The organism is Shewanella sp. SP1S1-7 (assembly GCF_031932105.1).
Lineage (GTDB): Bacteria > Pseudomonadota > Gammaproteobacteria > Enterobacterales > Shewanellaceae > Shewanella > Shewanella baltica.
Genome location: NZ_JAUOEU010000001.1, coordinates 57,672 through 288,357, shown reverse-complemented (window position 1 = coordinate 288,357; position 230,686 = coordinate 57,672). Strand labels below are relative to the sequence as shown.

Here is a 230,686-nt window from a genome sequence, read left to right as displayed (position 1 = left end):
GAGAACATGGCACTTGCCGAAGTACAGGATGAAATCCTCAATCGTAAAGCCAAGGGCGAAGCTTTTGGTGCCTTAGTCGGCGAACCGATTACCGCAGAATTTGTCCGCGCCGAAGTTGCCCGTGGCCGCGCGATTATTCCGCTGAATATTAACCATCCCGAAGCCGAACCTATGATCATAGGGCGTAACTTTCTGGTGAAAGTGAACGCCAATATTGGTAATTCTGCGGTGACGTCATCCATCGAGGAAGAAGTGGAAAAGCTCGTCTGGTCAACCCGTTGGGGGGCAGATACTGTCATGGATTTATCCACGGGGCGTTATATCCACGAGACCCGCGAGTGGATCATCCGTAACTCGCCAGTGCCCATTGGCACAGTGCCGATTTATCAAGCGCTGGAGAAAGTGAACGGCGTGGCAGAGGATTTAACCTGGGAAGTGTTCCGCGATACCTTGATTGAACAAGCTGAGCAAGGTGTTGATTACTTTACTATTCATGCTGGTGTGCTGCTGCGTTACGTGCCGATGACGGCTAAACGCGTTACTGGGATCGTTTCCCGCGGCGGTTCAATTATGGCCAAATGGTGCCTGAGTCACCACAAGGAAAACTTCCTCTACAGCCATTTTCGTGAGATCTGTGAGCTTTGCGTTGCCTACGATGTATCCCTGTCTTTAGGTGATGGTATGCGTCCAGGCTCGATTGCCGACGCTAATGATGCTGCCCAGTTTGCAGAGCTTGAAACCTTAGGTGAGCTAGTCAAAATCGCGTGGGAATACGATGTACAAACCATTATCGAAGGGCCGGGACATATCCCGATGCAGCTCATTAAAGAGAACATGGACAAGCAGTTAGCTCACTGCGATGAGGCGCCGTTTTACACGCTTGGCCCGCAAATCACTGATATCGCACCTGGGTATGATCATTTCACCTCCGGCATAGGCGCGGCCATGATTGCTTGGTACGGCTGTGCTATGTTGTGTTATGTCACGCCAAAAGAACATTTAGGATTACCGAATAAACAAGATGTTAAGCAAGGTTTGATTGCTTATAAGATTGCTGCCCACGCCGCCGATGTGGCGAAAGGTCATCCGAGTGCGCAAATTCGTGATAATGCGCTGGCAAAGGCGCGGTTTGAATTCCGCTGGGAAGATCAATATAACTTAGGACTAGATCCTGAAACAGCGCGTGCTTATCACGATGAATCTTTACCGCAGGAATCCGCTAAAGTCGCGCATTTTTGCTCTATGTGCGGCCCTAAATTTTGTTCGATGAAAATCACCCAAGATGTGCGCGCCTATGCCGCTGGCTTAGAGGCGGCACAAGCGAAGGCGGATCAAGTTGAAGCGGCAGCCCAAGCCATGCAAGTCACAATCAAGACGCCGCAGGAGTTGGAAGCGGCTATGGCGCTAAAATCGGCACAATTTGCTGCCTCGGGAGCCGAGATCTATCACGTCAAAGACAAGCTTGTCGCCGAAGCTGAGGAAGCCTAATTATGCAGGGTATTCATGGGGGGAAATTGCCCATGAATACCGAGCGTCCCGCGTTTGTTTGGACCATAGCCGGTTCAGACAGTGGCGGCGGTGCCGGTATTCAGGCGGACTTAGCGACAATTCAAGATTTGGGCTGTCACGGTTGCAGTGTGGTCACCACAGTGACGGCGCAAAGTTCTGTGGCGGTCACTTTAGTCGAGCCCGTATCAGCGGCGATGTTAATGGCTCAGCTGACGACTTTACTTTCCGACTTGCCACCCAAAGCAATTAAAATCGGCTTACTGGCAGATCAAACTCAAGTGGCATTGCTGGCAGATTGGATCGCTAGTTTTAAAATCCACTATCCATCAGTGCCTGTGATTGTCGATCCTGTGATGGTCGCCAGTTGTGGCGATGCATTAGCAGTAGATAACTGTCAGGATATAAAAAGTGCGGCCAAATCAGCCTTAGATTTTAAGCCTTTCAAAGGTTTAATCGAACTTATCACGCCCAATGTGCTTGAACTTGGGCGGTTAACTCACAGTGATGTTTCAACGAAAGCGCAATTCGCTGCCGCGGCACTGGCTTTATCCCAGAGCCTTGATTGCAGTGTGCTCGCTAAAGGTGGCGATGTGAGCTTTGGTTGCACTGACATTCTTGCTGATACTCATGCTCAAACTCACGCTAGCACTTATGCTCAAACTCAGGCTAATGTTCATGTTATCGCTCTTGATAGCAACGGCTGGGACCTTGCGCTTGCCGAGGATTATCTAGTTTGTCGTCAAGTGCGCGCGAGCTCTGAGCTGCATCAAAATGGGCGTTTCTGGTTAGCCTGCCAGCGGGTTAATACCCGTCATAACCATGGTAGCGGCTGTACTTTGTCATCGGCCATTGCCGCTGTGTTAGCGCAAGGTTTTGTATTGCAAGATGCGGTGGTGGTTGCCAAAGCCTACGTGAGTCAAGGCTTAAGCGCGGCGATTGGTTTAGGGCAAGGTCCAGGGCCGTTGGCCCGAACGGGTTGGCCTAATGATTTGTCCCGCTATGCCAAGATAAATCTGTGTGATGGCAATTTTGTTAGTCATCACCTCAATCAACATCTTGATGTTAGGTGTGATTTAGTTGCAACAGTTTTATCTGCAACAGATCAGGCAACCGCTCAGGTAAGAATAGCCTCGACGCCACCTCAAAATATTTTATCCCACGGTTTTAAAGTGCTCGATGCCGATCTTGGTGTTTACCCTGTGGTGAGTGACTTAACCATGCTGGAGGGTTTGTTAGCTGCGGGCGTTAAAACCGTGCAGTTACGGATAAAAACCGACATCAGCGAATTAACTACTGCAGTGCCAGCCGAATCTGATTTAGGCAAGTCTGCGCTAGGTAGATGTGAGTCAGGCAAATCTAAGTCAGGCGAACCTGAGTTAATTGGCTCCGAATTAGAAGCACAAATTCAAACAGCCATTGCCTTAGGCAAGCATTTTAATGCACAGCTTTTTATTAATGATCACTGGCAGTTAGCGATAAAATACCATGCCTTCGGGGTACATTTAGGCCAAGAAGATCTCGCCGTTACTGACTTAGCGGCCATTCAAGCCGCGGGGCTCGCGCTAGGCATATCGAGCCACAGTTATTTCGAGTTGCTATTGGCGCACCAATACTCGCCATCCTACATAGCGCTTGGGCATATATTCCCAACCACGACGAAGCAAATGCCTTCGGCGCCCCAAGGGCTCGCAAAACTTAAACACTATGTGGCGTTACTCCAAGATCATTATCCCTTGGTCGCAATTGGCGGTATTGACTTAACAAATCTGGCAAAGGTGAAAGCCACTGGGGTGGGCAATATTGCTGTAGTGCGCGCAATAACGAAAGCTAAGGATCCGTTAGCCGCGTTTGCAGAGCTGAGCCAAGCTTGGGAGCAATGTAGCTTGTCTGAAGAACTGGCTGTAAAGCATGAGTTGGTTGCTAAGCATGAGTAAAAACCAACCGCTTGCTCACGCAGAGGTTCTTTGCGGTCATATACACAGCGACAATGAACACTGCGGCCATACACTCAGTGATGCCGATTTCATCCGTTATTCTCGGCAAGTCTTATTGCCAGAAGTGGGTGAGGCCGGGCAATTGCAACTAGCCGAAGCCGGTGTCGCTATTATCGGTCTTGGCGGTTTAGGGCAATTGGCGGCGCAGTATCTGGCTTGTGCAGGTATTGGTCGCTTGACCTTAATCGATAGGGATAAGGTTGAAGTATCGAATCTGCCAAGACAATTGTTATTCAACGATGCCGATATTGGACTCAATAAGGCGCGAGTTGCCAAGCAAAAGCTCAAAGGCTTAGCGCCGCAGTGCACTGTTACTGCCCATGAAACAGCATTTAGTGCTGAGACATCAGCTCATCACTTCGCTGAGGTTTTACAATTAAAACAACAAGGTAAAAGAGTACTTGTGCTTGACTGCACAGATAACTTCGCGACTCGCCAAGCCATTAATCGCCGCTGTATCGAAGCGGCTTTACCTTTAGTCAGCGCATCAATCGCGGCATTTAGCGGCCAATTGTTCGCGGTCGACCAAATGCGGTTCCCCTCTGGTGGTTGTTATCACTGTATTTTCCCCGCACAGACGAGAGTGTCGCAGAGCTGTAGTACCCAAGGCGTACTCGGGCCGAGCGTAGGCGTCATAGCGTCAATGCAATCTTTGGTGGCCATGCAACTCTTGCTGAGTATGGATAGTTGTGATGAACCTAAAAGTGCCTTGTTTGGGCGTTTTTGGCGCTTTAACGCTAAATCACTTTCATGGACAGCGGCGACATTAACGCGGGATCCCCATTGTGACGTATGTGGTCCAAAAGAGGTTCGTTCATCATCCGATAAGCCCAGCAAACTATAAAGTATGGAGGTTTGATATGATTTTAATTCACATAAATAATGTCCCGCAGCCATTAACGGAACCGACTTCACTCGCGGCGGTGATCCTCGCGCAAGATATAGCCCTCGATTCGGTCGCTATCGTGTTGAATGCAGAGGTGGTTCCGCGTAATCGCTGGCAATCGATTCTCTGCCAACATGAAGATAAATTAGAACTTTTTTCAGCTGTAGCGGGAGGCTAGTATGTTAACGATTGCCGATGTGGAGTTTGAATCACGGTTATTTACCGGAACGGGAAAATTCAGCAATAGCCAAGTGATGCTTGAGGCGATAACGGCTTCAAAATCGCAGTTAGTGACAGTTGCGATGAAAAGAATTGATTTTAAAATGGGGCTTGATGATTTACTCACGCCGTTACGCCAAGCGGGTGTCCGGCTATTGCCTAACACTTCGGGGGCGAGAAACGCCAAGGAAGCGGTGTTTGCGGCTGAGCTTGCCCGTGAAATGCTTGGAACTCATTGGATTAAGCTCGAAATCCACCCGGATCCTAAGTACCTAATGCCCGATGCGATAGAAACCTTAGAGGCGGCTAGAATCCTCTGTGAGAAAGGCTTTATCGTGATGCCCTACGTGCATGCCGATCCTGTGCTCTGTCGCCGCTTGGAAGAGGTAGGCTGCGCTGCGGTTATGCCACTGGCGAGTCCGATTGGCAGTAATCAGGGTTTAGTCACTGAAAGCTTTTTAAAAATCATCATAGAGCAGGCGCGGGTGCCAGTGGTGATCGATGCCGGCATTGGCGCGCCTTCACAGGCTGCGCGGGCAATGGAGCTGGGCGCCGATGCGGTGCTCGTTAACACCGCCATCGCTAGCAGTGCGTCGCCGATAGTGATGGCCGAGTGCTTTAAAGAGGCGGTGCAATGCGGTAGACGGGCCTTTGAAGCAGGGCTTGGCCGAGTACAAACGGGCGCGATACATACCAGTCCTCTGACGGGATTTTTAAACCAATGAGTTTTGTAGCGGAATTTGCCAAGATCCCACGGGATAAACTGTTACTCGATTTGTATTCTTGCACTGCCCAGGATGTTGAGCGGGCGTTAGTGAGTCCAGCAGGGGATTTACGTAGCTTACTGGCCCTGTTATCACCTGCGGCTGAACCTTATATAGAAACCATGGCACAATGTTCAGCGGCGCTTACGCGGCAGCGATTTGGCGCGAATCTGGGTATGTATTTACCGCTATACGTCTCGAATCTGTGCGCTAATGATTGTGATTACTGTGGCTTTAGCATGAGTAACAAACTCAAACGCAAGACCTTGAATGAGCTGGAGTTGATGGCCGAAATGGCCATTATCAAAGATAGGGGCTTCGATTCAGTTTTACTGGTGTCGGGTGAGCATGAAACTAAGGTCGGCATCGATTATTTCAAGCAAATGTTGCCGCTGGTAAAGCAGCAATTTAGCCATTTGGCGATGGAGGTCCAGCCCATGAGTGAGGACCATTATCGCCAGTTAGTCGCGCTAGGTTTAGATGCTGTGATGATTTATCAGGAGACCTATCAGCCCGAGACTTATGCTCGTCACCATTCTCGAGGTAAAAAAATGGATTTTGCCTATCGTTTAGCAACACCGGACAGAGTTGCGGCGGCGGGCGTTGATAAAATTGGTCTTGGGGTATTACTGGGGCTGGATGATTGGCGTTTAGATGCGTTAATGATGGGATATCATCTCGACTATTTAGAACGACGCTATTGGCGTACCCGCTTTAGTATTTCGCTACCAAGGTTACGACCTTGTACTGGCGGGATCCCCCCAAAAGTCATGCTATCGGATCTAGGTTTAGTGCAAATGATTTGTGCATTTAGACTCTTTAATCAACAGCTTGATATCAGCATGTCGACAAGGGAAAGCCCTGAGCTGAGGGATAATCTTTTGCCACTTGGGATCACTCAAATCAGTGCGGGCAGTTCGACACAACCGGGCGGCTATCAAACGCCTGACAGTCAACTCGATCAATTTGAGATAAGCGATGATCGCAGTGTCGAGCAAGTTATCGAACAGATGCAACGGCAGGGTTTTAATCCCGTATTTAAGGATTGGGAAGCTAATTGGATCACAGGATAAATCTGGCCGTAAATAAATGCTGAGAATACGGATAAAATCTGTACTTTTGCACGTTACTGGTCAATAATTGACCCATTAATCACAGCGTGCAGGAATACCGTTATGCAAATCCAATCTGCTTATTCATCCGGTCTGCAAGGCTTGCAAAGTGCTCAATCTGGGCTCACTCAAGCAACGATAGATGTGGCTAAACCTACACAGACGCAAAGTGCGACTCCGGCAGAGCCTGCCAGAGATGTTGCCCAGCCCGATAAAACATCGGCATTACTGGCCGCAAATGAGTCATTAAGACAAGGTGAAGCCTCAACAGAAGTGATTGAAACTGATTCAGAAACGATAGGTTCGATCATTAATATTAAGGTGTAAAAATCATGTCGGTTGTGGCGCTATCACCTAAGGTTGGAGCGCCATCCTCTTCATTTTCGGCACATGATAAGACGCTAAGCACTGATTTAAGCCAAAGTCACAGTCAAAGCAAGACTCAAAGCAAGACTCACGCTAATAGCACTTATCAAGGAGTCAGCACTCAAGCAGGCTCCGCAAAACTTGAAGCGAGTGGTGCCTATGAACCACATTTTACTGGAACCTCAACCGCTCCGGTTAAAGTTTCGGCTATTGCTCCATTAGTAACTTACGTTTCTCAATCTCTCCACTCATCACCGAATGTATCTTTTAACGCAAGTTCTTCGGCTGATAGTTCATTGCAATCGAGCGCTCAAACATTTTCTGCAATGCCTGCAGCTATATCATCAACGCCTTTATTCAGCGATACAAATACCGCGACACCCATAAGTTCAAATGTCGCAGGTATTGATGCTTTAAAAGCGCCGCTTGCAATTGCGGATGTTACGCCTGTACTACCACCAGCGTTCAATGGCGCAAGTCAAGCACTAAAGGCCAATCCTTTTGCTGAATCAAGGCCGCAGGTTGCTCTTCCTCAAACCAATGCTCCTCAAGTCAATGGGTTAAAAGATCGGGCAAGTTTGCATGCGGATGCCAGTTTTAGCTTGTTAACGGGGCCAAGGTCCATTTCTGGTGTACGTGGGGGACAAATTGCTACACCTGTGTCGACTCCTGCATTGTCATCAATCACGAGTGCTACAGGAACTAGCCTTGGCGCAAACGCCTTATCTACAATAAGTCCGAGTCTTAGTGTCACGAGCAGTATTGCCGCTGATATTTTTACGCCTACGAGTTCATCAATTAATACGACTGGCACAGAGCCTTCCGCTTTTAATCCAACGAATACGGGCAGTGCTTTTCCAATAATGCCTGATTTAGCCGCAGTGTTTGGGCCACAAACTGTTTTTACTGGCGCTGCGGTAGTTGACTCATCCACCTCTAACTCGGCAGGTAATAGCTCTGTAAATAACACTTCTGTAAATAACAGTTCTGGAAATATAAGTAGTAATAGTTCAGTAGCGAGTACAGTGACTGTTGAGCAGTCAAACGCTGCAAAAGCAGTAGAACAATCCGCTCGCAATGAAGTGGCTCAACCGACAGTGTTGGAACAATTTACTCAGGTTTTCGGTGACGCTAAGGCTCAAGTCAGTCAGGTAGAAGATCCTGCTATAGTGTCTAACCCCGATGATCGCCAGCAAGCCTTAGCCGCTGTTTTTGCTAAAAATGATAATCAGCTTGAAAAGCAAGCACAGGAAGAAGCGTCGCAGAAACAGCAAGCTGTGGCAGCAGAACAAGCAAAGCAACAACAGTCACAAGCGCAATCACAGGCACAGCAAGCTCAGGAGCAAGTAAAGCAAGCCCAAGAAAAAGCGCAGGCACTGCAGCAACAACAGCTTGATTCACTTAAAGCCAGAGATTCTGAGGTTAAAGCCCATGAACATGCCCATGCCACTGTCGGTGGGCAATACGCTCAGAGTCCGAGTTTTAAGTATGAGAAGGGGGCCGATGGCCAACGTTATGCCACCGATGGTGAAGTGCAGATTGATGTTTCTGCTGTCGGAGGCGATCCACTCGCAACGATAAACAAAATGAAACAAGTGTACGCGGCGGCAATGGCTCCGGTTGATCCTTCATCTGCGGATATCCGCGTTGCCGCTGAAGCTTTGCAAAAAATGAATGAAGCAAAGGTGAAGCTTGCTGAAGAGAGGCAACAACAGATTGTAGACTTGCAAACAACCCAAACCTTAGTGGGCGCCGATGCGCAGATTAAAGAGCTACCGCCGTTGCAAGAACACACACCCGCAGTAACGGGGAACGTCGATGAGTCAGGGAATATCTCTCAGCCCCCAAATGCCGTCTCAACACCAGTATCAGATGCAGTCGATAAGCTCATTCAAAGGGTTGAAGCGCAGACGGCCAAAACAGCTGCGACGACTGACACAAGTTCAGGTATTAGTTCGGAAACTCCGTCTAATACCTCGAGTACCAGCGGCTCAGTCAATACGTCAACGACAGTGGAAACCATTGAGCCACCGACTGCAACCTTAGCATTTGGAGAAGCATCAACTGCTGCTGATTTAGCGACCCGTTTTATTCCAAGACCCGATAGTACCGCAAGTCGTTATTATACCGCTGTTGCACAAGCCAGTATTGGACCTTCAGTCCGTGCTGACGTAACGCCGCAAGCCAATATTCAGCCTTCTAATCTCGCCCCTGTAAATGAGCTGCCTAATCATGCGCAATCCGCTACTGTTCTGCCAATTCTGGCCGCAAAAGATACCAGCAAGATAAACGCGCCGCCATCAAGTTTCAGTGCGAGTGAAAATCGTAGTGCGTCACTGCAGAGTGAGTCAAGTGCTGAAGATAATGCATCGCAACAAGCAGGATTGATCCAGCCGCAATACTTGGGCAAGCACCCAGCACGCTATGTTGATTTTAGTGTGTAAGCTTAAGCTTTAACAATTCCCATGATTTGGTTTCATGCTATTAGTTGCTATTAGTTGCTATTAGTTGGTTCAATTCCATGTTGTTGTAAAATTAAAGAGGCAAGCAGTTTGGATGCTGGTCCTTGTTGATCCCTATTGGGGATCACTAGGCTCAACATGATGCGGCGTTTTTGACTGCCATCAAGATGTAAACGCACTAACTTGCCCGAAGCCAATTCCTCTTGGACTAAAAAAGACGGGATCCAACAGAAGCCAATACCTTGGTTAAGAATGACTTTTGCCTCGTGGAAGTTAGAGACTGTCCAGCGCTGCTCAGCTTTGAGCCAGCCGATATCAATATTAGATTGCACGCCAGTATCTTTGATCACTAACTGTAAATACTGTGCCAGTAGTTTATCGTCTTCAATTGTGCCTAAGTCTGCGAGTGGGTGACTTGGATGACAGACGAGGTAGAGTTCTTGTTCACATAAGGGTTCGGATAAATATCCTTTAGGTGGTACCCCTGCACAGATTGCAATATCGACTTTACCCTGCAGAATGAGCTCTTGGGTGCCAGTGATCACAGAATCCAGCATGATGATGCGTGTGCCACGGCTGTGGGGCAGAAATGCATTGAGGGCACACACTAAACTTTCCATCGGATAGATAATTTCGCGGGCAAGCGTGAGTGTTGGTTCCCACCCTTGTTCGAGATTACTCGCGAGCTGTTCTAACTCGTTGACGGCTTGGGTGACATGCCGTGAGCGGCGCAGCAGTACTTCGCCTTGCTGGGTGAGATAGGCTTTACGGCCTTTGACTTCGAGTAGTTCTATACCTAACTGATGCTGTAATTTGGCAACGGCATGGTTAAGTGACGATTGACTCTTGTTGAGTCTTTCGGCCGCTTGGGCATAGCCACCAAAATCGACCACAGCTTGCAAAATACGCCATTGTTCTAAGGTAGATTTAGCTCGAGTCATTATAATCTCAAAAAAACGATAGATTGAGGCTTATAGTGGCCACTTCTTACGACTTTTTCAATTAAATATCATAGAGTCAGTCATTCTCACGACATACTGCTAGCTATGTCGCGCTAAGTGACTGAGGGGATAGAGAGGCAAATCATGACGATTTGCTGTGTTTGCGCCCGACCGAGTCACAAACACATCCTAAGTATTAACACTTAAAACGCACAAGAGCCTGTGGACTCGAAAGCTTGATTGCCAGAATTACTAGCATGTTCCGAATCGCTATCTGAGAGCCTTTGGATCAGCGAAGCGCTGTCAACGGGCGCACCAATAATGGCATTCAATTGTTCACTTAGGTTTAAAGCGTCTTCATTGACGACTAACAAATTGAATAATTGAAGTTTGTCTTGGCAGCCTAATGTGGCTTGATCAATCAGCTGGGCTAACGATGCTTGCCAGAGCGATTGGTAGTATAGCGGCCCTTCGTTGGCGATAGCATTGAAACTATAGGGATAATCCTTGGTTTGCAGCCAGTCTTGACCAAAGCTAGCACTAAACTCTGCACCGATATCCGGATAGATTTGTGAATTTGCGTCTTGATAAAAGTTGACTGCAACCTTAGCGCGAAAGACTTTGAGCTGTTTCGAATAAGCTTTAGCCAGTGTTTCACGCTCTTGTAAATAGCTTTGCTCAAATTGCGGAAAGAGTTGATGGCGCAGTACTTCAGCTAACCAGAGACTCGCCACAAAATGGCTATCCTGACTTTGTCCCATGGCATTGTTGAGGTAAAAATGGCTCGCTTTAGCAAGGGAAGTCACTGCTTCTGCGATGGATTCGGTTAACTGTTCAATGTCTTTGTAGTTACTCAGTTGCGGCTTAAGATCCAACGCCTGTTGCCCAAATTGCTGGCCGAGTATACTTTGGCGCAATGTCTGCTGTTGACTACTTTGCTGTGGATTTTGGTTGTACGCCACATAGATTTCACCCAGCAATCTTTGCTGGTGGTAGACCCTGACAATATGCGGCCGATTAGGATCGGTTGGTGTTTTCTCGGCGTTGGCGGTTGCTATGGTCTCAAACTGCAAACCAAACACTTGCAGATAAGTAAAGCTGCGACTCAAGACGTCTGGGGTCTGCCATGTGGGGCCCTTGGCTGATGCTTGTTGTGACAGAGTACGTCCAATATCCCAGGGAGCCACTTGCAAATCTTGGGTTTGGCTATCGAGAAAGGCTTTGACCAACTCAGGGGATGATAACTGCTGCGAATTAAGCGCTAATGCGCTGTAATCGGTAAAGCCTGCCGCCGTGGCGGCTTGTTGGCGCTGCTCTGCAATTCGCTGTAATGCCGTTTGATTGGTTTCACTCGCTCTGGCTTGGTATGCCTGCCATACATTTTGGCGACATACGGAGTTTTCCTGTGTCAGTAAGTAGCTGACGATAGTGCCCGAAAAATCGCTTTGCTTTGCACTACTGCGCTTCGGCTCGTCACTTTTATCCTCTTCTTTATGCAGATGATGTTGCTGCTGAGTCGCTTCGGGTTGGCATTGGCTGTCATTGAAGGCAAGACTAAATTGTTGGCTGCCTAACCCTTGGCCTATGCTGGCCTGCGCCGTATGCAGTTTCGCTTTTTCCTCGGCGCTCCAATGCTGTTGTAGCAAGTGTTTAAGCTGTCGGCTCAACAGTATTTGTTCAGCATTACCTTGGGCTAAGGCGTAAGCCAGTTGGCTAAATTCCGCTTGGTTGAGAAGTTGCGACAGAGTATCGGCGAGGTGTAACTGGCATTGCAGTAAGCCTTCGCGTTCTTCACTCGGTAAGTTAAACCCACGGTAATAGTTGAGCCTGTCGTTGATATTATTGAGTCCTATCGTCTGTTGCTCAAAAATAAGCGCGCGCTGAGCCAAGGTTAATTGCGCTGTTGTTAAGCGTGCGTTGGCGAAGGCAGATGCAAGCTCAATGTTTGGCAAACGCAGACATTGCTCCACTAAGAGGGGGACAGGACTTGGCGCTGCGTAGGCGGCATTTGTAGCATAAAGGCTCAAGCCAAGCAGGCTAACCAGTAAAGTGGATTTTAACATGGGTTATGTGTTCTGCATTTGTGATGGAATGAGTTAACTTTGGCTTAGTATCTAATTGAGCTAGCTTCAAGTCATTGTTATGCATGAAACCCTGTTATGTTATGGATGTCAACGGTAAGGGTGAGAGTCGCAAATGTATTGCTATTCAGGAAGGAGTCACAATGAGCGGCTGAACACTTGTATATTCCAGATAAACGAGAGGAATAGTGATCTTTCGGCGATTGATATCAGCCATTACCCACTCGAACATTGAGGACGCTATGGCTGATATTTGCTGACTTCAGACTGAAAGTTCAGGTTAAATCTTGATTAGGTTGATTTTTCACTGCGATAATCGTGGCACGTTTGGGCGCAGGATAACCTTCAACTGTTTTGGTGATGTCGTTAGGATCCAAGTACTCAACCAGTGACTCGTTAGGCATCCAGTCGGTACGGCGTTGCTCTGCAAGGGCAGTGACATCGGTATCGACACAACGTATGTCGGTGAAATCACACTTCTTTAACCAGAGCATCAGCGCGGCAACTGACGGAATGAACCATACATTATTCATTTTGCCATATCGATCTTGAGGCACGAGTACGGCGTTTTCGTCGCCATCTATCACTAATGTTTCTAACACGAGTTCACCACCGGTGCGCAACTGATCACGAAGTTGTAATAAATGATCGATAGGCGAACGTCTGTGATACAAAACGCCCATGGAGAAAACGGTGTCGAATGCATCAAGCGGTGGCAGTTCTTCAATGCCAAGAGGCAACAGGTGCACAGGGTGATGTGTGCCCGCTAACTGTTTTACCGCCTCAAATTGACATAAAAACAACGGCGAAGGGTCGATACCGACGACACGTTTGGCACCTGAGCCCAACATGCGCCACATGTGATAACCACTGCCGCAACCAACATCGAGCACAGTGCGGTTTTTCAGCGGTGAAATATGCTGCTTCACGCGATCCCATTTCCAGTCACTGCGCCATTCGGTATCGATATGGATGCCATGAATGTGGAAGGGGCCTTTACGCCATGGCATAAACAGACGCAGTAGGTTCTCTAGCTTCTCTTTTTCGCCAGAGCTAAGTTGCTCGCCACTACCGACGGTCACACTATCGACAAAATCCACTTGGTCGGGTGCAGAATAGTGCAGCTTGTTGAGCACTTTTTCCCACTTTGGCAAGTTGCCGTGTTTATGATCCCGTTGCCACTTGCCTAAAATGCTCGGCAGGGTTTCGAGCCAGTGTTGTAGATTTGAATCGGCGATTTGTTGGTAAAACGAGCTAAAGCTGATCACTTGATGGCCACCATAGAAGCAAAGTTAAAACATTGGAACCAGAGACTAAAGTGACTGAAGCCTTGGCTGGTTAGGCGTTGTTGATGCGTGGTTAAGGTGTCAGGCTTCATGACATTTTCCAGCGCACTGCGTTTTTGGCTGATCTCGAGTTCGCTGTAGCCATTGGCGCGTTTAAAGTCTAAATGTTGCTCTTCCAATAGGGTTTGGATCGGGGCATCTTCAAAGCGAATTTTTTCAGACAGCACTAAAATCCCACCGGGGTTTAGGCCCTGATAAATTTTGGCTATCAGGGTTTCTCTGTCTTCTGGCGGTAAAAACTGCAAGGTAAAGTTGAGTACCACCAGTGAGGCATTTTGAATATCGATATCGCGAATATCTCCGCAAACCAGATCGACGTCCGTATCGCTGACATAGGCATTCAGGTTCTCTTGGCAGCGTGCAACCATAGATTCGCTGTTATCCACGGCGATAATACGACATTGACGGCCTTGGATTTGGCGACGAATACTTAAAGTTGCGGCGCCGAGTGAGCAACCCAAATCGTAAATTTGAGTATTTGGCATGACGAAACGATCTGCAAAATCGCCTATGGTATTGATAATTTGCGTATATCCAGGCACGGAGCGGCGGATCATGTCACTGAACACGCCTGCTACACGGTTATCAAACTGGAAATCGCTAATATGCTCGCTCGCTTGAGCGTAGATAGTGTCTTGAGAAACGTTCATCTGAGATTTTTCATGGGAATTCAACCCGGCATTTTAACGAATCCGATCGATTAGCAGCAAGTCTCATACTGGTAATTTGCGATAAATTTTTGTCTAATACGCCATAGATAACAAAATCGTTACATGTACATCAAGTACTAAGGGCTCAACTTGAAGTTTGTGATCCACTTAATCGTGATCTTGTGCAGCTGTTTTTTGAGCATAACAGGGCTGGCAAGTCCATTGCCCGACGAGCCATTAATCGTGGTGATGGGTGAAGATAGCTTTCCCTATCAATATGTCGACAACGATGGCGAGCCGACTGGACTACTGGTCGATTTATGGAAAGAGTGGGCGAAACAAAGCCATTCCCAAGTGGTTTTTGTGGCGCGCCACTGGCACGAGTCCCTTGAACAACTGCGGCAAGGTAAGGCGCAAGTGCATATCGGCATGGGGAAAACTCCAGAGCGTGAGCAAGAGTTCGACTTTGCTGTGCCTATCGCCGATGTCGGCACTTTTTTATATCTGCATAAATCCCTGCAGGGCAAAAAATCCATTAAAGAACTCATTCCCTTTCAAATTGGTGTGGTGGCGGCTTCATCCCACGAAGCAGAATTGCACCGTATCGAACCTCAGCTCGTGTTTAAACGCTACGAAAGTCGTGAGAAATTACTCGCTGGGGTCGCCGCCGGCGAGATTATGGTGTTTGCGGGCTTAGAAGGTTATTTGAAAGATCCTGCTTCGTCCCAAGAGGTTGCCGCGAATTATCCCAATACGGCGCGTATCCAAATTAAGGCTATGCAATTTGTTCCTGCGGTCAAAAAGGGCAATCTCGATTTAGTTGATAGGATCAATAAAGGTTTCACCGCGCTCGATCCGCACTTTATCCAACAAACAGAGCGACGATGGCTTGGCTATCAACGTCAACAAGCTGGGATTGTTATTTCCATGCAACTGGGCGCCGAGCCTTTTGTGGACTTAGGGGTCGATGGTTTACCCCATGGCTTGTATGTGGACATGTGGCAATTGTGGTCCGAGAAAACCGGTATCGCCGTTGATTTTATTTCTGGCGATATGAACTCCAGTGTGGATGATGTTCGCCGAGGTCTTGCCGATGCGCACATTGGGTATCCAGAGAGTGATGATGTCAAAACGGGGCTTAATCGGGCTTGGCACTTATATACAGTTAAGAGCCGCTTGTTTCTCTTTCAGCAGCAGTTGACCGATTTAGACAGCTTAAAAGGTAAACGTATTGGTGTGGTGCCGACGGCGCCTTATTTGGTGGAGTTACGTAAAGCCTTACCCCAAATGGCACTGCGCTATTACGACAATATGGATGCCATGGTCGCGGGCGCAAGATCGGGCGAGATTGTTGGCTTTGTGGCTTCGGGTGCATGGACATCCCATTATTTACTGCTCAATAAAGGCTGGTCTGACTTTAGCCAGTATCCCAATCTCGAATTTAGCACCAACATTTATGTGCTGACTCGCAGTGATGATCCTGGTCTGACGCAGCGGATCGCCAATGGCTTTAACAATATTAGCAATCAAGAGTTTGCCGATATTGAAAATAAATGGATGCTCAATCCCAAAGATCATGTTTTTACCCAAGCTGAGCGCCATGTCAGCCTAAGCCCTGCAGAACAGGCCTATGTGGAAAGTTTAGGCGAGCTTAAAGTGGGCTATTTAAAGCAGTGGCCGCCGATGGAGTTTATGGATGAGCAGGGCGAGTTTGCGGGGATCAATAGCGATATCGTCAAATTACTCAAGGAACAGCTCAAACTTAAGCTGACGCCCGTTGCCTTTGATGATTGGCATTCGTTAATCGAGGCGTTGCAAAAGGGCAAGGTGAGTTTAGCTGGCAGTGTCGCCCAAACGGCGGAGCGCCAGCAGCGTTTAGCGTTTAGTGAGGCTTACTGGCCATCGCCGTGGGCATTAGTGTCGCAATTGGAGCAAGTCTCGGTATTCAATATTGCCCAGCTTGCAGGGCAAAGGGTGGCTGTGGTCGAGGGCTATCATTTGGTGGCGCAATTGATGAGTCTGGAACCTTCACTCAAGTTAGTGATAGTGCCAAATACGCAGGCGGGATTGGCGGCGGTGACGAATGGCAATGCGGATGTGTTTATCGATAAAGTGGTGACGTTGGCCTCCGAACTTAAAACCAGTCACTACCCGACGCTGAAAATGTCGCTGCTGAGTGATCTTGCCGATCAGCATAGCCATATTGGTGTTTATCCTCAGTTTGCGCCGCTGGTGCCAATGATTAACAAAGCCTTAGCCTTGATTGATACTCAGCATCAGCAGCAAATTTATGCGCGTTGGGTGTCATTTTCTGTCGTGACAGAGAGTGCTAAATATCTGCAATGGCTGCGTTATATCGTATTTGGCGTGATAATCTTGTGCTTAGTGATGGTGGCAGTGTTGTTAGTAAATCGCCGCTTAAATCGTGAGATCACTCAGCGATTAGTCGCTGAAAAACGTTTGCTGCATGTGGCGAACCACGATGCTTTGACTCAGTTACCTAACCGCGCCTTGCTCGATGACAGATTAGCCCAAGCTTTGCTGTCCCATCAGCGCGAGCAAGCACATTTTGCCTTGCTATTTATCGATCTGGATGGATTTAAACAAATCAATGATCAACATGGTCATCCAATTGGCGATGAATTACTGGTACAAGTTGCCCGAAAGTTAACCAAGGTTATCCGTGGCTCAGATACCGTGGCGCGATTTGGTGGTGATGAGTTTGTTATCCTGCTAAATCGTGTGCAAGATCTCGATGCTGCAACCCAAGTTGCTGATAATATTCTACAGGCACTGTCGAGCCCTTTGCTTATTCAAGGCGTCAGTGTCAGCATAGCGGTCAGTATGGGCGTGGTGATTTATCCCCGCGATGGTGATACCGCGATAGGCTTATTGAAAAAAGCCGATCAACTGATGTACCAAGCAAAAAGTTGCGGCGGGCGTTGTTATCGCTCAGCTTGATGTTTTTTTGAACGCTCATGCTCAGATAGTGCGTTCGCCTCTAGTCAAGGGCGTAAAACTGTTTGATACTTCACCGCCTAAGTGTGAAGTACTTTGGTAATCGGCATTATTTTACTATAATGCCGCTTTTATCTCGTTTTGATTATTTCCAAAGCACCGGTTTCCGGATAAAGGATAGAGTTAGATGCGCAGTCATTATTGTGGAGACGTCAATAAGTCTCACGTTGGACAAGAAGTTACCTTGGTAGGTTGGGTTAATCGTAGCCGTGATTTGGGTGGCGTTGTCTTTTTAGATTTAAGAGACAGAGAAGGTCTGATCCAAGTGGTCTATGATCCAGACTTACCTGAGGTGTTCAATGTCGCCAGCACGCTGCGCGCCGAATTTTGCGTTCAGGTTAAAGGCCTAGTTCGCGCCCGTCCTGACAGCCAAGTCAATGGTCAAATGAAGACCGGTGAAATTGAAGTCTTAGGCCAAGCCTTGACTATCATCAACGCTGCCGATCCACTGCCATTGAGCATGGATAACTACCAGAACAACAGCGAAGAGCAACGTCTTAAGTATCGTTACTTAGATTTACGTCGCCCAGAAATGGCGCAGCGATTAATTTTCCGCGCTAAAGTGACCAGTTCTGTGCGTCGTTTCCTCGACTCAAACGGTTTCTTAGACATAGAAACACCGATCCTGACCAAGGCAACCCCAGAAGGTGCCCGCGATTATTTAGTACCAAGCCGTACTTATAAAGGTCAGTTCTTTGCCTTGCCACAATCGCCACAGCTGTTTAAACAGTTGCTGATGATGTCAGGCTTTGATCGTTACTATCAAATCGTAAAATGCTTCCGTGATGAAGATTTACGTGCCGACCGCCAGCCAGAATTCACCCAAATCGATATCGAAACGTCTTTCATGAGCTCTGAGCAAGTGATGGCGAAAACCGAAGAGATGATGCGCGGTCTGTTCCTTGAAATGCTGAACGTCGATCTGGGCGAGTTCCCACGCATGACCTACAACGAAGCGATGCGTCGTTTCGGTTCAGATAAGCCAGATTTACGTAACCCATTAGAGCTGGTGGACATTGCCGATTTACTCAAAGAAGTCGAATTTGCGGTATTCTCAGGCCCTGCTAACGATGAAGAAGGCCGTGTTGCTGCACTGCGTATTCCAGGCGGCGCTGCACTGTCTCGTAAGCAAATAGATGATTACACGAAGTTTGTTGGCATCTATGGTGCTAAAGGCTTAGCGTGGATGAAGATTAATGACCTAAGCCTTGGCTTAGAGGGCATTCAATCACCTGTGCTGAAATTTTTAAACGAAAGCATAGTCAATGAAATCGTCAGCCGCACTGGCGCGCAAACTGGCGATATTATCCTGTTTGGTGCTGACCAAGCGACTGTGGTTGCCGAATCCATGGGCGCACTGCGTCTTAAAGCGGGCGAAGATTTCGACTTATTACAAGGCGAATGGCGTCCACTGTGGGTGGTTGACTTCCCAATGTTTGAGAAAATCAACGGCAACTTCCACGCTGTTCACCATCCGTTCACCGCTCCGCGCGGCGTCACGGCGGCAGAACTTGAAGCTAACCCAGCTAATCGCGTTTCTGATGCCTACGATATGGTATTAAACGGCTGCGAATTAGGCGGTGGTTCAGTGCGTATCCACAACCAAGAAATGCAGTCTGCGGTATTCCGTATTCTGGGTATTACCGACGAAGAAGCTAAAGAGAAGTTCGGCTTCCTGTTAGAAGCGCTGCGTTACGGCACACCGCCACATGCAGGTTTAGCGTTTGGTTTAGACCGCATCATCATGCTGATGACGGGCGCAAGCTCAATCCGCGATGTGATGGCGTTCCCGAAAACAACTACTGCCGCTTGTCCGCTGACTAACGCACCAGGATTTGCAAATCCGCAGCAGTTAGCTGAACTTGGCATTGCCGTGGTTGAGAAAGCCGTTAAAACTGAAGACTGATCTTTCGTAACAGGGCTTTTGTAAATCGACCTTATTCAAGTCGACGTTGTGTAACTCGTTTTGTGAAAGGCGATTGGCATTAGTCGATTGGCGTTAATCGATTAGCATTAGTCCTTATCAGTTATTTTTATTCGTACCGAAAACCGAGGCGCAAGCCTCGGTCTGTTTTTAGTGAATCGTCATTTCTTTGCTTATCAATATCAGTTAGTTCAATCCTACATAGCCGTTATTCAATCCATTACACCTCGGCTCTTGATAAGCTATGCGATGACACCTCAGTTAAGGAGACTTCCCATGGCAGGTCACAGTAAATGGGCCAACATTAAGCACCGTAAAGCGGCTCAAGATGCTAAACGCGGTAAACTCTTTACTAAATTTATTCGCGAATTAACCGTCGCAGCCCGTGAAGGCGGCTCAGATCCCGATTCCAATCCACGATTACGTGTCGCCATTGATAAAGCCCTCGGCGGCAATATGACCCGCGATACGGTTGAGCGCGCGATTAAACGCGGCGCCGGTAAGTTGGAAGGTCAGCAACTCGAAACCATTCTCTATGAAGGTTATGGCCCTGGTGGCACCGCTGTGATGGTCGAAACCATGACGGACAATCGTAATCGGACTGTGAGCGGTGTGCGCAATGCGTTTAGTAAATCGGGCGGTAACTTAGGCACGGATGGGTCGGTTTCTTATCTGTTCACTAAGCGTGGGGTGTTATCCTATGCGCCGGGAACCGATGAAGATGCATTGATGGAAGCGGCGCTTGAAGCAGGTGCGGAAGATATTGTCAGCTATGATGATGGTGCTATAGATGTCTTCACCGATCCCGTTGATTTCTATATGGTGAAAGATGCGCTCGATAAAGCGAGTTTTGTGGCAGATAACGCTGAAATCGCTATGATAGCCTCGACGAAAGCTGAGCTTGATTTAGACACTGCCGAAAAATTTATGCGCCTTATCGATACCCTTGAAGATCATGACGATGTGCAAGAAGTGTATCATAATGCGGAAATCTCCGATGACGTGATGGCAAGCCTAGGTTAGATTGACTGTGAGCTGGATTTGGGCGTCAATCTAAACCAATTTCAGCTCGCACACGCTAACGTAGGGCACTCGCTAATCCAGGAACTGAGACGAACATTCAGATCCCATATAAGGCATTAAATGGCAATTATTTTAGGTGTTGACCCAGGTTCGCGGATCACAGGCTACGGCGTGATCCAATGTCAGGGGCGGCATCAGATTTACCTTGGCAGTGGCTGTATTCGTACTTCGTCTGAAGAGCTTCCTGGCAGGCTCAAGCAAATATTTGATGGGATCACTGAAATTATTCGTCAGTATCAACCGGATGAGTTTGCGATTGAACGGGTATTTATGGCAAAAAATGCCGATTCTGCGCTCAAGCTTGGCCAAGCACGCGGCGCGGCCATTGTCGCCGCCACGGTCGCCAATTTACCTGTGGCAGAATACAGTGCGACTCAAATTAAAAGCGCAGTCGTTGGCACGGGGCGAGCACAAAAAGCCCAAGTACAACACATGATCCAACAACTACTTAAATTACCCGCAGCCCCACAAGCTGACGCCGCAGATGCACTCGGTGTTGCTGTGTGTCATTATCACACCAGCCAGAGTTTAATCGCATTGAGTGGCCGGGCAACGGCAAGAACATACGGACGGTACAGATGATAGGTCGTTTACGGGGCGTGTTAGTTGAGAAACAAGCGCCAGAAATTTTGATCGATGTTAATGGTGTGGGTTACGAGTTGCAGATGCCGCTCACCAGCTTTTATGAGCTGCCTGAAGTTAACCATGAAACCATGGTCTACACCCACTTTGTGGTGCGTGAAGATGCACAGTTACTCTATGGTTTTATCACGAAACAGGAAAGAGCCTTATTTCGTTTATTGATCAAGACCAATGGCGTCGGTCCCAAGCTTGCACTGACCATTTTATCTGGCATGACAGCCGGAGAATTTGTGGGTTGTGTTGAGCGCGATGACATAGTGACCTTAGTGAAATTACCCGGTGTGGGTAAGAAGACCGCCGAGCGTTTACTGGTAGAAATGCGCGATAAGCTCAAGAGCTTGATGGAAGCCTCTGCAGGTTCAGAGCGTGAGTTTGTGCTGCAATCTAATTACTCTCCTGCGCCGACAGTCAATAGTGCCGAAGAAGATGCTATTTCAGCTTTGATTTCGCTGGGTTATAAACCACCGCAGGCGAGCAAATCGGTTTCTGCAGCCTACAAAGAGGGCATGGATTCAGAAACACTGATCAAAGCTGCCCTTAAGTCGATGCTTTAATTGAATGATGATAATTAAGATGAAAGCTGCGAGAAGGAATAATAATGATTGAGGCAGACAGACTCATCCAGCCGCAGATCCAAGCTCAAGATGAATCCATCGACAGGGCAATGCGCCCTAAAATGCTCGATGAATACACGGGCCAAGATGACACTCGGGCGCAACTTAAGGTGTTTATTCAAGCGGCAAAGAATCGTAATGAAGCCTTAGATCATATGTTGATCTACGGTCCGCCAGGACTGGGTAAAACCACCTTGGCTATGATTGTGGCGAACGAGATGGGAGTGAACATTAAGTCCACCTCGGGCCCCGTGCTTGAAAAAGCGGGCGATCTTGCAGCCCTCTTGACCAATCTTGAATCCGGTGATGTGTTATTCATCGATGAAATCCATCGATTAAGCCCTGTGGTAGAAGAGATTTTGTATCCGGCGATGGAAGATTATCAGCTGGATATCATGATAGGTGAAGGGCCTGCAGCGCGTTCTATTAAGCTTGATTTACCGCCGTTCACTCTAGTGGGCGCGACAACACGGGCAGGTGCGTTAACCTCACCACTGCGGGCGCGTTTTGGGATCCCGCTGCGGCTTGAGTTTTATAACATCAAAGATTTAAGCACCATAGTCACGCGTTCGGCGCAGGTAATGGAGCTGGATATTGATGCTGAAGGTGCCTTTGAAATCGCGCGCCGTTCACGCGGTACACCGAGAATAGCCAACCGATTGCTGCGCCGCGTACGGGATTACGCGCAGGTGAAGCATGACGGTGCCGTCACTAAGTTTGTGGCCGAACACGCTTTAGACTTGTTAGACGTGGATAGTGAAGGTTTCGATTATATGGATCGCAAATTGTTACTGGCTATTATCGATAAATTTATGGGTGGACCAGTAGGACTAGATAACTTAGCCGCAGCCATCGGCGAAGAGCGTGAAACCATTGAAGATGTGTTAGAACCTTTCTTGATCCAGCAAGGGTTTATCCAACGCACGCCCCGCGGCCGCATTGCAACCGCACGGGCATACCAGCATTTTGAGTTGATCAAACCTGAATAACCATCTGCTTGATAATACCGATAATGAAAGGCGACCTGAGTGGTCGCTTTTTTATGGGTGAAATTTAACTTTGGTTACAATAGGGGTGAGATTTTGGCAAATCGAATAGCGTTTGAAATGGCGTTAAATATAAGACTTTTTAAAACTTGATAGCTATGAGTTTCTCATCATTAAGTTGTATCAGTATTCCAGAACTCCCCGTCTTTTTAAGCTCAGTATTTAGACGATTACAATAGATTTTATACAGAAAACTGTATATTTATAGTTAATTGACGCGAACCTAAATTAATTAACAAATGTATCTATTTAGTTTGTTTATTGAGCAGAAATAGGAACTATCCACTATCAAAATTGATTTTTATTCTGAGATTAACTTAATTTAATAATTTGCCTTAGGTTACTAAATCCTCAACACAAATACTCACTACAGTTATCTTTTGCTAGGGTTTGGTATACGGAATAATTTGTATCAATATTGTTGAAATTTCGAGGGTGATTTTCTTTGTGTGCATAAATAGCACAACTGATACTGTTTGTATCTTCTGTTATGCACTGATTTAGCGAGGTTATCTCCATAATTATGGCTGCATATAAGTTACTAATGTTCATGACTATGCAATTTAAGTGGTGGTTAATCAGTACCTCATTCCAGTTTACAGCTCTCGCTTGAATAATTAAATGTGATTTTGATCACACTTTTTGATGCTGAACATGTTTCATAAAAGTAACTCGTTAACAGTGTTAATCACTTATTACTTGTCCTCATTAAGATTTAACTTCTAATAAAATATGATGCTTAAGTTTTATTGAAAATATGCGTCATAAATAAAAACAAAGTAACCTAAATTATTTAACATTGCTTTTTCGTTGGTTAATATTTTGAGTGTTGACGGAGTTAAAGTGAATCCTCAGTATCGAGTGCAACAGTAGTACATCAATAGTTGTACAAGCTGTAAGCATAAAAATAATAGTAAGATCTAGGGAGCATTCATACATGATCAAAAGAACCAAAGTCGCGTCAGCTATTAACTTAGCTATCGTTGCATCTATCACTTCTGGTGCATTTGTAACGTCAAGCACATTTGCTGCGGAAGAAAAAGCAAAAGTTGAACGTATTGAAGTCACGGGTTCACGCATTCAGCGCCAAGATATGGAAACAGCTTCACCTGTGACCGTTATTGATGCTGCTGCGATTAAAGCGGAAGGTTTTACTTCTGTTGACCAAATGCTACAAGTACAAACTTCAATGGCAGGTGCTGCCGTAGGTTCAACGACAAACAACGGTGCAGACGGTGTTGCACAGGTTGATTTACGTGGTATGGGTTCTCAACGCACCTTGGTACTACTGAACGGTCGCCGCATGGTGAACTCGGGTTCTGGTGCCAATAGTTCGGTTGATTTAAACTCGATTCCTGTTGCTATGATTGCCCGTGTTGAAATTCTGAAAGATGGCGCATCAGCCGTTTACGGTTCAGATGCGATTGCCGGTGTAGTAAACATTATCACTAAGAAAGACTTTGAAGGCTTCCAATTAGACTTCAACGGCAGTGGCACTGATAAAGGCGATGGTGAAAGCGGTGATGTCAGTGCATTGTACGGTTTCAACACCGATGGTGGTAATTACACTTTTGGTGCCGCTTATGCAGACCGTCGTGGCGTGATTCAGGGGGATCGAGATTGGTACGACCCACTCGATAATACGAGTTCAATTATTCCAACTGGTGCATTAAACCAGAAGGTAATTGATGCGAATGGTAATTGGGTTAACAGAGCCACTGGTTATGATTATTCGAATGACGTTTACTTCCAAACGCCAAGCGAGCGTCGCAGCCTATTTGCAAATATGACACAAGAGTTAGGTAATGATGTGGTATTGACGGCTGATGCTATCTATACCAATCGTCGCTCTAACCAACAGCTTGCGGCACAGCCTGCGCAAATCAAGTTAAATGTTTGCGGTGACCCAAGAGTGAAAGGTCCAACAGCTGGTTGCCTTAATCTTGACCAAGGCATGGTTGATGCAGGCATTAAAGCTGATGCCCGTGGACAAGTGCAATATAACAGACGCATGAATGATGTTGGACCTCGTATTTACAACCAAGATACCGATACTTGGCGTTTATCCGCAGGCTTAGCGGGTTCTTTGGACGTTCATACTGGTATGAACTGGAATGTGGATTACACATTTGGTAAGAACGAGGCTAAAACTGGCGTTGATAACTCTATTAACGCAACATTAATGGCCGCTTCTATTTATGCAGATCCATATGCGTGGTTTGAAGGTTCTCCACTGACTAATGAGATGAAGGACGTTTCTTATGACGAGAAATCAACTGGCGGCAATGAACAACAAACTTTGTCTGCAGGTTTGAATGGTGAACTTTTCGATTTAAGTGCAGGCGCAGTGGGTTTTGCAATCGGCGCTGAATACCGCCGTGAGAGTGGTTTTTTTAATCCTGATCCAGTAGTTGTCGCTGGTGATAGTACTGCTGCTCAGCAAGATCCAACAAGTGGTAACTATAACGTTATCTCTATCTTCCAAGAAGTGAGTGTGCCTTTCTCCGAGAAATTAACCGGTGAATTTGCACTGCGTTTAGATGATTACTCAACATTTGGTAAAGCTACAACGTGGAAAATTGGTTTGACTTATGTAGCATCTGATGAACTTATGTTGCGTACCGTTGCTGCTACAGGCTTCCGTGCGCCAAGTGTTGCTGAATTATATGGTGGTAATTCAGGTTCCTTTGATTATTTAACTAACCCTTGGTTACCTCTGAATGAACAAACAGGACAGATTCTAGTTAACCGCACATCAGATAAAGATCTAAAACCTGAAGAATCTGAATCATATACTGCTGGTTTAGTTTACTCACCAAACTATATCGATGGCATGTCTCTGACTTTAGACTACTGGCGTTTCAAAGTAACTGATGCTATTGCTCGTGCAGATGTTCAAGTCGGTTTAGATGCTTGTCATAAAGGTGATGCTGAAGCATGTAGCACATTCAATATTACTGCCGATGGTGATTTGTTTAATTTAACAAGCGCATTAACAAACGTTGGATCACAGGATACTAGTGGTATTGATTTCAACTTAGCTTATAGCTTTGCATTGTTTGGGTTAGACTGGAAAGTCAGCAATGACACCACATATCTCATCAATTATGAGCAAGATGGTGAAAACTATACTGGCACTATCGATGGGAACTTCGGTGCTTACTCTCGTGTTCGTAACAACTTCAGCATTTCTGCGGGTCAAGATGACTGGAGTGTAATGTACTTCAACCGCTATATCCGTTCTATGAATGATAATTACACTGACTATGATGTGAATGATGAACCATTTGCTGCGGTAAGAGGTGTTGATTCTATTCTGTATCACAATATTTCAGGGACTTATCACGTAAATGACAGCACCACAGTTAGCTTAGGTGTTAAGAACTTTACTGACGAGAAGCCTCTATACGTTACTAACGGTAGTGATGCAGGTACAGTTCCTGAAGTGTACGACACCATTGGCCGTACTATTTACGGTGGTGTAACGGTTAAGTTCTAAGCTAAGTTTGTACTCTTAGTGTTTAAAAAGCGCCTTAGGGCGCTTTTTTATTGCGAAATGGAACCAGACACAGATTTTTGAGTGGCTAAGCATCATTTTACTCTTCACTTTTGAATAGCCAATTTTCGTTTAATTTTCCCTAAATTTCGTATTTTGTTCACAGTTTTCAACATCACACTTCCTAACGAATGTAATAGGTCTAGAGTCATCTCGATTCGCATGGTAATATAAATGATATAGATTCTCGTTTGGGTTTTAAGGATGAGTAAAATACTCTTAGTTGATGATGATCCCTTGTTTAGTGTGTGGTTGGCCGATGCCTTGGGCACACAAGGGCATGAAGTTGCATGTGCGGAAAATGGTGTCGACGGTTTGGCATGCATTGAAAGTTTTGCTCCCGACATCATAGTACTTGATTTAGTCATGCCACAAATGAATGGTTTTGAGCTGTTAAAAGCGCGGGAATGCTCAACGCCGGTATTGATGATATCAGCACGGGATAATGAAGACGATCGCATCACAGGTTATGAATTGGGGGCCGATGATTTTTTGAGTAAACCATTTAGCATCAAAGAGCTATTTGTTCGCTTACGCGCCTTAGAGCGACGTCTTTGTGTCAGTCAACCTCACTCGCCGCAAATTGCAACTGTAGCAGCGAAAGTGATTAACTTTGATGATATGAGTTATAGGATAACTATTGGTACACGGTATGTCGATTTGACTCAAACCGAGTTTAAATTATTTAAATATCTGTTTGAAAGGAAAGGTCAAGTCATCACTAAGCAAGAGTTGCAACGCTCAGTATTACAAAAAGATCTGGGCCGATTTGACCGCAATCTTGATATGCACATTAGTAACACTCGCCGTAAATTAGCCAACATCAGCTTGCCGCGTAACTTAATCAATACAGTGCGCGGCCAAGGTTATAGTTTTATGGCTTAACACCATCGTTTACCACCTCGTTAACGGCTAAGTTTGACGGATGTTTGGCGTGAAACTTGGTCAATAAAAGGTCGACTGCAACTGCCTTGACTGATTTTACTGGCTTTCGTTTTCCCCTTGGGATGTTTTGGTTTATCCTATCGGCCATATAATAAAATGTGCCGCGTGCTATCAGTCGCGTGCCATTAACTGCCCTTAGCTTTAACAACCTATTAGGAATCATTATGCGGATCAGTGCCAACTTTGATGGCGGAAATATCCAAGTCGTCAATCTTGATAATAAAGACGATATTCAACTTGCTATTCGTCCCGATGCGGGCGGCGAGTTTTATCAATGGTTCAATTTTCGATTCGAAGGTGAGGTGGGTAACCATTACACCTTAAATATCATCAACGCGGGGACGGCTTCCTATACCAAGGGATGGGAAGACTATCAAGCAGTAGCCAGTTACGACCGTCAGCATTGGTTCCGTATTCCTACACAGTATAAAGACGGCAAACTAAGCATTAGCTTAGAGCTGGATTGCGATGCGATTCAAATCGCTTACTTTGCGCCATACAGCTATGAGCGTCACTTAGATTTACTCAGCAGCGCCCAGTTACACCCAGATGTCAATTTAGAGCATTTGGGCCTGACCTTAGATGGCCGCGATATTACCCTGATGAAAGTCGGGAATGGCGATCCTTCTAAACGCAATATTTGGATCACCGCCAGACAACATCCGGGCGAAACCATGGCTGAATGGTTAGTCGAAGGTCTAGTGAATCGTTTACTCGATAATGATTGTCCAACAGCGAAAGCGCTGCTCGACAAAGCCAATTTCTATATAGTGCCGAACATGAATCCCGATGGCAGTGTCAGAGGCCATCTGCGCACCAATGCGATTGGGATCAATCTTAACCGCGAGTGGCAAACGCCGAGTTTAGAAAAGAGTCCAGAGGTGTACCACGTCGTCAACAAGATGCAGCAAACTGGTGTCGACTTGTTCTATGATGTCCATGGTGATGAAGGTTTACCTTATGTGTTTCTCGCAGGTTGTGAGGGCGTGCCTGCCTACAATGATAAGCTGGCGCAGCTGCAAGCGGACTTCAGTCAAGCATTAACCTTAGCCAGTGCCGATTTCCAAACTCAGTTTGGCTATGACAAAGACGAGCCTGGCCAAGCGAATCTAACGGTTGCGTCTAATTGGGTCGCTCAGACCTTCGAGTGTTTATCCAATACCCTCGAAATGCCTTTTAAAGACAATAACAATCTGGCCGATCCTTTTGTGGGTTGGTCGCCAGAGCGCAGTATTTATTTAGGTGAAGCATCGCTTATCGCCATGCTCGCCGTTGTTGATAAATTACGTTAGGGCGAGGCTGATATGGCATTAATTGAATGTCCAGTGTGTCGCAAGCGGATGTCGAGTAAGGCGCCTTCATGTCCCCATTGTCAAGCGAGCACCAATGGTGACAATGAGTCTTTATCGCGCATTAGTCATATTCAAAAGTCCAGCAGCTTAATGAATCAGAGTTTTGTTGCTATGACCTTGTTTATTGCTGGTGTGGTGATTTGGTTTTGGGGTGGTGAACCTGCCGAAGGTATGCGGGCGAATATAGCTGGAATATGCTTTGTGTTTGGTTTTGTGGGTTATCTCATCACACGAGTCAGAATCGTGTTACATAAGCGGAAAAGTGTATGACAGATATTAATCAAGTGATCGATCAAATGCCCATTGAAGTCTATCAAAGGCTTCGTACTGCAGCAGAGCTGGGTAAGTGGGAAGATGGCACTGTGTTAAGTGAAGCGCAGCGTGAATCGACCCTGCAGGTCGTGATGTTGTATCAAGCTCGCAAGCTTGAGCAAACTGAGCATTTCACTATTGCGCCTGACGGTAAAATCAATGAATTGTCTAAAGCCGAGCTGAAAAAGCAATTCCGCGGTGAGCCGATTGCTGAGTTTAAAGTGCAGGATTTATAAATTACTCACTGACTTCAAGGTGGTTTGAGTTTGCTAAGATGTTAGGCGTGGATCTAGGACTAGCTGTTTATGTGACGTTAATATTGATTTAGTATCAAATAACTTCAATGCAAATAGCCTCTGTAAATAGCTCTCTGTAAAAGCACCTAGACAAGTACTCATTTGACGTCGTTTAATCTGAGTTAACATAAAAAAGCCCATTAAATATGGGCTTTTTTGTTGCTAGTGATTGAGAACTACGAACAGATTAACAGACACTATCTTTAATCTATGCTCAATTCACCGACCAAGTTTTGTAACATGGCTGCTTTTATCTCGGCTGGCTGCAAATTTTTAGATAGTAAATAATGCAGTTTAGCTAAGGCTGCTTCTATGGTCATATCGGCGCCACTGATCACGCCCGCTTTAGCGAGTGCATTGCCTGTGGCGTAGCCGCCCATATTCACCTTACCTTGGAAACACTGGGTAAGATTCACCAGCACTATGCCACGTTCATCCGCTTGCCTTAAGGTTTTGAGTAAGGCAGCATCCTGCGGCGCGTTACCCACACCAAATGTCAGTAGTATGAGGGCTTTAACCGGCTGCTGCAGAATGTTCTCAAAAATCTGGGTCGAGATACCTGGATACAAAGTCACCACACCGACAGGCTGCGGGCTAATATGCGCCACTTCCAATGGGGTATCGTTGGCAACGGTGATTTTGCCAGCGCGCAGATTGATTTTGATCCCAGCTTCAAGCAGTAGCGGGAAGTTAGGCGAAGCAAAAGCATCGAAACCGTCGGCATGGGCCTTCGTCGAGCGATTACCTCGAAAGAGTTTGTTGTTGAAGAATAAACACACTTCTGCGACCGGATAATTCGCCGCAATATAGAGTGAATTTAATAAATTAGTTTGTCCGTCTGAGCGCAGCTGGGCGAGGGGAATTTGTGAGCCCGTTACTATCACAGGTTTTGACAAGCCTTGCAGCATAAACGACAGCGCCGAAGCCGTATACGCCATGGTATCTGTGCCATGGAGGATCACAAAGCCATCGTATTTATCGTAATTAGCTTGTATGTCATCAGCGATCATCTGCCAATCAGTCGGCGCCATATTGGAAGAGTCGATAAGTGGGCAATATTCGTGGATCACGAATGTCGGCATTTCTTCATGGTAAAACTCGGGCATAGATTGCACGCACTGAGTCAGGAATCCCGCCACGGGGACGAAGCCGTTATCGGTTTTTTGCATACCTATGGTGCCGCCTGTATAGGCAACATAAATGGAGCGTTTAGTCATTCTTGTCGTTTTCTTAGCTTCAAGTGGCCGAATTATACGATTTAACTGACATAAACCCAATAAAAAAGCCCGGAGATCCGGGCTTTGTCTTTGTCATCATCTTGAAGTTGCGAGCTGCAACCTAGACGCTGGCAGATTTAGTTCATCATGTTGCAAGTATCGCAGTAGATGTAGACGTTATTTGGATCATCAAAAGAGGTTAACGTTTTCAAGCTGCTGGTCCATTGCGCTAGCATTTGCTCTAACATCGATGATTGGCTCAGTGAGGCGGGCAGGTAGCTCGAGACTGAGGCAAACATCTGTTGCATAAAGCGTTGCTCTGGTGTCAGTTCTTGTTCGATAACGCGGGTATCAAATAGTGTCATATCAGCGAGTTTAGCGGCTTTAGCTATCGCCTCATCTAAATCACCCAGTTCATCGACTAAGCCAAGCTCAAGGGCTTTTTTACCACTCCAAACACGGCCTTGGGCAATCTTATCGACTTGTTCTATGGTCATTTTACGTTCTTTAGCGACCAGCGAGATAAAGTCTAAATAGCCACGTTCAATATGACGTTGGATAATCGCTTCAACTTGCGGTGACAGCGTGCGCGTCACAGACAATCCCGCCCATTCCGATGTTGATACGCCATCAGTATGCACGCCTATACTGGCCAGAGAATCTTCGAAGGTGGTGATCATGCCGAAGATCCCAATTGAGCCCGTGAGCGTGGTTGGCGTTGCGAAGATGTAGTCGGCACTGGCCGAAATCCAGTAACCGCCCGATGCGGCCAAACTGCCCATGCTGACGACAACAGGTTTGCCAGCCGCTTTAAGTGCCAGTAATTCTTGACGAATTTGCTCCGAGGCAAAGGCGCTACCGCCAGGGCTATCGACGCGCAGCACTAAGGCTTTAACGTGTTTATCGAAACGGGCCTTACGTAGCAGCTCGGCAGTGCTTTCGCCGCCAATTTGGCCCGCAGGTTGAGTGCCGTTCAGAATCGTGCCACTTGCGACAATAATGCCGACACTGTCTTGTTCAACAAAGCTTGGCAATGGCGTCACTAAGGTTAAATAATCGTAAAAACTCACTTGCTTGAAACTGTCACCGCTGCTGGCTTTGCCAACGGTTTCTAGCATGGTTTGACGAAAATCTTCCGTCGTGGCTAAGTTATCAACCCATTTCATGTTGATGGCCATTGCCGCAGAGTCACCATTAGCTTTATCGAGCTCGGCCAAATAAGTGCTTGCATCGGGCACTAGCGAGTTAGGCTCAATATTGCGATTACCAGCGACTATCTGGGTATAGCTTTGCCATACATCGGTTAAAAGTGCGCTACTGGCTTCGCGAGCAGCATCGGACATATCGTCACGCATGTAGGGTTCAACCGCAGATTTAAAGGTTCCCACGCGGAAAATATGCGCTTTCACTTTGAGTTTATCTAAGGCCGATTTGAAGTACTGGTTGTACATACTCAGGCCATCAAGCGAGACACCACCTTGGGGATTGAGGTAAATAGTGTCGGCAAAACTGGCGAGGAAATATTGATTTTGCTCGTAGTAGTTGCCTATGGCGACCACTCTTTTACCGCTTTCTTTAAAGCGATTGAGCGAATCACCGATAGATTGCAGCTTACTGATCCCGGCACGTTTCAAATCGGCTAGATCAAGTACTAGGGTACTTATCCTTTGATCTTGCGCGGCATTATCAATCACATATAGCACATCGGCGAGCAGGATTTCCCCATCGGCATTGCCATTATTGCCTTGCTTGAATGCGGCTTCTAAGGGATCGACCTGTTGCTTCTGATCGACAATCGAACCAGCCAGATTAAGCACCAGTGCTGAATTATCTTCAACTTGAATATCTTCGCTGCTGCCAATGGAGATGATAATGGCGGCTAAGATGCCAAAAAAGATCAGATTGAGTATCAGTTTACGCGTCCCGTTGAGGGTGTGCCAAATAAACAAACATATTCTCTTGAAAAACGATGGGTTAGCGGACATTTGCCACTCCTTTATAAGTCCAATCTGCCCATGCTAACTGAAAATGGCGCTACAGGCTAAACACAATTGTAAAGGATTTTGACTAATGGCCTCGATCCAACGGTTGAGCTTAGATTTGACTCAAGGTATGCTGATTTAAATCACTTGTTTTAAAAGGATGTTTGAATGTCGTTTCCCCATTTATTAGAACCCTTAGATCTGGGATTCACCCAGCTCAAAAACCGCGTGCTTATGGGCTCAATGCACACAGGTTTGGAAGAAGAAAAGGGCGGATTTGAGAAACTGGCAGCGTTCTACAAAGAACGCGCTCTGGGCGGCGTGGGTTTGATTGTAACGGGCGGTATTTCCCCCAATCTTCGCGGTCGCCTTACGCCCCATGCCTGTCAGCTGAGTTTTCCTTGGCAAGTCGGTAAGCATCGCGTGGTCACGCAGGCTGTACATGAGGCCGGCGGTAAGATCTGCATGCAAATTTTGCATGCGGGCCGCTACGGTTATCATCCTTTTTCCCAAGCACCGAGCAAAATTAAATCACCCATTACACCTTTTACGCCGTCTGCTATGTCTAGTCGCCAAGTGCGCTCGACCATTAAGGATTACGCCAGCTCAGCCGCTCTTGCCAAGAAAGCCGGTTACGATGGCGTTGAGGTGATGGGATCTGAAGGCTATTTGATCAATCAGTTTGTCAGTGCGCGCACCAACACCCGCACCGATGAATGGGGTGGTGCGTTTGAAAAGCGGGCGCAATTCCCGATTGAGATTGTTAACGCGATACGGGCAAAAGTCGGTAAAGACTTCATCATTATCTTCCGTTTATCTATGCTCGATCTAGTGGATAACGGCTCGACTTGGGATGAAGTGGTGCAGCTCGCCCAGTGGTTAGAGCAAGCTGGCGTGTCTATTTTAAATACTGGTATTGGTTGGCATGAAGCGCGCGTACCGACCATTGCGACGAGTGTGCCCCGCGGCGCCTTTGCGTGGGTAACTGAAAAGCTCAAACAATCTGTCTCTGTACCTTTAATTGCGACTAACCGCATTAATACCCCTGAAATCGGCGAGCAGATTATTGCTTCTGGTCAAGCTGACATGGTGTCGATGGCAAGGCCTTTTCTCGCCGATCCTGAGTTTGTCAATAAAGCTGCGGCGAACACACCAGAGCTGATTAACACTTGTATTGGCTGTAACCAAGCATGTCTTGATCATACTTTTTCCCTCAAGCGCGCAACCTGTTTAGTGAATCCTCGTGCCTGTTATGAGACTGAAATCAACTTCTTACCCACAGCCAATAAAAAGCGTATTGCGGTGATGGGCGCAGGTCCTGCGGGCATGGCATTTTCTGTTTATGCCGCCATGCGAGGCCATGATGTTGTCTTGTTTGAAGCGAAATCCGAGGTGGGTGGACAGTTTAATCTCGCCCGTAAAATCCCAGGAAAGGAAGAGTTTAACGAGACTATCCGTTACTTCATCAATCAAATTAAGCTGCATAAGGTGGAGCTGAGATTAAACACTCGCCTCGATGCCAGCGTATTAGCGACCGAAAAATTTGATGAAGTAGTGATAGCGTCAGGTGTTGTGCCGCGTGATTTAGTCTTACCCGGCTTTGATGACCCACGGGTGGTCGATTATCAAAAAGTGCTCTCGGGTGAAGTGACTGTCGGTAATACAGTAGCCTTGATTGGTGCTGGCGGTATCGGATTTGATATGGCGCATTACTTATGTGAGCGCCAATCTAGCACCTTGGACCCAGATAAATGGCTGCAACAGTGGGGCATAGATAAAACTTACCAGCATGCGGGCGGCCTAACAGAACCTCAATCCGACAATACCGATCATCGTAAGGTCTATTTACTGCAACGTAAAACGTCGAAGATGGGCAAGGGCTTAGGTAAAACCACCGGCTGGATCCACCGTCTTGTGCTTAAGCAACATGATGTGAAGATGAAAACGGGCGTGAGTTACGATAAGTTTGATGATGCGGGACTGCATATTCGCGTGGGCGAAACCGCTGAAGTGCTGGCCGTTGATAATGTTGTGCTTTGCGCTGGACAAGAATCGAATCGCACCTTAGTGGATGAGATGAAAGCGACGGGCTTGCCTGTGCATCTGATTGGCGGCGTGGATGTCGCGGCAGAGCTTGATGCTAAGCGTGCAATCCGCCAAGGCGCTGAGCTGGCTATGCGCTTATAGAAACTCGATAAGTCTTCTGCAATAAGCTTTAGGCGTTATGCGTTAAGTTTTAGATCCTGAAAGCCTGAACCTGAGTTCAGGCTTTTTGGTTTTCCGCGGGAATGCATTGAAAATAGAGAGAAGGAAGAAGAGTGGGGTTTAATGCGTTTGGTCGCTAATTGGCGCGGATTAATTAAGGCAGTATTGAAAGGGACTTTGTGTTTAACAGCTAATGCTTGTTTTAACGCCGCTTACTGAAAAAGTGAAAGTTGTTTATTCAGAGTGGATCATTTAAAGCAGCTTATAGAGAAGTCTAATCTTGGCGCTGTTAGTCTTCAAACACTTCTTGTTTTAACGTGCGCGTGTTGCTTGCTTCATGCTGTGTTTGCTTTGTCTTAGCCAAACTGGGTTTGCTCTGACGAGGTTGACACGCATAGGTGACGACAGTTGCCCCTTCAGGTGATAGATCCAGCTCTAAATCTTCGATTGGTACACTGCAGCAGGGCAAACATTCATCATGTTTGAGTTCGGCTAAGGGTTCGTTTAAGTAGCTGACTTTTCCGCTGATGACCCGTGTTTTGCAGGCACCGCAGAAACCGTTGCGGCATTCTGAGAAGATTTTGACGTTTTTTGCCTCGAGCGCTTGCAACAAGGTGCCTTGTTGCTCGGTAAAGAGCAACACAGGTTGACCTTGAAGGCGCACGATTGGCGCCTTCGCAAACAGGTTTTGTGGCCGTTTTTTCGATGTCACTGTTGTAATGCCATTTTTAACGTCACTTGTGAGCGTCTTAGAGATCGAAGTCGAGGAATTCATCGCCATCAACCGCTGAGTCGATTTGACCGACAAGGTATGAAGACACTTCCACTTCCTGAGGCGCGACTTGCACTGCATCGCTTTCTAACCAGTTTTTCATCCAAGGTAATGGATTGGTTATTTCAGGATAAGGTTGTGGCAGATTCACCGACTTCATCCGTTGGTTAGTAATAAATTCAACGTATTGGCAGAGGATCTGTTCATTCAAACCTATCATAGAGCCGTCTTTGAACAGGTATTTTGCCCATTCTTTTTCTTGCTCTGCGGCCTTGAAGAATAAATCGAAAGCTTCCTGTTGGCATTCTGCGGCAATTTCACCCATTTCTGGATCGTCTTTACCGCCTTGCATGATGCTTAAAATATGCTGAGTGCTGTTTAAGTGCAGTGCTTCATCACGGGCAATAAGGCGAATGATTTTCGCGTTACCTTCCATTAGCTTACGTTCAGCAAAGGCAAATGAGCAGGCAAAGCTAACATAGAAACGAATCGCTTCTAGGGCGTTGACTGACATCATGCACAGGTACAAGGCTTTTTTCAGGGTGCGAGTGTTGACTATGACTTCTTTGCCATCGATAACATGGGTACCCGCGCCGAGTAAATGGAACACTTGAGTCAGTTGGATCAAGTGATCGTAGTAAGCGGCGATATCTGTCGCACGGCTTAATATTTCTTTGTTCACGACGATATCGTCGAAGATCACTGAAGGATCGTTAACGATATTGCGAATGATATGGGTGTATGAGCGCGAGTGAATCGTCTCAGAGAAAGACCAAGTCTCAATCCAAGTCTCTAGTTCAGGCAGCGACACCAGTGGCAAAAAGGCCACATTGGGTGAGCGACCTTGAATCGAGTCGAGTAAGGTTTGGTATTTCAGGTTAGAAATAAAGATGTGTTTTTCATGATCGGGCAATGCACCGTAGTCAATCTTATCGCGACTGACGTCTACTTCTTCCGGTCGCCAAAAGAAAGATAACTGCTTTTCTATCAGTTTTTCGAACACTTCATATTTTTGTTGATCGTAACGAGCCACGTTGACCGATTGACCTAAAAACATAGGTTCACGGGTGGCATCGTTGGGTGTTTGACAGAAGGTAGAGTAGGCCATGGTGCTATTTTCCAATGGATAGGGATCCACTCAATCGGGATCCCTATACTTTTTATTTGTAAGAGCCGCGTTAACGTTAAAGACTAGATTTTACACGCGCCGCCGGCGCAACCATCGTCTTCTTTCTCTAAATTGGTGATGTCATCGTGTGAATCCGACGCACCATCGCGAGTGTTATGGTAGTAAAGCGTTTTCACACCTAACTTGTAAGCATTGAGCAAATCTTTCAGCAGGGTTTGCATCGGTACTTTACGGCCTTCAAAACGTGAAGGATCATAGTTAGTGTTGGCTGAAATCGCTTGGTCAACGAACTTCTGCATAATACCCACTAGCTGTAAGTAACCGTCATTGCTTGGCATTTTCCATAGCAATTCATAGCTATCTTTCAGCGTATCGAAATCAGGTACAACTTGCTTCAACTGACCGTCTTTGCTCGATTTCACGCTGATAAGACCACGTGGTGGCTCGATACCATTGGTCGCATTAGAGATTTGCGACGAGGTTTCTGATGGCATTAATGCCGACAGCGTCGAGTTACGCAGGCCATATTGCTTGATATCGCTACGCAGTGATTCCCAGTCTAAGTGCAATGGTTCAGCACAAATTTTATCTAGGTCACGTTTGTAGGTATCGATTGGCAAAATACCTTGAGAGTAAGTGGTCTCGTGGAATAACGGACACGCACCTTGCTCTTTGGCCAAGTTCATCGAGGCTTTCAGTAAATAGAACTGAATTGCTTCGAAGGTTCTGTGGGTCAGCTCGTTCGCGCTGCCATCGGAATACTTCATGCCATTTTTTGCTAAGTAGTTAGCGAAGTTAATCACGCCTATGCCTAAGGTACGGCGATTCATCGAGGCAATTTGCGCGGCCTTGATGGGGTAATCTTGATAATCCAACAGGTTATCCAGTGCGCGTACGGCGAGGTCGGCTAATGGCTCAATATCAGATAATTCTTTGATAGAACCTAAGTTAAGTGCTGACAGCGTACAAAGCGCGATTTCACCTTCTGGATCATCGATGTTGTTCAATGGTTTAGTCGGCAGAGCGATTTCAAGACACAGGTTAGACTGTCTGATCGGCGCGACTTTTGAATCGAACGGGCTGTGAGTGTTGCAGTGATCCACATTCTGAATGTAGATACGGCCAGTTGAGGCGCGCTCTTGCATCATCAGTGAAAACAGCTCAACTGCCTTTATGGTTTTCTTACGAATGCTGCTGTCTTGCTCATATTGCACATATAAACGTTCGAATTCGTTTTGATCTTCAAAGAACGCATCGTACAAACCAGGTACATCTGATGGGCTAAACAGGCTGATATTTTCGCCCTTGATCAGACGTTGATACATGACTTTGTTCAACTGCACACCGTAGTCTAAGTGACGGATACGGTTATCTTCAACGCCGCGGTTATTTTTCAATACCAGCAGAGATTCGACTTCTAAGTGCCAAATCGGGTAGAAGAGGGTCGCAGCACCACCACGCACGCCGCCTTGAGAACAAGACTTAACTGCGGTTTGGAAATACTTATAGAAAGGTAAACAACCGGTGTGGAAGGCTTCACCACCACGGATTGGGCTACCTAAGGCGCGAATACGACCGGCGTTAATACCGATACCCGCACGTTGACTGACGTATTTCACTATCGACGAAGCTGTCGCGTTGATTGAATCTAAGCTGTCACCACATTCGATCAGTACGCAAGAGCTGAACTGACGTGTTGGCGTGCGCACACCGGCCATGATTGGCGTTGGTAGCGAAATCTTAAAGGTCGATACCGCGTCATAGAAATCTTTAACGTATTTCAGGCGCGTTTCTTTTGGATAGCGGGCAAACAAACAGGCCGCGACCAAAATGTAGAGGAACTGGGCGCTCTCATAGATTTCGTGCGTCACACGGTTTTGAACTAAATATTTGCCTTCAAGCTGTTTTACCGCAGCGTAAGAAAAGTCCATATCGCGCCAATGGTCGATATAGGTATCCATCACGTCGAGTTCTTCGTGGCTGTAATCCTGCAGAATGTGCATGTCATACTTGCCAAGCTCAACTAACTTAGTCACGTGGGTATACAGTGCTGGCGGCTCGAACTGACCGAAGGCCTTCTTACGCAAATGAAACACCGCTAAACGGGCGGCGAGGAACTGATAGTCCGGTGATTCTGGAGAAATTAAATCCGCAGCCGCTTTGATAATGGTTTCATGGATAGCTTCGGTTGGGATGCCATCGAAAAACTGTAGGTGCGAGCGCAGTTCAACTTCAGAAACAGAAACGTTTTTTAATCCCTTGGCTGCCCAAGTAATTACGCGGTGTATTTTTTCGAGATCGATATTTTCACGATCGCCACAGCGTTTTGTGACTGTCATAGTGCTATTCATTTGGAGATAGGCCTTGGTTCTTATATCTATTTAGGTGAGCAAGTTCACCGTACGTATCCTTGTAAAACAATCAATAACCGTCCCTTAAATACTGCTGACTGGTTGAAAACGAGTCAATTAAGCGGCGAGCTTTTAGTGTGTCTGATTGCTACCTATACACAAGATATGGTGTTTTAAATTATCTGGGATACAAGATAGTGAGGTTTGCCCCTATTTGCAAGTCTGAATTCAGGGGACATCTTGTGGATAAGTTGAGGATAAGCTTTCGCGTTAGTAACGACTAACCTTGAAGCTCAATTTCAGGTTAGTGTGTCGCACTCATGGGGGATTTTTAGGCGATCTTTTCTTTAGATCGCGATCGCGCACAAGTGCCGATCTTTTATCCGCCGACCTTTCGCCGCCTGATTTTATTCGCAGGTAAAAATCGGGCAAACACACTTATGTGCGTCTGCATAGTCACTTTAGTAAAAGGTGTATCTTCGAGTGCAAAAGTGAAGTTTGTTAACCATTTTATGGGCGAGTTTTCAGGCGAATGCGTCGGCTAATGCCTGATGTAACTCAGTAGGGCTGGCAAAGTGCGCGTAGGCAGGCCACTGCGATGGCTTGTCGTTGACCCCCAGATAACCCCATAGGGCAACGCCACCTAACATGCCCGCTGCCTTGGCTGCGAGCAAATCTCGCTCAGCATCCCCAAGATACAAAATGTGCTCTGGAGCGCAGTTCAGTTGCTGAGCCCCTAATAACATAGGTGCTGTGTGGGGTTTTGGGTGTTTGGTCGAATCACCACTGATAATCACTGGCATACGCAAGTGTAAATTCAGTTTTCGCAATAAGGGACGGGTAAAGCGCGCTGGCTTATTGGTGATCACCCCAAACGGCAGCTGCATTAACTCGAGCCAGTCGAGTAATGCTGCAATACCAGTGAATAGTGCACAGTGATCGCCATTAATGCGCTGATAGTGGGCGAGCAGCCCTTGTTGAACTTGAGTGCGAAGATCATTCGCTGCATTGGGTATCGCCGCATCGACTAAGGCAAAACTGCCGTGGGATGCGGCGTAGCGCATGGCCGCTAACGGCTGCGCGGCGATGCCGACGTCTTGAAGACTTAAATTAAGGGCCTGCACCAGATCCGGCGCGGTATCGGCTAAGGTGCCGTCGAGATCGAACAGTACGCCTTTGATCTGTGCCAGACTCATATTAATCAACCTTACGCGTCGCTATCATGTAATTGACATCAACTTTAGGCGTGTATTTAAAAATGCCCGTCAGCGGGTTGTAGCTGATGCCTAATGCATCGGTACAGATCAGATCGGTATTGTCCACAAGTTCAATCAATTCCGAAGGCTTAATGAATTTTTTATGCTCATGGGTACCAACTGGCAGCATCTTCAGTAAATATTCTGCGCCCAGAATCGTGTGCACATAGGATTTAATGTTGCGGTTAATGGTGGAGAAAAACACAAAGCCACCGGGTTTAACCATGTCACAGCAAGCCTTGATCACAGATTGTGGATCGGGCACATGCTCCAGCATTTCCATACAGGTCACCACATCGTAATAGGCTTGATGATCTTGGCTGTGGGTCTCGGCGGTATTTTTTACATAATTAATGCTTACGCCGGTTTCGAGGGCATGTAGGCGGGCGACTTCTAAGGGCTCATCACCCATGTCAAGACCATCAACCTCGGCACCGATACGGGCCATGCTTTCAGATAAAATCCCGCCACCGCAACCAACGTCGAGCACTTTCTTACCGAAAATGCCGCCAGCAGTTTGATCGATATAATTTAAGCGCAGCGGGTTTAATAGATGCAGCGGCTTAAATTCACCGTTGAGATCCCACCACGTTTCGGCCATACGTTCAAACTTTGCGATTTCCTGTGGGTCCACATTGGTATTCTGATGCATGCTATTACCTGAAGTAGCTGTATTGTGCGGCTATTATAACGACTATGTTTGATAAACAAAGTGTTCGACTGAGCTAAGCCCTTGTGGTTGAGTGAATTTTCAGCAGTTTTCTGCTTTTATGTTAATTGTTGTGCTCCGTATCGACCTTTTACTTTATCCCTTTGACGATTTTTTCTCATCCTAAGCCACGAATTTCAACGCTTGTTTATCGCTCAAACGACCAAATTGACAGTGTTTTCATCTATTAAGCCACCAGACTCTCAATTCGATAATGATAGGTCTGGCGACATTAAATAACTGTGTTAGAATGCCAAATCACGTTTTTGGGCTAGGCAATGATACGGATTATACGTTGTCGGCTATTTTTCAGGGGAACGAGCAGTTTATGACTGATCTGGCATCATCTATTTCGCCAATTAATATCGAAGACGAACTAAAGAATTCGTACCTTGATTACGCCATGAGCGTTATCGTGGGACGTGCATTACCAGACGTGCGCGACGGCTTAAAGCCGGTTCATCGCCGCGTTCTGTTTGCCATGAGTGAATTGAAGAACGATTGGAACAAGCCTTACAAAAAATCTGCCCGTGTGGTCGGTGACGTCATCGGTAAATATCACCCCCATGGTGATTCTGCTGTTTATGACACTATCGTCCGTATGGCCCAGCCATTCTCATTGCGTTACACCTTAGTTGACGGCCAAGGTAACTTCGGTTCGGTCGACGGTGACTCAGCGGCGGCAATGCGTTATACCGAAATCCGTATGGATAAGTTAGCGCATCAATTACTCGCCGATCTTGAAAAAGAGACAGTGGATTTTGTCCCTAACTACGACGGCACAGAACAGATCCCTGCTGTACTACCCACACGCGTACCTAACCTGTTAATTAACGGTTCATCGGGTATTGCGGTTGGTATGGCGACCAACATCCCACCACACAACCTAACGGAAGTCGTGAAAGGCTGTTTGGCACTGATTGAAGAACCTTCACTGTCTATTGAACAGCTGATGGAATACATTCCTGGTCCGGATTTCCCAACTGCGGCAATTATCAATGGCCGTAAGGGCATTATTGATGCCTATAAAACCGGCCGTGGCCGCGCGATCATGCGTGCACTGGCGGATGTGGAAACCGAAGATAATGGCCGTGAACGCATTATCGTGACTGAAATCCCTTATCAAGTGAACAAAGCCCGTTTAATCGAGAAGATTGCCGAGCTGGTTAAAGATAAAAAGCTTGAAGGGATCAGCGGTCTACGCGACGAGTCTGATAAAGACGGTATGCGTATCGTTATCGAAATTAAGCGCGGCGAAGTGGGCGAGGTGGTATTAAACAACCTGTATGCTCAAACGCAAATGCAGTGTTCTTTCGGGATTAACATGGTGGCCCTGACCAATGGTCAGCCTAAACTGTTTAATCTGAAAGAAATGCTCGAATGCTTTATTCTGCATCGCCGTGAAGTCGTGACGCGCCGTACCGTATTCGAATTGCGTAAAGCCCGTGAGCGCGCCCATATTTTGGAAGCGCTGGCGGTTGCACTGGCTAACATCGACCCGATTATTGCACTGATCAAAGCCTCGCCAACGCCTGCGGATGCCAAAGTTAAATTGGTTGAGCAAGGTTGGGAATTAGGCCACGTTCAAGGCATGCTGGAAAAAGCGGGCGATGACGCCGCGCGTCCTGAGTGGTTAGAGCCACAATACGGTATCCGCGACGGTCAATATTTCCTGACTGAGCAACAAGCTCAGGCGATTCTAGAACTGCGTTTACACCGTTTAACCGGTCTTGAACACGATAAGATCATTGCCGAATACGAAGAGCTGCTCGAATTTATTGCGGGTCTGCTGTTTATTCTGCGCAGTCCTGAGCGTTTGATGGAAGTCATCAAGGAAGAGTTAGTTCAAATCCTTGAAGAATACGGTGATGCTCGTCGTACCGTGATCAATGCCAACGAAGTCGATATGAGTCTTGAAGACTTGATCAACGAAGAAGACGTTGTGGTGACACTGTCGCACTTAGGTTATGCCAAGTATCAACCCTTGACCGATTACCAAGCCCAGCGCCGTGGTGGTAAAGGTAAAGCGGCAACTAAAGTAAAAGACGAAGATTTCGTTGAAAAACTGTTAGTTGCCAATACCCATGACACCATTTTGTGCTTCTCTGACTTTGGTAAGATGTACTGGCTCAAAGTGTATCAATTGCCATTAGCGAGCCGTACGGCACGCGGTCGTCCAATTGTTAACTTGTTGCCGTTATCCGATGGCGAGCGCATTACTGCGATTCTGCCAGTACGTGAATACGCGGCTGACAAGTACATCATCATGGCGACCTCACACGGTACTGTGAAGAAAACCGCACTAACGGCCTATAGCAACCCTCGTGCAAACGGCATTATCGCCGTTAACCTCAAAGACGGTGACCAACTGATCGGTGTCGATATCACTAACGGTGATGACGAAATCATGTTGTTTTCGAACGAAGGTAAAGTGGTTCGCTTTGGTGAGAAAGTTCGTGATTCTGAAACAGGCGAAGTGAAAACCGATCCTGAAACTGGTGAAGAAGTTCTGTCGTTACGTCCTATGGGCCGTACTGCAACAGGCGTTCGTGGTATCCGTTTAGAAGAAGGTCAAAAAGTCGTGTCGCTAATCGTACCCAAAGGCGATGGCGCGATTCTGACTGTAACTGAAAACGGTTACGGTAAACGGACTCAACTGTCTGAATACCCAGCGAAGAGCCGTGCGACTAAAGGTGTGGTTTCTATCAAGGTGAGCGAACGTAACGGCGCAGTTGTTGGCGCAGTGCAAGTGGGTCTTAACGACGAACTGATGCTCATCAGTGATAAAGGCACCTTAGTGCGTACACCAGCGGGCGGCGTGTCTATCATTGGCCGTAACACCCAAGGTGTGACGATTATCCGCACCGCGGGCGACGAGAAAGTGGTTGGCCTGCAACGTATCGACGAAATCCAAAGTGATGAAGATGAAGTCGAGCTGGATGAAAACGGTTTACCGATTGTTCCTGTCATTATCGAAGGCGAATTAGCCGACGAGGCTCTTGATGAAGAGCTGGATGACGAAGAAGAGTTGGACGAAGATGAAGACGAGCTTGCTGATGATGAGCAAGACGAAGAGTAATTAAGTGTCATATTAACGAGCGTCCAATTGGACGCTCGTTTTTTTAATGGCATTGATTGTTGGTAGCATTGTTCGTTTTAGAATGGTTTCGTTTTATCAATACATACATCATGGTTGGGATTAAGGAGAGTGTCAGTGAGCGCGATTTATAATTTCTGTGCTGGACCTGCAATGTTACCCGCAGCGGTAATGAAAAAAGCACAACAGGAATTACTTGATTGGAATGGCCAAGGCGTTTCCGTGATGGAAATCAGCCACCGAAGTAAAGAGTTCATCGCGCTGACCGAGCAAGCCGAGTCCGATTTACGTGAACTGATGCAGATCCCTGCAAATTACCATGTGCTATTTATGCACGGCGGTGGTCGCGGCCAGTTCTCTGCTGTCGTGAATAATTTTCTCGGCGAGCAGGGTAAAGCCCTGTATTTAGTCAGTGGCCAATGGTCATCTGCCGCGTTAGTAGAAGCGCAGAAACTGGCGGGTGAAGCACAAATTGATAGTCTGAATATTGTTGAAAAACACAATGGACTCAATGCCGTTGTCCTACCTGACTTACATAAAATCGATGCCGATTACCGCTATGTTCACTACTGTCCAAATGAGACAGTAGATGGTATCGAAATTTTTGACGAATTAGACTCACCATGGCCAATTGTTGCCGATTTATCATCAACAATCATGTCCCGTGAAATCGATGTCAGCCGCTACGGCTTGATTTACGCCGGTGCGCAAAAGAACATAGGTCCATCGGGTCTGTCGATAGTGATAGTACGCGATGACATGTTAAAACTGCCGAGTTTACCGCAGTCGTCCATCATGGACTATCGTCTAGCCGTCGAGCATGATTCTATGTTCAACACGCCACCAACCTTTGCTTGGTACCTTGCCGCTGAAGTCTTTGCTTGGCTGAAATCGACTGGCGGTATTTCGAGTATTGCGAAAATTAATCAACAAAAAGCGCAGATGTTGTATCAATGCATTGATGGTAATGCTTTCTACCGTAATGGTGTTGTTGCAGCGAATCGCTCACAAATGAACGTGACCTTCCAGTTAGTCAACGAAGCGCTCGATGGTGAGTTCTTAAAGCAAGCACAAATTGCTGGACTCGTGGCCCTCAAGGGTCATCGCATTGTTGGCGGCATGCGTGCTAGCCTTTACAATGCGATGCCACTCGATGGCATAGTTGCCTTGGTCAAGTTTATGAACGAGTTTGCGGCTAAACATAGCTAGGCTTAGCTACTAGCTTGCAGCGCTCAGCGCCTAGGCTTTGCTGCCTGCAGATAAACGTTATGCTTATTGAATGTTTATCATCAGCTAGCCATTCCAAGTTAGCTATCCAAAGTTAGACATCCCAAAAGCGAATGCTCAAATGCATTCGCTTTTTTGTTGGCTGTAATTTATCGATTATTGGCGTTTGGCGTTAAGCAAGATGAACTTCGGAAGAACCTTATATTAAAGATAACTTGGATTAGAGATGGCTGGGATTAGAGAGGGCGGTGTGCAAGCCTGTGAGCTGGCGCGCATTACTGGGGAATATTCTCAGCAATGTGTTGGGTTAGTTGCATGCTATTGTTTATCATGCTTAAAAGTACGCGTTTGAGTGTGCATAGAAGATAAACCAATAGGATGTCACAGATGGATTTGGCCAAGCTTTCGCGCATTAGTATGAAGCATTTGATCACTTTGTATGTGATGCTCGATACCCTGAGCGTGACCGCCAGCGCCGAACGTTTATGTCTTAGCCCCTCATCCGTCAGTAAAACCTTAAGCCAGCTCAGGGACAGTTTGAACGATGAACTGTTCTACCGTAACGGCAACTCACTGGTTGCCACACCTTTGGCAAGACGATTAGGCCCAAGCGTGCAGCAAATGATCAATGATATGAATCAGATCATGAGTCAAGATGCGTTTAATCCAGCACATTTTGAGGGGCGTTTTTCACTTGCGATGCGCGAAAGCACCTTTGAACTGCTGGCCGCCAAATTAAGTGCCCATATTCTGAGCTTGGCTCCTAATATCCATCTCGATATTTATAGCAAAGACAATATCGGTTTTGATGGTCTTATTAAAGGCTCGTTAGATTTTGTGCTGTTACCCCATGATCTGAGCCAACCTAATTATCTTCAAGACGATCTGGTGTGGGAAACCTTGTTCAGCGATGAAATGGTCTGCCTGATGAACTCGTCCCATCCCTTGGCTAAACAGTCGCAGATCAGCTTCGATGATTACCTAAGTTACCGCCATATCGGCATTACCGATACGGATCTGAGTACGCCATTTTTTGATATTTTGCTCGCCCAGCAATCTAAAAAACGTGCTATACCCATTTCGCTCCCTGATTTTGGCAGCGCGGCGTTAATGTGCCACCACAGTGAATTGCTTTTTACTTGTTCACGCCGCTGGGCATCCATTGCCAGCCAAGCTAAAGGCTTAACCGTTAAATCCTTACCCATAGAATATGGCAAAGTGGCTTACAGTCTCGTTTGGCATAGACAAAGTATGAAAGATCCCGCGCTGCGCTGGCTGTACGAGCAAATTTTGCTTTGCAGTCGCTAAATATAGCAAGAGGGTAAGATAAGATTGGTGACGCCTCGCTTTGCAAGCTTTGCGGCTAAGCGTTCAATATCGGCTTGTGTGCAGCTTGGCCACGTTAACGCGTCGTCGACAACGCCATGGTGGTGAAAGGCATTTAACTTGACCCGTGTATCCGCACCTAGCTGAAGCAAATAGGTCGCCAGCGCTTCTATCTCCTGTTCATAATCCGTGATGCTCGGAATGTGCAGCAATCTCACTTCATACAGTTTTTGCTGTTGAGCCAATAGCTGAATGGATGTGAACACGGCATGGTTGTCCCGACCAGTAATGTATCTATGGGTATCTTGCTGCCACGCTTTGAGATCCACCATGGCGCCATCCAAAAAGGGCAGCAGTTTATGCCAACCAGTTAGACTCAAACTGCCATTGGTATCGAGCATACAACTCAAGTGTGATAACGATTCAGAGGCCTTAATCCCTTGAAACAACGCAATAATAAACGGTAGTTGCAGGCTCGCTTCGCCGCCGCTCACCGTAATGCCATTAATAAAGTGACGCTGACTATGGAGAATCCCTAATATCTCCTCGACTGTGTAATGCGTGACCTTAGGGCTCGCTTGTTTCGGGCACACGGCAAGACAGGTATCGCATTGACTACAACAATTCTTATCCCATTGAATGCGAGGCTTGTTATTGAGGTTTATCAATGTCAGCGCATTGTCAGGGCAGGCAGCGACACAATCGCCACAGGCATCGCACCCCCCTATGGTATGTGGATTATGACAGCTTTTGCATTGGTAGTTGCAGCCCTGCAAGAATAACACGAGCCTGCTGCCAGGCCCGTCGACGCAGGAAAAGGGCAATAGCTGACTGACCATTACTTGCCTATTCAAAGACACAAGGGGAGTGTTCATGGGCGATGACTCTTGCTTGGCGTTGTAATATTCCCGTATTAACCGCCGCTTCTGCGGCTAAGCCTGTGGTATTGAGGCGTGAGCCACATTGCTTAAATGCTTCAATGTCCGAGCGTTTTACCATATAGCCGGTCACGCGCATTAAATCGTTAGAGGCCACATTGGCGGTAAATTCCCTAAAACCTAACTCAAGCGCCGCTTTACACAGTTGGAACATGGCTTGGGGATTGGACTTTACGGTTTCATCGATAGTCAAAATATCGCTAATCCCCGCCGTATAAAACTGATGATGTTGCGCTAAGGCTTGAATGTGAGCGATGGGATTAGGTTCAGTACCATAGGGAATGCGAACACCTGGGGTCACGTCTTTGTCGATACTGATGCCGCCCTGTGAATGCAGCAGTGCTCGCCCATGGTAACCGTGCGCGACGGGTGTGGATTTCACTATGGCATCGAGCGTGGCAGAAATACGATAGCCCAGCTGATTTGCATCCGTTTCATGGCCATATCTCGCGTGTTTTGCTGGCTTAACTTCTCCACTGGCTGTTAATGATTGCAGAATATTCACCGCTTCCGCCATGCCGTAAATGCCAAACATAGGCGCAAAACGCGACTCATCAATCAATTGTTCTTTAACTAAAAAGCTGTCAAAGAAGTGTGATTCTTGATGCAAAAATGCCGAGCGCGCCTCGATAAGTTCAAAGGTGAGCGAGCAGTAATTTGGCAATACTGTATCAAAAAAATCGTTTATAGAATTTGCCTTTAACGCGACCTCTTTAAGATTGAGCCGCACTAAGGTATTAGCGCCGCCCGCTAACGGCAAGGCATTGTAGCAACTGACAATACCAAAACCGCGTGCATCAAACGCACTGGCATGCAGTGGATAATTCGCGATGTGCGGCTTACTGCATTGACAAATATTGGTGGTTGCGAGCAACAACAAATCATCTGGCGTAATGGCTGGGTCGTACATAAAGGTCAAATTGGGGGCAACTTGTTTTAATTCGGCATCAATACGCAGTAGGGTGCGACAAACAATGTTGTCTGTCGGGCCAATATTGACGTGCATAAAGGCATCGGGCAGGGTTCTGTCGAGCATGAGCCAGAACAATTTAAGTTTACGATAAAGTACCTCTGCATCCATTCCCTCGATGAAAGGCATTAATATGTCATCCAGCTGACCTAAATACACGGGGATATTGGTCACCGATGGCACATGATGATAAAGGATGGTCAAGGCATTGATGGCTTCATCTAAATCCTGCGCCGGTGAAAGCTCTAAATATTCTGAACCTTGCTTTAGATAGTGGGCATAATCTGGTAACACATAGCGTGGTTTAAATGGCGCATGGCCTTCAAACATGTCGCAAATAATACCATCATTCATCGCCGCTTTTACCTCAGTCGATATCGGCATGTAGGGCAAGCTCGCCTCAGCCTCCAACGCTAAGTAGTTGGATTTTTGCTTAGGTGAAAGCTGCGGGTTGGTGACGATTTGCAATAATTTATCTTGTAATAACATGGCGTAATATCCACAGGTTTTATGATGACCATTAATCTACTGGGCGACTCTGGCTTTAAAAAGTGAAAATAGCCGCAGCACTGATTGATGAAATGGAAATCCGCCGACCGAGGTCACAACTTGCGATTTATTTCATTAAACGACTGTTTTTTAAACGCGAGAAAGTAGTGTTTACCATTGAAAATAAAAGCTTGAACAGTGAGACCTAGCGTTGCTTGATAAGGTTTTGGGGATTTAGAACTGAAGGGAGGTTTGTTAACGCTGACGCAGTGGCATGATTGAAAAGCGTGACGCTTGTAAGGGCTTAATAAACTCTGCTGCATCCTGAATCGAAGCAATGCAGCAGAGTGAGCTGTGCAGATAAACTCAGCCGTGCTTAGAGCACTTTGGCGATCGATTGGGCTAAGTAATCGACGTTATCTTCACTGATCCCAGCAATACTGATGCGGCTTGAACCCACCATATAAATACTGAATTCTTTTTGTAGGCGCGCCACTTGCTCTGGATCCACCCCGAGGAAGGAGAACATGCCTTTTTGGCGGGCGATAAAGCTAAAGTCACGGTCTACGCCATTGGCTTTAAGTTTATCCACTAAAATGGCGCGGTTGCCGTTGATACGATCGCGCATTACTTTCAGCTCATCAAGCCATTCTTGTTTTAACTCCGCCGATCCTAAAATTGTCTCAACAATCGCGGCGCCGTGGGCAGGCGGCATAGAGTAGAGACAGCGAACCACATAAAGCAGCACAGATTGCGCGACATTGGCAGTATGGGCATCTTTGGCAATCACAGAGCAGGAACCGATACGCTCGCGGTACAGACCGAAGTTTTTCGAGCATGAGCTGCAAAGGATCATATTATCGACCGCTGCCGCCATTTTGCGCACGCCGTAGGCATCAATATCAACGCCATCACCAAAACCTTGGTATGCCATGTCAATCAGTGGAGTAAAGCCTTGCTCTTTTGTCAGGGCAACCACTTTATCCCATTGTTCTGTGGTTAAATCCATTCCGCTCGGGTTATGGCAACAGGCGTGGAATAACACCACATCATCAGGACTCACCTGCGATAGGGCAGCAAGCATCTCATCAAATTTCAATGATTTGCTATCGTAGTCATAATACGGATAGGTTTTAACGGTAATGCCAGCCGCTTCGAACAAACCGATGTGGTTTGCCCAAGTTGGGTCGCTTACCCATAACACCGCATTCGGGTTGCAGCGTTTGATAAAGTCGCCGGCCACGCGCAGTGCACCAGTACCACCGGGTGTTGAAACGGTGCGGATACGGTTAGCGATAATGGCACTGTGGTCAGCACCGAAGGCTAATTCTGTCATTAAGGTGTTGAATTGTGGCGAGCCTGTTGGGCCGATATACACTTTGGTGGTTTCGGTATCGAGACGGAATTTCTCGGCTTTTTTCACGCAACTGAGGATCGGGGTAACGCCTGTAGGGTCTTTATAAACGCCCACACCTAAATCCACTTTTTGTGGGTGGGTGTCTTCGCGGTACTGAGTCAACAAGCCAAGGATGGGATCTGCTGGCATTGCGATGAGTGAGTTAAACATAGCTCCATCTACCTTTCTGGTTATAGTGCAAACGTGATTGTTTGTATCAGATATGCGTTATTTATCGTTTGGAGCTTAGAATAGCGCGGAAAGGTAAAGTATTTAAAGTGAAAACTGTGATTACACACCAGTTATCTTGGCAAAAAAGTCTGCAAAAAATACGGTTAAATCCTAAATTAACCGCTTAAATTTTGCGTTTTTGTTATTTTTACACTGAACTCAGTAAATAATCTGACCAAAATGCCATTTTTCTCGAAAAAACGGTTGAATCCTTAGCGACAATCGGTAATTTTATAACGACGAAGCACCAACAAGGCCCCAATCTCCTTTTATTTGTAATCTTAACTTGACGCTGTGTAGCGTGAAGTTGCCATTTTGCGTATTCAGTCCGCGTGATCGTGATGATGACGCCCTATAGAGAAAGAAGATTTATTCATGAAGCAATTACGTCTTGAACCTGTTGTGCAAGTCCGCGGTGAGATCAATATTCCGGGCTCAAAAAGTATTTCAAATCGTGCCTTACTATTGGCCACCTTAGCCCAAGGCACGACCACGCTCACCAATCTGCTCGACTCAGATGATATTCGCCACATGCTGGCCTCCCTCAAGCAGTTAGGGGTGAACTACCGTTTATCGCAAAACAATACTGTGTGTGAACTCGATGGCTTAGACGGTGTGATCTCCTCTGAATCTGCGCAGGAATTATTTTTAGGTAATGCAGGCACGGCAATGCGCCCCTTGTGCGCCGCCTTAACTCTTGGCCAAGGCGAATTTACCCTCACGGGCGAACCGCGTATGGAAGAGCGCCCGATTGGCGACTTAGTCGATGCCTTAAGGCAACTCGGTGCCAATGTCGTTTACCTTAAAAATGACGGTTTCCCTCCGCTGACGATTAATGCCACCGGTCTTAATGGCGGCGATGTTGAGATTGCGGGTGACTTATCAAGTCAATTTTTAACCGCCTTATTGATGGTGGCGCCGCTCGCAAAGGGCAGCGTGAATATCCATGTCAAAGGCGAGTTAGTCTCTAAGCCTTATATCGATATCACTATCGCCTTGATGGCGCAGTTCGGCGTTAAAGTCATTAACCATAACTATGCCCGTTTTGAGATTGTTGCAGGCCAGCGTTATATATCACCGGGTAAAGTATTGGTAGAAGGTGATGCGTCATCGGCATCGTATTTCCTCGCCGCAGGGGCGATAAAGGGCGGCGAAGTCAAAGTCACCGGTGTGGGCCGTTTAAGTATTCAAGGCGATGTGAAATTTGCCGATGTGCTCGAAAAAATGGGCGCAGATATCGAGTGGGGCGATGACTATATTATCGCGCGTGGATCTCAATTAACGGCGGTTGATTTGGACATGAACCACATTCCCGATGCGGCCATGACCATTGCAACTGCCGCGTTATTTGCTAAAGGCACTACGGTTATCCGCAATATCTACAACTGGCGTATTAAAGAAACCGACCGTTTAGCGGCTATGGCGACGGAATTACGTAAAGTAGGCGCCGAGGTGGAAGAGGGGAACGATTACATTAAAATCACCCCACCTGCTGTGATTAACACCGCCGAAATTGATACCTACAATGATCACCGCATGGCTATGTGCTTTTCGATGCTGGCCTTTGCTGATTGCGGTATTACCATCAATGACCCTGATTGTACTTCTAAAACATTCCCAGACTACTTTAAGCAGTTTGCGAGTCTGCAAGGCTAAGCCAATCTGCTTCGTCATTGTTACAACTATCGATGTCAAGAATAGTCAGCCGTATTTGCGCGGCTGCTAATCTTCATAAAAAATCCACGGATTTTGTTTGTCTTTTGTTGTACAATGCTGCGCGCTCATTTTCGGGGGCTCACTTGATGAACTCACGGATGATGGTTATTTTTTGCGGAGGAATGTATGTCTGAACGGGCTCCTGTAGTCACAATCGACGGCCCAAGTGGTGCTGGCAAAGGTACAATTAGTCAATTATTGGCTCAGCATCTAGGTTGGCAACTACTTGATAGTGGTGCTATTTACCGAGTTCTTGCGCTCGCAGCAATTCATCATAACGTTGAACTGGAAAATGAAGAATCGATCACGCTGTTAGCGGCACATCTCGATGTGAAGTTTTTAACAGGCAATGATACCGATCCGGTTCAAGTGATATTGGAAGGTGAAGACGTCACCACCGACATTCGCACTCAAGAGTGCTCGAATGCCGCTTCAAAAGTCGCCGCGTTTCCACGGGTGAGAGAAGCGTTATTACGTCGTCAACGGGCCTTTAAAACGGCGCCAGGATTAATTGCCGATGGTCGCGACATGGGAACTGTGGTTTTCCCAAGTGCGCCGGCAAAATTATATTTAACCGCCTCAGCTGAAGAGCGTGCCCAAAGACGCTATAATCAGTTGCAGGACAAGGGCTTCGATGTTAATATCGAGCGCCTTTTAAGTGAAATTATCGAACGTGATGACCGCGATATGAATCGTCCGGTGGCTCCTTTAGTCCCCGCCGAGGACGCGCTCATTATCGATACAAGCGGAAAGGGTATTGATGAAGTGTTAGCGCTTGCGCTTAACTTTATCAACCAAAAATTATCCGACACTAACTAAGTTAGCCCACCGGATAGGTATTCGTATTAAGGATGATACGGATAATTTGACTGACTCCACGTCTAGGACGGACAGTGGTTTAATAAAGAAAGTAACCTAAACATGACTGAATCTTTTGCTGATCTATTTGAACAATCCCTTCAAACTCTGGAATTCCGTCCAGGTTCTATCGTTCGTGGTACTGTTGTATCAATCAAAAACGGTATGGTACTGGTTGACGCGGGTCTGAAGTCTGAAAGCCCAATCCCAGCTGAACAATTCAAAAACGCTCAAGGTGTTTTAGAAATCGCTGTTGGTGATGAAGTTGACGTAGCTCTTGACTCTGTTGAAGACGGCTTCGGTGAGACTCAACTGTCTCGCGAAAAAGCGAAACGTCATGAAGCTTGGATCGTTCTGGAAAAAGCTTATGAAGATGCTGAAACTGTAATCGGTATCATCAATGGTAAAGTTAAAGGCGGTTTCACTGTTGAATTAAACGGTATCCGTGCCTTCTTACCAGGTTCTCTAGTTGACGTGCGCCCAGTTCGCGACACCGCTCACTTAGAGTACAAAGAATTAGAATTCAAAGTTATCAAGCTAGACCAGAAGCGTAACAACGTTGTTGTTTCTCGTCGTGCAGTTATCGAATCAGAAAGCAGCGCTGAGCGTGATGCACTGTTAGAAAACCTGCAAGAAGGTCAAGCAGTTAAGGGGATCGTTAAGAACCTGACTGACTACGGTGCATTCGTAGATTTAGGTGGTGTTGACGGTCTGCTACATATCACAGATATGGCGTGGAAACGTGTTAAACATCCATCAGAAATTGTCAATGTTGGCGATGAAATCAACGTTAAAGTACTGAAGTACGATCGTGAGCGCACTCGTGTGTCTCTAGGTCTGAAACAACTTGGCGAAGATCCATGGTTAGAAATCAGCAAACGCTACCCAGAAAACACACGTTTAACTGGTCGCGTTACTAACCTAACTGACTACGGTTGCTTCGTAGAAATCGAAGAAGGCGTTGAAGGTCTGGTTCACGTTTCTGAAATGGATTGGACTAACAAGAACATTCACCCATCTAAAGTTGTTAACTTAGGTGATGAAGTTGAAGTTCTGGTTCTGGACATCGATGAAGAGCGTCGTCGTATTTCTCTTGGTCTGAAACAATGTAAGACCAACCCATGGGATGACTTCGCAACTCGTTACAACAAAGGCGACAAGGTTTCTGGTAAGATCAAGTCAATCACTGACTTCGGTATCTTTATCGGTCTTGACGGCGGTATCGATGGTCTAGTTCACCTGTCTGACATTTCTTGGAACGGTACTGGCGAAGACGCAGTTTCTGAATACAAGAAAGGCGATGAAATCCATGCAGTGGTTCTGTCTGTAGATCCAGAGCGTGAGCGCATCAGCTTAGGTGTTAAGCAAACTGAAGATGATCCATTTAACGCATACTTGGCTGACAAGAAGAAAGGTACTATCGTAAACGGTACTGTTTCTGCTGTTGATGCTAAAGGTGTAACTGTTGAACTGGCTGACACTGTTGAAGGTTACATCCGTGTAGCTGACATTTCACGTGAGCGTATCGAAGATGCATCTACTGTCTATAATGTAGGTGATGCAATCGAAGCTAAGTTCATGGGTGTTGACCGTAAGAACCGCTCTATCAGCCTGTCAATCAAAGCGAAAGACGAAGCTGAAGAGAAAGAAGTAATGGCGACTCTGAACAAACAAGATGACGCTGTTATTAGCAATGCAATGGCTGAAGCGTTTAAAGCAGCTCGTAAATAATCGCCTGTTGTTTGGGGAGACTTCTCTCCCCATTAGGCGACTGTGTTTGGCTTGATAATAGGGGATAGCTAGGATGACGAAATCTGAACTTATCGAAAAACTCGCCACCAGGCAGTCGCAGCTGTCGGCGAAAGAGGTTGAAGGCGCAATCAAAGAAATGTTGGAGCAAATGGCAACAACATTAGAAAGCGGTGATCGTATTGAGATCCGTGGCTTTGGTAGTTTCTCGCTTCACTATCGTGCACCGCGGACTGGCCGTAATCCAAAGACTGGTTCATCAGTCGATTTGGAAGGTAAATACGTCCCGCACTTTAAGCCAGGCAAAGAACTGCGCGAGCGTGTTGACGCCGTTAATGTGTGATTGACCGCATAGTAAAAAGCCTCCGTTAGGAGGCTTTTTTGTATCTATTGCAAGGCAATGCTGGTCAGCTCAGTGAATTTCTTGGATAATCATTAAATTGAAACGCGTTTAGGGAGTGCAGCGTGAAATCATTTGTAGCAACTGTGCTTGTGGCACTGTTATTTATTCTGGCGTTGATCTTTGGCGCGCGTAACGAACAAGTGGTGACCATCAGCTATTTTGTCGCACAGGGTGAATATCGTTTACCTGTTGTGCTAGCGATCGTCTTTTTTGGTGGTTTCATCTTGAGCTGGTTAGTTGCAAGCTACTATATCGTGCGCTTGAAATTGAGCTTAGCGACAACGAAAAAGAAACTAAACCAAGTGATGGCTAAAGCCCCTCAGGATGTAGACGCCTAATATGCTTGAGATACTCTTTCTGTTGCTTCCCATTGCTGCCGCCTACGGTTGGTATATGGGGCGACGGAGCATAAGGCAGAATCAAAGCAATCAACGTAAACAATTGAGCCGGGACTATTTTACTGGCCTCAATTTCTTACTGTCGAACGAATCGGATAAAGCCGTTGATTTGTTTATCAGTATGCTAGATGTTGACGATGAAACCATAGATACCCATCTGTCACTCGGTTCGCTGTTTCGTAAGCGAGGCGAGGTCGACCGCTCCATTCGTATCCATCAGAATTTAATTGCCCGTCCAAACCTAGCCAATGAGCAGCGCGACATCGCTATGATGGAGCTGGGTAAAGATTATCTGGCTGCGGGTTTTTACGACAGGGCCGAAGAAATCTTTATCAACTTGGTTAGCCAAGATGATCACAGCGAAGAATCTGAAACTCAACTGATTGCTATCTATCAAGTGATTAAAGAGTGGCAAAAAGCCATTGATATCACTAAGCGTCTAAGTCGTAAACGTCAGCAAGTCTTAAAGCCGTTAACGGCTCATTTCTATTGCCAGTTAGCCGATGAAGCCAGCGACGATGCACAGAAGATTAAACTGCTGCAACAGGCGCTGAAGCAAGATCCCCAATGCGGCCGAGCGTTATTGACCTTAGCGAAAAAATACCTCGATATTCAAGATTATGCCCAGTGCAAGCAAATGCTGCTGCAACTGAAAAAAGCCGATATCGAGCTTTTTGCCGATGCAATCCCCACGGCCAAACAAGTTTATCGCGACACACAAGACAAAGAAGGCTTCCAAGAGTTACTGGCGGGCGCCATGGCCGATGGCGCGGGTGCTTCTGTAGTTGTCGCCTTAGCGCAGCACATGATAAGTCTGGATGAGATTAAAGCGGCAGAGACCATGGTGCTCGATGCCCTATATCGGCATCCGACCATGAAAGGTTTTCAGCACTTGATGCAAATGCATTTGCGTCAAGCAGAGGAAGGGCAAGCCAAGCAAAGTTTAACTATGCTAGAGCAGCTCGTTGAGCAACAAATTAAATTCCGTCCAAGCTACCGTTGTAAAGAGTGTGGTTTCCCTTCCCATGCCCTTTACTGGCATTGTCCTTCCTGTAAAAACTGGGGCAGTATCAAGCGGATCAGAGGCTTAGACGGCGAGTAAATAAGATAATATCTATAGTTAGTGTAACTCTGTTGGAGAGATGATGACGACTAAACCTATCCTCGTAGCGCTTGATTACGATAACAAAAACCACGCTTTACAACTGATAGAAAAACTCGATCCCAACATGTGCCGCCTTAAAGTCGGCAAAGAAATGTTTACCCTGTTTGGCCCGCAACTGGTGAAAGATATCCATGAACGTGGCTTTGATTTGTTCCTCGATTTGAAATTTCACGATATTCCCAATACTGTCGCCAAAGCCGTGGCCGCTGCCGCAGAGCTGGGTGTATGGATGACGAACGTCCATGCCAGTGGTGGTTTAGCCATGATGGAAGCGGCCAAAAAGGCCTTGCTGCCATACGGCGACAATGCGCCTATGCTGATCGCTGTGACGGTATTAACCTCCATGAGTGATGATGATCTTAAATTACTCGGCATCAATGTGCCTGCGTTTGAGCATGTGCAACGTTTAGCTAAGCTGACCCAGCAAGCAGGACTCGACGGCGTGGTGTGTTCAGCCCAAGAGGCGACAGCGTTGAAATCGCTGTTAGGTCAGGATTTCAAACTCGTTACGCCGGGGATCCGCCCAGTAGGTAGCGATGCTGGCGATCAACACCGGGTGATGACGCCGCCTCAAGCGATTGCAGCGGGTTCAGATTACTTAGTGATTGGCCGTCCAATCACCAAAGCCGCCGATCCGTTAGCGGCATTGCAAGCGATTCACCAATCATTGGCATAAAATAATTAATCACACCCTGAGTGCATATCTCACAGTTCACGGAGAACGCCCATGTTTAATGCTACGATGTTTAACTATCAAGGTAAGAATGTTGTCGTTGTCGGTGGCACCAGTGGGATAAATCTCGCCATTGCAATTGCGTTCGCGCAGGCTGGCGCCAATGTCGCAGTCGCGAGTCGCAGCCAAGATAAAGTTGATGCCGCGGTATTGCAGCTGCAACAGGCCAATCCTGATGGTATTCATTTAGGTGTGAGTTTTGATGTGCGCGATCTTAGCGCCCTTGAAGTCGGTTTTGATAAAGTCGCTTCTGAGTTTGGTTTTATCGATGTGCTGGTAAGCGGCGCGGCGGGTAATTTCCCTGCCAGCGCCGCAAAGCTTTCGGCTAATGGGTTTAAGTCGGTGATGGACATTGATTTGCTGGGCAGTTTTCAAGTGCTAAAGCAGGCTTATCCTTTGCTACGTCGCCCCAATGGCAATATTATCCAGATTTCGGCGCCGCAGGCTTCGATTGCTATGCCCATGCAAGTTCATGTGTGTGCGGCAAAAGCGGGCGTGGATATGCTGACGCGAACCTTAGCGTTAGAGTGGGGCTGTGAAGGGCTGAGAATTAATTCGATTATGCCAGGCCCTATAGCTAACACTGAAGGCTTTAATCGCCTTGCACCCAGCGCCGCATTACAGCAAAAGGTTGCCCAATCCGTTCCATTAAAACGCAACGGCGCAGGCCAGGATATTGCTAATGCTGCGTTATTTTTAGGCTCTGAATTGGCGTCCTATATTACGGGAGTTGTGCTGCCGGTTGATGGCGGTTGGTCACTTGGCGGCGCCAGTATTGCGATGACAGAGCTTGGCGAACTGGCCGCGAAAATGTAGTTTGGTTTTAGATGTTTGGTATTCAAAATCGAGAACTTTGATTTTATAGAAATTAAGTAGGTAATGATCCATGGCTAATGCATTACAAGAGCAGCTACTCAAAGCAGGGCTTGCCAGTAAACAAAAGGTTCGCGACGTTAAGACCCAAAAACGCCGTGACAAAAAATCCCGAATTGATGATGGCTCCAGTGCTTTTAAGCAAGAAGTGGCCGAGCAAAAACGTCTGCAGGCGCTAAAAGATAAAGCGCTGAACGAACAACGTTTTGCAGAGGCATCAGAACGTGGACAGGTGCGCGGTTTAATCACTGAGTTCACTAAGTCTGCGATTAAGATCCCAACTTATGCTGAAGTGAAGTTTAACTATACTCTTGATAATAAAATCTATTCTTTATACATAGATGAAAAACTGCAGGCAGAATTGCTCAAAGGGCAGTTAGGCATAGTGCGCTACGAAGATAAGAGTTACTTAGTACCACATAAGTTAGCCGAGCGAGTGAAACTGCTGGTGCCGCAGTGGTGCGGTTATCTGTGGCAACAGGATGAATCTAAAGCTGTGGTGGTTGAAGATGATCCCTATGCGGATTATGCGATCCCAGATGATTTAATGTGGTAATAAGCACAAGCTTGTGAGCTAACGCTGCGACAATCCTGTGGTAAAGCTTATAAAATAGAGACCCTTAAGTTCATGCTTAAGGGTTTTTTTATGGGTTGAATTTATACTTTGCTCACGTACCTCCATATTATTCGCGGCTGTATTTGTAATGAGATTGTTTTCTACAGTGAACTGGTATAAATTAAAACAACTGTTTTAATCCTACGTTTAAGAGTCTACCAATGAACCCTTATCAAGCCCCGTTGACGGATATGCGTTTCCTACTGGAACAGGTATTTGATGCCCCAAACACTTGGGCACAATTGCCTGAGATTGCTGAAATGGTCGATATCGACACGGCCAATGCCATTCTTGAAGAAGCAGCCAAGATCAGCAGTGAGTTGATCCATCCGCTGAACCGGACGGGCGATGAGCAGGGCGTGTTACATCAAGATAATCAAGTGATTACCCCTGATGGCTACAAAGCCGTTTATGAACAGTACTCGCAGGGCGGTTGGATTGGTTTGTGTGGCGATCCTGAATTTGGTGGCATGGGCATGCCAAAGATGCTGGGGATCTTAGTCGACGAAATGGCTTACAGTGCCTGTAATGCATTTACGCTTTATGGCTCGTTAACTGCGGGTGCGGCTTTATGTATCAATGCCCACGGCAGCGAAGCATTAAAACAAGCTTATTTGCCTAAGTTATATTCCGGCGAATGGGCGGGTGCTATGGATATGACAGAGCCGCAAGCGGGTTCTGATCTGCGTAATATTCGCACTCGAGCTTTACCGCAGGATGATGGTAGTTATGCCATTACGGGCAGCAAGATTTTCATTACGGGTGGCGATCACGATTTAACTGAAAACGTCATCCACTTAGTGCTTGCCAAGCTACCGGATAGCAAAGGGATTTCACTCTTCCTAGTGCCTAAAATATCGGTAAATACCGATGGCAGCTTAGCGAATGCGAATGGTGTATCAGTCGGTTCTATCGAGCACAAGATGGGCCTTAAAGGTTCAGCAACGTGTGTGATGAACTTTGATAATGCACAAGGTTTCTTGATTGGTGAACCCAATCGCGGTCTCGTATGCATGTTCACTATGATGAACTACGAGCGTTTAGCGATTGGTATACAAGGTCTGGGCAGTGCTCAGGCGGCGTATCAGATGGCAGCTGATTATGCTAAAGAGCGTAATCAAGGCGTTGCCGCTGGCGGCTCGCCGACGGGCAGTGAATCTGATCCTATTATCGTCCACGGCGATGTGCGCCGTATGTTGTTGACCATTCGAGCGATGACAGAAGCGGGCCGTGCTTTGTCTGTGTTTACTGGGCAACAGCTAGATTTGGCCAAATATGCTCAAGATGAAGTTAAAGCCAAAGCAGCGCGTTATGTGGGTTTATTAACGCCAGTCGCTAAAGCCTTTTTAACCGATCGCGGTCTTGATGCGACGATCATGGCGCAGCAAGTCTTTGGTGGACATGGTTATATTCGTGAAACGGGTATTGAGCAATTAGTCCGTGATACCCGTATCGCACAGATTTATGAAGGCACCAATGGCATTCAAGCCATCGATTTCCTCGGCCGTAAAGTCACGGGCGATAATCTTGCCGCATTAAATGAATTTGTCGCTGACTTGAAAGCACAAATGCGCGCATTTACTCACGTTGATGCGGTGAAAGTGGCGGCAGTATGCGCACGTTTAGATGCATTAGTTATAGTCGCTGAGTCGATCAATGAGCACAAAGTCGCTCAACCTGCGCTTATTAATGCTTGCGCGGTCGACTTTTTAGATGCCTTTGGTTATACCCTTTATGGTTTCTACTGGTTGGCTATGGTCGATAAAGTCGCTGATCATGAAGATAAAGCTTTCGCCGAGCAGAAAGCCTATTTAGCTAAGTTCTATTTTGATAAGTTACTGCCTAAAGCGGATTACCATATCGCTCAAGTCAGAGCCGGTGATGCGACCACTATGGCTATGCCTGCAGAGTTGTTTTAACAAGGCTTTGATAGATTCGTTTAAATAAAAACGAAATAAAAACGAGAAAAGCACTGATGACTCAGTGCTTTTTTGTTTTATATCATGCTGTTTCTACTCGGCAGTATTTAATCTTGGACCGAGTGAGCAGCGGTACTAAGCGCTGCTGTGGTGGGGGATGGCACTTGCAGCACTGAAATCAATTGCTTGAGAAACTCGGCATTAAACGATGGTTTATGCTGATGTTTAAGCTCGGGACTCATGCCATTCTCAAGCACCACAAACAGGGTGTCACTGTGCTCAGGCAAACGGATAAACCCCGCTAAGTTAGACACGCCTTGCATCGAGCCTGTTTTAGCAAAAATTTGCTGTTTCAGCGGCGGCTTGTTGTAACCCATGCGATACCTTAAGGTGCCGCTTATTCCTGCTTGCGGCAGACTGGTTAATAACGGGCTAAAGCGGCTGTCCTTATGGATGAGTGCCAATACCGCCGCTAACTGCTGGGCATTGAGCAAGTTATAGCGTGACAGCCCTGAACCATCGACAATGTTAGCGTTACTCAAATCGACGCCTAACTCCGTTAAAATCCGCTGCATGGCTGCCGCGCCATTAGTAAAGCTACCTTGGGCATTGAAATAACTTTTGCCAAGCTGTTTAAACAGGCTATCAGCAATCAAATTATCCGACTTGAGCAGCATAGTATCGAGCAGTTCAGGCAGTGGCGCCGAGCTATGGTTGGCAATCAGTTTCGCCTTTTTGGGCAAGCTTGTGCCGAGCTTAACTTTACCCGCGAGTGACATCTCGCCTTTGAGCAGCGAGGTGAGGTTATCTTGGGCAAATTTGAACGGATCGCTGACCGCAATCGCCAGCCCAATCGCTTCACCGCCCGGATAACAGCCACGTAGATGATAGTTGTTTTGGCCTAGTCGCACCAAATCGAGCTGGCAAAATTCACGACTCGCCTTGGGATCAAATACCGCATCGCTGCTGACTTTTACCCCATAACTCCCCGTGCGCAGGCTCACCTGCGATGGTTTATTGGCCGTGCTGGGGTTGAACTGACCATAGACGCAGTTTTGATTGATAATGTAACTCGACACTGGCGCGGCAAAACAAATGCCTAAGTCATCCCAAACCCAACCAGGGGCCTGCATTTGCTCTTGTTTATCGCCGAGCAAATACAGATGTCCATCAATGCGATTAATGCCTTGTTTCACGAGACTGGCAAAAATGGCCTTGAGATCGGCTTGAGTGAACGTCGGATCGCCACTAAAACGCAGATAAGCGCTGCCGGCGATATGGCCCTTGCGTATTGGTGCGTCCGTCCATAATTCAGTGACATAACGAAAATCAGGCCCAAGCTGGGCCATGGCACTCACAGCTGTGAGCAACTTTTGCGTGCTGGCGGGAATAAACAGCGTCTCGGCCTGTTGGCTAAAGATCACTTGATTGCTCGACATGTCCATTGCCAGCAGTGCAATTTGCGAGTGACGAGGGCTGATTTTGCTGACCGCTTGGCTAAGCGAAGTGGTTCGGGTCTCTATCGCTCCAGCGTCGATTTGCTCAGCGCGGGCGAGATTGTGGCTCGCCGCTAGGAGAAGGCTGGCATACAGAGTGGTTTTCAGTAACGTTTCCATGTTAGCGATTGGCCATTTTTATTAAGAACATCATGGGCCTTCAGGTTAAAGTGAAACAATGCAGGGCTAATCTTCACTGCTGCCGTCATCCTTTTCCATCAAGCGATATAAACGTAGGGTAACAAACAATACCAGTCCGATAAACAGTGGCAGGATCAGTAATCCCAATTGGGCTTTAAAATGGAAAATACCCCAAGCAAACAGCAGTGTCAGCGCTAACGTCAGCAGAATTTTTTTGTTCATGGTTTTGGTCTTTTATCGTGTTGATTCAATCGCAAATAGGCGTTTTAGTTTACGCTAAATCATTGGGTTCGGGGTAAACGAAATAGGTTTGAAGATTATTTTGTGATTTGACCGACATTTTTGCAGATATTCAGTAAAGCCAGCGACGGTTTGTATAGGCAGCTTGCGTTAAACATCATTTAATTCAGGGACTGTCAGGTTAATATAGAAGCGATAATATTCACACTTTTGCATTGCCCTTAACATGATAGTTGTACCAAAAAATCAGCCCTTAAATGTGGTTGTAATCCTTGCCCAAAAGACATGATTTCTAGCTAAATAGTGGCGCTACAGCGGGATAACATCGCGTAAGGTCAAATTACCAGCAAAACCGCGAGCTTTAACAGAGCTTTTGGGAGAAAAGTCTTGCCGAGACGAGGTGAAGTCGGTAATTTCTACCCCTTACGATTTTAGGTTCTTAGGTAACAACTAAACCATGCCACATATTAGTATGCGCGGCTTACCACAAGCGGTCGTTGCAGCGTTCAGCCAAACATTACTGCAGTCATTGGCGGATATATGTAAAGGTAATGCAGAGAGTTTCACGTTAGATTGGATCCCAAGCATCAGTTTTCGAAATGGAAAAATTGATCAACGCTTCGTCCAAGTTGAGTTACTCTGGTTCCCTAAGGACCCTGATATCCATCTTAAAGTAGAACAAACGATCAGGCAGGCAGTGACAGAGGCCTATCCAGAGTTAACACATATTGCTGTGATGTTTTTATCACTGAACCCCAGTGCTTCCTATCGGGGTGGTCAGCATGATTAAAGGAGGATGCCTTGCTAGATAAGCTTGGTGGAATAGCCGTTCAACCCGAGGCTTTAACGTGGTTGCTCACGCCATGCCGTTTCAAGGCAGAATTACTCGCTCGTATCGCGAGCGCCAAGCACAGTATTTATATTGCGGCGCTGTATTTAGAAGATGACGAAGCTGGCCGTGAAGTATTACAAGCCCTGATGGATGCCAAAGCGGCAAATCCAGCGCTTGATGTCAAAGTTTTAGTGGACTTTCACCGCGCAAGACGCGGTTTGATTGGCCATAAAGGCGATAGCGGTAACTATTTAATGTACCGCAAAGTGATGGCTGAAGCCGAACATCCTATCGATATCTTAGGTGTCCCCGTTAAGTCCCGTGAATTTATGGGCGTACTGCATCTAAAGGGCTTTATTATCGATGATGCGGTGATCTATAGCGGTGCCAGTCTCAATAATATCTATTTACAACAAAATGATAAGTATCGTTTCGACCGTTATCACTTGATTGAGTCGGCCGAGTTAGCCCGCAGTATGCGTGCGATGATCCAGAAAAATATCATTGCCGATCCTGCCGTGTGTTCGTTAACCCAAGACGCAGAGCAAGAAGTACTGCCACCTAAGACTGACATGCGCAGCTTTAAGCTGAGATTGTCTGACGCGGAGTACCAGTTTAAGGAAACCCGTGATGGCAACCGCATCACGCCGTTACTTGGGCTAGGGCGCAAGAAAAACTTACTCAATAAAGTGGTTGTCGCCTTGGTGGAAGAGTCAAAGGACTCGCTGTTTATTTGCACGCCCTATTTTAATCCGCCGTACATTTTAGTGCGCGCTTTAGCTAAGCATTTACGCAATGGCAAACGTATCGATATCGTGGTGGGCGACAAGACGGCTAACGATTTTTATATTCCGCCTGAGCAGGATTTCTCCACCATAGGTGCCTTGCCCTATATGTATGAGCAATCATTGCGTAAGTTTGCTAAACGCCAACAGTGGGCGATTGATAATGGCCAGCTGAATATCCATCTGTGGAAACACGGCATCAACAGTTATCACCTCAAGGGCATCAGTGCCGACGGCAATAAGCATTTGATCACAGGCTCTAACCTGAATCCAAGAGCTTGGGCGCTGGATCTTGAGAATGGTTTGTTGATCCAAGATGAAATTGGTTGCTGGAAAGCTCAGTTTGAAGCCGAGCAGGCGCATATTCTTGAGCACACACAGCGGTTATATCACTACAGCCAAGTGGATACCTTGCAGAGTTATCCTGCACCTGTGAAGAAGATCATGACCCGAATTCGTCGCCTTAAAGCCGACTTTTTACTGCGCCGCATTCTGTAACGCTGGGTTCTATAGCACAACGTATTTGCCAATATTTCTGTTTAAGTACAGTTTGTTACCGATTAAAAAAGCCCACATCAATGTGGGCTTTTTTGTTAAATTACGATAATAGATTTTGCTTAAGCTAAGAACGCTATGACTTCAATTTTTCGGCATTAAATCTATGGTTTTAAATCTATAGTTTTAAATCTAGGATCTTAAATTTAGGACATTAAATCTGTGGCATCAAATTGTGGTGAGTGTCATTTTGATCTCTGGCGTAATACAAAGACAAAATCACTAACACCACCATGACAGCGCTTAATAAACCTATGCTCAACTGGCCGCCCATAGGCACTAAAGACATAGTCAATGCGGCAAGTCCGGCACCAAAATTTTGTAATCCTCCCAGTAATGCCCCTGCAATTCCTGCTTGACGTGGAAATGGCTCTAAAGCCGCCGAGGTCAGGGTAGGGAATAACATACCAGCGCCACTGAAGAATAAAATCGATCCAACCAGTAAACTCCAACCGACGACTAAATTGAAAAGCCCCGGGATCAACATGAATAAGGCGCCAGCGCCAAGCAGCGCAACACCTTGATAGATAACTCTTCGTGGCTTATTTTGTCGACCTGCGATCAGCGCGCCCAATAAATAGCCTGGAATCGGCGCCACAAAATAACAACTGACCATGAAGGGCGTCAGTGCAAGATATTGACCATAGAGTACGCCTGCAATCGCTTCAAATGCCGCAATACCCGCAAAGGTCGCGATCAAAGAAAACAAGTAAGCGCGAAATGCTCTATGGCGCAGGACATGCCGATAGGATGCGATAACGGCTTGATGTTCTCGCTGCGCCTTAGGTAATGACTCTTTAAAGGCGAATATCAATAACAGCCAGACCACAGCACCGAATCCCGCTAACACCCAGTACACAGCTTGCCAGCCAAAATAAGCTGCACTGGCGCTACCGATAAATGGTGCCAGTAAAGGTAAAAACACTACGGCCATTGATACATAGCTATTAAATTTAACCAGTCGGTCGCCAAAGTAATGATCGCGGGGAATGCTCCGGCATAAAGCGCCCGCGCTGGCTGTGCCTAATCCTTGGATAAGGCTCGCCATAATCAGTTGGTTAAAGCTTGTGGCCTGAGCCGCAAACACTGCACCTATAATAAAAATTGCGATACCCACGACGAGTGGCATTTTACGACCAACGCGATCTGACACTGGGCCATACACAAATTGAAACATCCCATAGGAGAGTAAGTAACAGGCCATCACTGCTTGTAGCTGACTGGCGTCCACATGGAGCCCGAGTGCAATTTGCGGAAGGGCAGGCACAAAAATCGTTTGCGCCATTTGGCCACAGGCGACCATAAAGACAATCATTAACAGTAAACTAGACTGACTCGCCGTTGGAGCGATATCGTGATGAATAGGAGAGTGAGGCGTGCCTGACATGATATTTCCGAAAAAGGTCACTTAATGTATTTGCGCGCATCTTACTCCCTAAAAGCGTAACTTCAAGTGTCAATCATATTGATTTGATGAAATAATTTTTAATGCGACGCATAAGTTTTTCTCTTCATTTTTAGCTGTAAAGCTAAACTTACGTAGGGTTATTCGTCTGTTAACTAGGTCGAATATTTGCAAATCAATTAATACTCAGATTAACCCTTCACTGCCTATTTTATTACATGGGAGTTTGCTTAAAAAAATTGGCTATTAAGAGATTGGAGGTAAACAAGTGGATAAGGTGCCTAATACAAGCCACCCTAAAAAAGTCACGCTAAAAATATAGTTAAGGAACAAATAATAAAGGAGATAGCGAATCGGCATATCTCCTTTAATAGTCGCGACTAGAAAGATACTATTTTTGTAGTTTTTCTATGCCCGTTAAAATCTGATACCCCACTGTCACCCGTGGCGGAACGGGATAGTTTTTATTGCTTAACAATACTATGCCAAGCTTTTGCGCGGGAATAAATGCTGCATAAGCGGCAAAACCGCCGGTTGAGCCGGTTTTATTAATCCACACATTTTGCTGCGGCGCGAGGGGCGGCACTATGGGTTTTACTGGCGTACTGCCAAACACCACTTCCTGAGTGTGGCCCATAAGTATTTTATCAAGATCAATAGGATAGGAGTAATGCTCCCAAATCATATCCTGAGTCATCATGCCCACATCAAAGTATCCCGTGTGGGTCTCATCGAGTGCCGTTTGCAGTGGCTTAGCCAGCGTGTGCATTTGCATATTGGCCTCCACAAAATGCAGCAGATCCGTGGCTGTGGTTTTTACGCCATAGGCTTCATCTGCTAATACACCAGGATTGACCAGCACTGGCATGTCTTGCTTATTGTAGCCTTGGGCATAATCAGCCATTTTGCTGCTCGGAACCTGGATATAGCTGCTGGTCATACCTAATTGTGGAAATAGCGTTTGCTCAAGAGCTTGTTGAAACGTTTTATTTAAACTCTGTGCGGCAATCATGCCGAGCAGGCCAATGCTAGGATTGGCGTAATTCCTGTGAGTCCCTGGGGCAAATGACGGTTGCCAATGCTTAAGGTAATCCATTAACTCTGCGTTATTAGTGACCTTATCAGGAACTTGCATCGGCAAATCACCCGCTGTGTGGGTGGCTAAATTGATGAGATTAATCTTATCAAAATGGCTGCCTTTTAATGCTGGAACATAATCACTGGCCATATCCGTGAGTGTTAATTTACCTTCGCCCTGTGCGTAGTTAGCCAGTGTTGCGGTAAAGGTTTTACTGATAGAGCCAATCTCGAACAGGGTATCTTCAGTCACACTTTGCCCTGTGGTTTTAGAACTGACCCCATATTGGTAAAAATACTGTTTACCCTCAATGGTGATGCCAATCACCGCACCGGGAATGCCGTACTCGGCCATCAGAGGTTTGACGGCAGAATCAACAAGTGACTGGATGTCTTTGGAATTAAGCGTTTGGGCCGTAGTGACATTAGAAAAAAGCGTTGCAGTGAGCAGTACACCGCTTAATAACGGCATGGTAGCGAGCAGGGTATGTCGTTGCATAATTGACCTTTTATCGAAATTGCATTTATAGAGTAGAGATTGCACACGATATTACGGTAATTCCCCATTAAGTTAAGTCCTTACTGATATTTAGCGTCAATATCCCCTCTGTAAGTAATTGAAAGGTTAACCTCGCTAATCGAGTGTTAAATACTGCGTGATGGAATGGAGTTTTGCATTACAGCTGTTGCGGTATTCTAAGAGGTTTCCTTAATCATAATGCAAAGTTTAGTCAGCAGCTTATACCATCAAACACCGACACTAATGCCTTTTATCGCGATAATGTATTGCGCGGATTGCGCCATTTACGGCCAAGGGATAAACTGCGCCACCGCGAGAGGAAAGTGCTGAATAACTTAGCTGCAATCCCTAATAAGTTTGAAAGAGAATAGGTTTTATGGCTTTAGCCCCACATGCAGTGCACCATTTATATCAGTACCGTAAGTCTCTATCGACTAAGCCCTTTGGTGCCCGTGGTAAAAAACTGATCCGCTGTCCATTATGTCTTTTAGGTGAGCAGTTCTGTACCTGCGCGCTGCGCCGTCAGTTACAGACTCAAGCGAGTTTTCTGCTGATCATGTACAACGATGAAGTGCTAAAACCAACTAACAGTGGGCGCTTGATTGCGGATCTCATCCCAGATACACACGCCTATATTTGGTCGCGCACTGAACCTGAAGCGGCATTACTTACCTTACTCAATTCGCCGCAATATCAACCCTATTTAGTGTTTCCTGCCCAATATGCGGAGCAAGGACAAACGGTACTAAATCAGGTACCTATGTCGATGTTAGCCGAAGGCAAACGGCCGTTGTTAATCATGCTCGATGGCAGTTGGCGTGAAGCGATTAAAATGTTCCGTAAGAGTCCATACTTGCATTCTTTGCCACTGCTTTCCTTTGACCCAGATACGCTGGCAACCTATGCATTGCGTAAAGGCAGCCATGACTTTCAACTTGGCACCGCCGAGGTGGCATCATTAGCTTTAGGGGCGATTGGCGAAGCGGCTAATGGCAAAGCCTTAAGTACATGGTTTGATTTGTTTGTCGAATCATCATTACTGGGTCGTAATCGTCGTTGCCGCGAAGATCTTCTGCCAATCACAGATTTTACCGATGCCTTTGAACTAGCTTTTGAACAGGCCAATAACGGCAAGCGTTAATTCATCTTCTAAATGAATGTGTATTTAAAGCATTTAAGTCCGCTATTATCTTAAATAAAAAAACTCCCCTCAGGTAAGGGGAGTTTATATAAGCGTATATATTTTTTGGCAATAACGTTTTATTTACACTTCGACCAATGCCGATATATCCACAGATAACGACTTATACAGCGACTTCTTTACCATCTAATTTGCGAATAACCACAGTGGCGGCGCGAGGCCGTAATGTGATTCCGGCTGGTGTTTGTTCAGCGGCATTAGACGAATAAGGCCAGTTACCTGGGTGCTGAATGTTAGCAAATACCGAAGTGTAATCTGGGCTAATGGCAAAACCTGTCACTTCACAGTCGTTGGGGCCGACAAAGAAACGCTTTAATTCCATTTGATTATCGGCGGTTACGCCTACTTGTTTCTCTTGGCCATCTACAAGTGTTGAAGGCACTATTGCGAGCATTTGATCGTTAGTTTCTTCGGCAACTTCCTTGGCGCCGTTGTCGGTTTGAACCCACAAGATACCGCGTTTATCAAAGGCTAAACCATCTGGGCTGGCAAATTGATTGAGATCGGTTAAGCCTGACAAGTTGGTCTCAGAATTGCCATCGCTGGGAGAGCCAAAAACAAAAATATCCCATGTAAATTCAGTCGCTTTGTCGCCTTCATCCCAACGGATAATATGGCCGAAATAGTTTTTCAATCTTGGGTTGGCAGGATTCGCTTCGGTACGTTTCGAGTTGTTGGTCAGGGTCAAATAAGCTGAACCTGTGAATGGATCGACCGCGCACCATTCAGGTCGGTCCATAGGTGTCGCGCCGACTAGGTCCGCTGCGCCCGCTGTGTTTAAAATAATGTCGGCCAAAGTTGCGAAGCTATCGCTTAAGGTTTTGCCGTCTGTGGTTTGGCTATCTAACGTCAAAGGCAACCAAATACCGCCACCATTTTCATTGAATTTAGCCGCGTATAAAGTACCTTCATTCATGTACTTATCGCCAGTTTGAAGGCGGTTGCTGCTGTCAGCATCCTTTGCATCCCAGGCCGCATTTGAAACAAATTTATAGAGGTATTCGAATTGCGAATCGTGGCCAGAATAGAACACCACGGGCTTGCCTTCGGTTAATTTACCAAAGGTACAACCCTCATGGCGGAAACGACCAAGGGCGGTACGTTTTACCGCGCGAGATGTGGCATTGTACGGGTCAATTTCGACAATATAACCGTGGCCGTTTGCTTCATTACGGTAGTCATCCTGCGCACTTGCGCCCTTTGGCGTGACATCAAAACGGGCAAATTCATCGAGGCGTTCTTCATCATGACCCGCAAGATCGTCCCAGCCATAACGTGTACTGGTTTTACTGATCCCGATGCGACTCTGATCGGCGGTTAAGCTGCCACGATTGGCAAAATAGCCTGGCCAATTTTCTTCACAGGTCAGGTAAGTGCCCCAAGGCGTGTAGCCATTACCACAGTTATTTAAGGTGCCGCGTGCTTGGCTGCCGTCGGGAGAATAGCGGGTTTCGAGTAGCGAAGAGTAGGCCAGAGGACCGCTGATATCCATCACAGTCGCGCCAGTGAATCGACGGTTATGACCATCATTACTGACAACTTCCCATTGATTATTCATCAGTTTTATACGTACAACCGACACGCCATGGGCGTTAATTTCTTTGCGCACTTCATCGATAACAGTGCGAAGACCAGAAGTGGGGTCAAATGTCTGGCCCGTAGGATGCAAGGCATCTTCGTCAATGTATTCGTGGTTAATGCAGAGTAGACCGTCATCACCCGCATCATTTAATGGGAAGAAATGCATGCCATCGTGGTGCATGCCCACTGAGTTGGCTTGGTCATCGGCCGTGTTACTACCATCGTTTTTCCATGGCGCCGCTTTTGCGTTTAATGGCGTGCCCCAAGGTGCTAACACCTGCGCTGTGTAACCTTCTGGCACGACAACCGCATCTAAGCGAGAACCCGCAACCGATGTAAAGTTAAGCTTGGCACTGCTTTTAGTCGGTGGCACTGGTGTGACTGGATCGACAGGTTTAGGAACAGCTTCATTGTCTGAACCACAAGCGGTTAAGCCAACACTGGCAAAAGCAGTCATAGCGCTGAGGCCTAAGCCACTTTTTACGAAATTACGGCGAGATAAATGCTTATCCAACACTTGATTAAAGGATTCATTATTACTTTTATTATAAAGTGTAGGGTCAAAGGTGGCCTTACTCATATTTTACTCCGGCTAGTACGATGAATTAAATTTCGTGCCTAAGGCTAAAGTACCAATATGACAATAAAGCTGGTTTTATATTACAGGAATAATTTACATGCTAACCAAGCTTATATTTTTTAAGAATTTTAAATTGGATGTGATAAGTGTTTTAGGTTGGAAAGATATCAATCTTAAAATAAAATTAATTAGTTTTATTGCTCTAATTTGATGTTTTTAATATAACTTAAATTGTTAATTTATATAATTATCTAATGTGTTTCCATTAATACTTATTAGTTCTGTACATTAATGTCCTTTGAATGAAATCCTTTTCCTTCTTAGAAGAATCAAGTGAAGTCTATTTCTCAGTTTAAAATTCAGGCTAAAACGAGAAGTTAATGCTTGACCTGTGATCGTTAAGTTTCAGTCTTTTGGTTTTAAATAGTGACGAAGTGAGCGCGGATCGGTATGTCCGGTTCTGGCCATGATGTACAAGTGATCTTTATTATTTTCATGCAGTTGTGTTACGCAACCACTGCGCAAACTGTGAGCGCCATAAAATTTGGCGGGCAGTCCTGCTTTAGTACAATATTTTTTTATGATCCGATAAATATCATCGCCGGTAAGGAAACCACTATTTTTATTCAGTAATGAACTAGATCCGGAATGTCGGTCTTTTATTTGATACGGACGTAAATTTTTTCCATCACGGGAAAGCGATCTAAATAAATGTCCGTCTTCAATATTGGCTAACGATAACCAATTTTTCACGGCGTCGAGTGCTGCAAAGGGTTCATGGTCTGGCAGGTCTTTCCATTCCCGTTGGCCTTGCTGATTACTCTTCGAATAGGGCAGGCGTACTTTTAATTTGTTACGCAGAAAACTGACATACTGAACTTTTATATCTGCCAGTTCAGAACGACGAAAACCACCTTGTAATCCTAATTGAATAATCGCTTTGTCCCTCGCTCGGGTTAATGGCTGCACTTGTTCATCGATAGCCTGGATCAACATTTCCACTTCATCATACATAATGGGTTGCTGATCATAGTCACTCACATGGCGAGATTGATTTCTGCTCAAGCCACGCATCACTCTGATCACCAGAGGATGTTCGGTAGGCGAGTGGAATCCCGCTTGAATATGATGGTAGCGAATTGCTGCCAACCTTGTGGTTAATGTTTGCTTTGAAAGTTGAACGCCAGTGCTTTCTTGGATCAATTCTTTTTGATGACCAATAAATGAAATTACGCTTCGTGGATCTGCGGGCAGGGCCTGAAGTTGGTGCTCGGCACAATAACGGCTAAATACACTAAAGCTCGTATTATAAACACGGCGAGTGTTAACTGAAATTTCGTATTCAGTTTCTTCAGCGGCGCTTAAATAATCACTTCGAACAGATTGTGGTAGGAAAGACTCTTCAAAAAAACGTGGCTGTTCAGCACGGTTATTATGGTGATGATCTGAGCCAGTCGCTCTTTCATTCGATATATTGGCGTTATTTTGAGCATTACTATTTGTCCGGATCATTTTAGACATGCCGTTGAAGTCACCTGATATCGAATTAAGAAGGCGTAATTATACGCAAATTATAGCTATATCTACCAGTGATAATCGTCATTATCACTGGTAGAATGCTTATTTGTTTAAATAATCCTCTTTTATCAGAGGAGTGGGCATTAAATAACATTTAGCTGGATTATTTAGTTTAAAAAACAGCCAAGATAAACCTATTCTAACAATGGCGATTAATTAAGGGATATAAAAATAAAGGCAATGATAGTATGAAATTTGTACTTTCTCTATGCAGTGGTTTCGAACTTGGTTAGCCACAGACGCATAATTTTAAAGAATGGTTTAACCATTCTATTGGCCTGCATGAATGGCATGCAGCTCAACTAGGCTTGTGTGTCGGGGGAAATTTAAGCTAATAACGACAACCGTTTATCTGGTACTTGATGTGATATGCGTTCAGCTATTTCTGCCAAAGGCAAAAGAGAAGCGCAAGGGATCGATTCTCAGTCAATAAAATGGTTGAACCATATATTAATATTTATCGATTTGTACTAGCATGAGGTCCCATTTATTTCATCCGCATTAAACGCATGCTTAACTAAAGAAACGTATTTATGGAACCGCAAGCTTGGATATATCAACAAGACAAACCGACAGCAGGCAGAAAATTATTATTGCTTGAGGAAGCAGAATTAATTTTTGCCTTACCCTTAATTTATCGCCTTATCAATCCTGAAGCTGTGGCATCTAAACCAGATTGGTTTTGTGACGCTGAGTTACAAACGGTTTTCTATACAGAGTTGGTGACACAATTAAATGAATTGGTCCGATTACGTAAAAAGACACAGCGACTCGACAACGAGCTTAAGAATGTAAACAAAATGCTCAATCAGTATTTTACTGATTTGGGTTGGCGCATGGTTCGTAAAGAGCTATCTCAAATAAAAAAGCGTCAGAAAAAATCCCATATAGAGGTAAGTAGGGATATTATTCAGAGATTAAAGCGTTATATGGAGACACAAAAGTTAGACAGTTTTGATCAGGCAATAGATAACTTATTGTCGGAGCATGATGCTGATAACTCACAAAATCATTTACAGCACTCAGATGATATTGTTGACAATATTATTAGCGTCGAGATACGTGATCAATAATCGCTTAAATGAGCAAGTTAGCCGTGACTTATCTGTGCAGACACGTAAAATTGCTGTTAAGTTTAAAGGGATATTTTTAGTTTAGGATTAAGTAACATGGGGCATCAGAAATGAGTGTAAGCATTGAAAATGATAGGAAAATTGCTGTCCTGTGCCGAATTGAGCCAGGCTGTCTCGGACCAGATGGTGTGGATCATATTGAGGCTTTTTGTGCTTTGGCCCAGAAAGCGATGCAACATTTCGACGTCGATGTTGGCACTTGGTTGCTGATCCCAAGATACGATAAAACATTGGAAGAGATGCAATACAGTGTTGCCAATAAATTACTTTCCCGCGAACAAGCGACGAAATATCTTGTCTCTATCGGACGTGATATTGATAGTTTTGAAGAAAGATTTCAGGATAAACTCACCTCGCTGATTAATTTATACCTTGCGAGAAAACCTTAAACTGAAGACTGCATGTTGCCGAGATGAACCTAAGCTCTAGCCTCGGCGCTTACATTGTCCATCGCTCATTTTTAAAAGCCGTTTTTATTTTGGCATTTAATTTTTTATAAGAATAGCCAATTACTTCTTATAAAATCAATAGATTAACCGTCACACTTTATCTGCGGCATCATGGTTTTCAACCGATAAATTCAGCTCCAAAACTCAGTTGCCGGTAATTAACTCCGTAAAGTACCTCAAAATTTGCTAGACTAGTCGACTCACTTAATGCTGAATCTTTTTCTTGCGGTATACCCGAATTTTTTGGGTGGTAAGGATGAGTGTAAAGGACGGTTGATGTTCAATCCCATTCCAGAAACCAATCCATACATTAGTTTGTTGCAGCAGGATTTTGGTTTTTCTGAATTTCGCCCTGGCCAAGCGCAAACGATAACACAACTGTTGGCGGGGAAGTCGAGTTTAGCGATTTTTCCGACGGGTTCTGGTAAATCCCTTTGTTATCAATTTACAGCATTGCAGTTACCCCATTTGAGTTTAGTGATTTCGCCTTTACTCGCCTTGATGAAAGATCAGCTGGAATTTTTACAATCTAAGGGAATTCATGCGGCCAGCATAGATTCAACCTTAAGCGCCGAGCAGAGTCAGCAAGTGATGGCAGATGCGCGCTCTGGCAAGCTGAAAATCTTGATGGTGTCGGTGGAACGTTTCAAAAATGAACGTTTTCGGCAATTTATTCAATCGGTTCCGCTGTCCATGCTGGTCGTCGATGAGGCGCATTGTATTTCAGAGTGGGGCCATAATTTTCGGCCCGATTATCTTAAATTGCCCGACTATCGGCGTGAGCTTGAGATCCCATTGGTACTGTTATTGACGGCCACAGCAACACGTAAAGTGAAACTGGATATGGCCAAGCGCTTTGATATTGCGCCTGAACACATAGTGCAAACGGGATTTTATCGACCCAATTTAGATTTGACTGTTCTGCCTGTATCAACGCGAGAGAAGAATGCCTTACTGGTTAACCAGATTGCATCATTCTCAGGTGCCGGCATTGTGTATGTGACTTTGCAGCAAACCGCCGAAACGGTCGCACGACTCTTGAGCCAACAAGGTATAGTCGCCAGTGCCTATCATGCTGGATTTGAAGATGAAAAACGTCAACAAATTCAAAATGATTTTATGCAGGATAAGCTGCAAGTGGTGGTGGCAACCATCGCTTTTGGCATGGGAATCGATAAGAGCAATATTCGTTTTGTGATCCACTACGATTTGCCTAAATCTATTGAAAACTACAGCCAAGAAATCGGCAGAGCAGGGCGTGATGGTGCGTTATCCCATTGTGTCACCTTGGCCAATCTTGACGGGCTCAATACCGTTGAGAATTTTGTGTATGGCGATACGCCAGAGCGAGAAGGTATAGCACAAGTCATTGAGGCGATTCGACTTGAACAAGATTCCGGTCAGTGGGAATGTCAGCTCAATGGCGTGTCGACGGCGAGTAATATTCGCCAGTTACCGTTAAAAACGTTACTTGTGCAGCTAGAAATTTTAGGTGTGGTTAAGCCGTTATTCGCTTACTACGCTGACGTTAATTACAAGTTTTTGGTCGACAAACACGCCATTCTGAGCCGATTTAATTCCGAGCGGCAGGCTTTTTTGACGCAGATTTTTAATCATACGCAGATGAAGAAAATATGGGGTGCGTTAGATTTTGATGCCTTGTACAGTGCGACGGGTCATGAGCGCAGCCGCGTGTTAGCCGCGCTGGAATATTTAGCTGAACATCAGTTCATTGAATTAGAAACTAAACGAATTACTGATGTGTATCGGCTGGATGTTGCCGCATTAGCGCGTCCCGAACTCATCGATGAGCTGTACCATTATTTTATCGATAAAGAGCAGAAAGAAATTGCGCGAATCGCGCAGTTAGTCCGCTTTTTTGAACTTGAGACGTGCTTAAGCCACAATTTATCCCGTTATTTTGATGATAATGAGACGCCAGCGGTCTGCGGTCATTGCAGTGTTTGCCGCGGCAATATTGCTAAGTTGCGCTATTCGACGGAACCAACTTGGCCGACAGATCAGCAGATATTGGCTGATTTGCGTGAGTTGAAACATCATTTAACGGCTAAAGGCATTGATGCTTTGTCACTCGATACCTATTGTCGTTGCCTCGCAGGCATGTCGGTGCCTTTGGTGAGTCGTTTTCAAGTGCGTAAGTTAAGTGGCTTCGGCCGCTGTGAAAAATTGAGATATGCTGAAATTAAACAGAAAGTTGAGTCACTGTTGTCGCAACTAGATGATAAAAGAGTTGAACATGAATAAGGCCGTAAAAAAGATGTTAGCCACCCATGAACATTTAGTTCACTCTGAAGGTGTGACTGTGGTTTCCCATATGCAAAGGGAAAAGGCAGAGTGGGTACAACATACTGTTATGATTGAAGATTGTGATGTGCCGTTTAAATTTAGACGGGTGAAAAAATATCGTAATCTGCAAGGGCAAAAGATCAATGTCATCTATTACCCAGAGACAGAAACTGTGGCGGGTTTTGAGATAGAAATCATGCAAGTCGTTAGAATTAAACGATTCTAGTTAATGTTCTTCGAGTCTTTGCTTTTATCAATCAGCAAAGACTCGAAGCGCATTCGATTGATGACTCGAGCGTTAAAATCGTGCTACCTACTTGGAATATTGATAGGTTGAATCCACTTTCCACGTTCTGAAACGCAGTTCCGCGCCTTCTGGTAGATAAAATACCTTAGGTAAACGACTGTCGTAGCGCATTTTTAGTTCACCCGGAATACGTACAAAAGCCTCTTTCTTCGCCAGTTCGAAACAGGCCATCATAGTGCTCGGCCCTTCAGCGATTTTATCCACTTGATAGTAGTTATAACCCCAACCTTGTACTGTCAGTTCCTTCAATTCCCCGTTTAATCCATGCTTATTGCAATCGACCATTTGAGTCTGGCCAATTTGGATTTCGATCATGTAGTCATCTTCGTTTTCTAACTTAGGTAAACTCAGGATGTGCTGCACCATACCGGCCGCCGGAGCAGGGAACATCTTAGTCGCTTCCTGTGCGCTGTAATTTTTTGGGTCAAAACGTTGAATGCTGATCATAGGCGCATCTAATCCTGTTGGGTGTGGCGGGCTAACTGCCGCAGCATTGAATGACAATAATGCAAATGCAAGGGGAACAGTGCTAACGCTAAATAAGGTCTTCAATTTCATCTTGTTTCTCCTAATCGAACTGAATGGATGTCGACAAGTTTGTCGTTGTTCTGTCCCTATAAACGCGGCAGAGATAAAAAAGGGTTAAATTATTCAATAAAAATCGATGTTTACTCAAATGATTTTTATCCATCTGAATAATAAGGGTTATTTTTTATTTTAAATGACTTATTTTGTTAAATTCGGTGCTATTTCAATTCTTTGCTGTGGCGGTTTAATGACTCATATCATGCGAAAAATATACGAAACAGCCTAGATAACAACCTTAAAACTTGGATTTCAACTCGTTCTGAAAAGCCGCTTCTGAGTCTTTCTACAACTGCGTAAGGCTGCAATAAAGCCAATCTTACTCTGCTGACTCAGATGTTTTCACACATAAATTAAATGCTAATCCATTAAACCTTGCCTGATATCCTTTGCCTAGTCTAGCTGCCTATCTTAATTCACATATCAGCGTCTCGACTCGTGACAGGAGTACAGGTGCATTATGGGGATCCACAGGCATGTTTAAAAGTTTGAAAACGGTATATCTTGATAAATAGTTAATTTGATCTTCATATATTTTGATTTTCAAACTATAATTCAGGCAACACGTTTTTTATCATTGATAGCGATGGACATGGAGTAGGAATTACACAATGAAATCAACTACAGCCGAGCAAGCGACAGGGCATCAAGCTTCTGCCCACCGCCAAGGGCACTCACTCACCCAATGGCAACACTCACATGAGTTTTCGAATCAGAACCGCGATGGCGAAAAAAACACACGCTATGTACTGTATTTAACTGTGATCACTATGGTGGCCGAAATTGCTGCCGGAACCATATACGGTTCTATGGCATTGCTCGCCGACGGTTGGCACATGGGCACCCATGCCGCGGCTTTTATGATCACCCTGTTTGCCTATTCCTATGCCCGTAAACACGCTAACGATCCTGCCTTTGCCTTTGGCACAGGTAAGGTCAGTGTGCTTGGCGGTTACACCAGTGCAATAGCCTTAGGTTTAGTGGCATTGGTGATGTTGATTGAATCGGGAATGCGGCTGATTAGTCCTGAGCAAATTCATTTCAACGAAGCTATTTTTGTGGCCGTTATTGGTTTAAGCGTCAATATACTGAGTGTGTTTTTACTTAAAGATCATCATACCCACGATCACGGGCACGCTCATGGTCATGGTCATGGACATGATCATAGTCACGACCATGAACATGATCATAGTCACGACCATGAACATGATCATGAAGACGAACATGCTCACGCGCATCATAACAGCCAAGCACACACCCATGACGATCATGCCCATACAGCGCATTCACATGATGTGGATCCGCACCCGCACCATGACTCACATGCACACGATGAAAGTCATCATGATCACAGCCATTGCCAACATGAACAGGATCACCAACATGCTGCAGAGCATGAGCATGAGCATGAGCATGAGCATGAGCATGAGCATGAGCATGAGCATGAGCATGAGCACAAGAGCCAGAAGGCCCACGGTAGCCATGATCACAACCTACGCGCGGCCTATTTTCACGTACTAGCCGATGCGTTAACGTCAGTGCTGGCCATCGCTGCCTTGTTGTTTGGTAAATACATGGGACTAACTTGGCTCGACCCGATTATGGGGATTGTCGGCGCTGTGATTATCAGCCGTTGGTCTTGGGGACTCATTCAGCAAACCAGTCCTATTTTACTGGACGGTGGCGTTAAAGCGTCATTGCAACGTAAAGTCACACAAACCATTGAAGCTGTAACGGATCATCAAGTGGCCGATTTACATCTTTGGCGAGTGAGCGCCGATCACCATGCTATTATGGTGTCCATCGTGTCCCATTCACCAAAAGATGTCAGTTATTTTAGTCAGTTACTGTCACAATTTCCTGAGTTGGCCCATATCACCATCGAACTCCATACTTGCCGTCAGCGCGAGTGTATGGCTAAGGAAGCCTAATGACTGTTGAACATCATCATTCATCAAACCTGCATTCAAGTGAGCCACATTCGACTGCCCACTCAACAGCTGGACATTCAACTGATCATGCATTAAATCATGTGATTATTGAATTTTACGAAAAGCTGTCGTCTTGGGAGCACGCCATTGTACGTGACAAAGGTTTTAGTCTGTCGCAGGTGCACACGATTGAGTTACTTGGCGTGCATGGCGCCATGCGGATGAAGGAATTGGCGGACAAGATTGGTGTCACAACTGGCACATTAACGGTTCAAATCGATAAAATGGTGGAGGCACAGTGGGTCGTGCGACGCCCCCATGAAACCGATCGCCGTTCGATTCTGGTGGAGTTAACCGATAAGGGGCAAGCCTTGTTCCTTGAACATGATGCTCTGCATCTACAACTCACCACAGATCTCACCGCAAAAATGAGCAGTGAGGAACGAATCGTGCTGCTTAATTTGCTGTCACGCATGAATAACGAGTTTTAATTTACCCTAGGTCATCGACTAAAAAGCGTCCCTCGTGGACGCTTTTTTATAGCACGACATCTTTAAAAACGCGATTCATTCTAGATTATTCATCAGCCATTACAATATCTTACCTTTTGTTGCATTCTTGTTGGATTAATAGTTGAACTGGATATTAATTAAGGTAATGTAAGGGCAGATCTCAAGATGGACTTTGTATAAAAGGAATAGAATGAATAATAAATTACTGCCTTGGTGCATTGCAGGAGTGCTCGGAATGAGCGGTCAACTTCACGCAGAAGAAGATAAATATATTTGGTTGGAAGATGTTGAAGGCGCTAAGCCTATGGAATGGGTAAAAACCCAAAATGCCGCATCGGCCGCCGAAATTAAAACCTTCAAAGGTTTTGATACCTTAGTGGCGAATAGCCTCGCCATCCTGAACGATAAAGAACGCATTCCCTACGCCACCCATATTGGCGACAAGTTATATAACTTTTGGAAGGATGACACCCATGTGCGCGGCATTTACCGTCGCACCACAATGGAAGAATATGCCAAGGCCGATCCTAAATGGGAAACCGTGCTCGATATCGATGCCTTAGGTAAAGCCGAAGCCGTCAATTGGGTATTTAAGGATATTAGCTGTCAATATCCCGAAAATGAGCGCTGTTTTGTCTCATTGTCTCGCGGCGGTGCCGATGCGGTGGAAGTGCGTGAATTTAATCTCAACACAAAATCCTTTGTTGCTGCCAAAGATAAGCCATTCTTTTTAAAAGAAGCCAAATCGAGCCTGAGCTGGATAGATAAAGATCATGCCTTTGTCGGTACAGATTTTGGTGATGGTCAAAGCATGACGGATTCGGGTTATCCAAGGGGTGTTAAACTGTGGCAACGCGGCACGCCACTCGACCAAGCTAAGCCTGTTTTCACCGGCGACAAGGCTTCAGTTGCAGTCTCAGGCTGGGTGTTATTCGATGATAAAACGCCGCTGAGTTTAGTGACCGAGGCGCATACCTTTTATACCGCCAGCCAATATGTGTACCAAGACGGTAAACTCATTGGATTGCCTTTACCGCAAGATGCAGAGATTAAAGGTTATTTTAAAGGTAAGTTATTCATTGAGTTAAAGAGTGATTTAACCAATCAAGACGGTAACTTTAAGCAAGGCGCGGTCGTGTATGCCGATGTGGCGGATCTCATCGCCCAAAAAGCCAAGTTCAGTTTATTTGTGAGCCCGACTCAAACCGCATCGATTGCACAGCTCAGTTTTAGCAAGAGTGCAATTTTCGTTAATTGGCTCGATAACGTGAAAAGCAAATTAGTGCGTTATGAGCAAGACGAAAAGGGCGCTTGGCAGAGTACTCACGTACCGTTTGAAGCGAATGGTGCCTTGACTGTGATGGACGTTGAGCAAGACAGTGATGATTTCTTCGTGAATTACACTAGCTTTCTTGAGCCTTCAAGTCTCTACACTGTGAATGCCAAAACCTTAAATCCAAAGAAAATTAAAGGTATGCCGCAACAGTTTGCTGCGGACAAGTTTAAAACTGAGCAATATTTTGCGACGTCTAAAGATGGCACTAAAGTGCCGTACTTTGTGGTGATGGCGAAGGATCTTAAGTTAGATGGCACTAATCCCACGCTACTTTACGGTTACGGCGGGTTTGAAGTGTCGCTGCGTCCATCTTATTCGGCCACCATTGGTAAGAATTGGTTGGAGCAGGGCGGCGTCTATGTGTTATCCAACATTCGTGGCGGTGGCGAATACGGCCCTGCTTGGCATCAAGCGGCGTTAAAGCAAAATCGACATAAAGCCTATGAGGATTTTGAGGCAATCGCTGAAGATTTGATTGCCCGTAAAATCACCTCAAGCAAACATTTAGGCATCCAAGGTGGCAGCAACGGCGGCTTGTTAATGGGCGCGGCATTTACCCGCAGACCAGATCTTTATAATGCAGTCGTGTGCCAAGTACCTTTACTTGATATGTTTAGATTCAATAAGTTGCTAGCGGGTGCCAGCTGGATGGGTGAATACGGTAACCCTGATATTCCAGAAGAATGGGCGTACATTAAAACCTACTCGCCTTATCATAACCTGCATAAAGACGTGCATTATCCAAAGGTCTTTTTCACCACTTCTACCCGTGACGACAGGGTTCACCCAGGTCACGCCCGTAAGATGGTCGCTAAGATGAAAGACATGGGGATTGATGTGTTGTACTACGAAAATATCGAAGGTGGCCACGCCGGCGCTGCAGATAATAATCAAGCTGCGGAACTTAATTCAATGGCGTTTGCCTACTTATTACAGCAGTTACGATAATCACCGCAGGGTTAACATGAATTGTTAACTCGTTGGTGATAAAAACCGAGCAAGGCCCTAATAGGTTGGGGAGCAAAAAACGGTCGAACTCATTGAGGTTCGGCCGTTTTTTTAAGTTTGTTTTTAAAATGTGAGCATTAACCACAGATAATTTGAGCCATTACCAAGAGCTTGCTACTATGGCAAAAAATTTGACTGTTACAGCCTAAGATTACCTTAAGAAAATTAAGTTAGTCTCGACAAACAACTAATTTGAGTGAGAGCTATCAGTGCTAGCAAGATTTAAGACTCTATCGGTGAATCGATTCACTTTTATCACAGCGTTATTTTACGTTTGTATCTTCAATATCCCACTATTCGGCATCATTAAAAAAGGCATCGAAAAACAACCGGATGTCGATCCTATCTTCATCGCCACTATGCCGTTGTTTTTAGCTTTTGCCCTCAGCTTTGTGTTTTCCTTATTTACGGTGAAGTACCTCGTTAAGCCGTTTTTCATCATACTCACTTTGTTGTCATCGAGTGTGTTCTTCGCCGCCTATCAATACAATGTCGTGTTTGATTACGGCATGATTGAAAACACTTTTCAAACCAATCATGCCGAAGCGCTGATGTATGTGAATTTTGCTTCGATAATGAATATGTTACTGACAGGGATTTTACCTGCGTACCTTATCTATAAGGCAGATATTCAGTACCAGCCTTTCTTCAAAGAGTTACTACATAAAGTGCTGTTTATGCTGGCGATGTTGGCGGGACTCGGCATTATTGCTTTCTTTTATTTTCAAGATTATGCCGCCTTTGGCCGCAACAACGACGAGCTAAAACGTTATATCGTGCCGACGTATTTTATTGGCGCTGCGTCTAAGTACATTAATGTGCACTACTTACAAACGCCGATTGAATATCAGCCACTGGGTCTTGATGCCAAAAATGTCAGTGCCAACCCTAATGGTAAACCTAACTTATTAGTGCTTGTGGTCGGTGAAACCGCGCGTTCGATGAGTTATCAGTATTATGGTTACGACAAGCCAACCAACGCCCATACCCAAGATCAAGGCTTAATTGTCTTTAAAGATACCAGTTCATGTGGCACGGCAACGGCTGTTTCTCTTCCTTGCATGTTCTCGCGCATGGGACGGGAAGATTACGATTCTCGCCGCGCCTATGCTCAAGATACTGCGGTAGATGTGTTGAACCATGGCGGGATTAAAGTGCAATGGTTTGATAACGACTCTGGCTGTAAAGGCGTGTGCGATCAAGTTGAAAATATTTCGATTGATTTGAACAGCGACCCTGAGTTGTGTACTGGCCAATATTGTTTCGACCAAGTGTTACTCAACAAATTAGATGAAACCTTGGCCACTGCAGAACGCAAAGATACTGTGATTGTCCTGCATGTGATTGGTAGCCATGGACCGACGTATTTCTTACGTTATCCACCGGAGCACCGTAAGTTCACACCGGATTGTCAGCGCAGCGATATCCAAAACTGTAGCCCAGATGAGCTGATGAACACCTACGACAACACCATTTTATATACTGACTACATCATCAGCGAAGTAGTGAAAAAGTTACAAAATCAGCAAGATAAATTTGATCCAGCCATGTTGTATTTGAGCGACCACGGCGAATCTTTAGGCGAGAAGGGCATGTATTTACATGGCGCTCCTTATAGCATTGCGCCAATCGAACAGACGAGTATTCCTATGCTTGCTTGGGTATCTGAAGATTTCAGTAAAGATAACCACTTAGACATGGCCTGTTTAGCTGAGCACGCGGCGAAGGGCGGTTTCTCCCATGACAATTTATTCGATAGTCTTTTAGGCCTAATGAATGTCAAGACCGAGGTATATCAGCCTAAGTTAGATATCTTTGCCAGTTGCCGAGGTTAATCAACCCATTAACTCATCAATATTGAGTCGCTAACATTATCGTGCGACTCAATGTTATCTTGTGACTCAGTATGATCTACTGACCACAAGTTATTGAGTGATACCTCGTTAGTTTGTCTTAGTCGATCCAAGTATGAACTTCAAAGAGGATGGCAACATCCTCTTTTCTTTTGCTCCCTATCATAATAATTGATTTCTCCCATATCCAAATCGAAGCACTTGAGTTAACTTAATGCATACAAAAACATAACAAGTCTATGGTTCGCGATTTATGCCTTCTACTGCAGAAAATAAAGAGCTTGATTCTGCCGCGCAAATTTTGCGTTTGGCCGTACCGCAAATGTCTGCCCTCGATATCCCCGTTACACCTGAAAACTACACTGTTTGGTATGAATATTTTGCAGGGACAAATCTCGATTTAAATCGTGCGATTGATGGCTTTCTGGCTAATTCGGTCTCTTTTACTAAGGAGGTCAATACCAGCCTGTATAAGAACTTCATTCAAGAACAGTCACCCGAAGTAATTGAAAATGTGCAGATTGAGACACAAATTCTGATCAATAGTTTGTTAAGTAAAATTAGCCAACTGAGTCAAGGTACCGCAGCGTTTTCAGGTTCATTAGCTGAGTTTGGTTTGCGCCTACAGACAAATCCCGACATTAATACTTTAAATGAGCTGGTTGATGGTGTGGTCGATGAAATGCAGATGCTGCTCATCAACAACCGTGAGATGGAGCAAAGCCTGTGCACCATGGGCCAAGAAGTGCAAAATCTTAAATCTGAAATGGAAAACCTGAGTCTGGCAGCGATGACGGACCAATTAACCTCGCTGCATAATCGCCGTGCCTATGAACTGAGTATTCAAGATCAAATCTACCTCTCCCAAGATCATCAAACCCGTTGCAGCCTTTTACTGATCGATATCGATAACTTTAAAGCCTTTAACGACACTTATGGCCATTTAACCGGCGATAAAGTGTTAGCCTATGTCGCATTAGCCTTAAAACAATGTGTGCGAGGGGATGACTTTGTGGCGCGCTATGGCGGCGAAGAATTTGTGGTGGTGTTGCCTAACACTCATTTTCACGATGCATTACAAGTGGCTGAAAATCTTCGGGAACGTATCTCTGAGCGCCGCTTAACCATAGGAAAAGACAAAAAACTTTCCCTTGGCGCCATTACTGTTTCGATTGGTCTGGCTTCATTGCAGCAAGGCGACGATGCCGAAACTCTATTTAGTCGCGCCGATAAGGCCCTGTATCAAGCCAAGTCCGAAGGCCGTAACTGCGTCAGGGGATAAAATAGATAGGGTATAAATAGAGAGGTGATTTTCGGCTGAGTTTTGCTGGTTCAGTTACCATAAACAGCTTTATTTTGCTGCGTTTATTCAGCCAACGGTGCCAGCCTTGGCTCATTACCAATACACTTCTCAAGCATCTGACATTTTAAGTGATTAATCGATAAGAGTCAGTTGCATAAAAATTGAACTTTGTGGTTGTACTATGGATTTCAGCAGATGTGATAACAAAACGCCGCAAATCATTGCGGCGTTTTTGTTAGTCAGGATAAGGCTATTTATCAGTGGGCGGCTTTAAATCCATATGCATTTTGATCAAATGCTCCTCCATATCGAAGGTCACCTTAAAACCAAGACTCTTGGCCAGGCTAGCCATATTGCGATTCTCGAACATGGTAAAGCCGGTGAGCACGGGCGTATCATTGGCTTGATAATACTTAATCAGTTTTTCGAGCAACAATTTACCTAAACCTATACCTTGATGATCGCCGCGCACAGCCATGGCAAATTCGGCCTCAGTATTGTCGGGGTCGATAGACGCACGCACGGCACCTAAGGTGATGTCATCGCCATCTGGGCCTTTGGCGGTGGCGATAAAAGCCATCTCACGGGCGTAATCGATTTGGGTTAATACCGCCATTTCTTCATGGGTCATTTTAGATCGCACCCCGAAATAGCGTTTGTATCTGTCTTCATCGGAGAGCGAATTATCAAAAGCCAAATGTTTAGGCTCATCTTCGGGCAGAATGGGTCTTAGCATCACCTTTAGGCCGTTTTTAAGCTCGGCAACTTCTTCTAATTCCTTCGGATACGGCATGATGGCCATCCGTGATGAACTGTCGGCATTGGCGTCGTGCAAACGGATATTCACATCGAGCAGCGTAATGTTTTCACCCGCGGCTAATACTGGGTTTAAATCCAAAGAGGCGATTTCAGGGCAATCGATAATGATGTGGGATATTTGCGTTAGCATCACGCACAGGGCATTCATGTCTAAACCGAGCGGTAAATGCCTGTCCTTCAACTTATGCGTCTTTAACGCTTGGATCACCATATACCGCGCCAGTGCCATATTCAGTGGTGGCAGGGCAACGGCGGCGTCATTAGTTGGATCCCATTCTGAGCCACCTTCACCCAAACAAATCGCTGGACCAAAGACGGGATCGCTTATCACGGCCACGCGGATTTCCTGAGCGCCAGCGGTCAATGCCATTTTTTGCACTATCATGCCTTCGATAATGGCTTCAGGATTGGCCTGATGCACCCTTTGGGTAATGGCACTCGCGGCGTGGCGGATATCTTCGGCTGAAGTTAAATTGAGCATCACCCCGTGCACATCGGACTTATGCAAGATGTTCGGGGATTGCACTTTTAACGCTAAGGGATAGCCCGCTTCATTCGCAATGGCCACCGCTTCATCGGCATCTTTCACAAACCAAGTGTCTATAGTGTTCAGCCCATAGGCGCGCAAAATAGGACTCGCCTCATGGGTTTCGAGTACTGATTTTCCTTTGGCTTGAGCCGCTTGCAATAATTTACGCGCCGTGTGGCTATCTGTCGGAATATTGTCGGGGATCGATTGCGGTACTTCTTGCAGCAGTTTTTGGTTACGGCGGTATTCAACCATATGCATAAAGGCACCCACGGCGCCTTCGGGCGTACGATAGGTGGATATGCCGCCCTTAGTGAAGCGTTTTCGTGCCTGATAGGCAGAGTCTTCGCCGCTCCAGTTGGTCAAAATATTAAGGCGATTCTTTTTCGGATGCGCATGGATCACGCTAATCAAGGCATCGGCGATTTCAACGCTTTCACCGAGCGCCGAAGGGGAGTGCAATACCAAAATGGCATCCAGCTCATTGGAATCCATCAAGATAGTCAAGGCTTTAGCATATCGCGACGCGTTTGCATCACCAATGATATCGATAGGGTTTTGCCTTGACCAAGTATTAGGTAACACGGCTTCTAATTTGGCTATGGTGTCATCTGATAACTCAGCCAATTTACCGCCGCGCATAATGAGTTCATCCACCGCTAGTACCGCGGGGCCGCCACCATTACTGATAATGCCTAAGCGTTCACCTTGCAGGGGATTGGAATGCGCAAGGCTTTCAACCGCGGCAAACAGTTCAATTAAGTCGTTAACCCGCAGCATACCGGCGCGGCGAAATGCGGCTTCATATACAGCATCATTACCGCCAACACCGCCCGTATGTAATTTTGCGGCGCGGGCCCCTTCGGCGCTGCGGCCAGATTTAATCACCAAAATCGGTTTATTGCGTGAGGCGGCTCGGGCAGCGGAGAGAAAATGGCGTTTCTCATTCACAGAATCGATATAAAGCATGATGGCACTGGTGCGACTGTCGCGGCCAAGGTAATCGAGCAGTTCGTCAAAGTTAATGTCGGTGGCATCACCTAGCGAGATAAAGGATGAAAAACCAATGCCTTTGTTATTGGCCCAATCGAGTACCGTAGTACAAATGGCAGCCGATTGAGACACAAAGGCAATTTTACCGGGTAGGGCGCTGGCGTGGGCTAAACTGGCGTTTAATCCTAATGGCGGCAGCAACATCCCTAAGCTGTTTGGCCCCAGAATGCGCATCCCATAACGTTTGGCATTTTGCATGGTCAGGTCGAGCAGACTCACGCCGTCTTCGTTAACTTCCTGCGCCATACCTGACGCCATAATAATCGCCACTTTACAGCCAAATTGCGCCAGAGTTTCAACAATCGCGGGTACACGGCAAGCGCGGGTACAAATAACCGCTAAATCGGGTTTGATGGGCAGAGCTTCGATATTGGGATAGGCAAGCACGCCCATTACTGCCCGATATTTTGGGGTGACTGGCATGATAGGACCCGAAAAACCACTGGAGAGCAGGTTTTTCATCAGCACATTACCCGCACGCTTTTCGGTATTCGAAGCGCCGATAATGGCAACGGAAGTCGGTTTAAATAAGGAGTGTAATGTACGTTGACTCATAAGCGATTCCATCCCAATCAATGACGCTTCCAGTGTAACCTAGGGTATGAGTACTGCCCAGTTTAAGTTTCGGGTTCGATTAAGGTAAGTTTATTAGCAAATCATGAATTTACAGCCATTTACTGAGAATCTGAGCCCAATTCTGTGGATTTATCCTGTGATAACTGCATTTTCCGCATTGCGACACGTAACAATGTGAAAAATTTCACTTTCATGTTTGAAAATTGCTCAGTACCAAACTACTTTTTAATCACTGTACAATTATTGTGAAATCCATATGACATACAAGGATGGGGTCGTTGCGTTACTTGCGGCAGGCGTTGGATATTTACTGGGTTTAATCACTTTATTGGCTATCGGGCCGATTATATCCGTGTTGATTATGTTGCTTTGGCAATTTTATCAGCACAAGCAAAAGCTATCAGTTCAACAGCACGATGATAAGTCCTCAAACAGCCAATTGGCCGCAGATTGGCAAGCCCATATCAGTCTGTACCAAGAGTCAATCACGACGCTTAACGGCTGCGAGGCTAATATTGACAGTGTGCTAGCGGTGCAAGGTGACGCAGTCAATTTGCTCGGTGAGTCATTCGATGGTTTAGGGCGGTTAATGACGGAGCAGACAGGATTTATTTCAGATCTCGTTAAGAGCACTGATGATGCTGAGTTATTCCATTCAGATCAAATGAAGCAATTTGCCAACAATACCTCAATGACGTTAGAGCGCTTTATTCAATCCACCATAGAAATGTCGGCATCAACTATGGAATTGTTGGAAAAAGTGAATCTAATCTACGAGTCTATGCCTCAAGCAATGAAAGCCTTGCAAGACATAGATCAAATCTCGTCCCAGACTAATTTGCTGGCTTTAAATGCGGCAATTGAAGCGGCGCGGGCGGGTGATGCGGGTAGAGGCTTTGCCGTTGTGGCAGATGAAGTGCGCGCTTTATCCACTCGTAGCGCAGGTTTTAGTGAAAGCATACAAAAACAGCTTAAATCAATTCAAATTCAGATTGAACAATTAACCGTACACGTAAGTAAAGTCGCCGCTCAAGATATGACTTATATTATTGATGCCAAAAAGGATATAGATACTGCACTAAGGCAGATTATCGTTAAAGCAGAGAAGGATTCTCAAGTGATTGAACGTATCGATTCATCGGCACATGAACTAGAACAAGCCATCTCGGATACTATTCGGGGATTGCAGTTCAGTGATATTACTTCCCAAAGCCTGATTTACACAAATCAGTCCCTAAACCATTTAAAAGAATCGCTCAATCGCGTCACCACTATGTCACAACAGGAGTTTGGCATTAAGGGGGATGACATCACAATACAAATGAGTCGCCGACGTCAGGAGACGCACAATCCCGTATCAAGGGATCAAATTACCTGTGGTGAAATTGAACTCTTTTAATTAGGGATATCACAATGTCAAATATTCAAACAATTCCATTGCCAGAACGCTTTGATTTCTATTATCACAAAACATTTACGTACAACTATCAAAGCATCATTAAACTGGAAGGGATTAATCATATTATTCTCGATTTTAGCCGAGTGCTTTATTTGGATAGTTCCGCTTTAGGCATGATGGTACTACTACATCGTAAGGCACAGGAGCGACATATTTCGACCTCTATTAAAGGTGCACATGGTCAAGCCGAGGAAATACTTAACATTGCTAACATGCAGAAACTCTACATTATAGAGAATTGCTAGTCATGAAATCATTAATAGCAAAGAAGAACTATATATTAGTCATCGATGACGATGTTATGATGAGCCAGGCAATTAGTGGCTTTATTCATGAAAAAGGTTACCACGTCATTGTTTGTAATAATCTTGAGGAAGCTTTCTCAGAATTATCACAATATAAGATTGACCTTGTGCTGATTAATTTTTGGCAGCCAGATGGTACAGCTCTAATTTTACTTGAACATTTAAATGAAGAAAAAATAACGACTCCAGTCATAGTGATTAGCAATACTAAGGAACATCAGTCCGTATTAGAATGTTTTCGAATGGGCGTGTTAGATTTTGTTGTTAAGCCGATTAACCTTGAGATATTTTGGTATAAAGTCGAGTGCTTATTAACTCGGGTTAAGTTACAGCATGAAGTTAAGTTACAAAGAATTGAACTTGAAAAAATGCTGTATGAGAAGGCCAGAGAAGAACACATGGCCCGGCATTTGTTTGAGCACTTAGTCAATATTGATAACACGGACTTTGACTTTGTGAAGACCTACTGTCAAGCAAGTGCCAATTTTAGTGGTGATATTATCCTTAATGGTATGGCTCCCAATGGCAATTTCTTCCTAATTCTAGCCGACTCTACAGGTCATGGCCTGAGTGCGGCCATGCCCATTATGCGTGTCGCGAGCACATTTAGAGCTATGGTTTCAAAGGGTTTTTCTTTAATTACACTGATCTACGAGTTGAATGCCAAGGTTCACCGTGAAAATCCAGAAGACAGATTTGTTGCCTGTATTATTTTGGAAGCCGATTTTAATCGTAATAAATTACACATTTGGAATGGCGGTATGCCTCCTCTGTATATTCAGTCCAATGAGTGCGACAACTTATCCCATAAAGCGATAGAACAATTTAAATCGACCAATATGGCACTGGGTATATTGCCGCCACATACTTTTATTGCTGATATTTTTACCGTTGATTTACCGATTAATGGCCATGCCTGTCTTTTTAGTGACGGTTTAATTGAGCAATATACCCATGAAGAACGCCCATTTGGTATTGATAAATTAAAGGAGTTGTTTATTAATTTATCCGGTGGCCTTACCCATTATTTAAATGAAAGTATGCATGAATACTGCTCTACTGAAAATATTGCAGATGATATTACGATTTGCACTTTAGATTTCGAGAAACTAAGCAGTTGGCATCAAAGTCGAGAAGTCAGCCGAGTGCAATCTATTATGGACGGTGAGTTTTGTTGGGATGTCAGTATCGCCGGACCTATGTTACTCAGCGCTGACTATTTAAGCTCATTAAATCAATTTTTAAGCATATTTGGCTTTGCCACTCATTTCTGCCAACGGGTTTTTACTGTCGTTGCAGAGTTATCTAGCAACGCCATTGACCATGGTGTACTAAAATTAGATTCACGGCTAAAAAACGATCCAGAAGGCTTTGAATTGTACCATAGTATTAGGGAGAGCTTTGCTGACAGACTTACATTAAATGATTGGGTGAAAGTGAGTATTATCTGGTGCTCATCGCAAAATGAGTTACATATAAGTGTGAGTGACAGTGGGAAGGGTTTTGCGGGTGATGAAAACATCATTGCAGACATTCCTCAATTGTCTGGTCGTGGTCTATCACTGGTGAAAACATTATCTAAGACCTACGAATTAGTACCGCCAGGAAATATAACTAAAGTCATAATGGAATAGCGCATGAGTAAAAAAATATTAGTGGTTGATGATTCGGCAGCGATTCGACAAATGGTCGAAGCGACTCTTAAATCGGTTAGCTACCAAGTGGTACTGGCAAAAGATGGTCGTGAAGCCCTCGATATCTGTAACGGGCAAAGATTTGATTTTATTCTGACTGACCAGAATATGCCGCGAATGGATGGGCTGACCTTAATTAAATCCTTACGTGCTATGTCGGCATTTATGCGTACGCCGATCATTATGCTCACGACGGAAGCGGGCGATGACATGAAGGCGCAAGGAAAAGCGGCAGGTGCAACTGGGTGGATGGTAAAACCCTTTGATCCTCAAAAGCTGTTGGCTATTACGGCTAAAGTGCTGGGTTAACTGCAACGGGGTGCGCTATGTCCATCAATATGGCCGAATTCCATCAGGTCTTTTTTGAAGAAAGTCATGAACATCTTGAAAATATGGAACAATTGCTATTGGCATTGGACCTGGCTTCTCCCGATCCTGAAGAACTGAACACTATTTTCCGTGCCGCCCACTCGATTAAAGGCGGCAGCGGTATTTTTGGTTTTACCGCACTCACCAGTGTCACTCATGTTATGGAAAACCTGCTGGATAAAACGCGCAAGGGTAACTTCCAGCTCACCTCATCCACCATCGATTTACTGCTGAGTACCGTTGATACTTTATCCCATATATTGAGTCTGTATCGCGAAGAAGATCCTATTGATTGGCAAGAAGTCGAGTACAGCAAAAGCCAATTAGTCGCAGCGTTAAATGGCGAAGTTTTTAGCTCCTCGGTTGCAGTACGCAATGGCACTGATACTGTGAATCCTTCAATCACGCCAAACGTTAAAGCCGTGCCCGTGGAAACAGAGGAGTCACAGGATTTTGGATTTTTCGAAGATGAAATGGCTCGCGATATCGCTATTGAAGGTGAAGACTTTGGCTTTTTTGATGAGGCTTTTCAAGCCGAAGAAATCAGCGCACAAAGTGTCATAAATGATGTCAGCAATGCTGAGAAAGCGGCAGACCCACTTGGTGTCATAGCTGACGATGATGAATTAGGCTTTGGTTTTTTTGAGGCATTAACCCCCGAATCCTTCGCCAATGAAATCGAGTTATTGAGCTCAAAGCCTGTGGCACCTCAGGTTGCTGAACCCGTCACCCCACGAGCCAATCAAGCTAAAGTCATCGCAGATAGTAGCCAAACTAAACGCGGCATATTTAAAGAGAAGGATAAAGAGAGCGCAACTAACTCTAAAGCGTCCTCTGTTGTCAGTGTTCCCACCAGTGCTTCTGTCAATCCTAGCTCGCTTGCAGCACCTTCTTCAAATGCAACAAGTCCAAATACGGCATTCAGTTCATCCGCTATTTCCCAAAATACGCCCCAAGAAGTGAAAGCTGCGACTAAGAAACCTGCTGCGTCGGCCCAGGATGCTACTTTAAGGGTCGAAACCTCCAAAATAGATACCCTGGTCAATTTAGCGGGCGAGCTGGTGATCACTCAGTCCATGCTAACGCTAATTGGCAATGAAATGACGGGCGATTTAGGCGAGCGGCTGAAGACGGCACTCAATGAGTTGGAACGCAATACACGTGAGATGCAGGAAGCCGTTATGTCGGTACGTATGCTGCCAGTCTCATTTGTATTCAACCGATTCAATCGTTTAGTGAGAGATCTTTCTGAGCAACTGGGTAAACATGTCAATCTCGTTATTGAAGGTGGCAACACAGAAATTGATAAGGGCATGATTGAAAAGCTTGTCGATCCGTTGACCCATTTAGTACGCAACAGTTTAGATCACGGTATCGAAAAACCTGAAATACGGCTCGCAGCGGGTAAATCAGAAGCAGGCGTATTATCCCTAAAAGCCAGCCAAAGGGGCGGCAATATTGTTATCGCAGTGCATGATAATGGCGCGGGGTTAAACCGAGAACGCATTATTCAAAAAGCGCGGGAAAATGGTTTGCAAGTGGCTGATAACAGTAGCGACAAGCAAGTTTGGCAATTGATTTTTGCAGCAGGATTTTCAACCGCGCTTGAAGTCACTGATGTATCTGGCCGCGGTGTCGGTATGGATGTGGTGCGTCGGAATATCGAAGCCTTAGGTGGACGCATTGATATTGAGTCGGTTGAGGGCCAAGGTTCAACCTTTGAAATTCAATTGCCACTCACGCTCGCCATTGTAGATGGTATGAGTGTGTCTGTTGGCAATCAGATCTATATTTTGCCTTTAGTGCACATCATAGAATCCATTCAGCCACAAACGGAACAACTTAAATTTCTCGCTAAAGAACGGCTCTTAAAAGTACGTGAAGAGTACTTACCTCTACTTAATCTTTATCAACTGATGGAGATTGAGCCCAATGCGAAGAGCCCAGAAGAAGGCATAGTGGTATTGCTGGAAAGTAACCACAAGCGCTTTGGCCTGTGCGTTGATGCCTTAGTTGGCCAGCAGCAAGTGGTGATTAAAAGTCTTGAAAAACATTATCGTAGGATCCCCGGTGTTTCCGGCGCCACCATTATGGGCGATGGTAGCGTCGCGTTGATCCTCGATGTCGAATCGCTCGCATTGCACATTAAAAATTAAGGAAATAGCCATGGAGAGTCGATCAACTATGACCGCCAAAGTGGAATACAGCACCCATGACGAGGTGGAGTTTTTGAGTTTTATGCTCGGTGAAGAGCACTATGCCCTCGACATTATGTCTGTGAAAGAAATCCGCGGTTATGAGTCAGTCACCAAAATTGCCAACGCCCCCAGCTTTATAAAAGGCGTGATTAATCTACGCGGTGACATAGTGCCCATAGTGGATTTACGGATGAAATTTGCTGTTGGAGCAGTCACATATAACGAATTCACTATCGTCATTATGCTCAACGTATTCGAGCGTATTGTCGGCATAGTGGTCGATGCCGTCTCCGATGTGATTAAGCTATCAGCGGAGGAAATCTTACCCGCCCCAGAATTTGGAGTGGCGTTCGATAGCCGCTACCTTAAAGGCTTAGCCACGGTCGAGGATAAGATGATCATTTTAGTAAATATTCAGGCTCTGATCAGCAGTGATGAGCTGGGTCTAATTGATGCAAATAGTCTGACTGATCAGGAGTAACAATAATGAGTATCTTCAAATTTTTTGGCAATGATGAAGCGCGTGAACAAAGGGATGAAGAGCGTCAGCGCTATTTTCAGCTACTCGATAATAGTGGCAATAGCTTCATGATTGCTGACAGTCAGCGCAATATCATCTATGCGAATAAAGCCGTTGTCCGTTTGCTGCAAGAGGCCGAGGACGATATTCGTAAAGAGTTACCCCAATTTTCGGTCGCTAAACTGATCGGCAGTAATATTGATATTTTCCACAAAAATCCAGCGCATCAACGCAATCTATTAGAACGTTTGACTCAGTCCCATACTGCACAAATCACCATTGGCAAGCGTACCTTTAGGTTGATTCTGACGCCAATTATCACGGCTGAAAATAAACACTTAGGCACAGGTGTTGAGTGGATAGATCGCACCGAAAGTATCGAAGCTGAACGAGCAACTCAACGCATTCTTGAAGCGCTCAATAATACCAGTACCAACGTTATGATAGCCGATGCTAACCGTACGATCATTTATATGAATCGCTCGGTCGAAACTATGCTACGCCATTCTGAAAGTGAGATCCGTCAAGCCTTACCGCACTTTTCCGTGGATAAAATCATCGGTAGTTCGATGGATATCTTCCACCGCAATCCTGCCCACCAGGCGAGTTTACTCGATAAATTAGACCGCAAATATGAATCGCTGATTAAGGTCGCTAGCTGCCATTTCCGTTTAACCGCTAGCCCCATAGTGTCTAAAGAAGGCGAGCGCTTAGGGACAGTGGTTGAATGGCTCGACCGCACTATTGAAGTGCAAACTGAGCAAGAAATTTCCCGCATTGTGACCGCAGCAGCAGCGGGAGATTTCTCCCAAAGGGCGGACACAGACGGCAAACAGGGCTTCTTCCTGATGCTGGCGAACAACTTAAATTCGCTAATTGAAACCTCGGACCGTGGGCTACAAGATGTGGCGCGCGTACTGATGGCGCTGGCGGATGGCGATCTCACCACCCGCATTTATAACGACTATGAAGGCACCTTTAATGATTTGAAAAATTACTCAAATCAAACGGCTGAAAAGCTATCCTTCATGATCCAAGATATCCAGCGAGCGGCAGATACTATCAATACCGCCTCGGCAGAAATAGCCCAAGGCAACGCCGATTTATCCAGCCGCACCGAAGAGCAAGCTTCGAGCCTAGAGCAAACCTCCGCCAGCATGGAGGAGCTCACAGGTACAGTGAAACTCAATGCAGATAACGCCAGTCAAGCCAATGCCTTAGCATCTAAAGCTTCGGAAGTCGCGGTGGACGGTGGTGAGCTTATCCAACAAGTGGTACAGACCATGGCATCGATTAATGAATCGGCGCGTAAGATTGCCGACATCATTGGTGTTATCGATGGCATTGCATTCCAAACCAATATCTTAGCGCTTAATGCCGCCGTTGAAGCCGCGCGGGCGGGTGAGCAAGGCCGTGGCTTTGCTGTGGTCGCATCAGAAGTGCGCAGCTTAGCCCAACGTTCGGCCAATGCCGCTAAAGATATCAAGGCATTGATTTCAGATTCTGTGTCTAAAATCGAGAGTGGCAACAGCCTTGTCGGTAAGTCCGGCGATACCATGAAGGAAATCGTCATCGCCATTAAACGGGTGAACGACATCATGGCGGAGATAGCTTCAGCCTCTAATGAGCAGGCTATAGGTATCGATGAAATCAGTAAAGCCGTAGTGCAAATGGATGAAATGACGCAGCAAAACGCCGCCTTGGTTGAAGAAGCGGCCGCTGCAGCTGAAAGTATGCAATCCCAAGCACAACAACTGTCGGACAGTGTTGCCAGCTTTCGCGTAGACGATGAGGATGAAGCCCCAAGGCACAGTAACGCGCGATTAGCAGCGCCTAAAGCGAAAGCGGTGAAACCCCTTAAGCAGCTACAACCTGTAGCAAGAGCAAGGGCTACAGATAAACCTAAAACCAATGCGATGAAGCCCATAAAGCAAGATCAAGATGAATGGGAAGAATTTTAATTGAGCGAAAATAAACCATTGGATCGAGAGTTTGCCTATACCTCGGTGCATTTTAATACCGCAAGGACGACGCTATATCGCTTAGCGGGGATCAAGCTCGCCGATAGCAAGGATGCTATGGTGTATAGCCGTTTAGTGCGGCGGATCAGGACATTGAAATTAGCCGGATTTTCGGCTTATTTTGAGCACCTATTAAGTCATGAAAACGAGCATCAAGAATTTATTAATGCGTTAACCACTAATCAAACGGCTTTTTTCAGGGAACCGCATCACTTTGAGGTGTTAAAACAGTATTTAATCGATAACCCTGATACGCGCAGGATCTGGTGTGCTGCCAGTAGCACAGGGGAAGAACCTTACTCCATAGCCATTGTCGTCGCTGAACATTTCAACAGTTTTAAAACGCCTATCGAGATCATTGCCTCCGATATCGACAGCGGCGTGCTTAAAAAGGCTGAAATGGGCATTTATCCCTTAGACAGGATCGATACTGTCAGCGATATCCGTAAGAAACGGTTTTTTCACCGCGGACGCGGAGCACAGTTGGGGAATGTGCGCGTGGTGCCTGAATTAAAACAAATGATCAAATTTATTCGCATCAATTTACTCGATTCATTTTGGTCGTTAAAAACGCCAATCGATGTGATTTTTTGCCGAAATGTAATGATTTATTTCGATAAAGAAACCCAGGAAGTCATTTTAAAACACATGATGAACTCCCTCAGCGAGGATGGGCTTTATATTGCGGGGCATTCTGAAAATTTCAACATGTTCCCGCAAATTATCACTGCCGTAGGCCAAACAACCTATCGGCCAGTGAAGGGGCTCATGAGTGCTAAAACCTAATATCGAATATGCCATTTCAGAGCCTAATCGTTATCATGACCACCATTTTGGTTGCGATGCAGTGAAGATCTTGCCAGGCGAGTATTTTGCCACCCGTGAAGATACCATGATAGTGACAGTGTTAGGCTCCTGTGTGTCCGTGTGTTTGTATGATCCTAAGCTCAAAATCGGCGGAATGAATCATTTCTTATTGCCAAGCGATAACAGCAATTGCACAGGGGTGCTTGCCGACTCAGCCCGTTACGGTGTGTATGCGATGGAGTTATTAATCAACGACTTGCTCAAGCTTGGCGCGCAGCGTAATTCACTCGAAGCTAAGGTGTTTGGGGGCGGCAACATGTTGCGTAGTTTTACTGTACACAATATTGGTGAGCGTAATGCGGAGTTTGTGATTGAATACCTCAATCTTGAAAATATCCCTATCATTGCCGCCGATTTACTCGATGTGTATCCACGTAAGGTGTATTTCTTTCCCCATACGGGCAAAGTGAAAGTGCGCAAAATTAAGACCATGCACAACAGCACCATTCTTGACCGAGAAAGTGAATACCGCTTACGGGTTCGTAATCTCCCCACGGGCGGCGACGTTGAACTATTTGGTGATTAAGTTATGACGATCAAAGTACTCGTTGTTGATGATTCAGCGCTGATGCGCAGCCTACTGGGTAAAATGATTGAGGCTGACCCTGAGTTGTCTCTGGTTGGGCTCGCTGCCGATGCCTATGAGGCCAAGGATCTGGTGAATCAATTTCGCCCCGATGTGATTACCTTAGATATCGAAATGCCCAAAGTGGATGGTTTAACTTTTCTAGATCGTTTGATGAAAGCTAGGCCCACTGCGGTAGTAATGATTTCCTCGTTAACCGAGCAGGGCGCGGATGCGACCTTTAATGCCTTGGCCTTAGGCGCGGTGGATTTTATCCCTAAACCGAAATTAGACTCGCCCCAAGGTATCCATGATTATCAGGATTTGATTTTAGATAAGATCAAATCTGCCGCGAAAGCCAAACTCATCAAGCCGCAGAAATTTGTTGAGCCAGTACGGCCAGTGTCGAGTAAGCGGCCGGTATTAGCCAATACAACCCTGACACAGCATTTAGTTGCAATAGGTGCTTCCACAGGCGGCACCGAAGCCATTTTGTATGTATTACAGCACTTACCTGCGGCTATGCCACCGATAGTGATCACCCAACATATGCCAGCGGGTTTTACCCGCACTTTTGCCGAACGCTTAAATCGATTGTCGCGGATCACAGTTAAAGAAGCCGAGCACGGTGAGCGACTTTTGCCCAGTTATGCCTATGTTGCCCCTGGCGATCATCATCTTGAGATCATTAAAGTGGGCGGCAGCTATAAAGTGAAATTAACCCAAGATGAAAAGGTCAGTGGCCACAGGCCGTCGGTCGATGTGATGTTTAATGCACTGGCCCAATGCGCCGCGCCTAATATCAGCGCTATGATATTAACCGGCATGGGCAAAGATGGCGCCGAAGGTATGGTGGCGCTGCATCAAAAAGGCGTCACCACCTTTGCCCAAGATGAACAAAGTTGTGTGGTATTTGGTATGCCAAGGGAAGCGATAAAGTGCCGCGCGGTGGATTATGTGGTGGAGTTGTCGCAGATGCCGAGCAAGCTTATCAACCATTTAAGCTCACTGTGATTGCTGCTTTTAACGTGCTTTAAAAGTAATCATCAATATGGCGGTGAGCCAAACGAATGACATTACGGCCAGACTCATGCACCGGATGAGTGAATGGCGTTCAATCCTGCTCACTTGGTGAAAACACTAATTGATTTCGGCCTAAACGTTTCGCCTCGTATAAGTGCTTATCCGCCAGTAATAAGCAATCTTGAAACTCTTCACATTCGTCCGAGAACACTAAGCCGCCGCTGAGCGTCACTTTAAACTCGACGCCATCTTCGACAAATACAATATGGCTAAAGCTCTCGCGGATCGCATTTAACTTAGCAATGGCCAGTGGCTTTTGCATATCTGGCAGCACTAGCATAAATTCCTCGCCACCGTAGCGACCGGTAAAGTCCGTTTGCCGTAAGGATTGTTGTAACAGATGGGCAAAGGCCAGCAACACCTTGTCACCACCAGCATGGCCATAGGTGTCGTTAACCTTCTTAAAGTGATCTAAATCGAACATAGCAATACACACTTGAGAGTTAATTCGTTTAGCCACGTTATAGCAACGTCTCGCGGCAACCAGAATTTGGGTATGGTTTAACAGCCCTGTTAGGCTGTCGCGGCTTGCCGAACTGCGAATATCATGGCCACGTTGGGCGCGGGAAATCACCTGGGCGACAAATAAGCTCGGCGCAGTTTGCTTCGAAATCAAGTCATCTGATCCCGCTTGTATGATGCTGACTTTATTCTGCATCGTATCATCAGAGCTCAACACGAGAATTGGGCTAGAAGTGTATTTATCCAGTTGGCGGATCATCTTTGCCAGTTCAAGCCCGTTGACCTCAGGCATGTATAAATCGAAGATGAACAGATCGGGTTCAAACTGTTCAAGGGCGGGGAACACTTGCTCGGCACTCGACAAGCCTTTCACCATTAAACCGTGACTGCGTAATAGGCTTGAAAAATAATCCACCATAGATTGTTGGTCATCCACCAGTAATACCTTCAAAGGCTGTTTCTCTGACATCTTGAGAGATTGATGAATTTTGCGCACCAATAAGGTGGTTTCAGCGGGTTTGACAAAATATTCGCTGACATTGGCGCGAATGGCCAATAGCCGCATGTCAAAATCCCCCCGCGACGATAAAACAAACACTCGAGTATTGTTCTTCTCAAACTCAGTAGCAGCTTCGAACAAGGCTTCTTCAGTCCAATCGGGTAGAATTAAATCTAATAAAATCAGATCGAAGGGCGATTCATTTTGCACCACCAGAAAACTCGTGAAATCCAAAAAGTGCTGCACACTAAAACCGAATTCCCGCAGCTGTTTAGTGATCATAACTCCCACGTTATTATCGTCTTCTATGATGGCAATATGGTGTTCATGGCGCGCCTTTGATGGTTTATAGGGGCTTTGCTGCATTTGCGCCTCCACTACTGGAGCCGACGGTTGACCGCGCCTATTGTTTTGTAACAATTGATGGAAGAGGGTATCTAAGCTTTTAATGGTAGGCAGTTCGGGGGCGGGGGCATTGAGCAAGCCCTTAAGCTGCAACTCGAGTTTATCGACTATGTGTTTGGTATCCGACAACCCAAAGGTTTCGCTCGATCCTTTTAAGTTATGCACCTCGCGATAAACGGCGGACAACATGTGTGCGTCCCATTTTTTCCGCAATGAAATCCACAAGGTAATGATTTGCTTATTTTTATCCGGCAGCGCATGTAAAAATTGCCGTCTAAGCTGCTCCAACGAATCTTCAAAACTCATAGGCGATAGATATCCTAAATGATTGAGCCATAGGCCTTTATCCCGATGTCGTCACAGCCCGAGACGATGAAACCCTTTTACACTAATACTAAAATTGACTCTGTTCTCCACAGAAGGATGCAATAGATTCAATCAATTGCGCGTATTATCTCTCTGACTAATAGAGTGTAAACCACTGCAAAAAAAACGACGGAGAAATGTAGAGATGTCGCCTCCCTAAATAGACTTCCTTTTTAAATTGCCAATATTCGCGTTGTGGCATAAAACGAAAAAACGTAAAATATTTTATGTAAAACAGCAGGATAATGATGACGTGTATTTTGTATCAAAAGCGATTGTGATAAGTTAGCCTCATTAAAAACAATCACTTGTTGCAAAAGGATCGTTGTCAGTGAGCATAGCATTTTATAATGACCACGCCGAAATACTCGCGGTACAGTATTTGTCTAAAACCTTTGAAGAAGTGCATTCAAGTTGGTTACATCATCTTTTACCTCTACTCGCCAAAAATACACTGTCGATATTGGATGTTGGAGCCGGTTCTGGGCGGGATGTGCATTACTTAGCCCAAAAGGCACAGGGCAGAGAAACGCAAATTATTGCGGTCGAACCTGCGGTTGCGTTAGCGAAAATGGGGCAGGTGTTAACCCGAGATTTGCCCGTGAGCTGGATTGAGGATGGTTTACCTCAGTTGCAAAAAGTGGTTGGCCTAGCGCAACAGTTCGATCTGATTTTACTCAGCGCTGTATGGATGCATTTATCGCCCTCTGAGCGCCCACATGCACTGGCAACACTCTCACGTTTACTCAATTCAACGGGACTTTTAGTCATCAGTTTGCGCCATGGTCCAAGCCCCGATGCGCGCGTTATGCACCCCGTTAGTGCTGATGAACTGCTCACATTGGCTGCAGATTGTCAGCTACAACTTTTAGATTCGAGCCAAGATGAGACTGACAAATTCGGTCGCACACAAGTGCATTGGCAGACGCTAGTTTTTACATCCAAACTGATGCCAAGCGTAAATGCACCTGAAGCAAGCGTTATTATTCAGGAGCGACTGAATGCCGATTGATGCGAGAAAACAAGTTGAATTTATTAGCTATTTACAACGTCTTTTAGTGGAGGGTGATTTCGTTGCAACATACAAATTTGCCTTACTGCATGCGATCGCAGATGTCTGCATCGAACGGCCATTAATACTTAATGCCGATCCTGAACAGAGAACCGCCATCAGTATTGATGAGCTGGTAGAAAAGTTTATTGAACTCTATTGGCAACACTCTTTACCTTTTGGTGCCGTTAATGCGCATTTTGTTCTACTTCAAAATAATGGAAAGCAATCAGCCTTAATCAACAGTTTGATTGAGCTACGTAATCAAGGCGTTAACAGTTTATCCCAGTTAAAAGCGCATCTTAGTTATCCAGCTTTATTGCGTAAAACACGCGCTACCTTTAAAGAGGGTCCGTTATGGCGCTTACAAATTTTGTCCCGAAGCGCAGATTGTTTTCTTTATCCCCATGATAAAATGAAAAATTACATTGAGTTAAATCCGGGCATAGCATTTTGCTTCAGGCGATTTCACGATTTAGTGGTGTCATTGGCTCGTACTCAATGGGTGCAGAAAGTCGCCGAATTTCCCGCAAATCAGGTCGTTATTGGCAATAAAGGCAATTTAAGCGAGTTTCTATTTGGCAGTGACCGACAGACGATTACTCACGCCAGACCTGTACTACTTGATATCCAAAAAGGCCAATGCTTCTATTGCCATAAGTCATTAAAAGAAACTGGCGAAGTGGATCACTTTATTCCTTGGACACGATATCCTAATGATTTAGGGCATAATTTTGTTCTCGCTCATAGCAGTTGCAATAACAATAAACGCGATCATCTTGCCGCTCAGCACCATAAAGATAACTGGTATGAGCAAAATATTATCCAGCACGGCCAAGCGTTGCACTCTGAACTCAGCCGATATTTCGTCTGTGAGAGTGATCGCTCTGAAGCCATTACGACTTGGGCTTATCAGCTTGCAGGACAAAATCGCTCGCCTCTATGGCTCGGTAAAAAGACCTTTGTGCCTTTTAACGCGATAGATAATGACTTATCGAGCACAGCAATTTAGATATTGAGGAAAACGGGCGATGGATAGCCGATTTAAGCGTAGTTTTTTGATGTTGTTCATCATGGCGATTTTAGCGCTACTGATTGATCATTATCATGGTCGTTGGTTTCGTGTTGAGTTTTCCCAAGTATTTGCAGAGCTAGCTCAGCCGTTGCAACAAGTTTGTATAAAACAGAATTGGCAATGGTGTTCAGCGAGCTCTATGCCATTAATGACTCGTGTTAATGATCTGCCTAATATTAAGCAGCAAGTAGATGAATATCATGGTGAAGATCAGTACCTAGGTTGTGATTTGTTGACTGTGCAAGAAGGACGCATTGCACAACAAAAAGTGGGGGGGGTTATACTTGGGTTGATGAGAATGGCATAACTCATTTTTCTGATATAAATCATGCATCAGCTGAGAGTAAGTTAACTCAATATACTGAACCTAAATACAATTTCGAATTGAACATTGATTCCTTAGTCAGTACTCCACCGCCATTTTTTAGGGACCGACTGACCAGCACTATCAATCAAATCGATCAAATTTATCGTCAATATCTACCCAAGCGCACCCTACAGCCCATTAAGGTTAACTTGATGCTTGCAGGCAATTTAACTGCCTATAATAAACTTAAAAGACAGTACGCATCCACGGTAGGTGCAAGCCAAGGATTTTATTCAAGTCAGCATAATTTGGCCGCAGTTTGGCACAGAGAAGATACTCAAGCGTTTCGTACTGCAATTCACGAAAGCGTTCATGTCATTAATGCGGGTCAATTTGGTCATACTCCGCGCTGGTTTAATGAAGGCATGGCGGAATATTTTGAATCGCCCGCTTTTCTAGAAACGATTGATACAAATAATCGTTATGATGCCATCATTCAAAACAATTCCAGCCGAGGTCACGCATATCGTGTCGTTGACGAATCTATTTCTTTATCAATGGGATTGAGTGAACTATTAACGGCTTCAGACCATGATTGGCAGGGGCAAAAACAAGCTGCGTTATACCAGCATGCTCACAGTTTTATGGCTTTCCTCTTTAGCACTCGCCAAGGTCGAGTGACCTTAAAGCAGCTTTTGCTGCAATTGAGTGAGCAACGCTGCCAAGCTAAAGTAATCGATGAACTATTTACACGTTATCCTGATGGTATTAAACAACTGGATCATGATTGGAAAACGTGGCGTTAATTGAGTTTAAAAATCTTAATTATCTATTTTTAAAGGAAAGGTATGACAGAGTTACTAAAAGGGATTATTTCACTTTTATTGATAATACATGTCTAGTTTTGGAGGTTCGATGATGAAATCGATTTTCTTACTGCCCATATCTGTGCTTGTGCTGATAGGTTGTACAACGCCTAAATCGCCAAGCGAAGTGTATGACGAGTACAATGCTAAGGTACAGCAGGGGATGAGTTATCAAGAGGACAAGGCTTACTATACCCAACGTAAGCAAGCGGATGTTGAATCTAAGTTCCCACAGTATATGCAGCAGATGAAGCAGTCCCGCGATGAAGTGATCGCATCTTATCTTTCATTTTCAAAAGCGGCTGCCAAGTGCAAAGCACTCACCTTAGTGTCGCAGGTGATAGATGGGGATACGGCCGTCCTTGAATATGCACAAAAAGATCTTTGTGGTAATGCATCGGAGGCGAATGAAAAACAAAGAATTAGTATGATAAATGAAGGTGGTTGGAAAATTGATGAGCTCCAAATTAGTCTCTAAATCATTTGGAATGTCGTATCTATGACAGGATTTTATGAGTTTTTTAGCCTGCCAAACGGAGTTGAAGTTACTTGCCCCCATTGTGCTGGCTGCGCCATTTTTACCTTTGCCCATGTTTTTCGTTTAGAGAAAAAAGATGTGCATTTATTTGAGGGTCGGCAGTTTGAGAGCAAGCAGTTTAATCAAAGATTTGCTCATAAATGGCCTGGTGTGCTGTTTTTCCCTCCGCTATTGGATGCTTCTTGGCGGGAAAAATTGCCAGAAAAATACCAAGGTACTTCGACTTGGGAACATAGGGCGAACAGTGCTTTTACAGATGGTACAGATCTTGGTCTTATTTGTTGTTATCAGTGTATGGCAAAACAGAAACATCGACTTGAATGGCCCAATGATGCATTTTATTCCCTTGAGTTTAAAGGTCATTCACTTTGGGCTTTTAATAAACAGATGATGCTTCAGATCCGTGATTATATTCAGGCCAAAGATCGCAATGCGGTATTCGAGTCTGAGCCGATAGTCATTCGACATTTGCCGACAATTTTTAAGCTGGCTAAAAATCGCGAGATATTGGTTAAAAAAATTAATAAGCTAATTTATAGCCCATAGTTTCTACATACCTATTTCAAAGACTTGTGTGGTCAATCTCATCGAGTAGTTGTGTTAAGTTGTCTGTGACTCGGATATTTGCTTCTCTATTAGTTATTACAGTTAGCGGGTCTATTATCATGTCGAAATATCATATTGGCACTACCGAGGATGAATTCGAACCCGGTTCCGGCGGCCATATACTTCGTAACAAACTCGCGATAACCGATGAAGAGGATATGGCAGAGGTAGAGACTCAGTTGTTACTAAAGCTTTATGAGTACGTGTTTCAATCTGGTGTTATTGAAAGCGAGCATCTATCGGTTGGTATGCTCTTTGAGTGGCATCGAAAATGGCTCGGTAATGTTTATTACTGGGCTGGTGAGCGGCGTACAGTCAATATGGGAAAAGGTGGTTTCGAATTTACGGCAGCGGCTCAAATACTTAAGTGTCTCACTCAGTTTGAAAAGGAATATTTAAGCAAGTTCAATGGCTTAAATTCGTTTTCTAGAGACGAAGTTGTGAGTTACTTGGCTGAAAGTCATGTGGAATTTATCCTAATTCACCCATTTAGAGAGGGAAATGGACGTTTGTCACGTTTGATACTCGATGTGATGGCAGTAAAGGCGGGTTATCTCCCACTTGATTATGGGATTTGGGAACAAAATAGAGATTTTTATTTTAAGTCAATTCAAGCAGGGTTGGGTGGGGATTATCAACATATGGCTCGTTTGGTAAACGATGTGCTCAGCGCTAAAAACGAATGAAGTTTAGGCTAAGGTCAAATGACTGAAACGGCTTTTTTTGGCCTTCAATTTTGCTTCAACTTCAGCCGTAGTTTTACCCGTCTCAATAGCGGTTGAACTGGCCACAGCGCGATAGAGTCGATTTTGAGTCACTTGTGTGTTTTTTGATTTAGTTTTCATCGGATCAACCTCAATTAAGTGCATGAATTATAGCACTCTAGATAACGAATAGACAGCTGTGTATCCAAGGCCCAAAGCAGCAATACTTCATGTTTTACCAATCATATCGCTCTTTAGATATCGATAAAAAGTCGTCAGTAGGTTCTCCAATGACGACTCTTTTAATCAAGCTGACATAGCCGATTAAGGTTTATCAAAGCACAACATTACGCGCTTTTTCTTGCTTCCATTTCAGCTTGACTTGAAAGGTACTCATCGAAGGTACCTTGGAAGTTAATCACTTTTTTATCTTTAATATCAATGATACGTGTAGCGAGCGACGATACAAACTCACGGTCATGGCTGACGAATATCAAAGTGCCTTCAAAGTCTTTCAATGCATTATTGAGTGCTTCGATGGCTTCCATGTCCATGTGGTTTGTCGGTTCGTCCATGATCAGCACGTTGATGTCTTGCATCATTAACTTACCGAATAACAAGCGGTTTTTCTCTCCGCCTGAACAGTTACGGGCTTTCTTGTTCGCATCATCTTCGGTGAACAGCAAACGGCCTAACATGGCGCGTACCATAAGATCGTTATGCTTAGGTTGGCGCCACTGTGACATCCAATCCATTAACGTGTAGTCATTATCAAATTCGTCACTGCTGTCTTGTGGACAGTAGCCGATTGATGCGTTTTCTGACCACTTGATCACGCCTTTATTGTGTTCTAGATCATTGACTAAGCAGCGTAGGAAAGTGGTTTTACCCACGCCATTTTCGCCGATAATCGCTAATTTTGCACCGGCTTCGAGGATTAAGTCGCCGCCTTCGAATAGCAGCTCACCATCAAACCCGTGGGCCAAATCTTCGAGGATCAGTGCTTGGCGATGCATTTTCTTGCCAGCATCGAAACGAATAGAAGGGTGGATACGGCTAGAGGATTTGACTTCATCAAGCTTGATTTTGTCCATTTTCTTCGCGCGCGAGCTGGCTTGTTTTGCCTTAGATGCGTTGGCACCGAAGCGGTTAACGAAGTCTTGCAGCTCTTCGATTTCAGCACTTTTCTTGGCGTTACCTGACAATAATTGTTCGCGCAGTAATGCCGATTGTGCGAGGAAGTATTCGTAGTTACCTGGGTAAATGCGCAATTCGCCATAATCGATATCCGCCATGTGGGTACAGACGGCATTTAAGAAGTGCCTATCATGGGAAATAATGATCATGGTGCATTTACGTTTGTTCAACTCGGTTTCTAACCAGCTAATGGTATGGATATCCAAGTTGTTGGTTGGTTCGTCGAGCAGCAGAATATCTGGGTTGGCAAATAGTGCTTGGGCTAACAAGACCCGCAATTTCCAGCCCGGTGCCACTTGTTGCATTAGACCGTAATGGAAAGATTCTTCAATACCCGCTTCGAGAAGAATTTCACCGGCGCGGCTTTCTGCGCTGTAGCCATCCATTTCGGCAAATTCACTTTCAAGATCGCCAACACGCATGCCATCTTCTTCAGTCATATTCGGATTGGCGTAAATTGCATCGCGTTCCTGTTTGACTTTCCACAGGGCAACATCCCCCATGATCACCGCATCGATAACGCTGTATTGTTCAAACGCGAACTGATCTTGGCTTAGGGTACCGACTTTTAAGCCGGGCGTGATGGACACATTGCCAGAGGTTGGCGCTAAAGCTCCGCTGAGGATCTTCATAAAGGTCGATTTGCCACAGCCATTCGCGCCGATCAAACCATAGCGGTGACCATTGCCAAATTTCGCTGAAATGTTTTCAAACAATGGCTCAGGGCCAAACTGCATCGTGATGTTCGCGGTAGAGATCAAAGGAGCTTTCCTAGGTATTTGCTAACGGGGATTGTGACAAACAAGCCTCAAAATGAAACATGCGCTTCACCCACTCTAAGCCAAAATAGTAAAGTGGGGATAATAAGGTCGCGGAGTATACAGACTAAGGGCTAAATATGCGAGCAAGTATGTGATGCGCAGCCATAAATCGAGCCGTTTCAGTTGCGTTTATTTGCGGATCGGTGAAGGCGTGAGTTTATAGCGTTTGCATGATATCGCAGATATGCCGAGCTAAACTGCCAGCTTGCGGTATTATTTCTTTGTACTAAAGCCGACGCCAAACCTTGCTAGCGCAAATAAAAGAAGGCGTTTAGCGTATTTACCGTTATTATTCCCGCAGTTTTGTCGAGCAGCAGATTTTACGGCTAAAATTTAATGGCTCAGTTTGAAGGCTTTAGGACTGTAAGATCTAAGTGTCGCGAGTTTTGTAGCGAATTAAGTCACTCGTTTAACCACTCAATACCGTAAACTAATACCTTAAAATCAGCCAATTGGGCTGGATTTGGAATTCCCATGATAGAAGAACAGCAAAACAACCCATTACACGGCCTTAAACTCGAGACAATGATCACTGAGTTAGTCGATTTTTATGGTTGGAAAATTTTATACGCGGCATTAAAGCTAGGCTGCTTTAATACTAACCCGACCATTGAGGCCTGTATCATTTTCCTCAAAAAGACCGAATGGGCGCGGGAGAAAGTGGAAAACTTCTACCTATACCGATTCAAGCGTATGCCTAAAGCCGTCGGTGAGCAGTTTGATCTTAAGCCACGTGAACGTGGTTTTGCCTCGGGTATTGTCCCGCGTAAACCGATGGAGCTAACATTAGCCTCTATCGCTGAAATGCAAGCCAAAGCCAGCGCCGAGTACGAAGCGGGTAACCGCCGTCCAAATTCTGGCAAGCGCTTTGGTAATGACGCGGGTAAAGGCGCTGGCAAAAAAACTGCGGGTGGACGGGGAACGGGTTCTGGCTATGGTTCTTCCAATAGCAGCTCACAGCGTCGCAGCGAACCCAGACATGATTCAAGAAATGATTCAAGAATGACTGAGCGTTCAGGACCAAGCCCATCGACGGATGATAACGATCCTTGGGGTACTAAGCGCAGTTAATCCGATGTTAGTCGCCCTGAATGAAGTTATTGTTTTAACTGTGTGATAGACGATTTAGGCGGGTGAAAACGAAAGAGGGTAGCCGTAGTTCTCGGCTAACCTCTTTTTTTGATTAATAATTCAATTTATTGAATGCTAGTTAGCAAATTATCGGGGGTTATTATTTTGAATTTGCATATTTCCTGCATAAATAGTTAACCCCTTCAATTTTCGTTCGCGTTGCGCTAAGTGCAAATCGTTACCTGCATAACGCATTATTCGCAGTGGCATTTCAAGCAGCAAATTGGCCCTATTGCATGTCGAGTTGTTTGGCTATGCTGCTCCAAGGTAACCATTTAAACGCTTGGTTGGCATCGGGTAAGTGGTTGTGACCATCCTGTACCACCAGCATTCCCTGTTGCCAAACACCATGGCCGACGGGCAAATGCGTGACAGCCAGCCCATCGGTTTCTGAAGCGCCGTCTATGCTGGTTTCGCGGCCATTCTCCATGCCGTTTAAGTTCACCCCAATGCGGAAACGCCCCACTTGGGTATAAGGCGCGCTTGCTTGATAAAGCAAATAACTGTTATTACCTTGGCTTGAGACCACCAGAAAATCTTGTTTTTTCCCTTTAAGGGTCGCACCTTGATACAGAGAAATTCCTTCAACATCGGCGACTAAATCGCCTTCGGCCTTAATGATCAATTTGCCCTCTGTACTGGCATCTGCTTTGGCATTAAAGCGCCAAATGCCTTTGTCTTCTTCACCGATAAACAGCGCATGTTGCGCTTCATCGACCACACAACCTTCAACTTGGCTTGGAGTATGAATATCTCGCACGAGTTTGATACTGGGCCCATTTTGTTGCCAATCAACACGGTACTGGGCGATGCGGCCAGATTTCTCGTTAGCGAACACGTATAAGGTTTGCTCGTCTTGATACAAACACATGCCGTAAATATCCGTCATGTTAGTCGGCTGATTCGGGTATTCAGTAATCTTGCCTGCGGCGTCGATTTCATAAAAGGCGAGGCTGTCGTGTTCGCGTTGGGTTGCGATCGCGATATCGCGCATTTTTCCGCCCAGTTGTACCTGTTGGCGCAAATCGACGTTGTTGATCCTGCCAGATGGCAACGCTTGAACTTGCTCGCCATGCATATTAAAACTCAATAAACCCCAACGTTTGTTGGTGCCAAGCACCAGACTTTTTTCGGGGTCAGTGGGATGTACCCAAATGGCGGGATCGTCCATGGTATCGCCCGGTCTATCGGATGGCGTGCTCTCAACCCAAGCGGGGATTTCTACTATCATTTCTAGTTTAGCTTGTTCATCGCCCACGTTTTGGGCGCTCGGCAACGATGTGGCGAGTAACTTTTGTGGCAACAATTGTGGCAAGGCTTGCTCAGTAAAAAGATAACGATCGTTTTTATCATCATAGATAGCAAACGTCGCACTTTGTGCTTGGGCTGATGCGCTCGCATTTATGGCGAGGCTTAAGCGTTGGGCCTTGGTTACCGCTTTGGCTTCAGTTTTATCCATGTTTTTTGAGGATGGCGCGCTAAAACTCAGAATTTCAGTGCCTTTGTCGTCCATCACCTTGCCGTTTTTATCACTGAGCAGCAATTGACCGTTCAACAAGTTTAAGCCGTTGATTTGATTATCGATCGCGGGGAAGATGAGCTTAGCACTGGTATCAGCGAAGGGGCTAGCATCAAACTGCCATACACCCGCTTCGGGCTCACTGACATAAAGCATGTCGCCATCGATAGCGCAATCCGTGCTATTATCAGGAATCGATTGGCTGCGCATCAGCTTAGGTAAGAAATGCTCGGCATTACCCAGTAACCATTGTTCACTGTTGCCACTTTCACCGCCAAACCAAGCGTAGATATTGCCATCCTGAGTGCGAGGCTGAATACAAATCCAATTGATCTCGAAATGACCCATAGGCAGCAAGGGCAAGACATTGGTTGTCGGTTTGCCATTGATTTCTTTCAGCATAATAGGTCGCACGCGGTCGGCTTTGCGATCGAGCGTTAAGGCATAGGGATCGCTAAAGGCGAGTAATTCAAAGTCACCTTGCACCAGTAAACTCGCAGCAGGCAAGGGCGCTTGTGCAGTCGTTTGCATGCCTTGCTGCGTTTGTGTCATCGAAACGGTTTGTAACATCAGTCCTTGCTGTTCGCTGGCAAAGAGCCAGTGAGACAGAGTGTTATCGCTCTGTTTGTCTTGATTAAAGATGAGTGGCTGTGCTTGGCTGCCCTTATGGCCAGCTATGGTTTGAACAGCGGCGCTGATGGTGTTTGCCATGGCAGTTAAGGGCGTGTGACTGGCGATAAGGCCAAGTAATACGGCGTAAGATAGTAGAGTTTTTTTCATATTCTGCTTCGCTAGTATTCTGTTTTATCAGATTTTTAATAAATTTATCATCGACACTTCTCAGCAAACTTCGCAGCCCATTTTTAGCTAAAAAAGTCTACTCACAAGCTTGTTACTACCCTAAGTGCCGATGAGCGCGTTAATAGTTAGTGTATTGCAGGCCTAATTGGAAAGTGCGGCCATAGGCTTCGTACTGGGCGTTATAGTCGCTGTGACCTGCGTAGCTGTAATAGGGCTCATCGGTGAGATTCACACCTTTAAAATACAGTGTAAGGCTGGTGGTAATGTGTGCCTTTGCGACAAAATCCCATTGCAAGTGAGCGTCTTCATAGAGATCGAGACGTACATCATCAAGTTCAGATACTTCTTGCAAGTATTCCGATTTATAGGCGGCAGATAACCACACACTGGCGTAAGTGCTCTCATAACCTAAGGACAGGTTCGCGGTGATATCCGACTGACTTGGCATCGGAATATCGCGGCTGTGCTCTGCGCCGTCATCTAACCAGCTGATGCCGGCGGCGGAATCTGTGTAGGTTAGGTTAGAATTGAGCACGAGTCCGTTAAAGGGCTCGGGCAGAAAGTAGAATTCCTGCACATAACTGAGCTCAATCCCAGAAATGTGGGCACTGTCGCCGTTAATGTAAGTCACTGCACTATGGGCATCGACATAATCATCTCGTCCAGCTAAGTCTGCTTTGTAGATAAAGTTATCAATGTCCTTGTAAAACAATCCCGCCGACACGAGCCCAATATTGCCAAAGTAGTGCTCTAGGCTCAGATCGAAGTTCATGGATTCGAGCGACTTAAGATGGGGATTACCGAAAGTTAAATCGATATCGCCGTCATCTTCTTCGCGCAAATAACCTGGCGCGAGTTGACCAAAGGTCGGGCGCACTAAGGTGTTGGTCCACGCGCCGCGTAGCACTGTATTGTCAGAATAACGGTAGGTGAGATGCAAAGCGGGCAACCAATGATCTTCATCGCTGGTGTTGTTGATATCGATAAAATCGCCGCTAACACCATCGAAACCATGGCCCTTAGAATCCCATTGGTTTTGCTCGAACCTTAGCCCTGTGAGTATCCGCAGTTTACCGATATCTAAGTGACCCATAAGATAGGCGGCGTTGACATCTTCAGTAATATCAAAGTCATTGATGGTCGACTCGATGTCATCGCGATTGGCATCCGCGTCTAAGCTGTCCACCAGATCCCACACGGGTGAAGCGTTAATGCCCGCGCCAAAGCGGCCGAGACTGTAATCGACTTCATCACCTGAGTATTGGCTCAGTAACAGGGCATCATCGCTAACGCCTTGGTCGGCAAAGTCACTGTAAATCCACACTTCTTCACGATTGGTTTTATCGCGGCGGCTGAGTTTTAGCCCCGTTTTCACTTCGGCAGGATAGCCACCTAGACTCAGTTGGCGGCTGAGGTCAAATTGGGCGCTGTTAATGGTGTCTTTGGCTTTCGACTCGGCTAACTCGATTTCGTCCAGCTCAAAATTATCGGTTTGATAATAGCTTTCGGGCGCGATTATGTGCGGTCGTTGGGTATCGCTAAAACCTGTGTCATCGATTTTGGCGACAAAGTCCGCGCCGGCAATATCCCGTGGCTTGTCGGCACTTGCCGTACTGTGGCTTGCTTGATAATCGAGGGTCCAGCGCTCAAAACGGGTTTCTCCGCCAAGGACATAGGAAGTGATGTTTTGGTTTTCGCTACGGGATTTAAGTGAGCGCGTGGTTTTGCCTTGGCTGAGTTCGCCTGCTTGTAGCGGCGATTTCCACTTCGTCTTGGCGCTGTTGCGGGTTTCGGTGTCGTCAAACTCACTGTAAAGCGTGCGCAGGTATAAATCTGTGTCATCGCTTGGGCGATAATCAAAGTTCACCCCTATGCCTAAACGCTCACGATTGATTTCATAGTCACGATGATCGACTGACTCGAGCGCCGCATTGCCGTAACCTGTGCCATCGGTGAAATCCCAGTTGCCACCCGTTTCGACGTTATCTGAGCCAAAGTCGCGGTTGTACCAGCTAGCGCCGATGGCGATACCTAACTTTTCGCCAATGACATCGCTGTAACTGGCGGCCAATTTGGGATTGGTGTTATCAGTTAGAGAATCTTGGCTGGCTTCTGCGCTCAGGTTAACGTAGGTATCGTCTCGATCGAATGCTGATAGGCTTTTGACTTCAATCGCGCCGCCCAACGCATCGGCATCCATATCTGGGGTTAAGGTCTTGCTGACTTCAACCGATTGCAATAAATCTGATGGTACAACGTCGAGCGCCACGGCGCGGCGATCACTTTCAGGGGATGGCAGACGCGTGCCGTTCATCGACACTGAGTTATAATCCGGCGCCATTCCGCGTACCCGTACAAAACGGCCTTCGCCTTGGTCACGTTCAATAGAAAGTCCCGGTACTCGCTGCAGTGATTCGCTGATGTTGCTGTCGGGGAAATTCCCCAGTACATCCGCGCTCACCACATTGAGCACGTTATCCGCACCGCGTTGACGGTTCATGGATTTGCTCAAGGCGCCTTGCTGTCCGACCACCATAATGTGCTCAACATCTTTGCTGCTTAGGCTGACATCCTGCTGGGTCGTTTGCTTATCGGCAATCTGGACCTTGTGCTCCATCGGCATAGCGCCGAGGTAATTGACCACCAGAGTGTAATTGCCGTCATTAATGCCGACAAAGAAGTAGCGACCATCACGGCCAGCCTGTTGGCTCAGATTAAGCTCTTTGATAGTGACACTCGCGCCAGCTAAGGGTTGCTGGCTATTTTTGTCACGAACCTGACCTTCGAGTTTACCCACGGCGAGGACATTAGCGCTGAATCCGGCGGCCACAATGGCAAGGGTGATGGCCGATAACGGCGTACGAAATTGCATATTAACTTCCTATTATTTTGTTGGTACGCGAGTGATATCCGTGACGGCCAGTTATCCTCGGTCGCTACATCGCTGCATCGCTACATGAGTTGCAACATGGCGTCACGGATTTGAATCTGTGTTTTTAGTCACTGGAAACATTCAATAGCGGCAACGTTAGGGCAGGTTAATGTCAGATTTGTGACGGGATTTTGTAAATGGGGCAAACTTGCCCTCAAACGCCGCTTAATAGCGACTTTTTGCGAGAGCGTGAGCTAAAAAGACGCTTATCACAGTGGGCTTAGCAGCAAAAACACTAGGGAAGGGCTTGTGTATTTAAATGTTCTATTACTGATTTAAATATTTTAAACCAATTACTTGCATGAGTATTTAGTGTGAGAGTCCGTAAAGGTGAGCAAGCGTTGCCAGTATAATAGCCGACAAATAGCCGTAAAATCCCAAAGTGGTTGAGCTAATTTGCCGCAATCACGCTAAACCGTACGTCACCTTTTTGTCATAAAACTGGGTTAGCTTGCGGTGCCAATAGGGTGAATTCCCACTCCATTCTGCACAACAAAATCAAAAGGTGAGCTCTTGCATTATCCCGTGAAATCGCTGCGACTGGCCTGTGTGTATGGCTTAAGTCTGTTGATCATCTTTATCGTGCCGCTACTGCTGTGGCAGAACACGCCTGCGAAAGCCATTCCTCAAGTTGATTGGCTCGATATCGCCACCGAAGGAGCCTTGTTTGTGCTGGGCATGTGTTGGTTGATGGTGATTGTTTCGGCTCGTCCATCGGGGCGCGTAACCAACTTACTGGTGGTAGGTCTGGCAAGTTATTGTTTAGGTTGTTATTTAGATTTACTCGATGAAATTTTTATCGTTAAAACGCTGCCCGTGTATAACTGGTTTGAAAAGATGCCAACGCCGATTGGTCTACTCATTCTAACTTGCGGGCTTTGGCTGTGGCGTGACGAGCAAGCCGTCGTCAACCGTCAATTACAAACCCGCGAGCAATTCTATCGCCAACACCATCTGACCGATGGCCTAACCTTATTGAACGATGCGAAAGCCTTCGAGCACCACTTGCTAAAGCAACTGGCGCAGCAGCAACCCTTTGGGCTGATCATGCTTGATATCGATTATTTTCATCAATATAACCAACTTCAAGGTGCAAAAGAGGGCGATAAACTGTTATCCGATGTCGCCCAGTGGTTAAGTACCCAGCTAAGAAGTCAAGATTTGGTCTGCCGTTATGCTGGCGATCGTTTTATCATTTTGCTCAATGGTGCAATCGCACCTTGGGTCAGTACCATGGCGGAGCAGTTACAGTATGGCATTACAGCACTGGGCTGCGAGGTTTCAGTGGTGTGGGCTTTGCCATCTCCCAAGATGGTTGTGGATAAACTGAGCAGTGAACCAACAAAACGACCGCTTAAGGATGAAGCGCAGGCATTACTCAAATTACTCAATGAAAAAATGTCACAGCAAAAGTTAAACCGTCAGCCATCAAACCCGCAAACCACGACAGTCAGCGCGTTTCATGAGCCGCGATAAATGAGAGCCCTAGCCACTTGGCAAGATAAGTGTATCGACAGCCAACTGCTGGTGGCGAGCCTTGTGGGCTTATTTAAGCAAAGGGGACTGGATTGCGACAAATTACTGCGTGGTACGGGGATTTTCAGTGCAGATATCCGCAAACCTGGCCATAGCATTAGCCCGAAACAATTACTCAGACTGGTGGATAATGGTTTATCACTGTGGCCAAGTGGCGACTTAAGCTTTTTACTTGGGCAATTATGGCTGCCATCCCAAAGTGGCGCGCTAACTGCGGGGATGTTATGCGCGCGGGATCTCAATGAACTTGGGTTATTTTGGTATCAATTTCATTGGCTCACTCAGCCTTGGTTACAGTGCTGGCGTTGGCAGGGTGACAAAGAATGGCATTTTTTACTGAGTCTCGATTTAGGCACTCAGCGGCATAGACAGTTCTTTATTGAGTTAAGCCTGTCGTCATTGGTCGCCAGTTGTAAACAATTGATGGGGCAGGGTTGGCGTGGCAGTATGAGCTTTCCCTACGAGACGCCACAGAATATCGCCCAATATTATAAGTACTTCGGCACAGACATTAGTTTCGATGCGCCGCTGTGTCGAGTCTCGATGGCAAAAGCCTTTATGCAGCAACCGCTGTTATATGCGCAGCAGATCGCCAGCAGCGTTGAATCACAAGCTACACGCCATGCTGTGACTCATGCTGTCATTTCGCGCCAAAGTCACTTTCAATCGCCGCGCTACACACTGTTTGCCAGTGAATATAGACTCGGACTGGCGGCGGGCATTCGTTTGTCGCTGATGCGGGATAACTTAAGTTTGCCAGAAATGGCAGAAAAATTAATGATGAGCCCAGCGACCTTAAAGCGTCGCTTGGCCGAGATGGATTTAAGCTTTGGCCAACTCGCCGATGAAACCCGTTTAATCAAAGCGCTTTATTATTTAGCCACACCTTCGCAAGACGCCAACACAATTGCCAACTCATTATCCTTTAGCGACGCCAGTAATTTCAGGCGTTCTTTTAAGCGCTGGACGGGCCAATTACCCACCTATTTTCGCAGCTGGCTGGCTTAAGTCATAAGCGAGTAACAAGATGTCCTGCCTGTATTTTCAAGCGTATTTTTTGTTTTTATTTATTCAAAGCGTGAATTTTTATGCCTTAGAAAGTGAAGTTAGGTGAGAAATTTGTCGGCATTATATGTTCATAATTGAATATTTAACGCATAACCAATCAATTTCACCATTAATGGTTATTGCGCAAGGCTTATAAGCGTTATGCTGGCTGAACTGTGATTCCGCTGAGTGAGTGGCGAGTGATTATGGTAATGATTTTACCGGATGAATGACTAGACACTTTTTTATTGTCGCTATTTTGACTGTGCCATGGTCTCAGATAAACAATGCCATTTATACTCACTTTCCTATTGCAAAAACGTGGTGAACATTAAGCTGAAATGGAGCAACTAAGTGGTGAGTGACGAAAATATCACTGGACTTTATTTCATCGAGGGACTTAAGCGCATTTGGATTACTTATACATATAGACATCCAGAGCCAATAGATGACATCGACCATACGACATATATGGAGCTGCTAGATAAAGTAAAAAATACAGATGGAACGCGATATGATTTGTACACCTATCTCCTATCAAAACAAAACCAGTGCACAGACATTCTCCAATTTCTTAAAACACACCCGCACAGAGAATAACCTTTCCCAAGAAGATTTATGTGGTTTGCTCAGGCAAAAAAGCTGTCTGTTCGATACCTTAGATTCCATCACGATTAGCCGTTGGGAGCGAGGGGTTAACATCCCATCCCTTGCTAAACAGTCTGAAATTGTTGAAATATTTGGCTCTGAACTCTTTGATATTTATCGGGAGGATAAAAAGTTTATCAACGAAGGCTTAGCTTTGATTAATCTTTTTGAGTCCAACATAGAACGCAGTGACCATCCGTACTACCGCAATACGCCTTATCGTGTCGAATTTATCGAGAGCCACCATCATAACTTCATGGCGTTACTGCAACTCAGTTTGGTTTATGAAAGTAATCCGCGTTTATCCTTTGTGAGCCGTAAGTTATCTCAACCGTTTTTCCATGGTCTGTCATTAGTTGTTGCGTTTAGCTCGGGCGATCAGATAGTCGGACATAGTCTGTTTTGTCGCACTCAGGGCAAAATTGCCCTCGAATTTATGAATGATGAGGTGGACTTATTCGAGGTGATTAACCATAACAGCCAAGCCTTACCAGATACCTTGATGGTGTTCTCATCTTTTGGTGTGACTCCCTATATTGAAAACTACATGATGTCTGTTTATCTCAATGAATTGGCTGCGAGTCGCTCACTCAAGTTTTTAAGTTTTAATATCTGTGATGAGTCATTAAAACGAAAGTTAACGCAATTTAAGTTACCCATTTTCAAAGTGAGAACGATAGAAGGTTGCTGCAAACCGATAAAAAACTATTCGTTTTTCTGCAGTCGCACAGAGGTGATGGCAAATCGTAATCTACTCAAGCTTTCCGTCATTCCTTCATCAAAATCCCAAACGATCGATCCCATTTTCTTCATGCAGTTAGAGACCCCTATATGAATATTCTCATCATAGATGATCAGCGTTTTATTCGAGAAACCATGAAAGCCGATATCCATAAGTTCTTGGTTGACGATAACGTGCAGATCTATGAGGCCTGTAATGGTAATCAAGGCATAGAACTGATTATTGACATCGAAGTGGTGCTTGATTTGATCATCATAGATCTCAAGATGGACCAAGGAGATGGAATCGCAGTCATCAATATGTTGGCCTCCGAGCCCCGTTTTGCCGCGATTCCGATTGCGGTGATCAGCTCTTCGGATAAACGGACTTTAGAGCTGGTGGACAATATCATCACAGTGCTGAGGCTCAACTTGCTGGGGGTATTTGCTAAGCCTATCAACGTGAATGATATTTTAACGCCATTGTTAGAAGCATCCACGGATAGACATCATGCGCATCAACATCAATCGATCGTGCAAAACAGGGCGGCCAATATCAATGTGCGGCAATTGCTTAAAGATGAACAATTAATTCTCTGCTATCAACCTAAGATCAATCTAAAGACCAAGGAGATTATGGGGTTTGAAGTGCTGTCGCGGCTTTGCGATCAATCCAATGGCTATATTTATCCCGACGTTTTTCTGCCACTGGTTAATCAACAGGGGCTGAATAGCCTGTTCTCGCGGATGGTCATTTCCCAGGCGTTGCAATGTTGGTCGCGTCAACCTTTACTGACGGCGTTTGCGCTGTCGATTAACATTACCGCGGATGATTTGACTTGCGATGAACTGATTGAATTCATCATCGAATGTGGCCGTGAGCATAAACACATCCATTTGATTTTAGAGCTCACTGAATCACAAGAGATCATCAATCAAGATAGAGTGCTTAACTCAATTGCACGGCTGATCATCAACAATATCGATATTTCCCTCGATGATTTCGGTAAAAGTTATTCCACTTATGATCGCCTCGATGCGATTCCCTTTAAAGAAATTAAAATTGATAAAAGTTTTGTCTCCGATATGGATATTAATCACCAACATTATCTCATTGTGGAGTCCACCATAGCACTTGCGCAGAAGATGCACGTAAAGGTGGTTGCTGAAGGCGTTGAGACAAGTGCAATAGAAGCGATTCTTTCTGAACTAGGCTGCGATGTTGCCCAAGGCTATTTATATAGCCCGCCAATTGAAGGTCGTTATCTTATTGATTGGATAGCGCAATACAATAGGGAATGCCTAACCCATGGATACTAAGTCAACAATTAATAATGAGTTAACACTGGCCTTATCGACATTTTTTGAGCAATACAGCCAAGAACAGCAATCGCGACTGCGATCAACACTTATCGCAGAGTTGCAGCGTATGCGACTCGAGCTAGAAAAATGTAAGTCCAATGACAGTATCGAGGCCCTAACACATCAATTCGTGGGGATTGCTCGCTATTTGCAGCTTAAGAATACCGTGCCTATGGCTAATTCTTGCGAGCGTGAACAGTTCAAACATCAGCTAAACGATTTACTTAATGCCGTAATGGATTACGCCAATGAGCGTTAAATACAGTGCTTGCATCAATATGTTCAGTGGCTTATGGGTCACAATATTAGTGCTGTGGCTAACCTTGTCCCACTCGCTGTATGAGTTTGACGCTATTTACGATAAAAAAGCGCAGGCGGTTTTTACTTCCTCGCGGGATATGTTCTTACAACATAAGATCATGTTGGATGCGCTGAAATCTTTTTTTCACGCATCGAGCGAGGTGACGTCACAGGAGTTTGAGATTTTTGCCAAGGATTTACTTAAAATCAAATCTGCCGTCGCTTTTACGCTGACCCCCAGTCTTGAACTGGCCTATATCTCAGATAAAACGATGGCTACTGAGCTTAAACAGATTGAGTTAGTCAAGAATCTTAAAGGAGAACTTAAGGCGAGCCTTGCCAATTACACTTTGGCTGTGGTGGCAATTGATGAGCCAAATATGCCTTATCTCGTTTATGCCGTTTCTCATCAGCGGATACTCGCGCGAATCGAACAAGAGCAGGGCGTTTGCATTACCTATCAATTTGAACAGTCATTTGAGCAGTCCTTACTGCAAAACTCATCCTGTCATCATAAGTTAGCCAGCGGCCTATTTTCATTATTTAATTACTCTGATAGCCAAACCTTAGCGATCCCTGAATATCAAACCCGAGTGAGTTTACAGGTACAATATCAAGTGCCACAAAAAGAAGTTATCGAGCTTATCGTGATCATCCTACTGATTGCAGCCCTTGGCATAGTGTTGTCCTTCCTTTTGTACTTTAAGTCTAAAAATCAGCAAATTGTGGAGCAAATTAAGCTCGACAATCGCGCTAAATTAGCCGTGCTTTCGAGCATTAATCATGAGATCCGCACCCCAATCAATGCCATTCTTGGCTATAGTCGCATGCTAAAAAAAGCCCTCTCACAACCACAGGAACTGGATAAAATCGTCGATAAAATGGCCTGGTCTGCCAACTTACTCTATTCGGTTGCCGAAAATACCTTAAATTACAGTAAGGCAGAAGCTGGGCAGTTAAAACTGAATTTACATTCGGTGAACTTACACGAGTATGTGGGCAATATTCAGGACTATTATCGTGCATTTAGTGCAACCTCCGGCAAACGTTTACACATTGTAGTAAGTGAGTCTTTGCCGCAGTTTATCGAACTCGATGGGACTAAGTTATTCCAACTCATGACCAACATTATCAATAATGCGTTCAAATACAGTACGGGTAGCGAAGTGCATTGCTATATGGATTTACACCTTAAAGCGAATGCTAAAAATCAGCGCCCTGTGCTTAGGGTGCTGATCCGCGATTTTGGCGATGGTATGTCAAAGGAAGCGCAGCGCGCTTTAGTCGATCCCTTTATTCACGCCGCTAACTCACCTATTGCCGCGACATCGGGTATGGGACTCGGGCTCTATACGTGTAATCGATTGCTTGAGCAGATTGGCGGTCGGTTTAGGCTGCGCAGTCAAAAGGGCAAAGGCACCACAGTGTTACTGCATTTCCCCTGTCAGCTCAGCGCAGTGAAAGAACGATTAACACTTCAATATGATCAACAAAAAGTGATGATCATAGATGACAATCTGTTTAATCTTGAAATTTGTCGCGCCATGCTGGAGCACTATCATTTTCAAACCTTCAGTACTGATAATACAGAGCAAGCACTGAAGATGTTGGTTAACCATTTGCCACAGATTGTCATTGTGGATTACCGTTTACAAGACATGAACGGTTTACAACTGGTCAGGCAGATGCAGCAAGTATTAAAAAACCTGGTGAGTGATAACCCTATTGAACATCACTGTCGTTTCTTTTTGCTCTCCGCGAATGACTGCGATGATATTCCCGAGTTAGCGTCATTTCCTGAGGTGCATTTCATGCAGAAACCTTTTAGTGCCGAAGTCTTTCTCAGCAAATTAGCGATAAAAGACTAAATCATCAACATATTGAATGTTATATTTAAATACGATTTACTGGCTTCATCTAATTGGTACTGAAATACTGCAAATATCTTTGCAGTTAATGTGTTATCCAAGGTATAAGCGCGGTGAACTGCTTAGAACACTGCTACGCTAAACATATCTAAGTTATTTTTTAAATGTGTCACTGCTAGGAAGGCCGATGGATAAGAAACCCCTTGAATTGGTTTACCCATTTTTAACGGAAGCTTTGCGGCTGAGCGAGAATGGTCTAGCAGTGTTAGACAAACATAATCATTTTATCTTTTATAATAATACCTTTGCGAAAATGTTTGGTTTTGTTGATCAAGACATGGTCGGCAAGCATTTTGACGACATGATGCGCTTTGCCTTTACCCATAAACAGGGACCGAAAATTGAGCATGAAACCATAGAGGAATGGCTCGAGCTTATTCATGCGCATCAACGTAAATCGGCTTTTAGACGTTTTGAAGTGGATCTGGTGGATGGCTGCTGGTTACAACTCTCTGAACAGGTTTATCACAATGGCGATATGGTGATTGTTTGCACGGATATCACCCAGTTAAAACAGGTCGAATTTGCCCTTAGGAATGCGCAGACTGAATTAAATCGCCTCGCGCTCACCGATGAATTAACGGGGATTGCCAACCGGCGGCACTTTTTTCAGCAGTTAGAACATGAAATCAAACGCTTGGGTCGTTTACAATTGCCATTATGCCTAGTGATGATGGATATCGATAATTTTAAACTGGTTAATGATCGCTACGGCCATCAAGTCGGTGACAAGATATTGCAACATTTTACCCAATTCATCAGCACTCGAACGCGTCCTTACGATATTTTTGGCCGCCTCGGCGGTGAAGAGTTTGCACTGCTACTGCCAGAAACCACGGTTGATACCGCTCAAAAAATCGTAATGCGTATGATGTCATCCCTTGCCAATGAGGACATTTCTGCAATCGTGGCTGATTTTCAATATCAATTTTCAGCAGGCGTCAGCGCCTTAACCCCTGTGATTATTCGCCATAGCATTGATAATACTACTGATATTGCAGATGTGGAGCAGGTTGAATTGCCCGTGGGAACCGGAAGTCAGTGTCGCTCGGATGCTGAAAAGCTGGTGGCCGAGGCCGATAAAGCACTCTATCACGCTAAAACCCTCGGGCGGAATCGCGTGGTAATATGGGACGAGGTGATGTTACCTCGCCACAAGCCCAGCTAAACAAAGCATTCGACATTCAGTGCATTAGTACTCAAGGGAAACTGTGTTAATCAATCAGCAATATACCCGCCATGGACCCGATTACCGATTTGGTGAGCAGGTGACATTTCTTGATGTTAAACAAACCTTTGGTTTTAGTCATGTACGTGTTGGCCGCTGGGTTACGCGGGATGAATCGCGCCTTGCTGCGGATCTGGTGTTTGATTCGCTCGCCGATCTGGCCTTTATCTTAAAGTTGCCACCTTTGACGTTAGGGCTGCGCGAAACCGTGAGTCTGGCCTTTGGTCATGGCGGTCAAAAAGGCGTTCAGGCCCATTATGCGCCCGCGACTCGGGAATTGGCCTTGGCAAAAAATGCCGGTGCTGGCGCTTTAGCCCACGAATTTTGGCATGCGTTTGACCACTATATTGCCGCTAAGTCCTTCAAATCTTCGTCTAAGCGGTTTCAATGCGCGAGCGATCTTTGGTTGTCGGATCTGCCCGTCATAGAACATCCACTGAATGCACGCTTATCAGAGATCTTCAAGGTAACGTTTTTGAGTGGTAATGGCGATGAGCCCCATGATTATGTGCGCCGAGCGATTGCCTTAGACAAAAAACATGGCATGCAGTACTTCGCACGGCCAACTGAAATGATGGCGCGGGCATTTGAAGCTTGTATTGAATCCTATGATGCGATTTCGAATCCGTATTTAGTATCTGGGACACGCTTTTCAGCAATGGCAAAGGAGGGCGCTTATCCCGATGAAGCCCACAGAAAAGTGATTTTTAACGCTTTGATCAATTACTTCGAGCCACTAGGAATGGCATTGAGTAAACATCCGCTTGGCTGATTATAATCTTTTGAAAGTACGTCAAAATACGGTAAATGGCAGTGTGATGCGAGTACAAGCTTGGTTGGCAAGTCGACAAATTCGAAGCTGATTTAACGATTCAACGGTGAGTGAAGGTGTGAGTCGTGCCGTTTTGCTTAGTCGAAAGTGTTTGCCAGCAATAGGCCAAACTGTGGCGGATAGCATCGAGATATTGGGACGCCTGAGTATCCATTAAATACCAATAACTGGGTTTTGATTCTGGCATGTGATTAAAAAATAATGCTTCGGCATTGATGACTTGTTTTAAATCCGCATATTTCAGCCAAACGTCGATAGGCGTATGAGCCAGCGTAATCAACCAATCGAGTTGTATGTGTTTTGCGGAATGTGACATATCTGCCGATGGGGTTGAATCTTGTAAACGCGCAAGTAAATCAAAAGGATTGTCCGTTTTCATCATCATTGAAGTTTGGGATCCACGCGCTTTGTCTGTTGCAGGAAAATTTGATAGATGAATCGGTGGCAGAGTGAACTCCGGCCAGTCAAGTGTGGGCGCGAGCGTCTGCGCAATCCGCCGCTCGCCTAACCAATTATGCACCATACAAGGTAAGTGGTCTTCTGACGGTAAATCATTGGGCCTTGCTAAACTCGGAAACAGCGACATACGCTGCACTTGCACATGCTGAGACAACTGCTGCATCAACACAATTGTGGTTAAGCCAGATGAAGGCCAGCAGCCAAGCTGAGGCGTTAATTCAATCGCAACTTGTGTCAAAGCTTGGGTAAGCAAATCACTTTGCGCGTGACCTTGTACCACAAAAGCATATTTTGATTCTGCAAAACCGCCATTAGCGATATTCACTATCTGATTATTTTGGTTACTTTTCTCATTCCATTGAGTGCCGTTAAAGATAAATGTCGTGCCCGTAGTAGCTGGCTGCCAATTGCCAGAAGCATTACCAATAATGGTCACTTGCTCGAAGGCAAGTTCGCGCGCCAAAGTGTGCAGTTCGACTCGCGAATGCGGCATCTGCAAATGCTGGTGCATATGGGTATGAGACTTAGGCATAGGCTGAATATCTGTTTCACGGGTTTTAAATGGACTTCATTGTAATAGATATCTCCCTGAGCCCAAAGGCTTAATCCGCCAACACAAATCGGCATTAACAACATTTTTAAATTTAAAAAGAAATTTTAAAGATGAAGAGAGACAACTTGCTCAAGAACGGAGAATCATTAGTTTTTAGTAATTATATAGGAATTAGGACAAATGGAGATAAAGCAAGAAATGGTACACCCGAGTGGACTCGAACCACCGACCCCTACCATGTCAAGGTAGTGCTCTAACCAACTGAGCTACGGGTGCACTGTTTGAATTTCAAATTTAGACTCTTTGAAGAGAGTGGTACACCCGAGTGGACTCGAACCACCGACCCCTACCATGTCAAGGTAATGCTCTAACCAACTGAGCTACGGGTGCATCGTAAATATTAACTTGCTATTCAAAAGCGTTGCGCCTTGGAACGAGCGCTATATTAGGGGCATAGCGCAGGGCTGGCAAGCAAAAAAATCAAATTTGTCGTCAAATGGTGAATTGCTGTGCAACTTGTCCAGTGTTTCAACAAAGTTGTTGATATAACGGCAAGTTAGACTTACTGAGCACGTCAAACCACGAAGACATAAACAAAACGGCGAGCTTAATGCTCGCCGTTGCTTTGAATCTTGCCTATCCGATTAGTGATGCACACTGTCGCCTTCAATCAGGCTTAAATGCACACCATGTTTTTGGATGTAACGCAGTCGAATGAAAAATAGCAGCGCCGCCGAGGTGAGACCTGCAATCAATCCGGTCCAAAAACCGTGTGCGCCCATGGCAGGAACGATATGATCCGTATAAGCCAAGGTATAGCCGAGTGACATACCTATGCCCCAATAGGAAAACAGCGTGATATAAAAGGCACTGCGGGTATCTTTATAACCACGTAGGGCTCCGGCGGCAACCACTTGGACTGAATCCGATAATTGATACAGTGCCGCCATTAACATCAAGCTGCCGGCTAAAGCGACCACTTCAGGATCACCATTATAAAGCTCTGCAATCTGGAATCTAAAAATGACGGTCAAGACTGCAGTTGATAATGCAAGGGATAGCGCTAACCATAAACCCACTTTGGCGACCACTGCAGAAATATCAGCACGATCGCGACCCAAGTAATAGCCAATTCGAATCGATACTGCGATACCAATAGACAACGGCAGCATAAATACAATCGCAGAAAAGTTCAGTGCTATCTGGTGACTTGCCACCACAGTTGCACCTAATGGGGCGAGTAACAACGCAATAATGGCAAATAAACTCACTTCAAAAAACAGCGCCATTGCTATCGGCATGCCGAGTTTGGTCATTTTTTTCATCGTTTCAAAGTCAGGACGATGAAATTTACTGAAAGGAGCCAAGGCCGCGAATTTCTTATGCAGCTGCATATAAATCGTCATGGCAATCAGCATGGCCCAAAAAACCAAGGCAGTGGCAATACCGCAGCCAGCGCCACCCATCGGAGGTACACCAAAGTGTCCGTAAATAAAGATGTAGTTGGCGGGGATGTTCACTGCTAAGCCGACAAAGCCAATGACCATAGTCGGTAACGTGTAAGAAATCCCTTCACTACAGCCGCGCAGCACTTGATATAGCACAAATGCGGGCGCGCCCCATAAAATACCGTCGAGATATCCAATGGTTAAGCGGTATAATTCGGGTTCTAAATCCATATGGCCAAGCACAAAGGGCGCTGATGCGAGGAAAATCATCACGCCAATGCCACCAATGATGGCAAGATAGGCACCTTGAAAGGCCAAAGGTTGGATGGCTTTTTGATTATTCGCTCCATTGTAGTGGGCAAATAAAGGCGTAAAAGCCATCAGCAAACCTTGGACAAACAGAATAGCGGGTAACCAAAGGCTAGTGCCGACCGCCACAGCGGCCATATCAACCGCGCTAACACGGCCCGCCATAACGGTATCAATAAAGCCCATCATGGTCTGAGTGACCTGAGCTATTAGCACCGGCAGCGCCAATTGGATTAAACGTTTGGCTTGATAGCCTGAATTATTCATAAATACAGCCTTTAACGATTAAGCGAGCAGAAAATGTTTACAGGTATAGTTCAAGCCACCTGCGAGGTGGTTGCAATACATAAGAAAGATGGCCTAAATACCCTTGAGGTAGCGTTCGAACCTGATTTGCATGAGGGACTTGCGATTGGTGCAAGTGTGGCAAATAACGGGGTATGTCTTACTGTGACTCAGGTCGTTGATGATAGGGTATTTTTCGACGTAGTGGAAGAGACCTTGCGACTGACGAATCTGGCTAATTTGTCTATAGGTCAAAGCGTTAATGTTGAGCGTTCGTTGACTTTTGGTAGTGAAATTGGTGGTCACATTCTCTCCGGCCATATTCATACCAAGGCTAAAGTCGTCGATATTAGCCATACAGAACAGCATTATGATCTGACACTGGGCATTGAGCCTAAATGGATGGATTACATTTTTTATAAAGGTTTTGTTGGCGTTAACGGCTGCAGCTTAACGGTAGGCGAGGTGAGTGACTCCGGCTTTAAGTTGCACTTAATTCCTGAAACCCTAAAGCTGACCAATTTAAGTCAGTATAAAGTGGGTGATGAACTCAATATTGAGATCGACAGCCAAACGCAAGTTATCGTCGACACTGTCGAGCGCGTGCTGGCCAGACGTTTTAACGAACAAGCCCGTTAGTTTCGTGACATCGCAGCCTTTAGTGCAATCTCGTTTAATAAATTTGCTCGTCGTCTGAGTCGATATACAGCTCAACGGTACGTCTCAATTCGTCGATATGTAAGCGTAAGTGAATGGGATTACAACAAATTCGGCAATCATCGTAATAATCTTGATCTCCGCAGCTGGCATCGATACTGATATCTTGATGGTGCCCGCAGTGGGGACAAGCAATAACTTTGTTCATGACTCTCATGGTGTAACTCCTTATAGCTAATAGAAGAAAGCCACAATAGAGCAGAGCCCCAATAGAATAGAGCGAATCGCTCAGTTCAATCAGCACATCTCACACTTAGTTCGTTCATCGCACCTATTGTTCTGCGCGTTGGCTTTGCAAACCTGAGTGCTGTTTATGTTCGTCCTATTCGAGTACTTCTATTTAAGTGCTTCCTATTTGAGTATACAGCAGAGTGCAGTGCGCTGACTTAGACGAAGTCGGTCTCAAAACGTAGCATGATAGACCTTCTGGTTAAATGCTTTGCTTAGTGGATAAATAACCATTTAGATTTAGTCCTTAACCGTGACTAACCCTTCCATTTCGCTGCTGTGTAACACGCCATCGCGGGCATTTTGGGTAATATCCAGCGTTAAACGCTGCATCTGTAGCTCAAGCTCACTTTTAATATCAACGAGTAATACTTGAGTATCGATCTGTGGTTCGTTTGTACTTACATGCTGCGGCTCAGGTAAAGCGGCGGCTGTGTTCGTGAGTGCCACAGCCAGTAGAATGCAGTTCAACATATCAACTCCCTTGTCATGTTTTCAGTGATGGCTAATAAACTGGCGCCAGAATAGGGGAGTTAGATGACCGCTAAGTTACCAAGACACTGCAAAATCATGAATTTGCTTTTTGCTTTCAATCCCAATTCTGGCCAATATGCTTGCGCCTTTTAGCTACAATCCCTTAGAATAAACGCCCTGCTACGCAAGGCGGCTAAGACTCCTGTACTGTCTTAACCTAGCGAGCATTTCTCTTACATTAACTAAAACCAAGTGGCCCTACGTGTGGGTCACCACTGGAAAGGACATTTCATGCCTGTAATTACACTTCCCGATGGTAGCAAACGCGAGTTTGCTCATGCTGTATCGACTCTCGATGTTGCCGCCGATATTGGCCCAGGTTTAGCGAAAGCTTGTATCGCTGGCCGCGTTAATGGCGAATTAAAAGATGCTTGCGATCTCATTGAAACCGATGCAGAGCTATCAATCATTACCGCCAAAGACGAAGAAGGTGTTGAAATTCTTCGCCATTCTTGCGCACATTTATTAGGTCACGCGATTAAGCAAATGTGGCCAGAAACCAAGATGGCGATTGGTCCAGTTATCGATAACGGCTTCTACTATGATATCGACCTTGAGCACAAGCTGACTCAAGATGACATCGATGCCTTAGAAAAGCGCATGCTTCAACTGGCCAAAACTAACTATGACGTAGTAAAACGTGTGGTTAGCTGGCAAGAAGCGCGCGATACATTCGCGGCGCGTGGCGAAGATTATAAGATTGCCATTCTGGATGAAAACATCAGCAAAGACGCGACGCCTGCGCTGTATCATCATGAAGAATACACTGATATGTGTCGTGGACCGCACGTACCTAACATGCGTTTCTGCCAACATTTCAAATTAATGAGCATTGCTGGCGCTTACTGGCGTGGTAACTCAGAAAACAAGATGTTGCAACGTATCTATGGTACTGCTTGGGCTGACAAAAAAGCCTTGAGCACACACTTAACCCGTCTTGAAGAAGCGGCTAAGCGTGACCACCGTAAAATCGGTAAGCAGCTCGACTTGTATCACATGCAAGAAGAAGCACCAGGTATGGTGTTCTGGCATAACGACGGTTGGAGCATCTTCCTCGAATTAGAAAGATTCATTCGCCGTAAGTTAAACCAATACACTTACCAAGAAGTAAAAGGTCCATTAATGATGGACCGCGTGTTGTGGGAACGTTCTGGTCACTGGGATAAATACTCAGAAGCCATGTTCACGACCAGCAGCGAAAACCGTGAATATGCTATCAAGCCAATGAACTGCCCAGGCCATGTGCAGATCTTCAACCAAGGGTTGAAATCTTACCGCGACCTGCCATTACGTATGGCTGAGTTTGGTTGCTGTCACCGTAATGAACCTTCTGGTTCGTTACACGGATTAATGCGCGTACGTGGCTTTACCCAAGACGACGCCCATATTTTCTGTACTGACAGCCAAGTTCAAGAGGAAGTGAGTGCTTGTATCCAGATGGTTTACGATACATACGCCACCTTCGGCTTTGAAAATATCGTGGTAAAACTGTCGACTCGCCCAGAAAAACGTATCGGTGACGATGCGATGTGGGACAGAGCGGAAGAAGCGCTTAAGCAAGCTCTGCGTGACAATAATATTGAATTCACCATTTTGCCAGGTGAAGGCGCGTTCTACGGACCAAAAATCGAATTTACTTTACACGATTGTTTGGACCGTGCGTGGCAATGTGGTACTGTGCAGCTCGATTATGCGTTGCCAAGCCGTCTTGGTGCAACTTACGTTGCCGAAGATAATAGCCGTCAGACCCCAGTGATGATCCATCGTGCCATTTTAGGCTCTTTGGAACGATTCTTGGGTATCTTGATAGAAGAATATGCAGGACGTTTCCCAACTTGGTTAGCCCCAATGCAAGTTGTCGTGATGAATATCACTGATAAACAGGCTGATTATGTTGAAGAAGTCGTAAAATTCTTCAAAGAACAAGGTATTCGAGCGTCTTTTGACTTGAGGAATGAGAAAATAGGCTTTAAAATACGCGAACACACCTTAAGGCGTGTCCCTTATTTGTTGGTCGTTGGCGATCAAGAAATGGAAAATAAGGAAGTAGCGGTGCGTACCCGTGATGGTATCGATTTAGGTAAGATGCGACTTGAAGATTTCGCCACTAAAATCCATCAACAGATTTCGCTCCGTAGTCTCAAATTGTTGGAGGAATAGGTCATAAAGATCAAAAAAACAGCAGGGCGTCAGCCGGCCCCTAATAGAATCAATGAAGAAATCACAGGTGTACCAGAAGTACGCTTAACTGGCATTGATGGTGAAGCTATTGGTGTGGTAAGCATCAGAGATGCTCAGAATTTGGCAGATGAAGCAGGTGTAGACCTGGTAGAAATCAGCCCAAATGCTGAACCTCCAGTATGTCGCATTATGGACTACGGTAAGTTCCTTTTTGATAAGGCTAAGTCAGCCAAGGAACAAAAGAAGAAGCAAAAGCAGGTTCAGGTCAAGGAAATTAAATTCCGTCCTGGAACTGACGAAAACGACTATCAGGTAAAACTACGCAACCTGATACGTTTTCTGGAAGACGGGGACAAAGCGAAGATTACGCTACGTTTCCGAGGTCGCGAAATGGCACACCAAAACCTGGGTATGGATCTATTGAACCGTATCAAGGCTGATTTGGACGAGTATGCGGTTGTTGAATCTTTCCCGAAAATGGAAGGCCGACAAGCAATTATGGTGCTAGCGCCTAAAAAGAAATAAGTAGGGCAAAACTTAAAGTAGCAAAGGCCTATGGCCTTTGCTCGCCTTGCTTTTTATTAAACATCCCAATGCGGAGTTTTAGAAATGCCTAAAATGAAAACAGACAAGGGTGTAGCGAAGCGTTTTAAGAAAACCGCTAATGGTTTCAAGCGCAAGCAAGCACACTTACGTCACATTTTGACGAAAAAAAGCACTAAACGTAAACGTCACTTACGTGCCAAATGTTTAGTATCAAAAGCTGACGTTCCAGCAATCGCGCGTCAATTACCTTACGCTTAATTTAGGAGTTTAGAAAATGCCAAGAGTTAAGCGTGGTGTAACCGCTCGTGCTCGTCACAAGAAAGTTTTAAAACTAGCTAAAGGTTATTATGGCGCTCGTAGCCGTACTTACCGTGTTGCTGTTCAAGCAGTAACTAAAGCTGGTCAATATGCTTACCGTGACCGTCGTCAGAAAAAACGTCAATTCCGTCAACTTTGGATTGCACGTATTAATGCTGCCGCTCGTCAAAATGGTCTGTCTTACAGCCGTTTCATCAACGGTCTGAAAAAGGCGTCTATCGAAATCGATCGTAAGATTTTGGCTGACATCGCTGTATTCGACAAAGTTGTATTTGCAACTTTAGTTGAAAAAGCAAAAGAAGCGTTAAACTAAGAAATTAGTTTGTTGCTGTAGAGAAGGGACCATTTGGTCCCTTTTTTTGTGCGCCATTTTTGACTTAACCCAATGATGTTATTTACTTAAACACTTATAAGCGCTTATCTAACTGATACAAGATTAAGCATCGTGAAGCAAAGACACGAACACGCGTGAACAGTACTGATTGGCAAGCTCACAAAATTTTTGTAATCGCTTAAGGATTTTGGACTAAAAAAATAGCAGGCTAAGCCTGCTATTCGTTGAAAAATCGAGTCTAGTTACTTTTTAGCGTCTAAATAACGCTCAGCATCGAGTGCGGCCATACAACCTGTGCCCGCAGAAGTAATCGCTTGACGATAATGTTGGTCCATCACATCACCACAAGCATAAACACCTTCGATACTGGTTTGCGTGGCGTTACCTTGCAAACCGCTCTGTACTTTTAAATAACCGTGGTTCATTTCCAACTGGCCTTCAAAAATACCGGTATTAGGGCTGTGACCAATGGCGACGAACACACCAGCAACGGCTAAGTCAGTGATCGAGCCATCTTTAGTGCTCTTCATCTTCAGGCCGTTTACACCCATAGCATCACCAACCACTTCATCCATGGTTTGATCTAAGTGAAGGATGATGTTGCCATTGGCAACTTTGTCCATCAGACGGTCGATCAGAATTTTTTCTGAGCGGAAGGTGTCACGACGGTGGATCAAATGCACTTCAGCGGCAATATTGCTTAAGTACAATGCTTCTTCAACGGCAGTGTTGCCGCCACCGATCACAGCAACTTTTTGATTGCGGTAGAAGAAACCATCACAGGTAGCACAGGCTGATACGCCGCGGCCCTTGAATGCTTCTTCTGACTCTAATCCTAAGTAACGGGCAGAAGCGCCAGTTGCGATGATCAGCGCATCACAGGTGTACTCACCGTTATCGCCTTTCAAACGGAAAGGGCGCTCAGTTAGAGTCACTTCGTTGATGTGATCGAACAAGATTTCAGTATCGAACTTTTCAGCATGCTTCTGCATACGTTCCATCAGCGCTGGACCGGTTAAGTCATCCGCGTCACCTGGCCAGTTTTCAACTTCAGTCGTAGTGGTTAATTGACCACCTTGCTGCATACCTGTGATCATCACAGGTTTTAAATTAGCACGCGCAGCATAAACGGCTGCGGTATATCCTGCTGGGCCTGAACCCAAAATCAATAAGTTACAATGTCTGACCTGGCTCATTTTTATCTCCGTGCCTTTAGCAAATTGCAAGGATTGTAGGGAATTTACCTGTGGGGGTAAAGTGTTGGAGGGCGATTCTTTTAGATTGCGCTAATCGAGTCAGTGCGCTTTGGTATTCAGAGTGTCAGTTTTACTTTACTGCGGTGAAATAAACAGCTTGAGAAGGCATGACTAGCGAAAGCACGGGACAAGTTTGGATACGGGAGATTATCGATTCGCATGCTTGAGCTTTGGTTCTGGCCAATAAAAAATCGGCCTCAAGAGAGTCGAGGCCGATTTGGATTATTTGCTAGATAAAGCAAACGCAATGTTACATCGAAAGCTTAAGCTAATTAAACGCTTATGCCAGTAATGAAACTGGAGAGGTGAACGCTAAGTTCAGGGCGTGAGCCACTTCCTTACAGACCACTTTACCGTGCATCACGTTTAAGCCATTCAATAAGTGCTTGTCTTGCAACAGCGCTTCTTTATAGCCTAAGTTAGCTAACTTAAGAATATACGGTAGCGTTGCATTGTTAAGTGCGAAAGTTGAAGTACGAGCAACCGCACCTGGCATGTTCGCCACACAGTAATGCACAACATCATCAACGATATAAGTCGGATCTTGGTGAGTGGTTGCGTGTGAAGTTTCAACACAACCGCCTTGATCGATTGCTACGTCAACGATGGCACTGCCCGGCTTCATACGTGAAATCATGCTACGGGTAACCAATTTGGGTGCCGCAGCACCTGGGATCAGTACGCCACCGATCACAAGATCGGCTTCAATAACATGACGTTCAATTGCATCGGCAGTAGAGTAAATGGCTTTTACGGCAGAGCCGAATTGCACATTTAAGCGACGCAGTGCATCAATGCTACGGTCAAGTACAACCACATCTGCACCCATGCCAACCGCCATTTGTGCAGCGTTAGTACCGACCATACCGCCGCCAATGATCACGACTTTAGCAGGTTCAACACCTGGTACGCCGCCCAGTAACATACCGCGACCACCAGAAGATTTCTCTAATGCCATAGCGCCAGCTTGGATGGACATACGGCCAGCAACTTCTGACATTGGGGCAAGTAGGGGCAGGCCACCACGGTCGTCAGTCACAGTTTCGTAAGCGATACATACGGCACCACTTTTAATTAAATCTTCAGTTTGCGGTAAATCTGGCGCAAGATGCAGATAAGTAAATAAAATCTGATCGTGACGCAACATAGCGCGTTCAACTGCTTGAGGCTCTTTTACTTTTACAATCATCTGCGCTTTAGCGAAAACTTCAGCAGCAGTCGCTAAAATTGTGGCGCCAGCATCAATATAATCTTGATCTGAAAAACCAATACCTGTGCCAGCATTTGTTTCTACAAAAACTTCGTGACCTTTGATCGCTAACTCGCGAACACTAGAAGGAACCATACCGACACGATATTCGTGGTTTTTAATTTCCTTGGGAACACCAATAATCATCTTTGAGCCTCAATTGCCTGAAAACCCACTTTTAATGGGCATAATTGTTATTTTATCGTGACCTGAACGTGATTAATTCAGGGATATCTAGTATAGTATCGGCGACGCAGTTTATGCTGCTGAACTTTCGGCATACGTAGAATAAAATGTTGTTTTAGTGATAAAGCAAGGTTAAATAAATGGCATATAATAAAAAGAGTCCTGTAAAAGACTTGGATCGCATCGATCGCAACATTCTTAACGAATTACAACTTGATGGCCGCATTTCTAATGTGGAATTATCAAAAAGAGTCGGACTTAGTCCAACTCCGTGTTTAGAAAGAGTGAAACGACTCGAAAAGCAAGGTTATATCAATGGCTATACCGCATTGGTCAATCCTCATTTCCTGGGTGCATCCCTACTGGTATTCGTGGAAATCACCTTAAGCCGTGATACTCCCGAAGTGTTTGATAAGTTTAACCGTGCAGTGCAGTTACTCGACGACATTCAAGAATGTCATCTGGTTTCAGGCGATTTTGACTACTTACTGAAAACTCGTGTTTCAGATATGTCGGCTTATCGTCGCTTGTTAGGTGAAACCTTGTTGAAATTACCTTCCGTTTCCGACACGCGCACTTATGTCGTGATGGAAGAGGTTAAACACACCAGTCGCGTAGCGATAAATCATCTACTCTCAGATATCTAAATTACCCTGATTGTTTGGTTTTACAATAAGGGGCTTAGGCCCCTTATTTATTGTTCAAGTCAGCACAACTATCCCGTTTAACATCTACTACAACTAACCTTGTCATTGCCCTTAAGTTCGCCAACTTAGGGGCTTATTTTTGTGGCATTTTTAAGCAGAGTTGTTAACGGAAGTGTTTGTGTAATAACTCATTCCTCTCCAAAAGCACACTTAAACACCCCAATAGGTTAATTTTTGCCAATCATGGCCAATTCTGCACAGAAAAACAGGCTAATGTGCTCCACATTTAGTGGGATTCTGGTATCGTTAGGCCACCTGTTTTCACTTTTTATGGATTACGTCGTTTGTCTCAAGGAAATAGTGTACGCACGCTCACTGGCCTGCAACGTCTGCTGGAAGGCGGACTCATCATTTGTTGTGTCCTCGCCACTTATATTTTACTCGCATTGACGAGTTTTAGTCCGTCTGATCCTGGTTGGAGTCAGTCGCATTTTCAAGGCGATATTAAAAACTGGACCGGAGCAGTAGGGGCTTGGATAGCCGATATTCTGTTATATTTCTTCGGCGTGACGGCTTACATCATGCCAATCATTGTCGCGTCAACCGGCTGGCTGCTGTTCAAACGCGCCCATCATTTGCTCGAAGTTGATTACTTTTCAGTGGCCCTGAGATTGATTGGATTTTTGCTGATCATCCTTGGGTTTTCTGCGTTGGCGAGTATGAACGCTAACAATATCTACGAGTTTTCGGCAGGCGGGGTGGCGGGCGATGTGATCGGCCAAGCCATGCTGCCGTATTTTAATAAACTCGGCACCACCTTATTGCTGCTGTGCTTCTTAGGTTCTGGCTTTACCCTGTTGACGGGGATCAGCTGGCTGACCGTGGTCGAGAAAATCGGCTTAATCTCTATTTGGATTTATAAGAAACTTAAATTATTACCGCAAGCGATGAAACGTGAGCGTGAAACCGAAGATACCCGTGGTTTTATGTCTGTGGTCGACAAGTTTAAACAGCGCCGCGAATCACAATACGTGCTTGAGAAGCCGCCAGTCGTTGCCACGCCAAAGGTACGTGAACGTCATATTGGCCGCAGAGCCGAAATAACCCCAACCCTGTCTACTGCCGCAGATGAAGGGTTTATTACCGAAAGCATTAATACTGACGAAATTGCACCACAAAAAACCAAGCTATCTGCCCTTGCAAAAATTTTGAGTTTGAATGGCAGTAAAAGCAAAAATGCACAAAGGGTTGAGCCTCAAATCGATCAAGAGGATTTTGCCGCCCATGGCAATTTTGAAGCGCCACCTTGGTTAGCTGAACCTCAACATGCAAGAAATGATGAGCAAGAAAGAGCCGATTTCAATTCTCATTCATTCGATCACGACGACAATGAACCTGTGTTTAACAGCCAAACCTTGGCGGAAGATGACGATGAAAGCTTAGGCTTTACCGATGATGACATCATTGATTTTGATACAAAAGCCTCAACGGGCGCCGTGAATCAAGCCCAGCGTAAGAAGCAAGATCAAAAAGCGAAGATTGTGGATGGCATTGTGGTGTTACCGGGACAAGAAGATAAACCAGCTCCGAAGAAACCAATGGACCCGTTACCCAGCATCAATTTGCTTGATGTGCCAGATCGTAAGAAAAACCCGATCAGCCCAGAAGAGTTGGATCAAGTCGCTCGTTTGGTTGAGGTGAAGTTAGCCGATTTCAACATTATCGCCAATGTGGTGGGGGTGTATCCAGGTCCTGTGATCACGCGCTTCGAATTAGAATTAGCGCCTGGCGTTAAAGCGTCTAAAATCTCTAATCTGTCGAAGGATTTAGCCCGTTCACTGCTGGCTGAAAGTGTGCGCGTGGTTGAAGTTATCCCAGGCAAGGCTTATGTCGGACTCGAACTGCCGAATAAATTCCGTGAAACCGTGTTTATGCGCGATGTGTTAGATTGCGCCGCCTTTACCGACAGTAAATCCAACTTAACTATGGTGTTAGGTCAAGATATTGCCGGCGATCCTGTGGTGGTTGACCTTGGTAAAATGCCGCATTTATTAGTTGCGGGTACCACTGGTTCTGGTAAGTCTGTGGGCGTAAACGTGATGATCACCAGCTTACTGTATAAGTCTGGCCCAGAAGATGTGCGCTTTATCATGATCGATCCCAAAATGTTGGAACTCTCTGTCTATGAAGGTATTCCGCATTTGCTCTGTGAAGTGGTTACCGATATGAAAGAAGCCGCCAATGCACTGCGTTGGTGTGTGGGCGAGATGGAACGCCGCTACAAGCTGATGTCTATGATGGGCGTGCGTAACATCAAGGGCTATAACGCTAAAATTGCTGAGGCGAAAGCCAATGGCGAAGTGATTTTAGATCCTATGTGGAAGTCATCCGACAGCATGGAGCCTGAAGCGCCTGCGTTAGATAAGCTGCCATCGATTGTTGTCGTGGTCGATGAATTTGCCGACATGATGATGATTGTCGGTAAAAAAGTGGAAGAGTTGATTGCCCGTATCGCCCAAAAAGCGCGTGCCGCAGGCATACATTTGATCCTAGCAACCCAAAGACCGTCAGTGGATGTGATTACTGGCTTGATTAAAGCCAACATTCCGACACGTATGGCGTTCCAAGTATCATCGCGTATCGATTCGCGCACCATTTTAGATCAACAGGGTGCTGAAACCTTACTCGGTATGGGGGATATGTTGTTCTTGCCACCGGGTACCGCGGTTCCAAACCGTGTCCATGGCGCCTTTGTTGATGACCATGAAGTTCACCGCGTTGTTGCCGATTGGTGCGCCCGTGGTAAACCGCAATATATCGATGAAATTCTCAATGGTGCCAGCGATGGTGAGCAAGTCTTACTTCCGGGGGAAACTGCAGAAACCGATGAAGAATACGATCCACTCTACGATGAAGCCGTCGCCTTTGTGACTGAAACCCGTCGTGGCTCGATTTCAAGCGTACAGCGGAAATTTAAGATTGGTTATAACCGTGCAGCGCGCATTATTGAACAGATGGAAGCCCAAGGTATCGTTTCGGCTCAAGGCCACAACGGTAACCGTGAAGTCTTAGCGCCGCCGGCACCAAAACATTATTAAGCCGCGCTGAGGCGTGGCTTTGATACACCCAAGGGTTTTACAGGGTAAGGAATAAAATGAAAAAACGATTATGCGCTGTGTTGTTAGCTTCACCTTTGCTATTTAGCGCGGCCGTGTTTGCCGATGATGCGCAGCAGTTAAGAGACAAGTTGATTGGTACTGCTTCACTAAAAGCCGATTTCAAACAAACCGTCACTGACGTCAATAAAAAGATCATTCAGACGGGTTCTGGTATTTTTGCCTTGGCGTATCCTAATCAGTTTTATTGGCATTTAACTCAGCCCGATGAATCGCAAATTGTCGCTGACGGTAAAGATTTATGGATCTACAATCCCTTCGCCGAAGAAGTGGTCATCATGGATTTTGCCGAGGCAATCAATGCTTCGCCTATCGCCTTGTTAGTCCACCGCGACGATGCCACTTGGTCACAGTATTCAGTGACCAAGCAACAAGACTGCTATGAGATCAAACCTAAAGCGATTGATTCGGGCATATTGTCCGTCAAGGTGTGTTTCAAAAATGCCCAGTTAGCCAACTTTAATGTTGCCGATGACAAAGGTAACTTGAGCCAATTTGATTTGAGCAATCAGCAAGCGATTACTGATAAAGACAAAGCGCTGTTCAGCTTTGTGCTGCCTGACAATGTCGATGTTGATGATCAACGTCGTAAAACAGCGCACTAGGCGATAGCGTGAGCAGTTTATCCTTTAATTTCGCCCCCGACTTTCGTCCCTTGGCCGCACGTATGCGGCCAAGAACGATCGCCGAGTACATAGGTCAAGCCCATTTACTGGGTGAAGGCCAGCCGCTACGCAAAGCATTGGAAGCGGGACGCGCCCATTCCATGATGTTGTGGGGGCCGCCGGGCACAGGTAAAACGACCTTAGCCGAATTAATAGCACATTATTCAAATGCCCACGTTGAACGCATCTCTGCGGTCACCTCTGGCGTCAAAGATATTCGCGCGGCGATTGAGCAAGCGAAAGCCGTGGCTGAATCCCGTGGTCAACGTACGTTATTGTTTGTCGATGAAGTCCACCGATTCAATAAGAGCCAGCAGGATGCCTTTCTGCCATTTATTGAAGATGGCACTGTGATTTTTATCGGTGCGACCACTGAAAACCCATCCTTTGAAATCAACAATGCGCTGCTCTCGCGGGCACGGGTTTATCTTATCAAGCGCTTAAGCCATGATGAGATCGCCCACATAGTGACTCAAGCCTTAAGCGATACCGAGCGCGGCTTAGGCCAACGCCAATTTGTGATGCCAACCGATGTGCTCACCACACTGGCGCAACTTTGTGATGGTGATGCCCGTAAAGCGTTAAATCTTATTGAGTTGATGAGTGATATGCTCATCGACGGTGGCACCTTTACCACTGATATGTTGATCCAAGTGGCGGGGCACCAAGTTGCCGGATTCGATAAGAACGGCGATCAGTTTTACGATTTAATCTCAGCCGTCCATAAATCAATCCGCGGTTCAGCACCCGATGCGGCGCTGTATTGGTTTTGTCGAATATTAGAAGGCGGCGGCGATCCGCTGTATGTCGCAAGGCGCTTACTGGCAATTGCCTCTGAAGATGTCGGCAATGCCGATCCTGCGGCGATGACCATAGCGCTTAATGCTTGGGATTGTTTTCACCGTGTTGGACCAGCCGAAGGTGAACGAGCAATAGCACAAGCCATCGTTTATCTTGCCAGCGCGCCTAAGAGTAACGCTGTCTATACCGCATTTAAGGCCGCGCGTGAGTTAGCTCGCGATACTGGGCAAGTCGAAGTGCCGCACCATTTACGCAATGCCCCGACTCAGTTAATGAAAGACATTGGCATGGGAGCAGGGTATCGATATGCCCACGATGAAGCCAATGCCTATGCCAGTGGTGAAAATTATTTCCCCGAATCCCTGCAAACAGCGCAGTTTTATTTTCCGACTGAGCGAGGGTTCGAGAAGCGAATCAAAGATAAGTTGGCGCAATTAGCCCAGTTAGATCGAGCCAGCGAGCACAAAAGATATGAATAATCTCTTACTTGTGGCGCTAGGTGGTTCAATTGGGGCTGTTTTTCGCTATCTTATTTCAATATTCATGATCCAAGTATTTGGCAGCAGTTTTCCTTTTGGTACACTGTTGGTTAATGTCCTCGGTTCATTTTTAATGGGCGTAATTTACGCACTGGGGCAAATGAGTCATATCAGCCCAGAACTCAAAGCGCTGATCGGTATCGGCCTGTTGGGCGCTTTGACAACGTTTTCGACTTTCTCTAATGAAACCTTATTGCTGCTGCAAGAAGGAGATTGGCTGAAGGCGACTTTGAATGTGGTGTTGAATCTAAGTCTATGTTTATTCATGGTGTACTTAGGTCAGCAACTGGTTTTTTCTCGCATTTAACTATTAAGAATATATCACATGTTAGATCCTAAATTTTTGCGCAACGAATTAGAAGTTACCGCTGAGCGACTGGCCACCCGTGGCTTTATTTTAGACATAGCTCACCTCACTCAATTAGAAGAAAAGCGTAAGTCACTGCAAGTGGCTACCGAAGAATTACAAGCGTCGCGTAATGCCATCTCCAAATCCATTGGCCAAGCTAAAGCCCGTGGTGAAGATGTTGAAGCGATCATGGCGCAAGTGGGCGATTTAGGTTCACAGCTGGATGCCAAAAAGATTGAACTGGCGGCCGTGCTTGAAGAAGTGAATGCCATTGCCATGTCAATGCCAAACCTGCCAGACGAATCCGCGCCAATCGGTGCCGATGAAACGGAGAACGTTGAAGTTCGCCGCTGGGGTACGCCACGCACGTTTGATTTCCCAATTAAAGATCATATCGATTTAGGCGAAGGCTTAAACGGTTTAGATTTTAAAAATGCAGTGAAAATCACTGGCTCACGTTTCATCGTGATGAAAGGCCAAGTTGCTCGCTTAAACCGCGCCATTGGTCAGTTCATGCTGGACTTGCACACCACAGAGCACGGTTATACCGAAGCCTATGTGCCGTTACTGGTTAACGAAGCAAGCTTACTGGGTACAGGTCAACTACCTAAGTTTGGTGAAGACTTGTTCCACACGAAACCTGCCACCGAAGAAGGTCAGGGGTTGAGCTTGATCCCAACCGCAGAAGTACCATTAACCAACTTAGTGCGCGATAGCATTGTTGATGAAGACGAGCTGCCGATTAAATTAACCGCGCATACCGCATGTTTCCGCAGCGAAGCGGGCTCATACGGCAAAGATACTCGCGGTCTGATCCGTCAGCATCAGTTCGATAAAGTTGAAATGGTGCAAATCGTTAAGCCGGAAGATTCAATGGCGGCGCTCGAAGCGCTAACAGGTCATGCTGAAACTGTATTGCAACGTTTAGGTCTGCCATACCGTACTGTGATTTTATGTACTGGTGATATGGGCTTTGGCTCAAGCAAAACCTACGACATCGAAGTCTGGTTACCGGCACAAAACACTTATCGTGAGATTTCTTCTTGCTCAAACATGAAGGATTTCCAAGCCCGTCGTATGCAAGCACGTTACCGCGTGAAAGTAGACAATAAGCCCGCGTTACTGCATACCTTAAACGGTTCCGGTTTAGCTGTGGGTCGTACCTTAGTGGCTATTTTAGAAAACTATCAAAATGCCGATGGCAGTATCACAATCCCAGAAGTGCTGCGTCCCTACATGGGCGGCTTGACTCAAATAGGCTAATGGAACGCAAAATAATACTATGGATAAAGGCCAGCGCTATCTCCGTTGGCTTTCCTATACCGCTGTCATTGCTGTATTTTTTGCGGTGATGTTGGCGACCATAGGCAAAGCCGTCTGGGTTGTGTTAGAAAACGTCAAATAACCCTATTAACTTTGTTCAAGTAAAAAGAAAGGCATGTTTCCCAAGGGAACATGCCTTTTTTGTTTGTGCCATGTTTATGTTCAATGCTCATATTTGACGCTTACGTTCGATATTGAGTTAAGTGTGATGACTTAACCTATACGATTAAATGCATTTAGCTGGCTTTGGCAGGCCCGCAATTTTGGTCGCTTGTTTTGCTGGGCCAATAGGGAACAAGGTATATAAGTACTTTGAATTGCCTTTGTCTGGCCCTAAAGCTTGGCCAATAGCTTTGACCAATACGCGAATAGCAGGGCTCGTTTTGTATTCAAGATAAAAATCGCGAACAAAATTAATCACTTCCCAATGGGCGGGCGTAAGCACGATTTGCTCTTCTGCCGCCAATAGTAAAGCCATATCCGGTTGCCAATCGTTGAGATCTTTTAAATAACCTTGATGGTCACGGGCGATTTCTGCGCCATTAAATTGCAATGGATTTACCATGTTATCACCTTGTCATGGAGTAATGATTGAGCCACAAACTCATTGTAATCGATGAGCGTCACGTTCTTTAAACGCTCAGATAGGCCGCGAGCGACGACATCGTCTTTTAAGACCATGAGCTTGAAGGGCGATAATGCCATTGCCCATTGACGCAGCAGTAACGCGTTCACGCCATCGCTCGATAGTAGAATCGCATCTTCCTTACAGGCGTAACGTAAGCAGAGTTTCAACGCACTATCTCGGCTGGGAGATGTTTGAATATGATGTAAAATCATCAGAATACTAAGACCTCATCAACCTGTTTTAAATGGGCAGCGATGGCCTCATCGTTGACCACAGTAACAGGAACTGACAGTAAGCCATGGCTTAAGCCGTAGTCGGCTAAGGATTGCTTACAGACAAATACCGAGTCGATATCGTACAGCGGCAGTGCTTTAAAGGTGGAGATGTAATCTTTAGCGCCGATAAGCTCTGGCTGTTGATCTTTAATCAAATGCAGCACACCTTCATCGACAAACACTAAACTTACTTCTTGCTCAAAGCTGGCGCTCAGCAGGGCGAGATCTAAACCTTCGCGGCCACGAACAGTACCGTGTGGCGAACAGCGAAATAGGATACACAATTTTTTCATAGTCACCCTGAGAGTTAAAAACTGATCAAACGATCGGCCGATTCAATGCCGGTGACAAGCTCGCCTAAACCGCCCATGATAAATGACTCGCCCACATTCCAGTGGCTCAGGCCATTCTCGCTGGCATCTTGCTTGCTCACAATCCCACGGCGCAGCGCTGCTGAAACGCAATTGACTAACGGGAGCTGATGAGATTGCGCGAGCTGTTTCCAATCACTGATCACATCGTTTTCATCGGAGGCGGGTAAGCTTAAATCTGTGGAGTTATACACGCCGTCTTGATAAAAAAACACACAGATAATCTGATGCCCAGCCAAAAGTGCAGCTTGGGAAAAGCGTAAGGCGTTAACACTCGCCGACGTGCCATAAGCGGGCCCGTTCACTTGGATAATAAATTTGCTCATTTAAAATAAAAATGGCCCTAAAAGTAGGGCCATTCTAACGCAAGTTAAGCTAAAAATCGCTAACTAGGATTAGTCATCGTTGCCTATGCCCATAAGGTGCAACAGCGCGATGAAGAGGTTTAAGAAATCTAAGTATAATGAGATAGTTGCGCGAATGTAGTTCGTCTCGCCACCGTTCACAATACGGCTAGTATCAAACAGGATAAAACCTGTCATCAATAATGCAATACCGGCGTTAATCGCCATAAAGGCAATGCTGTTACCCATAAAGATGTTAATTACGGCAGCGGCAATCACCACAATCAAGCCAGCGAACAAGAACCCACGTAGGAAAGAGAAATCTTTCTTAGTGGTCACCGCATAGGCTGATAAGGCAACGAAAATCACTGACGTTAACCCCAGTGCTTGCATGATTAGCTGTGGACCGTTTGCCATACCAGCGTAGTGATTCAGCATGTAGCCCAGTGAAGCGCCTTCCATACCAGTAAAGGCAAATACCCAGAAGATACCCGCTGCAGACTCGGCTTTACGTAAGGTCACAAACAACAGCACTAGGCCACCAATGGACAAGCCAATGGAGACTAATGGACTGATATTTAATGCCATTGCCAAGCCAGCACACAGGGCAGAGAAGGCCAATGTCATAGACAACAGCATATAAGTGTTTTTAAGAAGTTTGTTCACTTCCAGTGTTGACGCACTTGTCGAATATAAGGTTTCTTGGGTCATGTTGATCTCCGTTGACACATTTCCAAACTGATCATTTTGATTTTTTACAGCACACTAAGTTCCCGTAAAATCCTAAAACGAACTTAACTGCATTCATGATACCGTACCTGAGATACGGGTGAAAGTCATAGAACCATGAATAACAAATTGTTAATCTTAAAAATTTTGCCTCATCTCACATATCAATCTTAAGTGCTAAGCGTTTAGGATTGAGATGGCTGCATCCGTATCTTTATCCACTAAGCACATGAATGCTTGGTTAAAACTTAATGGGCTTGATAAATAGGCCTGCTGAACTTAGGAGCACTTACAGCAAATTTCAAGTTCAATGTTAAGTTCAATGCCGATTTCAAAGACAAGTTCAATGCCAAGTATAAGGACTAGATCAGCATATTGAGTTTAAACCAAGCTTAAGCCAGCCACTCTTTATGCAATTTTTCAGTATCGCCCAGATATTCCAGCACCCAAGCGAGCGCAGGTGACATCTTGTCGGCATTCCACGCGAGACAACAAGGGCTGGTCTGCTTAGGATTTTCCAGTTGTTTCTCAACCAGCGCACCCGCTTTAATAAACACACTTGCTAAGTGCACTGGCATATAACCAACGCCTAAACCTTCGCGGAAACAGTTAATGGCGCGGATCCAATCGGGGACAACAAGGCGACGTTGATTTTCGAGCAACCAAGTCATACGTTTTGGAATTTCCCGAGAGGTGTCTTCTAGGCAAATCGAGGGGAAAGGGCGCAGCTCATCGTCGCTTAGCGGACGGTCGATATTGGCCAATGGATGATTTTTGCTGACTAAAAAAGCCCACTCAATATCGCCCATGTCTTTATATTGGTACACGCCGCCGACCGGAATTGCGGTTGTTGCACCAATTGCAATGTCACTGCGGCCCGTGGCGAGCGCTTCCCAAACCCCGTTAAAGACCTCAATGCGAATAATCAATTCAATATCATGGAAATGACGGTAGAAGTCAGCAATCAATACACTGATCCTATCGGCACGGACGATATTATCCAGCGCGATAGACAAGGTCGGTTGCCAACCGTTTGCTACGCGCTGCGTGCCACGCTTCATCTCGTCCATCTGCGTAAGCAAGGTTCTGGCTTGCTTAACAAAATGTTCACCCGCAGGGGTTAAGGTTACGCTGCGATGATGACGTTCGAAAAGAATGACGCCGAGTTCTTCTTCTATTTGCTTGACCGCGTAGCTCACGGCAGAGGGCACTTTATGCAGCCGATTCGCCGCCGCGGTGAAACTTCCTACACGAGCCACAATATCTATGAGTTCTAGCGCTTGTTCTGAGAGCATAGCTGACGTCCGTTCCAATGAAAATAATTGATAGCACAAGTCAAAAATAAACGTTTCCAATAGATTTAACAAGTCATTAGACTGCACGCTTTAGTCAATCCGACCCGATTATTTTATGAAAACGTCTAGTAACACCTTTGTAAACATAAAGTTCTTTATGTTTCTATTCTATTTAGCCATGTTGAGCATGCTCGGCTTTATTGCCACTGACATGTATTTGCCTGCTTTCAAAGCAATTGAAGGCTCGCTTAACAGTACCCCGTCACAGGTGGCGATGTCGCTGACCTGTTTCCTGGCGGGTCTTGCCTTAGGTCAGCTACTTTATGGCCCCTTAGTCAATAAAATCGGCAAGCGTTGGGCACTGATTTTTGGCCTAGTGGTGTTTGCCATTGCCAGCGTGTTTATTGCCAACAGTGATTCTATCCTGATGCTCAATACCGCGCGCTTCTTCCAAGCGATTGGCGCCTGTAGTGCAGGGGTTATTTGGCAAGCGATTGTGGTTGAACAATATGATGCTGATAAAGCCCAAGGTATTTTCAGTAACATTATGCCACTGGTCGCATTATCGCCTGCATTAGCACCGATCCTTGGCGCTTACATTCTGAACGAATTAGGCTGGCGTGCAATCTTTATCTCTTTGTGTGTTATCGCTTTTCTACTGATATTGATGACCTTGTACTTTGTACCAGGCAAGCGTCAGCATACACACAGTGAACATGCTGCGGTATCTTATGGGCAAATTTTGAAAAACACCCGCTATTTAGGCAACGTCGTGATCTTCGGCGCCTGTTCCGGTGCTTTCTTTGCTTATCTAACCGTATGGCCGATTGTGATGGAAATGCACGGCTATCTGCCAACTGAAATCGGCCTTAGCTTTATCCCACAAACCATCATGTTTATTGTCGGTGGTTATGCGAGTAAGTTACTGATAAAACGCATTGGCGGGCATCAAACACTGAATATCTTGTTGTCGATTTTCGCAGCCTGCGTTATTTCGATCATCATGTTCACGCTGATTTTCCCAGCAAGCACGATTTTCCCACTGCTTATTTCGTTCTCTATTTTGGCCGCAGCTAATGGCGCCATTTACCCGATAGTCGTGAACAGCGCGTTACAGCAGTTTAGTCAGAATGCCGCTAAGGCCGCAGGATTACAGAATTTCTTGCAGATCAGCATTGCCTTTGGTGCATCTAGCTTAGTTGCTATGTGGGCAAGCCTAGGTGAAGTAGCGATCGGTTGGGGCATCCTATGTTGCGCTATCTTAGTTGTGGTCGGCTATGTGCTGAAGAGCCAACAAGGGTGGGGCGATTTTGCCAAACATTTCACTAAGCCAGATCCCGCACGTGTTGGCATAGTGGCCGATGTGAAGCAAAATCCAGCGGATTGAGTGTAATAGCAACAATCGGCGCATAATTGAGAGTTAGTGCTTTACAGTCAACACACTTACTTATATTATGCGCCTCGTTCGGAGGGGTGGCAGAGTGGTTTAATGCACCGGTCTTGAAAACCGGCGTGGGTTTATAGCCCACCTAGGGTTCAAATCCCTACTCCTCCGCCATATTTAGTCAAAAAGCCGCTAAGCAATTAGCGGCTTTTTGCATTTTAGCTATTCTAGCCTTGAGTTTCTGATTCGAAACGCAGTGCCTCCACCATATGTCACCAACAAGGCCATCAGCACTGATGGCCTTGTTGGTTTTTGTCATTTAACTCTAGGTTTCCTCATTCAAGATGATGCACTGACAATCTCAGCGATCATTACACTTTGGGTAATTTGTGTTGGATCATGGCCAGCGCAAAGGCGTGCCAGTCTGCATTAGCATAGCTACTCACCAGATCCCGCAGGATTGTCGGTTCGCTGGCGTTATCCACCTGTTGCGAAGTTATCGACAAATTCAGCGCATTGCAGTAATCCTGCCGCTCCACCACAAAAAACTGCTTCTTGTAGGGGAGTAACAATGTGCTCTCAGCTTGCGTATTAAAATCACGCGCGGCTAAATAGCCAGTAAACCAATGATTAAGTAGCGTCTCGCATTGCTTAGTGTGGAATAAGTTTCCCCAATCATCCCCGAGTATGGCTTGACCCGACAGGACTCGCTGGCAATGATAAAAATCGATAAAGCCTAGCTCACGAGCAATCACTTGTTGGCAATGCTTTAACTGGAGATCTGAGTGTAAGATACCCAACTTCGCTATTAAGGTTGTGACTCTTTGCTTGGCTGACGGCTCACCCTGCTGACAAGCTTTGAGCAGCTTTTTAGCGCGAATTTTGGTTTCATTTAATGCGATAGCGCTTGAGTCTTTCATATTGGCTAACTTCATTGTGCATTACCTCCATGACTAACTCGTTTTGCTTGCGGCACGTGAATGAAAGGCCAAATACTGATGATCAATAAACTCAAGAGACAAGCTAAAATGTCCGCGATTGGAAAGGCCATCCATAACTCAATCAAAGCGTTTGGCATGATATTAATGTTTAATGCACCTGTGATAAATGAAATATCTGTAAAGGATAGTTGAGGTAACAGGACCAGCAGGGGCAGTAACAAACCATAGATTTTTATCCCAGATAATAGCAATGCAAGCTTAGGGCGGTTTGTGCCTTGATACATAGCAATCGCAATACCTGTGATCCCCGCCAAAGGTAAGGCGATAAACGTCACACTCGAAATCTTAATACAGGCGGCAATGAGTGAGTGATTATCGGTGAAAACACCAAATACCGAAGTAGGAAACCCCATAAATATGATTGTCACAACACTCAGATAACAGCAGGTCAAGACGATTCCCCATTTAGCACACGCTAACACCCGAGAAGATGCCATCGCCCCATAGTTATAGGCACTGATCGTTTGTGCTGCACTAGTGAGAGCCATGAGCGGCAGGGCGATAAAGATATTAAAGCGGCCGATCAAACCATAAGCGCTGATCATGTACGTGACCTCATTCGCCGCTGGCGTATTGGGCACTACATTAGCTAAATGACTGACTAAAATATGATTTACCAATGAGGTCACGCAAGCAATCCCAAGATATGACAATAGTATTGGGCTACCCAAGCCAAGAATCGCTTTTATCTCAGTGAGGTTGAGCTTTATCTGCTCTATTCTAAAACAAATAGGCTGGGCAGCTTGCCGATGAAGCGCCTGCTTATTGGCAAAGTGGTTATTGGGGACAAAATAAACGACGGCGATAAATAGACTCACACACTGGCCCGCTACCGTTGCCCATGCCGCACCACTTATGCCCATCTCCAAAACGGCAATAAAGAGTGTATCGAACAGAATGTTCATGACCGCCGACAACAAGATAACCAGCAGCATCACCACGACTTTGCCTTGTGCTCTGAGTAAATCACCGCTAAGGGATAACAAAAAGGTGAACAGACTAAAACAGAGAATGGATTGTAGATACTCTGTAGCAGCTAAGGCAAGTGTTGAGCTTACCCCAATAAACGCTAATAGATTATCGAGCTGGGCGAGTGACACGACAGTGACGATCACGCCACAAGCTAGGGCTAACGCGAAACCGGTGTTCGCGATTTGACTCGCCTTATCAAACTCGTTTGCCCCTAAAAATCGGCTCACTAAGGTCGCAGTCCCATTTCCTATCATGCAGGCTAAAGCGAAAATCATCATTTGTAACGGGAAGGCAATCGTTACCCCAGCCAATGCATCGGCGCCGATGTATTTCAAAATAAAATAAGAGTCGACTAAGTTGTAACTGCCGCAGAGCATCATGGCGAAGGCCATGGGTAACGTAAAACGTAAATACAAAGTAGGGATAGCTAACGTACCTAAGGACTCTGTTGACTGAGAGCCTGAGTGAGATTTCCCGTGGAAGGGGGGTTCGGTAGCTGCCAAGGGCACAATGTCAGAAGGTTCAACAGTGATACTGGCGGGCTTGAAAGTGTTGGCTGTTGCATGTTTCACAAACAATTCTCCTAAGTTTATTGGCATTCCGCTAAGCCAAACTTATTTGATTGCTGTGGGTTCGATATGAAATCGATTCGCAACGCTGTTAATTTATCAGAGTGATATCATCTTTTGCGGACAGGCTTCTCTGCAACCTGCCGCGTATTATTCTCACTCATCCGCTCGATGTCAATCACCAGATTAACCACGCCACCCCAAAATCGCCACAAGCGAAACTTTTCAACCCTTTAAGTGGGATGAAAAGGCCTGCCTAACTTTGGTGAGCCAATGTCAATGTGGTTCAACATGAATATACCGCCAATGCCTGCCAGCAATGGCAAGCAACATCAACCAGTGATGGTTATTACCGCCTGAAATCAAAGCCGCTAACGGTAAACAAACAATCCCAATGCTTGGTGAGTGTTGATGGCAACTTGCATCTGGGTGGTTACGAGCAGGCGGACAGTGAATGGCGAACTGAGTTTATGCCAAACGGTTCACTGCGAGTGGTATCGCGTAAGGGCGGTTCATCGATGAAAGTGGCAGGAGAGTCCTATACCAATGGCGATCATATAGTTGAGGATGTCTGGAAAAATACTATTTCGCAGCAGTTCTATTTCAGAGAGGTGAAATAGCAACAAACAGTTTGTAATAGGTGCTTGAAATGTCTTCTGAGTTGAGGTCGCTTAACGACATCTTGGTTGAGCCAGCGTTGCTCGGAGCTAAGCAGTAACTATTTAACAGTTATTGCTTTTTTTATGCATCTACCACTGGCTAATCGCCTGCCAAATTAATCGAATGGCCAACAGAGTCAGTACAATGCTAAAAGCGGTTTGAAAATGTTTATCGGCGACACGTTTTAGCATTTTAAACCCAATCCACGTGCCTATGGTGCCGCTTAAAATCATGCACATCAACAGCGGCAACCAATCCGCTAGCGATACCCCCATGCCTTCAAACACCGCAATTTTAACCCCGTGTTGCAGTGACATCGCCATGGTAAAAGTGGCGACGGTGCGAAAACGGTCAACTTCCAATTGTTTAATAAACGCCGCAACTAATGGCCCAGTAGCTCCTGCAAATAATGAGATAAACGTGGTTATGGCGCCGGCCGTAAGTGTCCCTAAAGTACCAAACACCATTTTCGGCAGTTTGGGACCCCAGCAGGAATAAAGAATAAATGCAGCAATGGTGAGATACATGATTGATGGCGGCAGTGCCACCAACACAACACTCCCCAATAATGCCCCTATTACCGCACCGGGGAAAAATGCCGCTATAAGTCGCCATTCGATATGGCGCCAGCCCAGAGCAGCACGGCCACCGTTCGAGCCCAATTGCACCACGCCATGCAATGGAATAATCAATTGCGGCGGTAACACTTGCGCCATCATGCCTAAAAGCATGACGCCACCACCAATGCCAAAACAGGCCGTAAAAAAAGAGGTAAATGCGGCGCTTAGGGTGAGTAGGGCAAATATATCGGCGGGGATCGCATCAAAGAAAAACCATGAAGAAACAGTAGCAAAATCGCTTGAGGCTTTCAAAGCTCATAAGCTGCCACTTAGCACAGCCTTGAGTCATTGGATGAGATGAAAAAATAAAGCGGCTTTGATTTAATCAATCTGAGCCGCTTATGATTATCCATGTGACTCAATTTATTAAGATAGATTCTTAAATGGTTTCTTGAAATAATTTCTTAAAATGCTTCTTTAGAATGTTTGTTTAGCTGAGCGCTTGCGCTTAACTTTTAGGAGTAATGCGAATGATAAACTCATCATTACCCTGAAGTTTAATTTCCGTTTTAGCGGATAAAACCACCCAATCCAACCAGTATTGCCATAGGTCGGCCCAACATGGACTGGCTCATCACCAGCGCAAAACATTCCTTTGCTGAATAATTATCAAAAGAGTCTCGGCAGGTGATGTATTTATCAGTTAGTCGGCATAAATGGATTGAGTTACCCAGTGGCAAAAATAGCCTATTAAAGGGTCTTGTTTATTTTTTAGAGTATATAAATGAATAAAAACAAGAAGCCTGAAACACGAAGCCGTCACGTCGGAAAGCAAACATTTCATTGTTTCAGAGATAGACGCGCTAATGCCGATAACGACACATTATCGGCATCCTTATCCCTTCCATACAAAGCTGCGCACAATGTATATTATGTTAAATATGGCTAATGTTTATTATATTTCCCCCGTGTGTTCGTGGCCACTCAGAATGAGATTTCGTGGCAGACTGAGATTTCCTCTTATACTCATATCTAGGATGCAATCTAACCTATTGATGCTTATGCACCATTCAATCAGAAGTCTTCTATCGTAGATACGACTTAGGAGCTCTAATGTGTAGAAATCTCAACTCATGTGATATGGATACCGTTTTACTAAATCTCCATACCCTTGAATAACATGGTTATTATGTAGTGCCTGAGATTCTCAATCTGTGTGGCCATAAACAATGAGCCATGGCTTAGTTACTCTATGCCTTTTAAATGGTCGATTGGTTTATTGTATGCACTTTCATGGCGTTCGATTTGGCTTGTGTGCAAATACTGCGATGTGGTGTCGATACTTTCGTGTCCAGCGTCGGCTTGTACATGGGATAACGGTCTGCGGTTGATATTGATATCGTGCGTAATGCCTGTGTGGCGAATATTATGGGCCGTGAGTTTGCGCATCTGCGCGGCGTCTTGTGCAAAACCATCGGCCTCAATACTTTCTGCAGCCAGATTGATAATACTTTGAATTTCATCGCGGACTTGGCGAATACCGAGATTGGCATTGAGGATGCCGACATCTCGACCACGACCAGCAGCTTTGTGCCGCACAAACAGTGGATGGTTCTCGTTTGGCCTTGGATAATCCGTTAAGCCTAAAAACTGGCGGTATTTGACTAAGGCGTCGAGTAAAGCTTTTGAGATTGCCACGCTGCGCCTTTTACCGCCTTTGCTCAATGGAATATGAAAACTCCAAATACCCGTTTGTTGATTGTGCTTAAACTGATCCATCACCGGTGAATAACCTGCGCGTGCAGACACATCTGAGATACGTAAATAGCAACAATAGATCAATGAAATCAGAAATAAGCTTCTTTGATGTAATTCGGGCGATGTTTCTGCCAACGCTGTTACGGTCGCCATAATGTATGACCACTGTAATTCAGTGAATGCGAGACTGTTATCATCTTCATGATGTTGACGCTGATATTGCCGATTGGCCGCGAATCGACTGTGATTCAGCCAAATTTGTGCAGGATTACGCTCACAATATTCTTCACTTGTCAGGTACGAGTAAAACGAAGACAAAATGGCCATTTTCGTTTTTAACGCATTGTCACTTAACGCATAAGGCTGGATTTGCCCGAGTCGCTTTTTACCGACAAATGGCCGCCACTGAGGGTTTGGAACCCGTTCATCACGCATTTTATCGAGCTTGAATTGTGGCACATTAAAATAGCCAATTAGTGCTATGGGCGGCGCTTGGCAGTAATCCACGTAATGGCTCATATCTTTGCGTGTGACTTCTATGGGCGACATTGAAACCACATCAAAACACCAATGAAGAAATGTCGTGAGCTCGCTGCGATAGGCTTTATAGTTGTTTTCGTTATGCTTTTGCTCAAACAGCCAATCACTGGCGTGCTCAATCACTAAACCCGCATCGGCCACCTTTTTCATGCTAATTTGGGTGATATATTGGTTAACGATACTATTGCCAACTTGTATGAATTCAAATGAGTCAAATAATGGGATTACGGGAGGAAGTTGCATATTGCATCTGAATTATAAGGGTTTCTGATATGATAATACTTAAACGCAAATGCCGATAACGTTATTTATCGGCATCAACTAGGGTCAGATTTTGAGTACAACTGGACAATGTACATTTCTGGCATGTAATACGCTTTTGACAACAAATTAAGCATAACTGCCACACTTGCTGTTTAGACTGACTATCCAAGCACCTAAAATCTGCCGCACAGAGGTGCCCATCATGTATAAGCTGTGCCAGTTTATGCGTTGAAATCGACAAATTAATTTGGTGGCTCATGCCCTTACCCGCTAATCAGTGTGTGATATGAATAGAATACACAAATGATAACTGTTATCAATAACTCAATTTAAGGGTTGCCACTCACCTCGCTATTTAATGTAAGAATTTGCACTGCATTGAAATGTGTCTACTACACTGATTATGTGATCATTATTTTTATTTGAATGAGGTATCGAATGCTGATTGATCTTGCAAAGAAAAATCCGCTGTTTTCCGGTAAAAAGCTTACCGAGACAACTGCATCAGGTATTCCTTGGAAGGTATTAGTGGTCGATGATGAACCTGATGTTCATACCGTCACTAAGCTTGCCCTCTCCCGCTTTAAACTCGATGGCCGCCCGCTTACTTTTATCAATGCCTACAGTGCCGAACAAGCAAAAGAGTTGATGAATCAGGAACATGATATCGCCATCGCCTTTATTGATGTTGTGATGGAGAGTGATCATGCGGGCTTAGAATTAGTAAAATGGATCCGCGAAGAGCTGCAAAATAAAACCACTCGACTAATCCTGCGTACAGGCCAGCCAGGTCAAGCACCTGAAGAAGACGTTATCGTTAATTATGATATTAATGATTACAAAGCCAAAGCTGAACTCGATTCACGTAAACTGATGACCAGCGTCTACTCTGCCCTACGTTCTTACCGCGATATTATGGAAATTGAACAAGCAAGGCGCACCCAAATAAATCACCGTAAAGGGCTAGAAAGAGTGCTAGAAGCTACATCTGGATTATTTGAGCTGCGCACCCTGCATAAATTTGCCGATGGCCTGCTAACTCAAGTCGCCACCCTACTCAATCTGGATTCTGAAACCTTATTGCTAACGTGTAATGCCATTGATGCCATAAGCGGTCATCTGGATCCTGTGAACATAGAAATCCTCGCAGGCACAGGCCAATTCTCAAATAAATCCCATATTACTCAATTACCAGAGCATATCGACCGCTTACTGCGCAGTGCGATCAAGCAAAAACGCTGCCTGTATGAAGACAATTGCTTTATCGGTTACTTCCCCACAAAAAGCGGGTTAATCAATCTACTGTATATGGATGGTATTGATAAAATTGATGATCTTGACAAGAAACTTATTGATATTTTTGCTATCAACGTCGGCGTTGCATTTGAAAATTTACTGCTCAATCAAGAAGTCGAAGATACCCAATCTGAACTCATTCTGCGTTTAGGGGATGTGGTTGAAAGCCGTTCAAAAGAAGCCGCGAACCATGTGAAACGTATGGCAGAATATTGCTCTCAGTTGGCCTTACTCGCTGGTTTACCTGAATACGAAGCTGATTTACTACGCCGTGCTTCACCTATGCATGACATAGGTAAGATAGCGATCCCCGATGCGGTTCTGCTCAAACCTGGCAAGTTAGATGATGAAGAATGGAAAGTCATGCGTCAGCACCCTACAATTGGCCATCAGATTTTGGCAAATTCTGAGCGACCCATACTAAAGGCGGCATCAATTATTGCACTACAACACCATGAAAAATATGATGGTTCTGGCTATCCTGCAAATTTAAAACAAGACGAAATTCACATTTTCGCACGCATTGTTGCCATTGCAGATGTGTTTGATGCACTTTCCCATGCCCGCTGTTATAAAACGGCCTGGCCTTTAGAAGAAGTGTTAGCTGAAATGCGTAAAGGCGCTGCGAAACACTTTGACCCGCACTTACTACAGCTCTTTATTGATAATGTGGATATTTTTGTCAAAGTAAAAGACAGTTGGAAAGATAGTTAATCCTTAATCACCCGAGTTAATACTCTCTAATAATACGCTGAGGACGATTCGAATAAATATCTAGCCAGTCTTAACCATTGTTATCCGCAAGAAAATCAAACACTGTCGCTTTGGTTTCGCCATTTGCTTCAAAACTTACAAAACCGCGCCAAACCATATAACCACTGCTGCAGGAGCCATATACCATCTGACCAATATAGGTCATTTCATCGGTTTGCTTCACATTTACAGGAATAACCCCCATAAACATATCTCTTCCTTCTAAACGAATTTGCACATTTTTGATAGGCGTTGAAGCTAACAGCCTTAATGTTAATGGTTTTTCGCTCGGTGCATTCGCTGGCGATAGGCTAATAGCAAGTTTGATATCGTCCACTTGTTTAACGCAATCCCCTGTCGAAAATTGACAGAGAGAAGGATCAGAGCTGCTTTTATGTGTGACTTGCTTGGCATCTTCAGTACAAGCTGTGAGATTGATGAGAATTAACGCGATGAATAAATAGAGATTAGGACGATTTAGCACAAAGATTAACCTTATGACGCAATATGTTAACATTCTATGGCGTAGGTTGATCTAGATCAACTTTCTACACCCCTTCTTTGGTATCTTTTTTGATATTGCTCAAGTATCATTGCGAAACCTCATATTTGAGCAAAAATATGCAGGGTAACGCATTGACATAGCTCAGCAACCTTAATAGGGAAGCTGAGTTTTATGTCATTTTATAACAGGTAAAGCTTGTCTTTACTAAAAGTAAAAGTAATAAGCAGTGGAAGCATTATGATGAACCATTCCCAGCCAACAGGCGCTGATTACAATTACGCCATTGTCCGCCAATTTGCCTTAACCACAGTTTTGTGGGGTATTGTTGGTATGTCAGTCGGCGTATTAATTGCGGCTCAGTTAATCTGGCCTCAGCTGAACTTTGACACTCCTTGGTTAACGTATAGTCGCTTGCGACCATTACACACCAATGCGGTGATCTTCGCGTTCGGTACATCAGCCCTTTTTGCAACATCCTATTATGTCGTACAACGCACCTGTCAAACCCGACTATTTGCACCTAAGTTAGCCGCATTTACGTTTTGGGGATGGCAAGCCATCATTCTGTCAGCAGCTATCACTTTACCAATGGGTTTCACTCAAGGTAAAGAATACGCTGAATTAGAATGGCCTATCGATATCGCAATTACTATCGTTTGGGTGTCCTACGCTATTGTGTTCTTCGGTACTATTATCAAACGAACGACTTCGCATATTTATGTGGCGAACTGGTTCTTTGGTGCCTTTATTATTACCGTTGCTGTACTACACATAGTTAACTCTATGGCAGTACCAGTCAGTCTGTTCAAGTCATACTCTCTGTATAGCGGCGCTGTCGATGCTATGGTGCAGTGGTGGTATGGTCACAATGCGGTAGGTTTCTTATTAACCGCAGGCTTCTTGGGGATGATGTATTACTTCGTACCTAAGCAAGCGGGTCGTCCTGTGTACTCTTACCGTCTATCTATCGTCCATTTTTGGGCTTTGATCGCACTGTATATTTGGGCTGGTCCTCACCACTTACATTACACAGCTTTACCTGACTGGACTCAGTCTTTAGGTATGGTGATGTCACTGATCCTATTCGCACCTTCTTGGGGCGGTATGATTAACGGTATCATGACCTTGTCTGGTGCTTGGCATAAACTGCGTACTGACCCTGTATTGCGTTTCTTAGTCGTTTCTCTGTCTTTCTACGGTATGTCTACCTTCGAAGGCCCGATGATGGCAATTAAGACAGTTAACGCATTATCACATTACACAGATTGGACTATCGGTCACGTTCATTCCGGCGCGCTAGGCTGGGTTGCAATGGTGTCTATTGGTTCTCTGTATCACTTGATCCCTGTATTATTCGGACACGGCCGCATGTACAGCATCAAGTTAGTCAACGTCCATTTCTGGTTAGCGACTATTGGTACTGTGCTTTACATCGTATCTATGTGGATTTCAGGTGTAATGCAAGGTCTAATGTGGCGCGCAGTGAATGCTGACGGTACTTTGACTTATAGTTTTGTTGAAAGTCTTGAAGCTTCATATCCTTTCTACTTTGTACGTTTCCTTGGCGGTTGTTTCTTCCTGACCGGTATGCTGATCATGGCATACAACGTGATCCGTACTGTGAAAGCCTCTAAAGATTCATTGCCAGCATTGGCTGAACCAACAGCGGCTTAAAGGAGCAAACTCGATGAAATTTAATCATGAGATAGTTGAAAAAAACATCGGTTTGTTAGCGATCTTTACCGTTATCGCTATCAGTTTCGGTAGTCTGGTTGAAATCACACCGTTGATTTTTCAAAAAGATACGACTGAGCCAGTGGAAGGTTTAAAGCCATACACTGCCCTGCAAATTGAAGGCCGTGACATCTATGTTCGTGAAGGTTGTTATAACTGTCACAGCCAGATGATCCGTCCTTTACGTGCAGAAACTGAACGTTATGGTCACTACTCTGTTGCGGGTGAATCGGTTTGGGATCATCCATTCCAATGGGGTTCTAAGCGTACAGGTCCTGATCTTGCCCGTGTTGGCGGTCGTTACAGCGATAAATGGCATGAAGTTCACTTAATCGATCCTCGTGCTGTAGTACCTCAATCGAATATGCCAGGGTTCCCATGGTTAGCCGAAAACAAGTTAGACGGCGAACTGACGGGCGATAAGATGACTATCCTACGTAACATGCATAAAGGCGGTTACAAAGGTAATGATCTTTATACCGATGAAGAAATCGCAGGCGCACAGCAAGCTGTTGCAGGTAAGACAGAGCTGGAAGCCTTGATTGCATATCTTCAATCTTTGGGTCACGCACTCAAATAAGGAGGCAATATATGGATTACGGCACATTACAAGGCATTTTAACCATCATTGTGATGCTGACCTTCGTCGGTATATTTGCTTGGGCATATAGCTCGCGTCGTCAAAAATCCTTTGATGAAGCAGCTAACCTTGTGTTTTCCGATGAGGAAGTCAGCAAGGTATCGAAGGACTCAGGAGAGAATAAGTGATGAGTAGCTTCTGGAGTGTTTGGATTAGCGTACTCTCGTTAATTGTGATCGCGGGATGTTTTCTATTACTGCGTGTGTGTTCTAAGAACACCACGGACGTAAAAGAAGGCGAATCCATGGGTCACAGTTTCGACGGTATTGAAGAACTCAATAACCCACTGCCAAAATGGTGGAGTTATATGTTCTATATCACTATCGTGTTTGGCTTGATATATCTAGCCTTATTTCCTGGTTTAGGTAACTACAAAGGCCTTTTAGGCTGGACGAGTTCTAACCAAAGCATTGGTACTGAGCAAGGTATTAAAGCCGACTCTGCCGCAGCCATTGAGCTTGCCGCAAAAGAAGGCCGTTATGTTCAGTATGACCAAGAAGTAAAACACGCTGATGAAAAATATGGCCCAATCTTCGCGGCTTACTTGGCTACACCACTAGAAGAATTAGTGAAAAACCAAGAGGCATTAAAAGTGGGCGGCCGTTTGTTCCTACAAAACTGCGCACAGTGCCACGGCTCTGACGCACGTGGTAGCAAAGGCTTCCCTAATCTCACCGATGGTGACTGGTTATATGGTGGCGACTTAGCCACGATTAAAACCACTATCATGGGTGGTCGTCATGGCATGATGCCGCCAAAAGGTGGTTTGCCAATCGATGACAGCGAAATTGCGGGTTTAGCTGAATACGTTGTTAAATTGTCTGGTCGTGAGCACGATGAAACACTCGCCGCTCAAGGTCAAGGCTCATTCATGAAAGGTTGTTTCGCGTGTCATGGTATGGACGCTAAAGGCAACAAGTTCATGGGTGCTCCGAATTTAACTGACGATGTTTGGTTATATGGCGGTAGCCGCGGCGTGATCGAAGAAACGATCAAACACGGCCGTGCTGGTGTCATGCCAGCCTGGAAAGACGTTCTCGGTGAAGAGAAAGTTCACGTGATCGCAGCTTATGTTTATAGCTTGTCAAACAAGTAATTAGATGTGAGTAATGCTAAGGCCTCGAAGACTTCGAGGCCTTTTTTTTAAAGTGCTAAAACCGTCTTTTAACGGTAAAATGGCGCAAATTTTTTGAATGGGTATCTGACATGAGCGAACAACAAGCCTGGTATAAGCAGTTCTGGCCTTGGTTTTTAATTATTCTTCCTTTATGTGCCGTCGTCGCAAGTTTTACCACACTAAAAATTGCCCTTACGAACTCGGACTCTTTAGTCGCCGAGGATTACTACAAAGATGGCAAAGCCATTAATATGGACTTAAGTAAAGTAAAGTATGCCAAACAAATAGGCATGAATTTTTTACTCGAACAAACTAATAATGAAATTCTGCTGACGCAACAAGGTGGTCCCGCTTCTCAAGCTGCGCTGAAAGTCGAGTTCTACCATCCAACCATTGCCGACAGAGACATCAAGCTCACCGCTACAGCCGATGCCAGTAATGTGTATCGCATTACCGTGCCTGCCACACTGTTCGGCCCTTGGGAAGTGCGTCTTGAAAGTTACGATGGCAAATGGCGCATTCACCAACGCGTTGAATTAAAAGATCATGTCCAACTTTGGCTGAACTGATTGTGGTTGAATTGATTTAGTTAAATAAGAATTGCTATGACACATCCAAGTTGTTTTCACTGCCAAGAGCCCGTGCTGACGGGCCAGCAGTTTGTGACTCGCATTAATGATCGTGATGAACTCATGTGTTGCCCTGGTTGCCAGGCGGTTTCTCAGGCGATTGTGGATGCGGGATTACTCAGTTACTACAAGTTCCGCACTGAACCCGGCAGTAAGCAGAACGCCCTAGTCCCCGAAGCCTTAACGCAGTTTAGTGCCTATGATTTACCCGAAGTGCAGCAAGACTTTGTCCATTCTGAGGACAATATCGAGTCAGTGTCACTTTCTATCGATGGCATCACCTGCGCGGCCTGTGCTTGGTTAATTGAGCACAAAGTAAAACAACTAACGGGCGTGAGCCAAGTGCTCGTCAACTCGACCACCCAAAGGGCGATGATCAGTTGGGATAAACGCACGGTAAAACTCAGCGATATCCTCGGGCAAATTAGCCGTATTGGTTATCAAGCCGCGCCCTATCAAGTCGATGAGCAAGAGCTCAACAACAAACTCAATAGCCGTAAGTTTTTATTGCGCTTAGGCTTAGCGGGTTTTGCGACCATGCAGGTGATGATGTTCGCCCTCGCCCTCTACACAGGCTACTTCACCGATTTAGATGTGCAGTATCGGGATTATTTCCGTTGGGTCAGCATGCTTTTTGCCACCCCCGTAGTGCTTTATTCGGCGCAGCCCTTCTATTTCAGTGCTATTCGTACCCTACTCAGCGGCAAACTCAATATGGATGTGTCTGTCTCCATTGCGATTGGCGGCGCATACGTTGCCAGTTGTTTTGCCACAGTCAATGGCACAGGCGAAGTGTATTTTGAATCTGTGTCCATGTTTACCTTCTTCCTGTTACTCGGGCGCTACTTCGAACAAAAAGCTAGGCAAAAGGCCTCGGTCAGCTCGAGTAATTTGCATAAGTTAGTGCCGCTCACGGCGCACTTAATGAACGACAATGGTCAGGAAGAAATTCCCGCCAAAAAATTACGCCTCAATGATGTGATCCTCGTCAAACCGGGGGAAATGATTGCAGCCGATGGTGTGGTGATTGAAGGTCACACTAGCATCAATGAAGCTATGCTCACCGGCGAGCAAATGCCAATTGAAAAAACTGTTGCTAGCCAAGTTTACGCAGGCACAATCAACGTCGACCAGCCCATCAAAGTCAGCGTCACAGCGCTGGGGCAAGACCAACTCGTGGCTGAGATTATTAGACTGCAGGAGCTTGCATCCAATACTAAACCTGCAATTGCGCTATTAGCCGATAAATTATCGCGCTATTTCTCGGGCACAATTCTGACCATAGCGACAATCACCTATTTGGTTTGGCATCAAATTTCCCCTGAGGATGCCTTTTGGGTAACGCTATCGGTTCTAGTTGCTACCTGTCCTTGCGCCTTAGCACTTGCCACACCGACCGCTGTCACCTGCGCGACAGCTATTTTTACTCGCCTTGGGATTATTACTCGCAAAGCCGGTGTATTTGAAAAACTGCCACAGATCAAACATGTTGTCTTTGATAAAACCGGCACCCTCACCTGTGGTACCCTCTCTATCGGGCAAACGCAGTGCATGGCCGATTTAACCAATACGCAAGCCTTAGCCATTGGAGCAGCGCTGGAAGCAGGCTCTCGCCACCCGATTGCCGCGGCATTTGCCATGTTTGCCGATAATGCACTGGTTGCCGAAGAGGTTCACCATGAAGTTGGCTTTGGCGTTAGAGGCCGTATTGATGGCACTGATTACTTCATTGGCAATGCAGTATTTACCGGCGCGAGTATTGATAGTCGTGATCCAACCCAAAAGATTTGGTTAGCACGTTCAGCCAATAATCAGCTTGAAGTACTGGCAAGCTTTGAAATTCAAGACAATATTCGCCAAGACAGCAAAGCTACAATTGAGATGTTAAAGCAGCAAGGTTGCCGCATCAGTATTGCCAGCGGCGATAGCTCAGGACACGTACATCAACTGGCAAAAGAGCTGGGGATTGACGATGTGCACAGCGGCTTAACGCCTGCAGATAAACTTGCCCTCGTGACCCGATTACAACAGCATACAAGGGTTGCCATGTTTGGCGATGGCATCAACGATGCGCCTGTGCTTGCGGGCGCCGATTTGTCGGTGGCTATGGGCAGCGGCAGTGCTATCGCGAAAAACAGTGCCGATTTAATTTTATTGGGGGATCATCTGTCCCGCTTCACCCAAGCCGTTAGCGTCGCGAAACTGACGACACAGATTATCAGACAAAATTTAGCGTGGGCGCTGGGTTACAACGCCCTGATCTTGCCCTTAGCCGTTACCGGCCATGTGGCACCTTATATCGCCGCCATTGGCATGTCGGCGAGTTCTTTGATTGTGGTCGGTAATAGCCTGAGATTATTGCGGGTTAAAGTGTGATCACAATAAAAGTAAAACCAGAATAGTAAGAGGTCATTATGGAAATTATTTATGTGCTTATCCCCATTGCCATGATCTTTGTCGCCATCGCTGTAATGGTATTTTTTTGGGCGGTGAAATCCGAACAATTTGACGATTTAGACCGCCAAAGTGTGTCGATATTATTCGACGAAGATACTGTTAAACCAAACAACCATCCCGTGCCTGAGAAAGAGCAAGCCGAAGCAGCGCAAGAAAAAGGCATGCCGCTGTGATTGAGTACAATGTCACTGGGGCTTTTATGGTAGGTCTCATGGGCGCCGCACATTGCTTTGGCATGTGTGGCGGTTTAGTGGGCGCTTTCTCAGCCCAAATCCCCAATGGCAAAACAGGTAATCTGCTGGCGCATCAGCTCAAGTATCTACTGAGTTACAATCTTGGTCGTATTTTGAGTTACACCTTAGCGGGCGCCTTAGTGGGCGCTTCTGCGGCAGGTCTTGGTCACTTATTCGAACTGGATACGTATTTGATTGTGCTGCGCATCATTGCTGGACTGATGATGATCGCAACTGGGCTGTATATCGCCAAAATTTGGGTTGGAATCGTGCAGATTGAGCGCGTTGGCCAATGGTTATGGCAATATTTAAAACCCATAGCGCAACGCCTTGTGCCTATCAAAAACCCGAGCCAAGCGGTCATGGCGGGATTCATTTGGGGCTGGCTCCCCTGCGGCCTCGTCTATAGCACCTTAACTTGGTCGGTCGCATCTGGTTCTGCTAGCCAAGGTGCCTTAATTATGTTGGCCTTTGGCTTAGGTACTTTACCCGCCCTATTGAGTGCTGGCGTGGCAGCAAAACGACTCGCTGCTTGGGTTCAACAGAAAACCGTTAGACTATTGAGCGGCTTACTGTTAATTGCGTTTGGTGGTCAAACTTTATATATCGCACTCGCGCAGCTAAACTAGCCCAAGTGAGTGAATTGGTTTAACATGGCTGCAGTGGATAAACTTGAGAATCAACATGACAATTGAACAAAATAAGAATCGTCGTCCTGCCGCTAGCGGATGCACAATCCATTGTCACGATTGCAGTATGGGTACCCTTTGTATTCCTTTTACCCTCAATGCAAGTGAGCTAGATCAGCTCGATGATATTATCGAGCGTAAAAAGCCTATTCAAAAAGGCGAGCAAATTTTTAAATCGGGTGATGCGTTAAAATCCCTGTTTGCGATCCGCTCTGGCACCATCAAAAGTTACACTATTACTGAGCAAGGCGATGAGCAGATCACCGGCTTCCACTTAGCGGGTGATGTGATTGGTTTTGACGGTATCCACGCCCAGTTGCACCAGAGTTTTGCACAGGCACTCGAGACCTCCATGGTCTGTGAAATCCCCTTTAATATCCTCGATGAACTTTCAGGCACTATGCCTAAATTGCGTCAGCAGATCATGCGTCTGATGAGCAATGAGATCATGAGCGATCAAGAAATGATCCTGCTACTCAGCAAGAAAAATGCCGAAGAACGTCTGGCAGCCTTTATCAGTAATCTGGCTAATCGTTTTGGTAGCCGTGGCTTCTCGCCCAAAGAATTCCGCTTAACCATGACCCGCGGTGACATTGGTAATTATCTCGGTTTGACCGTAGAGACCATCAGTCGCTTACTTGGGCGTTTCCAAAAATCAGGCTTGATTGAAGTTAAGGGTAAATATATTACTATCCTCGACTCGCAAGAGCTGAATCTGTTAGCGGGTAATTCGCGCATAGCGAGATAGTTCACCGCAAGAGTGTTTGCTGCAAGAAAGTTAAGTGCAGCATAATAATAGTTAAGTGCAAGAGAGTTACGCGCTAGGTCCTTGTCATGAATGGCAAGAACAATTCAGTTGAAAAACCGGGACTGGCTAGACATGTCATACAGATTAAGGCATGATTTTTAAGCGAGTTTTAATCAATTTCGAATGAGTTTGATCTAGAACAATACAGCTAACTGCCAAAGGCTCATGATGATATTGAGCCTATGACTAAAGGAACCTCCCATGAAGGATTATCAAAAAATACTGGTTGTGGTTGACCCTACCACAGAGAATCAAGTTGCCCTCGCACGAGCGGTGACCTTGGGCAGTAAATGCAACGCTCAAGTCACTGTGTTTCTTTCTATCTTCGACTTTTCCTATGAGATGACTTCGATTCTGTCGAATCAAGAGCGCGAAGCCATGCGTCAAGGCGTCATAGATCAACGTCTCGCTTGGATCCAAGACTTACTCGCCGCTTATACTCATCTGCAACTCAATATCGATACCCAAGTCATTTGGCATAACCGCCCCTTCGAAAGCATTATTAATCATGCAATTTCAGGGCAATACGATTTGATTGTTAAAGGCACCCATGCCCACGACAAACTCAAAGCGGTGATCTTCACCCCAACCGATTGGCATTTAATGCGTAAAGCCCCTGTGCCTGTGTTGATGGTGAAAGCCCATGACTGGCCAGCGGCGGGCAAAATCCTTTGCGCTGTGAATGTGGCAACCGAAGATACCGATCATCAAATGCTTAACGGTAAAATCATCGAGCATGCGAAAGATTTAGCGGATAAGTTCTCTGCCGAAGTGCATTTAGTCAATGGCTATCCCGGTACGCCGGTAAACTTAGCCATTGAATTGCCGGACTTTGATGCCCAGTCCTACAACGAAACCATTCGCATGCAGCATGAGCAGCGCGTGAGTTACCTTGCTGGCGCTTATGATATCGATCCAAATCATTGCCATGTGAAAGAAGGTTTGCCAGAGGATGTGATCCCTGAGCTTGCTGAAAAACTCGATGCCGAATTAGTGATCTTAGGCACTGTCGGTCGCACCGGTTTTTCAGCGGCACTGATTGGTAATACTGCAGAGCATGTTATTGATAGTATCAACTGCGATTTACTGGCCATCAAACCCGACGGCTACAAATCACCGTTAGAAGAAGCCTAAGCGATACGCGGCACTTTACCCCGCCAAAGATAGCTGGAATAATACGCGCCCTGAAACTGAGTTACTGGGCGCTTTTTATGCTTGAAGCTATATCTGAAGTTACGGCAAATCCTATGTCTGAAGAATTATCAAAAAAACACACTACCCGTCTGAATAAATTACAGAAACGTCTGCGTCGTGAAGTGGGTAGCGCAATCGCCGATTACAATATGATTGAAGATGGCGATAAGATCATGTGCTGCCTCAGTGGCGGTAAAGACAGCTATGCGATGCTCGATATTTTGATGAATCTGCAGCAACGCGCGCCCATTCAGTTTGAAATCATTGCGGTTAATTTAGATCAAAAGCAACCCGGCTTTCCAGAGCACGTGCTGCCCGCTTATTTAGATAAGCTCAATGTGCCTTATCACATCCTCGAGAAAGACACTTACTCGATAGTGAAAGATAAAATCCCTGAAGGTAAAACTACCTGCTCCCTGTGCTCTCGCCTGCGTCGCGGCACGCTCTATGGCTTTGCCCAGCGCATCGGCGCCACTAAAATCGCCCTAGGCCACCACAGGGATGACATTATCGAGACCTTGTTCTTGAACATGTTCTTTGGCGGTAAGATGAAAGCTATGCCGCCAAAGCTACTGTCGGATGATGGCGCTAATGTGGTCATTCGCCCTCTGGCCTATTGCCGTGAAAAAGATCTCGAAGAATATGCCAACTTAAAAGAATTCCCGATCATCCCTTGTAACTTGTGTGGCTCGCAGGAAAACTTAAAGCGCGCCGCAGTCAAAGACATGCTTAATCAGTGGGATAGACAGTACCCAGGTCGTATTGAAACGATTTTCACAGCAATGCAAAACACCGCACCATCACAGGGTGTTGACCGTGAGCAGTTCGACTTTGTGTCATTAACACGTGACCCAGATGCACCTATGCGTGGTGATGTTGCCGAAGCCAATCTGCCCGCATTCGATTTCCTTGATATCGCCAACAGCGGCCGTATTGATTTGGATGCGGCAAAACGCATTGATATCGTTAACACTTATGAAGTCTAACTAAGTGTGAATTAGCGCCTTAGTCAGTAAAAGAAGTTAACCCAACGAAAGTATGCAAGATAAATTAGCTAAACAAAAATGCCCACATTAAGTGGGCATTTTTATGGCTACAAAATAAGTTAAGACTGCCGACACTATCTTTGAGCCCGCGCTTCTGAATCGATTTTTTCAAGATGCCAATTCAACGAGGCAAAGAGGATCACTTCACCCAAGGACTCAACACTAATGGCTGGGCACTGAAGCTTAGCGTAGTGATGTTTTCAAGCTCATTCGCGGCTAATTTATAACTGCCCTTAACGGCTTGTTCACGGCCATTAAGGTGTACATACACTTCTTGCTCGGGTTGGAATTCAAAGTTAAGGCCGGCAATGGACTCCCTAAAATAACGCATCGGGAAGCCTTGCATGGCGCCAAGCAGCGTGTCCATTTCGGTCACAATTTGCTGTAAACGCGCTTTATCGTACTCGGCTAATGTCTGCTTAGCTCTGACTTGCATCGCGATAGCGCATCCCTCAGCACTGCTAGCAAAATTGAGATTAACCAAGGCACGCTGATCTTTTAAATCATCATCTAAGGGAATAAATAACCGCTGAGCATAGGTATACGTCAGTGGCGTTGAGGTTTTTTCACTGGAAATAGAACCGCTTTGGATCAAACAGTTCTTTTGCATTGGAACACTAAAAGCCACTTCTACGAGTTGATAACCGCCCTTGTTGACTTGTTTTAACCTATCATAAAAACCTTTATATTCAAGGGATACAGTTTCAGCAGCGGCGCTAGTTGCCAGTAAACAGAGGCCACTAAACAACAGTTTTTTATACATCGACATTCACCAAATATTTTTCATTATGACGTAACATATCAAGCAGCTCATCAATATAAGCTTCTTGTCTTTCAGAATAATTCACGAGTCCGTAAATCAATTGATCCGCTGTCGGCTCTAGCTCCTGTGAGCGTAAATCGGCACGGATAGAACGAAATAGCGCATAGGCTGTATTGGAATTTAAATTACGCATGTAGGACGAAACGGACTCGTCGACCGATGAAAACACTCTCACCTCATGGCTCTTACCAGATCCCCGTGAAGATGGCACTATGCCGCAGCCAGCAGTAAAACACCATTCACCAAAAAAGTTAAAGCCTTCACGGGCAAAACGTGAGCTGCCCCAACCGGATTCATTCGCGGCTTGGATCAGCACCATAGATTCAGGCACAATATCGACGCGCTTTAGTAAGCTTGCTAAGGATTTAGCATCGACGTTTCGTGCCGCATATTGGTATTTGTCGAATAGCGTATTGAGTTGCCCGAGTTGGGTCTCAGATAAACTCTTGCCATTATCAACCAAAGCGAGCATTTCACTGACAAACTCGCGTTCCATCGAGATGATGGCATTCTGCTGCTGCACAATCGGCCGCAGAAAATCAAAAAAGGCTTTCTTCTTTTCGGTGATATCGTTGATCGCAGAAAAGTCAGGAACTTGCGTAACAGGATCGACAGCGTCAACGAGTTGGGTCGCAATGCTAGATGAATCATTCGTGTTGGGAATGATCCAAACGCGCAATGCAAAAATCGCCACTATGACCATGGCTAATGCCAATGTAAACGATCCGATTCTACCCGTTTTCAATAGTTCACCTTAAGTATGACGCCCGTATTGGGCAAATAAAGGGCGGATTATAAGCTATTTGTCAGATTTAACGAAATGTGCCCGCCGTCACTGTCATTAATCACGCATCTGGCTCATTAACTCAGGTACAATATTGCGCCTAAGTCGCGATTCTGAATCCGTGTATACGTGCTTGCCGTATGACAGTCGATAATAGATGCAAGCTTTCGACTGAGCTTTTATACTAAGGTTCCTTAACGCAGTTAAATTGCACAGTAGCGCTTACGTCATTGCGCTTTGTACTTAATCAGTGATGACAGTAACATTCATATTTTCGGGTATTCAGGAAGGAAGAACCCAGATGCAGCATTTGATGTTAAATCAATTTGAACGTGTCGTCGCCATTGGCGGAGGCCATGGTTTAGGCCGAGTATTATCGTCACTCGATTTTTTAGGCAGCCGTTTAACGGGAATTGTCGCGACCACAGATAACGGCGGCTCGACCGGTAGACTCAGAGCCGAGCAGGATTGTATTGCCTGGGGCGATTTACGCAACTGCTTATCCCATCTAGCCAATCGCCCTTCCGTCGGCTCACAACTATTCGAATACCGTTTCCAAGGTGAAACTGAACTCAGCGGCCATAATCTGGGTAATCTTATTTTACTGGCGCTTGATCAGCTGTGCGTTCGTCCATTAGAAGCCGTTAATCTCATCCGTAATTTACTCAAGATTGAAACCCGGCTGATCCCTATGTCTGAACAACCCACACACTTAGTGGCTCTGCAAGCCTGTGGTAGTAAAGTGTTTGGCGAGATCAATGTCGACAGTATGGATGAAGCACCTATCGCGCTCTGCCTTGAGCCACAGGTCGATGCAACTTTTGAAGCCTGTGAGGCCGTTCGACACGCAGATTTAATCATTTTAGGCCCTGGCAGCTTCTTAACCAGCATTATGCCGCCGCTGCTATTACCTAAGTTTGCAAAAAGCCTAGCCGCTACTAAAGCTCAAGTGATTTTTATCGATAACCTTGCAGAGGAAGCCTCACCCGCGGGTCGATTTAGTATTGAGCAACGTATCGCTTGGTGCCATCAAGTGATTGGCAAGCCCATCATTCACAAAGTGTTACGTCATGGCGAACAAACGCGTTTAGGACCACTCATTAACTATTTTCCGTTGAAGAATCGCCATAACCCGAATTTACATGATCAAGCGAACCTATTAGATGCATTAAGCGCCCTGCTGCGAATTAAATCTGAGCTCACGCTGCAATCGCAGGAGCCTCTCGCGCTTAGCTGCTAATCACTGAATAGCCCGCACATTCTGAAAAACATAAAGGACAGCAAATGCTGTCCTTTATGTTTAAGGCTAAAGAGAAATTCCTTTAACCTCATTCTATAACCTAATAAGCCTTACAATACTTGCGCTATCGCTTTGCAGATCACAGGCATATTGGTCTTAGTCATGCCTGCAACGCTAATGCGTCCTGAACCAACGATATAAACCCCAAACTCGTCTTTCAAACGCGCCACTTGGGCTTTGTTCAAACCAGAGAAACTGAACATACCATTTTGGCGAGAAATAAAGCTAAAATCCTGAGTCACGCCTTCAGCCTTTAAGCTTTCAACGAACAGGGTACGCATTTCGGCGATACGCTCACGCATCTCTTTGACTTCCTGCACCCACATGGCTTTCAGGGCTGCGTCATTTAAGATAGTGCTGACGATCAGCGCGCCATGTGCTGGCGGATTAGAATAGTTTGCACGTATGGTACGTTTCACTTGGCTAAAGGCACGCACGGCAGCATCAGCATCTTCAGCCACCACAGTTACGGCGCCGATACGTTCGTTGTACAAACCAAAGTTTTTAGAGAAAGAGTTAGCAACCAGCAGCTCCGGCACTTTTGATGCAACTAAACGCAGACCTGCCGCATCTTCTTCAATTCCAGCACCAAAACCTTGGTATGCAAAGTCAAACAATGGCACAAGTTTCTTATCGGCACACAATTGGGCTACGCGTTCCCATTGCGCCAAGGTTAAATCGATACCGGTTGGGTTATGGCAGCAACCGTGTAGCAACACGACATCGCCTGCACTCGCGTGAGACAAGTCCGTCATCATGGTATCAAAATCGATATCATGGGCTTCTGCTTTGTAATAACCGTATTCTTTAACGGCTAAACCCGCGGTTTCAAAAATATTTTGATGGTTGGCCCACGTTGGATTGCTGACCCAAATAGTGTGCGAATCGGTATTACGCAGTAAAAACTCAGCAGCAATACGCAGTGCACCTGTACCGCCCGGGGCTTGCGCTGTGGCAGCACGGCCAGAAGTGATTAATGCACTGCCCTCACCGAATAACAATGTTTGTACAACATGGTTATACGTTTGCACGCCTTCAATGCCTAAATAGTTTTTGGTCTTCTCTTGCTCAAGTAAAATAGCCTCGGCTTTTTTCACTGAAGCCAGCACTGGAGTTTGTCCAGCCTCATCCTTATAAATACCGACACCCAGATTAACTTTATCCTGACGGGGATCAGCCTTAAAGGTATCGGTTAAACCAAGAATGGGATCTGCGGGTGCGAGTAATACTTGAGAGAAAATCATGACTACGTATCCTAATTATGCGCGTGTAGGGGAAATTTCGGCTTATTTATACCACTGTCTTTAAGGGGGGAATAGCGACTTAAGCACCTTCTCAGGGAAATTCTTACGCCATTGTAGATTTAACAGTAAAAGTTCTATTTTTTTATGTAATTATAAGCATAAATGGGAAATTGCTTGAATAAAGTTATTTATAACATCTAGATCACAAAATCCTGTAATTTTATCTTGTAGAAAAGAATCGCGCTGACAACGCAATACTGAATGAATAAAATGTGAGCGGGATCTATAGCAAATTCTAACTTAGCCGAGTAATCATCTTAAATGGCACTTAGTAAGCCAGTGGCATTCGGCTTTGAGGATCTATAAAGCAAAAAAGCCCTGACATCAGTCAGGGCTTTTCTGTTTTTTGGTACCCGAGGCCAGACTTGAACTGGCACGCTGTTACCAGCGAGGGATTTTAAATCCCTTGTGTCTACCGATTCCACCACTCGGGCAAACTCTTTATATTAACGACGGGAATCGTGTCATTAATACGTTAATCTATGGAGGCGCGACCCGGAGTCGAACCGAGATCGACGGATTTGCAATCCGCAGCATAGCCATTCTGCCATCGCGCCCAAACTGCCAAATTTATTAAAATTTGGAGCGACATATCGGGTTCGAACCGATGACCTATACCTTGGCAAGGTATCGCTCTACCAACTGAGCTAATGTCGCCTATAATTGCGCTTAATCATTAGAAGCCATGCTAGGCATGCTTTCCCCTGACTGCGGATTGGCATTCTACCTATTTAGACCTCAGAGTCAATCAACAATTTTTAAAAAATGATCTAAGCCGCATCGTTTGCCCAATAAACCGCCACAAGTCAGCAAAGTTGATGTTTCCTTCATCAATTTAGGCTTTTTTGCCGATACTGACGCCGATGCGGCAGATGATTAAGTGAGGCAGAAAAGCTGTGGTTGATTGTGAGGATTGAGTCGAACTCAATTAAATTGCCTGAGTATAGAAAAACAAAAGCGCCCTACTGGGCGCTTTATGTGAAGATTATGCGCAGTTTTGAAGACTCCACATAACTTACGCTGGTGATTTACACAGCTAACTTATGCTGGTAGAGATAGCGTCGTTAAACCTAACATAGTTTGCATTACGCCAACTACTTGGCAGCTGTAACCAAACTCGTTGTCATACCATACATAAAGAATGGCACGCTTGCCTTCTGCGATAGTCGCTTGTGAATCAATCACGCCCGCGTAGCGAGAACCCACTAAATCGCTCGATACAATCTCAGTAGAGTCGGTGTAATCGATTTGATTTTGTAGTGGTGATTGCAACGCCGTATCTTTCAGGTACTCGTTCAGCTCATCTTTACTGGTTTCAGCATTCAAGTTCATGCTGATGATGGCCATAGAGACGTTCGGCGTTGGCACACGAATCGCGTTACCGGTTAACTTGCCCGCTAAGACTGGCAGTGCTTTAGCAACGGCTTTAGCGGCGCCTGTTTCAGTGATTACCATGTTTAATGGTGCACTGCGGCCACGGCGATCAGCGGTGTGATAGTTATCAATCAAGTTTTGATCGTTGGTATAAGAGTGAATCGTCTCAACGTGACCATTCTCAATACCATATTTATCATTCACGGCTTTCAGTACCGGCGTAATGGCGTTGGTCGTACAGCTTGCCGCAGAAACGATAATGTCTTCTGGGGTAATGTCGCCTTCATTCACACCGTAAACGATGTTCTTGATTGCGCCTTTTGCAGGAGCTGTAAGCAACACTTTGCTCGCGCCTGGGCTCTTAAGGTGTAAACCAAGACCCGCTTCATCTTTCCAAATACCTGTGTTATCAACAACGAGTGCATCGCTGATATCGTATTTAGTGTAATCCACTTCATCAGGCGAGTTCGCGTAAATCACTTGGATATAGGTACCGTTGGCGATGATGGCATTGTTCTCTTCGTCAACTTCTACAGAGCCATTGAAAGGACCATGGACTGAGTCACGGCGCAATAAACTGGCACGTTTCTCTAAATCACCTTTCTTACCGCCACGTAGTACGATAGCGCGCAATCTTAACTTATTGCTGCGACCTGTGCGTTCAATCAACAGGCGTGCTAATAAGCGGCCGATACGGCCAAAACCATACAGCACGACATCACGCGGTGCGACATCATCAGCATGGTCGATGGCATCGGCCAACTCTTTTGCCATATAGTTTTCAATTTCGCTGACATCGGTGTGATCGCGCCAGTAATTGACTGCAAGCTTACCAATATCCACTTTACATTGTTTAACTGCGAGTTTGCTCAAAGCTTGAACGAAGGGGAAACTCTCGCGTAAACGTAATTTTTCACCGACATGACGACGAACTAAACGGTGCGCTTTAATGATTTCAATCGTAGAAGCATTGAGTAACGGCTTGCCGTAGACCACGACTTCAACGCCTTGGTTACGGTACAACTTGCCTAACAAAGGCTGCATTGCCTCTGCCATTTCAAAACGTTCTTGCCAACTTTGTAGGTGTTTATCAGCGCTCATTTACAGATCCTTTATCTCACTTTTCAATAAAATGTACTGAAAGGTTTGAGTAACATGACGAAAAGACCAATAATCTAATGCGGGTTTTAGGGAAAACCCTGTTTTGGTCGGCGCCATTGTAATGAAAGTCGCGCTTTGTTGCCAGTAAGATATTTTCTGTAAATCTGTAATTTTATTAGAAAAATTATCGTTTGGAGAGTGTTTTGAGACAAAATCTAGTAATAATTACATCATTTACCTTAGGGATGAGCCTTTTTGGTCTTTTCGGTTGTGATAATGACCGAAATATCTCAGCAATTTGTAAAAATAATCCTGAAATTTGTGCCGATTTGCATAAGGATGGCTGGTGTTTGGCCGAAAAAACCAAACTTATCCAGAACCGCTACGAATTAAAAGACAACGAAAACCCCACAGGCAAACAACTCTACCTGCAATTGACCTATCTTGAGGATTACAGCCGCTGCATTGAACTCGCCTCTGGCGTGCAGCATATCATCCACACCAATCGCACCGCTGATAGAGCCAGAGCCTTTAGATTAAGCACCCAGAATTTAAGCTTGCTACAAGATCAAACCCGCGAGCGACAAGATCCTTTCATGTCCTATTACCAATGGACTCGCTTTGGCGATACCGCAGCGCTAAATAGATTATTAGAGCATGAAAACGCCGGCGAAGTGACTGACCCTTTCCTACTTGCCCAAGTCGCAACTTACTACAGCAATCGAAATGCCATCAAAGCGCAACAACTCTATCTTAAGGTCTTTGCAGACATCCAATACGATAATTTCGACGTTAACTGGTTACTTGGGCTCGCATCAGCTTATCGCCAGCAGCAGGTATTCGATAAAGCCTATATGCTGACGAAGGCAAATTTACTACTTACGCAGCAGAAGTATTCAGAGGAAAAAATGCTAGCCTTGCTCGGTGGCAATAAAACGCTGGCGACTGAACTCGATTTAAAAGCCCAAGCTCTTATTGATGCGCTAAAAAACGGGACTTATTCTCAGAGTCCAGTAAGACAATGGCTTGATCCTCACGCGGTTGACCAAGCGCCTACGGCAACCGAGGCTGTACCACCTGCGCTTGTCGAAGAAACAGACTAAGCAACCGATGGCAAAATGTTTGCCATCTTGTAATTTTTTACCCAATTAACGCGTAAAAAATGGCGATTTCGCGACCGATGTAAAAAAAATACCTAATTTGTTAATCAAGACAGCGGTAAAATGCCGATTTAACTTGACGATAGCTGTCAGTTTGGTAATTTTACTACCAGTTGAATTTTATAATCACCAGAGGGATATGAGATGACTATCCGTGTAGCAATAAATGGCTATGGCCGTATCGGTAGAAACGTATTACGCGCCTTGTACGAAAGCGAAAAAGCTTATCCAATCAAGATTGTCGCTATTAATGATTTAGGCGACGCTTCAATCAACGCTCACCTGACAAAATACGATTCTGTTCACGGTCGTTTCAATGCCAAAGTTGACCATGATGCCGAAGCTATTTATGTGAATGGCGACAAGATCCTCACTTTCCAAGAACGTGATCCTGCAAAACTACCATGGGCTGAGTTGCAAGTAGACGTGGTGTTCGAATGTACCGGTATCTTCACTTCTAAAGAAACTGTTCAACCGCATTTAACCGCTGGCGCGAAGAAAGTGATTATTTCTGCTCCAGGTAAAAACGTCGATGCCACAGTTGTTTACGGTGTGAACAACAACGTACTGACGTCGGACATGACAGTGATTTCAAATGCTTCTTGTACCACTAACTGTTTAGCGCCTTTTGCTAAGCCGTTAAATGACGAGATTGGTATCGAATCAGGCCTGATGACCACGATTCACGCTTATACCAACGATCAACGTTTATCTGACGTATACCACACAGATTTACGTCGTGCTCGTGCTGCAGCACTGTCAATGATCCCAACTAAAACTGGCGCAGCAGCAGCTGTAGGTTTGGTTGTACCTGAATTACAAGGTAAATTCGACGGTTTAGCGGTTCGTGTACCTACAGTTAACGTATCACTGGTGGATTTATCTTTCATCGCTGCCCGTGATACGACAGTTGAAGAAGTGAATGCCATTATCGAACGTGCTGCCAGCGTTGCGCCATTGAGCGAAGTATTAGCAGTAAACAAAGAGCCATTGGTGTCTATCGACTTTAACCACAATGCGTTCTCTTCAAACTTTGACGCCACTCAAACCCGTGTAAACGGCCGTTTAGTGAAAGTGATGTCTTGGTATGATAACGAGTGGGGATTCAGTAACCGTATGTTAGATAACGCGGTTGCACTGATGAACGCAAAGTAATCTAGTCACTAGATCCTGCGTTACTCAATCAAGCCTCGCATTTGCGGGGCTTTTTATTGCCTTAGTTTTAATAAAAACAACAGCCATAAAAAATCCCCACTCTATGGCGGGGATTTTTATCAAACAGAGAAAAAGCTAAAGAACGGGCTTAGGCATTACCCTTCACTTTCATATTCAGTGTCTTGGCAAAATCCAGCATGCGCGTCAGCGGGATCAGCGCTTTAACTCTTAAGTCTTCATCCACAAAAATCTCATGGGTGGTTTTATCGCTGTCGGCGAGTGACGCTTCAATGGCCTGTAGACCGTTCATCGCCATCCAAGGACAGTGGGCACAGCTCTTACAGGTTGCACCGTTACCGCCGGTTGGCGCTTCGATTAAGATTTTACCTGGCGCCGCCTGCTGCATTTTATAGAAAATGCCGCGATCGGTTGCCACGATAAAACGCTCATTTGGCATAGTCTGCGCCGCTTTGATCAGCTGACTGGTCGAGCCAACGGCATCGGCCATCGCCACCACACTGGCTGGTGACTCAGGATGCACAAGGATAGCTGCATCTGGGTAAACGCTTTTCATATCGCGCAGCGCGTTCGATTTAAACTCGTCGTGAACGATACAATCGCCCTGCCACATCAACATTTCGGCGCCCGTCTGTTTAGCAATATAACTGCCTAAATGACGGTCTGGTCCCCAAATGATCTTTTTGCCTTCGCTGTCTAAGTGCTCAACGATTTCGAGGGCAATGCTAGAGGTCACCACCCAGTCGGCGCGCGCTTTAACGGCAGCCGAAGTATTGGCGTAAACCACCACAGTATGATCAGGGTGCGCATCGCAGAAAGCGCTGAACTTATCGATTGGACAACCTAAGTCCAATGAACAAGTGGCTTCTAAGGTCGGCATTAAAATGGTTTTTTCTGGGCTCAAAATCTTGGCGGTTTCGCCCATAAACTTGACCCCAGCAACGATTAAGGTTTTTGCTGGGTGATCGCGGCCAAAGCGCGCCATTTCTAAGGAGTCTGAAACGCAGCCGCCGGTTTCTTCGGCAAGGGCTTGGATTTCAGGATCGGTATAATAGTGGGCAACCAGAACGGCATCTTTTTCAATGAGCAGTTGTTTGATACGCGCCTTATAATCGGCTTTTTGCGCATCGGACAAAGGAACTGGCTTAGGCGGAAACGGGTAATCAATGGTTTCTATTGTTGGAGCAAATGGGCTGGGGGCAAACTGACTCATAACACATCCATCAGGATAACTACGTCCGGGAATTATACGTAATTGGGATCAAAAGATTAACCCATTTATGCAAAGCAAATAAAAAAGGACGCTCTAAAGCGTCCTTTTACTGTCAAATCTGCGTGCCAGCGGCTTAACGCATGGCTAATAACATCTCTTGCGGCTGCTCCAGATATTGTTTCCACAGATTACAGAAGCGAGCAATGGTGCCGCCATCGATCACTCTGTGGTCGCCAGACCAGCTCACTTGCATGATTTGGCGGGCTTCGACTTCCCCTTTCGCGTTAAAACGCGGCAAGGTTTGCAATTTACCTAAGGCGACAATCGCCACCTCAGGTTTGTTGATAATAGGCGTTGCCACTGTGCCACCTAAGGCGCCAATGTTAGAGATGGAAATGGTACCGTCTTTCAGATCCGCTGGTGCCACACGGCCACTGCGGGCGGCTTGGGTCAGGCGGGTGATTTCTGCCGCCACTTCTAAAATACTCTTATCCTGCACGTCTTTGATGTTGGGCACCAAGAGACCAACTTTAGAATCCACCGCCATGCCGATATTGTGGCGCGCCTTGTAGGTCAACTCAGTGCAATCAGCATTCACTTGGCTATTCATCACAGGGAACTGACTTAACGCGAGTGACATCGACTTCATGAAGAAAGGCATCATGGTCAGCTTCACTTCATCGGATAAATACTTCACTTTCATGCTTTCACGCAGTGCAACTAAGTCTGTTAAATCAAACTCTTCGCAATAGGTAAAATGCGGAATGCTCGACACAGATTCCACCATCATGCGTGCCATCACAGCTTTTACGCCACGAATCGGCTCAATCGTGTCAGCACGTTGAGTCTCTGTAGATGTTTGGACTTGGGTTTGAGATGCTTGCGTCGCTTGAACTGGCGCCTCTTTTACCTGAGTCGCACTTGGAGCAGAAACATTGCTCGCGCCTTGTTGGAAGCGAGTGATGTCTTCCTTATACACACGGCCGTGCTTTCCTGTGCCAGGTACTTGGCTCAAATCGATATCTAACGACCGCGCCATACGACGAACCGCAGGGCTGGCTAAAGCTTTACCTTGGCGAGCAGGTTCTGCATTCACAGTCTGCGCTGTTGGTGCCGCATTGGCCACAGTATCAGTGTTTGTTGCTGCAGGTGCAGAAGCCGCTAGTTCAACTTCAATGGCAAATAAAGGCGCATGCACTTTAGCTAGCTGACCTTTGCGATAATGCAGTTTGGCAATTTTACCCGCTTTAATGGCAGGAATTTGCACCAGCGCTTTATCTGTCATCACGTCGGCAATCGGTTGATCTTCCTCAACCCAATCACCTTCACTCACTAACCATTCAACGAGTTCACATTCAACAATGCCTTCGCCGATATCCGGTAGTAAGAACTCTTCTATGCTGACGGATGAACTGGATGACGTATTGACAGTTGTTGCCGCCACAGACTCAGTCACTTTTGCAGTCGTCGCAGCAGGTTCAGTCGCAGATTCTTCACCCGCGATTTCAACGGCACCTTCAATTTGTACGGCATAGAGCGGCGCATGCACTTTCGCAATATCGCCCTTAGCGTAATACAGCTTAGTGACCACACCCGCAAAAGGCGCAGGGATTTGCACTAGGGCTTTGTCTGTCATGACATCGGCAATCGGCTGATCTTCAACGACTGTGTCGCCTTCTTTGACCAACCATTCAACCAATTCACATTCCACTACACCTTCGCCAATATCCGGCAAAATAAAATCTTTAATCATACCGGACTCCTAGAAGGTCACTGATGCTTTGATGGCTTCAAACGTTTTGAACGCATCAGGCATGTATTCTTTTTCATGAATCAGTGGGTACGGGGTATCTAAACCACAAACGCGGCTGATGGGCGACTCGAGATACAAGAAGCATTCTTGCTGGATTGTCGCGGCAATTTCACCGGCAAAACCACCTGTTAATGGCGCTTCATGGTTAACCAGCAAACGTCCTGTCTTTTTAACTGAATCGGCAACGGTATCGATATCCCAAGGTGACAAGGTGCGTAAATCAATAATTTCGCAGGAGATCCCTTCTTTAGCGGCCATGTCGGCGGCTTTTTCAAGGATTTCCATTTGCGCGCCCCACGCCACTAAGGTGATGTCTTTACCTTCGCGAACCACTTCAGCCTTGCCCAGTTCAATTTCATAATCGCCCGCTGGCACTTCGCCAACCGATGCGCGATATAAACGCTTAGGCTCAAAGAAGATCACTGGGTTTTTGTCACGAATTGACGCCAGCAGCAGGCCTTTAGCTTGCTCAGGATTACGTGGTACAACGACTTTTAATCCCGGTGTCTGGGTAAAATAGGCTTCAGGTGATTGCGAGTGATAATGGCCGCCAGCAATGCCGCCGCCATATGGCGTACGGAACACTAATCCACCGACATCGAATTCATTACCGCTACGGTAACGGAACTTAGCCGACTCGTTGACGATTTGATCAAATGCCGGAAAGATATAATCGGCGAATTGGATTTCAGCCACAGCAGTCATGCCATTTGAGGCTAAACCATTGGCAAAACCGGCAATACCTTGCTCTGTCAGCGGCGTATTAAAGCAGCGATCGCGCCCGAATTTTTCTTGAAGACCGGAGGTGGCGCGAAATACCCCGCCAAAGTGGCCCACATCTTCACCAAAAACCACCATGCGTTCATCGGCTTGCATGGCAATCGACAAGGCCTCATTGACGGCCTGTAACATATTCATTTCAGCCACGGCTTATAGTCTCCCTGCACTTTTTGGATAGGCTTGCGGATATTTCTTGATATGTTCTTTAAGCTCGGCGAGTTGCTTTTTCAGCACTGGCGTCGGCTTGTCGTACACATCTTTAATAATTTCATCCAGCATAGGCACAGGAATTTTTTCAGCCACTTTTACCGCAGCCAATACTTCTTCACGATATTTTTCATGCAGTTTCACATCATCCGCTTCAGCCAACCAACCTTTGTTGATAAGCCATAATTTGAAGCGTTTAACCGGATCGTGTTGCTGCCACTTGGCTTCTTCATCTTTCGAGCGATAGCCTGATGGGTCGTCTGATGATGAATGTGCACCGAGACGGTAAGTCATGGCTTCAATCAGCACAGGCGCATTATGCTCAATCGCATAGGCGCGGGCTTGCTGAGTTGCCGCTAACACGGCCAGCATGTCATTGCCGTCAACACGAATGGTGTGCATGCCATAACCCACACCGCGACTCGCAATACCGTTACCGGCAAACTGCTCTTCAGTTGGGGTTGAAATGGCGTAGCCATTGTTACGGCAGAAGAAAATCACTGGGCATTTCAGTACCGCGGCCATGTTTAGGCCAGCATGAAAATCCCCTTCCGATGCAGCGCCTTCGCCAAAATAACAAACCGCGACTTTGCGCTTACCTTGCATTTTTAAGCTATAGCCCACACCCGTCGCCTGCGGGATTTGTGTCGCAAGGGGTGAAGAAATCGTTTGATAATGCAATGCCGCACTGCCGTAATGGATTGGCATTTGGCGACCTTTACCGAGATCTTTCTCGTTACTGAACATCTGATTCATAAACTGTTCAGTGGTAAAGCCGCGATAACGCAACGCCGCATGCTCACGGTATTGCGCGAGGATCACATCTTCTTGATCGAGAGCGGCCACACTGCCGACAATCGCCGCTTCTTCACCCGTACAGGTCATATAGAAGCTGATGCGCCCTTGACGCTGGGCACCTAACATACGTTCATCGAGTACCCGAGTGAATACACAGGTATCGTAAATTTTAGTGGCTAAGGTTTCATCTATCACAGGCAAAACCGCGGTTTCATAAGTGGTGCCGTCGGCTTGTAGAATTCGAAGGATAGGAATGTGTAGCGATGCCTTATCCAAGAAGCCGACACGGTGCACTGTATCAGTGTTGAGTGTTGCTTTGCTCATATTGTGCTCTTGTTATCTCATTACGCACCAAAGCGTTTTGATGCGTCTGTTTATACGAATATGCCCGACGAACATTACGTTAACGTAAACTACCTATCAACCATTGGCATAGCTCAAACCACAAGTTATCCCTGCCTCGCATGTATATATTGCTTTACAAGCCTAACGCACGTCCGCATTCACCGCAGGGATCAGGCAAATCACAGTGCGATTGCCAATAGGCACTTTGGCATTAGGGAACACGACAGACTCAAACTCATGTTCCACTTTAATTTCTTGCCCACCTTCCCGCGCTAAGACAAAGCCCTTCGGGAAAGATCTGAAGTTTTCGACATCGGTTGCGAAGGTAAATTCAAAATCATCGAAATGTTTATTGATGACCCGGCACACTTGATACAAGTTAACCTTATCGGCATCAAATGCATCCAGCTCCAACGGCTTAGCGGTGATCAAGCGCATAAACATTTCATGGGTCGCGATAAAACGCGTCATGTCGTTCTGCCCCATGGGATAGACTTTGCCAAGCTCAATGGTAAAGGCATCGGCGCCGTAGTGTTCGGAGGAAAAATAGCTGAAGGTCGTGGTCGGTTCGTGGTGAAAAAGAACCGTATCAACGCCGCTAGCGGCTAAAAACATGATTTGCTCGCCGCTAAAGGCACGCCCTGGACGATAGGGATAGATAGCGAACTTTTCATGCTTCGAGGCGCGCATCGCCGTGTGCAGATCATAATGAATGCGCTGACGACCATCGGCAGCCGCGGTATAAAAACGGTCGACATAGGCTTCGAGTTTTTTGGCGCGCACTCGCTCAGGATTGACTAATCCCGGAGGATTGGAATGCTCACCACTAAAGAGACGGTTCATGTTCTCATCGATAATCCGCGTGCCGTTATTAATCGCTAATGGATTACCAATCAGGAATAAAGTGCGCTGTTTCGCGATGATCTTTTGCTGTAAAAGCTGCTTAATTAAGCCATTGCAGAGTTCAATGGGCGCGGTCTCGTTACCGTGAACACCGCAAGAAAGGACAACATCTTTTCCTTCATTCTGGGCGGGCTCAAAAACGATAACGCCGGTATCCCACACTTCAACTTGGGTATGGTCGCCTAAGCTAAATGTAAACTCGCCATCGAACTGTTCAGGATGGGCTAAGGTGAGCGCTAAAAAATCCTTTGAATCTAACAGAGCTTGTAACACAGAATTCTCCTTATAATGGTGTGTAACAGTAACGGCGCAATAGCATCAGTGCAGATAGCAATAACCACTCAAGCATTCATCTCACCGCGGTTAGGCTGACTCGCACCTTAAAAAGCGGCTTCAATACTAACACATGTTTTTAATGCTGTTCTCAGACATTTATCGCCATAGGACCCAGTTTTGAACGGAATAAGATCAACGCGGCGCTTTGCTACGGCGAGTGTAAATTTTCCATCACCTTATCGAAAAATCGTCCTGCATAAATATTCCTGCTAGAGGCTTGCTTTTGCGCGCGAGTTTTATCACAATTCTTAGCCATCTAGACTTCTATTGGATTTAATTATGGCGTTAGCAACCTTTGGTGCCGGCTGTTTCTGGGGCGTAGAGTATTTTTTTAGACAAGTGAATGGTGTATCGAACGCCACCTGCGGCTATATGGGCGGCAATAATAGCGCGACCACCTATGAAGAAGTCAAAAAGGGCAAAACGGGCCACGCCGAAGTGGTACAAGTGGAATTTGACCCTGCCTTGGTCAGTTATGAAGACTTGCTCGAGGTATTTTGGAAAAACCACAATCCAACCAGCCTAAACATGCAAGGTGGAGATATAGGCACTCAATACCGCAGCACGATTTTCTTCCATGACAGTGAACAAAAAGCCGCAGCAGAAGCCTCAAAATTAGCTTTTGCCCGATCAGGTCGTTGGGGATTACGCCATATCGTGACTGAAATAGTGCCATTGCAGCAGTTCCATGTGGCAGAGGAATATCACCAAAATTACATTGATAAGAATAATTTACCGAGTTGTCATATCGAGTACTAAATACAGTCAAATCAGCATGAGTTTAATACTCATAACTGACATTAGACACAAACAAAAACGCACTCAAAACTGAGTGCGTTTGTTTTTTGATACTTTATAAACCTACTGCTGCATTAAGCGTTCAGCGCCTTATCAATTAATGCCTGCGCATCTTTGATAATTTCAGCTAAATGCTGCTCACTGATAAAACTCTCACCGTAGATCTTAAATAACGCTTCCGTGCCCGATGGACGCGCCGCAAACCAACCATTCGCCGTAGTCACTTTGATGCCACCAATGGCCGCATTATTGCCCGGCGCATGGGTTAACACGTTTTCGATTGTCTCACCCGCAAGCACAGTGGCATTTAAGGTTTCTGCATTCAATAACGCAAATTTGGCCTTGTTTTCAAGACTAATTGGGCTATCGATACGCTTATAAAAGCTTTGGCCAAATTGTTTTACTAGCTCTTGATGGCGTTGACCTGGAGTTTTACCTGTCACCGCAAGAATTTCTGCGGCAAGTAACCCTAGAATAAAGCCGTCTTTATCTGTACACCACGTAGTGCCATCACGGCGTAAAAATGCCGCGCCAGCGCTCTCTTCACCGCCAAAGGCGATGGTGGCTTCGGCTAAACCATCGACAAACCACTTAAATCCCACAGGCACTTCGAGTAATTTTTTGCCGTGGAAAGCACAGATTTTATCGATAAGCGCACTCGATACTAAGGTTTTACCTATGGCTAAGGTGTCGCTCCAATCCGGTCTGTGTGTCAGTAAATAATCGATAGCGACCGCAAGGTAGTGATTAGGATCCATCAAGCCGGTACCTGGGCAGACAATGCCGTGGCGGTCATAGTCAGGATCATTGCCAAGGCATAAATCAAAGGATTCTTTATGGGCGAGTAACCCTGCCATCGCATAGGGAGACGAGCAATCCATGCGGATTTTGCCGTCTTTATCCAGCGGCATAAAGCTAAAGCTTGGGTCAACTTTATCATTGACTAAGGTGATATCGAGCCCATAACGCGCGGCAATCGGTGCCCAGTAGAAAATCCCTGAACCACCGAGCGGGTCAACACCGATACGCAGCTTAGCGTTGGCAATCGCCTGCATATCGATAACATTTTCTAAATCAGCCACATAGGGCGTTACCAAATCAATGGCGTTGACATAGCCTGAGGCCAGCGCTTCGGCATACGCTAATTTTTGCACGCCAGCTAACGCTTGGCGTAAGTAATCATTGGCACGCGACTCAATCCAAGCCGTGATATTACCTTCGGCCGGTCCACCATGGGGTGGATTGTATTTGATCCCGCCATCTTGAGGCGGATTGTGGGAAGGCGTGATAATCAAACCATCGGAAAGAGGCGCACCTGTGATATTTGCTTCGCGATTGGCGCAAATCACTCCATGGGACACCACAGGCGTTGGCGTGAAACCATCATTCTGCTGGATATGCACAGTGACTTTATTTGCCGCCAGCACTTCAATGGCCGATAAATAAGCGGCGTAGGATAACGCATGGGTGTCAATCCCGAGGATCAACGGCCCATTGATATTCACCGATTGGCGATAATCCACCACAGCTTGGGTAATCGCCCAAATGTGTTGTTGGTTAAAACTGCCATTAAAAGCGCAGCCTCTGTGCCCAGAAGTGCCAAAGGTAACGCGTTGTTGTACGTCATCCATATTTGGCGTGATGCTGTAATAGTGGCTCATCAGTTTTGGAATATTGACCAGATCCGTCTGATTAGCGATTTGTCCTGCCCTTTGATGTATTGCCACCTATGGCTCTCCTGCACTCAATTACAATTAAAAACAATGGTTAAACTTAGCTCAATAGCTGATGAAACGGCTCACCCGCGGATTAAACGCGCTCGGCGATGCCAGCTGCAACCGTTGCATCACAGCCAAATTGCACTAAGACTTCAGATAAAATGGTGCGTTTCTTGGCGGTATTGTTGTTGCTTGTCACCCAGAAACCACTGGTACCGATTTCTTTAGGATTCGCCGATGCGCTCGCTTCCAGTAATTGCTCTTTAGAGCGGGCAAAATACAAACGATCGCGCCCTTGGATCTGCAGAATTTGCGAGAACTGCTCTGGGGCTAATTGATACAGACTTTCGAGCAAAAAGAGGAAACGCCCTACCGCGCCTTTTTGTTGCGATAACAGATGTTCATCGACTAAGCGACTGAAGTCATTCACAGCAGGTGCAGCTTGCACCGCCACAGCTTGAATCGGCTCAGCCTCTAAACTTGGTTGGCTTATCGCCAAAGGCTGAGGATGTTCGACCGCATCGACGGACAGGCCGAGTAATCGACGAAGAATGTCAGAGGCGCTCTCACCAATACGTTCTGTTTTGCTGGCAATATGACGATAGAGCTCTTCATCAACTTCGATATATTTCATAACCTTAATTATCCTTTGTTATTCGACAGGCTTAACCGAAAAAAGTGTATCACAGCGATCGGGGCAGATCATTGCGATCGGTTACCAGTGTATCCATGTCTATCAATCTGATAAAGCGCCATTATTCTAAAAATGCGTGAAATAGCACAGCAAACTAGCAGATAATCGACAATTGCCGAAAAAGCGCCCAAGTTAATCGCCGCATATACGCTAAAGTAGCAACTGACTTGTCAAGCCAACGGCATTAAGGGCACAATTCGCGCCACGTTAAGCTAAACATATTCAACAGGAATCACCATGAACTTTGTTTCTACAGGCCAAGGACCCGCAGTACTCTTGATCCACGGCTTGTTCGGCAACCTAGATAACCTTAAAGGCCTAGGGCAAGTATTAGAAAGCCAGTATCAGGTTATTCGTGTCGATGTGCCCAATCATGGTTTAAGTGAACATTGGGATGAGATGGATTACCCTCGCCTCGCCACGGCCATGGTTGCATTACTCGACGAACTGGCTATTGAACGCGCCCATATTGTGGGTCACTCCATGGGCGGTAAAATTGCCATGGCGACGGCGTTAGCTCATCCAGAGCGCATTATCAGCATGGTGGCAGCAGATATTGCCCCCGTCGCCTATGAGCCCAGACATGACTTAGTGTTTGCCGCATTAGAAAGTCTGCCCTTAGAAGGTCATACCGACAGACGCTTTGCCCTTAACCACTTAATAGACAAAGGTATCGATGAAGCCACGGCGCAGTTTTTACTCAAAAACCTGCAGCGTACCGATACTGGCTTTCGTTGGAAGCTGAACTTAATTGGGCTAAAGGCTTGTTATCCCAATATTATTGGTTGGCACAATCAGGCGCCAAATCCAGTACAAAGCTATAGCGGCCCGAGTCTATTTATTCGTGGTGGTGACTCAAATTATGTCACTGGTGAACACAGAAGCGCTATCATGGCGCAATTCCCTGCGGCGCAGGCGAAAACCCTCGAAGGCTGTGGTCATTGGTTACATGCACAGAAACCCGCCATCTTTAACCGGATTGTGTCTGAATTTATTGACAAACAAGCAATGTAAATCAGCAGCAAACTCGACCTAAAGCATATGGCAGCCGCCATCTTGATGTGATATATTCGCGCCTCTTTTGGCCTTAGAACACTCTCGAGGACTAAGAAAGTATGTTATCTCAGTACATGGAACAAATTGAAACCATCGGCCTGAACCTGTTTTTTGCCTCGATATTTTTCTTTATCGGCATGGCCATCCACGATGTGCTTAAACAAGGTAACGTGCCGAAATTTGGTCGATTTATTGTTTGGTTAGTGTTATTTCTCGGCTGCGCCGGGTTTATTGTAAAAGGTATTATCCAGATCACTTGGGAAGGCTCAGGGATCGGTTAACAATAAGAACATGGCAAAAGAAGCGACAGACAGAACCACCATTGACCTTTTTGCCAATGAAAAGCGCCGGGGCCGCCCACGAAGTAATCCTTTGTCCCGTAGCCAGCAGCTTAAGGTCAACAAACGCAATCAAATCCAGCGCGATAAAGCCAACGGATTAAAGCGAATAGAGTTAAAGGTGTCACAAGATTTGTATGATGCCTTGAATGAGCAGGCATTGGCCAGTAACATCAGCCGTAGCCAGTTAATCGAATTAATTCTTCAGCAACAAGTTGAGTGCTGAACGAGTACCAGCAAGATTAACCTAATAAGTGAACTAGACATTAAAGGATAGACAATGGCAACTGTAGGTCTTTTTTTCGGTAGCGACACAGGTAACACCGAAGCCGTAGCCAAGATGATCCAGAAAAAACTGGGTAAAAAAATGGTTGAGGTGAAAGATATCGCCAAAAGTACCAAAGAACAGATTGCAGAGTATGACTTGCTGCTGTTCGGCATCCCAACCTGGTATTACGGCGAAGCTCAATGTGACTGGGATGATTTCTTCCCTGAACTAGAGCAAATTGATTTTACTGACAAACTTGTCGCTATTTTTGGTTGTGGTGATCAAGAAGACTACGCTGAGTATTTCCTTGATGCCATGGGCATGGTTGGCGATATCGTTCAGGCGCGTGGTGGTATCATCATTGGTCACTGGCCAACTGCAAGCTACAACTTCGAAGCCTCTAAAGGTCAAGTTGATGACGACCACTTTATTGGTTTAGGTATCGATGAAGATCGTCAGCCAGAGCTGACCGAAGAGCGTGTCGATGCTTGGGTTAAGCAAATTTACGAAGAAATGTGCTTAGCTGAATTAGAAGACTAATTGGGCTAACTATTCGATTAAAGCGGCCTTAACGCCGCTTTTTTTATGCTTATATTTCTACTTGTTTCAATTATCTACTTGTTGTAACTAAGAATAACGACATACCACACTCATGACCAACACACCCCGCTCCACCCATTGGGATATCTTTTGTACCGTCGTCGATAACTATGGCGATATTGGCGTCACTTGGCGTTTAGCCAAACAAATGGCTAATGAGTACCAGATTCCCGTTAATTTGTGGGTCGACGACCTCGCAAGCTTCTCGCACATATTACCGACACTCGATCCACTAATAGCCGTTCAAAGCTTCAATGGTGTGAATATTCTTCATTGGAATAGGCCTTTACCCGTAGCGTTTGTTGCAGGAACAGTACTCATCGAAGCCTTTGCCTGTGAATTACCCGAACAGGTAAAAGCGCAGTTGGTTTATTTACATCAGAACGACCCCAGATCTGTACCTATCTGGCTGAATTTAGAGTATCTAAGCGCTGAGGGTTGGGTCGAAGGCTGCCATGGTTTGCCTTCATTACAAGCCAATGGTTTAAAGAAGTATTTTTACTTCCCGGGCTTTGGCGCAAAAACCGGTGGGCTCATCTGCGAGCAAGATTTGTTTGTCGAGCGCGATGCTTGGCAAGCTAACTCAGCTAACAAATTACAGCTTTTTAGTCAGTTAGGTCTTAAGGGGATTGAGGCTAAAGATACTGTGATTAGCATCTTTAGCTATGAGACCGAGGCACTGCCGGCGTTATGCGAGTTATGGCAGCAATCGGCCGAGAAAATCCATGCGCTTATTCCCAAGGGTCGCAGCTTAAACAGTCTGACGCATTTACTGCCCTGTGATATTGCCGCGCTAGTGCCGGGTCAGCAGATAAATCATGGCAATTTAACCCTGCATATTTTACCCATGACAGACCAACAGGGGTTTGATCGTCTGCTCTGGAGCTGCGATTTTAATATCGTCCGCGGTGAAGATTCCTTTTTACGCGCTCAATGGGCCGCAAAACCCTTCATTTGGCACATTTATCCCCAAGAAGATGATTATCACCTCGTAAAATTAGAAGCTTTTCTCAAACTTTACTGCGATAATCTGCCACCTAAAATTGCTTGTTATTGGTCTGAATTGAATCTTGCGTTCAACCAAGCACAGCAATCTGCCGTGAGCCTTCACTGGCAAAACCTTAATCCTGTTAATTTGCCCTTGTTGCACCATGCTAAACAATGGCCAATTAATGCATTAAATGCTGCAGATCTCGCTACTCGACTAGTTCAGTTCGTTAAAAACAGCTAAGATACTGCGCGAAAACAGAAAAATCTAAATATAGGAAATAGTGTAATGAAAACTGCTCATGAAATCCGTCCTGGTAACGTGATCATGTTAGATGGCAGCCCATGGGTTGTGCAGAAAACTGAAACAACTCGTTCTGGCCGTAACGCTGCTATCGTTAAGTTAAAGTTGAAAAACTTACTGCTTAACTCTGGTACTGAAACGACTTTCAAAGGTGAAGATAAGTTAGAAGACATCATCCTAGATCGTCTTGATTGTACTTATTCTTACTTTGCTGATCCTATGTTTGTATTCATGGATGCAGAATATAACCAATACGACGTAGAAGCTGAAAACTTAGGTGATGCAGCGGCTTATATCGTTGACGGTATGGAAGAAACTTGCCAAGTGACTTTCTACGATGGCAAAGCTATCTCTGTTGAAATGCCAACCACTATCGTACGTGAAGTGATCTACACTGAGCCTTCTGCTCGTGGCGATACTTCAGGTAAAGTGATGAAGCCAGCAACGATCACTGGCGGCGGCACTGTTACTGTTGCTGACTTCGTGAAAGTTGGCGACAAGATTGAAATCGATACTCGTACTGGCGAATTCAAGAAGCGCGTTTAATCGCCCTTCTGGTTTCCAGCCGAAGAAAAGCCAGTGCTTGCACTGGCTTTTTTGTTGCTGTTTTTTAGTCGCGTGATTTGTGGGATGTATTTGTGGGATGTCGAGTCACTCAAGGAAATAAGGCGTTATCCAGCAACATCCCCTCAGCAAATAAGCGCTAGCATTGCGGCCCTAAGAAACGTCGCTCCCAAGCACCTATCTCACTCAAATAACTTTGAAACTCGATCTCCTTCACTGACACAAAACCCGTGACAAAATCATCCCCGAGTAAGCGTCGTGCCGAATCACTTTGGCGCATTTGCGTTAATGCAGCGAGAAATGTCTGCGCTAAGTCATGGCTGCTCTCATAAGCACTACCGGTTTCTGGCGCGCTTGGGGATAGTTTTTCTTCCATTCCCGCTAGTCCCGCAGCAAGTGACGCCGCAATCATCAAATACGGATTGGCATCGGCGCCCGCAATTCGATTCTCTACCCGTCGCGCCACCGGAGCACTCAATGGCACTCGTAAGCCTGTAGTGCGGTTATCTACGCCCCAGCTTAAATTAATCGGCGCTTGGCTGCCGGAAATGTAACGTCGGAATGAATTGATATTGGGTGCGAATAACAACATTAAATCAGGTAGATACTTCTGTAATCCGCCGATGTAATGGTGAAAACGTTCAGTATCGCTACCATCTACATGGCTGAAAATATTGTTGCCTTTATCATCCACGACACTTTGATGTAAATGCATAGAACTGCCGGGTTGGCCTGCTATGGGTTTCGCCATAAAAATCGCGTTCAAGCCATGTTTAATGGCGATTTCTTTCGCCGCGTATTTAAACATAAAAGCTTGATCTGCTAAAGCCAGCGGATCGCCATGCACTAAGTTAATTTCATACTGCGATAGCCCCATCTCATGGATCCAAGTATCTCCTTTGATCCCAATCGCATCGATGGCGGCATTAAACTCATCCCAAAATGGCGCGAGTTCATTGAGCATATTCATGCTAAACGCAGATTGACCGTTTTCAGCTCGGCCACTTTTTGAAATGGGCGCCTGATACGGCACACTCGGATCGGTATTGGCTTCAGTCAGATAAAACTCAATCTCAGGGGCCACCACGGGCGTTAACCCAAGGGCTTGGTAACGGGCCAACACATTTTTTAAAATAGAACGCGGCGCAAATGGGCATAAATTGCCATCGAGCAACACACAGTCATGGATGGCAAATGCGCGCGGCACTGTGCTCCACGGGATCATTTTTAGGGTGCTGTAATCGGGGACGAGTAACAGATCAGGATCAGCATCGGGGAAAATAGGATCGTAGGAATACTCACCGGTAATCGCCTGCATCGAAATCGCTTGGGCAATACGTAACTCAGCACCCTGAGCAAAGCTTCGGGCTGGCATGAGCTTCCCCCTTGGATAGCCTGAGATATCAGGGAATAAACATTCGACATCACGTATTGTGCCGTGCTGGAAAAACGCAGTAAGAAGGGTTGAGTCCATTTGATTCGTTTGCCACTAATGTTGAAAATAACACCATGAAGGATGCAAAGTATAATCAGGCTTTGATTTGAAAAGCTATATGGTAACGATGAAATATGTAAAATATAAATGACAATTACGTAAAATATAATTTGACATCAGCTGAGCGTCTTCATTTAAGAGTGTAATCGTGTTTATCCTAGTTCAAGCCTAGCCACTCTCCACTCGCCTTTTCCCCACTTTAACCGCTGAACCCAATTACGGCAGACATAAAAAAACCAGCCGCAGCTGGTTTCTTATTCTAATCATGAAAGTATTTACGCAATCACGATAAAGCCGATAAACGCCAGTACAGCGGCGATCAGCGCATAAGGTAACTGAGTCACTGCATGGCTCACTAAGTTACAACCTGAGCCTTGGGCGGCCAATACGGTTGAATCTGAGTAGAAGCACGCTTGGCTACCAAATGATGATGCCGACAACAAGGCGCCAATCACTAATGGAATATCCGCGCCCACCGATTGCGCTAATGGCATCACGATAGGAATGGTCACCGCAAAAATGCCCCAGCTCGAACCCGTCGCAAACGCGAGGATCGCCATGGATAAAAACACCACAGCAGGCAGTAATTTAGGCGTCATAAACGGGCTTAAGGATTCAATCACGTACTGCGGCAGTAATAACTGATCGCATACGTCCTTAAACACAAATGCCGCAATCACAGTGCTAATCGCCGGTAGCATGCTCTTAAAGCCATCGATCATCTGATCCATCATCTCGGATAACGGCATCAAACGCTGCACAGCATAATAAGGGATAGTGATCACTAAAGTCGCCAGCAAGCCTTTCCACACGTCGATATCAAAGTACACGGTAAAAGCCACTAACAGACCTATCGGCACTAAAAAGTTATGCAGTTTGCCATGATTATCGGCGTGCTTAAATTCCTCTTCGATAGCTTTAACCGCATATTCGTCCGAGGTTTGCACTTGGTCAAAATCCACTTGAGCTTCTGCTGGCTCGCCTTGGGCGGCGCGCAGCTGCGCAGTTTTCATCGGACCAATGGCAGGCACTATGCCAAGTACCACAAGTAGCACCATAGCCACGGCTAACCAAGCGTAAAGCATGTAAGGAATGGCTTGCATGTAGACAGCAATGCCCTGACCTTCAGCCGCAACACCGTTATCGACCAATAACCCACCAAAGAATACTGCCCAAGTCGATAATGGCACTAATACGCACACAGGCGCGGCAGTGGAATCTACAACATAGGCGAGCATCTCACGGGATACTTTAAATTTATCCGTTACACGCTTCATGGTTTCACCCACGGTCAGCGCATTGAGATAGTCATCAATAAAAATCACGATCCCAAGAATAAACGTCATCAACAGAGAAGATTTGGGTCCCTTAGCAAATCTCAGTGCATTACGGCCGAACGCTAACGCGCCGCCGGTGCGGACCAAAAGCGCAATCAGCGCACCAAAACCACCACACACCAGAATCAACCAACCTATGGTTTCATCGGCCATGACCTTCAATGACACACTGGCAAAATTGTTTAAGACTTGACTGGGATCGAGTAACAGGAAACCGGTTACCGCACCTATGATCAGAGATAAAATGGGACGGCGTAACCAAATAGCTAACACCAATACCACCAGAGGTGGGATGAGACTTAACGCTGTCGGTTCAGACATGCACTTAGGTCCTCTAAATAAATCGCCTAAAAGGCAAATGGTTTTAGAATGACGTCTGAAATCAACACGATTTAGAACGTCAACACAGCTGCTTCATGATGACTAACCCTGAAGATAAAACCCGCTAATTGCTTGCTATCTGAGGTGCCTTGCCAAAAACATCGCGCAGAAAATAAAGCGCATCGAATATTGAGTCAACTATAAATTTAACTTGATAGAAAATAATTTTAAAGGCTACAAACAAAATCAATATAACATCATGACTTTAAAGTCTTTTAACTCACTCGCAACGAAACCGTTTATGATCCTTTCAGCTTAATAAGCATTCAATAAATATGCCTATTTATTACAAGGTCATATACAGCTGGCATAAGTTGATCTTATCGAGGAACTGTGATTAAAAATCAATCATTAAGCTTTTGCTAAAATACACTTTTCCCCTACTAAGATTTATAGGACAAACAAATAAAACGAAATAGCCGTCAACCACTGAAAATGCATTTACATCAAGCGTTATTATTTTCTTCCTACATCCCAAAAACACGTAAAGCGGGTTTTATTTACCGTCAGCATTAGCTAAACACTCTTAAAAGCCCCTAAAAGTCAGAATATAAAACTTGTTCTTATTTCATTAATTGACTGTTAAAGCATATTTAACTAAGCAGTATTTATAAAAAAAGTCCCATTCTGTGCTGTTCCCCCCTTTCATCTACAGTGAAATTTCGTTATGGTGCGCTAACTTAAGCCAAACTTTATGCATGTTCCGAGGTGTAAATGCGCCCTATCATCAAATCCAACAAGCTGGATAGCGTTTGCTATGACATCCGCGGCCCAGTGCACAAGGAAGCCAGACGTTTAGAAGACGAGGGTCATCGGATCCTCAAACTTAACATTGGTAATCCCGCCCCCTTCGGTTTCGAAGCGCCGGAGGAAATTGTGCGCGATGTGATCCTTAATCTACCCAGTGCGCAAGGCTACTGTGAGTCAAAAGGATTATTCTCTGCCCGCAAGGCCATAGTGCAGCATTATCAAGCCCAAGGGATTTTTGGTGTCGATATCGAAGATATCTATATAGGCAACGGCGTCTCAGAACTCATAATGATGGCGATGCAAGGTTTGCTTAACACCGATGATGAAATTTTAATCCCCTCGCCTGACTATCCACTGTGGACGGCGGCGGCCAATCTCGCTGGCGGCAAAGCGGTGCATTATCGTTGTGATGAAGAAGCGGACTGGTTCCCCGATCTCAACGACATTAAAAGTAAGATTTCATCGCGTACCCGCGGTATTGTGCTGATCAACCCAAACAATCCTACAGGTGCGGTTTACAGCAAAGAATTACTGCTGCAAGTGGTTGAGCTTTGCCGTGAACACAGTTTGATTTTATTTGCCGATGAAATTTACGACAAAATTTTGTATGACGAAGCCAAACATGTTCCTGCGGCTGGCCTGTCGGACGATATTTTAACTGTTACCTTCAATGGTCTATCAAAGGCTTATCGCGCAGCGGGCTTTCGCGTCGGTTGGATGATGTTGTCTGGCAATCTTAAAGCCGCGAAGAGCTATATCGAAGGTTTAGAGATGCTGTCATCGATGCGCCTGTGTGCAAACGTGCCCAATCAACATGCGATTCAAACCGCGCTCGGCGGCTATCAAAGTATTAACGAGCTAATTTTACCTAAGGGTCGCCTGACAGTTCAACGGGATGCCTGTTACGAGCTGTTGAATCAAATCCCGGGTGTCAGCGTGAAAAAGCCTAAGGGCGCACTGTATGCTTTCCCTAAACTGGATATGAAGAAATTCAATCTGCGGGATGATGAGCGCTTAGTGCTGGATTTACTCAGAGAAAAGAAAATTTTGTTAGTGCACGGTACCGCCTTTAATTGGCCTGAGCCCGACCATCTTCGAGTGGTTTTCTTACCCTATAAAGACGATCTGAAAAAAGCATTTACCGAGTTTGGCGCCTTCCTCGAAAACTATCGGCAGTAGGTTTAGCCTCGGCTAACGGTTTGAGTCATAAAGCGATCCTAGTGGTCGCTTTATTTTTAGTGATTTTGACAAATCCTCCACGCTCATACTCACGTGTCATCCGAGGCTGTGATAATCTAAGACTTCATTAGCGTCAATACTGCTTATTCAACGCGTGTCACGTCTTCCAATGCAGCTTGTCGCCTTTCTACTCACTCATTAGCAGGCAAACTAAGAGTCATTTATGTGCCGTTTTTAGAACACGAATGACGCTTATCCAACGCAGGCCCTCGAATTAACAGGAAAACTATGAGTCACTTATTTGCCCATTTAGCTCGAATGAAACTTATCCAACGCTGGCCTTTGATGTACAACGTTCGCACTGAAAATGTTCAGGAACACTCGCTACAAGTCGCCATGGTGGCCCATGCACTGGTGATCATCAGTAATAAAAAGTTCGGCACGACGCTTGATCCCCATCAAGCTACAAGTCTGGCGATTTTTCACGATGCCAGTGAAATTCTCACGGGTGACTTACCGACACCGGTGAAATACTTCAATAAAGAAATTGAAGCAGAGTATAAAAAGATTGAGGCGATTGCAGAGCAGCGCATGCTGGATATGGTGCCAGAAGAATTTAAAGAAGATTATCGCAGTCTGTTCATCAGTGATTACGCCGATCCCGTTTACAAGACCATAGTGAAATCCGCTGATACTCTGTGTGCCTATCTTAAATGTCTTGAAGAAAACCGCGCGGGAAACAGTGAGTTCAACACCGCCCGTAAGCGTCTCGAAGACATGCTGGCGACAAATCCTGACCCCGCAGTACAGTATTTTATGAACTGCTTTGTGCCCAGTTTCACCTTGAATTTAGACGAAATTAACAAGATGCTTTGATTTTCCACTCTCGCTAGGAATGCATATGACTTCAAGTGTTTGGCAAGAACGCCGTCATGGTGAAGATAAACAACGGCGTAACGATCACCGCAGCCCTTACCAAAGAGACAGGGCGCGTATTCTCCACTCGGCCGCCTTTCGCCGCCTGCAGGCCAAGACCCAAGTGCTCGGCGTTGGCATGAATGACTTCTATCGCACTCGATTAACCCACTCACTCGAAGTCTCGCAAATTGGCACTGGCATAGCCGCGCAGCTAAGACGTAAATATCCACAGCATAAGCAGCTGCTTTGCTCTATGAGCTTATTAGAGTCCTTGTGTTTGGCCCACGATATTGGTCATCCTCCCTTCGGCCACGGCGGTGAAGTCGCATTGAATTACATGATGCGCGACCACGGCGGTTTTGAAGGCAATGGCCAAACTTTTCGTATTTTATCGAAACTTGAGCCCTATACATTAGATTTTGGGATGAACTTATGTCGGCGTACCATGCTCGGGATTTTGAAATACCCCGCGCCGCACTCGAAGCTGTTTGTCGCGGGTGAGCATAGTGAAATAACCAACCATAGACAGCTCAAGCCGTCACAATGGCCGCCGGTTAAGGGCATTTTCGACGATGATAACGACATTTTCGCTTGGGTGCTTGAGCCTTTGTCTGAGGCAGACCGCAGTCGTTTTACATCGACGCAGCAAGGATCACACCCCGCCCTGCACCACTATCCGCATCTGCGCACTCAGTTTAAATCCTTCGATTGCTCGATTATGGAACTGGCAGATGACATTGCCTATGCGGTGCACGATCTCGAAGATGCGATTGTGATGGGTATAGTCACGGCATCGCAGTGGCATCAAGATGTGGCGCCGACACTCACAAACAGCGGCGATGCGTGGATACGACAAGAGCTTGCCGATATTGGCAATAAGCTGTTTTCCCATGAGCATCATCTGCGTAAAGATGCCATAGGCACACTCGTTAATGGCTTTGTCACCGCGATTGTTATCTCAGAAGATGACGTGTTTGAAGAACCATTATTGCGCTTTAATGCGACCTTAGAGCCGGAATTTGCCATTGCGCTCAATGTGCTCAAGCAACTGGTTTATAAATACGTGATCCGTAAACCTGAGATCCAAATGCTCGAATATAAAGGCCAGCAAATTGTGATGGGTTTATTCGAAGCCTTCGCTTCCGATCCAGAACGTTTACTGCCACTGAACACCCAAGAGCGCTGGCGCGAAAGTGAGCAACAAGGCTTAAACAGCCACAGAGTCTTGGCGGACTATATTTCGGGAATGACCGATGAGTTTGCAGGCAGACTGTATCAACAGCTATTTAGCCCAAAAGCCGGCTCAAATGTGGAACTGAGCAAGGAAATGTAGGCAAGCAGACATTGCGTGGCCCGACTTGCTATAAAGCCAGACCGTTTGTAAATGTGCGAGTTTCTATAAAAGCTAGATTTTCTATAGCGCCAGCTATCACAGCCATTCTTTATCAAAGGCTAAAGATGAAAGACAAAAAACCACCTTGCGGTGGTTTTTTATTTTGTCGCTATTTCAAGCTCGATTTATAAAGCGCCGATGGCGTCTTTACAAAGCTGAGTGATACGATCCCAATCGCCGTGTTCCATTGCATCCGTTGGCGCAATCCAGCTGCCACCAATACAATCGACATTTTTCAGCGCTAAATAATCTTTATAGCTGCTTGGCGTAATGCCACCTGTTGGGCAGAAGCGAATATCCGCTAGCGGACCCGAGAAGGCTTTCAGTGCATCCACACCACCCGAGGCTTCGGCTGGGAAAAATTTAAAGTGGGTGTAACCAAGCGCCATCCCCGTCATCACTTCTGAAATGCTCGCAACGCCTGGGATCAATGGTACAGGACCATGCATACCGGCTTTGAGCAGTTCAACCGTCGCGCCTGGGGTAATAATAAACTGCGCACCAGCGGCAATCGCAAGATCAAGCTGAGCTTCGTTTAAGATAGTACCCGCGCCCACTAAGGCCTCTGGCACTTCTTTGGCGATTTTAGTGATAGCTTCGAGTGCGCAAGGTGTACGCAAAGTCACTTCTAACACGCTAATGCCGCCGGCAACCAGTGCTCGCGCTAATGGCACCGCATGTTCAATCTTGTTAATCACCATAACAGGAACAATAGGGCTGCGTTTAAAAATATCTTGTGGCTGTAGTGACCAGTTATTCTCAAGCATTGCGTTATTCTTCCTTTGTATTAATAAAGTTCATCGATGGCATTAGTACAACGCGCACCAGTTTCTGGACTGCTTAGATTGGAACGTAGCGCACTAAATAACTCGCGGCCCATGCCATAACGTGAGCGATGTAAATCGACTATTCCGGCGGTTCTGGTGGCAAGTTCAGCTTCAGAGACGAGCAGGCTCAGTTCGCCTGTTAACGCATCGACACGGATCAAGTCGCCATCTTTGACTTTGGCAATTAAGCCGCCATCTAAGGCTTCCGGCGTCAAGTGAATGGCCGCGGGGACTTTACCCGACGCGCCAGACATACGACCGTCGGTCAGCAACGCGACTTTAAAGCCTTTGTCCTGAAGCGTGCCCAATAATGGGGTTAACTTGTGCAGTTCTGGCATACCGTTGGCTTTCGGGCCTTGTCCTTTAACTACAACCACGCAATCTCTATCCAGAGCACCGGCTTGGAACAAGGCATCGAGTTTGTTTTGATCGTCAATCACTACAGCGGGCGCTTCAACGACACGATGTTGTGCTTGTACCGCCGATACTTTGATCACAGCGCGGCCTAAGTTACCTTTCAGTAATTTCAAACCACCATTGCCTTGGAAAGGTGATGCGACAGAAGATAACACTTCAGTATCTAAACTGGTCGTTGGACCATCCACCCAGCGCAGTTCACCGTCGAGCAGTTTTGGCTCTTGGGTATAACGGCGTAAACCAAAGCCCGCAACTGTGTTCACATCTTCATGCAATAGACCCGCATCGAGCAATTCTTTAATCAAGTACGCCATGCCGCCCGCGGCGTGGAAATGGTTGATATCGGCGTGACCGTTTGGATACACGCGCGCCACTAATGGCACGGCATCGGATAATTCAGAAAAATCATCCCAGTTCACGATAATACCGGCAGCGCGAGCCGCGGCAACGATGTGCATGGTCAAGTTAGTAGAACCGCCGGTAGCCAAAAGTGCCACTATGCCGTTCACCACAGACTTTTCGCTGACCACTTCACCGATTGGGGTATATTGGGTACCCATTTCGGTTAAACGACACACTTGCTTAGCCGCCATCTTGTTTAAGGCTTCACGCAGTGGATCATCAGGATTTACAAATGACGAGCCTGGTAACTGCAGACCCATCACTTCAAGCATCAGCTGATTCGAGTTTGCAGTGCCGTAGAAGGTACATGTTCCTGCACTGTGGTAAGACTGGGCTTCTGCTTCAAGCAGTTGCGCGCGATCCACTTTACCTTGGGCAAATTGCTGACGAATACGGGCTTTTTCTTTGTTCGGGATACCTGATTTCATCGGCCCAGCAGGCACGAATAACATAGGTAAGTGACCAAAGCTTAAGGCGCCGATAAGCAAACCTGGAACGATTTTATCGCAAATGCCGAGCAGTAAAGCACCATCGAACATGTTGTGAGACAAGCCCACTGCCGTTGCCATAGCAATCACTTCACGACTCAGTAAGCTCAATTCCATACCGGGTTGACCTTGAGTCACACCGTCACACATGGCCGGAACACCGCCCGCCACTTGTGCAACACTGCCGACTTCCTGACAGGCTTTTTTCAGCAATTCAGGATAGCTTTCATAGGGTTGGTGCGCAGATAACATATCGTTAAATGCCGTCACTATGCCGATGTTCGCCTTATTCAATTGACGCAATGCATTTTTGTCGTCTGGATTACAGGCGGCAAAACCATGGGCTAAGTTGCCACAGCTCAATGAGCTACGGTGTACACCATGGTTACGGGCATCATTCAATGCGGCGAGATAACCTTCACGTGACGCTTTGCTACGGGCAATAATTCTGTCGGTAACAGCTTGAACTACTGAGTGCATCTTGACTCCTTAAGCGCTCCAGAACACATCAACGGGCGTTTTACGCTGCGCTAATACGGCTCTGATAGGCATAGCATGGACATCATCACTTTCTAACGCTTGACGATATACGGATAATTTCTGTTCCCCGACCAAGTGCAGATAAATTTGTCTGCTGTTCAGAATCGCACTCTTAGAGAGCGTGATCCTGCCGTGGGGTGCTGTGGTGGGGTTAGTCGCCACGCACAGGGCTTGGGTTGTGAGCGCATTTTCAAGCTCAGCGCTACAGGGAAACCAAGAACAAGTATGACCATCGTTACCCATCCCTAATACCACCACATCAAAAGGACGAGGGAAATTAGACAAAGACTCGGCAGCCATATCGGCGCCCGCTTCTGCGGTCGAAAACATGTTTTTTAAACCGCGGAATTTGGCATTCGACGCACGGTTTTGTAATAAATGTTCACGCACTAGACGTTCATTAGAAGCATCGGCGTCGGCTTCAACCCAGCGCTCATCGGCGAGAGTGATATAAACATCACTCCAATCGATGGACTTCATGCTCAATAGTTGAAATAACTTAAGCGGCGTCGAACCACCGGAAACCACTAGGCTCGCTTTTCCGCGGGCATCGACGGCTTCCTGTAACTGGCTTGCAATCTTGCTGGCCAGTTGCTGTTCTAACGCACTTGGCGTATCGAAAGATTTGAATACGGTTTCTTTAATCATCAAAGTCTCCTACTCGTCCCACGAACGGCCATCTTTGGTGATCAAAGCAACTGACGCAACTGGACCCCAAGTACCCGCAGGATAAGGTTTTGGTTTTTCGTTGCTTTGTTCCCATGATTGGATAATGCCATCCACCCAAGTCCATGCCTGCTCGACTTCGTCGCGGCGCACGAACAGCGCTTGATTACCGAGCATAGCTTCGAGTAATAGACGCTCGTAGGCATCGGCGATACGTTCATTTTTGAAGGTATCGGAGAAGCTCAAATCGAGTTTAGTGGTTTGTAGACGTTGTTTTTGCTCCAAACCTGGCACTTTGTTCATCATCTGGATTTCAACCCCTTCATGGGGTTGCAGACGAATAGTCAGCTTGTTGGGTGGCAGATTACGGTAGCTTGAGCGATACAAGTTATGCGGTGGGTTTTTGAAATACACCACAATTTCAGAGCTCTTAAACGGCATACGTTTACCGCTACGTAAATAGAAAGGCACGCCCGCCCAACGCCAGTTGTCGATATCCACACGAATCGCCACGAAGGTTTCTGTGTGTGATTGAAGGTTGGCGCCTTCCTCTTCTAAATAGCCCGGTACTGGGCTGCCTTTTAAGAAGCCTGCGCTGTACTGACCGCGTACGGTATTTTCATACACATTGTCAGAATTAATCGGACGCAGTGATTTAAGCACTTTAACTTTTTCATCACGGATGCTGTCAGCGTCTAAGTTAACAGGTGGGTCCATGGCAACGAGCGTTAACACTTGCAGCAAATGGTTTTGGATCATGTCACGCATTTGACCCGCTTTGTCGAAGTAACCCCAACGGCCTTCGATGCCTACTTCTTCTGCGACTGTGATCTGGACGTGGTCAATCGTACGGTTGTCCCACTTAGAAGCAAATAAAGAGTTCGCAAAACGCAGGGCAATCAAGTTCTGTACGGTTTCTTTACCTAAGTAATGGTCGATACGGTAAACCTGACGTTCTTTGAAGTAAGCGGAAACTTGGTCATTGATAACGCGAGAAGAGTCTAAATCTGAGCCGATGGGCTTTTCGAGCACCACGCGTGAATCTGGGTGGATAAGATCTTGTTCATGCAAACAACGGCAAATGTCGCCGAATATTGCAGGTGGCGTAGCAAAGTAACTGACCATGACACGCTCTTCTGGTTTGAGCAGATCATGGAAGGCACTGTAGCCCGCTGAATCGGTAAAGTTAGTGCCTATATAGTGGCAGCGGGACAGAAAACGTTGGAGAGTCTCTTCGCACAAAGGCTCTTTCACGAAGGTGTTTAATGCAAGCGTGACTAATTCGATAAACTCATCTTGAGTAAACTCATCTTTCGCGACACCGATCACTTTCGTATCTTTATCGAGAAGTTCAGCTTTATCTAGCTGGTATAAAGAAGGTAACAACTTGCGTCGTGCCAAATCGCCTTTAGTACCAAAGAGTACGAAGTCACAAGCTTTGGCGCCTGATGTTGTTTTGCCCATTGCGTTACGATCTCCTTTGTATGTCGTGTCCCTTCATGTCGATGAAGAAATCCACACTTTTGTTGTAATATAACAACAGAATTTGTTAAATGCATCTATTTTTATAAATATTAACATTCTTGCTAACTAGGCACTTGCAGCATAAATCTGATATGCTTTTTGTGCTTAAATTACTGAAGCTAGTAAAGTCTTATTTCAAAATTGTACTGAAAAGTTACTACAAAGAGTCTCTTTGTGGGCCACCGGCCTTGATCTGCCACCCACAAAACTAAAAAAATAAAATTACATTCTCAATTTAGCGGACATACGCGTATGAATACCCTAGAAAAGGTTCAAAAAAGCCTCACCCATTTTAGTAAATCAGAACGCAAAGTTGCAGAGGTGATCTTAGCATCACCACAGACAGCTATACATTCTAGCATCGCCACACTGGCTAAGATGGCAGATGTCAGTGAACCTACTGTGAATCGTTTCTGTCGCCGCTTAGATACTAAAGGCTTCCCTGATTTTAAGTTACATCTAGCGCAAAGTCTTGCGAACGGTACTCCTTATGTGAGCCGCCACGTTGAAGAAGATGATTCGACTGAGTCGTATACAACAAAAATCTTCGAATCTTCAATGGCTTCGCTTGATACCGCTCGTCAGAGTCTCGATATTTCAGCCATCAATAAAGCCGTTGATATATTGACTCAAGCTAAGACTATTTCCTTTTTCGGCCTAGGCGCATCCGCTTCTGTTGCCCATGACGCCCAAAATAAATTCTTCCGTTTTAATGTGCCTGTCATCTGTTTTGACGATGTTCTAATGCAACGCATGAGCTGTATCAACAGCAATGAAGGTGATGTTGTTGTATTAATTTCCCACACAGGCCGTACTAAGTCATTGATTGAGATAGCACGTTTAGCGAGAGAAAACGGTGCAGCTGTGATTGGTATTACCGCCCGCAACTCGCCTTTGTCGATGGAATGTACGCTGCCCGTGACAATGGAAGTGCCAGAAGATACCGACATGTATTTACCTATGGCCTCGCGTTTAGCCCAATTAGTCACTATAGATGTATTGGCAACCGGCTTTACCTTACGTAGAGGTCCACGTTTCCGCGATAATTTGAAACGAGTGAAAGAAGTATTAAAAGAGTCTCGCATCAATAAAGATCCGATACTGTAACTCACTTCCTTTTCTAAAAATGGCTAGTTTTGATCCTTAACCTAGCCATTTATCGTGCAAATATCAGCGATACCTCACAATTTTCATACATAACTTTAGATCAATTTGATTGTAACTTTACTACATAATCTGGAATTGCATGGTAATATAGGCCCAAGATTTTTTTTAACTTTAACGGAGTATCCTTATGTTCCGCAGAACCAAAATCGTCACCACTCTAGGTCCCGCTACCGATCGTGATGATAATCTACGCCGCATCATCGCGGCAGGTGCAAACGTTGTACGTCTTAATTTCTCCCACGGTTCCCCTGAAGATCACTTAAAACGAGCAACTCAAGCGCGTGAAATCGCTAAAGAGTTGGGCGTTCATGTGGCTATTTTGGGTGACTTACAAGGCCCTAAAATCCGCGTTTCTACTTTCAAAGACAATAAGAAAGTGCAACTGGTATTAGGTCAAGCCTATATACTTGATGCCGAGTTAGCCAAAGGTGAAGGCGACGAGACCCAAGTGGGTATCGATTACAAGCAATTGCCAGACGATGTGACTGTTGGCGATATCCTGATGTTAGATGATGGCCGCGTTCAATTACGCGTTGAGCGTGTTGAAGGCCGTAAAGTGCATACCACAGTGACTGTGGCGGGCCCTTTATCTAACAACAAAGGTATTAACAAGCAAGGTGGCGGACTTTCTGCTGCGGCGCTAACCGAAAAAGACAAAGCTGACATTTTGACTGCGGCAATGATCCAAGTGGATTATTTAGCCGTGTCTTTCCCGCGCAGTGGTGCTGATTTAGATTACGCCCGTGATCTTGCCCGTCAAGCCGGTTGCAATGCCTTGATCGTGGCTAAAGTTGAACGTGCTGAAGCTGTTGCGACCGATGCGGCTATGGACGATGTGATCTTAGCGTCTGATGTGGTTATGGTTGCCCGTGGTGACTTAGGTGTTGAAATTGGTGATGCTGCGCTCGTTGCGGTGCAGAAGAAATTAATCGCCCGTTCACGTCAACTGAATAAAGTCGTCATCACGGCCACTCAGATGATGGAATCGATGATTTCAAGCCCAATGCCAACCCGCGCCGAAGTAATGGACGTGGCGAACGCTGTGCTTGATGGTACCGATGCAGTGATGTTATCAGCTGAAACCGCTGCCGGTGACTTCCCAGAAGAAACCGTTAAGGCAATGGCAAACGTCTGTGTTGGCGCAGAATCTCACCCAAGTGTGATTGTGTCTAAGCATAGATTAGATGTGCGTTTCACTTCTGTTGAAGAAACGATTGCACTATCGACTATGTATGCGGCTAACCACCTTGAAGGCGTTAAGGCGATTATTGCTTTGACTGAATCAGGTGCGACACCACAATTGATGTCACGCATCAGTTCTGCACTGCCGATCTTAGGTTTATCACGTCACGCGACAACGCTGGCTAAAATGGCTTTGTACCGCGGCGTGTTACCAATCTACTTCGATTCAACTATCCACCCAGCCGATGAGCTAGCGCAAAAAGCGTTAGAAGCATTAACAGCTGCAGGTTATTTGAACAGCGGTGATATGGTGCTGATGACCAAAGGCGATGCAATGGAAACGATTGGCGGCACTAACACCTGTAAAGTGTTGATCGTTGCTTAAGTTACTTAAGCTTCTTCTAACGACTAAAGCGCGTTAGAAAAAAGCCAATAAAAAACCACCTTATGAAGGTGGTTTTTTATATCTGCAGTTCTCTGTAAATGCTGTTATCTGTGACTGCTGATTTCTGTTGGTGCTAATTTGTCGTTCTCTCATTGCTGAGGTAAATGCAAGTGGCCCAAGCGGAGTAGTCATCGAACCTAATACCGCTTAGACCAGACCGCACTAACATTAAACGCTAACATCAAACACTAGCAATCACTATAACGCTTCGAAATCATTCACATTAATTGCCGCTAAGCGCAGCTTATCAGCATGCTGCAATTTCTGCTCTTCATCGGCAGTGATAACGCCTGTCTCGAGTGCTTTTGCAAACAAGACGAGATTAGGCACTTTGGCTGGCAGTTCACCGGCACGCTGCGCTTTCTTCAGCTTTTTATAAATATCTTTACAGGCATATTGCGCAACAAATGCTTGTTCAACTTCCGCAATACCGCCCTTATCTCCTTCAAATTCAGGACATAGGAAGGTAATACGGTCACGAGCAGGTCCAGGCTTCAACATGCCACCGACTAAATCGGTCGCCATTTTATCGCTCGGCGCATTGAAGTGATTACCCAGCGGGAAAATTAAGCCGCGCAGTAACCATGCCACAGGACGGCTCGGGAAGTTACGAATCGTGTCTTCCAGTGCTTTAGCCGCTAAGTGCAAACGATTGGCCATTACATAACGTACTGCGGGTAAATCGTCCTGTTGACGGCCATTGTCTTCAAATAGCTTCAAGGTTGCTGAGCCTAAATACAACTGGCTGAGCACATCGCCCATACGTGCCGACAGCATTTCTTTGCGTTTTAAATCGCCGCCCATGATCAGCATGGATAAATCTGTCATTAAGGCTAACGCAGACGAAATACGCGACATATCTTTATAGTACTGCTTAGTTTCACCGCTCACTGGCGCACTGCCAAAACGGCTACCACTTAACGCGCTAAACAACGCATTGAAAGCATTACGCGTGGCATAACCCATGTGGCCCATTAATAGCGCATCAAAACGCTCTAAGGCTTCATGTTGGTTTTCCATCGCAGCGGCTTCCATTTCGGCAAGCACGTAAGGATGGCAGCGAGTCGCACCTTGACCAAAAATCATCAAGGAGCGGGTTAGAATATTCGCGCCTTCGACTGTGATCGAAATTGGATTCGACATATAAGGGTGGCCTAAATAGTTTTTAGGTCCTAATTGAATGCCCTTACCCGATTGAATATCCATGGCATCGTTCATCACAGAACGGCCTAGCTCAGTCATGTGGTACTTAGCAATCGCAGTCACAACCGAAGGTTTCACCTTAAGATCTATACCCGTGGTCGTTAAACGACGTGCGGCTTCCAACTGATAAGTGTTGGCAATAATACGTGCCAGCGCTTCTTGCACCCCTTCAAACTGGCCAATTGCCATACCAAACTGATGACGCACATAACTGTAAGCCGTTGTCGTCTTCGTCGCCATGTGACCAGAAGCCGTTGCCAATGCAGGCAATGAAATACCGCGGCCCGCCGACAAACACTCAACCAGCATACGCCAGCCTTTACCGGCAAATTCAGGGCCACCGATAATCCAATCCAGCGGGATAAATACTTCTTTACCTTGGGTAGTGCCGTTCATAAACGCCATACCTAGCGGATTATGACGACGACCAATAACCACTCCAGGATGATCCGTTGGGATCAACGCACAGGTAATGCCTAAATTTTTCTTATCGCCAAGCAGACCTTCTGGATCGCGCATTTGGAACGCTAAACCCAGAACCGTCGCTACAGGCGCCAGCGTGATATAACGCTTATCCCAGGTGAGTTTTAGCCCAAGCATTTCTTCGCCATTGAAGGTATCACGGCACACAATACCCACATCTGGGATAGCGCCAGCATCACTGCCCGCTTCTGGACCAGTTAACGCAAAACAAGGAATTTCATCGCCTTTAGCTAAAGCAGGTAACCAACGTTCTTTCTGCTCACTCGTACCATAGTGGGTCAACAACTCACCAGGGCCTAAAGAGTTCGGCACCATGACAGTCACAGCAGCGCTTACGCTACGGCTGGCTAATTTGCTGACAATGGTCGAGTTAGCATAGGCAGAGAAAGCTTTACCACCGAATTTCTTCGGAATGATCAGGGCGAAGAAGCCTTCTTTCTTGAAGTATTCCCACAACTCTGGCGGTAAATCTTTACGGTTATGCACTATGTCGAAATCATCGATCATCGTCAGTGCTGTCATCACTTGATTATCGATAAAGTCTTTTTCTTCAGCGGTCAGCGTCGGTTTACCGTAGCTGTGCAAGGTATTCCAGTTAGGATTTCCGCGGAATAACTCCCCTTCCCACCAGACATCACCGGCTTCCATCGCTTCGCGCTCGGTATCTGAAAGTGGCGGCAAGACCTTCTTGAAAAAACTAAAAACTGGGCGGGTAATAAACTGCATCCGGATATTTTTCACCGCAAACAACACGATAATGGCTATCAGGGCAAGAATTATAATCGTCAACATTATCAAGACCTTTTAATTAAGAAGAAACGGGGACTGATACGCCAGCCGCCATGTATGGGATCACTTTACGGATCACGGCTTCGATATCGTTATGCTCACCAAACTCAGCAGCAGCGATATCGTTTAGGGCATCGGCGGACGCCATAGTGAATACGATAGTGCCTAAGGTAAAGTGTAAACGCCAAAACATTTCAGCGGGTGGAATATGTGGCGCACTGGCCGACACGGCTTTAACAAAAGCATCGAGATGCTGGCCGTAATGGGTAGTGATAAACCAACGTAAATGCCCTTGGCTTTCGATATAGCCACGGCCTAAAAGCTGCAGGAAGATCGTGGTGCCTTCGGTACGTAGCGCGTTTAAATCCAATAAAGGATCGACCAGCGAAGACAAAATTTCTTCGAGTGTTGCTTGTGCTGGCGCGGCATTTAAGCGATTAATTTGGTTTGAAGCCGCAGGCATAAACACGTCTAAATAACGCGCTAATACTGCACGGATCAGCTCTTTTTTAGAACCAAAGTGATAATTGACCGATGCTAAATTCACCTCAGCCTTACTGGTGATGAGTCGCAACGAGGTCTCAGAAAAGCCCCGTTCGGCGAACAGTTTTTCTGCGGCATCAAGTATTCTAGTTTTTGTATCGGATCGACTTGCCATTCCGTGACCTTGAATTAATTTAAAACACTCGTTTAAATTAAACATTGGCACCACGGATGTCAAACTAAAATTGGACAAATTCGCCGCTTTCTAGCCTGCATTCAAGCCGTATATGGAACATCTGCGAAATAAGTGTAACCAACAAGCCCATTAACCCTTGTGCAATACACCTTAGCTTTAGGTAAACTGTGTAACACAAAAACAACAAGGACAAGTAGACATGGTTATTTCATTAAATCGTCGCAGTAAAATCGCCCTCACAGTCGCCTTAACGCTGGGATTAACGGCCTGTAATGATGCACAAAGCAAAACCGACAAGCCCGCTAGCACTGAAGCGGCTGTCATCAATACCGCGCCAGATAAAGCACAAGCCATTGCTTTTATTAACGATGCTGAAGCCAAAATGGCTGAATTGTCGATTGAGTCTAATCGCGCCGAATGGATTTACAGCAACTTTATTACCGATGATACCGCTGCCCTGTCTGCCGCGGTCGGTGAAAAGGTCAGCGCAGCGTCGGTAAAATTTGCAACAGAGGCGGCTAAGTACGCCAATGTGCAACTCGATCCCGTTAATACCCGTAAGCTTAATATTCTTCGCAGTGCGTTAGTATTGCCCGCCCCGCTCGATCCTGCGAAAAATGCCGAGCTTGCGCAAATTAGCTCAGAGTTAAATGGCTTATACGGCAAAGGAAAGTACTGTTTTGCCGACGGTAAGTGTATGACCCAGCCTGAGCTATCGAGCTTGATGGCCGAATCACGGGATCCCGCAACCTTACTAGAAGCGTGGAAAGGCTGGCGTGAAATTGCCAAACCCATGCGTCCCTTGTTTCAACGTGAAGTGGAACTGGCCAATGAAGGCGCGAAGGATCTTGGTTATGCAAACCTGTCTGAGCTATGGCGTAGTCAATATGATATGAAACCCGATGATTTTTCACAGGAACTCGATCGTCTTTGGGGCCAAGTGAAACCCCTTTATGAATCATTGCACTGTTATGTGCGCGGTGAACTCAATAAAGAATACGGCGATAGCATCGCACCGAGCACTGGACCAATTCCTGCACACTTGCTCGGTAACATGTGGGCCCAGCAATGGGGCAATGTGTATGACTTAGTCGCCCCAGACAATGCCGACCCGGGTTACGATGTCACTGAGCTACTGGCAAAAAATGGTTATGACGAGCGTAAAATGGTGAAACAAGCCGAAGGCTTCTTCACGTCTCTAGGATTTGCACCATTGCCAGAAAGTTTTTGGGCACGTTCTCTATTTGTTCAGCCAAAGGATCGTGATGTGGTTTGCCACGCTTCGGCATGGGATCTCGATAATCTCGACGATATTCGCATAAAAATGTGTATCCAAAAGACCGCCGAAGATTTTAGCGTGATCCATCACGAACTTGGACATAACTTCTATCAACGCGCTTATAAGCAGCAGCCATTCCTGTTTAAAAACAGCGCCAACGATGGTTTCCATGAAGCGATTGGTGACACGATTGCGCTGTCGATCACCCCAAGCTACTTAAAACAGATTGGCTTATTAGATGAAGTGCCTGATGCCTCTAAGGACATAGGACTCTTACTGAAGCAAGCTTTAGATAAAATCGCCTTCTTGCCCTTTGGTTTGATGATAGATCAGTGGCGCTGGAAAGTGTTTAGCGGCGAAATCACACCTGCCCAATATAACCAAGCATGGTGGGATCTCAGGGAAAAATACCAAGGCGTAAAAGCACCGACGAAGCGCAGCGAAGCTGACTTTGATCCAGGCGCTAAATACCATGTGCCAGGTAATGTGCCTTACACCCGCTACTTCCTCGCGCATATTCTGCAATTCCAGTTCCATCAAGCGCTATGTGAAACTGTGGGCGATAAAGGTCCGGTTCATAGATGCAGTATTTATGGCAATCAAGCTGCGGGAGAGAAACTCAATAAGATGCTCGAGTTAGGTTTAAGTAAGCCATGGCCTGAAGCATTGAAAGAAGTCACAGGCAAAGAAGTTATGGATGCCAAAGCTGTGCTCGATTACTTCGCGCCACTTAAAACATGGTTAGATGAGCAAAATACCGCCGCAAATCGCCAATGTGGTTGGTAATGACGCGTTAAGTCATCGCCAAATTGCATAAAGCAAAATGCCCAACGAGATTGGGCATTTTTATTCCTGCTTGTTATTCAATACTTTTTATCAAATACTGGGCCTGTTTTGGTCTAACGCCAGCCCATGCCTTTACGATTGGCTTCACGATTTTCAAGCTTTAACTGTTCGGACTTAGTTAACATCACATACAGCGCCCCAGTGCCGCCCTGCTCAGTTTTCGCCGAATGATAGGCCAGCACCATATCCAACTGTGATAACCAACAACACACAGCGGATTTGAGCAATCCCGCAAAGGGTTGGCTCTGATAGCCTTTACCGTGGATCAACATGACACAGCGTTCACCATGCGCCTGCGCTGCCAGTAAATAGTTAAGGATGGCATCACGAGCTTGGTTTAACCGATAAGCATGCACATCAAGCTCCATCTTGATGCTGTATTGCCCCATTCGGAGTCGTTTAAAAACGCCGCCTTGTACCCCCTCACGCTTAAAGCTTACAATGTCATCTGGCGCTTGCTGCACAAACGCTTTTAAATCCAGCGGCATACACGCTAAATAAGCTTCTCTTTGTAAGGCATCACGTCTGTGGATTTGTTCCGCCGTTAACGCTTTGGGCGCAAAAATCACCACAGGCACCTCGCCTTTCAGTGGCACAACTCCAGCCATTTCCTCAAAAAACAGTGCTGATTCATCATCCAGCATAGCAAGCTCCTTTACTTCACACTCTTGTACAGAAACACACTTTGTAATCATTCAAGGCTTTAGTTCAGCGGGCGGCTCCATTATAGTGACGCCATGATTGCCAGATTAGAATAAAGTAATGAAATTTTTGCCGCTAGTCCTGATGTGCCTATTGTCGCTGCCAAGCTTAGCCAATCCAGCTAAAACGCATACAAAATCCACAGATGATCAATTGATCAATGCTAATTATCCTTTATTTATTAGCGCTTTTAATCAATTATCCCCTGAAGTGACCCGTGAAATTTATGCCGATGATGCGAGCTACTTATCTGAGAGTCAAAGTAAAGAGATTTACTATGGACGAGATAATATCGTTGCGATTTACAAGAAATTTTTCGATAAAATCCGCGCTAAGAAAGCCACTATCGACGTGGATTTCCGCATTACTAAACGTAAAATTATCGGCAATGGTGCCATAGATACTGGCTATTATTTAGTTCGATTTTATCCCGCACAAGAAACGGGTGAACCTGTGAGTGAATTTGCAGGCAAATTTGCCATTGGTACAGAAAAGGTCTCAGCGACTCAGTGGAAAGTAAGTTTAGACACCAATAATCGTGCAGAACCTAGCTATTATCTAAATGCGAAACCTGTGCCTAATTTGTATTATGGCCGCCAGTTCCCGCCTTTGCCTGTCGGTAAAAAATTACCCTAAGTTTTGTGCTGACGCTATTTAACGCATTCAGATTCCAGCCTAATGCGTTAGAATAAAAGCCTAATCTATTGAAATAAATCGTCATTTAATTTATGTAGCAAAGAAAACATGATTACAACTGAACAACACTGCCCCTGTGGCAGTGGCAAACGCTATCAAGATTGCTGCTCTCCACTACATATTCATCTGGATTCTGGGCAAGTCGTTGCGCGCACGCCCGAGCAACTCATGCGCTCACGCTACTGCGCATTTGTGTTGAAAAATTTTGATTATATTTTAAAAACACATCATCCCGAGTATCTAAACGGTCTCACCCTAGCGAGTCTCAATACTGGCCCTCACCCACACTGGTTAGGACTAGAAGTACTCAGCAGCAGTGAAACACCCGCCCACAGCACTCAAGCGAGTCAAGCCGAAGATGAACCAAGACATGGCACAGTGACATTTAAGGCTTGGTACACACTCGAAGGTGAACTAGATGCTATCTATGAACGTTCGGAATTCATCTATCAAACGGGCCGCTGGTATTACAGCCAAGGCCAGCAAATGACGGCGAAGTTACCCGGTAGAAATGATCCTTGCGTTTGCCATAGCGGTAAAAAATTCAAACAATGCTGCTTAAAATCCCTCTGATTTAACAAGTACACTAGTCTAGTGGGTCAAGACCGAAGGGCTTTTGGCCGACAAAATAAATTGTGCAAACTCAGGCTCCCGCAATGCGGGGCTATAGAGATAGCCCTGCGCCTGATGGCAAAAACTTTTCGCTAAAAAGGCTTCTTGTTCAAGGGTTTCAACCCCCTCTGCCGTCAAAGAGATATTCAAAGCACTCGCCATGGCGATAATGGCTGACACAATTTCGCGGCTTTCACGACTCACAGTAAGATCTGAAATAAAAGACCGATCAATTTTGAGTTTACTGATCGGGAACTGCTTCAAATACCGCATAGAGCTGTAACCCGTACCAAAATCGTCAATCGCAAGCCCCACGCCTAATTCAGCCAATTCTTGGCATAACAAGGTCGCATGGCGAATATCGCCCATCAACTCAGTTTCAGTGATTTCTAAAATTAACGTTTTAGGTTTCAATCGATAACGAGTTAATAGCTGCCAGACCTGCTCGAATAAATTGCCACTGAAAAACTGACGGGCCGACACATTCACGTGCATCGTCATGTCCGCATTATGGTGTTGCCATAGGTTTAGCTGGCGACATGCGGCCTCTAACACCCAGCTGCCGATGGAATTAATCATCCCCGATTGCTCGGCAATATCGATAAAAGATGCGGGAAATAACACGCCTCTTTTTGGGTGATGCCAACGGATTAAAGCTTCAGCGCCAATATAAGTATTCTGCTCTAAATCCCTCAGTGGCTGATAATAAAGCTCAAACTGACGGCCACGAATGGCACTGTGTAAATCGCGCTCTATCTGTGCATCTTCTTTAAATGCGCTCAATAAAGTGCTGTTAAACACTTGGATTGCTGTGCCCTTTTTCTTTTTAGCATACTGAACAGCAATATCGGCACAGGTTAACGGCGCAAACAAACTCGCCACCGAGGCAATATCCACCACAGCTAAGGCAGGCTTGGGCTCGACTTGTTCGCGACCGATTAAGATAGGCATAGCCAGATGCTGATACAGACGCGTACTAAAATAATCGAGATCGTATACCGCGTTATCATCGGTCAGCAGCACGGCAAATTCATCGCTGCCGACACGGGCAATTTCAGTAGCTTTATTGATTTCGGAGAAATGTTTCAAACGGCGAGCGATTTCAATCAATAAGCTATCGCCATTCTCATGGCCATAGGTATCGTTAAACCGCTTAAATCCAACCAGATCGACTAATAACAATAGTCCCTTATTGGTACGTTCAAGCACTCGATTAAAGTGGGTGCGGTTATGTAACCCCGTTAATCCACAGCGCCATGCGAGGCGTTCAAGCTCTGACTTGTAGTTGTGCTCATCGGTATTTTCTTCACACGAGACCAAGGCATAATGATTGCCGCGATCAGTAATGAATTGACTCAAGACGTATGTCAGCCAATAGCGGCTGCCATCGGCACGACTAAACTGCACTTCGCCTTTGGCAATCTCGCCCCTAAATATCTGCGCTAGGGTTTGCTCGGCTAATTGGGCATGCTGCTTAAAAAAAGCCAATTCACGGATATTTGCGCCGATTATCTGCTCACGGGGCATGCCAGTGATTTCACTGTGCGCCTGATTCACATACTCGACTTTTTCAGTATGCAAATTAATGAGCATGCTGATCTGCCGGGATTGCTCAGTCGCGCAGCGAAACAAGCTCAAGCTTTCTTCTTTGTCGTAGCTGTGTTTTGTCGCTAAGGTCAGGGCTAATTGATCGGCCATCTGGCACGATAGGTGGATTTCGCTGTCGTGCCAATGGGGAGTGAATTGCGCCCGCTCGATGCAGAGCACACCTTCGAGACGACCGTTGATGCGAATGGCGATGTCGAGAGTTGAATTGATGTGCCGCGGGATAAAGTAGCACTCTGCCAATTCACTTAAACGGGGATCGGTCAGGGCATTGCCGGCATCGATATGGCGCAGGGTTTTAAGCTCGTGCACATAACGGGGACAAGCTTGTAATAGTTTAGGCCTATGAATGTCTTGCAACATCATAGAACCAAATTGTGCAACGAGTGTTTGCGTTTGTTGATCAGCTGAAAACGTCCACACTGACACCAAAGAAACCGCTAAATTCTGGCACAACAACTCTGTGGCTAACTCTGCTGTCTTGGTGAAATCGCCCTGCTGTTTTGCAGTTGACTGAACCAAAGACTCCAATAAATGCTGATGCTGACGTCGCTTCACGCTGATTCCCTACAAAACTTCGTGTTGGGCTAAAGGTCTTTGCTACGCGCAAACGTAGCTTGAAATGTGCAATTAAGCTGATTGAATTATTCTTATTTGGAGGCAGATTACACTATCTATTGTAAGTGCAGCAACATGTGGCACAATTTATTACAATTCAGTTAACAACTGCAGCATTTTTAGACAGTTAAAACGATTAAGTTCGAATTCTATCCGCTAAAATCTATCCGCTAAAAGTGCTGCACAAAAACTTATAAACCGTTTTCCAATTGGAAAATCATTTTCTCGGCGCTCACACCAAAGGTCAGCAGTAAATCGATACCCGCAGCCGTGGTCACAAACTCAGTTTGTACTTCAGCAAATCGAGCTTGGGCACGGCTCGCCATACTTTCTGCATCTGTTTGCGCGCTATCGCCAACAAAATTTAACGTCAATAAGGTATCGTGTTCATCAATGACGGCGCCGATATCGACAAAACTGCCACAATCGGTGCAAGTGTCATTTACTGCCGGATTCTGTGCTTCTTTTATGCCTTTCATCTGTATTCCTTATTTATAAAGCGACTGATTAACGACATCACTAAACTATGCCGCTAATTTATTTGCGCGGTAAGTGGGTAACTCGATAGGTTAATCAGAATTATAGGTAATTAAGCCTCAAGATAACTGGCTTTAGCTCACGCTTATTTACTGAAATGGCGCAGATTGACGCTATTGGTATTGAAGAGGACTTGCTGGAAATGGGTAACTAGGCAGAAGCAAGCAGAGGCACCAGATTACGTTGGATTGCCAATTGATCGGCAAAATGCATGATTTCAACCTTAGGCGCGCTGAGTTGGCCCCTCTGCCTAAGCTGGGTGACATGATCACAGTTACTCAAGGCCTCGGCCATTGCTACGCTCTCACTGCCTCGGATCACTAAGGCTTCCGGTCGCAGTGCCTGCTGTAATTGAAATGCCCGCGGACCTTGCGCCATAAAAATACTGCTATTATCGACAACAGGTTCGGCAGAAGATAAATCTGCCATTAAGCTTTGCTGCGGTGGTAATTCGAACTGACGCTGTAATTTTTGCGCCATATCAAGCTCGTTTTGCCATTGAAATTGCGCCATGTCCCGTGCGTCAACCGACAGTAACGACAGCAACAGGGCGAATTCACCCCGTCTGTCGTTTTCTATCGCCGCGTTTAAGCGGGTGCCAATTTGGGCTTCGTTGACTAAAGGAACATCAATTTGCATAAAAAAACATCGTCAAAACAATTCGTTGTTAGTTAATCGACCATTTGATGCATAACTTTAGGAAAATTTTTAAATTGGGTATTTACATGCAAAAGGTTTCTGACTACTATGGCGGCCGCAATTGAGGAGGGGTTCCCGAGTGGCCAAAGGGATCAGACTGTAAATCTGACGGCTCAGCCTTCGAAGGTTCGAATCCTTCTCCCTCCACCATTTGCACTGTAAGTTTGTGAGTGTTGTTCGAAAATGATGTAGAGTTTTACAAAAGCGTTAAAGGTTTTCGTGGAGGGGTTCCCGAGTGGCCAAAGGGATCAGACTGTAAATCTGACGGCTCAGCCTTCGAAGGTTCGAATCCTTCTCCCTCCACCATCTTTATCTCTAACGCAGATAATCATTTTCAAGTATCAAACATGGCCAATGTTTGGTTCAGCTTTAAAAGTAAAGAAAGTTTGTGGAGGGGTTCCCGAGTGGCCAAAGGGATCAGACTGTAAATCTGACGGCTCAGCCTTCGAAGGTTCGAATCCTTCTCCCTCCACCATTTCTTTCATTATCTATACCCCTCTTGTTCAATTTCCGTTTTGTCTATCCAAGTTTTATCTGCCATAACTTCATCTATTCCTTTTGTTCTGATTACATTCTTTGTATTAAACTGCACTTCTGTTTGAAGCCATCTTTTTAGTTCGCGATATTTGTCTTTAACATCAATCACGCTTCGCGCGACTTCAAGCTAGTGACTCCAAGCAGATCCAATAAAACCGCTTTGCACGTCCCTGTGATATGCTCTAACAATGATCCCTTTCGAAGTGACTATGATGATATCTAACACAATTCAACCGCCAGTGGACTCACACAGCGCTCGCAGACTCTGCCCAACGTGGGAAGCCCATGCGATAGGCAAGATTGAAGCGGATTTTCAGCGCAGCGCCGATACCCATTTGATTAAACTTGAATTACCTATGCTCGATGGCATAGATATTTATCTTAAAGATGAAAGTACCCACCCGACAGGCAGCTTAAAGCATCGCCTCGCCCGCTCACTCTTCCTCTATGCCCTGTGTAACGGCTGGATTAAGCAAGGCACGCCGATTATTGAATCCTCATCGGGCAGCACGGCGATTTCTGAAGCCTATTTTGCCCGCTTACTCGGTTTACCTTTTATTGCCGTAATGCCTAAAAGCACGGCTAAAAAGAAGATTGAGCAGATCACTTTCTATGGCGGCCAATGTCATTTTGTCGACCATTCCAGTGAGATTTACGCCGAATCGGCACGCCTCGCCGCAGAGCTTGGCGGCCATTACATGGATCAATTCACCTACGCCGAGCGCGCGACCGACTGGCGCGGTAATAACAATATTGCCAATTCGATTTTCAATCAGATGGAGCGCGAGCCACATACTATCCCGCGTTGGATAGTGATGAGTCCGGGCACAGGCGGCACATCGGCGACCATAGGCCGTTACATTCGCTATCAAAGGTTGGCAACCCAGCTTTGCGTAGTTGATCCACAAAACTCGGTGTTTTTTGATTTCTATCAGAGTGGCGATGCCAGCTTAACCTGTTGCAATGGCAGTAAGATTGAAGGCATAGGTCGACCAAGAGTTGAGCCATCGTTTATTCCTGGCGTTGTGGATACTATGCTGCAAATCCCCGACGCAGCATCAGTGGCGACAATTCATTGGTTAGAACAACTGATTGGCCGTAAAACCGGCGCATCGACGGGCACGAACCTTTACGGTGCATTGCAACTTGCCGTACAAATGCAAGCGCGCGGAGAACAAGGCTCAATCGTGACCCTAATTTGCGATTCGGGTGAACGTTACCTCGATACCTATTACGATGCAGATTGGATTGCAGCTAACGTCGGCGATATTGTGCCCTATCAGCGCCAACTTGCGGCATTCAATCATTTTGGTCAGCTAAGCGAGCTTGATTAATCGACACGATTAAATCCCTTGCCTTGAATCGATGGCTTTAAAGTCCACCGCTAAACGTCAGTCATAAAAAACGCCCCACAGTTGTGAGGCGTTTTTTTATCGTTGGTAGAGTAACCCAAGGGCATTAATCAATATTCAAATACTTATGGGTTTGGATCGATAAACGCCAATTACGGGCAATACACACCTTCATCGCCAGTTCAGTCGCTCTGGGCTTTTGGCTAATCGGCTGCAGACAAATTGTTTTCGCCGAAATATCGATGTCTTGCAGTAAATCATCCAATTCAGCAATGTGATTTTCAGTGGCGATAGGATGCTTAATCTCATTGGCACGGTTCAGCGCCTGCGCTAATACCTTATAACCACCTTTCATGTTCACCTTGGGCGATACCGTCACCCAAGTGTCATCGGCACAATTGATGTCGAAGGTGCCACTGGTTTCGATTTGGGTGGCAAAGCCTTGACTGTGCAAGGTTTCGGTTAATTCGCGTAAATCGTATATACAAGGCTCACCGCCGGTGATCACGATATGGCGCGCAGTGAAACCTTTAGCATGAAAAGCTGCGATAAGACTTTGCGCCGTATGATCTGCCCAGCGACCAATAGTACCGTCTACGGTAATGACTAGCTCTGGCGTCACTTTATTCACTTCAAGCACATCCCATGTCTGTTTCGTATCGCACCAAGCGCATCCCACGGGACAACCTTGCAGGCGGACAAATATGGCGGGCACTCCGGTAAAGACACCTTCACCTTGAATGGTTTCAAATACTTCGTTGACTGGGTAGTTCATGCTGGCGTTCCACTTTTCTGGGGCGGCATTTATAGTGGATTTTAGCTTGAGCTGCAAGTTTTTGCGCCGAGAAAGCTATTTGATCTAGATCGCCAGAGTTTGCAAGCCCTATGGCCTGAGTTACACTAACGGCCTATTTATGCGTGTTCTACGGTGAAGTGAAATCTTTATGTCAACGAGCTTAGTGTCAAAACCCTTAGCGTCCAAAGCAGTGGTAGTATTCAGTGGCGGACAAGATTCGACAACCTGTCTTATCCAAGCCCTAACCCAGTACGATGAAGTACACGGGATCACCTTTGACTACGGTCAGCGTCACCGCGAAGAAATTGAAGTCGCCAAATCCTTAGCCAAACGCTTGAAGATCACTAGCCATAAAGTCATGGATGTCACCTTACTCAATGAGTTAGCGATATCAGCGCTGACCCGTGATGCGATTCCCGTTTCACATGAGTTAATGGAAAATGGCCTGCCGAATACTTTTGTGCCTGGACGTAATATTCTGTTTTTAACGCTTGCGGGCATTTATGCCTATCAATTAGGCGCTGAAGCGATTATCACAGGCGTATGTGAAACCGATTTTTCTGGTTACCCAGATTGTCGCAACGATTTTGTTAAAGCGATGGAATCAGCCTTAGTTCAAGGCATGGATAAGCAACTTAAGATCATCACGCCCTTAATGTGGCTCAATAAGGCTCAAACCTGGGCGCTGGCGGATAAATATCAGCAACTCAATCTGGTTCGCCACCACACCCTCACTTGCTATAACGGCATCATTGGCAATGGTTGTGGCGATTGCCCGGCTTGTCATCTTCGTAAACGGGGTCTGGACGATTATCTGCAGGATAAAACCGCTGTCATGGCTTCACTCGACGCTAGCGAGCCAAATGCATGACACGCAGTCCCTATTGGGTCGCGCTGGTGGTGAGTCTGATATGTGCGGGTTTGTATGTCGCAGGCTTAGCCAGTCCTGCTGTCGACAACCTGCTCGCCTATCGCCGCAGTGCTATTGCTGATGGTGAATGGTGGCGCTTAATCAGCGGTAATTTATTGCACACGAATCAGTGGCACCTGTTGATGAATCTTGCGGGTCTGTGGGTTGTGCTGTTTTTGCATCATTTCCACTACCATCTCAAAGGCTTAAGCGCACTATTCCTCGTATTATGTTTACTCGAAGGCATAGGCCTATATTTAGGCTATCCGCAATTGCTCGGTTATGTCGGCCTAAGCGGTATGTTGCATGGCCTATTCGCCTACGGCGTGGTGCAGGATATTGTCCGCAAGCTGCGCTCAGGCTATCTGCTGTTACTTGGCGTTATCATCAAAGTCGGCCACGAACAGCTTTATGGCGCCAGCAATGATGTCACCGCCATGATAGGCGCGCGCGTGGCAACCGAGGCGCATTTGGTCGGTTTAATCTGTGGGCTGATTTGTGCTTTAACGGTATTCATCACGTTGAACTTTCGCAACGTAAAAGTCGCCGCTTAATTCACCAGCACAGATTAAAAAGCCGTCACAGCATAATTGCTGGACGGCTTTTTTTGATCTTGAGTGCCGAGGTCAATCTAGGCCTTGAACAACAGATCCCGCAGATGTTTAACTTCATCACGCATCGCCGCCGCTTGTTCAAACTCTAAGTTGCGCGCATGTTCGTGCATCTTCTTCTCAAGCTTATCGATTTGATGGCTCAACTCAGTTGCATCAACTTTGTGGTAATCGGACTTAGACTCTGCCACTTTGCCATACACAGCTTTAGTGTCACGGCCGTCATCGACATCCATCACATCGGTGATCCGTTTAACCACGCCCTTAGGTGTGATGCCGTGTTTTAAGTTGTGCGCGCGTTGCCGTTCACGACGGCGGTCAGTTTCACCAATGGCCTTCGCCATCGAATTAGTAATACGGTCAGCATAGAGGATCACTTTACCATTGACGTTTCGCGCGGCTCTGCCGATAGTTTGAATAAGCGAGCGTTCAGAACGCAAGAAGCCCTCTTTATCGGCATCTAAAATACACACCAAAGATACTTCCGGCATGTCTAAGCCTTCGCGCAAGAGGTTGATCCCAACCAACACATCAAACTTTCCTAATCGCAGATCGCGGATGATCTCCACTCGCTCCACCGTGTCGATGTCGGAATGCAAATAACGCACTTTCACCCCATGCTCGTCGAGGTATTCGGTTAAATCCTCCGACATACGCTTGGTCAGTGTTGTAACTAATACCCGCTCATTCACCGCCACCCTTTTGGCGATTTCGGACAATAAATCATCCACTTGAATACCGACTGGGCGCACTTCTAATTCAGGATCAAGTAACCCTGTCGGTCGTACGACCTGCTCTGCAATCTCGCCTTCGCTCTTTTCTAACTCGTAGGCACTTGGCGTCGCCGACACATAAATGGTCTGCGGCATCAATTGTTCAAACTCTTCAAACTTGAGCGGGCGGTTATCTAATGCCGACGGTAAGCGGAAACCGTATTCCACGAGCGTGGTTTTACGGGAACGATCACCTTTGTACATAGCGCCGATTTGCGGCACAGTCACATGGGATTCGTCGATAATTAATAAGCCGTCAGCGGGCAAATAGTCGAGCAAGGTTGGCGGCCCTTCTCCAGGAGCGCGGCCAGACAAATAGCGCGAGTAGTTTTCGATACCGGAGCAGTAACCTAACTCCACCATCATTTCCACATCGTATTGCACTCGCTCATGAATACGCTGTGCTTCGATTAACTTATTGTTATCGAGTAAATATTGTTTACGCTCACGCAGTTCTTCTTTAATGAACTCAGTGGCGGCGATAATTTTTTCCCGCGGCGTCACATAGTGAGTCTTAGGGTAAACCGTCGTACGTGCTATCCGTTTAATAATATGGCCCGTTAACGGGTCAAACTCACTTAAACGCTCAATCTCATCGTCGAACAATTCAACACGAATGGCATTACGCTCAGAATCGGCGGGGAAAACATCAATCACTTCTCCACGCACGCGATAGGTGCCGCGCTGCAGTTCAATATCATTACGCGTATATTGCAACTCACTGAGACGGATTAAGATATCACGCTGCCCCATCACATCGCCTTGGCGCAGATGCAGCAACATTTTTAAATAGGAATCAGGATCACCCAAACCATAAATGGCCGACACAGAGGCGATGAGCACCACATCTTTGCGCTCTAACAGCGCCTTGGTCGCCGACAGGCGCATTTGCTCAATGTGGGCATTTACTGACGCATCTTTCTCAATAAAAGTATTAGATGCAGGCACATAGGCTTCTGGCTGATAGTAATCGTAGTAAGAGACAAAATACTCGACCGCATTATGGGGAAAGAACTCTTTCATCTCGCCATAAAGCTGCGCCGCCAAGGTTTTATTCGGCGCCATGATAATTGTCGGGCGACCTAACTTTTGGATCACATTGGCAATCGTAAAGGTTTTACCTGAGCCCGTCACCCCAAGTAAGGTTTGGCAAGCTAAACCCGCTTCGAGTCCATCGACTAATTTGGCTATCGCTGTAGGTTGGTCGCCTGCGGGGGCGAATTGCGATTCAAGCTGAAAAACAGATTCTGACACGCGCACATATCCTTTTAATGAGTCGCCCCATTCTAATCAAGTCACCGACTAAGCTCCACAGTTATCCTTACTGTCGCCATTCATTACGCCGCAACACCGCCAGATGACAATTTAGTGGAAGCAACATGAAACTTTTACACCAAGTCATTTTCAACGATTTTTGCTTACAAAACACCCGCAAACTAAGCAAAAATGCCAATTTAATACACAAGAAATCAATTTCGTTAGATTACAAAATTGCAACCTGATTTATCCCCTCAATAAAAACTACTTGCTTTTAGTATGCACTTGATAATACTTATATTTATTTTTGAACCCCAAAATAGTGCATTTTAAGTCCGCCGCCCATACGCCAAGGCTTTGACGGCCGTTTATTAGGACAACTCACAGGGTTATCCACAGATTTTGTTGATAAGTCGAAATAACCTAGAAACCACGCGGGATTGGAGGCTGTCATGCCACTGAATAACAGCCAGTCAACATTTGGTAATTTAATTACATTTGATAAATGTTGCTACTTGTATCAATTTCACTAATTGCAACTACCCTTACTCTTCACTGCGTTGTAAGCCATTCGACTTGAGTAACAGATACGGCTAATTTGATGAAAGCTAAATTAAAATCAGTCACATATTGCGTGTTGAATTGGACACTTTAACGTTTAAAAAGCAATGAACGGCGATCAAATCTCGTTGAATAACTTGTTGGCGCTAAGCTAAAACCTAGCATAGACCAGTGATTAATACTCTAGCACTCCTTAATTATCCTACTTTCGAAGCTAAGATACGCTTCAACGCCATTAATAGTTCACTTTTACAGTAAATGTCTTCTATATACGACATACGACGTATAGACAGCTTAACCTTTAACTTGCTTACGGTGCATACTTGCTAGCCAATCTTTAGTCGGACATGGTGACGTATGCCATACCGAAGAAAGAAGCGTTCGTTAATCGCCGACCATACAGTAATGTGCCTCACGGTTTAAGCCTTGAGGTTTACCAAAGCTCCATATCCCTCTTTATGCTGCGATAACTTAACACTGCACCACTATGTTGGCTTACCAAACTAACCCAATGCTTATCAATCAGTAGAAAAGAGGAATTAAACCCGCAGCAATATTTGGTAGCGCTTTATATTTAAATTGTTTAAGTCTATTTATTGACTCTGAGCTCAACTGATTTCCCAAAAGTGCTTATTTTTTAACGAGTGATTTCAATTTTATAGCAATTTCACCCTGCGAACGGTAGCGGCGTTCAAAGCTATATTGCGAATTGTTAAGTGGTTTTTCACTAAAAATGTCGAATTCTGCACCACGATGCACATTAGATGAGCACTTAACAGCATAATTACACTTTTTTTAGTAACTCGAGTTGACTCATCCCACAGAGCGTTTTACTATGCGCTCCGTTCTCAACGAGTCGCTACGACTGTGTGAAACGATTCCCCTGTAGTTCAGTCGGTAGAACGGCGGACTGTTAATCCGTATGTCACTGGTTCAAGTCCAGTCAGGGGAGCCAATTTAACGCAGAGTAAAAGCAAGTAAGAACAAGCAGTAACAATATGTAATCGATTCCCCTGTAGTTCAGTCGGTAGAACGGCGGACTGTTAATCCGTATGTCACTGGTTCAAGTCCAGTCAGGGGAGCCAATTACATTATGACACTGCTGGTTTAAAACGATTCCCCTGTAGTTCAGTCGGTAGAACGGCGGACTGTTAATCCGTATGTCACTGGTTCAAGTCCAGTCAGGGGAGCCAATTTAAAACACAGAATAAAGTCGATAGTCATATCGCACCCGATTCCCCTGTAGTTCAGTCGGTAGAACGGCGGACTGTTAATCCGTATGTCACTGGTTCAAGTCCAGTCAGGGGAGCCATATTCAAAGTGTTATTTCTTAAAAGTCGATAGCAATATCGCACCCTCTACTCCCCTGTAGTTCAGTCGGTAGAACGGCGGACTGTTAATCCGTATGTCACTGGTTCAAGTCCAGTCAGGGGAGCCATATTTTCTAATTCAACAACCCATTCCTCAGTTTCACTCCTGCTTGGCAACTTATTCTTTTCGTTTTGTTTTTAAGCAAATGCAGTTACACTGTTACCAGCTTATTAAACAAATTTCTGAGTATCTTCACACAGATAGCGGTTTTTAAGCATTCTTGACTTAAACTTATCCTGTTCGTACTCACCAAAATCTAGAGCGGATTTTTATGGCCATGTCAAAATCATATCCAATTTTTTTACTGCTTATTTTTTTAGGTCTTTTTGCTTGGGTGTATCAAAGTGAAAACAGTCAATTGCAAGTCCAACAGCAGCAAGAACTCGATAGTTTTAAATCCAGCTTAATCCGCTACCAAGAATGGCAAGGTAACGGTGTAGAACTCTTTAAAAAACTTTCTGAAAACTACTCATTCCAGTTCTTCCAATATATTGATGATACCGACGGCCAACTGAGCCATACCGAAGGAAGCTTAGACAGTCAACATCCCCACCCTTTAGCGAGTTTATTTTCCATCGAGCTCAGCCACACACAAAAATTGGCATCGGGTCGTTTACAGGTCAAGCTCAGTGCAAACCAAGCCATTGATACTGCAATTAGTAACACTGAAAAACTCGGTGCCATGTTGCTAGCGACTTACCTTATTTTGCTGTTAGTGTTTATCCTATTAATGTCGAAGCTTAGGGCTGCAGTACGTTATGCTGCTGATTATATTTCAAAAATACCAGAGTTAGGCTTTTCTGCCGTCGCAGCATCGAAACTGACTGGCGAGCTCACCCCTATTGGTATTTCCCTTGAAGAATGTCGCCTGCAACTTAAAACTCAAATCGATAAGCTCAATCAAGAAAACGAAAAGCTACATAAAGCCGCCTATCAAGACACAGTGACAGGTTTTAGCACCCGCCCAGGATTTACAAAAAAACTAGAAACCATTAGTAATCCAAATATTCCTCAATTGGGCTTGATGGCTATGGTTAAAGCGACCGAGTTGGCGCAAATAAACCAGAAACAAGGGCGAACTGCGGGAGATGATTATCTCGCAAGAGTCGCCAATTGCATCCGTAAAGCCTGTAGCAGCTATCCTGATGCCGAATATTTTCGAGTAGCGAGTGCTGATTTTGCAGTGTTTATTCCCGAAGTTATGCTCAAAGATGCACCGAAATTTTTAGACCAGCTAAAAATTTACCTCGATGAATATCAGCAGATGACAAAAGCGGAATCCGTTGCCCATATAGGCTTAGTCCCCTACAACCAAGGAGTGGAAGCGGCTAATTTACTGACCATTGCCGATACTGCGGTCAGCATAGCGCAAACCCTTGGGCCCAATAGCTATCATATCCAAGAAAAACTCAATGGGGATGAACAATTTGGAGACGATCGCTGGAAGATGGCGATCAATGATTTAGTCACTCGCCAAGCATTGAAATTTTACCAGCAACCTATTCAGCCGTGTCGTACTGATGTCGAAGTTTACCGCGAATTATTAGCCCGTTTTTATAATAGCGAAGGCAAATTCTTACCTACCACCACAGTGATTGCCATGGCTGAACGTCACGGCATGAGCACTGAGTTAGATAAACTGGTGGTGATCAGTGCATTAAGAATACTTAAGGAAAACCCGACCATTACCGGTAACTTTGGTATCAATATCAGCGCATTTTCGGCCCATCAAGACATGTTTGTCGCTTGGTTGAAGGACATATTAGGTAAGCAAAAATACATCGCCTCGCGCTTAGTATTTGAGATCAACGAGTCCGGCATGCAGTCTAACTTAGGGGCGAGTTATAAGTTTGTCCGCGAAGTGCACAGTGTCGGTTCGCGGGTGTCGATTGAGCGTTTTGGTATGAGCTTTACCTCCTTCAAATTCTTCAGCGAAGTGCGGCCCGACTTCATCAAGCTCGATGGTAGTTACACTTCTAATATCGATGAAGACAGCAACAATAAGTTCTTCGTGCGTATGATGGTGGATGTCGCAAGGCGGATTGGCATCCGGGTCATCGCTACCAGCGTCGAACGCCAAGAAGAAAAATTAACCCTCGAAAAACTCCTCATCGATGGATTACAGGGCTATTACATCGCACAGCCACAAGCTATGGCCATTACAGATCAGATTTAATACTTTAACGGGTTAATTCGTCGCCAAAATTTACAGTAAAGATGGTTAACCCTGCATTCTATATGTTGTTTATGCATACGGAAAAGTCGATAATACGGCCAAGATCCGTTTAGAAAAGTATTAGGATGACTGAATATCTCCTCCTGTTGATCAGTACAGTGCTGGTCAACAATTTCGTTTTAGTGAAATTCTTAGGCCTGTGCCCTTTTATGGGGGTCTCCAGCAAACTGGAGTCCGCTATTGGCATGTCTATGGCGACCACTTTTGTGCTGACGTTAGCCTCTATTCTCAGTTATCTCGTCAACCAGTATCTGTTATTACCCTTTGACCTGAGTTATCTGCGAACCATGAGCTTTATTTTAGTGATTGCCGTTGTGGTGCAATTTACTGAAATGGTCGTGCAAAAGACCAGTGCCGCTCTGCACCGTGCCTTAGGGATTTACCTGCCGCTGATCACCACCAACTGCGCGGTATTGGGCGTTGCCTTATTAAACGTGAACGAGAAGCACGATTTTATCCAATCGGCTATCTATGGCTTTGGTGCTGCGTTAGGCTTCTCATTAGTGTTAATTCTCTTCTCGGCGATGCGCGAGCGTTTAGCGGCCGCCGATGTCCCCCTACCTTTCAAAGGCGGCGCGATTGCGATGATCACCGCAGGTCTTATGTCCCTCGCCTTTATGGGATTCACAGGATTGGTTAAGTAAGATGTCCGGAATTTTAATTGCAGTCATATTGTTGACCCTAATGGCATTAGTCTTTGGGGTGTTACTCGGTTTTGCCGCCCTTAAATTCAAGGTTGAAGGCAACCCGATTGTCGATGAGCTCGAAGCTATTCTGCCACAAACCCAATGCGGTCAATGTGGTTACCCAGGTTGTCGTCCCTACGCTGAAGCCATTGCCAATGGTGATAAAGTCAATAAATGCCCCCCTGGCGGCACAGCCACCATGGAAAAGCTGGCGACCCTAATGGGCGTCGAGCCAGAGCCACTGAATGCCGAAGCACAATCTCAAGTAAAAAAAGTCGCCTACATTCGCGAAGATGAATGTATTGGCTGCACTAAATGTATTCAAGCCTGCCCTGTGGATGCGATTATCGGTGCAGGAAAGCTCATGCATACCGTGCTTACAACCGACTGCACGGGCTGCGATCTCTGCGTTGAGCCTTGTCCTGTCGATTGTATTGATATGATCCCAGTCACCCCAAATCTTAAAAATTGGAACTGGCGCTTAAATGCTATCCCAGTGACGCTCATCCAAGAAAACATTATTCAAGAAACCAATATTCAAGAGACAAAGTCTGAAGAGGAAAAGCGGTGTTAACTTTATTAGATCAATTAGATAAAGGAACCCTTTGGCGATCACCCGGTGGAATACATCCTCCTGAAGTCAAATTCCTCTCCAACGCGACGCCTATTGGCCAACTGCCATTAGCCTCGACGTACTTAGTGCCCGTCCCTCAAGTCGGTGAAAACTGTACGCTTGCGGTGAAGGTTGGCGATAGCGTCTTAAAAGGCACGCCATTAACGCAAGGTACCTCGATTTGGCATTTACCGGTACATGCGCCAACATCGGGCACTATTGTTGCTATCGAACCAAGGGCGAGCAACCATGCCTCTGCATTGCCGGTTAACACTTGCGTTATTGCAGCCGATGGCAAAGACACCTGGTGCGAGTTGGTACAACATCAACTTGATGACTTAAGCCATCAGCAAATCGTTGATAAGGTTCGCTCAGCCGGTATTGCGGGTATGGGCGGCGCAGCGTTTCCGACTCATATTAAGCTTAATCCGGTCAGTGAAATCGATTTAGTCATCATCAACGGCGTCGAGTGCGAACCTTATATCAGCGCCGATGACAGATTAATGCGCGAATATAGCCAAGATATCCTCGCGGGTATTGGCATAATTCATCGGCTATTAACGCCAAAACGGATTGTTATCGCCATTGAAGACAATAAACCTGAAGCGGCTAAAGCCATGCAAGCAGCTGTCAGCCAATGCGGACTCCCAGCGGGCAGCATTCGGGTCACGGTTATCCCGACAAAATACCCTTCTGGCGGTGAAAAGCAGTTAATTCAAATCATTACTGGCCGCGAAGTGCCCTCGGGCGCCATTCCCGCCAAACTCGGTATTGTGGTACATAACGTCGGTACTGCCTATGCAATTCATCAAGCCGTCACTCTAGGCAAGCCGCTGATTGAACGCGTTGTGACTGTGACAGGCAAAAATGTCAGCAAACCGGGGAACTACTGGTTACCGATAGGCACGCCCGTTGATCACGTACTGACTGCAACTGAATTCACGCCAGAGCCTGACCAAAAGGTGATTATTGGCGGGCCTATGATGGGCCATGCGTTAGCCAATATCCAAGTGCCAATTTTAAAAGGCACTAACTGTATTCTGGTACCCAGCAGCCAAGAAATTGGTAGCGCGCCAGAAGAAAAAGCCTGTATCCGCTGCGGTGAATGTGCCACTGCCTGCCCTGCACTCTTGTTGCCACAGCAACTTTTTTGGCACGCCAAGGCCGAAGAATATGACAAAGCCGCCAGTTACAATCTAAAGGATTGTATTGAATGCGGTTGTTGTAGTTACGTTTGCCCGAGTGATATTCCTTTAGTCGAGTATTACCGCATTGCCAAATCAGCACTTAAACAAGCCGCCGATGAGAAGCAGCAAGCGGAGCGCGCTAAACAACGCTTCGATGCCCGCTTAGCGCGTCTCGAAGAAGAAAAACTGGCCCGTGAAGCTAAAGCGAAAGAAGCCGCAGAGCGCCGACAAGCGACGATGACTGGCACAGATAAAAATGCCGTTGCTGAGGCCATGGCACGCATCGCCGCGAAAAAAGCCGCAGCGGCACAAGCAGCCACTGGCGAATCAATTACCGAAGAGGCAAGCGCCACAACAACTGACACTACAGCAGCACCAAAGGGTAAGGCCGCCGTTGCCGCCGCCATCGCCCGTGCGAAGGCAAAAAAAGCCGCCCAAGCAAATACCGAGAGTACTAAATCACCTGGGGCGGAAACAGATAGCGCTCAAATAGACAGTTCGGCGAATGTTGATGCGACTGAATCAGCCACTAATGTGATAGCGCAGGAAGCGCCGTTATCCCAGAAAGATAAAGTCGCGGCGGCGATTGCCCGCGCTAAAGCCAAAAAAGCGGCGCAGCAAGCAGAAACCGCAGCTAGCGATACTGAAGTTAGTAATACTGAAGTTAGCGTTAATGACGTTAGTGTTAGTGACGTTAATGATGCTGAAGCGATTAAGAAAGCCAAAGTGGCCGCCGCTGTAGCACGTGCTAAAGCGAAAAAAGCCGCGCAACAAGCTGAGACAAATGCTGAAAACGATTTAAGCCAGACCGCGACTCCAGCAGTTGATTCCACAGCTAGCGTTCAAGCAGATGTGAATGATGATACAGAAGCAGCCGCTACTGACATTAACGACGCTGAAGCGATTAAAAAGGCCAAAGTGGCTGCCGCAGTTGCTCGTGCTAAAGCGAAGAAAATAGCGGCTGCATCAGCAGAGTCTAAAACTGAGTCTGAAATAGAGTCCGTTGACGAGATCCAAACTGAAGCTAACATGGCATCGCCCTCGATAGCAGCAACGCTTGATACTGCAACAACTGAAGCTGATGCCGTTTTGCCATCGGTGGAACCCACTGCAGAGCCCATTGAAACGGCGCCTTTATCGAGTGATGAACTTAAAAAAGCGCGGATTGCTGCGACCATCGCCAAGGCAAAAGCTAAAAAAGCGGCACTCGCCCAAGAAGCCAACGCTTCGAGCGACTCAAGTGTGACTAATGATTAAGAACAGAATGATTAAAAGGGAACACAATGGCGTTTAAAATAGCCTCATCACCCCATGTAACGCGTAACTTGCATACCTCAACGGTCATGCAAAGGGTGATTTTATGTTTACTGCCGGGCCTTGTCGTGCAATGTGCCTTTTTTGGCTGGGGCACACTTGTGCAAGTCTTGCTGGCGATCCTCGTTGCCTTGAGCTGCGAAGCCGCTGTGATGAAACTTCGCAATCGTGATATCAAAACGAGCCTTAGCGATAACAGCGCCATGCTCACCGCCATCTTAATTGGCGTTGCCATTCCGCCCCTCGCCCCTTGGTGGATGATCGTCATGGGCACCGCCTTTGCGATCGTGATAGTCAAGCACCTCTACGGCGGCTTAGGGCATAACCTGTTCAACCCTGCGATGGCGGCATACGTGCTGCTGTTAGTTTCGTTCCCGGTGCAAATGACCACCTGGATAGCTCCGAGTACCGTTGCACTGCATTCACCAAGCCTTGTTGAAAGCTTGCAGCTTATCTTCAATGTTGGCGCGCACGTGAATATGGAGCAGTTCCGTTTAGGCATTGATGGCATGACAATGGCGACGCCACTCGATACCCTCAAAACCGATTTATCCATGGGATTAACCACTACAGAAAGTCTCACCAAAGCCATTTTTGATGGCAGCACAGGTGTAGGTTGGTTCTGGGTCAACTTGGCTTATCTTGCTGGCGGGTTAGTGTTGCTTAAACTTAAAGCTATTCGCTGGCACATCAGCACTGGCGTGTTATTAGGCCTCTTTGTGGCATCGAGTATTGGTTTCTTACTCTCACCCGATAACCAAGCCAGTCCGTTGCTGCATTTGTTTTCTGGCGCAACCATGTTAGCGGCGTTTTTTATCGCCACCGATCCCG

193 protein-coding genes, 14 tRNA genes and 1 pseudogene (2 of these 208 only partly in view) are annotated in these 230,686 nt (G+C 45.8%); 132 read left to right on the top strand and 76 right to left on the bottom strand.

Going from position 1 to position 230,686, the window contains the following annotated elements; all coding sequences use genetic code 11:
* The 8 genes from thiC to Q4Q49_RS01200 form a co-directional block, all read left to right on the top strand.
* Positions 1-1,488, top strand: partial view of a phosphomethylpyrimidine synthase ThiC gene (gene thiC, locus Q4Q49_RS01235; protein ID WP_311998422.1) — the 3' portion only. The gene continues 636 nt to the left of window position 1, outside the view; 1,488 of the gene's 2,124 nt are visible here — the last part of the coding sequence; its start codon lies beyond the left edge, outside the window; the stop codon is at positions 1,486-1,488.
* 2 nt (positions 1,489-1,490) lie between these two features.
* Positions 1,491-3,443, top strand: coding sequence for a bifunctional hydroxymethylpyrimidine kinase/phosphomethylpyrimidine kinase (locus Q4Q49_RS01230; RefSeq protein WP_311998421.1), 1,953 nt, complete (start codon positions 1,491-1,493; stop codon positions 3,441-3,443).
* On the top strand, positions 3,436-4,347 hold the full coding sequence (locus tag Q4Q49_RS01225; RefSeq protein ID WP_311998420.1) for a HesA/MoeB/ThiF family protein: 912 nt from the start codon (positions 3,436-3,438) through the stop codon (positions 4,345-4,347). The genes Q4Q49_RS01230 and Q4Q49_RS01225 overlap by 8 nt, the downstream gene beginning before the upstream one ends.
* A 16-nt stretch (positions 4,348-4,363) precedes the next feature.
* Positions 4,364-4,567, top strand: a complete 204-nt coding sequence (gene thiS, locus Q4Q49_RS01220; protein ID WP_006081758.1) for a sulfur carrier protein ThiS — start codon at positions 4,364-4,366, stop codon at positions 4,565-4,567.
* A gap of 1 nt (position 4,568) precedes the next feature.
* Positions 4,569-5,333: a thiazole synthase gene (locus tag Q4Q49_RS01215; protein ID WP_311998419.1), complete on the top strand. Its 765-nt coding sequence runs from the start codon at positions 4,569-4,571 to the stop codon at positions 5,331-5,333.
* Positions 5,330-6,445, top strand: coding sequence for a 2-iminoacetate synthase ThiH (thiH, locus tag Q4Q49_RS01210; protein WP_259504132.1), 1,116 nt, complete (start codon positions 5,330-5,332; stop codon positions 6,443-6,445). Before Q4Q49_RS01215 ends, thiH begins: the two co-directional genes overlap by 4 nt.
* 102 nt (positions 6,446-6,547) lie before the next feature.
* Positions 6,548-6,811, top strand: a complete 264-nt coding sequence (locus tag Q4Q49_RS01205; protein WP_006081755.1) for a hypothetical protein — start codon at positions 6,548-6,550, stop codon at positions 6,809-6,811.
* 5 nt (positions 6,812-6,816) lie between these two features.
* Positions 6,817-9,294 (top strand): putative metalloprotease CJM1_0395 family protein, encoded by a 2,478-nt coding sequence (locus Q4Q49_RS01200; protein WP_311998418.1) that lies wholly within the window; start codon positions 6,817-6,819, stop codon positions 9,292-9,294.
* A gap of 50 nt (positions 9,295-9,344) precedes the next feature.
* Here Q4Q49_RS01200 and Q4Q49_RS01195 read toward each other — a convergent pair whose 3' ends face one another.
* The 4 genes from Q4Q49_RS01195 to cmoA form a co-directional block, all read right to left on the bottom strand.
* A complete protein-coding gene (locus Q4Q49_RS01195) occupies positions 9,345-10,253 on the bottom strand; it encodes a LysR family transcriptional regulator (protein WP_311998417.1) in 909 nt (302 codons plus the stop codon).
* Between the two features lie 203 nt (positions 10,254-10,456).
* Positions 10,457-12,316, bottom strand: coding sequence for a peptidase M3A (locus tag Q4Q49_RS01190; RefSeq protein ID WP_311998416.1), 1,860 nt, complete (start codon positions 12,314-12,316; stop codon positions 10,457-10,459).
* Positions 12,317-12,609: 293 nt separating this feature from the next.
* On the bottom strand, positions 12,610-13,602 hold the full coding sequence (cmoB, locus tag Q4Q49_RS01185; RefSeq protein WP_311998415.1) for a tRNA 5-methoxyuridine(34)/uridine 5-oxyacetic acid(34) synthase CmoB: 993 nt from the start codon (positions 13,600-13,602) through the stop codon (positions 12,610-12,612).
* Entirely contained in the window at positions 13,599-14,330 is a 732-nt protein-coding gene (gene cmoA, locus Q4Q49_RS01180; protein WP_006081747.1) for a carboxy-S-adenosyl-L-methionine synthase CmoA, read from the bottom strand. Before cmoA ends, cmoB begins: the two co-directional genes overlap by 4 nt.
* Before the next feature lie 150 nt (positions 14,331-14,480).
* Between cmoA and Q4Q49_RS01175 the strand changes: the two genes are divergently transcribed.
* The 11 genes from Q4Q49_RS01175 (at position 14,481) to Q4Q49_RS01125 (ending at position 29,058) form a co-directional block, all read left to right on the top strand.
* Positions 14,481-17,291 carry a transporter substrate-binding domain-containing protein gene (locus tag Q4Q49_RS01175; RefSeq protein WP_311998414.1) on the top strand — a complete coding sequence of 937 codons (2,811 nt, stop codon included), beginning with the start codon at positions 14,481-14,483 and terminating at the stop codon, positions 17,289-17,291.
* Positions 17,292-17,475: 184 nt separating this feature from the next.
* Positions 17,476-19,254, top strand: coding sequence for an aspartate--tRNA ligase (gene aspS, locus Q4Q49_RS01170; protein ID WP_311998413.1), 1,779 nt, complete (start codon positions 17,476-17,478; stop codon positions 19,252-19,254).
* A gap of 294 nt (positions 19,255-19,548) precedes the next feature.
* The gene (locus Q4Q49_RS01165; RefSeq protein WP_311998412.1) at positions 19,549-20,295 is read left to right on the top strand and encodes a YebC/PmpR family DNA-binding transcriptional regulator; all 747 of its coding nucleotides are present in this window, start codon (positions 19,549-19,551) and stop codon (positions 20,293-20,295) included.
* A gap of 120 nt (positions 20,296-20,415) precedes the next feature.
* The gene (gene ruvC, locus Q4Q49_RS01160; RefSeq protein WP_006081743.1) at positions 20,416-20,937 is read left to right on the top strand and encodes a crossover junction endodeoxyribonuclease RuvC; all 522 of its coding nucleotides are present in this window, start codon (positions 20,416-20,418) and stop codon (positions 20,935-20,937) included.
* Positions 20,934-21,551 (top strand): Holliday junction branch migration protein RuvA, encoded by a 618-nt coding sequence (gene ruvA / locus Q4Q49_RS01155; RefSeq protein ID WP_006081742.1) that lies wholly within the window; start codon positions 20,934-20,936, stop codon positions 21,549-21,551. The genes ruvC and ruvA overlap by 4 nt, the downstream gene beginning before the upstream one ends.
* A 44-nt stretch (positions 21,552-21,595) precedes the next feature.
* Positions 21,596-22,600, top strand: coding sequence for a Holliday junction branch migration DNA helicase RuvB (gene ruvB, locus Q4Q49_RS01150; RefSeq protein WP_006081741.1), 1,005 nt, complete (start codon positions 21,596-21,598; stop codon positions 22,598-22,600).
* Positions 22,601-23,594: 994 nt separating this feature from the next.
* Positions 23,595-26,156, top strand: a complete 2,562-nt coding sequence (locus tag Q4Q49_RS01145; protein WP_311998411.1) for a TonB-dependent receptor — start codon at positions 23,595-23,597, stop codon at positions 26,154-26,156.
* Positions 26,157-26,417: 261 nt separating this feature from the next.
* Positions 26,418-27,098 carry a response regulator transcription factor gene (locus Q4Q49_RS01140; protein ID WP_311890866.1) on the top strand — a complete coding sequence of 227 codons (681 nt, stop codon included), beginning with the start codon at positions 26,418-26,420 and terminating at the stop codon, positions 27,096-27,098.
* A gap of 224 nt (positions 27,099-27,322) precedes the next feature.
* On the top strand, positions 27,323-28,450 hold the full coding sequence (locus Q4Q49_RS01135; RefSeq protein WP_006086776.1) for a M14-type cytosolic carboxypeptidase: 1,128 nt from the start codon (positions 27,323-27,325) through the stop codon (positions 28,448-28,450).
* Positions 28,451-28,462: 12 nt separating this feature from the next.
* Positions 28,463-28,780, top strand: coding sequence for a hypothetical protein (locus Q4Q49_RS01130; protein WP_006081737.1), 318 nt, complete (start codon positions 28,463-28,465; stop codon positions 28,778-28,780).
* Positions 28,777-29,058 (top strand): DUF1315 family protein, encoded by a 282-nt coding sequence (locus Q4Q49_RS01125; protein WP_311890867.1) that lies wholly within the window; start codon positions 28,777-28,779, stop codon positions 29,056-29,058. Before Q4Q49_RS01130 ends, Q4Q49_RS01125 begins: the two co-directional genes overlap by 4 nt.
* Positions 29,059-29,321: 263 nt before the next feature.
* On the opposite strand, the gene ansA is transcribed toward Q4Q49_RS01125, so the two are convergent.
* Both ansA and sppA read right to left on the bottom strand, forming a co-directional pair.
* Positions 29,322-30,335 carry an asparaginase gene (ansA, locus tag Q4Q49_RS01120; protein WP_006086774.1) on the bottom strand — a complete coding sequence of 338 codons (1,014 nt, stop codon included), beginning with the start codon at positions 30,333-30,335 and terminating at the stop codon, positions 29,322-29,324.
* A 137-nt stretch (positions 30,336-30,472) separates the two neighbouring features.
* Positions 30,473-32,320 (bottom strand): signal peptide peptidase SppA, encoded by a 1,848-nt coding sequence (gene sppA, locus Q4Q49_RS01115; protein ID WP_311998410.1) that lies wholly within the window; start codon positions 32,318-32,320, stop codon positions 30,473-30,475.
* Between the two features lie 165 nt (positions 32,321-32,485).
* Here sppA and Q4Q49_RS01110 point away from each other — a divergent pair, with 165 nt between their 5' ends.
* On the top strand, positions 32,486-34,504 hold the full coding sequence (locus Q4Q49_RS01110) for an NADPH-dependent 2,4-dienoyl-CoA reductase (RefSeq protein ID WP_311998409.1): 2,019 nt from the start codon (positions 32,486-32,488) through the stop codon (positions 34,502-34,504).
* Between the two features lie 307 nt (positions 34,505-34,811).
* Here Q4Q49_RS01110 and yfaE read toward each other — a convergent pair whose 3' ends face one another.
* From yfaE to ubiG, 5 genes are all read right to left on the bottom strand, one after another.
* Positions 34,812-35,234, bottom strand: coding sequence for a class I ribonucleotide reductase maintenance protein YfaE (yfaE, locus tag Q4Q49_RS01105; RefSeq protein ID WP_311899306.1), 423 nt, complete (start codon positions 35,232-35,234; stop codon positions 34,812-34,814).
* Positions 35,235-35,271: 37 nt separating this feature from the next.
* The gene (gene nrdB / locus Q4Q49_RS01100) at positions 35,272-36,402 is read right to left on the bottom strand and encodes a class Ia ribonucleoside-diphosphate reductase subunit beta (RefSeq protein WP_006081731.1); all 1,131 of its coding nucleotides are present in this window, start codon (positions 36,400-36,402) and stop codon (positions 35,272-35,274) included.
* Between the two features lie 83 nt (positions 36,403-36,485).
* A complete protein-coding gene (nrdA, locus tag Q4Q49_RS01095) occupies positions 36,486-38,774 on the bottom strand; it encodes a class 1a ribonucleoside-diphosphate reductase subunit alpha (RefSeq protein WP_311998408.1) in 2,289 nt (762 codons plus the stop codon).
* A 524-nt stretch (positions 38,775-39,298) separates the two neighbouring features.
* Positions 39,299-39,970, bottom strand: a complete 672-nt coding sequence (locus tag Q4Q49_RS01090) for an HAD-IA family hydrolase (protein ID WP_311998407.1) — start codon at positions 39,968-39,970, stop codon at positions 39,299-39,301.
* 1 nt (position 39,971) lies between these two features.
* Positions 39,972-40,682 (bottom strand): bifunctional 2-polyprenyl-6-hydroxyphenol methylase/3-demethylubiquinol 3-O-methyltransferase UbiG, encoded by a 711-nt coding sequence (gene ubiG, locus Q4Q49_RS01085; protein ID WP_006086768.1) that lies wholly within the window; start codon positions 40,680-40,682, stop codon positions 39,972-39,974.
* 385 nt (positions 40,683-41,067) lie between these two features.
* On the opposite strand from ubiG, the gene gyrA reads away from it, so the two are divergent.
* The 3 genes from gyrA (at position 41,068) to Q4Q49_RS01070 (ending at position 46,371) form a co-directional block, all read left to right on the top strand.
* Positions 41,068-43,818 (top strand): DNA gyrase subunit A, encoded by a 2,751-nt coding sequence (gyrA, locus tag Q4Q49_RS01080; RefSeq protein WP_259509730.1) that lies wholly within the window; start codon positions 41,068-41,070, stop codon positions 43,816-43,818.
* A 135-nt stretch (positions 43,819-43,953) separates the two neighbouring features.
* On the top strand, positions 43,954-45,045 hold the full coding sequence (serC, locus tag Q4Q49_RS01075; RefSeq protein WP_006081726.1) for a 3-phosphoserine/phosphohydroxythreonine transaminase: 1,092 nt from the start codon (positions 43,954-43,956) through the stop codon (positions 45,043-45,045).
* A 405-nt stretch (positions 45,046-45,450) separates the two neighbouring features.
* Complete coding sequence (locus Q4Q49_RS01070; protein WP_311998406.1) at positions 45,451-46,371, top strand: LysR family transcriptional regulator; 921 nt, start codon at positions 45,451-45,453, stop codon at positions 46,369-46,371.
* Here the strand turns inward: Q4Q49_RS01070 and Q4Q49_RS01065 are convergent.
* The 3 genes from Q4Q49_RS01065 to Q4Q49_RS01055 all read right to left on the bottom strand — a co-directional run bounded on the left by Q4Q49_RS01065 (position 46,368) and on the right by Q4Q49_RS01055 (position 50,353).
* Positions 46,368-47,264, bottom strand: a complete 897-nt coding sequence (locus tag Q4Q49_RS01065; RefSeq protein WP_311891705.1) for a YjjW family glycine radical enzyme activase — start codon at positions 47,262-47,264, stop codon at positions 46,368-46,370. The genes Q4Q49_RS01070 and Q4Q49_RS01065 overlap by 4 nt on opposite strands.
* The gene (locus Q4Q49_RS01060) at positions 47,236-48,786 is read right to left on the bottom strand and encodes a YjjI family glycine radical enzyme (protein ID WP_311998405.1); all 1,551 of its coding nucleotides are present in this window, start codon (positions 48,784-48,786) and stop codon (positions 47,236-47,238) included. Before Q4Q49_RS01060 ends, Q4Q49_RS01065 begins: the two co-directional genes overlap by 29 nt.
* Positions 48,787-49,162: 376 nt before the next feature.
* Positions 49,163-50,353, bottom strand: coding sequence for an amino acid aminotransferase (locus tag Q4Q49_RS01055; protein ID WP_311998404.1), 1,191 nt, complete (start codon positions 50,351-50,353; stop codon positions 49,163-49,165).
* 435 nt (positions 50,354-50,788) lie between these two features.
* On the opposite strand from Q4Q49_RS01055, the gene aroA reads away from it, so the two are divergent.
* The 10 genes and pseudogenes from aroA to Q4Q49_RS01005 all read left to right on the top strand — a co-directional run bounded on the left by aroA (position 50,789) and on the right by Q4Q49_RS01005 (position 60,843).
* Positions 50,789-52,069 (top strand): 3-phosphoshikimate 1-carboxyvinyltransferase, encoded by a 1,281-nt coding sequence (gene aroA, locus Q4Q49_RS01050; RefSeq protein ID WP_311998403.1) that lies wholly within the window; start codon positions 50,789-50,791, stop codon positions 52,067-52,069.
* Positions 52,070-52,255: 186 nt separating this feature from the next.
* Complete coding sequence (gene cmk, locus Q4Q49_RS01045; RefSeq protein ID WP_006081720.1) at positions 52,256-52,948, top strand: (d)CMP kinase; 693 nt, start codon at positions 52,256-52,258, stop codon at positions 52,946-52,948.
* A gap of 99 nt (positions 52,949-53,047) precedes the next feature.
* Positions 53,048-54,718 (top strand): annotated as a pseudogene (rpsA, locus tag Q4Q49_RS01040) (30S ribosomal protein S1); the annotation flags it as partial.
* Positions 54,719-54,791: 73 nt separating this feature from the next.
* A complete protein-coding gene (gene ihfB / locus Q4Q49_RS01035; RefSeq protein ID WP_006081718.1) occupies positions 54,792-55,079 on the top strand; it encodes an integration host factor subunit beta in 288 nt (95 codons plus the stop codon).
* A 122-nt stretch (positions 55,080-55,201) separates the two neighbouring features.
* Positions 55,202-55,477, top strand: coding sequence for a lipopolysaccharide assembly protein LapA domain-containing protein (locus Q4Q49_RS01030; RefSeq protein WP_311998402.1), 276 nt, complete (start codon positions 55,202-55,204; stop codon positions 55,475-55,477).
* A 1-nt stretch (position 55,478) separates the two neighbouring features.
* A complete protein-coding gene (lapB, locus tag Q4Q49_RS01025) occupies positions 55,479-56,639 on the top strand; it encodes a lipopolysaccharide assembly protein LapB (protein WP_006086760.1) in 1,161 nt (386 codons plus the stop codon).
* A gap of 43 nt (positions 56,640-56,682) precedes the next feature.
* Positions 56,683-57,378 carry an orotidine-5'-phosphate decarboxylase gene (gene pyrF / locus Q4Q49_RS01020; RefSeq protein ID WP_311998401.1) on the top strand — a complete coding sequence of 232 codons (696 nt, stop codon included), beginning with the start codon at positions 56,683-56,685 and terminating at the stop codon, positions 57,376-57,378.
* Between the two features lie 51 nt (positions 57,379-57,429).
* Complete coding sequence (locus Q4Q49_RS01015) at positions 57,430-58,251, top strand: SDR family oxidoreductase (protein WP_011846777.1); 822 nt, start codon at positions 57,430-57,432, stop codon at positions 58,249-58,251.
* 70 nt (positions 58,252-58,321) lie between these two features.
* Entirely contained in the window at positions 58,322-58,864 is a 543-nt protein-coding gene (locus Q4Q49_RS01010) for a DUF2058 domain-containing protein (protein ID WP_011846778.1), read from the top strand.
* A 221-nt stretch (positions 58,865-59,085) separates the two neighbouring features.
* Positions 59,086-60,843, top strand: a complete 1,758-nt coding sequence (locus Q4Q49_RS01005) for an acyl-CoA dehydrogenase family protein (protein WP_012089278.1) — start codon at positions 59,086-59,088, stop codon at positions 60,841-60,843.
* Between the two features lie 107 nt (positions 60,844-60,950).
* Here the strand turns inward: Q4Q49_RS01005 and dacB are convergent, their stop codons facing one another.
* Positions 60,951-62,459, bottom strand: a complete 1,509-nt coding sequence (gene dacB / locus Q4Q49_RS01000; protein ID WP_311998400.1) for a D-alanyl-D-alanine carboxypeptidase/D-alanyl-D-alanine-endopeptidase — start codon at positions 62,457-62,459, stop codon at positions 60,951-60,953.
* Positions 62,460-62,525: 66 nt separating this feature from the next.
* Positions 62,526-62,702 (bottom strand): hypothetical protein, encoded by a 177-nt coding sequence (locus Q4Q49_RS00995; protein WP_006086754.1) that lies wholly within the window; start codon positions 62,700-62,702, stop codon positions 62,526-62,528.
* Between the two features lie 475 nt (positions 62,703-63,177).
* On the opposite strand from Q4Q49_RS00995, the gene Q4Q49_RS00990 reads away from it, so the two are divergent.
* A complete protein-coding gene (locus tag Q4Q49_RS00990) occupies positions 63,178-63,510 on the top strand; it encodes a DUF1904 domain-containing protein (RefSeq protein ID WP_006081709.1) in 333 nt (110 codons plus the stop codon).
* Between the two features lie 11 nt (positions 63,511-63,521).
* Entirely contained in the window at positions 63,522-64,835 is a 1,314-nt protein-coding gene (gene pssA / locus Q4Q49_RS00985; protein WP_220590300.1) for a CDP-diacylglycerol--serine O-phosphatidyltransferase, read from the top strand.
* 211 nt (positions 64,836-65,046) lie between these two features.
* Here pssA and emrD read toward each other — a convergent pair whose 3' ends face one another.
* Positions 65,047-66,279: a multidrug efflux MFS transporter EmrD gene (gene emrD / locus Q4Q49_RS00980; RefSeq protein ID WP_311998398.1), complete on the bottom strand. Its 1,233-nt coding sequence runs from the start codon at positions 66,277-66,279 to the stop codon at positions 65,047-65,049.
* 409 nt (positions 66,280-66,688) lie between these two features.
* Positions 66,689-67,873, bottom strand: a complete 1,185-nt coding sequence (gene ampC / locus Q4Q49_RS00975; RefSeq protein ID WP_311998397.1) for a class C beta-lactamase — start codon at positions 67,871-67,873, stop codon at positions 66,689-66,691.
* Between the two features lie 397 nt (positions 67,874-68,270).
* Between ampC and Q4Q49_RS00970 the strand changes: the two genes are divergently transcribed.
* The gene (locus Q4Q49_RS00970) at positions 68,271-69,035 is read left to right on the top strand and encodes a tRNA-uridine aminocarboxypropyltransferase (protein WP_106650563.1); all 765 of its coding nucleotides are present in this window, start codon (positions 68,271-68,273) and stop codon (positions 69,033-69,035) included.
* Positions 69,036-69,198: 163 nt separating this feature from the next.
* Here the strand turns inward: Q4Q49_RS00970 and Q4Q49_RS00965 are convergent, their stop codons facing one another.
* Both Q4Q49_RS00965 and Q4Q49_RS00960 read right to left on the bottom strand, forming a co-directional pair.
* A complete protein-coding gene (locus Q4Q49_RS00965; RefSeq protein ID WP_311998396.1) occupies positions 69,199-71,256 on the bottom strand; it encodes a PhoX family phosphatase in 2,058 nt (685 codons plus the stop codon).
* Between the two features lie 405 nt (positions 71,257-71,661).
* Positions 71,662-72,777: a tyrosine-type recombinase/integrase gene (locus tag Q4Q49_RS00960; RefSeq protein WP_311998395.1), complete on the bottom strand. Its 1,116-nt coding sequence runs from the start codon at positions 72,775-72,777 to the stop codon at positions 71,662-71,664.
* 590 nt (positions 72,778-73,367) lie between these two features.
* On the opposite strand from Q4Q49_RS00960, the gene Q4Q49_RS00955 reads away from it, so the two are divergent.
* From Q4Q49_RS00955 to Q4Q49_RS00940, 4 genes are all read left to right on the top strand, one after another.
* A complete protein-coding gene (locus Q4Q49_RS00955; protein ID WP_311998394.1) occupies positions 73,368-73,907 on the top strand; it encodes a hypothetical protein in 540 nt (179 codons plus the stop codon).
* A 110-nt stretch (positions 73,908-74,017) separates the two neighbouring features.
* Positions 74,018-74,356, top strand: a complete 339-nt coding sequence (locus Q4Q49_RS00950) for a hypothetical protein (protein ID WP_006081701.1) — start codon at positions 74,018-74,020, stop codon at positions 74,354-74,356.
* A gap of 336 nt (positions 74,357-74,692) precedes the next feature.
* Positions 74,693-76,681, top strand: a complete 1,989-nt coding sequence (locus tag Q4Q49_RS00945) for a RecQ family ATP-dependent DNA helicase (protein ID WP_311998393.1) — start codon at positions 74,693-74,695, stop codon at positions 76,679-76,681.
* On the top strand, positions 76,674-76,949 hold the full coding sequence (locus tag Q4Q49_RS00940) for a hypothetical protein (RefSeq protein WP_006081699.1): 276 nt from the start codon (positions 76,674-76,676) through the stop codon (positions 76,947-76,949). The genes Q4Q49_RS00945 and Q4Q49_RS00940 overlap by 8 nt, the downstream gene beginning before the upstream one ends.
* Positions 76,950-77,036: 87 nt before the next feature.
* Here the strand turns inward: Q4Q49_RS00940 and eco are convergent, their stop codons facing one another.
* Entirely contained in the window at positions 77,037-77,588 is a 552-nt protein-coding gene (eco, locus tag Q4Q49_RS00935) for a serine protease inhibitor ecotin (protein WP_311998392.1), read from the bottom strand.
* A 638-nt stretch (positions 77,589-78,226) separates the two neighbouring features.
* Between eco and Q4Q49_RS00930 the strand changes: the two genes are divergently transcribed.
* The 5 genes from Q4Q49_RS00930 (at position 78,227) to Q4Q49_RS00910 (ending at position 85,537) form a co-directional block, all read left to right on the top strand.
* Positions 78,227-79,546 (top strand): cation diffusion facilitator family transporter, encoded by a 1,320-nt coding sequence (locus tag Q4Q49_RS00930; protein ID WP_311998391.1) that lies wholly within the window; start codon positions 78,227-78,229, stop codon positions 79,544-79,546.
* Positions 79,546-80,037: a MarR family winged helix-turn-helix transcriptional regulator gene (locus Q4Q49_RS00925; RefSeq protein ID WP_006081696.1), complete on the top strand. Its 492-nt coding sequence runs from the start codon at positions 79,546-79,548 to the stop codon at positions 80,035-80,037. The genes Q4Q49_RS00930 and Q4Q49_RS00925 overlap by 1 nt, the downstream gene beginning before the upstream one ends.
* Before the next feature lie 211 nt (positions 80,038-80,248).
* On the top strand, positions 80,249-82,342 hold the full coding sequence (locus Q4Q49_RS00920) for a prolyl oligopeptidase family serine peptidase (protein WP_311998390.1): 2,094 nt from the start codon (positions 80,249-80,251) through the stop codon (positions 82,340-82,342).
* A gap of 269 nt (positions 82,343-82,611) precedes the next feature.
* The gene (locus Q4Q49_RS00915; RefSeq protein ID WP_012587610.1) at positions 82,612-84,237 is read left to right on the top strand and encodes a phosphoethanolamine transferase; all 1,626 of its coding nucleotides are present in this window, start codon (positions 82,612-82,614) and stop codon (positions 84,235-84,237) included.
* Positions 84,238-84,508: 271 nt separating this feature from the next.
* The gene (locus tag Q4Q49_RS00910; RefSeq protein ID WP_063882908.1) at positions 84,509-85,537 is read left to right on the top strand and encodes a GGDEF domain-containing protein; all 1,029 of its coding nucleotides are present in this window, start codon (positions 84,509-84,511) and stop codon (positions 85,535-85,537) included.
* A 271-nt stretch (positions 85,538-85,808) separates the two neighbouring features.
* On the opposite strand, the gene Q4Q49_RS00905 is transcribed toward Q4Q49_RS00910, so the two are convergent.
* Entirely contained in the window at positions 85,809-88,514 is a 2,706-nt protein-coding gene (locus tag Q4Q49_RS00905) for an acetate--CoA ligase family protein (protein WP_311998389.1), read from the bottom strand.
* 277 nt (positions 88,515-88,791) lie between these two features.
* Here Q4Q49_RS00905 and Q4Q49_RS00900 point away from each other — a divergent pair, with 277 nt between their 5' ends.
* From Q4Q49_RS00900 to Q4Q49_RS00855, 10 genes are read left to right on the top strand one after another with little or no spacing between them, the layout of a single operon-like run.
* Positions 88,792-89,934, top strand: a complete 1,143-nt coding sequence (locus Q4Q49_RS00900; RefSeq protein WP_311998388.1) for a methyl-accepting chemotaxis protein — start codon at positions 88,792-88,794, stop codon at positions 89,932-89,934.
* Positions 89,935-89,948: 14 nt separating this feature from the next.
* Entirely contained in the window at positions 89,949-90,239 is a 291-nt protein-coding gene (locus Q4Q49_RS00895; RefSeq protein ID WP_311998387.1) for an STAS domain-containing protein, read from the top strand.
* A 2-nt stretch (positions 90,240-90,241) separates the two neighbouring features.
* Positions 90,242-91,933, top strand: coding sequence for a SpoIIE family protein phosphatase (locus Q4Q49_RS00890; protein WP_311998386.1), 1,692 nt, complete (start codon positions 90,242-90,244; stop codon positions 91,931-91,933).
* 3 nt (positions 91,934-91,936) lie between these two features.
* Complete coding sequence (locus Q4Q49_RS00885; protein WP_106650549.1) at positions 91,937-92,302, top strand: response regulator; 366 nt, start codon at positions 91,937-91,939, stop codon at positions 92,300-92,302.
* Positions 92,303-92,319: 17 nt separating this feature from the next.
* Positions 92,320-94,518 carry a chemotaxis protein CheA gene (locus tag Q4Q49_RS00880; RefSeq protein WP_311998385.1) on the top strand — a complete coding sequence of 733 codons (2,199 nt, stop codon included), beginning with the start codon at positions 92,320-92,322 and terminating at the stop codon, positions 94,516-94,518.
* A gap of 10 nt (positions 94,519-94,528) precedes the next feature.
* Positions 94,529-95,041 (top strand): chemotaxis protein CheW, encoded by a 513-nt coding sequence (locus Q4Q49_RS00875; RefSeq protein ID WP_311906157.1) that lies wholly within the window; start codon positions 94,529-94,531, stop codon positions 95,039-95,041.
* Positions 95,042-95,046: 5 nt separating this feature from the next.
* Positions 95,047-97,041, top strand: coding sequence for a methyl-accepting chemotaxis protein (locus tag Q4Q49_RS00870; protein ID WP_311998384.1), 1,995 nt, complete (start codon positions 95,047-95,049; stop codon positions 97,039-97,041).
* Positions 97,042-97,887 carry a CheR family methyltransferase gene (locus tag Q4Q49_RS00865; RefSeq protein WP_012089259.1) on the top strand — a complete coding sequence of 282 codons (846 nt, stop codon included), beginning with the start codon at positions 97,042-97,044 and terminating at the stop codon, positions 97,885-97,887.
* Entirely contained in the window at positions 97,874-98,494 is a 621-nt protein-coding gene (cheD, locus tag Q4Q49_RS00860) for a chemoreceptor glutamine deamidase CheD (RefSeq protein WP_012089258.1), read from the top strand. Before Q4Q49_RS00865 ends, cheD begins: the two co-directional genes overlap by 14 nt.
* 3 nt (positions 98,495-98,497) lie before the next feature.
* On the top strand, positions 98,498-99,547 hold the full coding sequence (locus Q4Q49_RS00855) for a chemotaxis response regulator protein-glutamate methylesterase (RefSeq protein WP_311998383.1): 1,050 nt from the start codon (positions 98,498-98,500) through the stop codon (positions 99,545-99,547).
* 100 nt (positions 99,548-99,647) lie between these two features.
* Here the strand turns inward: Q4Q49_RS00855 and Q4Q49_RS00850 are convergent, their stop codons facing one another.
* Positions 99,648-101,288, bottom strand: coding sequence for a diguanylate cyclase (locus tag Q4Q49_RS00850; protein WP_311998381.1), 1,641 nt, complete (start codon positions 101,286-101,288; stop codon positions 99,648-99,650).
* A 391-nt stretch (positions 101,289-101,679) separates the two neighbouring features.
* Here Q4Q49_RS00850 and Q4Q49_RS00845 point away from each other — a divergent pair, with 391 nt between their 5' ends.
* The 7 genes from Q4Q49_RS00845 to Q4Q49_RS00815 all read left to right on the top strand — a co-directional run bounded on the left by Q4Q49_RS00845 (position 101,680) and on the right by Q4Q49_RS00815 (position 106,477).
* Positions 101,680-102,360: a class I SAM-dependent methyltransferase gene (locus Q4Q49_RS00845; RefSeq protein WP_311998380.1), complete on the top strand. Its 681-nt coding sequence runs from the start codon at positions 101,680-101,682 to the stop codon at positions 102,358-102,360.
* Positions 102,350-103,411, top strand: coding sequence for an HNH endonuclease (locus Q4Q49_RS00840; RefSeq protein ID WP_311998379.1), 1,062 nt, complete (start codon positions 102,350-102,352; stop codon positions 103,409-103,411). The genes Q4Q49_RS00845 and Q4Q49_RS00840 overlap by 11 nt, the downstream gene beginning before the upstream one ends.
* Positions 103,412-103,430: 19 nt before the next feature.
* Entirely contained in the window at positions 103,431-103,781 is a 351-nt protein-coding gene (locus Q4Q49_RS00835) for a hypothetical protein (protein ID WP_300477715.1), read from the top strand.
* Between the two features lie 212 nt (positions 103,782-103,993).
* Positions 103,994-104,587 carry a DUF1570 domain-containing protein gene (locus Q4Q49_RS00830; RefSeq protein ID WP_311998473.1) on the top strand — a complete coding sequence of 198 codons (594 nt, stop codon included), beginning with the start codon at positions 103,994-103,996 and terminating at the stop codon, positions 104,585-104,587.
* A gap of 109 nt (positions 104,588-104,696) precedes the next feature.
* Positions 104,697-105,125, top strand: a complete 429-nt coding sequence (locus tag Q4Q49_RS00825; RefSeq protein WP_126491901.1) for a hypothetical protein — start codon at positions 104,697-104,699, stop codon at positions 105,123-105,125.
* 21 nt (positions 105,126-105,146) lie between these two features.
* Complete coding sequence (locus Q4Q49_RS00820) at positions 105,147-105,731, top strand: hypothetical protein (protein ID WP_311998378.1); 585 nt, start codon at positions 105,147-105,149, stop codon at positions 105,729-105,731.
* Positions 105,732-105,850: 119 nt separating this feature from the next.
* Positions 105,851-106,477 carry a Fic family protein gene (locus Q4Q49_RS00815; RefSeq protein WP_105252522.1) on the top strand — a complete coding sequence of 209 codons (627 nt, stop codon included), beginning with the start codon at positions 105,851-105,853 and terminating at the stop codon, positions 106,475-106,477.
* A 3-nt stretch (positions 106,478-106,480) separates the two neighbouring features.
* Here the strand turns inward: Q4Q49_RS00815 and Q4Q49_RS00810 are convergent, their stop codons facing one another.
* Together Q4Q49_RS00810 and Q4Q49_RS00805 are read right to left on the bottom strand one after the other, a co-directional pair.
* Positions 106,481-106,636 carry a hypothetical protein gene (locus Q4Q49_RS00810; RefSeq protein WP_173913200.1) on the bottom strand — a complete coding sequence of 52 codons (156 nt, stop codon included), beginning with the start codon at positions 106,634-106,636 and terminating at the stop codon, positions 106,481-106,483.
* Positions 106,637-106,842: 206 nt separating this feature from the next.
* Positions 106,843-108,453 (bottom strand): ABC-F family ATPase, encoded by a 1,611-nt coding sequence (locus Q4Q49_RS00805; protein WP_106650538.1) that lies wholly within the window; start codon positions 108,451-108,453, stop codon positions 106,843-106,845.
* 534 nt (positions 108,454-108,987) lie between these two features.
* Here Q4Q49_RS00805 and Q4Q49_RS00800 point away from each other — a divergent pair.
* Positions 108,988-109,584 (top strand): VF530 family DNA-binding protein, encoded by a 597-nt coding sequence (locus Q4Q49_RS00800; protein WP_311891313.1) that lies wholly within the window; start codon positions 108,988-108,990, stop codon positions 109,582-109,584.
* 289 nt (positions 109,585-109,873) lie between these two features.
* Here Q4Q49_RS00800 and Q4Q49_RS00795 read toward each other — a convergent pair whose 3' ends face one another.
* Positions 109,874-111,943 carry a phytase gene (locus tag Q4Q49_RS00795; RefSeq protein ID WP_311891312.1) on the bottom strand — a complete coding sequence of 690 codons (2,070 nt, stop codon included), beginning with the start codon at positions 111,941-111,943 and terminating at the stop codon, positions 109,874-109,876.
* A 139-nt stretch (positions 111,944-112,082) separates the two neighbouring features.
* Entirely contained in the window at positions 112,083-114,836 is a 2,754-nt protein-coding gene (locus Q4Q49_RS00790) for a TonB-dependent receptor (protein ID WP_311891311.1), read from the bottom strand.
* Between the two features lie 573 nt (positions 114,837-115,409).
* On the opposite strand from Q4Q49_RS00790, the gene Q4Q49_RS00785 reads away from it, so the two are divergent.
* The 8 genes from Q4Q49_RS00785 (at position 115,410) to Q4Q49_RS00750 (ending at position 124,437) form a co-directional block, all read left to right on the top strand.
* Positions 115,410-116,372 carry a diguanylate cyclase domain-containing protein gene (locus Q4Q49_RS00785; protein WP_311891310.1) on the top strand — a complete coding sequence of 321 codons (963 nt, stop codon included), beginning with the start codon at positions 115,410-115,412 and terminating at the stop codon, positions 116,370-116,372.
* Positions 116,373-117,440, top strand: a complete 1,068-nt coding sequence (locus Q4Q49_RS00780; RefSeq protein ID WP_311998377.1) for an AraC family transcriptional regulator ligand-binding domain-containing protein — start codon at positions 116,373-116,375, stop codon at positions 117,438-117,440.
* Between the two features lie 553 nt (positions 117,441-117,993).
* Positions 117,994-118,962 (top strand): helix-turn-helix domain-containing protein, encoded by a 969-nt coding sequence (locus tag Q4Q49_RS00775; RefSeq protein WP_311998376.1) that lies wholly within the window; start codon positions 117,994-117,996, stop codon positions 118,960-118,962.
* Positions 118,959-120,167 carry an EAL domain-containing response regulator gene (locus Q4Q49_RS00770; RefSeq protein ID WP_071939492.1) on the top strand — a complete coding sequence of 403 codons (1,209 nt, stop codon included), beginning with the start codon at positions 118,959-118,961 and terminating at the stop codon, positions 120,165-120,167. The genes Q4Q49_RS00775 and Q4Q49_RS00770 overlap by 4 nt, the downstream gene beginning before the upstream one ends.
* Positions 120,157-120,468 carry a hypothetical protein gene (locus Q4Q49_RS00765; protein WP_259581086.1) on the top strand — a complete coding sequence of 104 codons (312 nt, stop codon included), beginning with the start codon at positions 120,157-120,159 and terminating at the stop codon, positions 120,466-120,468. The genes Q4Q49_RS00770 and Q4Q49_RS00765 overlap by 11 nt, the downstream gene beginning before the upstream one ends.
* Positions 120,458-122,377 (top strand): ATP-binding protein, encoded by a 1,920-nt coding sequence (locus Q4Q49_RS00760; protein WP_311987756.1) that lies wholly within the window; start codon positions 120,458-120,460, stop codon positions 122,375-122,377. Before Q4Q49_RS00765 ends, Q4Q49_RS00760 begins: the two co-directional genes overlap by 11 nt.
* Before the next feature lie 187 nt (positions 122,378-122,564).
* The gene (locus tag Q4Q49_RS00755; protein ID WP_311998375.1) at positions 122,565-123,605 is read left to right on the top strand and encodes a diguanylate cyclase; all 1,041 of its coding nucleotides are present in this window, start codon (positions 122,565-122,567) and stop codon (positions 123,603-123,605) included.
* Positions 123,606-123,648: 43 nt separating this feature from the next.
* Positions 123,649-124,437: a CLCA_X family protein gene (locus Q4Q49_RS00750; RefSeq protein WP_311998374.1), complete on the top strand. Its 789-nt coding sequence runs from the start codon at positions 123,649-123,651 to the stop codon at positions 124,435-124,437.
* A 100-nt stretch (positions 124,438-124,537) separates the two neighbouring features.
* Here Q4Q49_RS00750 and Q4Q49_RS00745 read toward each other — a convergent pair whose 3' ends face one another.
* The 4 genes from Q4Q49_RS00745 to Q4Q49_RS00730 all read right to left on the bottom strand — a co-directional run bounded on the left by Q4Q49_RS00745 (position 124,538) and on the right by Q4Q49_RS00730 (position 127,533).
* Positions 124,538-125,488: a hypothetical protein gene (locus Q4Q49_RS00745; protein WP_311998373.1), complete on the bottom strand. Its 951-nt coding sequence runs from the start codon at positions 125,486-125,488 to the stop codon at positions 124,538-124,540.
* Positions 125,489-125,708: 220 nt separating this feature from the next.
* Positions 125,709-125,785: transfer RNA gene (locus Q4Q49_RS00740), tRNA-Val, on the bottom strand.
* Positions 125,786-125,822: 37 nt separating this feature from the next.
* A tRNA-Val gene (locus Q4Q49_RS00735) sits at positions 125,823-125,899 on the bottom strand.
* A gap of 254 nt (positions 125,900-126,153) precedes the next feature.
* Positions 126,154-127,533: an MATE family efflux transporter gene (locus Q4Q49_RS00730; protein ID WP_012089243.1), complete on the bottom strand. Its 1,380-nt coding sequence runs from the start codon at positions 127,531-127,533 to the stop codon at positions 126,154-126,156.
* Positions 127,534-127,566: 33 nt separating this feature from the next.
* Between Q4Q49_RS00730 and Q4Q49_RS00725 the strand changes: the two genes are divergently transcribed.
* On the top strand, positions 127,567-128,190 hold the full coding sequence (locus Q4Q49_RS00725) for a riboflavin synthase (RefSeq protein ID WP_012197183.1): 624 nt from the start codon (positions 127,567-127,569) through the stop codon (positions 128,188-128,190).
* Between the two features lie 34 nt (positions 128,191-128,224).
* On the opposite strand, the gene Q4Q49_RS00720 is transcribed toward Q4Q49_RS00725, so the two are convergent.
* On the bottom strand, positions 128,225-128,425 hold the full coding sequence (locus tag Q4Q49_RS00720; protein ID WP_006087488.1) for a CPXCG motif-containing cysteine-rich protein: 201 nt from the start codon (positions 128,423-128,425) through the stop codon (positions 128,225-128,227).
* 311 nt (positions 128,426-128,736) lie between these two features.
* Positions 128,737-128,970, bottom strand: coding sequence for a hypothetical protein (locus tag Q4Q49_RS00715; RefSeq protein WP_259581110.1), 234 nt, complete (start codon positions 128,968-128,970; stop codon positions 128,737-128,739).
* Positions 128,971-129,261: 291 nt separating this feature from the next.
* Here Q4Q49_RS00715 and thrS point away from each other — a divergent pair, with 291 nt between their 5' ends.
* The 4 genes from thrS to rplT all read left to right on the top strand — a co-directional run bounded on the left by thrS (position 129,262) and on the right by rplT (position 132,388).
* Positions 129,262-131,190: a threonine--tRNA ligase gene (thrS, locus tag Q4Q49_RS00710; protein WP_011846833.1), complete on the top strand. Its 1,929-nt coding sequence runs from the start codon at positions 129,262-129,264 to the stop codon at positions 131,188-131,190.
* 3 nt (positions 131,191-131,193) lie between these two features.
* Complete coding sequence (gene infC, locus Q4Q49_RS00705) at positions 131,194-131,736, top strand: translation initiation factor IF-3 (protein ID WP_012089240.1); 543 nt, start codon at positions 131,194-131,196, stop codon at positions 131,734-131,736.
* A gap of 84 nt (positions 131,737-131,820) precedes the next feature.
* Complete coding sequence (rpmI, locus tag Q4Q49_RS00700) at positions 131,821-132,015, top strand: 50S ribosomal protein L35 (protein WP_006081653.1); 195 nt, start codon at positions 131,821-131,823, stop codon at positions 132,013-132,015.
* Between the two features lie 16 nt (positions 132,016-132,031).
* Positions 132,032-132,388, top strand: a complete 357-nt coding sequence (gene rplT / locus Q4Q49_RS00695; protein WP_006081652.1) for a 50S ribosomal protein L20 — start codon at positions 132,032-132,034, stop codon at positions 132,386-132,388.
* 263 nt (positions 132,389-132,651) lie between these two features.
* Here the strand turns inward: rplT and trxB are convergent, their stop codons facing one another.
* Both trxB and ald read right to left on the bottom strand, forming a co-directional pair.
* On the bottom strand, positions 132,652-133,605 hold the full coding sequence (gene trxB / locus Q4Q49_RS00690) for a thioredoxin-disulfide reductase (protein WP_011846834.1): 954 nt from the start codon (positions 133,603-133,605) through the stop codon (positions 132,652-132,654).
* Between the two features lie 340 nt (positions 133,606-133,945).
* Positions 133,946-135,061, bottom strand: coding sequence for an alanine dehydrogenase (gene ald, locus Q4Q49_RS00685; protein ID WP_006087493.1), 1,116 nt, complete (start codon positions 135,059-135,061; stop codon positions 133,946-133,948).
* Between the two features lie 179 nt (positions 135,062-135,240).
* On the opposite strand from ald, the gene lrp reads away from it, so the two are divergent.
* From lrp to Q4Q49_RS00650, 7 genes are all read left to right on the top strand, one after another.
* The gene (lrp, locus tag Q4Q49_RS00680) at positions 135,241-135,747 is read left to right on the top strand and encodes a leucine-responsive transcriptional regulator Lrp (RefSeq protein ID WP_006081649.1); all 507 of its coding nucleotides are present in this window, start codon (positions 135,241-135,243) and stop codon (positions 135,745-135,747) included.
* 344 nt (positions 135,748-136,091) lie between these two features.
* Positions 136,092-138,845: a DNA translocase FtsK 4TM domain-containing protein gene (locus Q4Q49_RS00675; RefSeq protein WP_311998372.1), complete on the top strand. Its 2,754-nt coding sequence runs from the start codon at positions 136,092-136,094 to the stop codon at positions 138,843-138,845.
* A 56-nt stretch (positions 138,846-138,901) separates the two neighbouring features.
* A complete protein-coding gene (gene lolA / locus Q4Q49_RS00670; RefSeq protein ID WP_259509825.1) occupies positions 138,902-139,528 on the top strand; it encodes an outer membrane lipoprotein chaperone LolA in 627 nt (208 codons plus the stop codon).
* 8 nt (positions 139,529-139,536) lie between these two features.
* Positions 139,537-140,868: a replication-associated recombination protein A gene (locus Q4Q49_RS00665; protein ID WP_311998371.1), complete on the top strand. Its 1,332-nt coding sequence runs from the start codon at positions 139,537-139,539 to the stop codon at positions 140,866-140,868.
* Positions 140,861-141,235, top strand: coding sequence for a fluoride efflux transporter CrcB (gene crcB, locus Q4Q49_RS00660; protein WP_006081645.1), 375 nt, complete (start codon positions 140,861-140,863; stop codon positions 141,233-141,235). Before Q4Q49_RS00665 ends, crcB begins: the two co-directional genes overlap by 8 nt.
* A gap of 18 nt (positions 141,236-141,253) precedes the next feature.
* Positions 141,254-142,540 carry a serine--tRNA ligase gene (gene serS, locus Q4Q49_RS00655; RefSeq protein WP_311998370.1) on the top strand — a complete coding sequence of 429 codons (1,287 nt, stop codon included), beginning with the start codon at positions 141,254-141,256 and terminating at the stop codon, positions 142,538-142,540.
* Between the two features lie 19 nt (positions 142,541-142,559).
* Entirely contained in the window at positions 142,560-142,682 is a 123-nt protein-coding gene (locus tag Q4Q49_RS00650) for a hypothetical protein (protein ID WP_006081643.1), read from the top strand.
* Positions 142,683-142,826: 144 nt separating this feature from the next.
* On the opposite strand, the gene Q4Q49_RS00645 is transcribed toward Q4Q49_RS00650, so the two are convergent.
* The 6 genes from Q4Q49_RS00645 to punR form a co-directional block, all read right to left on the bottom strand.
* The gene (locus tag Q4Q49_RS00645; protein WP_006081642.1) at positions 142,827-143,165 is read right to left on the bottom strand and encodes a TusE/DsrC/DsvC family sulfur relay protein; all 339 of its coding nucleotides are present in this window, start codon (positions 143,163-143,165) and stop codon (positions 142,827-142,829) included.
* Positions 143,159-143,440 (bottom strand): sulfurtransferase complex subunit TusB, encoded by a 282-nt coding sequence (gene tusB / locus Q4Q49_RS00640; protein WP_006081641.1) that lies wholly within the window; start codon positions 143,438-143,440, stop codon positions 143,159-143,161. The genes Q4Q49_RS00645 and tusB overlap by 7 nt, the downstream gene beginning before the upstream one ends.
* A complete protein-coding gene (gene tusC, locus Q4Q49_RS00635) occupies positions 143,440-143,796 on the bottom strand; it encodes a sulfurtransferase complex subunit TusC (protein WP_311998369.1) in 357 nt (118 codons plus the stop codon). The genes tusB and tusC overlap by 1 nt, the downstream gene beginning before the upstream one ends.
* Positions 143,797-143,810: 14 nt before the next feature.
* Positions 143,811-144,200, bottom strand: a complete 390-nt coding sequence (gene tusD / locus Q4Q49_RS00630) for a sulfurtransferase complex subunit TusD (protein ID WP_012089235.1) — start codon at positions 144,198-144,200, stop codon at positions 143,811-143,813.
* 69 nt (positions 144,201-144,269) lie between these two features.
* Positions 144,270-144,929, bottom strand: a complete 660-nt coding sequence (locus tag Q4Q49_RS00625) for a Bax inhibitor-1/YccA family protein (RefSeq protein WP_012587690.1) — start codon at positions 144,927-144,929, stop codon at positions 144,270-144,272.
* Positions 144,930-145,339: 410 nt separating this feature from the next.
* Positions 145,340-146,242 carry a DNA-binding transcriptional activator PunR gene (punR, locus tag Q4Q49_RS00620; RefSeq protein ID WP_011846842.1) on the bottom strand — a complete coding sequence of 301 codons (903 nt, stop codon included), beginning with the start codon at positions 146,240-146,242 and terminating at the stop codon, positions 145,340-145,342.
* A gap of 115 nt (positions 146,243-146,357) precedes the next feature.
* Here punR and punC point away from each other — a divergent pair, with 115 nt between their 5' ends.
* Both punC and Q4Q49_RS00610 read left to right on the top strand, forming a co-directional pair.
* Positions 146,358-147,629: a purine nucleoside transporter PunC gene (gene punC / locus Q4Q49_RS00615; RefSeq protein ID WP_063882977.1), complete on the top strand. Its 1,272-nt coding sequence runs from the start codon at positions 146,358-146,360 to the stop codon at positions 147,627-147,629.
* A gap of 80 nt (positions 147,630-147,709) precedes the next feature.
* Positions 147,710-147,800: transfer RNA gene (locus tag Q4Q49_RS00610), tRNA-Ser, on the top strand.
* A 197-nt stretch (positions 147,801-147,997) separates the two neighbouring features.
* Here the strand turns inward: Q4Q49_RS00610 and Q4Q49_RS00605 are convergent.
* Positions 147,998-148,561, bottom strand: a complete 564-nt coding sequence (locus tag Q4Q49_RS00605; RefSeq protein ID WP_259528247.1) for a hypothetical protein — start codon at positions 148,559-148,561, stop codon at positions 147,998-148,000.
* Complete coding sequence (locus Q4Q49_RS00600; RefSeq protein ID WP_311998368.1) at positions 148,558-150,171, bottom strand: MATE family efflux transporter; 1,614 nt, start codon at positions 150,169-150,171, stop codon at positions 148,558-148,560. Before Q4Q49_RS00600 ends, Q4Q49_RS00605 begins: the two co-directional genes overlap by 4 nt.
* A 278-nt stretch (positions 150,172-150,449) precedes the next feature.
* On the opposite strand from Q4Q49_RS00600, the gene Q4Q49_RS00595 reads away from it, so the two are divergent.
* A complete protein-coding gene (locus Q4Q49_RS00595) occupies positions 150,450-150,788 on the top strand; it encodes an alpha-N-arabinofuranosidase (protein WP_311998367.1) in 339 nt (112 codons plus the stop codon).
* Positions 150,789-150,917: 129 nt separating this feature from the next.
* Here the strand turns inward: Q4Q49_RS00595 and Q4Q49_RS00590 are convergent, their stop codons facing one another.
* From Q4Q49_RS00590 to Q4Q49_RS00580, 3 genes are all read right to left on the bottom strand, one after another.
* A complete protein-coding gene (locus Q4Q49_RS00590) occupies positions 150,918-151,700 on the bottom strand; it encodes a sulfite exporter TauE/SafE family protein (RefSeq protein ID WP_311998366.1) in 783 nt (260 codons plus the stop codon).
* A gap of 933 nt (positions 151,701-152,633) precedes the next feature.
* Positions 152,634-153,929 (bottom strand): site-specific integrase, encoded by a 1,296-nt coding sequence (locus Q4Q49_RS00585; RefSeq protein WP_311899119.1) that lies wholly within the window; start codon positions 153,927-153,929, stop codon positions 152,634-152,636.
* 61 nt (positions 153,930-153,990) lie between these two features.
* The gene (locus tag Q4Q49_RS00580) at positions 153,991-154,209 is read right to left on the bottom strand and encodes a hypothetical protein (protein WP_106650466.1); all 219 of its coding nucleotides are present in this window, start codon (positions 154,207-154,209) and stop codon (positions 153,991-153,993) included.
* Between the two features lie 179 nt (positions 154,210-154,388).
* Here Q4Q49_RS00580 and Q4Q49_RS00575 point away from each other — a divergent pair, with 179 nt between their 5' ends.
* Positions 154,389-155,960, top strand: coding sequence for a DUF3369 domain-containing protein (locus tag Q4Q49_RS00575; RefSeq protein WP_006087154.1), 1,572 nt, complete (start codon positions 154,389-154,391; stop codon positions 155,958-155,960).
* A gap of 70 nt (positions 155,961-156,030) precedes the next feature.
* Here Q4Q49_RS00575 and Q4Q49_RS00570 read toward each other — a convergent pair whose 3' ends face one another.
* Positions 156,031-156,516, bottom strand: coding sequence for a hypothetical protein (locus tag Q4Q49_RS00570; RefSeq protein WP_012197110.1), 486 nt, complete (start codon positions 156,514-156,516; stop codon positions 156,031-156,033).
* Between the two features lie 225 nt (positions 156,517-156,741).
* Here Q4Q49_RS00570 and ccoN point away from each other — a divergent pair, with 225 nt between their 5' ends.
* From ccoN to ttcA, 11 genes are all read left to right on the top strand, one after another.
* Positions 156,742-158,178 (top strand): cytochrome-c oxidase, cbb3-type subunit I, encoded by a 1,437-nt coding sequence (gene ccoN / locus Q4Q49_RS00565; RefSeq protein WP_006081607.1) that lies wholly within the window; start codon positions 156,742-156,744, stop codon positions 158,176-158,178.
* A 13-nt stretch (positions 158,179-158,191) separates the two neighbouring features.
* On the top strand, positions 158,192-158,818 hold the full coding sequence (gene ccoO, locus Q4Q49_RS00560) for a cytochrome-c oxidase, cbb3-type subunit II (protein ID WP_006087156.1): 627 nt from the start codon (positions 158,192-158,194) through the stop codon (positions 158,816-158,818).
* An 11-nt stretch (positions 158,819-158,829) separates the two neighbouring features.
* The gene (locus Q4Q49_RS00555) at positions 158,830-159,006 is read left to right on the top strand and encodes a CcoQ/FixQ family Cbb3-type cytochrome c oxidase assembly chaperone (protein ID WP_006081605.1); all 177 of its coding nucleotides are present in this window, start codon (positions 158,830-158,832) and stop codon (positions 159,004-159,006) included.
* Positions 159,006-159,974 carry a cytochrome-c oxidase, cbb3-type subunit III gene (gene ccoP / locus Q4Q49_RS00550; protein WP_006087157.1) on the top strand — a complete coding sequence of 323 codons (969 nt, stop codon included), beginning with the start codon at positions 159,006-159,008 and terminating at the stop codon, positions 159,972-159,974. Before Q4Q49_RS00555 ends, ccoP begins: the two co-directional genes overlap by 1 nt.
* Before the next feature lie 110 nt (positions 159,975-160,084).
* Positions 160,085-160,564, top strand: a complete 480-nt coding sequence (locus Q4Q49_RS00545; RefSeq protein ID WP_268649344.1) for a FixH family protein — start codon at positions 160,085-160,087, stop codon at positions 160,562-160,564.
* Positions 160,565-160,600: 36 nt separating this feature from the next.
* Positions 160,601-163,000, top strand: a complete 2,400-nt coding sequence (locus Q4Q49_RS00540; protein ID WP_311998365.1) for a heavy metal translocating P-type ATPase metal-binding domain-containing protein — start codon at positions 160,601-160,603, stop codon at positions 162,998-163,000.
* Between the two features lie 38 nt (positions 163,001-163,038).
* A complete protein-coding gene (gene ccoS / locus Q4Q49_RS00535) occupies positions 163,039-163,254 on the top strand; it encodes a cbb3-type cytochrome oxidase assembly protein CcoS (RefSeq protein ID WP_311998364.1) in 216 nt (71 codons plus the stop codon).
* A complete protein-coding gene (locus Q4Q49_RS00530; protein ID WP_311998363.1) occupies positions 163,251-163,943 on the top strand; it encodes a sulfite exporter TauE/SafE family protein in 693 nt (230 codons plus the stop codon). Before ccoS ends, Q4Q49_RS00530 begins: the two co-directional genes overlap by 4 nt.
* A gap of 55 nt (positions 163,944-163,998) precedes the next feature.
* Positions 163,999-164,751 carry an electron transport transcriptional regulator EtrA gene (etrA, locus tag Q4Q49_RS00525; RefSeq protein WP_006081599.1) on the top strand — a complete coding sequence of 251 codons (753 nt, stop codon included), beginning with the start codon at positions 163,999-164,001 and terminating at the stop codon, positions 164,749-164,751.
* A 261-nt stretch (positions 164,752-165,012) separates the two neighbouring features.
* Entirely contained in the window at positions 165,013-165,945 is a 933-nt protein-coding gene (gene uspE / locus Q4Q49_RS00520; protein ID WP_311998362.1) for a universal stress protein UspE, read from the top strand.
* 77 nt (positions 165,946-166,022) lie between these two features.
* Positions 166,023-166,991, top strand: a complete 969-nt coding sequence (gene ttcA / locus Q4Q49_RS00515) for a tRNA 2-thiocytidine(32) synthetase TtcA (protein ID WP_259579844.1) — start codon at positions 166,023-166,025, stop codon at positions 166,989-166,991.
* Positions 166,992-167,190: 199 nt separating this feature from the next.
* Here ttcA and Q4Q49_RS00510 read toward each other — a convergent pair whose 3' ends face one another.
* Both Q4Q49_RS00510 and Q4Q49_RS00505 read right to left on the bottom strand, forming a co-directional pair.
* A complete protein-coding gene (locus Q4Q49_RS00510) occupies positions 167,191-167,814 on the bottom strand; it encodes a DUF2987 domain-containing protein (RefSeq protein ID WP_107404483.1) in 624 nt (207 codons plus the stop codon).
* A complete protein-coding gene (locus tag Q4Q49_RS00505; protein WP_311998361.1) occupies positions 167,807-168,619 on the bottom strand; it encodes a glucosaminidase domain-containing protein in 813 nt (270 codons plus the stop codon). The genes Q4Q49_RS00510 and Q4Q49_RS00505 overlap by 8 nt, the downstream gene beginning before the upstream one ends.
* 340 nt (positions 168,620-168,959) lie before the next feature.
* Between Q4Q49_RS00505 and Q4Q49_RS00500 the strand changes: the two genes are divergently transcribed.
* Complete coding sequence (locus tag Q4Q49_RS00500; RefSeq protein ID WP_107404482.1) at positions 168,960-169,898, top strand: YvcK family protein; 939 nt, start codon at positions 168,960-168,962, stop codon at positions 169,896-169,898.
* A gap of 110 nt (positions 169,899-170,008) precedes the next feature.
* Here the strand turns inward: Q4Q49_RS00500 and Q4Q49_RS00495 are convergent, their stop codons facing one another.
* The 5 genes from Q4Q49_RS00495 to Q4Q49_RS00475 all read right to left on the bottom strand — a co-directional run bounded on the left by Q4Q49_RS00495 (position 170,009) and on the right by Q4Q49_RS00475 (position 173,737).
* Positions 170,009-171,202, bottom strand: coding sequence for an amino acid aminotransferase (locus Q4Q49_RS00495; RefSeq protein WP_311988758.1), 1,194 nt, complete (start codon positions 171,200-171,202; stop codon positions 170,009-170,011).
* 407 nt (positions 171,203-171,609) lie between these two features.
* Positions 171,610-171,696 (bottom strand) — tRNA-Leu (locus Q4Q49_RS00490).
* Between the two features lie 49 nt (positions 171,697-171,745).
* A tRNA-Cys gene (locus tag Q4Q49_RS00485) sits at positions 171,746-171,819 on the bottom strand.
* A 24-nt stretch (positions 171,820-171,843) separates the two neighbouring features.
* Positions 171,844-171,919: transfer RNA gene (locus Q4Q49_RS00480), tRNA-Gly, on the bottom strand.
* Positions 171,920-172,303: 384 nt separating this feature from the next.
* Positions 172,304-173,737: a glyceraldehyde-3-phosphate dehydrogenase gene (locus Q4Q49_RS00475; RefSeq protein WP_011839899.1), complete on the bottom strand. Its 1,434-nt coding sequence runs from the start codon at positions 173,735-173,737 to the stop codon at positions 172,304-172,306.
* 203 nt (positions 173,738-173,940) lie between these two features.
* Between Q4Q49_RS00475 and Q4Q49_RS00470 the strand changes: the two genes are divergently transcribed.
* Positions 173,941-174,840 (top strand): DUF2989 domain-containing protein, encoded by a 900-nt coding sequence (locus Q4Q49_RS00470; protein ID WP_311998360.1) that lies wholly within the window; start codon positions 173,941-173,943, stop codon positions 174,838-174,840.
* Positions 174,841-175,041: 201 nt separating this feature from the next.
* Complete coding sequence (gap, locus tag Q4Q49_RS00465; RefSeq protein ID WP_006081590.1) at positions 175,042-176,052, top strand: type I glyceraldehyde-3-phosphate dehydrogenase; 1,011 nt, start codon at positions 175,042-175,044, stop codon at positions 176,050-176,052.
* Between the two features lie 148 nt (positions 176,053-176,200).
* Here the strand turns inward: gap and nadA are convergent, their stop codons facing one another.
* From nadA to astE, 5 genes are all read right to left on the bottom strand, one after another.
* Positions 176,201-177,283, bottom strand: coding sequence for a quinolinate synthase NadA (gene nadA / locus Q4Q49_RS00460; protein ID WP_006081589.1), 1,083 nt, complete (start codon positions 177,281-177,283; stop codon positions 176,201-176,203).
* A 133-nt stretch (positions 177,284-177,416) separates the two neighbouring features.
* Entirely contained in the window at positions 177,417-179,036 is a 1,620-nt protein-coding gene (locus tag Q4Q49_RS00455) for a dihydrolipoyllysine-residue acetyltransferase (protein WP_311998359.1), read from the bottom strand.
* A gap of 9 nt (positions 179,037-179,045) precedes the next feature.
* Positions 179,046-180,023: an alpha-ketoacid dehydrogenase subunit beta gene (locus tag Q4Q49_RS00450; RefSeq protein WP_006081587.1), complete on the bottom strand. Its 978-nt coding sequence runs from the start codon at positions 180,021-180,023 to the stop codon at positions 179,046-179,048.
* A gap of 3 nt (positions 180,024-180,026) precedes the next feature.
* On the bottom strand, positions 180,027-181,205 hold the full coding sequence (locus Q4Q49_RS00445; RefSeq protein ID WP_212600537.1) for a thiamine pyrophosphate-dependent dehydrogenase E1 component subunit alpha: 1,179 nt from the start codon (positions 181,203-181,205) through the stop codon (positions 180,027-180,029).
* A 162-nt stretch (positions 181,206-181,367) separates the two neighbouring features.
* Complete coding sequence (astE, locus tag Q4Q49_RS00440) at positions 181,368-182,402, bottom strand: succinylglutamate desuccinylase (RefSeq protein WP_311998358.1); 1,035 nt, start codon at positions 182,400-182,402, stop codon at positions 181,368-181,370.
* Positions 182,403-182,744: 342 nt separating this feature from the next.
* Between astE and msrA the strand changes: the two genes are divergently transcribed.
* On the top strand, positions 182,745-183,224 hold the full coding sequence (gene msrA / locus Q4Q49_RS00435; RefSeq protein WP_012587710.1) for a peptide-methionine (S)-S-oxide reductase MsrA: 480 nt from the start codon (positions 182,745-182,747) through the stop codon (positions 183,222-183,224).
* Between the two features lie 113 nt (positions 183,225-183,337).
* On the opposite strand, the gene pgm is transcribed toward msrA, so the two are convergent.
* Together pgm and seqA are read right to left on the bottom strand one after the other, a co-directional pair.
* Positions 183,338-184,990 carry a phosphoglucomutase (alpha-D-glucose-1,6-bisphosphate-dependent) gene (pgm, locus tag Q4Q49_RS00430; RefSeq protein ID WP_311998357.1) on the bottom strand — a complete coding sequence of 551 codons (1,653 nt, stop codon included), beginning with the start codon at positions 184,988-184,990 and terminating at the stop codon, positions 183,338-183,340.
* Between the two features lie 82 nt (positions 184,991-185,072).
* Positions 185,073-185,615: a replication initiation negative regulator SeqA gene (gene seqA, locus Q4Q49_RS00425; RefSeq protein ID WP_311990021.1), complete on the bottom strand. Its 543-nt coding sequence runs from the start codon at positions 185,613-185,615 to the stop codon at positions 185,073-185,075.
* 297 nt (positions 185,616-185,912) lie between these two features.
* On the opposite strand from seqA, the gene Q4Q49_RS00420 reads away from it, so the two are divergent.
* From Q4Q49_RS00420 to efp, 6 genes are all read left to right on the top strand, one after another.
* Entirely contained in the window at positions 185,913-186,689 is a 777-nt protein-coding gene (locus Q4Q49_RS00420) for an alpha/beta fold hydrolase (protein WP_226058571.1), read from the top strand.
* Between the two features lie 101 nt (positions 186,690-186,790).
* A complete protein-coding gene (locus Q4Q49_RS00415; RefSeq protein ID WP_006081578.1) occupies positions 186,791-187,012 on the top strand; it encodes a DUF2788 domain-containing protein in 222 nt (73 codons plus the stop codon).
* Between the two features lie 10 nt (positions 187,013-187,022).
* Positions 187,023-187,295 carry a LexA regulated protein gene (gene ybfE / locus Q4Q49_RS00410; RefSeq protein ID WP_006081577.1) on the top strand — a complete coding sequence of 91 codons (273 nt, stop codon included), beginning with the start codon at positions 187,023-187,025 and terminating at the stop codon, positions 187,293-187,295.
* Between the two features lie 54 nt (positions 187,296-187,349).
* On the top strand, positions 187,350-187,877 hold the full coding sequence (fldA, locus tag Q4Q49_RS00405; protein ID WP_006081576.1) for a flavodoxin FldA: 528 nt from the start codon (positions 187,350-187,352) through the stop codon (positions 187,875-187,877).
* Between the two features lie 112 nt (positions 187,878-187,989).
* The gene (gene earP, locus Q4Q49_RS00400; RefSeq protein WP_311998356.1) at positions 187,990-189,168 is read left to right on the top strand and encodes an elongation factor P maturation arginine rhamnosyltransferase EarP; all 1,179 of its coding nucleotides are present in this window, start codon (positions 187,990-187,992) and stop codon (positions 189,166-189,168) included.
* Between the two features lie 45 nt (positions 189,169-189,213).
* Positions 189,214-189,774: an elongation factor P gene (gene efp / locus Q4Q49_RS00395; RefSeq protein WP_006081573.1), complete on the top strand. Its 561-nt coding sequence runs from the start codon at positions 189,214-189,216 to the stop codon at positions 189,772-189,774.
* A 157-nt stretch (positions 189,775-189,931) separates the two neighbouring features.
* Here efp and Q4Q49_RS00390 read toward each other — a convergent pair whose 3' ends face one another.
* Both Q4Q49_RS00390 and Q4Q49_RS00385 read right to left on the bottom strand, forming a co-directional pair.
* A complete protein-coding gene (locus Q4Q49_RS00390) occupies positions 189,932-191,266 on the bottom strand; it encodes a glutamine synthetase family protein (protein WP_310803486.1) in 1,335 nt (444 codons plus the stop codon).
* A gap of 296 nt (positions 191,267-191,562) precedes the next feature.
* The gene (locus Q4Q49_RS00385) at positions 191,563-192,945 is read right to left on the bottom strand and encodes a Na+/H+ antiporter NhaC family protein (protein WP_006081571.1); all 1,383 of its coding nucleotides are present in this window, start codon (positions 192,943-192,945) and stop codon (positions 191,563-191,565) included.
* A gap of 774 nt (positions 192,946-193,719) precedes the next feature.
* Between Q4Q49_RS00385 and Q4Q49_RS00380 the strand changes: the two genes are divergently transcribed.
* The 3 genes from Q4Q49_RS00380 (at position 193,720) to Q4Q49_RS00370 (ending at position 197,185) form a co-directional block, all read left to right on the top strand.
* Positions 193,720-194,934: a pyridoxal phosphate-dependent aminotransferase gene (locus tag Q4Q49_RS00380; RefSeq protein ID WP_311998355.1), complete on the top strand. Its 1,215-nt coding sequence runs from the start codon at positions 193,720-193,722 to the stop codon at positions 194,932-194,934.
* 288 nt (positions 194,935-195,222) lie between these two features.
* The gene (gene yfbR, locus Q4Q49_RS00375; RefSeq protein ID WP_011839912.1) at positions 195,223-195,810 is read left to right on the top strand and encodes a 5'-deoxynucleotidase; all 588 of its coding nucleotides are present in this window, start codon (positions 195,223-195,225) and stop codon (positions 195,808-195,810) included.
* Between the two features lie 25 nt (positions 195,811-195,835).
* Positions 195,836-197,185 (top strand): anti-phage deoxyguanosine triphosphatase, encoded by a 1,350-nt coding sequence (locus tag Q4Q49_RS00370; protein WP_063884408.1) that lies wholly within the window; start codon positions 195,836-195,838, stop codon positions 197,183-197,185.
* Between the two features lie 185 nt (positions 197,186-197,370).
* Here Q4Q49_RS00370 and Q4Q49_RS00365 read toward each other — a convergent pair whose 3' ends face one another.
* Genes Q4Q49_RS00365 through zwf form a run of 4 tightly spaced genes read right to left on the bottom strand, consistent with a single transcriptional unit; the run spans position 197,371 to position 202,049 of the window.
* Positions 197,371-198,012 carry a bifunctional 4-hydroxy-2-oxoglutarate aldolase/2-dehydro-3-deoxy-phosphogluconate aldolase gene (locus tag Q4Q49_RS00365; protein ID WP_006081567.1) on the bottom strand — a complete coding sequence of 214 codons (642 nt, stop codon included), beginning with the start codon at positions 198,010-198,012 and terminating at the stop codon, positions 197,371-197,373.
* 20 nt (positions 198,013-198,032) lie between these two features.
* On the bottom strand, positions 198,033-199,859 hold the full coding sequence (gene edd, locus Q4Q49_RS00360; protein ID WP_311998354.1) for a phosphogluconate dehydratase: 1,827 nt from the start codon (positions 199,857-199,859) through the stop codon (positions 198,033-198,035).
* 9 nt (positions 199,860-199,868) lie between these two features.
* The gene (gene pgl / locus Q4Q49_RS00355) at positions 199,869-200,567 is read right to left on the bottom strand and encodes a 6-phosphogluconolactonase (protein WP_006081565.1); all 699 of its coding nucleotides are present in this window, start codon (positions 200,565-200,567) and stop codon (positions 199,869-199,871) included.
* 9 nt (positions 200,568-200,576) lie between these two features.
* Positions 200,577-202,049, bottom strand: coding sequence for a glucose-6-phosphate dehydrogenase (gene zwf / locus Q4Q49_RS00350; protein WP_028759998.1), 1,473 nt, complete (start codon positions 202,047-202,049; stop codon positions 200,577-200,579).
* A gap of 312 nt (positions 202,050-202,361) precedes the next feature.
* Between zwf and Q4Q49_RS00345 the strand changes: the two genes are divergently transcribed.
* Both Q4Q49_RS00345 and pyk read left to right on the top strand, forming a co-directional pair.
* Positions 202,362-203,216, top strand: a complete 855-nt coding sequence (locus Q4Q49_RS00345; RefSeq protein ID WP_006081563.1) for a MurR/RpiR family transcriptional regulator — start codon at positions 202,362-202,364, stop codon at positions 203,214-203,216.
* 187 nt (positions 203,217-203,403) lie between these two features.
* Positions 203,404-204,843 (top strand): pyruvate kinase, encoded by a 1,440-nt coding sequence (pyk, locus tag Q4Q49_RS00340; protein ID WP_311891115.1) that lies wholly within the window; start codon positions 203,404-203,406, stop codon positions 204,841-204,843.
* A 258-nt stretch (positions 204,844-205,101) separates the two neighbouring features.
* Here the strand turns inward: pyk and Q4Q49_RS00335 are convergent, their stop codons facing one another.
* Positions 205,102-207,381 carry an acyl-CoA dehydrogenase gene (locus Q4Q49_RS00335; protein WP_311998353.1) on the bottom strand — a complete coding sequence of 760 codons (2,280 nt, stop codon included), beginning with the start codon at positions 207,379-207,381 and terminating at the stop codon, positions 205,102-205,104.
* A gap of 16 nt (positions 207,382-207,397) precedes the next feature.
* Positions 207,398-208,036 carry a TetR/AcrR family transcriptional regulator gene (locus Q4Q49_RS00330; RefSeq protein WP_006081559.1) on the bottom strand — a complete coding sequence of 213 codons (639 nt, stop codon included), beginning with the start codon at positions 208,034-208,036 and terminating at the stop codon, positions 207,398-207,400.
* Between the two features lie 220 nt (positions 208,037-208,256).
* On the opposite strand from Q4Q49_RS00330, the gene Q4Q49_RS00325 reads away from it, so the two are divergent.
* Entirely contained in the window at positions 208,257-210,122 is a 1,866-nt protein-coding gene (locus Q4Q49_RS00325; RefSeq protein WP_311998352.1) for a M2 family metallopeptidase, read from the top strand.
* A gap of 113 nt (positions 210,123-210,235) precedes the next feature.
* Here the strand turns inward: Q4Q49_RS00325 and smrA are convergent, their stop codons facing one another.
* Positions 210,236-210,826, bottom strand: coding sequence for a DNA endonuclease SmrA (gene smrA / locus Q4Q49_RS00320; RefSeq protein WP_311998351.1), 591 nt, complete (start codon positions 210,824-210,826; stop codon positions 210,236-210,238).
* Between the two features lie 118 nt (positions 210,827-210,944).
* On the opposite strand from smrA, the gene Q4Q49_RS00315 reads away from it, so the two are divergent.
* Positions 210,945-211,520 carry a DUF4440 domain-containing protein gene (locus Q4Q49_RS00315; RefSeq protein ID WP_106650430.1) on the top strand — a complete coding sequence of 192 codons (576 nt, stop codon included), beginning with the start codon at positions 210,945-210,947 and terminating at the stop codon, positions 211,518-211,520.
* Positions 211,521-211,628: 108 nt separating this feature from the next.
* On the top strand, positions 211,629-212,153 hold the full coding sequence (locus Q4Q49_RS00310; protein WP_311998350.1) for a YchJ family protein: 525 nt from the start codon (positions 211,629-211,631) through the stop codon (positions 212,151-212,153).
* Positions 212,154-212,171: 18 nt separating this feature from the next.
* Here Q4Q49_RS00310 and Q4Q49_RS00305 read toward each other — a convergent pair whose 3' ends face one another.
* The 3 genes from Q4Q49_RS00305 to Q4Q49_RS00295 form a co-directional block, all read right to left on the bottom strand.
* A complete protein-coding gene (locus Q4Q49_RS00305; RefSeq protein ID WP_220776443.1) occupies positions 212,172-214,355 on the bottom strand; it encodes a bifunctional diguanylate cyclase/phosphodiesterase in 2,184 nt (727 codons plus the stop codon).
* A gap of 251 nt (positions 214,356-214,606) precedes the next feature.
* Positions 214,607-214,894, bottom strand: a complete 288-nt coding sequence (locus Q4Q49_RS00300) for a DUF406 family protein (RefSeq protein WP_311998349.1) — start codon at positions 214,892-214,894, stop codon at positions 214,607-214,609.
* A gap of 208 nt (positions 214,895-215,102) precedes the next feature.
* Complete coding sequence (locus Q4Q49_RS00295; RefSeq protein WP_311998348.1) at positions 215,103-215,591, bottom strand: VC2046/SO_2500 family protein; 489 nt, start codon at positions 215,589-215,591, stop codon at positions 215,103-215,105.
* Between the two features lie 125 nt (positions 215,592-215,716).
* On the opposite strand from Q4Q49_RS00295, the gene Q4Q49_RS00290 reads away from it, so the two are divergent.
* From Q4Q49_RS00290 to Q4Q49_RS00280, 3 genes are all read left to right on the top strand, one after another.
* Positions 215,717-215,801: transfer RNA gene (locus Q4Q49_RS00290), tRNA-Tyr, on the top strand.
* A gap of 71 nt (positions 215,802-215,872) precedes the next feature.
* A tRNA-Tyr gene (locus Q4Q49_RS00285) sits at positions 215,873-215,957 on the top strand.
* Between the two features lie 84 nt (positions 215,958-216,041).
* Positions 216,042-216,126, top strand: a tRNA-Tyr gene (locus Q4Q49_RS00280).
* A gap of 9 nt (positions 216,127-216,135) precedes the next feature.
* On the opposite strand, the gene Q4Q49_RS00275 is transcribed toward Q4Q49_RS00280, so the two are convergent.
* Positions 216,136-216,297, bottom strand: a complete 162-nt coding sequence (locus Q4Q49_RS00275) for a hypothetical protein (protein ID WP_159049125.1) — start codon at positions 216,295-216,297, stop codon at positions 216,136-216,138.
* Between the two features lie 79 nt (positions 216,298-216,376).
* Here Q4Q49_RS00275 and Q4Q49_RS00270 point away from each other — a divergent pair, with 79 nt between their 5' ends.
* Positions 216,377-217,522 (top strand): PLP-dependent cysteine synthase family protein, encoded by a 1,146-nt coding sequence (locus tag Q4Q49_RS00270; RefSeq protein WP_311998347.1) that lies wholly within the window; start codon positions 216,377-216,379, stop codon positions 217,520-217,522.
* A 124-nt stretch (positions 217,523-217,646) separates the two neighbouring features.
* Here Q4Q49_RS00270 and queE read toward each other — a convergent pair whose 3' ends face one another.
* Entirely contained in the window at positions 217,647-218,315 is a 669-nt protein-coding gene (gene queE, locus Q4Q49_RS00265; protein WP_311998346.1) for a 7-carboxy-7-deazaguanine synthase QueE, read from the bottom strand.
* A 169-nt stretch (positions 218,316-218,484) separates the two neighbouring features.
* Between queE and queC the strand changes: the two genes are divergently transcribed.
* Together queC and rrtA are read left to right on the top strand one after the other, a co-directional pair.
* Positions 218,485-219,207: a 7-cyano-7-deazaguanine synthase QueC gene (queC, locus tag Q4Q49_RS00260; RefSeq protein WP_311998345.1), complete on the top strand. Its 723-nt coding sequence runs from the start codon at positions 218,485-218,487 to the stop codon at positions 219,205-219,207.
* Positions 219,204-219,800 carry a rhombosortase gene (rrtA, locus tag Q4Q49_RS00255; protein ID WP_311998344.1) on the top strand — a complete coding sequence of 199 codons (597 nt, stop codon included), beginning with the start codon at positions 219,204-219,206 and terminating at the stop codon, positions 219,798-219,800. The genes queC and rrtA overlap by 4 nt, the downstream gene beginning before the upstream one ends.
* Before the next feature lie 77 nt (positions 219,801-219,877).
* Here rrtA and uvrB read toward each other — a convergent pair whose 3' ends face one another.
* Positions 219,878-221,884, bottom strand: coding sequence for an excinuclease ABC subunit UvrB (gene uvrB / locus Q4Q49_RS00250; protein ID WP_311998343.1), 2,007 nt, complete (start codon positions 221,882-221,884; stop codon positions 219,878-219,880).
* Positions 221,885-223,327: 1,443 nt separating this feature from the next.
* On the opposite strand from uvrB, the gene Q4Q49_RS00245 reads away from it, so the two are divergent.
* The 10 genes from Q4Q49_RS00245 to rsxD all read left to right on the top strand — a co-directional run.
* Positions 223,328-223,403: transfer RNA gene (locus Q4Q49_RS00245), tRNA-Asn, on the top strand.
* A 54-nt stretch (positions 223,404-223,457) separates the two neighbouring features.
* A tRNA-Asn gene (locus Q4Q49_RS00240) sits at positions 223,458-223,533 on the top strand.
* A 32-nt stretch (positions 223,534-223,565) separates the two neighbouring features.
* Positions 223,566-223,641, top strand: a tRNA-Asn gene (locus Q4Q49_RS00235).
* 43 nt (positions 223,642-223,684) lie between these two features.
* A tRNA-Asn gene (locus Q4Q49_RS00230) sits at positions 223,685-223,760 on the top strand.
* Between the two features lie 50 nt (positions 223,761-223,810).
* Positions 223,811-223,886, top strand: a tRNA-Asn gene (locus Q4Q49_RS00225).
* A gap of 204 nt (positions 223,887-224,090) precedes the next feature.
* The gene (locus Q4Q49_RS00220; RefSeq protein WP_311899066.1) at positions 224,091-225,995 is read left to right on the top strand and encodes a GGDEF domain-containing protein; all 1,905 of its coding nucleotides are present in this window, start codon (positions 224,091-224,093) and stop codon (positions 225,993-225,995) included.
* 125 nt (positions 225,996-226,120) lie between these two features.
* A complete protein-coding gene (gene rsxA, locus Q4Q49_RS00215) occupies positions 226,121-226,699 on the top strand; it encodes an electron transport complex subunit RsxA (RefSeq protein ID WP_006081543.1) in 579 nt (192 codons plus the stop codon).
* A gap of 1 nt (position 226,700) precedes the next feature.
* On the top strand, positions 226,701-227,315 hold the full coding sequence (gene rsxB / locus Q4Q49_RS00210; RefSeq protein ID WP_311998342.1) for an electron transport complex subunit RsxB: 615 nt from the start codon (positions 226,701-226,703) through the stop codon (positions 227,313-227,315).
* The gene (gene rsxC, locus Q4Q49_RS00205) at positions 227,309-229,798 is read left to right on the top strand and encodes an electron transport complex subunit RsxC (protein ID WP_311998341.1); all 2,490 of its coding nucleotides are present in this window, start codon (positions 227,309-227,311) and stop codon (positions 229,796-229,798) included. The genes rsxB and rsxC overlap by 7 nt, the downstream gene beginning before the upstream one ends.
* A gap of 26 nt (positions 229,799-229,824) precedes the next feature.
* Positions 229,825-230,686: the 5' portion of an electron transport complex subunit RsxD gene (gene rsxD / locus Q4Q49_RS00200; RefSeq protein ID WP_220592905.1), read on the top strand. 188 nt of this gene lie beyond the right edge of the window; 862 of the gene's 1,050 nt are visible here — the first part of the coding sequence; the start codon lies at positions 229,825-229,827; the stop codon falls past the right edge of the window.

Bases quoted from the DNA above. Each gene is read 5' to 3' on its own strand.
- Q4Q49_RS01230 (WP_311998421.1), top strand. From the start codon at position 1,491: ATGCAGGGTATTCATGGGGGGAAATTGCCCATGAATACCGAGCGTCCC.
- Q4Q49_RS01225 (WP_311998420.1), top strand. From the start codon at position 3,436: ATGAGTAAAAACCAACCGCTTGCTCACGCAGAGGTTCTTTGCGGTCAT.
- thiS (WP_006081758.1), top strand. From the start codon at position 4,364: ATGATTTTAATTCACATAAATAATGTCCCGCAGCCATTAACGGAACCG.
- Q4Q49_RS01215 (WP_311998419.1), top strand. From the start codon at position 4,569: ATGTTAACGATTGCCGATGTGGAGTTTGAATCACGGTTATTTACCGGA.
- thiH (WP_259504132.1), top strand. From the start codon at position 5,330: ATGAGTTTTGTAGCGGAATTTGCCAAGATCCCACGGGATAAACTGTTA.
- Q4Q49_RS01205 (WP_006081755.1), top strand. From the start codon at position 6,548: ATGCAAATCCAATCTGCTTATTCATCCGGTCTGCAAGGCTTGCAAAGT.
- Q4Q49_RS01200 (WP_311998418.1), top strand. From the start codon at position 6,817: ATGTCGGTTGTGGCGCTATCACCTAAGGTTGGAGCGCCATCCTCTTCA.
- Q4Q49_RS01195 (WP_311998417.1), bottom strand. From the start codon at position 10,253: ATGACTCGAGCTAAATCTACCTTAGAACAATGGCGTATTTTGCAAGCT.
- Q4Q49_RS01190 (WP_311998416.1), bottom strand. From the start codon at position 12,316: ATGTTAAAATCCACTTTACTGGTTAGCCTGCTTGGCTTGAGCCTTTAT.
- cmoA (WP_006081747.1), bottom strand. From the start codon at position 14,330: ATGAACGTTTCTCAAGACACTATCTACGCTCAAGCGAGCGAGCATATT.
- aspS (WP_311998413.1), top strand. From the start codon at position 17,476: ATGCGCAGTCATTATTGTGGAGACGTCAATAAGTCTCACGTTGGACAA.
- Q4Q49_RS01165 (WP_311998412.1), top strand. From the start codon at position 19,549: ATGGCAGGTCACAGTAAATGGGCCAACATTAAGCACCGTAAAGCGGCT.
- ruvC (WP_006081743.1), top strand. From the start codon at position 20,416: ATGGCAATTATTTTAGGTGTTGACCCAGGTTCGCGGATCACAGGCTAC.
- ruvA (WP_006081742.1), top strand. From the start codon at position 20,934: ATGATAGGTCGTTTACGGGGCGTGTTAGTTGAGAAACAAGCGCCAGAA.
- ruvB (WP_006081741.1), top strand. From the start codon at position 21,596: ATGATTGAGGCAGACAGACTCATCCAGCCGCAGATCCAAGCTCAAGAT.
- Q4Q49_RS01145 (WP_311998411.1), top strand. From the start codon at position 23,595: ATGATCAAAAGAACCAAAGTCGCGTCAGCTATTAACTTAGCTATCGTT.
- Q4Q49_RS01140 (WP_311890866.1), top strand. From the start codon at position 26,418: ATGAGTAAAATACTCTTAGTTGATGATGATCCCTTGTTTAGTGTGTGG.
- Q4Q49_RS01135 (WP_006086776.1), top strand. From the start codon at position 27,323: ATGCGGATCAGTGCCAACTTTGATGGCGGAAATATCCAAGTCGTCAAT.
- Q4Q49_RS01130 (WP_006081737.1), top strand. From the start codon at position 28,463: ATGGCATTAATTGAATGTCCAGTGTGTCGCAAGCGGATGTCGAGTAAG.
- Q4Q49_RS01125 (WP_311890867.1), top strand. From the start codon at position 28,777: ATGACAGATATTAATCAAGTGATCGATCAAATGCCCATTGAAGTCTAT.
- ansA (WP_006086774.1), bottom strand. From the start codon at position 30,335: ATGACTAAACGCTCCATTTATGTTGCCTATACAGGCGGCACCATAGGT.
- sppA (WP_311998410.1), bottom strand. From the start codon at position 32,320: ATGTCCGCTAACCCATCGTTTTTCAAGAGAATATGTTTGTTTATTTGG.
- Q4Q49_RS01110 (WP_311998409.1), top strand. From the start codon at position 32,486: ATGTCGTTTCCCCATTTATTAGAACCCTTAGATCTGGGATTCACCCAG.
- nrdB (WP_006081731.1), bottom strand. From the start codon at position 36,402: ATGGCCTACTCTACCTTCTGTCAAACACCCAACGATGCCACCCGTGAA.
- nrdA (WP_311998408.1), bottom strand. From the start codon at position 38,774: ATGAATAGCACTATGACAGTCACAAAACGCTGTGGCGATCGTGAAAAT.
- Q4Q49_RS01090 (WP_311998407.1), bottom strand. From the start codon at position 39,970: ATGAGTCTGGCACAGATCAAAGGCGTACTGTTCGATCTCGACGGCACC.
- ubiG (WP_006086768.1), bottom strand. From the start codon at position 40,682: ATGCATCAGAATACCAATGTGGACCCACAGGAAATCGCAAAGTTTGAA.
- gyrA (WP_259509730.1), top strand. From the start codon at position 41,068: ATGACTGATCTGGCATCATCTATTTCGCCAATTAATATCGAAGACGAA.
- Q4Q49_RS01070 (WP_311998406.1), top strand. From the start codon at position 45,451: ATGGATTTGGCCAAGCTTTCGCGCATTAGTATGAAGCATTTGATCACT.
- Q4Q49_RS01065 (WP_311891705.1), bottom strand. From the start codon at position 47,264: ATGAACACTCCCCTTGTGTCTTTGAATAGGCAAGTAATGGTCAGTCAG.
- Q4Q49_RS01060 (WP_311998405.1), bottom strand. From the start codon at position 48,786: ATGTTATTACAAGATAAATTATTGCAAATCGTCACCAACCCGCAGCTT.
- Q4Q49_RS01055 (WP_311998404.1), bottom strand. From the start codon at position 50,353: ATGTTTAACTCACTCATCGCAATGCCAGCAGATCCCATCCTTGGCTTG.
- aroA (WP_311998403.1), top strand. From the start codon at position 50,789: ATGAAGCAATTACGTCTTGAACCTGTTGTGCAAGTCCGCGGTGAGATC.
- cmk (WP_006081720.1), top strand. From the start codon at position 52,256: ATGTCTGAACGGGCTCCTGTAGTCACAATCGACGGCCCAAGTGGTGCT.
- ihfB (WP_006081718.1), top strand. From the start codon at position 54,792: ATGACGAAATCTGAACTTATCGAAAAACTCGCCACCAGGCAGTCGCAG.
- lapB (WP_006086760.1), top strand. From the start codon at position 55,479: ATGCTTGAGATACTCTTTCTGTTGCTTCCCATTGCTGCCGCCTACGGT.
- pyrF (WP_311998401.1), top strand. From the start codon at position 56,683: ATGACGACTAAACCTATCCTCGTAGCGCTTGATTACGATAACAAAAAC.
- Q4Q49_RS01015 (WP_011846777.1), top strand. From the start codon at position 57,430: ATGTTTAATGCTACGATGTTTAACTATCAAGGTAAGAATGTTGTCGTT.
- Q4Q49_RS01010 (WP_011846778.1), top strand. From the start codon at position 58,322: ATGGCTAATGCATTACAAGAGCAGCTACTCAAAGCAGGGCTTGCCAGT.
- Q4Q49_RS01005 (WP_012089278.1), top strand. From the start codon at position 59,086: ATGAACCCTTATCAAGCCCCGTTGACGGATATGCGTTTCCTACTGGAA.
- dacB (WP_311998400.1), bottom strand. From the start codon at position 62,459: ATGGAAACGTTACTGAAAACCACTCTGTATGCCAGCCTTCTCCTAGCG.
- Q4Q49_RS00995 (WP_006086754.1), bottom strand. From the start codon at position 62,702: ATGAACAAAAAAATTCTGCTGACGTTAGCGCTGACACTGCTGTTTGCT.
- Q4Q49_RS00990 (WP_006081709.1), top strand. From the start codon at position 63,178: ATGCCACATATTAGTATGCGCGGCTTACCACAAGCGGTCGTTGCAGCG.
- emrD (WP_311998398.1), bottom strand. From the start codon at position 66,279: ATGTCAGGCACGCCTCACTCTCCTATTCATCACGATATCGCTCCAACG.
- ampC (WP_311998397.1), bottom strand. From the start codon at position 67,873: ATGCAACGACATACCCTGCTCGCTACCATGCCGTTATTAAGCGGTGTA.
- Q4Q49_RS00970 (WP_106650563.1), top strand. From the start codon at position 68,271: ATGGCTTTAGCCCCACATGCAGTGCACCATTTATATCAGTACCGTAAG.
- Q4Q49_RS00965 (WP_311998396.1), bottom strand. From the start codon at position 71,256: ATGAGTAAGGCCACCTTTGACCCTACACTTTATAATAAAAGTAATAAT.
- Q4Q49_RS00960 (WP_311998395.1), bottom strand. From the start codon at position 72,777: ATGTCTAAAATGATCCGGACAAATAGTAATGCTCAAAATAACGCCAAT.
- Q4Q49_RS00955 (WP_311998394.1), top strand. From the start codon at position 73,368: ATGGAACCGCAAGCTTGGATATATCAACAAGACAAACCGACAGCAGGC.
- Q4Q49_RS00950 (WP_006081701.1), top strand. From the start codon at position 74,018: ATGAGTGTAAGCATTGAAAATGATAGGAAAATTGCTGTCCTGTGCCGA.
- Q4Q49_RS00945 (WP_311998393.1), top strand. From the start codon at position 74,693: ATGTTCAATCCCATTCCAGAAACCAATCCATACATTAGTTTGTTGCAG.
- Q4Q49_RS00940 (WP_006081699.1), top strand. From the start codon at position 76,674: ATGAATAAGGCCGTAAAAAAGATGTTAGCCACCCATGAACATTTAGTT.
- eco (WP_311998392.1), bottom strand. From the start codon at position 77,588: ATGAAATTGAAGACCTTATTTAGCGTTAGCACTGTTCCCCTTGCATTT.
- Q4Q49_RS00930 (WP_311998391.1), top strand. From the start codon at position 78,227: ATGAAATCAACTACAGCCGAGCAAGCGACAGGGCATCAAGCTTCTGCC.
- Q4Q49_RS00925 (WP_006081696.1), top strand. From the start codon at position 79,546: ATGACTGTTGAACATCATCATTCATCAAACCTGCATTCAAGTGAGCCA.
- Q4Q49_RS00920 (WP_311998390.1), top strand. From the start codon at position 80,249: ATGAATAATAAATTACTGCCTTGGTGCATTGCAGGAGTGCTCGGAATG.
- Q4Q49_RS00910 (WP_063882908.1), top strand. From the start codon at position 84,509: ATGCCTTCTACTGCAGAAAATAAAGAGCTTGATTCTGCCGCGCAAATT.
- Q4Q49_RS00905 (WP_311998389.1), bottom strand. From the start codon at position 88,514: ATGAGTCAACGTACATTACACTCCTTATTTAAACCGACTTCCGTTGCC.
- Q4Q49_RS00900 (WP_311998388.1), top strand. From the start codon at position 88,792: ATGACATACAAGGATGGGGTCGTTGCGTTACTTGCGGCAGGCGTTGGA.
- Q4Q49_RS00895 (WP_311998387.1), top strand. From the start codon at position 89,949: ATGTCAAATATTCAAACAATTCCATTGCCAGAACGCTTTGATTTCTAT.
- Q4Q49_RS00890 (WP_311998386.1), top strand. From the start codon at position 90,242: ATGAAATCATTAATAGCAAAGAAGAACTATATATTAGTCATCGATGAC.
- Q4Q49_RS00885 (WP_106650549.1), top strand. From the start codon at position 91,937: ATGAGTAAAAAAATATTAGTGGTTGATGATTCGGCAGCGATTCGACAA.
- Q4Q49_RS00880 (WP_311998385.1), top strand. From the start codon at position 92,320: ATGTCCATCAATATGGCCGAATTCCATCAGGTCTTTTTTGAAGAAAGT.
- Q4Q49_RS00875 (WP_311906157.1), top strand. From the start codon at position 94,529: ATGGAGAGTCGATCAACTATGACCGCCAAAGTGGAATACAGCACCCAT.
- Q4Q49_RS00870 (WP_311998384.1), top strand. From the start codon at position 95,047: ATGAGTATCTTCAAATTTTTTGGCAATGATGAAGCGCGTGAACAAAGG.
- Q4Q49_RS00855 (WP_311998383.1), top strand. From the start codon at position 98,498: ATGACGATCAAAGTACTCGTTGTTGATGATTCAGCGCTGATGCGCAGC.
- Q4Q49_RS00850 (WP_311998381.1), bottom strand. From the start codon at position 101,288: ATGAGTTTTGAAGATTCGTTGGAGCAGCTTAGACGGCAATTTTTACAT.
- Q4Q49_RS00840 (WP_311998379.1), top strand. From the start codon at position 102,350: ATGCCGATTGATGCGAGAAAACAAGTTGAATTTATTAGCTATTTACAA.
- Q4Q49_RS00835 (WP_300477715.1), top strand. From the start codon at position 103,431: ATGGATAGCCGATTTAAGCGTAGTTTTTTGATGTTGTTCATCATGGCG.
- Q4Q49_RS00830 (WP_311998473.1), top strand. From the start codon at position 103,994: ATGCTTGCAGGCAATTTAACTGCCTATAATAAACTTAAAAGACAGTAC.
- Q4Q49_RS00825 (WP_126491901.1), top strand. From the start codon at position 104,697: ATGATGAAATCGATTTTCTTACTGCCCATATCTGTGCTTGTGCTGATA.
- Q4Q49_RS00820 (WP_311998378.1), top strand. From the start codon at position 105,147: ATGACAGGATTTTATGAGTTTTTTAGCCTGCCAAACGGAGTTGAAGTT.
- Q4Q49_RS00815 (WP_105252522.1), top strand. From the start codon at position 105,851: ATGTCGAAATATCATATTGGCACTACCGAGGATGAATTCGAACCCGGT.
- Q4Q49_RS00810 (WP_173913200.1), bottom strand. From the start codon at position 106,636: ATGAAAACTAAATCAAAAAACACACAAGTGACTCAAAATCGACTCTAT.
- Q4Q49_RS00800 (WP_311891313.1), top strand. From the start codon at position 108,988: ATGATAGAAGAACAGCAAAACAACCCATTACACGGCCTTAAACTCGAG.
- Q4Q49_RS00795 (WP_311891312.1), bottom strand. From the start codon at position 111,943: ATGAAAAAAACTCTACTATCTTACGCCGTATTACTTGGCCTTATCGCC.
- Q4Q49_RS00790 (WP_311891311.1), bottom strand. From the start codon at position 114,836: ATGCAATTTCGTACGCCGTTATCGGCCATCACCCTTGCCATTGTGGCC.
- Q4Q49_RS00780 (WP_311998377.1), top strand. From the start codon at position 116,373: ATGAGAGCCCTAGCCACTTGGCAAGATAAGTGTATCGACAGCCAACTG.
- Q4Q49_RS00775 (WP_311998376.1), top strand. From the start codon at position 117,994: ATGATTTGTACACCTATCTCCTATCAAAACAAAACCAGTGCACAGACA.
- Q4Q49_RS00770 (WP_071939492.1), top strand. From the start codon at position 118,959: ATGAATATTCTCATCATAGATGATCAGCGTTTTATTCGAGAAACCATG.
- Q4Q49_RS00765 (WP_259581086.1), top strand. From the start codon at position 120,157: ATGGATACTAAGTCAACAATTAATAATGAGTTAACACTGGCCTTATCG.
- Q4Q49_RS00760 (WP_311987756.1), top strand. From the start codon at position 120,458: ATGAGCGTTAAATACAGTGCTTGCATCAATATGTTCAGTGGCTTATGG.
- Q4Q49_RS00755 (WP_311998375.1), top strand. From the start codon at position 122,565: ATGGATAAGAAACCCCTTGAATTGGTTTACCCATTTTTAACGGAAGCT.
- Q4Q49_RS00745 (WP_311998373.1), bottom strand. From the start codon at position 125,488: ATGCCTAAGTCTCATACCCATATGCACCAGCATTTGCAGATGCCGCAT.
- Q4Q49_RS00730 (WP_012089243.1), bottom strand. From the start codon at position 127,533: ATGAATAATTCAGGCTATCAAGCCAAACGTTTAATCCAATTGGCGCTG.
- Q4Q49_RS00725 (WP_012197183.1), top strand. From the start codon at position 127,567: ATGTTTACAGGTATAGTTCAAGCCACCTGCGAGGTGGTTGCAATACAT.
- Q4Q49_RS00720 (WP_006087488.1), bottom strand. From the start codon at position 128,425: ATGAGAGTCATGAACAAAGTTATTGCTTGTCCCCACTGCGGGCACCAT.
- Q4Q49_RS00715 (WP_259581110.1), bottom strand. From the start codon at position 128,970: ATGTTGAACTGCATTCTACTGGCTGTGGCACTCACGAACACAGCCGCC.
- thrS (WP_011846833.1), top strand. From the start codon at position 129,262: ATGCCTGTAATTACACTTCCCGATGGTAGCAAACGCGAGTTTGCTCAT.
- rpmI (WP_006081653.1), top strand. From the start codon at position 131,821: ATGCCTAAAATGAAAACAGACAAGGGTGTAGCGAAGCGTTTTAAGAAA.
- rplT (WP_006081652.1), top strand. From the start codon at position 132,032: ATGCCAAGAGTTAAGCGTGGTGTAACCGCTCGTGCTCGTCACAAGAAA.
- trxB (WP_011846834.1), bottom strand. From the start codon at position 133,605: ATGAGCCAGGTCAGACATTGTAACTTATTGATTTTGGGTTCAGGCCCA.
- ald (WP_006087493.1), bottom strand. From the start codon at position 135,061: ATGATTATTGGTGTTCCCAAGGAAATTAAAAACCACGAATATCGTGTC.
- lrp (WP_006081649.1), top strand. From the start codon at position 135,241: ATGGCATATAATAAAAAGAGTCCTGTAAAAGACTTGGATCGCATCGAT.
- lolA (WP_259509825.1), top strand. From the start codon at position 138,902: ATGAAAAAACGATTATGCGCTGTGTTGTTAGCTTCACCTTTGCTATTT.
- crcB (WP_006081645.1), top strand. From the start codon at position 140,861: ATGAATAATCTCTTACTTGTGGCGCTAGGTGGTTCAATTGGGGCTGTT.
- serS (WP_311998370.1), top strand. From the start codon at position 141,254: ATGTTAGATCCTAAATTTTTGCGCAACGAATTAGAAGTTACCGCTGAG.
- Q4Q49_RS00650 (WP_006081643.1), top strand. From the start codon at position 142,560: ATGGATAAAGGCCAGCGCTATCTCCGTTGGCTTTCCTATACCGCTGTC.
- Q4Q49_RS00645 (WP_006081642.1), bottom strand. From the start codon at position 143,165: ATGGTAAATCCATTGCAATTTAATGGCGCAGAAATCGCCCGTGACCAT.
- tusB (WP_006081641.1), bottom strand. From the start codon at position 143,440: ATGATTTTACATCATATTCAAACATCTCCCAGCCGAGATAGTGCGTTG.
- tusC (WP_311998369.1), bottom strand. From the start codon at position 143,796: ATGAAAAAATTGTGTATCCTATTTCGCTGTTCGCCACACGGTACTGTT.
- tusD (WP_012089235.1), bottom strand. From the start codon at position 144,200: ATGAGCAAATTTATTATCCAAGTGAACGGGCCCGCTTATGGCACGTCG.
- Q4Q49_RS00625 (WP_012587690.1), bottom strand. From the start codon at position 144,929: ATGACCCAAGAAACCTTATATTCGACAAGTGCGTCAACACTGGAAGTG.
- punR (WP_011846842.1), bottom strand. From the start codon at position 146,242: ATGCTCTCAGAACAAGCGCTAGAACTCATAGATATTGTGGCTCGTGTA.
- punC (WP_063882977.1), top strand. From the start codon at position 146,358: ATGAAAACGTCTAGTAACACCTTTGTAAACATAAAGTTCTTTATGTTT.
- Q4Q49_RS00605 (WP_259528247.1), bottom strand. From the start codon at position 148,561: ATGAAGTTAGCCAATATGAAAGACTCAAGCGCTATCGCATTAAATGAA.
- Q4Q49_RS00585 (WP_311899119.1), bottom strand. From the start codon at position 153,929: ATGCAACTTCCTCCCGTAATCCCATTATTTGACTCATTTGAATTCATA.
- Q4Q49_RS00580 (WP_106650466.1), bottom strand. From the start codon at position 154,209: ATGAGCCACCAAATTAATTTGTCGATTTCAACGCATAAACTGGCACAG.
- Q4Q49_RS00575 (WP_006087154.1), top strand. From the start codon at position 154,389: ATGCTGATTGATCTTGCAAAGAAAAATCCGCTGTTTTCCGGTAAAAAG.
- Q4Q49_RS00570 (WP_012197110.1), bottom strand. From the start codon at position 156,516: ATGTTAACATATTGCGTCATAAGGTTAATCTTTGTGCTAAATCGTCCT.
- ccoN (WP_006081607.1), top strand. From the start codon at position 156,742: ATGATGAACCATTCCCAGCCAACAGGCGCTGATTACAATTACGCCATT.
- ccoO (WP_006087156.1), top strand. From the start codon at position 158,192: ATGAAATTTAATCATGAGATAGTTGAAAAAAACATCGGTTTGTTAGCG.
- Q4Q49_RS00555 (WP_006081605.1), top strand. From the start codon at position 158,830: ATGGATTACGGCACATTACAAGGCATTTTAACCATCATTGTGATGCTG.
- ccoP (WP_006087157.1), top strand. From the start codon at position 159,006: ATGAGTAGCTTCTGGAGTGTTTGGATTAGCGTACTCTCGTTAATTGTG.
- Q4Q49_RS00545 (WP_268649344.1), top strand. From the start codon at position 160,085: ATGAGCGAACAACAAGCCTGGTATAAGCAGTTCTGGCCTTGGTTTTTA.
- Q4Q49_RS00540 (WP_311998365.1), top strand. From the start codon at position 160,601: ATGACACATCCAAGTTGTTTTCACTGCCAAGAGCCCGTGCTGACGGGC.
- ccoS (WP_311998364.1), top strand. From the start codon at position 163,039: ATGGAAATTATTTATGTGCTTATCCCCATTGCCATGATCTTTGTCGCC.
- etrA (WP_006081599.1), top strand. From the start codon at position 163,999: ATGACAATTGAACAAAATAAGAATCGTCGTCCTGCCGCTAGCGGATGC.
- uspE (WP_311998362.1), top strand. From the start codon at position 165,013: ATGAAGGATTATCAAAAAATACTGGTTGTGGTTGACCCTACCACAGAG.
- ttcA (WP_259579844.1), top strand. From the start codon at position 166,023: ATGCTTGAAGCTATATCTGAAGTTACGGCAAATCCTATGTCTGAAGAA.
- Q4Q49_RS00510 (WP_107404483.1), bottom strand. From the start codon at position 167,814: ATGTATAAAAAACTGTTGTTTAGTGGCCTCTGTTTACTGGCAACTAGC.
- Q4Q49_RS00500 (WP_107404482.1), top strand. From the start codon at position 168,960: ATGCAGCATTTGATGTTAAATCAATTTGAACGTGTCGTCGCCATTGGC.
- Q4Q49_RS00495 (WP_311988758.1), bottom strand. From the start codon at position 171,202: ATGATTTTCTCTCAAGTATTACTCGCACCCGCAGATCCCATTCTTGGT.
- Q4Q49_RS00475 (WP_011839899.1), bottom strand. From the start codon at position 173,737: ATGAGCGCTGATAAACACCTACAAAGTTGGCAAGAACGTTTTGAAATG.
- gap (WP_006081590.1), top strand. From the start codon at position 175,042: ATGACTATCCGTGTAGCAATAAATGGCTATGGCCGTATCGGTAGAAAC.
- nadA (WP_006081589.1), bottom strand. From the start codon at position 177,283: ATGAGTCAGTTTGCCCCCAGCCCATTTGCTCCAACAATAGAAACCATT.
- Q4Q49_RS00455 (WP_311998359.1), bottom strand. From the start codon at position 179,036: ATGATTAAAGATTTTATTTTGCCGGATATTGGCGAAGGTGTAGTGGAA.
- Q4Q49_RS00445 (WP_212600537.1), bottom strand. From the start codon at position 181,205: ATGAGCAAAGCAACACTCAACACTGATACAGTGCACCGTGTCGGCTTC.
- msrA (WP_012587710.1), top strand. From the start codon at position 182,745: ATGGCGTTAGCAACCTTTGGTGCCGGCTGTTTCTGGGGCGTAGAGTAT.
- seqA (WP_311990021.1), bottom strand. From the start codon at position 185,615: ATGAAATATATCGAAGTTGATGAAGAGCTCTATCGTCATATTGCCAGC.
- Q4Q49_RS00420 (WP_226058571.1), top strand. From the start codon at position 185,913: ATGAACTTTGTTTCTACAGGCCAAGGACCCGCAGTACTCTTGATCCAC.
- Q4Q49_RS00415 (WP_006081578.1), top strand. From the start codon at position 186,791: ATGTTATCTCAGTACATGGAACAAATTGAAACCATCGGCCTGAACCTG.
- ybfE (WP_006081577.1), top strand. From the start codon at position 187,023: ATGGCAAAAGAAGCGACAGACAGAACCACCATTGACCTTTTTGCCAAT.
- fldA (WP_006081576.1), top strand. From the start codon at position 187,350: ATGGCAACTGTAGGTCTTTTTTTCGGTAGCGACACAGGTAACACCGAA.
- earP (WP_311998356.1), top strand. From the start codon at position 187,990: ATGACCAACACACCCCGCTCCACCCATTGGGATATCTTTTGTACCGTC.
- efp (WP_006081573.1), top strand. From the start codon at position 189,214: ATGAAAACTGCTCATGAAATCCGTCCTGGTAACGTGATCATGTTAGAT.
- Q4Q49_RS00390 (WP_310803486.1), bottom strand. From the start codon at position 191,266: ATGGACTCAACCCTTCTTACTGCGTTTTTCCAGCACGGCACAATACGT.
- Q4Q49_RS00385 (WP_006081571.1), bottom strand. From the start codon at position 192,945: ATGTCTGAACCGACAGCGTTAAGTCTCATCCCACCTCTGGTGGTATTG.
- Q4Q49_RS00380 (WP_311998355.1), top strand. From the start codon at position 193,720: ATGCGCCCTATCATCAAATCCAACAAGCTGGATAGCGTTTGCTATGAC.
- yfbR (WP_011839912.1), top strand. From the start codon at position 195,223: ATGAGTCACTTATTTGCCCATTTAGCTCGAATGAAACTTATCCAACGC.
- Q4Q49_RS00370 (WP_063884408.1), top strand. From the start codon at position 195,836: ATGACTTCAAGTGTTTGGCAAGAACGCCGTCATGGTGAAGATAAACAA.
- Q4Q49_RS00365 (WP_006081567.1), bottom strand. From the start codon at position 198,012: ATGCTTGAGAATAACTGGTCACTACAGCCACAAGATATTTTTAAACGC.
- edd (WP_311998354.1), bottom strand. From the start codon at position 199,859: ATGCACTCAGTAGTTCAAGCTGTTACCGACAGAATTATTGCCCGTAGC.
- pgl (WP_006081565.1), bottom strand. From the start codon at position 200,567: ATGATTAAAGAAACCGTATTCAAATCTTTCGATACGCCAAGTGCGTTA.
- zwf (WP_028759998.1), bottom strand. From the start codon at position 202,049: ATGGGCAAAACAACATCAGGCGCCAAAGCTTGTGACTTCGTACTCTTT.
- Q4Q49_RS00345 (WP_006081563.1), top strand. From the start codon at position 202,362: ATGAATACCCTAGAAAAGGTTCAAAAAAGCCTCACCCATTTTAGTAAA.
- pyk (WP_311891115.1), top strand. From the start codon at position 203,404: ATGTTCCGCAGAACCAAAATCGTCACCACTCTAGGTCCCGCTACCGAT.
- Q4Q49_RS00335 (WP_311998353.1), bottom strand. From the start codon at position 207,381: ATGTTGACGATTATAATTCTTGCCCTGATAGCCATTATCGTGTTGTTT.
- Q4Q49_RS00330 (WP_006081559.1), bottom strand. From the start codon at position 208,036: ATGGCAAGTCGATCCGATACAAAAACTAGAATACTTGATGCCGCAGAA.
- Q4Q49_RS00325 (WP_311998352.1), top strand. From the start codon at position 208,257: ATGGTTATTTCATTAAATCGTCGCAGTAAAATCGCCCTCACAGTCGCC.
- smrA (WP_311998351.1), bottom strand. From the start codon at position 210,826: ATGCTGGATGATGAATCAGCACTGTTTTTTGAGGAAATGGCTGGAGTT.
- Q4Q49_RS00315 (WP_106650430.1), top strand. From the start codon at position 210,945: ATGAAATTTTTGCCGCTAGTCCTGATGTGCCTATTGTCGCTGCCAAGC.
- Q4Q49_RS00310 (WP_311998350.1), top strand. From the start codon at position 211,629: ATGATTACAACTGAACAACACTGCCCCTGTGGCAGTGGCAAACGCTAT.
- Q4Q49_RS00300 (WP_311998349.1), bottom strand. From the start codon at position 214,894: ATGAAAGGCATAAAAGAAGCACAGAATCCGGCAGTAAATGACACTTGC.
- Q4Q49_RS00295 (WP_311998348.1), bottom strand. From the start codon at position 215,591: ATGCAAATTGATGTTCCTTTAGTCAACGAAGCCCAAATTGGCACCCGC.
- Q4Q49_RS00270 (WP_311998347.1), top strand. From the start codon at position 216,377: ATGATCCCTTTCGAAGTGACTATGATGATATCTAACACAATTCAACCG.
- queE (WP_311998346.1), bottom strand. From the start codon at position 218,315: ATGAACTACCCAGTCAACGAAGTATTTGAAACCATTCAAGGTGAAGGT.
- queC (WP_311998345.1), top strand. From the start codon at position 218,485: ATGTCAACGAGCTTAGTGTCAAAACCCTTAGCGTCCAAAGCAGTGGTA.
- rrtA (WP_311998344.1), top strand. From the start codon at position 219,204: ATGACACGCAGTCCCTATTGGGTCGCGCTGGTGGTGAGTCTGATATGT.
- Q4Q49_RS00220 (WP_311899066.1), top strand. From the start codon at position 224,091: ATGGCCATGTCAAAATCATATCCAATTTTTTTACTGCTTATTTTTTTA.
- rsxA (WP_006081543.1), top strand. From the start codon at position 226,121: ATGACTGAATATCTCCTCCTGTTGATCAGTACAGTGCTGGTCAACAAT.
- rsxB (WP_311998342.1), top strand. From the start codon at position 226,701: ATGTCCGGAATTTTAATTGCAGTCATATTGTTGACCCTAATGGCATTA.